This is a genomic window from Rhodoferax sp. RT5P35 (genome assembly GCF_056521385.1).
Window position 1 is genome coordinate 1 of sequence record NZ_JBWMAX010000002.1, and the last position, 222295, is coordinate 222295.

219 protein-coding genes and 2 pseudogenes (1 of these 221 cut by a window edge) are annotated in these 222295 nt (G+C 63.4%); 113 read left to right on the forward strand and 108 right to left on the reverse strand.

Annotated elements, in window-relative coordinates:
* The 13 genes from AC097L_RS02100 to AC097L_RS02160 all read left to right on the forward strand — a co-directional run.
* On the forward strand, positions 1 to 117 hold a 117-nt coding region (locus AC097L_RS02100; RefSeq protein WP_479584941.1), incomplete at its 5' end, for an EF-Tu C-terminal domain-related protein.
* 18 nt (positions 118 to 135) lie between these two features.
* Positions 136 to 450 (forward strand): 30S ribosomal protein S10, encoded by a 315-nt coding sequence (rpsJ, locus tag AC097L_RS02105; RefSeq protein WP_019575636.1) that lies wholly within the window; start codon positions 136 to 138, stop codon positions 448 to 450.
* 213 nt (positions 451 to 663) lie between these two features.
* Complete coding sequence (gene rplC / locus AC097L_RS02110) at positions 664 to 1338, forward strand: 50S ribosomal protein L3 (RefSeq protein ID WP_315246657.1); 675 nt, start codon at positions 664 to 666, stop codon at positions 1336 to 1338.
* On the forward strand, positions 1338 to 1958 hold the full coding sequence (gene rplD, locus AC097L_RS02115) for a 50S ribosomal protein L4 (RefSeq protein ID WP_315209517.1): 621 nt from the start codon (positions 1338 to 1340) through the stop codon (positions 1956 to 1958). The genes rplC and rplD overlap by 1 nt, the downstream gene beginning before the upstream one ends.
* Positions 1955 to 2284: a 50S ribosomal protein L23 gene (gene rplW / locus AC097L_RS02120; protein ID WP_295952978.1), complete on the forward strand. Its 330-nt coding sequence runs from the start codon at positions 1955 to 1957 to the stop codon at positions 2282 to 2284. Before rplD ends, rplW begins: the two co-directional genes overlap by 4 nt.
* A gap of 2 nt (positions 2285 to 2286) precedes the next feature.
* Positions 2287 to 3111, forward strand: coding sequence for a 50S ribosomal protein L2 (gene rplB / locus AC097L_RS02125; protein ID WP_295952982.1), 825 nt, complete (start codon positions 2287 to 2289; stop codon positions 3109 to 3111).
* Between the two features lie 11 nt (positions 3112 to 3122).
* On the forward strand, positions 3123 to 3401 hold the full coding sequence (rpsS, locus tag AC097L_RS02130) for a 30S ribosomal protein S19 (RefSeq protein ID WP_295952987.1): 279 nt from the start codon (positions 3123 to 3125) through the stop codon (positions 3399 to 3401).
* A 10-nt stretch (positions 3402 to 3411) separates the two neighbouring features.
* Positions 3412 to 3741: a 50S ribosomal protein L22 gene (rplV, locus tag AC097L_RS02135; RefSeq protein ID WP_295952990.1), complete on the forward strand. Its 330-nt coding sequence runs from the start codon at positions 3412 to 3414 to the stop codon at positions 3739 to 3741.
* A 13-nt stretch (positions 3742 to 3754) separates the two neighbouring features.
* A complete protein-coding gene (gene rpsC / locus AC097L_RS02140) occupies positions 3755 to 4669 on the forward strand; it encodes a 30S ribosomal protein S3 (protein ID WP_479584464.1) in 915 nt (304 codons plus the stop codon).
* 2 nt (positions 4670 to 4671) lie between these two features.
* Positions 4672 to 5088 carry a 50S ribosomal protein L16 gene (gene rplP, locus AC097L_RS02145; protein WP_029708121.1) on the forward strand — a complete coding sequence of 139 codons (417 nt, stop codon included), beginning with the start codon at positions 4672 to 4674 and terminating at the stop codon, positions 5086 to 5088.
* 13 nt (positions 5089 to 5101) lie between these two features.
* Positions 5102 to 5311 (forward strand): 50S ribosomal protein L29, encoded by a 210-nt coding sequence (rpmC, locus tag AC097L_RS02150; protein WP_479584465.1) that lies wholly within the window; start codon positions 5102 to 5104, stop codon positions 5309 to 5311.
* Between the two features lie 11 nt (positions 5312 to 5322).
* Complete coding sequence (gene rpsQ, locus AC097L_RS02155) at positions 5323 to 5592, forward strand: 30S ribosomal protein S17 (protein ID WP_295952998.1); 270 nt, start codon at positions 5323 to 5325, stop codon at positions 5590 to 5592.
* 111 nt (positions 5593 to 5703) lie between these two features.
* Entirely contained in the window at positions 5704 to 6213 is a 510-nt protein-coding gene (locus AC097L_RS02160) for a redoxin family protein (RefSeq protein WP_479584466.1), read from the forward strand.
* Between the two features lie 84 nt (positions 6214 to 6297).
* Here the strand turns inward: AC097L_RS02160 and AC097L_RS02165 are convergent, their stop codons facing one another.
* Positions 6298 to 7170, reverse strand: a complete 873-nt coding sequence (locus AC097L_RS02165; RefSeq protein WP_479584467.1) for a LysR substrate-binding domain-containing protein — start codon at positions 7168 to 7170, stop codon at positions 6298 to 6300.
* A gap of 69 nt (positions 7171 to 7239) precedes the next feature.
* Here AC097L_RS02165 and asd (AC097L_RS02170) point away from each other — a divergent pair, with 69 nt between their 5' ends.
* Positions 7240 to 8082, forward strand: coding sequence for an archaetidylserine decarboxylase (asd, locus tag AC097L_RS02170; protein ID WP_479584468.1), 843 nt, complete (start codon positions 7240 to 7242; stop codon positions 8080 to 8082).
* Here the strand turns inward: asd (AC097L_RS02170) and purU are convergent.
* From purU to AC097L_RS02195, 5 genes are all read right to left on the reverse strand, one after another.
* Positions 8075 to 8923, reverse strand: coding sequence for a formyltetrahydrofolate deformylase (purU, locus tag AC097L_RS02175; protein ID WP_479584469.1), 849 nt, complete (start codon positions 8921 to 8923; stop codon positions 8075 to 8077). The two genes, asd (AC097L_RS02170) and purU, sit on opposite strands and share 8 nt — an antisense overlap.
* A 48-nt stretch (positions 8924 to 8971) precedes the next feature.
* The gene (locus AC097L_RS02180; protein ID WP_479584470.1) at positions 8972 to 9784 is read right to left on the reverse strand and encodes a ChaN family lipoprotein; all 813 of its coding nucleotides are present in this window, start codon (positions 9782 to 9784) and stop codon (positions 8972 to 8974) included.
* A gap of 13 nt (positions 9785 to 9797) precedes the next feature.
* A complete protein-coding gene (locus AC097L_RS02185; RefSeq protein WP_479584471.1) occupies positions 9798 to 10583 on the reverse strand; it encodes a DUF3108 domain-containing protein in 786 nt (261 codons plus the stop codon).
* A 2-nt stretch (positions 10584 to 10585) separates the two neighbouring features.
* Positions 10586 to 10879 (reverse strand): BTH_I0359 family protein, encoded by a 294-nt coding sequence (locus tag AC097L_RS02190; RefSeq protein WP_479584472.1) that lies wholly within the window; start codon positions 10877 to 10879, stop codon positions 10586 to 10588.
* A 61-nt stretch (positions 10880 to 10940) separates the two neighbouring features.
* Entirely contained in the window at positions 10941 to 12005 is a 1065-nt protein-coding gene (locus AC097L_RS02195; protein ID WP_479584473.1) for a DUF3108 domain-containing protein, read from the reverse strand.
* 44 nt (positions 12006 to 12049) lie between these two features.
* Here AC097L_RS02195 and AC097L_RS02200 point away from each other — a divergent pair, with 44 nt between their 5' ends.
* The 4 genes from AC097L_RS02200 (at position 12050) to AC097L_RS02215 (ending at position 16230) form a co-directional block, all read left to right on the forward strand.
* Positions 12050 to 13024 (forward strand): fumarylacetoacetate hydrolase family protein, encoded by a 975-nt coding sequence (locus AC097L_RS02200; RefSeq protein WP_479584474.1) that lies wholly within the window; start codon positions 12050 to 12052, stop codon positions 13022 to 13024.
* 43 nt (positions 13025 to 13067) lie between these two features.
* Positions 13068 to 13466, forward strand: a complete 399-nt coding sequence (locus tag AC097L_RS02205; protein WP_479584475.1) for an energy transducer TonB family protein — start codon at positions 13068 to 13070, stop codon at positions 13464 to 13466.
* A gap of 223 nt (positions 13467 to 13689) precedes the next feature.
* The gene (gene lplT, locus AC097L_RS02210) at positions 13690 to 14919 is read left to right on the forward strand and encodes a lysophospholipid transporter LplT (RefSeq protein ID WP_479584476.1); all 1230 of its coding nucleotides are present in this window, start codon (positions 13690 to 13692) and stop codon (positions 14917 to 14919) included.
* 75 nt (positions 14920 to 14994) lie between these two features.
* Positions 14995 to 16230 carry a glycosyltransferase family 4 protein gene (locus AC097L_RS02215; RefSeq protein ID WP_479584477.1) on the forward strand — a complete coding sequence of 412 codons (1236 nt, stop codon included), beginning with the start codon at positions 14995 to 14997 and terminating at the stop codon, positions 16228 to 16230.
* On the opposite strand, the gene asd (AC097L_RS02220) is transcribed toward AC097L_RS02215, so the two are convergent.
* Positions 16202 to 17092 (reverse strand): archaetidylserine decarboxylase, encoded by an 891-nt coding sequence (gene asd / locus AC097L_RS02220; protein ID WP_479584478.1) that lies wholly within the window; start codon positions 17090 to 17092, stop codon positions 16202 to 16204. The two genes, AC097L_RS02215 and asd (AC097L_RS02220), sit on opposite strands and share 29 nt — an antisense overlap.
* A gap of 98 nt (positions 17093 to 17190) precedes the next feature.
* Here asd (AC097L_RS02220) and AC097L_RS02225 point away from each other — a divergent pair, with 98 nt between their 5' ends.
* Entirely contained in the window at positions 17191 to 18840 is a 1650-nt protein-coding gene (locus AC097L_RS02225) for an aminotransferase class III-fold pyridoxal phosphate-dependent enzyme (RefSeq protein ID WP_479584479.1), read from the forward strand.
* Positions 18841 to 18986: 146 nt separating this feature from the next.
* Here the strand turns inward: AC097L_RS02225 and AC097L_RS02230 are convergent, their stop codons facing one another.
* Positions 18987 to 19583 carry a hypothetical protein gene (locus AC097L_RS02230; RefSeq protein ID WP_479584480.1) on the reverse strand — a complete coding sequence of 199 codons (597 nt, stop codon included), beginning with the start codon at positions 19581 to 19583 and terminating at the stop codon, positions 18987 to 18989.
* A gap of 13 nt (positions 19584 to 19596) precedes the next feature.
* Positions 19597 to 20484, reverse strand: a complete 888-nt coding sequence (locus tag AC097L_RS02235) for a UDP-2,3-diacylglucosamine diphosphatase (RefSeq protein WP_479584481.1) — start codon at positions 20482 to 20484, stop codon at positions 19597 to 19599.
* Between the two features lie 219 nt (positions 20485 to 20703).
* Here AC097L_RS02235 and AC097L_RS02240 point away from each other — a divergent pair, with 219 nt between their 5' ends.
* From AC097L_RS02240 to AC097L_RS02265, 6 genes are all read left to right on the forward strand, one after another.
* Positions 20704 to 21651, forward strand: a complete 948-nt coding sequence (locus AC097L_RS02240) for a YcjF family protein (protein WP_479584482.1) — start codon at positions 20704 to 20706, stop codon at positions 21649 to 21651.
* Positions 21652 to 21679: 28 nt separating this feature from the next.
* A complete protein-coding gene (locus AC097L_RS02245) occupies positions 21680 to 22051 on the forward strand; it encodes a hypothetical protein (RefSeq protein WP_479584483.1) in 372 nt (123 codons plus the stop codon).
* 80 nt (positions 22052 to 22131) lie between these two features.
* Positions 22132 to 22680, forward strand: a complete 549-nt coding sequence (locus AC097L_RS02250; protein ID WP_479584484.1) for a YcnI family protein — start codon at positions 22132 to 22134, stop codon at positions 22678 to 22680.
* 13 nt (positions 22681 to 22693) lie between these two features.
* A complete protein-coding gene (locus tag AC097L_RS02255; protein WP_479584485.1) occupies positions 22694 to 23164 on the forward strand; it encodes a copper chaperone PCu(A)C in 471 nt (156 codons plus the stop codon).
* Between the two features lie 75 nt (positions 23165 to 23239).
* On the forward strand, positions 23240 to 23947 hold the full coding sequence (locus AC097L_RS02260; RefSeq protein WP_479584486.1) for a PhaM family polyhydroxyalkanoate granule multifunctional regulatory protein: 708 nt from the start codon (positions 23240 to 23242) through the stop codon (positions 23945 to 23947).
* A gap of 60 nt (positions 23948 to 24007) precedes the next feature.
* Positions 24008 to 25270, forward strand: a complete 1263-nt coding sequence (locus AC097L_RS02265) for an FIST signal transduction protein (RefSeq protein WP_479584487.1) — start codon at positions 24008 to 24010, stop codon at positions 25268 to 25270.
* Positions 25271 to 25274: 4 nt separating this feature from the next.
* Here the strand turns inward: AC097L_RS02265 and AC097L_RS02270 are convergent, their stop codons facing one another.
* Positions 25275 to 26006, reverse strand: a complete 732-nt coding sequence (locus AC097L_RS02270) for a helix-turn-helix domain-containing protein (RefSeq protein ID WP_479584488.1) — start codon at positions 26004 to 26006, stop codon at positions 25275 to 25277.
* A gap of 115 nt (positions 26007 to 26121) precedes the next feature.
* Here AC097L_RS02270 and AC097L_RS02275 point away from each other — a divergent pair, with 115 nt between their 5' ends.
* The 3 genes from AC097L_RS02275 (at position 26122) to AC097L_RS02285 (ending at position 30806) form a co-directional block, all read left to right on the forward strand.
* Complete coding sequence (locus AC097L_RS02275; protein ID WP_479584489.1) at positions 26122 to 26874, forward strand: hypothetical protein; 753 nt, start codon at positions 26122 to 26124, stop codon at positions 26872 to 26874.
* Between the two features lie 88 nt (positions 26875 to 26962).
* Positions 26963 to 28873 carry an MFS transporter gene (locus AC097L_RS02280; protein ID WP_479584490.1) on the forward strand — a complete coding sequence of 637 codons (1911 nt, stop codon included), beginning with the start codon at positions 26963 to 26965 and terminating at the stop codon, positions 28871 to 28873.
* Positions 28874 to 29090: 217 nt separating this feature from the next.
* Positions 29091 to 30806, forward strand: coding sequence for a hypothetical protein (locus tag AC097L_RS02285; protein ID WP_479584491.1), 1716 nt, complete (start codon positions 29091 to 29093; stop codon positions 30804 to 30806).
* Between the two features lie 28 nt (positions 30807 to 30834).
* Here the strand turns inward: AC097L_RS02285 and AC097L_RS02290 are convergent, their stop codons facing one another.
* The gene (locus AC097L_RS02290) at positions 30835 to 31689 is read right to left on the reverse strand and encodes a PA4780 family RIO1-like protein kinase (protein ID WP_479584492.1); all 855 of its coding nucleotides are present in this window, start codon (positions 31687 to 31689) and stop codon (positions 30835 to 30837) included.
* Between the two features lie 155 nt (positions 31690 to 31844).
* Here AC097L_RS02290 and AC097L_RS02295 point away from each other — a divergent pair, with 155 nt between their 5' ends.
* The 10 genes from AC097L_RS02295 to radA all read left to right on the forward strand — a co-directional run bounded on the left by AC097L_RS02295 (position 31845) and on the right by radA (position 44712).
* On the forward strand, positions 31845 to 32312 hold the full coding sequence (locus AC097L_RS02295) for a YiaA/YiaB family inner membrane protein (RefSeq protein WP_479584493.1): 468 nt from the start codon (positions 31845 to 31847) through the stop codon (positions 32310 to 32312).
* 31 nt (positions 32313 to 32343) lie between these two features.
* Positions 32344 to 32790 carry a hypothetical protein gene (locus AC097L_RS02300; RefSeq protein WP_479584494.1) on the forward strand — a complete coding sequence of 149 codons (447 nt, stop codon included), beginning with the start codon at positions 32344 to 32346 and terminating at the stop codon, positions 32788 to 32790.
* Positions 32791 to 32801: 11 nt separating this feature from the next.
* Positions 32802 to 33605: a DUF2145 domain-containing protein gene (locus AC097L_RS02305; protein WP_479584495.1), complete on the forward strand. Its 804-nt coding sequence runs from the start codon at positions 32802 to 32804 to the stop codon at positions 33603 to 33605.
* 12 nt (positions 33606 to 33617) lie between these two features.
* Positions 33618 to 34691, forward strand: coding sequence for a serine endopeptidase (locus AC097L_RS02310; protein ID WP_479584496.1), 1074 nt, complete (start codon positions 33618 to 33620; stop codon positions 34689 to 34691).
* A 93-nt stretch (positions 34692 to 34784) separates the two neighbouring features.
* On the forward strand, positions 34785 to 35579 hold the full coding sequence (locus AC097L_RS02315) for an alpha/beta fold hydrolase (protein WP_479584497.1): 795 nt from the start codon (positions 34785 to 34787) through the stop codon (positions 35577 to 35579).
* Between the two features lie 9 nt (positions 35580 to 35588).
* The gene (locus tag AC097L_RS02320) at positions 35589 to 37046 is read left to right on the forward strand and encodes an HD domain-containing phosphohydrolase (protein ID WP_479584498.1); all 1458 of its coding nucleotides are present in this window, start codon (positions 35589 to 35591) and stop codon (positions 37044 to 37046) included.
* Positions 37047 to 37512: 466 nt separating this feature from the next.
* Positions 37513 to 40593 (forward strand): CHAT domain-containing protein, encoded by a 3081-nt coding sequence (locus AC097L_RS02325; RefSeq protein WP_479584499.1) that lies wholly within the window; start codon positions 37513 to 37515, stop codon positions 40591 to 40593.
* A 31-nt stretch (positions 40594 to 40624) separates the two neighbouring features.
* Positions 40625 to 41497, forward strand: a complete 873-nt coding sequence (locus tag AC097L_RS02330; RefSeq protein ID WP_479584500.1) for a hypothetical protein — start codon at positions 40625 to 40627, stop codon at positions 41495 to 41497.
* A 7-nt stretch (positions 41498 to 41504) separates the two neighbouring features.
* Positions 41505 to 43307 (forward strand): CHASE2 domain-containing protein, encoded by a 1803-nt coding sequence (locus tag AC097L_RS02335; RefSeq protein ID WP_479584501.1) that lies wholly within the window; start codon positions 41505 to 41507, stop codon positions 43305 to 43307.
* A 37-nt stretch (positions 43308 to 43344) separates the two neighbouring features.
* Positions 43345 to 44712, forward strand: coding sequence for a DNA repair protein RadA (gene radA, locus AC097L_RS02340; RefSeq protein WP_479584502.1), 1368 nt, complete (start codon positions 43345 to 43347; stop codon positions 44710 to 44712).
* A gap of 165 nt (positions 44713 to 44877) precedes the next feature.
* Here radA and AC097L_RS02345 read toward each other — a convergent pair.
* The 5 genes and pseudogenes from AC097L_RS02345 to AC097L_RS02365 form a co-directional block, all read right to left on the reverse strand.
* A pseudogene (locus AC097L_RS02345) lies at positions 44878 to 45213 on the reverse strand (transposase); the annotation flags it as partial.
* A gap of 16 nt (positions 45214 to 45229) precedes the next feature.
* A complete protein-coding gene (locus AC097L_RS02350; protein WP_479584503.1) occupies positions 45230 to 45364 on the reverse strand; it encodes a hypothetical protein in 135 nt (44 codons plus the stop codon).
* A 220-nt stretch (positions 45365 to 45584) separates the two neighbouring features.
* Positions 45585 to 46877 (reverse strand): sensor histidine kinase, encoded by a 1293-nt coding sequence (locus AC097L_RS02355; protein WP_479584504.1) that lies wholly within the window; start codon positions 46875 to 46877, stop codon positions 45585 to 45587.
* 165 nt (positions 46878 to 47042) lie between these two features.
* Entirely contained in the window at positions 47043 to 47759 is a 717-nt protein-coding gene (locus AC097L_RS02360; protein WP_479584505.1) for a winged helix-turn-helix domain-containing protein, read from the reverse strand.
* Between the two features lie 149 nt (positions 47760 to 47908).
* A complete protein-coding gene (locus tag AC097L_RS02365) occupies positions 47909 to 49276 on the reverse strand; it encodes an AmpG family muropeptide MFS transporter (RefSeq protein WP_479584506.1) in 1368 nt (455 codons plus the stop codon).
* A 37-nt stretch (positions 49277 to 49313) separates the two neighbouring features.
* Between AC097L_RS02365 and AC097L_RS02370 the strand changes: the two genes are divergently transcribed.
* Positions 49314 to 50126, forward strand: coding sequence for a M48 family metallopeptidase (locus AC097L_RS02370; protein WP_479584507.1), 813 nt, complete (start codon positions 49314 to 49316; stop codon positions 50124 to 50126).
* Between the two features lie 90 nt (positions 50127 to 50216).
* On the opposite strand, the gene AC097L_RS02375 is transcribed toward AC097L_RS02370, so the two are convergent.
* The 10 genes from AC097L_RS02375 to AC097L_RS02420 all read right to left on the reverse strand — a co-directional run bounded on the left by AC097L_RS02375 (position 50217) and on the right by AC097L_RS02420 (position 61787).
* Positions 50217 to 51092: a ThiF family adenylyltransferase gene (locus tag AC097L_RS02375; RefSeq protein WP_479584508.1), complete on the reverse strand. Its 876-nt coding sequence runs from the start codon at positions 51090 to 51092 to the stop codon at positions 50217 to 50219.
* A gap of 187 nt (positions 51093 to 51279) precedes the next feature.
* On the reverse strand, positions 51280 to 52170 hold the full coding sequence (locus tag AC097L_RS02380; RefSeq protein ID WP_479584509.1) for a PEP-CTERM sorting domain-containing protein: 891 nt from the start codon (positions 52168 to 52170) through the stop codon (positions 51280 to 51282).
* Positions 52171 to 52597: 427 nt separating this feature from the next.
* Positions 52598 to 52825 carry a hypothetical protein gene (locus tag AC097L_RS02385; RefSeq protein WP_479584510.1) on the reverse strand — a complete coding sequence of 76 codons (228 nt, stop codon included), beginning with the start codon at positions 52823 to 52825 and terminating at the stop codon, positions 52598 to 52600.
* Positions 52826 to 53076: 251 nt separating this feature from the next.
* A complete protein-coding gene (locus tag AC097L_RS02390) occupies positions 53077 to 54675 on the reverse strand; it encodes a histidine-type phosphatase (protein ID WP_479584511.1) in 1599 nt (532 codons plus the stop codon).
* 48 nt (positions 54676 to 54723) lie between these two features.
* The gene (locus AC097L_RS02395; protein WP_479584512.1) at positions 54724 to 55521 is read right to left on the reverse strand and encodes an inositol monophosphatase family protein; all 798 of its coding nucleotides are present in this window, start codon (positions 55519 to 55521) and stop codon (positions 54724 to 54726) included.
* Positions 55518 to 56594, reverse strand: coding sequence for an ABC transporter ATP-binding protein (locus AC097L_RS02400; RefSeq protein ID WP_479584513.1), 1077 nt, complete (start codon positions 56592 to 56594; stop codon positions 55518 to 55520). Before AC097L_RS02400 ends, AC097L_RS02395 begins: the two co-directional genes overlap by 4 nt.
* Entirely contained in the window at positions 56591 to 58762 is a 2172-nt protein-coding gene (locus AC097L_RS02405) for an ABC transporter permease (protein ID WP_479584514.1), read from the reverse strand. Before AC097L_RS02405 ends, AC097L_RS02400 begins: the two co-directional genes overlap by 4 nt.
* A gap of 36 nt (positions 58763 to 58798) precedes the next feature.
* The gene (locus tag AC097L_RS02410; protein WP_479584515.1) at positions 58799 to 59824 is read right to left on the reverse strand and encodes an ABC transporter substrate-binding protein; all 1026 of its coding nucleotides are present in this window, start codon (positions 59822 to 59824) and stop codon (positions 58799 to 58801) included.
* A gap of 105 nt (positions 59825 to 59929) precedes the next feature.
* Positions 59930 to 60958, reverse strand: coding sequence for a LacI family DNA-binding transcriptional regulator (locus AC097L_RS02415; RefSeq protein WP_479584516.1), 1029 nt, complete (start codon positions 60956 to 60958; stop codon positions 59930 to 59932).
* 13 nt (positions 60959 to 60971) lie between these two features.
* Positions 60972 to 61787, reverse strand: a complete 816-nt coding sequence (locus AC097L_RS02420) for an exodeoxyribonuclease III (protein ID WP_479584517.1) — start codon at positions 61785 to 61787, stop codon at positions 60972 to 60974.
* Between the two features lie 11 nt (positions 61788 to 61798).
* Here AC097L_RS02420 and pyrE point away from each other — a divergent pair, with 11 nt between their 5' ends.
* Together pyrE and AC097L_RS02430 are read left to right on the forward strand one after the other, a co-directional pair.
* On the forward strand, positions 61799 to 62491 hold the full coding sequence (pyrE, locus tag AC097L_RS02425) for an orotate phosphoribosyltransferase (protein ID WP_479584518.1): 693 nt from the start codon (positions 61799 to 61801) through the stop codon (positions 62489 to 62491).
* Between the two features lie 29 nt (positions 62492 to 62520).
* Positions 62521 to 63114, forward strand: coding sequence for a DUF4124 domain-containing protein (locus tag AC097L_RS02430; RefSeq protein ID WP_479584519.1), 594 nt, complete (start codon positions 62521 to 62523; stop codon positions 63112 to 63114).
* A gap of 78 nt (positions 63115 to 63192) precedes the next feature.
* On the opposite strand, the gene gatB is transcribed toward AC097L_RS02430, so the two are convergent.
* The 3 genes from gatB to gatC are packed head-to-tail and all read right to left on the reverse strand — an operon-like array spanning position 63193 to position 66448.
* Entirely contained in the window at positions 63193 to 64659 is a 1467-nt protein-coding gene (gatB, locus tag AC097L_RS02435; RefSeq protein ID WP_479584520.1) for an Asp-tRNA(Asn)/Glu-tRNA(Gln) amidotransferase subunit GatB, read from the reverse strand.
* A 1-nt stretch (position 64660) separates the two neighbouring features.
* Positions 64661 to 66133, reverse strand: coding sequence for an Asp-tRNA(Asn)/Glu-tRNA(Gln) amidotransferase subunit GatA (gene gatA, locus AC097L_RS02440; RefSeq protein WP_479584521.1), 1473 nt, complete (start codon positions 66131 to 66133; stop codon positions 64661 to 64663).
* Positions 66134 to 66148: 15 nt separating this feature from the next.
* On the reverse strand, positions 66149 to 66448 hold the full coding sequence (gatC, locus tag AC097L_RS02445) for an Asp-tRNA(Asn)/Glu-tRNA(Gln) amidotransferase subunit GatC (protein ID WP_479584522.1): 300 nt from the start codon (positions 66446 to 66448) through the stop codon (positions 66149 to 66151).
* 272 nt (positions 66449 to 66720) lie between these two features.
* Here gatC and AC097L_RS02450 point away from each other — a divergent pair, with 272 nt between their 5' ends.
* From AC097L_RS02450 to mrdA, 4 genes are all read left to right on the forward strand, one after another.
* On the forward strand, positions 66721 to 67764 hold the full coding sequence (locus tag AC097L_RS02450) for a rod shape-determining protein (RefSeq protein ID WP_295952839.1): 1044 nt from the start codon (positions 66721 to 66723) through the stop codon (positions 67762 to 67764).
* 130 nt (positions 67765 to 67894) lie between these two features.
* Positions 67895 to 68812, forward strand: coding sequence for a rod shape-determining protein MreC (gene mreC / locus AC097L_RS02455; protein WP_479584523.1), 918 nt, complete (start codon positions 67895 to 67897; stop codon positions 68810 to 68812).
* 25 nt (positions 68813 to 68837) lie between these two features.
* Positions 68838 to 69368 carry a rod shape-determining protein MreD gene (gene mreD, locus AC097L_RS02460; RefSeq protein WP_479584524.1) on the forward strand — a complete coding sequence of 177 codons (531 nt, stop codon included), beginning with the start codon at positions 68838 to 68840 and terminating at the stop codon, positions 69366 to 69368.
* Positions 69365 to 71410 (forward strand): penicillin-binding protein 2, encoded by a 2046-nt coding sequence (gene mrdA, locus AC097L_RS02465; RefSeq protein WP_479584525.1) that lies wholly within the window; start codon positions 69365 to 69367, stop codon positions 71408 to 71410. The genes mreD and mrdA overlap by 4 nt, the downstream gene beginning before the upstream one ends.
* Positions 71411 to 71417: 7 nt before the next feature.
* Here the strand turns inward: mrdA and tgt are convergent, their stop codons facing one another.
* Positions 71418 to 72608 (reverse strand): tRNA guanosine(34) transglycosylase Tgt, encoded by a 1191-nt coding sequence (gene tgt / locus AC097L_RS02470; RefSeq protein WP_479584526.1) that lies wholly within the window; start codon positions 72606 to 72608, stop codon positions 71418 to 71420.
* 101 nt (positions 72609 to 72709) lie between these two features.
* Between tgt and AC097L_RS02475 the strand changes: the two genes are divergently transcribed.
* Positions 72710 to 72934 carry an AbrB/MazE/SpoVT family DNA-binding domain-containing protein gene (locus AC097L_RS02475; protein ID WP_479584527.1) on the forward strand — a complete coding sequence of 75 codons (225 nt, stop codon included), beginning with the start codon at positions 72710 to 72712 and terminating at the stop codon, positions 72932 to 72934.
* The gene (locus AC097L_RS02480; protein WP_479584528.1) at positions 72931 to 73305 is read left to right on the forward strand and encodes a PIN domain-containing protein; all 375 of its coding nucleotides are present in this window, start codon (positions 72931 to 72933) and stop codon (positions 73303 to 73305) included. Before AC097L_RS02475 ends, AC097L_RS02480 begins: the two co-directional genes overlap by 4 nt.
* On the opposite strand, the gene queA is transcribed toward AC097L_RS02480, so the two are convergent.
* Together queA and AC097L_RS02490 are read right to left on the reverse strand one after the other, a co-directional pair.
* Complete coding sequence (gene queA / locus AC097L_RS02485) at positions 73287 to 74372, reverse strand: tRNA preQ1(34) S-adenosylmethionine ribosyltransferase-isomerase QueA (RefSeq protein WP_479584529.1); 1086 nt, start codon at positions 74370 to 74372, stop codon at positions 73287 to 73289. The two genes, AC097L_RS02480 and queA, sit on opposite strands and share 19 nt — an antisense overlap.
* 33 nt (positions 74373 to 74405) lie before the next feature.
* Positions 74406 to 75644, reverse strand: coding sequence for an HD-GYP domain-containing protein (locus tag AC097L_RS02490; RefSeq protein ID WP_479584530.1), 1239 nt, complete (start codon positions 75642 to 75644; stop codon positions 74406 to 74408).
* 210 nt (positions 75645 to 75854) lie between these two features.
* Between AC097L_RS02490 and recG the strand changes: the two genes are divergently transcribed.
* The gene (recG, locus tag AC097L_RS02495; protein WP_479584531.1) at positions 75855 to 77945 is read left to right on the forward strand and encodes an ATP-dependent DNA helicase RecG; all 2091 of its coding nucleotides are present in this window, start codon (positions 75855 to 75857) and stop codon (positions 77943 to 77945) included.
* 9 nt (positions 77946 to 77954) lie between these two features.
* Here recG and AC097L_RS02500 read toward each other — a convergent pair whose 3' ends face one another.
* Positions 77955 to 79178 carry an HD-GYP domain-containing protein gene (locus AC097L_RS02500; RefSeq protein WP_479584532.1) on the reverse strand — a complete coding sequence of 408 codons (1224 nt, stop codon included), beginning with the start codon at positions 79176 to 79178 and terminating at the stop codon, positions 77955 to 77957.
* 299 nt (positions 79179 to 79477) lie between these two features.
* Between AC097L_RS02500 and AC097L_RS02505 the strand changes: the two genes are divergently transcribed.
* The 4 genes from AC097L_RS02505 (at position 79478) to AC097L_RS02520 (ending at position 83670) form a co-directional block, all read left to right on the forward strand.
* Positions 79478 to 81424 carry a phosphatase PAP2 family protein gene (locus AC097L_RS02505; protein WP_479584533.1) on the forward strand — a complete coding sequence of 649 codons (1947 nt, stop codon included), beginning with the start codon at positions 79478 to 79480 and terminating at the stop codon, positions 81422 to 81424.
* Between the two features lie 54 nt (positions 81425 to 81478).
* Complete coding sequence (locus tag AC097L_RS02510) at positions 81479 to 81634, forward strand: hypothetical protein (RefSeq protein WP_479584534.1); 156 nt, start codon at positions 81479 to 81481, stop codon at positions 81632 to 81634.
* 43 nt (positions 81635 to 81677) lie between these two features.
* On the forward strand, positions 81678 to 82640 hold the full coding sequence (locus AC097L_RS02515) for a LysR substrate-binding domain-containing protein (protein WP_479584535.1): 963 nt from the start codon (positions 81678 to 81680) through the stop codon (positions 82638 to 82640).
* A 109-nt stretch (positions 82641 to 82749) separates the two neighbouring features.
* Positions 82750 to 83670, forward strand: a complete 921-nt coding sequence (locus tag AC097L_RS02520; RefSeq protein WP_479584536.1) for a 4-hydroxybenzoate octaprenyltransferase — start codon at positions 82750 to 82752, stop codon at positions 83668 to 83670.
* A 19-nt stretch (positions 83671 to 83689) separates the two neighbouring features.
* On the opposite strand, the gene AC097L_RS02525 is transcribed toward AC097L_RS02520, so the two are convergent.
* From AC097L_RS02525 to AC097L_RS02545, 5 genes are all read right to left on the reverse strand, one after another.
* The gene (locus AC097L_RS02525) at positions 83690 to 84007 is read right to left on the reverse strand and encodes a hypothetical protein (protein ID WP_479584537.1); all 318 of its coding nucleotides are present in this window, start codon (positions 84005 to 84007) and stop codon (positions 83690 to 83692) included.
* Between the two features lie 15 nt (positions 84008 to 84022).
* Entirely contained in the window at positions 84023 to 85702 is a 1680-nt protein-coding gene (locus AC097L_RS02530; protein WP_479584538.1) for a tetratricopeptide repeat protein, read from the reverse strand.
* Positions 85699 to 85941 (reverse strand): hypothetical protein, encoded by a 243-nt coding sequence (locus AC097L_RS02535; protein ID WP_479584539.1) that lies wholly within the window; start codon positions 85939 to 85941, stop codon positions 85699 to 85701. Before AC097L_RS02535 ends, AC097L_RS02530 begins: the two co-directional genes overlap by 4 nt.
* A 117-nt stretch (positions 85942 to 86058) precedes the next feature.
* On the reverse strand, positions 86059 to 86412 hold the full coding sequence (locus AC097L_RS02540; RefSeq protein WP_479584540.1) for a TfoX/Sxy family protein: 354 nt from the start codon (positions 86410 to 86412) through the stop codon (positions 86059 to 86061).
* 2 nt (positions 86413 to 86414) lie between these two features.
* Positions 86415 to 87368, reverse strand: coding sequence for a helix-turn-helix transcriptional regulator (locus tag AC097L_RS02545; RefSeq protein WP_479584541.1), 954 nt, complete (start codon positions 87366 to 87368; stop codon positions 86415 to 86417).
* Between the two features lie 193 nt (positions 87369 to 87561).
* Here AC097L_RS02545 and AC097L_RS02550 point away from each other — a divergent pair, with 193 nt between their 5' ends.
* Positions 87562 to 89262 carry a glycoside hydrolase family 13 protein gene (locus AC097L_RS02550; RefSeq protein ID WP_479584542.1) on the forward strand — a complete coding sequence of 567 codons (1701 nt, stop codon included), beginning with the start codon at positions 87562 to 87564 and terminating at the stop codon, positions 89260 to 89262.
* Between the two features lie 28 nt (positions 89263 to 89290).
* Positions 89291 to 90562 carry an ABC transporter substrate-binding protein gene (locus AC097L_RS02555; RefSeq protein ID WP_479584543.1) on the forward strand — a complete coding sequence of 424 codons (1272 nt, stop codon included), beginning with the start codon at positions 89291 to 89293 and terminating at the stop codon, positions 90560 to 90562.
* A 186-nt stretch (positions 90563 to 90748) separates the two neighbouring features.
* Here AC097L_RS02555 and AC097L_RS02560 read toward each other — a convergent pair whose 3' ends face one another.
* Positions 90749 to 91057, reverse strand: coding sequence for a BON domain-containing protein (locus tag AC097L_RS02560; protein ID WP_479584544.1), 309 nt, complete (start codon positions 91055 to 91057; stop codon positions 90749 to 90751).
* A 445-nt stretch (positions 91058 to 91502) separates the two neighbouring features.
* Between AC097L_RS02560 and fdhA the strand changes: the two genes are divergently transcribed.
* Positions 91503 to 92702: a formaldehyde dehydrogenase, glutathione-independent gene (fdhA, locus tag AC097L_RS02565; RefSeq protein WP_479584545.1), complete on the forward strand. Its 1200-nt coding sequence runs from the start codon at positions 91503 to 91505 to the stop codon at positions 92700 to 92702.
* A gap of 101 nt (positions 92703 to 92803) precedes the next feature.
* Here the strand turns inward: fdhA and AC097L_RS02570 are convergent, their stop codons facing one another.
* From AC097L_RS02570 to AC097L_RS02580, 3 genes are all read right to left on the reverse strand, one after another.
* Positions 92804 to 93301 (reverse strand): DUF2059 domain-containing protein, encoded by a 498-nt coding sequence (locus AC097L_RS02570; protein WP_479584546.1) that lies wholly within the window; start codon positions 93299 to 93301, stop codon positions 92804 to 92806.
* A 46-nt stretch (positions 93302 to 93347) separates the two neighbouring features.
* Entirely contained in the window at positions 93348 to 94262 is a 915-nt protein-coding gene (proC, locus tag AC097L_RS02575; RefSeq protein ID WP_479584547.1) for a pyrroline-5-carboxylate reductase, read from the reverse strand.
* A gap of 175 nt (positions 94263 to 94437) precedes the next feature.
* The gene (locus tag AC097L_RS02580) at positions 94438 to 94821 is read right to left on the reverse strand and encodes an FKBP-type peptidyl-prolyl cis-trans isomerase (RefSeq protein ID WP_479584942.1); all 384 of its coding nucleotides are present in this window, start codon (positions 94819 to 94821) and stop codon (positions 94438 to 94440) included.
* Positions 94822 to 95057: 236 nt separating this feature from the next.
* Here AC097L_RS02580 and gorA point away from each other — a divergent pair, with 236 nt between their 5' ends.
* Genes gorA through AC097L_RS02595 form a run of 3 tightly spaced genes read left to right on the forward strand, consistent with a single transcriptional unit; the run spans position 95058 to position 99176 of the window.
* Entirely contained in the window at positions 95058 to 96425 is a 1368-nt protein-coding gene (gene gorA, locus AC097L_RS02585) for a glutathione-disulfide reductase (RefSeq protein WP_479584548.1), read from the forward strand.
* Positions 96426 to 96429: 4 nt separating this feature from the next.
* On the forward strand, positions 96430 to 97923 hold the full coding sequence (locus AC097L_RS02590; RefSeq protein ID WP_479584549.1) for an AMP nucleosidase: 1494 nt from the start codon (positions 96430 to 96432) through the stop codon (positions 97921 to 97923).
* 5 nt (positions 97924 to 97928) lie between these two features.
* Entirely contained in the window at positions 97929 to 99176 is a 1248-nt protein-coding gene (locus tag AC097L_RS02595) for a GGDEF domain-containing protein (RefSeq protein ID WP_479584550.1), read from the forward strand.
* Here AC097L_RS02595 and nudK read toward each other — a convergent pair.
* Positions 99173 to 99766, reverse strand: coding sequence for a GDP-mannose pyrophosphatase NudK (gene nudK, locus AC097L_RS02600; protein ID WP_479584551.1), 594 nt, complete (start codon positions 99764 to 99766; stop codon positions 99173 to 99175). The genes AC097L_RS02595 and nudK overlap by 4 nt on opposite strands.
* An 85-nt stretch (positions 99767 to 99851) precedes the next feature.
* Between nudK and AC097L_RS02605 the strand changes: the two genes are divergently transcribed.
* On the forward strand, positions 99852 to 100607 hold the full coding sequence (locus AC097L_RS02605; protein WP_479584552.1) for a DeoR/GlpR family DNA-binding transcription regulator: 756 nt from the start codon (positions 99852 to 99854) through the stop codon (positions 100605 to 100607).
* 7 nt (positions 100608 to 100614) lie between these two features.
* Here the strand turns inward: AC097L_RS02605 and AC097L_RS02610 are convergent, their stop codons facing one another.
* The 3 genes from AC097L_RS02610 to purT form a co-directional block, all read right to left on the reverse strand.
* Complete coding sequence (locus AC097L_RS02610; RefSeq protein WP_479584553.1) at positions 100615 to 101235, reverse strand: chalcone isomerase family protein; 621 nt, start codon at positions 101233 to 101235, stop codon at positions 100615 to 100617.
* A 125-nt stretch (positions 101236 to 101360) separates the two neighbouring features.
* On the reverse strand, positions 101361 to 102437 hold the full coding sequence (locus AC097L_RS02615) for a mechanosensitive ion channel family protein (RefSeq protein WP_479584554.1): 1077 nt from the start codon (positions 102435 to 102437) through the stop codon (positions 101361 to 101363).
* A 173-nt stretch (positions 102438 to 102610) separates the two neighbouring features.
* The gene (gene purT / locus AC097L_RS02620; RefSeq protein ID WP_479584555.1) at positions 102611 to 103837 is read right to left on the reverse strand and encodes a formate-dependent phosphoribosylglycinamide formyltransferase; all 1227 of its coding nucleotides are present in this window, start codon (positions 103835 to 103837) and stop codon (positions 102611 to 102613) included.
* 117 nt (positions 103838 to 103954) lie between these two features.
* Between purT and AC097L_RS02625 the strand changes: the two genes are divergently transcribed.
* A complete protein-coding gene (locus AC097L_RS02625) occupies positions 103955 to 105061 on the forward strand; it encodes an ABC transporter substrate-binding protein (protein ID WP_479584556.1) in 1107 nt (368 codons plus the stop codon).
* 135 nt (positions 105062 to 105196) lie between these two features.
* Here the strand turns inward: AC097L_RS02625 and AC097L_RS02630 are convergent, their stop codons facing one another.
* Together AC097L_RS02630 and AC097L_RS02635 are read right to left on the reverse strand one after the other, a co-directional pair.
* Complete coding sequence (locus AC097L_RS02630) at positions 105197 to 106546, reverse strand: MATE family efflux transporter (protein ID WP_479584557.1); 1350 nt, start codon at positions 106544 to 106546, stop codon at positions 105197 to 105199.
* 70 nt (positions 106547 to 106616) lie between these two features.
* Complete coding sequence (locus AC097L_RS02635; protein ID WP_479584558.1) at positions 106617 to 108221, reverse strand: GMC family oxidoreductase; 1605 nt, start codon at positions 108219 to 108221, stop codon at positions 106617 to 106619.
* A 143-nt stretch (positions 108222 to 108364) separates the two neighbouring features.
* Here AC097L_RS02635 and AC097L_RS02640 point away from each other — a divergent pair, with 143 nt between their 5' ends.
* The 5 genes from AC097L_RS02640 to AC097L_RS02660 all read left to right on the forward strand — a co-directional run bounded on the left by AC097L_RS02640 (position 108365) and on the right by AC097L_RS02660 (position 111589).
* The gene (locus AC097L_RS02640) at positions 108365 to 109213 is read left to right on the forward strand and encodes a 3-hydroxybutyryl-CoA dehydrogenase (RefSeq protein WP_479584943.1); all 849 of its coding nucleotides are present in this window, start codon (positions 108365 to 108367) and stop codon (positions 109211 to 109213) included.
* Between the two features lie 75 nt (positions 109214 to 109288).
* On the forward strand, positions 109289 to 109741 hold the full coding sequence (locus tag AC097L_RS02645; RefSeq protein WP_479584559.1) for a MarR family winged helix-turn-helix transcriptional regulator: 453 nt from the start codon (positions 109289 to 109291) through the stop codon (positions 109739 to 109741).
* A gap of 26 nt (positions 109742 to 109767) precedes the next feature.
* Entirely contained in the window at positions 109768 to 110196 is a 429-nt protein-coding gene (locus AC097L_RS02650) for an organic hydroperoxide resistance protein (RefSeq protein ID WP_479584560.1), read from the forward strand.
* 194 nt (positions 110197 to 110390) lie between these two features.
* Positions 110391 to 111437, forward strand: coding sequence for a serine/threonine protein kinase (locus tag AC097L_RS02655; RefSeq protein WP_479584561.1), 1047 nt, complete (start codon positions 110391 to 110393; stop codon positions 111435 to 111437).
* Positions 111434 to 111589: a hypothetical protein gene (locus AC097L_RS02660; RefSeq protein ID WP_479584562.1), complete on the forward strand. Its 156-nt coding sequence runs from the start codon at positions 111434 to 111436 to the stop codon at positions 111587 to 111589. Before AC097L_RS02655 ends, AC097L_RS02660 begins: the two co-directional genes overlap by 4 nt.
* Here the strand turns inward: AC097L_RS02660 and AC097L_RS02665 are convergent.
* On the reverse strand, positions 111532 to 112566 hold the full coding sequence (locus AC097L_RS02665; protein ID WP_479584563.1) for a Stealth CR1 domain-containing protein: 1035 nt from the start codon (positions 112564 to 112566) through the stop codon (positions 111532 to 111534). The genes AC097L_RS02660 and AC097L_RS02665 overlap by 58 nt on opposite strands.
* 125 nt (positions 112567 to 112691) lie before the next feature.
* Between AC097L_RS02665 and AC097L_RS02670 the strand changes: the two genes are divergently transcribed.
* On the forward strand, positions 112692 to 114746 hold the full coding sequence (locus tag AC097L_RS02670) for an HDOD domain-containing protein (RefSeq protein ID WP_479584564.1): 2055 nt from the start codon (positions 112692 to 112694) through the stop codon (positions 114744 to 114746).
* A 256-nt stretch (positions 114747 to 115002) separates the two neighbouring features.
* On the opposite strand, the gene AC097L_RS02675 is transcribed toward AC097L_RS02670, so the two are convergent.
* The 3 genes from AC097L_RS02675 to AC097L_RS02685 all read right to left on the reverse strand — a co-directional run bounded on the left by AC097L_RS02675 (position 115003) and on the right by AC097L_RS02685 (position 117378).
* Positions 115003 to 115482 carry a DUF4188 domain-containing protein gene (locus AC097L_RS02675; RefSeq protein ID WP_479584565.1) on the reverse strand — a complete coding sequence of 160 codons (480 nt, stop codon included), beginning with the start codon at positions 115480 to 115482 and terminating at the stop codon, positions 115003 to 115005.
* A gap of 91 nt (positions 115483 to 115573) precedes the next feature.
* Positions 115574 to 116320, reverse strand: coding sequence for an alpha/beta fold hydrolase (locus AC097L_RS02680; protein WP_479584566.1), 747 nt, complete (start codon positions 116318 to 116320; stop codon positions 115574 to 115576).
* Positions 116317 to 117378, reverse strand: a complete 1062-nt coding sequence (locus tag AC097L_RS02685; protein ID WP_479584567.1) for a M14 family zinc carboxypeptidase — start codon at positions 117376 to 117378, stop codon at positions 116317 to 116319. The genes AC097L_RS02680 and AC097L_RS02685 overlap by 4 nt, the downstream gene beginning before the upstream one ends.
* Before the next feature lie 387 nt (positions 117379 to 117765).
* Between AC097L_RS02685 and AC097L_RS02690 the strand changes: the two genes are divergently transcribed.
* The 7 genes from AC097L_RS02690 (at position 117766) to ddpX (ending at position 124789) form a co-directional block, all read left to right on the forward strand.
* A complete protein-coding gene (locus tag AC097L_RS02690) occupies positions 117766 to 118596 on the forward strand; it encodes a MurR/RpiR family transcriptional regulator (RefSeq protein ID WP_479584944.1) in 831 nt (276 codons plus the stop codon).
* A 41-nt stretch (positions 118597 to 118637) separates the two neighbouring features.
* Positions 118638 to 120203, forward strand: a complete 1566-nt coding sequence (locus tag AC097L_RS02695; RefSeq protein ID WP_479584568.1) for an ABC transporter substrate-binding protein — start codon at positions 118638 to 118640, stop codon at positions 120201 to 120203.
* A 68-nt stretch (positions 120204 to 120271) separates the two neighbouring features.
* The gene (locus AC097L_RS02700) at positions 120272 to 121288 is read left to right on the forward strand and encodes an ABC transporter permease (RefSeq protein ID WP_479584569.1); all 1017 of its coding nucleotides are present in this window, start codon (positions 120272 to 120274) and stop codon (positions 121286 to 121288) included.
* 1 nt (position 121289) lies between these two features.
* Positions 121290 to 122174 carry a D,D-dipeptide ABC transporter permease gene (gene ddpC / locus AC097L_RS02705; RefSeq protein WP_479584570.1) on the forward strand — a complete coding sequence of 295 codons (885 nt, stop codon included), beginning with the start codon at positions 121290 to 121292 and terminating at the stop codon, positions 122172 to 122174.
* Positions 122174 to 123196 (forward strand): ABC transporter ATP-binding protein, encoded by a 1023-nt coding sequence (locus AC097L_RS02710; RefSeq protein ID WP_479584571.1) that lies wholly within the window; start codon positions 122174 to 122176, stop codon positions 123194 to 123196. Before ddpC ends, AC097L_RS02710 begins: the two co-directional genes overlap by 1 nt.
* Complete coding sequence (locus AC097L_RS02715; RefSeq protein ID WP_479584572.1) at positions 123193 to 124197, forward strand: oligopeptide/dipeptide ABC transporter ATP-binding protein; 1005 nt, start codon at positions 123193 to 123195, stop codon at positions 124195 to 124197. Before AC097L_RS02710 ends, AC097L_RS02715 begins: the two co-directional genes overlap by 4 nt.
* A 16-nt stretch (positions 124198 to 124213) precedes the next feature.
* The gene (gene ddpX, locus AC097L_RS02720; protein ID WP_479584573.1) at positions 124214 to 124789 is read left to right on the forward strand and encodes a D-alanyl-D-alanine dipeptidase; all 576 of its coding nucleotides are present in this window, start codon (positions 124214 to 124216) and stop codon (positions 124787 to 124789) included.
* 170 nt (positions 124790 to 124959) lie between these two features.
* Here ddpX and AC097L_RS02725 read toward each other — a convergent pair whose 3' ends face one another.
* From AC097L_RS02725 to AC097L_RS02770, 10 genes and pseudogenes are all read right to left on the reverse strand, one after another.
* Positions 124960 to 125088 carry a hypothetical protein gene (locus tag AC097L_RS02725; protein WP_479584574.1) on the reverse strand — a complete coding sequence of 43 codons (129 nt, stop codon included), beginning with the start codon at positions 125086 to 125088 and terminating at the stop codon, positions 124960 to 124962.
* Positions 125089 to 125224: 136 nt separating this feature from the next.
* Positions 125225 to 125533, reverse strand: a pseudogene (locus tag AC097L_RS02730) (hypothetical protein); the annotation flags it as partial.
* Between the two features lie 190 nt (positions 125534 to 125723).
* Positions 125724 to 125882: a hypothetical protein gene (locus AC097L_RS02735; RefSeq protein ID WP_479584575.1), complete on the reverse strand. Its 159-nt coding sequence runs from the start codon at positions 125880 to 125882 to the stop codon at positions 125724 to 125726.
* 145 nt (positions 125883 to 126027) lie between these two features.
* Positions 126028 to 126258, reverse strand: a complete 231-nt coding sequence (locus AC097L_RS02740; protein ID WP_479584576.1) for an addiction module protein — start codon at positions 126256 to 126258, stop codon at positions 126028 to 126030.
* A 287-nt stretch (positions 126259 to 126545) separates the two neighbouring features.
* The gene (gene htpG, locus AC097L_RS02745) at positions 126546 to 128525 is read right to left on the reverse strand and encodes a molecular chaperone HtpG (RefSeq protein ID WP_479584577.1); all 1980 of its coding nucleotides are present in this window, start codon (positions 128523 to 128525) and stop codon (positions 126546 to 126548) included.
* 127 nt (positions 128526 to 128652) lie between these two features.
* Entirely contained in the window at positions 128653 to 129564 is a 912-nt protein-coding gene (locus AC097L_RS02750) for a DMT family transporter (protein ID WP_479584578.1), read from the reverse strand.
* Positions 129565 to 129627: 63 nt separating this feature from the next.
* Positions 129628 to 131244 carry an ABC transporter ATP-binding protein gene (locus AC097L_RS02755; RefSeq protein ID WP_479584579.1) on the reverse strand — a complete coding sequence of 539 codons (1617 nt, stop codon included), beginning with the start codon at positions 131242 to 131244 and terminating at the stop codon, positions 129628 to 129630.
* Between the two features lie 16 nt (positions 131245 to 131260).
* Positions 131261 to 132094, reverse strand: a complete 834-nt coding sequence (locus AC097L_RS02760; RefSeq protein WP_479584580.1) for an ABC transporter permease — start codon at positions 132092 to 132094, stop codon at positions 131261 to 131263.
* Between the two features lie 32 nt (positions 132095 to 132126).
* Positions 132127 to 133074 carry an ABC transporter permease gene (locus AC097L_RS02765; RefSeq protein WP_479584581.1) on the reverse strand — a complete coding sequence of 316 codons (948 nt, stop codon included), beginning with the start codon at positions 133072 to 133074 and terminating at the stop codon, positions 132127 to 132129.
* A gap of 250 nt (positions 133075 to 133324) precedes the next feature.
* On the reverse strand, positions 133325 to 134893 hold the full coding sequence (locus AC097L_RS02770) for an ABC transporter substrate-binding protein (protein ID WP_479584582.1): 1569 nt from the start codon (positions 134891 to 134893) through the stop codon (positions 133325 to 133327).
* Between the two features lie 655 nt (positions 134894 to 135548).
* Here AC097L_RS02770 and AC097L_RS02775 point away from each other — a divergent pair.
* The 3 genes from AC097L_RS02775 to aldA all read left to right on the forward strand — a co-directional run bounded on the left by AC097L_RS02775 (position 135549) and on the right by aldA (position 139540).
* Positions 135549 to 136814: an MFS transporter gene (locus tag AC097L_RS02775; protein ID WP_479584583.1), complete on the forward strand. Its 1266-nt coding sequence runs from the start codon at positions 135549 to 135551 to the stop codon at positions 136812 to 136814.
* Between the two features lie 112 nt (positions 136815 to 136926).
* Positions 136927 to 138120 (forward strand): mandelate racemase/muconate lactonizing enzyme family protein, encoded by a 1194-nt coding sequence (locus tag AC097L_RS02780; protein WP_479584584.1) that lies wholly within the window; start codon positions 136927 to 136929, stop codon positions 138118 to 138120.
* Between the two features lies 1 nt (position 138121).
* A complete protein-coding gene (gene aldA / locus AC097L_RS02785) occupies positions 138122 to 139540 on the forward strand; it encodes an aldehyde dehydrogenase (protein WP_479584945.1) in 1419 nt (472 codons plus the stop codon).
* 211 nt (positions 139541 to 139751) lie between these two features.
* Here aldA and AC097L_RS02790 read toward each other — a convergent pair whose 3' ends face one another.
* Complete coding sequence (locus tag AC097L_RS02790) at positions 139752 to 140636, reverse strand: LysR substrate-binding domain-containing protein (protein WP_479584585.1); 885 nt, start codon at positions 140634 to 140636, stop codon at positions 139752 to 139754.
* Between the two features lie 110 nt (positions 140637 to 140746).
* Here AC097L_RS02790 and AC097L_RS02795 point away from each other — a divergent pair, with 110 nt between their 5' ends.
* From AC097L_RS02795 to AC097L_RS02825, 7 genes are all read left to right on the forward strand, one after another.
* A complete protein-coding gene (locus AC097L_RS02795) occupies positions 140747 to 141862 on the forward strand; it encodes a clavaminate synthase family protein (protein WP_479584586.1) in 1116 nt (371 codons plus the stop codon).
* Entirely contained in the window at positions 141859 to 142458 is a 600-nt protein-coding gene (locus tag AC097L_RS02800; protein ID WP_479584587.1) for an HD domain-containing protein, read from the forward strand. The genes AC097L_RS02795 and AC097L_RS02800 overlap by 4 nt, the downstream gene beginning before the upstream one ends.
* A 70-nt stretch (positions 142459 to 142528) precedes the next feature.
* Entirely contained in the window at positions 142529 to 143905 is a 1377-nt protein-coding gene (locus AC097L_RS02805; RefSeq protein ID WP_479584588.1) for an aminotransferase-like domain-containing protein, read from the forward strand.
* A gap of 33 nt (positions 143906 to 143938) precedes the next feature.
* The gene (locus tag AC097L_RS02810) at positions 143939 to 145960 is read left to right on the forward strand and encodes a CocE/NonD family hydrolase (RefSeq protein WP_479584589.1); all 2022 of its coding nucleotides are present in this window, start codon (positions 143939 to 143941) and stop codon (positions 145958 to 145960) included.
* Between the two features lie 202 nt (positions 145961 to 146162).
* The gene (locus AC097L_RS02815) at positions 146163 to 147038 is read left to right on the forward strand and encodes a DMT family transporter (protein ID WP_479584590.1); all 876 of its coding nucleotides are present in this window, start codon (positions 146163 to 146165) and stop codon (positions 147036 to 147038) included.
* Positions 147039 to 147063: 25 nt separating this feature from the next.
* Positions 147064 to 147984 carry an NAD(P)-dependent oxidoreductase gene (locus tag AC097L_RS02820; protein WP_479584591.1) on the forward strand — a complete coding sequence of 307 codons (921 nt, stop codon included), beginning with the start codon at positions 147064 to 147066 and terminating at the stop codon, positions 147982 to 147984.
* Positions 147985 to 147987: 3 nt separating this feature from the next.
* Positions 147988 to 149481, forward strand: coding sequence for an aldehyde dehydrogenase (locus tag AC097L_RS02825; RefSeq protein WP_479584592.1), 1494 nt, complete (start codon positions 147988 to 147990; stop codon positions 149479 to 149481).
* Between the two features lie 334 nt (positions 149482 to 149815).
* On the opposite strand, the gene AC097L_RS02830 is transcribed toward AC097L_RS02825, so the two are convergent.
* From AC097L_RS02830 to kdpF, 18 genes are all read right to left on the reverse strand, one after another.
* Positions 149816 to 150157 carry a thiol-disulfide oxidoreductase DCC family protein gene (locus AC097L_RS02830; RefSeq protein ID WP_479584946.1) on the reverse strand — a complete coding sequence of 114 codons (342 nt, stop codon included), beginning with the start codon at positions 150155 to 150157 and terminating at the stop codon, positions 149816 to 149818.
* Positions 150158 to 150207: 50 nt separating this feature from the next.
* Complete coding sequence (locus AC097L_RS02835; RefSeq protein WP_479584593.1) at positions 150208 to 150615, reverse strand: DUF4149 domain-containing protein; 408 nt, start codon at positions 150613 to 150615, stop codon at positions 150208 to 150210.
* 246 nt (positions 150616 to 150861) lie between these two features.
* Entirely contained in the window at positions 150862 to 151422 is a 561-nt protein-coding gene (locus AC097L_RS02840) for a pyridoxamine 5'-phosphate oxidase family protein (protein ID WP_479584595.1), read from the reverse strand.
* 84 nt (positions 151423 to 151506) lie between these two features.
* Positions 151507 to 151788, reverse strand: coding sequence for a TIGR03643 family protein (locus tag AC097L_RS02845; protein ID WP_479584596.1), 282 nt, complete (start codon positions 151786 to 151788; stop codon positions 151507 to 151509).
* 901 nt (positions 151789 to 152689) lie between these two features.
* Positions 152690 to 153916, reverse strand: a complete 1227-nt coding sequence (locus tag AC097L_RS02850) for a M24 family metallopeptidase (protein ID WP_479584597.1) — start codon at positions 153914 to 153916, stop codon at positions 152690 to 152692.
* 31 nt (positions 153917 to 153947) lie between these two features.
* Positions 153948 to 154847: a HalD/BesD family halogenase gene (locus AC097L_RS02855; protein ID WP_479584599.1), complete on the reverse strand. Its 900-nt coding sequence runs from the start codon at positions 154845 to 154847 to the stop codon at positions 153948 to 153950.
* A 102-nt stretch (positions 154848 to 154949) separates the two neighbouring features.
* Positions 154950 to 156569: a GMC family oxidoreductase gene (locus AC097L_RS02860; protein ID WP_479584601.1), complete on the reverse strand. Its 1620-nt coding sequence runs from the start codon at positions 156567 to 156569 to the stop codon at positions 154950 to 154952.
* Positions 156570 to 156654: 85 nt separating this feature from the next.
* A complete protein-coding gene (locus tag AC097L_RS02865; protein ID WP_479584603.1) occupies positions 156655 to 157539 on the reverse strand; it encodes a LysR substrate-binding domain-containing protein in 885 nt (294 codons plus the stop codon).
* A 95-nt stretch (positions 157540 to 157634) separates the two neighbouring features.
* Positions 157635 to 158531 carry a pseudouridine synthase gene (locus AC097L_RS02870; RefSeq protein WP_479584604.1) on the reverse strand — a complete coding sequence of 299 codons (897 nt, stop codon included), beginning with the start codon at positions 158529 to 158531 and terminating at the stop codon, positions 157635 to 157637.
* Between the two features lie 79 nt (positions 158532 to 158610).
* Positions 158611 to 159282, reverse strand: a complete 672-nt coding sequence (kdpE, locus tag AC097L_RS02875) for a two-component system response regulator KdpE (RefSeq protein WP_479584605.1) — start codon at positions 159280 to 159282, stop codon at positions 158611 to 158613.
* 163 nt (positions 159283 to 159445) lie between these two features.
* Positions 159446 to 162244, reverse strand: a complete 2799-nt coding sequence (locus AC097L_RS02880; protein ID WP_479584606.1) for a DUF4118 domain-containing protein — start codon at positions 162242 to 162244, stop codon at positions 159446 to 159448.
* Positions 162245 to 162298: 54 nt separating this feature from the next.
* Positions 162299 to 162592, reverse strand: a complete 294-nt coding sequence (locus tag AC097L_RS02885) for a hypothetical protein (RefSeq protein ID WP_479584607.1) — start codon at positions 162590 to 162592, stop codon at positions 162299 to 162301.
* Between the two features lie 131 nt (positions 162593 to 162723).
* Positions 162724 to 164247, reverse strand: coding sequence for a RimK family protein (locus tag AC097L_RS02890; RefSeq protein ID WP_479584608.1), 1524 nt, complete (start codon positions 164245 to 164247; stop codon positions 162724 to 162726).
* Positions 164244 to 165356 (reverse strand): GNAT family N-acetyltransferase/peptidase C39 family protein, encoded by a 1113-nt coding sequence (locus tag AC097L_RS02895; RefSeq protein WP_479584609.1) that lies wholly within the window; start codon positions 165354 to 165356, stop codon positions 164244 to 164246. The genes AC097L_RS02890 and AC097L_RS02895 overlap by 4 nt, the downstream gene beginning before the upstream one ends.
* A 127-nt stretch (positions 165357 to 165483) precedes the next feature.
* Entirely contained in the window at positions 165484 to 166056 is a 573-nt protein-coding gene (kdpC, locus tag AC097L_RS02900; RefSeq protein ID WP_479584610.1) for a potassium-transporting ATPase subunit KdpC, read from the reverse strand.
* Positions 166057 to 166217: 161 nt separating this feature from the next.
* Positions 166218 to 168290: a potassium-transporting ATPase subunit KdpB gene (gene kdpB, locus AC097L_RS02905; RefSeq protein ID WP_479584611.1), complete on the reverse strand. Its 2073-nt coding sequence runs from the start codon at positions 168288 to 168290 to the stop codon at positions 166218 to 166220.
* Between the two features lie 82 nt (positions 168291 to 168372).
* The gene (kdpA, locus tag AC097L_RS02910) at positions 168373 to 170172 is read right to left on the reverse strand and encodes a potassium-transporting ATPase subunit KdpA (RefSeq protein WP_479584613.1); all 1800 of its coding nucleotides are present in this window, start codon (positions 170170 to 170172) and stop codon (positions 168373 to 168375) included.
* Positions 170172 to 170270 (reverse strand): K(+)-transporting ATPase subunit F, encoded by a 99-nt coding sequence (kdpF, locus tag AC097L_RS02915; RefSeq protein WP_092760146.1) that lies wholly within the window; start codon positions 170268 to 170270, stop codon positions 170172 to 170174. Before kdpF ends, kdpA begins: the two co-directional genes overlap by 1 nt.
* A 408-nt stretch (positions 170271 to 170678) precedes the next feature.
* Between kdpF and AC097L_RS02920 the strand changes: the two genes are divergently transcribed.
* Positions 170679 to 172328 carry a sulfatase-like hydrolase/transferase gene (locus tag AC097L_RS02920; RefSeq protein ID WP_479584614.1) on the forward strand — a complete coding sequence of 550 codons (1650 nt, stop codon included), beginning with the start codon at positions 170679 to 170681 and terminating at the stop codon, positions 172326 to 172328.
* 632 nt (positions 172329 to 172960) lie between these two features.
* Complete coding sequence (locus AC097L_RS02925; protein WP_479584615.1) at positions 172961 to 173380, forward strand: DUF4844 domain-containing protein; 420 nt, start codon at positions 172961 to 172963, stop codon at positions 173378 to 173380.
* A gap of 141 nt (positions 173381 to 173521) precedes the next feature.
* Here AC097L_RS02925 and AC097L_RS02930 read toward each other — a convergent pair whose 3' ends face one another.
* Positions 173522 to 174412 carry a LysR family transcriptional regulator gene (locus AC097L_RS02930; RefSeq protein ID WP_479584616.1) on the reverse strand — a complete coding sequence of 297 codons (891 nt, stop codon included), beginning with the start codon at positions 174410 to 174412 and terminating at the stop codon, positions 173522 to 173524.
* A gap of 114 nt (positions 174413 to 174526) precedes the next feature.
* Between AC097L_RS02930 and AC097L_RS02935 the strand changes: the two genes are divergently transcribed.
* Together AC097L_RS02935 and AC097L_RS02940 are read left to right on the forward strand one after the other, a co-directional pair.
* Positions 174527 to 175393 carry an MBL fold metallo-hydrolase gene (locus AC097L_RS02935; RefSeq protein ID WP_479584617.1) on the forward strand — a complete coding sequence of 289 codons (867 nt, stop codon included), beginning with the start codon at positions 174527 to 174529 and terminating at the stop codon, positions 175391 to 175393.
* Between the two features lie 15 nt (positions 175394 to 175408).
* Entirely contained in the window at positions 175409 to 175549 is a 141-nt protein-coding gene (locus AC097L_RS02940) for a hypothetical protein (protein WP_479584618.1), read from the forward strand.
* Here the strand turns inward: AC097L_RS02940 and AC097L_RS02945 are convergent.
* Positions 175546 to 176172, reverse strand: coding sequence for a LysE family translocator (locus AC097L_RS02945; protein WP_479584619.1), 627 nt, complete (start codon positions 176170 to 176172; stop codon positions 175546 to 175548). The two genes, AC097L_RS02940 and AC097L_RS02945, sit on opposite strands and share 4 nt — an antisense overlap.
* 56 nt (positions 176173 to 176228) lie before the next feature.
* Between AC097L_RS02945 and AC097L_RS02950 the strand changes: the two genes are divergently transcribed.
* Both AC097L_RS02950 and AC097L_RS02955 read left to right on the forward strand, forming a co-directional pair.
* Positions 176229 to 176588 carry a hypothetical protein gene (locus AC097L_RS02950; RefSeq protein ID WP_479584620.1) on the forward strand — a complete coding sequence of 120 codons (360 nt, stop codon included), beginning with the start codon at positions 176229 to 176231 and terminating at the stop codon, positions 176586 to 176588.
* 12 nt (positions 176589 to 176600) lie between these two features.
* Positions 176601 to 176948, forward strand: a complete 348-nt coding sequence (locus AC097L_RS02955; protein WP_479584621.1) for an EamA family transporter — start codon at positions 176601 to 176603, stop codon at positions 176946 to 176948.
* Between the two features lie 72 nt (positions 176949 to 177020).
* Here AC097L_RS02955 and AC097L_RS02960 read toward each other — a convergent pair whose 3' ends face one another.
* The 5 genes from AC097L_RS02960 to AC097L_RS02980 form a co-directional block, all read right to left on the reverse strand.
* Positions 177021 to 177242 carry a hypothetical protein gene (locus tag AC097L_RS02960; RefSeq protein WP_479584622.1) on the reverse strand — a complete coding sequence of 74 codons (222 nt, stop codon included), beginning with the start codon at positions 177240 to 177242 and terminating at the stop codon, positions 177021 to 177023.
* Between the two features lie 62 nt (positions 177243 to 177304).
* Positions 177305 to 179686, reverse strand: a complete 2382-nt coding sequence (locus AC097L_RS02965; protein ID WP_479584623.1) for a putative bifunctional diguanylate cyclase/phosphodiesterase — start codon at positions 179684 to 179686, stop codon at positions 177305 to 177307.
* Positions 179683 to 180285 carry a methylamine utilization protein gene (locus AC097L_RS02970; RefSeq protein WP_479584624.1) on the reverse strand — a complete coding sequence of 201 codons (603 nt, stop codon included), beginning with the start codon at positions 180283 to 180285 and terminating at the stop codon, positions 179683 to 179685. The genes AC097L_RS02965 and AC097L_RS02970 overlap by 4 nt, the downstream gene beginning before the upstream one ends.
* Before the next feature lie 98 nt (positions 180286 to 180383).
* Entirely contained in the window at positions 180384 to 180866 is a 483-nt protein-coding gene (locus AC097L_RS02975; protein ID WP_479584947.1) for a GNAT family N-acetyltransferase, read from the reverse strand.
* 158 nt (positions 180867 to 181024) lie between these two features.
* Positions 181025 to 181528, reverse strand: a complete 504-nt coding sequence (locus tag AC097L_RS02980) for a TlpA family protein disulfide reductase (protein ID WP_479584625.1) — start codon at positions 181526 to 181528, stop codon at positions 181025 to 181027.
* 14 nt (positions 181529 to 181542) lie between these two features.
* On the opposite strand from AC097L_RS02980, the gene AC097L_RS02985 reads away from it, so the two are divergent.
* From AC097L_RS02985 to ptsP, 5 genes are all read left to right on the forward strand, one after another.
* The gene (locus tag AC097L_RS02985) at positions 181543 to 182247 is read left to right on the forward strand and encodes a DUF4197 domain-containing protein (protein WP_479584626.1); all 705 of its coding nucleotides are present in this window, start codon (positions 181543 to 181545) and stop codon (positions 182245 to 182247) included.
* Positions 182248 to 182264: 17 nt separating this feature from the next.
* On the forward strand, positions 182265 to 182768 hold the full coding sequence (locus tag AC097L_RS02990; protein ID WP_479584627.1) for a hypothetical protein: 504 nt from the start codon (positions 182265 to 182267) through the stop codon (positions 182766 to 182768).
* A gap of 28 nt (positions 182769 to 182796) precedes the next feature.
* Positions 182797 to 183240 (forward strand): PTS sugar transporter subunit IIA, encoded by a 444-nt coding sequence (locus AC097L_RS02995; RefSeq protein WP_479584628.1) that lies wholly within the window; start codon positions 182797 to 182799, stop codon positions 183238 to 183240.
* Complete coding sequence (locus AC097L_RS03000; protein ID WP_479584629.1) at positions 183209 to 183478, forward strand: HPr family phosphocarrier protein; 270 nt, start codon at positions 183209 to 183211, stop codon at positions 183476 to 183478. Before AC097L_RS02995 ends, AC097L_RS03000 begins: the two co-directional genes overlap by 32 nt.
* Positions 183479 to 183602: 124 nt before the next feature.
* The gene (ptsP, locus tag AC097L_RS03005) at positions 183603 to 185426 is read left to right on the forward strand and encodes a phosphoenolpyruvate--protein phosphotransferase (RefSeq protein ID WP_479584630.1); all 1824 of its coding nucleotides are present in this window, start codon (positions 183603 to 183605) and stop codon (positions 185424 to 185426) included.
* 59 nt (positions 185427 to 185485) lie between these two features.
* Here ptsP and AC097L_RS03010 read toward each other — a convergent pair whose 3' ends face one another.
* The 7 genes from AC097L_RS03010 to lipA form a co-directional block, all read right to left on the reverse strand.
* Complete coding sequence (locus tag AC097L_RS03010) at positions 185486 to 185719, reverse strand: hypothetical protein (protein ID WP_479584631.1); 234 nt, start codon at positions 185717 to 185719, stop codon at positions 185486 to 185488.
* Positions 185720 to 185730: 11 nt separating this feature from the next.
* A complete protein-coding gene (locus AC097L_RS03015) occupies positions 185731 to 186072 on the reverse strand; it encodes an HPF/RaiA family ribosome-associated protein (protein WP_479584632.1) in 342 nt (113 codons plus the stop codon).
* Positions 186073 to 186300: 228 nt separating this feature from the next.
* Positions 186301 to 186426: a hypothetical protein gene (locus AC097L_RS03020; RefSeq protein ID WP_479584633.1), complete on the reverse strand. Its 126-nt coding sequence runs from the start codon at positions 186424 to 186426 to the stop codon at positions 186301 to 186303.
* Between the two features lie 126 nt (positions 186427 to 186552).
* Positions 186553 to 186855 (reverse strand): DUF4148 domain-containing protein, encoded by a 303-nt coding sequence (locus AC097L_RS03025; protein ID WP_479584634.1) that lies wholly within the window; start codon positions 186853 to 186855, stop codon positions 186553 to 186555.
* Between the two features lie 265 nt (positions 186856 to 187120).
* Positions 187121 to 187756 carry a CDP-alcohol phosphatidyltransferase family protein gene (locus tag AC097L_RS03030; RefSeq protein WP_479584635.1) on the reverse strand — a complete coding sequence of 212 codons (636 nt, stop codon included), beginning with the start codon at positions 187754 to 187756 and terminating at the stop codon, positions 187121 to 187123.
* A gap of 130 nt (positions 187757 to 187886) precedes the next feature.
* A complete protein-coding gene (locus tag AC097L_RS03035; protein WP_479584636.1) occupies positions 187887 to 191306 on the reverse strand; it encodes a DEAD/DEAH box helicase in 3420 nt (1139 codons plus the stop codon).
* Positions 191307 to 192305, reverse strand: a complete 999-nt coding sequence (gene lipA / locus AC097L_RS03040) for a lipoyl synthase (RefSeq protein ID WP_479584637.1) — start codon at positions 192303 to 192305, stop codon at positions 191307 to 191309.
* Between the two features lie 181 nt (positions 192306 to 192486).
* On the opposite strand from lipA, the gene phaP reads away from it, so the two are divergent.
* The 5 genes from phaP (at position 192487) to AC097L_RS03065 (ending at position 198665) form a co-directional block, all read left to right on the forward strand.
* Positions 192487 to 192999 carry a TIGR01841 family phasin gene (gene phaP / locus AC097L_RS03045; RefSeq protein WP_479584638.1) on the forward strand — a complete coding sequence of 171 codons (513 nt, stop codon included), beginning with the start codon at positions 192487 to 192489 and terminating at the stop codon, positions 192997 to 192999.
* Positions 193000 to 193102: 103 nt separating this feature from the next.
* Positions 193103 to 193642 carry a DUF2760 domain-containing protein gene (locus AC097L_RS03050; protein ID WP_479584639.1) on the forward strand — a complete coding sequence of 180 codons (540 nt, stop codon included), beginning with the start codon at positions 193103 to 193105 and terminating at the stop codon, positions 193640 to 193642.
* Positions 193639 to 195468, forward strand: a complete 1830-nt coding sequence (locus AC097L_RS03055; RefSeq protein WP_479584640.1) for an Hsp70 family protein — start codon at positions 193639 to 193641, stop codon at positions 195466 to 195468. The genes AC097L_RS03050 and AC097L_RS03055 overlap by 4 nt, the downstream gene beginning before the upstream one ends.
* A 189-nt stretch (positions 195469 to 195657) precedes the next feature.
* Positions 195658 to 198372, forward strand: a complete 2715-nt coding sequence (locus tag AC097L_RS03060; RefSeq protein WP_479584641.1) for an Hsp70 family protein — start codon at positions 195658 to 195660, stop codon at positions 198370 to 198372.
* Between the two features lie 86 nt (positions 198373 to 198458).
* Positions 198459 to 198665: a hypothetical protein gene (locus tag AC097L_RS03065; RefSeq protein WP_479584642.1), complete on the forward strand. Its 207-nt coding sequence runs from the start codon at positions 198459 to 198461 to the stop codon at positions 198663 to 198665.
* A 9-nt stretch (positions 198666 to 198674) separates the two neighbouring features.
* Here AC097L_RS03065 and AC097L_RS03070 read toward each other — a convergent pair whose 3' ends face one another.
* The 3 genes from AC097L_RS03070 to chvE form a co-directional block, all read right to left on the reverse strand.
* A complete protein-coding gene (locus AC097L_RS03070; RefSeq protein WP_479584643.1) occupies positions 198675 to 199043 on the reverse strand; it encodes a type II toxin-antitoxin system VapC family toxin in 369 nt (122 codons plus the stop codon).
* A gap of 5 nt (positions 199044 to 199048) precedes the next feature.
* The gene (locus tag AC097L_RS03075; RefSeq protein ID WP_479584644.1) at positions 199049 to 199246 is read right to left on the reverse strand and encodes a type II toxin-antitoxin system VapB family antitoxin; all 198 of its coding nucleotides are present in this window, start codon (positions 199244 to 199246) and stop codon (positions 199049 to 199051) included.
* A 62-nt stretch (positions 199247 to 199308) separates the two neighbouring features.
* Complete coding sequence (gene chvE, locus AC097L_RS03080) at positions 199309 to 200403, reverse strand: multiple monosaccharide ABC transporter substrate-binding protein (RefSeq protein WP_479584645.1); 1095 nt, start codon at positions 200401 to 200403, stop codon at positions 199309 to 199311.
* A gap of 85 nt (positions 200404 to 200488) precedes the next feature.
* On the opposite strand from chvE, the gene AC097L_RS03085 reads away from it, so the two are divergent.
* Positions 200489 to 201070: a 3'-5' exonuclease gene (locus tag AC097L_RS03085; RefSeq protein ID WP_479584646.1), complete on the forward strand. Its 582-nt coding sequence runs from the start codon at positions 200489 to 200491 to the stop codon at positions 201068 to 201070.
* A gap of 29 nt (positions 201071 to 201099) precedes the next feature.
* Positions 201100 to 201675, forward strand: coding sequence for a restriction endonuclease (locus AC097L_RS03090; protein ID WP_479584647.1), 576 nt, complete (start codon positions 201100 to 201102; stop codon positions 201673 to 201675).
* Here AC097L_RS03090 and lipB read toward each other — a convergent pair.
* From lipB to AC097L_RS03125, 7 genes are all read right to left on the reverse strand, one after another.
* A complete protein-coding gene (gene lipB / locus AC097L_RS03095) occupies positions 201660 to 202337 on the reverse strand; it encodes a lipoyl(octanoyl) transferase LipB (protein WP_479584948.1) in 678 nt (225 codons plus the stop codon). The two genes, AC097L_RS03090 and lipB, sit on opposite strands and share 16 nt — an antisense overlap.
* Before the next feature lie 10 nt (positions 202338 to 202347).
* Complete coding sequence (locus AC097L_RS03100; protein WP_479584648.1) at positions 202348 to 205026, reverse strand: DEAD/DEAH box helicase; 2679 nt, start codon at positions 205024 to 205026, stop codon at positions 202348 to 202350.
* 128 nt (positions 205027 to 205154) lie between these two features.
* Entirely contained in the window at positions 205155 to 206849 is a 1695-nt protein-coding gene (locus AC097L_RS03105; RefSeq protein WP_479584649.1) for an RNA-binding domain-containing protein, read from the reverse strand.
* A gap of 13 nt (positions 206850 to 206862) precedes the next feature.
* Positions 206863 to 208485: a site-specific DNA-methyltransferase gene (locus tag AC097L_RS03110; protein WP_479584650.1), complete on the reverse strand. Its 1623-nt coding sequence runs from the start codon at positions 208483 to 208485 to the stop codon at positions 206863 to 206865.
* A gap of 70 nt (positions 208486 to 208555) precedes the next feature.
* Entirely contained in the window at positions 208556 to 208858 is a 303-nt protein-coding gene (locus AC097L_RS03115; protein WP_479584651.1) for a YbeD family protein, read from the reverse strand.
* A 15-nt stretch (positions 208859 to 208873) separates the two neighbouring features.
* Positions 208874 to 209764 (reverse strand): D-amino acid aminotransferase, encoded by an 891-nt coding sequence (locus AC097L_RS03120; RefSeq protein WP_479584652.1) that lies wholly within the window; start codon positions 209762 to 209764, stop codon positions 208874 to 208876.
* 24 nt (positions 209765 to 209788) lie between these two features.
* Positions 209789 to 210796 (reverse strand): MBL fold metallo-hydrolase, encoded by a 1008-nt coding sequence (locus AC097L_RS03125; protein ID WP_479584653.1) that lies wholly within the window; start codon positions 210794 to 210796, stop codon positions 209789 to 209791.
* A 244-nt stretch (positions 210797 to 211040) separates the two neighbouring features.
* Between AC097L_RS03125 and AC097L_RS03130 the strand changes: the two genes are divergently transcribed.
* The 9 genes from AC097L_RS03130 (at position 211041) to AC097L_RS03170 (ending at position 218348) form a co-directional block, all read left to right on the forward strand.
* Positions 211041 to 211517 (forward strand): ATP synthase subunit I, encoded by a 477-nt coding sequence (locus AC097L_RS03130; RefSeq protein ID WP_479584654.1) that lies wholly within the window; start codon positions 211041 to 211043, stop codon positions 211515 to 211517.
* Between the two features lie 21 nt (positions 211518 to 211538).
* A complete protein-coding gene (atpB, locus tag AC097L_RS03135; RefSeq protein ID WP_479584655.1) occupies positions 211539 to 212462 on the forward strand; it encodes a F0F1 ATP synthase subunit A in 924 nt (307 codons plus the stop codon).
* An 85-nt stretch (positions 212463 to 212547) separates the two neighbouring features.
* On the forward strand, positions 212548 to 212793 hold the full coding sequence (atpE, locus tag AC097L_RS03140; protein ID WP_076196444.1) for a F0F1 ATP synthase subunit C: 246 nt from the start codon (positions 212548 to 212550) through the stop codon (positions 212791 to 212793).
* Positions 212794 to 212831: 38 nt separating this feature from the next.
* A complete protein-coding gene (locus AC097L_RS03145; protein ID WP_479584656.1) occupies positions 212832 to 213302 on the forward strand; it encodes a F0F1 ATP synthase subunit B in 471 nt (156 codons plus the stop codon).
* 14 nt (positions 213303 to 213316) lie between these two features.
* Positions 213317 to 213847 carry a F0F1 ATP synthase subunit delta gene (locus AC097L_RS03150; RefSeq protein WP_479584657.1) on the forward strand — a complete coding sequence of 177 codons (531 nt, stop codon included), beginning with the start codon at positions 213317 to 213319 and terminating at the stop codon, positions 213845 to 213847.
* 87 nt (positions 213848 to 213934) lie between these two features.
* Positions 213935 to 215488, forward strand: a complete 1554-nt coding sequence (gene atpA, locus AC097L_RS03155; protein WP_295955902.1) for a F0F1 ATP synthase subunit alpha — start codon at positions 213935 to 213937, stop codon at positions 215486 to 215488.
* 13 nt (positions 215489 to 215501) lie between these two features.
* Positions 215502 to 216380, forward strand: a complete 879-nt coding sequence (gene atpG / locus AC097L_RS03160) for a F0F1 ATP synthase subunit gamma (protein WP_479584658.1) — start codon at positions 215502 to 215504, stop codon at positions 216378 to 216380.
* Between the two features lie 57 nt (positions 216381 to 216437).
* Complete coding sequence (gene atpD, locus AC097L_RS03165) at positions 216438 to 217865, forward strand: F0F1 ATP synthase subunit beta (RefSeq protein ID WP_479584659.1); 1428 nt, start codon at positions 216438 to 216440, stop codon at positions 217863 to 217865.
* A gap of 66 nt (positions 217866 to 217931) precedes the next feature.
* Positions 217932 to 218348 carry a F0F1 ATP synthase subunit epsilon gene (locus AC097L_RS03170; RefSeq protein ID WP_479584660.1) on the forward strand — a complete coding sequence of 139 codons (417 nt, stop codon included), beginning with the start codon at positions 217932 to 217934 and terminating at the stop codon, positions 218346 to 218348.
* 162 nt (positions 218349 to 218510) lie between these two features.
* Here the strand turns inward: AC097L_RS03170 and AC097L_RS03175 are convergent, their stop codons facing one another.
* Genes AC097L_RS03175 through AC097L_RS03185 form a run of 3 tightly spaced genes read right to left on the reverse strand, consistent with a single transcriptional unit; the run spans position 218511 to position 220510 of the window.
* A complete protein-coding gene (locus AC097L_RS03175; protein WP_479584661.1) occupies positions 218511 to 219023 on the reverse strand; it encodes a TPM domain-containing protein in 513 nt (170 codons plus the stop codon).
* Between the two features lie 5 nt (positions 219024 to 219028).
* Positions 219029 to 219925 (reverse strand): TPM domain-containing protein, encoded by an 897-nt coding sequence (locus tag AC097L_RS03180; protein WP_479584662.1) that lies wholly within the window; start codon positions 219923 to 219925, stop codon positions 219029 to 219031.
* Complete coding sequence (locus tag AC097L_RS03185) at positions 219926 to 220510, reverse strand: LemA family protein (RefSeq protein WP_479584663.1); 585 nt, start codon at positions 220508 to 220510, stop codon at positions 219926 to 219928. It abuts the gene before it with no gap.
* A 131-nt stretch (positions 220511 to 220641) separates the two neighbouring features.
* Here AC097L_RS03185 and AC097L_RS03190 point away from each other — a divergent pair, with 131 nt between their 5' ends.
* The 3 genes in view from AC097L_RS03190 to AC097L_RS03200 are tightly spaced (at most 55 nt apart) and all read left to right on the forward strand, a layout consistent with a single transcriptional unit that may run on beyond the window.
* Positions 220642 to 221091, forward strand: coding sequence for a YybH family protein (locus tag AC097L_RS03190; protein ID WP_479584664.1), 450 nt, complete (start codon positions 220642 to 220644; stop codon positions 221089 to 221091).
* Positions 221092 to 221146: 55 nt separating this feature from the next.
* Positions 221147 to 222142 carry a YheT family hydrolase gene (locus AC097L_RS03195; RefSeq protein ID WP_479584665.1) on the forward strand — a complete coding sequence of 332 codons (996 nt, stop codon included), beginning with the start codon at positions 221147 to 221149 and terminating at the stop codon, positions 222140 to 222142.
* Between the two features lie 6 nt (positions 222143 to 222148).
* On the forward strand, positions 222149 to 222295 hold the 5' portion of the coding sequence (locus AC097L_RS03200) for a DUF2946 family protein (protein ID WP_479584666.1). The gene runs 396 nt beyond the window's last position; only the first 147 of its 543 coding nucleotides appear in the window; the start codon lies at positions 222149 to 222151; its stop codon lies off the right edge, out of view.

Here is a 222295-nt window from a genome sequence, read left to right on the forward strand (position 1 = left end):
GTGTCGATCACCGTCAAGCTGATCAACCCCATCGCCATGGAAGAAGGCCTGCGCTTCGCTATCCGCGAAGGCGGCAAGACCGTCGGCGCTGGTGTGGTTGCCAAGATCATTGCTTAAAACGACTTAGGAACCACCATGTCTACCAAGCAAAAAATCCGCATCCGCCTGAAGGCGTTTGACTACAAACTGATCGACCAATCGGCCGCTGAAATTGTGGACACCGCCAAGCGCACTGGCGCGATTGTCAAGGGCCCCGTGCCTTTGCCAACCCGCATGAAGCGTTTCGACATCCTGCGCTCGCCGCACGTCAACAAGACCAGCCGCGACCAGTTCGAAATCCGTACGCACCAGCGTCTGATGGACATCGTTGACCCGACAGACAAAACTGTTGACGCGTTGATGAAGCTCGATCTGCCCGCAGGCGTGGACGTTGAAATCAAGCTGCAATAAACAGCGATAAGGCAATTGGTGTGGTTTTCGCGCAAGCGGGAGCCACACCACCCCCAAGGAAATAGCCCGCACTTGCCGAAAATGCAAGTGCGGGCTATACTCCAAGGCTGCGCTGAAATTCGCAAGAGTTTCAGCGCAGTTTTATTAACAGTCTTTCACGCAAAAACCGTGTAGCCAATTGCAGTTACACGGGTGGAAGTTACGGAGAAAACAATGAGTCAAAGCAACTCCCTAGGGTTGCTGGGCCGCAAGGTAGGCATGATGCGCCTATTCACCGATGACGGGGACGCAGTTCCTGTGACGGTGGTAGACGTGTCTAACAACCGTGTCACCCAGATCAAAACCCAAGAGAACGACGGTTATGTGGCCCTGCAGGTCACATTCGGCGCACGCAAAGCTTCGCGTGTGACCAAGCCGGCGGCCGGTCACCTTGCGAAAGCAGGCGTTGAAGCCGGTGAAATCATCCAGGAATTCCGCGTCACGTCCGATGCAGCAGCCCAGTACAAGCCGGGTTCTGTTGTCGCCGCTGGTGCAGTGTTTGCCGTGGGTCAAAAAGTCGACGTGCAAGGCACCACGATTGGTAAAGGCTTTGCCGGCACCATCAAGCGCCACCACATGAGCTCGCAGCGTGCTTCGCACGGTAACAGCCGCTCGCACAATGTTCCTGGCTCCATCGGTATGGCCCAGGATCCAGGTCGCGTGTTTCCTGGTAAGCGCATGACGGGTCATTTGGGTGTGGACACAGTCACCACCCAAAATCTCGACGTGATCCGCATTGACGAAGCCCGTCAACTGCTTTTGATCCGGGGCGCAGTTCCTGGTTCCAAGGGCGGTTTTGTGACGGTGCGCCACGCCATCAAGGCCAAAGTAACGCAAGGAGCGAACTAATGCAGCTCGAACTCCTGAATGACCAAGGCCAGGCCGCATCCAAGTTTGATGCGTCTGAAGCTGTATTCGGTCGTGCTTACAACGAAGATCTGGTGCACCAGGTTGTAGTCGCTTTCCAAGCCAACGCGCGTCAAGGCACCCGTGCCCAAAAAGACCGTGAGCAGGTTCGCCACTCGACCAAGAAGCCATTCAAGCAAAAGGGAACTGGCCGCGCGCGCGCCGGTATGACCTCCTCGCCCCTGTGGCGCGGCGGCGGTCGTATTTTCCCGAATATGCCTGACGAAAACTTCACGCAAAAAATCAACAAGAAGATGTACCGAGCTGGTATGGCTGCGATCCTGTCGCAGCTGGCCCGTGAAGGTCGTCTGGCCGTCGTTGACTCGCTGACCGTCGATTCGCCCAAGACCAAGCCCCTGGCGGCAAAGTTCAAGGCCATGAATCTGGCGTCGGTGCTGGTCATCGCGGACGAAATCGATGAAAACCTGTATTTGGCTTCCCGCAATCTGGTCAACATTCTCGTGGTTGAGCCCCGTTACGCCGATCCGGTGTCGCTGGTCCACTACAAGAAGGTTTTGGTGACCAAGGCTGCCATGGACAAACTCCAGGAGATGTTCGCATGAGCCGCATGAACTCGACGAAGCGTCAATTTGACGAAGGCCGTCTGATGCAAGTGCTGATCGCTCCCATCGTGTCTGAAAAGGCAACCATGGTGGCTGAGAAGTCCAACGCAGTGACGTTCAAGGTACTCCAGGACGCGACCAAGCACGAGATCATGGCTGCAGTGCAGCTGATGTTCAAGGTGGAAGTCAAGGGCGTTTCTGTGGTCAACACCAAAGGCAAAACCAAGCGTTTTGGCAAATCCATCGGTCGCCGCGATAACATTCGCAAGGCCTATGTGACGCTGAAGCCTGGTCAAGAGCTGAACCTGACCGGGGAGGCCGCGTAATCATGGCTGTCATTAAAATGAAACCCACTTCACCAGGCCAACGCGGCATGGTGAAGATCTCGCGTGACCACCTGTACAAGGGTGCTCCTCACGCGGCGCTGCTGGAACCCCAGTTCCAAAAAGCGGGCCGTAACAACAATGGCCATATCACCATCCGCCACCGTGGCGGTGGTCATAAGCACCATTACCGCGTTGTGGACTTTGTTCGCAACAAGGACGGCATCCCTGCAAAGGTCGAGCGTATTGAATACGATCCAAACCGTACGGCCCACATCGCTCTGGTGTGCTATGCCGACGGCGAACGTCGTTACATCATTGCTCCCCGTGGCCTGGAAGCCGGTGCAAGCCTGATGAGCGGTGCAGAAGCACCGATCCGCGCAGGTAACACCTTGCCCATCCGTAACATCCCTGTGGGTTCGACCATCCACTGCATCGAGCTCAAGCCCGGTGCTGGTGCACAGATCGCCCGTTCGGCTGGTACCTCGGCAACGCTGCTGGCTCGTGAAGGCATCTACGCCCAGGTGCGTATGCGCTCCGGTGAAGTTCGCAAGATCCACATCGAATGCCGCGCCACCATTGGTGAAGTCGCCAACGAAGAACACAGCCTGCGCCGTTTAGGCAAGGCCGGTGCGAAGCGCTGGAAGGGTATCCGCCCAACCGTTCGCGGTGTGGTGATGAATCCTGTCGATCACCCACACGGCGGTGGTGAAGGTAAGACCGGCGAAGGCCGTCATCCAGTCGATCCTTGGGGCAATCTGACCAAGGGTTACCGTACCCGTAACAACAAGCGCACCCAAGTGATGGTGGTGTCGCGTCGCAAGAAGTAAGGGGTAGCTAGATGACTCGCTCACTTAAAAAAGGTCCCTTCGTAGACCACCATTTGCTGGCCAAGGCTGAAAAAGCTGTCGCCATCAAAGACAAAAAGCCAATTAAGACCTGGTCGCGTCGTTCCATGATCTTGCCCGATTTCATCGGCCTGACCATTGCTGTGCACAACGGCAAACAGCACGTCCCTGTCTATATTACCGACCAAATGGTGGGCCATAAGTTGGGAGAGTTCGCGCTCACCCGTACTTTCAAGGGTCACCCTGCCGACAAAAAAGTCGTGCGGAAATAAGGAATAGACCATGGAAACACGTGCAGTCCTTCGCGGCGTGCGTTTGTCAGTAGACAAAGGCCGTCTGGTCGCAGATTTGATCCGCGGCAAAAAGGTAGACCAAGCCCTGAACGTTCTTGAATTCACGCAGAAAAAAGCTGCTGTGATCATCAAGAAAGTTCTGGAATCGGCTATCGCCAACGCTGAGCACAATGACGGTGCCGACATCGACGAGTTGAAGGTTAAAACCATCTTCGTCGAACAAGGTGCCACTCTCAAGCGTTTCACAGCCCGTGCAAAGGGCCGTGGTAACAGTATCAGCAAGCCCACGTGCCATGTGTACGTGACGGTCGGTAACTAAAAGGTCGGAAGATATGGGACAAAAAATCCACCCTACCGGCTTTCGTTTGTCGGTCAGCCGTAACTGGTCCAGCCGTTGGTACGCAAGCAACAACGACTTCGCCGGCATGCTGGCCGAAGACATCAAGGTACGCGAGTACCTGAAAGCCAAACTGAAGAACGCTTCGGTTTCGCGCATCTTGATCGAGCGTCCTGCCAAGAACGCCCGTATCACGATTTTCTCGGCTCGTCCGGGCGTCGTGATCGGCAAAAAAGGCGAAGACATCGAGAACCTTAAGCGTGACCTGGCCAAGCAATTGGGCGTGCCCGTCGCAGTCAACATCGAAGAAGTGCGCAAGCCTGAAATCGATGCCAAGCTGATTGCCGACAGCATCACCCAGCAGCTCGAAAAGCGCATCATGTTCCGCCGTGCGATGAAGCGCGCCATGCAAAACGCCATGCGTCTGGGTGCCCTGGGCATCAAGATCATGTCGTCTGGCCGTCTTAATGGCATTGAAATCGCACGTTGCGAGTGGTACCGCGAAGGTCGCGTGCCACTGCACACCTTGCGTGCGGACATCGACTACGGTACCTCGGAAGCCAAAACCACTTACGGCATTATTGGCGTGAAGGTTTGGGTCTACAAGGGTGATACCTTGGGTCGTAATGATCTGCCTGCTGTGCAAGAGCCGCGCAATGATGAAGAGCGTCGTCCCCGTGGACCCCGTCGCGATGACCGCGGCGGCCGTCCTGGTGGCAATGACCGTCCTCCAGCTCGTGGTCCCCGCCGTCCTGTAGGTGCCAATGCGGCTCCTGCAGACGGTAGCGACAAACCTGTTGAAGCCACAGGTGCCAATGCTTCCAATTTGGCACCGAAATCTACCGTTCAGCGCGTCCGTAAAGTAGTCGCGCCTGCTGCACCTGGTGCAGCTGACGGTAAAGGAGAATAAACATGTTGCAACCCGCGCGTCGCAAGTACCGCAAAGAGCAAAAAGGCCGTAACACTGGCATCGCAACCCGGGGTAGCTCGGTTGCGTTTGGTGATTTCGGTCTGAAGTGCACGGACCGTGGCCGTCTGACGGCCCGCCAGATTGAAGCCGCACGCCGTGCGATTTCCCGCCACGTCAAACGTGGTGGTCGTATCTGGATCCGTGTGTTCCCCGACAAGCCAATCTCCCAAAAGCCTGCTGAAGTGCGGATGGGTAACGGCAAGGGTAACCCCGAGTATTACGTGGCTGAAATCCAGCCCGGCAAGATCGTGTTTGAAATCGTCGGTGTTCCCGAAGAGTTGGCCCGTGAAGCGTTCCGTTTGGCAGCTGCCAAACTGCCTTTGCGTACCACCTTCGTGGCCCGCATGATTGGTCAGTGATCAGGAGATTGAGATGACGAAAACTACTGAATTACGTACCAAAGACGTTGCCGGCCTGCAAACTGAAGTGAAAGCGCTGCAACGCGCCCATTTCGGTCTGCGTATGCAAAAAGCCACGCAACAACTCAACAACACAGCTACGCTGCGCACTGCGCGCCGTGACATTGCCCGCGCCAAGACCATTCTTGTCGAGAAGCAATCGGCTGACAAATCTGCTAAGTAAGGAGCAACAACATGACGGAAGCTAAAACATCCCTCAAGCGCACCTTGGTTGGCAAGGTGGTCAGCGACAAACGTACGAAGACTGTGACCGTGCTGATCGAGCGCCGTGTGAAGCACGAGCTTTACGGCAAGATCGTTGGCAAGTCGAGCAAGTACCACGCCCATGACGAAAAGGGCGAGTACAAGCTGGGCGACACCATCGAGATCACGGAAAGCCGTCCGATCTCCAAAACCAAGAACTGGGTTGCGACCCGTCTGGTGCAAAAGGCTATTGCGGTTTAAACCTGCAAACTAGTTAAAAAGCGGCTCACAATGTGGGCCGTTTTTGTTTTTGGGCTCTAAGAACATGTTCTAACGGGCCCATTTTTATTTCTCACCTTGAAGGAGCACACCATGATCAAAGTCGGCGACACCCTGCCATCCGCCACCCTGATGGAATTCATTGAAATTGAAGGCGAAGGCTGCAGTATTGGCCCGAATCCGGTCGATGTCAGCAAGGCCACTGCAGGCAAGACGATTGCCCTGTTCGCCCTGCCCGGCGCGTTCACACCTACCTGCTCGGCCCGGCACGTGCCCGGCTATATCCAGCACTTTGAAGCCTTTAAGGCCGCAGGCGTGGACGAAATCTGGTGTGTCAGCGTGAACGACGCTTTCGTCATGGGTGCCTGGGGCCGTGACCAGAAGACCGCTGGCAAGGTGCGCATGCTGGGTGACGGCAGCGCTGCCTTCACCAACGCCACGGGACTGGTGCTTGACCTGACTGCCAAGGGCCTGGGTGTGCGCAGCCACCGCTATTCGATGCTGGTGAAAAACGGTGTGGTGCAGACCCTGAACCTGGAAGAGGGCGGGAAGCTGGAAGTCAGCGACGCGGAAACCCTCTTGGCTCAAGCCAAGGCTGCTTAAGCTTCCTGCTATTTAAATGAGAGCTTCTTGTGCAGGTGCTATCTGCGTTAGCGGCTCTTTTTGTTTAAATTTTGACTGTGGCGTTCAGGCCATGGCTTTCTTGAGCCAGTCGGCAAATGCCGCGCATTCCCAGCGGTCCATGGCACCGGTATGCCAGCACAGATAGTGCGCATGCGGGCTGGGCACGTTGCGCGTAAACAGGCGCACCAGCGAGCCGTTTTCCAGCCACCCGGCCCCCAGGCGCAACCGCACCAGGCCGATGCCCATGCCGGCGGCAGCGGCATCGCACATCAATCCAATGTCGTTGAACTGCGAACCCTCGACCGGCTCCGGCCAGTCTTGCTGGTGGGCGGCAAACCAGGTGCGCCAGGGCTCCAGCGGGCTGCGCAACAGGCGTGCGCCTTCCAGGTCGGCCACGGTCTCGAACGGCCCGTGCTCGCGCACAAAGGCGGGCGAGGCCAGGGGCGTGACCTCGTCTCGGGTCAGGCAGACATGCTCTACATCGGCATAGCGGCCGGTGCCAAAGCGCACCATCAGATCGGCATCTTCGGCCACCACGTCCAGCAGCGGAATCGACACCTGCAGCGTTAGGTCGATCTCGGGGTAGGCCTCGGTGAACTGGCGCAGGCGCGGGATCAGGATGGCGCGGGCGAAGGTGGGCGTCACAGCCAGCCGCAGCTTGCGCTTGCCGGGGGCCGACTGGGCGCTGGGAAAGCGCTCCAGAATCGCCAGGCCTTCGCGCACATGGGCCAGATACTCGCTGCCTTCGGTGGTGAGCGAGAAGTCGGCGCGGCCAAACAGCTTGGTGCCGAGAATCTGCTCCAGCTGCTTGACCCGGTGGCTGACCGCGCTGGGCGTGACGCACAGCTCCTCGGCCGCCTGCGTCACGCTGCGCAACCGGGCCAGCGCCTCGAAGGTCAACAGGCACTGGATTGGGGGTATACGTGTAACGCTCATGCCCGGATTGTCCCCCTTGTGGTGGCCCTCGCTGACTACAATGGCGCCTTTTTGCCTAGGGGATTGCGCGTGTCCGACCGTTTCAAAGTGTGGCTGCAGTACCTGCTGCCCAAACACGCCATCACCGCCTTTGGCTGGCACGTCGCCACGGCGCGCGCCGGTGGCATCACCACGGGCATCATCCGCTGGTTCATCGGCAAGTACGGTGTCAACATGGCGGAAGCAGCAAACCCTAACATCACCAGCTATGCCAGCTTCAATGACTTCTTTACCCGCGCTTTGAAGCCTGGTGCGCGCCCGCTGGCCTCTGCCGATCTGGTGTGCCCGGTGGACGGTGCGATCAGCCAGTTTGGCCGTATCGAGCGCGACCAGATCTTCCAAGCCAAAGGCCATACCTTTTCGACCACGGCGCTGGTGGGCGGCGATGCGGCGCTGGGCGCGCTGTTCGAGAACGGCCACTTTGCCAACATTTATCTCAGCCCCAAGGACTACCACCGCATCCATATGCCCTGCGATGGGCGCCTGACACGCATGGTGTATGTGCCGGGAGATTTGTTCTCGGTCAATCCAGTCACGGCCCAGGGTGTGCCGGGGCTGTTCGCGCGCAACGAGCGGGTGGTGTGTGTGTTTGACTCTGCCAGTGGGCCGTTTGTGCTGGTGCTGGTGGGTGCTGCCATCGTCGGCAGCATGGCGACGGTTTGGCAGGGCGTGATCAACCCGCCGCGCGGCCCGGTGCGCGAATGGCGCTACGCCGAACAGAAGGTGGAATTGAAGCAGGGCGACGAAATGGGCCGCTTCCTGCTGGGCTCCACCGTGGTGATGCTGTTCCCCAAGGGGCCGCTCACGTTCAACCCCGCCTGGGCACCCGCGGGCAGCGTGCGCCTGGGCGAGGTGATGGCCAACGCTATTTGAAAATAACTGTCTTGTGGCCGTTGATGAGCACGCGGTGCTCGCTGTGCCACTTGACGGCGCGGGCCAGCACCTGGCTTTCGGTGTCGCGGCCCTGGGCGGTGAAGTGCTCTACCGTGCGGCTGTGGTCCACGCGGGCCACGTCTTGCTCGATGATTGGGCCTTCGTCCAGGTCGGCCGTCACATAGTGGGCGGTGGCCCCGATCAGTTTCACGCCGCGGTCGTGCGCTTGGTAGTAGGGCTTGGCGCCCTTGAAACTGGGCAGAAAGCTGTGGTGGATGTTGATGGCCCGTCCGGCCAGCTTGCGGCACAGGTCGTCGCTCAAAATCTGCATGTAGCGCGCCAGCACCACCAGCTCGGCGCCTTCACTTTCGATCACTTCAAAAATGCGGCTTTCGGCCTGGGCCTTGGTGGCGGCCGTCACCGCAATGTGGTGGAAGGGCACGTTGTAGCTGGCCGCCAGCTGGTAGAAGTCGCGGTGGTTGCTGACGATGGCGCGGATGTCCAGCGGCAGCAGGCCGCTTTTCCAGCGGAACAGCAGGTCGTTCAGGCAGTGGCCTTCTTTGCTGACCATCAGCACGGTGCGTACCGGCTCGGCCGTGTCGTGCAGGCTCCAGCGCATGGCAAAGCCCTCGGCGAAAGGGGTCAGCTGGCTGCGCAATTCAGCCGTGCTGTGGGCCGCGCTGGCAAACTGCACGCGCATGAAGAACAAGCCCGTGTCGGGGTCGTTGTACTGGCCAGCTTCTTCGATATTGCAGCCGCGCTCCAGCAAAAAGCCGGACACGGCGTGCACGATGCCCGGACGGTCGGGGCAGGACAGGGTAAGGATGTGGGCGTGTGTCATTGGGGCTGGATTGTCGCGCAGGTTGGCGCCGGGGCCGGGGGCCGCGTGTCAGCCCGGCATCTTGTTTTGCAGATCGGCGCAGTAGTCGGTGGCCGGGATGTTGGGTGTGACCCAAATGCTATCAAAATTTACTATGCTTTTAGGAGCTTCTTGCGCAGATTCTGTCTGCAGCAGAACCGTTTTTGGCTTGAAGTTTTCGGGCAAATATTGCGGAATGCCCAGGCTGCTGTCCACATGGCCGGCCCCGGCCAGCAGCAGCACCGTCTTGCCGGGCACGGCGGCCGCCTGCAGGGTCCGCGCCATGGCCTGGTCGCGGGCGATCTGGATGCGGGTCATGGGGCTGATCTGGCTCTCGGGCAGCAGACCGCAATGGCCCAGGCGGATGGCCTGCTGCTGGGCCTTCAGCGCCGGGCCGGGCAGTTCTGCATCGAGCCGGGTGTTGGCCATGGCCGCGTGCATCTGGGCGCGTGGCAGGTTGGCACCCAGTACCGGCACGCCGGCCTGCACGGCGGCCATCACGGCCGGGCCGTAGGCCGCCCAGGGCCAGCCTGCATCGTTCCAGGCCAGTGCGGCCTGTACTTCGGCGGCGTTGGCACCACGGGGCAGGGTCGCGGTGCTGTGGCCCTGCTCGGCCATCTCCAGCACCAGGGCGGCAAGTTGGCCTTGTGCGGCCAGGGCTTGCACGGCCTCTAAGTGGATGCGCTGGTGGTCGGGCGCGTCGTGCTGTTCGCCCAGCAGGATGGCATCGGCGGGTAGCAGCGCCAGCGTGCGGTGGGCGGACTCGGTGGGGACGCTGGCGCAGCCGACCAGCCAGGCCGCGGCGCAGGCGATAGCGGCGATACGGGCAATGGCGCGTCGCATGGCGTAGCGCCGGTTACGGTGTTGCTACGCCGCGCAGCCGCTGGTCGATGAAGTCGCCGCTGGCCTGGGTGATTTTGAGCCGCACCGGCAGGTAACCCATGCTGGGCGCCAGCCACAGTTCGACCTTTTGGCCCGATGCCAGGCGCGGGGTCCGGGTCAGCCGCAGGCTGTCCAGGGTGCCCCTATCCCCCAAGCTGTCGTTTGGCAGGCGGACTTTTTCAGCCCCATCGACCGTGAACACCCACACCTCGGCCCCGTGCAGGCCAATGGTTTGCAGCGCCAGCGTGGAGCCGGGCGGGTAGTGGGACGGGGTGGCGGCCAGCATGCCCGCAATTTGCAAAATCACACTCAGCTGGTCCTGGGCGGCGGTTTCCAGGGCCACCTCCGGGTTGTTATCGCTAAAGCTTGCGCGGTGGTTGGCCTGGTCAAAATCGGCCGCCACCTCTTTGCGCCAGGTGTCTACAAAGCGCAGCGGTGCCAGGCCCACGGGGGTGATGCTGCCGGTGCTGGTGCGTGTGCGCTCGCCCAGTAGCGGTACGCCGACTTGCAGCCGGGCCTCGTAGTGGTGGCCGTCGTGCTTCCAGATCAACTCGCCCTGGGCCTGGTAGCTGAATTTTTTCACCTCGCCGTCCAGCGCGTAAAGCAGCCGCACCGGCTCGGGGAAGGTGAACGCGCTGGCCTGGCTCAGGACCGGCATCGCCGTTGCCACCGCCGCAGTTGGATTGGCGGCAAAGGCGTGGGCGGGGCCCAGCCACAAAGTAGCACCTAGCGCGACACAGGCTAGCAGGTGCCTCTGCATGTTCAGTGGACCACGACGGGGTTTTGCGCCAGCCCGGCGTACTGCTCCAGGGTGTCTTCTACTTCTTCCTGGGTGGGCGTGTTGAGTTGCCAGGCGGCGATGTGGCGCTGAAACAGTTCGGCCCAGGAGCCGTCCAGATAGACCTCTTTGCCCGAGCGCTTGTCGACGATCTCAAAGCCGTGGCGCTCCAATGTAGGGGGCCGCGGCGTGTCTACCACCGGTAGCAGGGCTTCCAGGGCGGCGATGGGCTGCATGTGGACCACCACAAAGGATTCGGAGTCGTAAAGCGTGTTCATAGTGGAGGTCCTTGTTTCAGTAGCTACAGCCCAGTTGGTGGCACATGGGCTGGTTTCAAGCTTAGGGCTTTTCCACGCCGCGCAGTTGCTGGTCGATGTAATCCCCATTGGCGTTCGTGATTTTTAGCCGCACGGGCAGGTAAGCCATGGCGGGGGCCAGCCAGATTTCGACTTTTTGGTCGAATTCCTTGCGCGGGTTGCGGGTCAGCTTGAGCGTGTCGATGCCGCCGTTGGGAACGTAAATTTTCTCCGGTCCCTCCACAGTAAAGATCCACACATCCGCATCCCGGGGGCCGATGGTCTGGATGGCGATGGTGGCTGTCGGTGGGTATTTGGCGGGTTCAGCGGCCAGAATGCCTGCGATTTGCAGGACCACGCTGAGCTGGTCTTGCGCGGCGGTTTGCAACACCACGTCGGGCGTGTTGGCGCTGAAGCTGGCGCGGCGGTTTGCCTGGTCAAAGTGCGCCGCCACCTCGGTGCGCCACTTGTCCGAGAAGCGCTGCGGGGCCAGGCCTTCGGGTGTGATGTTGCCGGTGCTGGTGCGGGTGCGCGAACCCAAAAACAGCATGCTGGCCTGCAGCGTGGCTTCGTAGCTCTGGCCGTCTTGCTTCCACAGCAATTCGCCGCGCGCGCTGTAGTGCAGCTTTTTGGCTTCACCGGTCAGCGCATACAGCAGGCGTACCGGGTCGGGGAAGGCGAACAAGGTGGCGTGGGTCAGCGGCACGGCAGGGGTGGGTGCCGATGCGGTGGACGCAGGCGGTTCGGGCGGCGGCGCTTCCACCGGCACGGGCGCAGACGCGGGCGGCTCGGGCGGCGGCAGCACCGGTGCTACCGGCGCGGGTTCCACGGGTTCTGCGGTAGCGACGGTGGTGGTGGGCGCATCGTCCTGCGGCGGTAAAGGCACGGCTTTGCGTACCGGCTTGGGGGGCACGGGACGGGGCGCGGCAGGCGCGGCTTCCACCGGAGGCGGCGTAGCGATAGTGCGGGTGGTCAGCGTGCGTACCACTGTAGGGGCCTGCACCTGCACCTGCAGCAGTGCGGGCAGGCGCTGCAGTAGCGCCAAATGGGCCAGTAGCACGGCGATGGCAATGGCCAGCAGGGCCAGGGAGGGCTTCGTTAAACTCATTGGGCTATGCAACGCTTGACTATCCCCACCCGGCTGACCTCTCTATGAAACTGGCCACTTACCAAGACGGTTCCCGCGACGGCCAGCTCGTGGTGGTGTCGCGTGATCTGGCCAGCGCCCATTATGCGACCGGGGTGGCCAGCCGCCTGCAGCAGGTGCTGGACGACTGGGGCTTCCTCAGCCCGCAGCTGCAAGATTTGTCGGACGCACTGAACCAAGGCCGTGCCCGCCATACTTTTGCCTTCGACCCGCGCCAGTGCCTGGCCCCGCTGCCGCGGGCGTATCAAGCAGTGGAAGGCCAGGCCTACCCCAGCCTGCTGCAGCCGCGCGAGGCTGGGGTCAGCCCAGTGCTGGCACCCGGCAGCGGCGACCACTTCGCCGGTGCCTGCGACCTGCTGCGCTGCACGTCCGAGGCGCTGGGCATCGACTTTGGTGCGGGTCTGGCCGCCATCACCGCCGACGTGCCGCAAGGCGTAAGCCCACCGCAGGCGCTGGACGGCGTGCGCCTGCTGGTGCTGACCAACAGCGTGCGCCTGCGCAGCCTGGAGGCCGTCGAACACGCCAAAGGCGCGGGCTGGGTGCAGAGTGCGCCCAGTCTGGCGTTCAGCCCGGTGGCGGTGACGCTGGACGAACTCGGCGAATCCTGGGACAAAGGCCGCGTCCACCTGCCGCTGCACACCAGCTGGAATGGCCGCAAGGTCGGCATGTGCGATGCCGGGCCCGAGATGCAGTTCCACTTTGGCCAGCTCATCGCCCACCTGTGCGCCACGCGGGCGGTGCGGGCGGGCAGCGTTGTCGGCTCCGGCCCGGTGGCGAATGCGGGCACGGGAAACAAAGGCAAGGCCCAGTGGCCCAAGGGCTACCACAGCATTGCCGAAAAACGCGCCATGGAAACCCAGCTCAGCGGCCAGCCCAGCACCGGCTACCTGCAGTTTGGCGACACCGTGCGCATCGAGATGAAGGGCAAAGATGGTCTGAGCCTGTTTGGCGCCATCGACCAAGAGCTTGCCCCCCGGTGAATGTGGTTCACCCTCCGGTCAATTCCTATTTTTTGAGGTACTTATGAAAAGTTATGTCGTGCGTGGATTGTGGGCCGCCGTTGCGGGGGTACTGGTCGGCTGTGCCTCGGCTCCGCCGGAAGCTCCGTGGCCCGAGCAGCAGGTCAATATCGAGGACATGGTCACCACCAGCCCCTGGGTGGCCAAGATCCCCTTGCCTGCCGTGGATCTGGTGCGCGACCGATCGCGCAACAGCACCGTGGTGCTGCAAGTACATGTGGCCACCGACGGCACCGTGCAGCGCGCCCGCGTGGACAAATCCAGCGAAAACCCTTTGCTGGACGAGGCTGCGCTGGTGTCGGTGCGGGCCTTGCGCTTTGTGCCGTACTCTGAAAACGGCGTGGCGCTGCCCGTCACCGTAGTGGCGCCCATGGTCTTCAAGTTCTACGACCGGCCCCGGTAAGCCCGCCACGCCAACCCGGACGTTTGCTATTATTTGTGTAGCTAATGGCGTAAGTACTATCTGCGCTAGAGGCCTTTTCTTTATAAATTTGGACTGGCCCACCCCAGACAGGGGCACACAGGGGTCATACAGGGGTCACACAGGCTTCACACGGCTTTGCTGCAATCGTGGCTGCTGACCGCCCGCGCCCGTGTGGCGCGGCGGCTTTCTGCCTGGCTCCACCATGTCTGCTTTCTACCGGGTTATTGCGGTGCAGTTTGTGTCGGCGCTAGCCGACAACGCGCTGCTGATCGTCGCCATTGCCCGTCTGCTGGAACTGGCCGCAGCCGACTGGACCATCCCACTGCTCAAACTCAGTTTCACGCTGTGTTACGTGTTGCTGGCACCGTTTGTCGGCCCGCTGGCCGATGCCTGGCCCAAGGGCCGGGTGATGGTGGCGGCAAATCTGCTCAAGTTTGTGGCCGCCTGCCTGCTGCTGGGCGGTGCCGATCCGCTGCTGGTGCTGGCCGTAGCCGGTTTGGGTGCGGCAGTGTATGCCCCGGCCAAATACGGCCTGGTCACCGAGCTGCTGCCGGCCCACCAGCTGGTACGGGCCAATGGCTACATCGAGGGCAGCACCGTCTGCGCGGTGATTCTGGGCACCGTGCTGGGCGGTGCGCTGGCGAGCCCGCTGCTGCGTGGTGTGGTGCTGCCCGAAGCGCTGGTGGCGCTGGTGGGCCCCACCACTTCGCTGTCGGCCGGTATGTTGGGTTTGCTGCTGCTGTACGCCGTGGCGACGGTGCTGAATGTGGGCATTGCCGACAGCGGCGTGCGTTACCCGCGCCACTCGCGCCACGCCGGGCACATGGTGCAGCGCTTCTTCGTAGAGAACCGCATCCTGTGGCGCGACCGTTTGGGTGGTGTGTCAATGGCGGTCACCACCTTGCTATGGGGCATAGGTGCGACGCTGCAGTTGGTGGTGTTGCGCTGGGCCGAAGAGTCGCTGGGGCTGGCGCTGAGCCAGGCGGCGTATTTGCAGGGCGTGACGGCGGTGGGCGTGGTGGTGGGCGCTACCTGGGCCAGCCAGACGGTCAGCCTGGCCGGTGCCACCCGGCTGTTGCCACTGGGCATCGCCATGGGCTTGCTGGTGCCGTGCATGGCCAGCGTGCACACCCTGGGCTGGGCCGCGGGTCTGCTGGTGATGGTCGGCGCGATGGCCGGGTTTTTTGTGGTGCCCATGAATGCGCTGCTGCAGCACCGTGGCCACGCACTGCTGACGGCCGGGCGCTCAATCGCGGTGCAGGGCTTCAATGAGAACGCGGGCATTTTGCTGATGCTGTCGCTGTACGCGGCATCCACCGCGCTGCAGATTGGATTGCACCATTTGCTGTGGTGTTTCGGTGGTTTGGTAACGGTGGCGATGGCCGTGATCACGCTGCTGCACCGCCGCCGCAGCCTGCAGCCACTGTCTTGAAATTGACATGCCGGTGCCATCATTCTGAAATGACCACCGTTTAGCCTTGGCAATGTGAACAACGCTGAAGAGATCATGGTCGAATCATTCGCTGCACAACCGGGCAGTCTGCGGATTGCGCTGGTGACCGAGACGTTTCCGCCCGAGGTCAACGGCGTGGCCATGACGCTGGGCCGCCTGGTCGAGGGCCTGCTGCAGCGCGGCCACTGCGTGCAGATGGTGCGCCCGCGCCAGCCGGGGGTGGATGGCAGCAGCGCCCGTGAGGGCCTGAGCGAAGTGCTGTCTGCGGGTGTGGCGATTCCCAGCTACGGCAATTTCCGCTTTGGCATGCCGTCGAAAAACCGCCTGCTCAAACTGTGGCAACACCTGCGACCAGACGTGGTGCACGTGGCCACCGAAGGCCCGCTGGGCTGGTCGGCCGTCACGGCGGCGCGCAAGCTGCAGCTGCCGGTGACCAGCTCGTTCCACACCAATTTCGACAACTATTCGGGCCACTATGGCCTGGGCCTGCTGAAGTCGCCCATCGACGCCTATCTGCGCAAGATGCACAACCGCACCATGGCGACGCTGGTGCCCACCCCGGCGCTGGTGCAGACGCTCCAGGCGCGCGGCTACCGCAATGTGTCGGTGCTGTCGCGAGGCGTGGAGATCGCCCAGTTCAGCCCGTCACGCCGTTCCAAAGCACTGCGCGCCAGCTGGGGTGTTGGCGAAACCGATCCAGTCGTGCTGCACGTCGGCCGCCTGGCCAAAGAAAAAAACCTGGGTGTGGTGCTGCAGGCGTTTGCCGCCATCCAGGCCCGCGTGCCCACAGCCAAGCTGGTGCTGGTGGGCGACGGCCCGCTGCGCAAGAGCCTGCAAGACAGCTGCCCGCAGGCCATTTTTGCCGGCCTGCGCACCGGTGAAGACCTGGCCAGCCACTACGCCTCTGGCGACGTATTTATTTTTCCGAGCACGACCGAGACCTATGGCAATGTGGTGCCCGAGGCGCTAGCCAGCGGCTTGGCGGTGGTGTCGTACGCGCATGCAGCGGCGGCCACGCTGGTGCAGCCCGGCGTTAATGGGGTGCTGGTGCCGCTGGGCGACGAGGCACAGTTTGTGCAGGCCGCTGCGGTGCTGGCCAGCGATGCGGCGGGCCTGCATGCGCTGCGCCAGAACGCCGCCGCCAGCGTGGCCCACCTGGGCTGGGCCGCGGTAGTGGACAGCTTTGTCGGTACCTTGCGCACCGTGGTGCACTGCAACGGCGGGCATTTCAGCAGCCCGCCTGCCGTGCAGTTTGCGCCTGCTAAGCCGTCGGTCGCGTCCAGCGCATAAGCGCCTGGCCCATGCGGACCGTCGCGCCATCGCGCAAGCCCTCGCACAGCGCAAAGCCCTCGGGCGCCAGCACGATGATGGTCGATCCATGCTGAAACCAGCCCATCTCCTGGCCCTTGGTAAAGCAGGCGTTGCAGGGCAGGGTGTTCGGGCCTGGGTACTTCAGGTGCAGCAGCACATCCAAAAAATGCAGGCGGATACTGGCCACCAGAATGGCCGCCACCGGCACCAGCGCCACCGTTTGGCCGCACGCCGGGCCGTCGCCGGTGATGCGGGTCTTCAAAAAGGCGCGCTCGTTCTTGCAAAACAGCTTTTCCACCCGCTTCAAAGCGATCGGGTTCACGTTCCAGGTGTCGCCCGAGAAGTAGGTCACCTTCTCCACCGTGCAGTCCTGCGGTGCGTGGAAGCGGTGGTACATGCTGGAAGTCAGCCGCAGGGTGACGAAGTAGCCATCGCGCCATTCGCCGCTGCGTGCCTCGTCGCCCAGCAGCTCGTGCAGCGTGTACGGAAAGCCTTTGGCCTGGAACACCTGGCCGTTTTCGATCGGACCAAAGGCACCGACGATGCCGTCGCTGGGGCTGCTCAGCACGGCAGGGTCCAACGCGATCGGGCGCAGGCCGCCTTTCAGTTCGCGGGTAAAGCAGTCGTGCATGCTTTTGAACCGGGTTTTCTTGGCCTCGGACAGGTCCAGGTCCGAGAAGAACTTCCACACCGCAATCGACGCGTCACGGACCAACGGTTGCTCGATCTGGCTGAACCAGCCCATGGCCTGCGTGAGCCAACGGCGCGGCAGGCGGTTGGTGAGCAAAAAGTTCAGGTCTTCCTGCTTCAGTAGTTGCTGTATCTGCTGGCGAATCTGCATGGTGAATCTCTCGAAGACTTTTTCAGGGCTTGGCTGAGGGCTTTCAGCCCTCAGCCAAGCCCTGAAAAAGTCGGGTTGTTAATGAAAGGAAAAAGCTTGTGAATGAATCAATGGTTTTGCTTGCTTTGGGAGGCGGTGCTGCGCTCTATGCTGCGGCCCGTGTGAAGACGCGGCTGGAGTTGTCTCTGGCGAAACATCGCTCTCTCGCCGGGCATCCGCGCATGGCGCGGCGCATGGCGGCGCAGCTGCCGAACTACAGCTACGACGATGCCCAGGCCTTTGGCCTGGACGGCGCACCGCCCGAGGTAGTGGGGCTGCGCAAGACCGCGCTGGCCCGGCTCGCCGCCGAGTACACCAGCCGCTTCGCCCACAGCCTGCAGCTGACGCGCGCGGCCGAGGGCGACATCTCCGACATGCAGTTCATCGCCGCCTACAAAGTGCCCTACCAGTTCCGCGAGCTGTTTGGCAAGGCGCTGAAGACCGGCTCCTTTGTGCAGTCCACGGCCGGCGTGACCCTGACCGACATGGACGGCAATGTGTTCTACGACCTGACCGGCTCGTACGGCGTGAACCTGTTCGGCAACGACTTCTACAAAGACTGCATCCGCCAGGGTAGCGCGATGGTGGCCGAACTGGGCCCGGTGCTCGGCTCCTACCATCCGGTGGTGGCCGACAACGCACAGCGGCTGAAAGCCATCTCCGGCATGGACGAGGTGAGCTTCCACATGTCCGGCACCGAGGCGGTGATGCAGGCGGTGCGCCTGGCCCGCTACCACACCAAGCGCACGCATTTGCTGCGCTTTTGCGGTGCCTACCACGGCTGGTGGGGCGATGTGCAGCCCGGCATCGGCAACCCGGTGACCGAGCGCGATACCTACACCCTGAAGGACATGGGCGAGGCCACCTTGCGTGTGCTGCGCAAGCGCAAGGACATCGCCTGCGTGCTGGTGAACCCGCTGCAGGCGCTGCACCCGAACATAGGCGCACCGGGCGATTCCTCGCTGCTGGACAGCGGCCGCAGCGCGCATTTCGACCGCGCCGCCACCACCCGTTGGCTTAAGGAGTTGCGCCAGATTTGCACCGAGAAAAACATCGCGCTGGTCTTCGACGAGGTGTTTGTCGGCTTCCGCCTGGCGCCCGGCGGCGCGCAGGAATACTTTGGCGTGCAGGCCGATATGGTGACCTACGGCAAGACCCTCGGCGGCGGCTTGCCGGTGGGCGTGGTCTGCGGCCAGCATGCCTGGATGAAGCGCTTCCGCGACGATGCCCCGGCCGACATCTGCTTTGCCCGCGGCACTTTCAACGCCCACCCGTATGTGATGGGCGCGATGAATGTGTTTTTGCAGAGTTTGAATACGGCGCCGGTGCAGGCGATGTACGCCGGGCAGGACGCGCGCTGGGACCAACGCGCCGCCGACCTGAACCAGCGCCTGGCCGCTGCGGGCGTACCGGTGCAGGTGGCGCACATGTCCTCCATCTGGACCGTGCTCTACACCCAACCCGCCTGCTACAACTGGTTGCTGCAGCATTACCTGCGGCTCGAAGGCTTGGCCCTGAGCTGGGTCGGTACCGGGCGTTTCATCTTCAGCCTGAACTACAGCGATGCCGACTTCGCCGCCGTGGCCGCGCGCTTTGTGCGCGCTGCCCAGGCGATGCAGGCCGATGGCTGGTGGTGGCATAACCCGGCGTTAACGAACAAAGGCATCAAGCGCAGGGTACTGCGGGAGATGCTTGCGGAGAAATTTTGACAAACAAGGTGTGCCATTGCGTACACCCCAGTTTCAGCTAGAACGCAATCCCCCGGGGATGCCGTGGAACCGGCTTTGCCGGGCCACTGGCATCGCCCCCTGCAAGGGGGGTGGCGGAAAGTGCGCAGCACTGGAGCCTGGGGGTGTTAATACTTCCGCGGTTCGATCAGCTCGCCGCGCAGCAAGGCGAAAGGCGCTTTGTAGTACAGCAGGATGTCGTGGAACGGGTCGGTCAGGATTTTCGCCATCCACACCAGGCCAGCTTCCACATCCTTCAGGAAGAACAGGTGCACGGTGCGGAACACCAGGCCACCGACGCCCACGGCCAGCCACAGCAGGCCGGTATTGCGGGCAAAGCCTTCCCAGGTGGTGTGCGGCTCCAGCAGGCCGAACAGGCTGGGCTGCCAGACCAGCAGCAGTGGTGATGCGGCCCAGATCGCCAGCAGCACCACTTTGCGGCGCAGGTTGTAGCCGACCTTGATGTCTTCCTTGTGCTCGTGCGTGGCCTGGTTCACCACGTCATAGCCCTTGGGCTCGAAGAAGAAATGCCCGGCCTGGCGGCTGGTCATGGACACCAGCCAGGCCAGTAGCGCGGCCAGTGCCGGGTCCTTGAACAGCAGCGCGTAGGCGCAGACAAAGCTGACCGCGCTGACCAGGTGCAGCGACTGGTTGATGCGGCTGTGGTGGTAGTAGCGGTGGTCGTCCCAGCGCTGGACTCTGAGTTGCGCGAAGAAATCGGACATGGGGGCTCCTTGCTTAAACAGATGCGGGTTGCCGCTGCGGTGCGGCGATCAGGGGTGTGGCTGTGGGGGCTGGGTCCTGCCAGTGCAGCAGTTCCAGCCGCCCGTCCATGTGCTCCACCAGCGCGGTGCGGCTCTCTACCCAGTCGCCGTCGTTGCAGTACAGGGTGCCGTTGATGGTGCGCATTTCGGCGCGGTGGATGTGGCCGCAGACCACCCCGTGGTGGCCGCGCTTGCGGGCTTCGGCAGCTACGGCCTCTTCAAAGTCGCCCACGTAGTTCACCGCGGTTTTTACTTTGCCCTTCAGGTAGGCCGACAGCGACCAGTAGGGCAGGCCCATGCGGGCGCGCAGACTGTTCAGGTGCCGGTTCAGCTTCAGGGTCAGCTCGTACAGGTTGTCGCCCAGGTAGGCCAGCCATTTGGCGTACTGCACCACGGCGTCAAAGTAGTCGCCATGCACCACCCACAGCCTGCGGCCATCGGTCGTCACATGCACCGCCTCCTGCACCACCTCAATGCCGCCAAAATGGTGGCCCGCAAAGGCGCGCGCAAATTCGTCGTGGTTGCCGGGCACAAAGATCACCCGGCAGCCCTTGCGGGCACGGCGCAGCAGCTTTTGCACCACGTCGTTGTGCGACTGCGGCCAGTACCAGCGCCGACGCAACTGCCAGCCGTCGATGATGTCGCCCACCAGGTACAGGTAGTCGCTGGGGTGGGCTTTTAAAAAACGCAACAGCGGCTCGGCCTGGCAGCCCGGTGTACCCAGGTGAAGGTCAGAAATAAAGATGCAGCGCAGGCGCTGCGCGGGTACCGCGTCGTCCTCGTGCGGATCTTCGGCCATGGGTGCCAGGGCGGCGCGCCACAGCCCGGCGGCCGGAGCGCCTGCGTCAAAAGCCTGGAACATCAGGCCTCTGCCGGTGTGGCAGCCTCACAAAACGTGCGCAAGGGGTGCAACAGATAGTTCATGGTGGCTCCATGGCAATGCGGTTGTCCATGAGTGTGCGGTGGCCATATGACACGCACAAGGCGTTGGTGTGGCAAACGCATGACGTGCTGCGGGGGTTGCCCGGAACCTTTCGGTCGGTTTGGCAACCAACAGGCTCCGTAACGCAGAGAACCTTCCATGCACGCATCTGAAACCCAGGCCATCGTCACTCTGAGCCTGCTCGCCGCTTTTGTCGATGGTGAAAAGCACGCACGCGAGCGCGCCGAAATCAAGCGCATTGCCGAAGGGTTGTCCCAAGCCGACGGCCTGAACCTGCCCACGCTGTACCAGGACGTGCTCCTCAAGCGCGTCTCGTTGGACAGCGTAGTGGCCGCGCTGACCAGTGCCGAGTCCAAGCAGTTGGCCTATGAAATGGCGGTTTGCGTCTGCGATGCGGACGGTGTGCAGTCGGTGGCTGAGCAGCGCTTTCTGGCCAGCGTGCAGCAGGCTTTGGGGCTGGCCCCGGCCGCCGCTGCGCAGTTTGTGCAGCAAGCCGATGCCATGGCCTCGGCACCCTTGGCTGCACCCATGAACCCAACCACAGCCGCCACGCCCGTGGTGACCAAGCCCGGCGATGGTGTGCTGGATAAAACGATTCTGAACGCCGCCATCGTCAACGGTGCGCTGGAGCTGCTGCCCGAGTCCCTGTCCACCATGGCCATCATCCCCTTGCAGATGCGGCTGGTGTACGGCATCGGCAAGGCCCATGGCTTTGAGCTGGACCGGGGCCATATCAAAGATTTTCTGGCCACCGTCGGTGTGGGCCTGACTTCGCAGTACCTGGAGCAGGCGGGGCGTAAGCTGCTGGGCGGCTTGCTCGGCAAGGTCGGCGGCGGCCTGCTGCGCGGACTGGGCCAGCAGGCCGTCAGTACCGGTATGAGTTTTGCCGCCACCTATGCCCTGGGCCACGTGGCCAAGCGCTACTACGCGGGCGGGCGCACCCTGTCCACCCAGGTGCTCAAGGATGCCTACGCCAGCGTGGCCCAAGAGGCGCAAGGCCTGCACGGCCGCTACCTGCCCGCCATGCAGGAGAAGGCCCGCACCCTGGACGCGGGCAAGGTCTTGGCCATGGTGCGCGGCGCCTGAGCCTGCCCCGCGCGGCATAATCCGCGCCATGCCCAGCCTGCGCAACCCCCACAACTTTGCCCGCCGCTTGGCGCGTTGGGTGCTGCTGTGTTTTGCGCTGTCGCTGGGCGTGGCGATTGCGTCGCCGCTGACGCATCCGCAGGCCATGGAGCTGGTGTGCTCCAGCGCCGGGTCCGTCAAACTGGTGGTCACCGCCCCCGACGGCAGCACCCAGGTGGTCAGCCAGATGGGCGACTGCCCGCTGTGTGTGACGGCCAGCGCGCCGCCACCCGCCCCGGCCCGCACCCGGGTTGATCCGCCGCCCGCCTTGTCGTATGCGCTGCGCAGCATTCCTGCCGCGTATACCGCCTACGCCACCGCTGCGCCACTGCCTGCACGTGGGCCCCCCACGTCCGTCTGAATTACTAAATATGTAGCTGCCCGTGCAGGGTTTACCTGCGCTGGAAGCCTATTTCCTGTGTATTTTGGTCGGAGTTTTCTATGTCTTTTTCATTTGCTATTAAATTCGTAGCTGCTTGCGCAGTATCCGCCTGCGCTAGTACGTCTTTTGCCCATATTGTTCTGGCCGACCCTGCGGCCTTGGGCAATACCGGTTACAGCGCGGCCCTGCGCGTCGGCCACGGCTGCAACGGCTCGGCCACTACCGCCATCCGTGTCACCGTGCCCGCCGGTTTCAAGGGGGCCAAACCCATGCCCAAGGCGGGCTGGGTGCTGTCCACCACCGTGGGCAAGCTCGCCACCCCGTTCGACGACCACGGCAAGCAAGTCACCGAAGGTCTGCTGGCCGTGACCTGGACCGCCGCCCCCGGCAACGCCCTGCCCGATGCCTACTTTGACGAATTCGTGCTGCGCGGTACCCTGCCCGGTGAGGCCGGAGCGATGTGGTTCAAGGTGCTGCAGACCTGCGAAAAAGGCAGTACCGACTGGGCCGACATTCCCGCCGCAGGCGCATCTGCCCACGACCTGAAATCGCCCGCGGCGATGCTGGAAATCATCCCTTCCGACCACGTCGGCGGCCACCAACATTGAAAACGTTATTACTATGAAATATGTAGCTATTAGCCTAGCTTTCGTATGCGCTAGCGGCCTTTTTGTTCAAAATTCTTGCGCCCAAAATGTCGAGGTCAAAGATGCCTGGGCCCGCACCAGTGTGCAGGGCCAAAAGGCCTCTGGCGCGTTCATGACCCTGACCGCCAAAGAGGCCACCCGGCTGGTCGCCATCGCCACCCCCGTGGCCGGTGTGGCCCAGGTGCACGAGATGAAGATGGACGGCGACGTGATGCGCATGCGTGCCCTGCCCGACGGCCTGGACCTGCCCGCAGGCAAGCCGGTAGCCCTGACCCCCGGCGGCTACCACGTCATGCTGATGGACCTGAAAGCTGCACTGCCCAAAGACAGCACCATTCCCATGACCCTGGTGTTCAAAGATGCCAAGGGCGTGGAGAGCAAGCTGGAGTTAAAGCTGCCGGTAGCCACCACCGCGCCCAACGCTATGGCTGGGCACAAGCACTGAAGCATTTCTGACACATTGGGGTAAGCTGCACAGGCTGCGCGCCCAGACGGCAGCCCCCCATCATCAGGAGACACCATGAGCGATACACCCGCCTTTGATTTCAGCAAATTCGTGCCCGGTTTTGACTTTTTGCAGAACCTGGGCAAAGGCGCTGCCTCCGCCCATGCCGCCGCCCCGGCCATGGGCGGCTGGGTTGCACCCACCATCAGTGTGGAAGAGCTGGACAAGCGCATCACCGAGCTCAAAGCCGTGCAGTTCTGGCTGGACCAGAACGCCGTGGCCTTGAAAGCCACCATCCAGGCGCTGGAAGTGCAAAAAATGACCCTGGCCACCCTGAAGGGCATGAACTTCAGCATGGCCGACCTGGCCAGCGCCTTCAAGCTCAAACCCGAAGCCCCCACGCCCCCGCCCGCCGCCAAAGCGGCGGACAAGCCGGCCGACAAAGCCCCGGAACCGGCTGCTGCTGCCAACGCGCCCGCCGGGCCCGGCGTGGTCGATCCGCTGAAATGGTGGGGCTCGCTGACCGAGCAGTTCCAGCACATTGCCGGTGCCGCTCTGAAAGATGCCAACACCCAGGCTGCGCTGGAAAAAAGCAAAAACCTGGCTACCAACTTTGCCGCCGAAGCCATGAAAAGTGTTGGCGAAATCGCCAAAGCCGCGCGCAAGACCGTGGTGCCGCCCGCTGGCCCCAAGGCCCATGCCACTCCGCCTGCGACCGCCAAAAAGACCCCGGCTAAAAAGACCCCCACCAAGAAGGCCGCTGCTAAAAAGCACGCAGGCTAACCCACCTAACTGGCAGGGCCCAGGGCCCTGCCAGTGCCATTCACATCCAAGGAGGCCGCCATGCAACTCTTCCCCCACGGCCATGCCACGCACCCCGACTGGCGCATGGCGGCCGGGCTGGTGCTGGCCCAATTGCGCGCCCACATGGCGCTGCCCGACTACGCCAGCGCGCCGACCCTGGGCCTGCTCTACATCACCGACCATTACGCGGGCCAGGCCCAAGACATTCTGGACCACCTCAGCGGCGAGTTGCCCGAGGTCACCGACTGGTCGGGCACGGTAGGCATTGGCATCTGTGCCAACAACGTCGAGTACTTTGACGAACCCGCCCTGAGCGTGATGCTCTGCGACCTGCCTGCCGACCAGTACCGCGTGTTCTCCGGCGTGGCCCCGCTGGGTTTGGGCTTCGAGGCCCATACCGCCCTGGTCCACGCCGATGCCAACACCCCCGACCTGACCGAGCTGGTGGGCGAAATGTCCCAGCGCACCGACACCGGTTACCTGTTTGGCGGCCTGGCCTCCAGCCGGGGGCGCTCGGTGCAGTTTGCAGTGGGTGGTAATGGCAACATCAAGGGCCACGGGGCAGCCCGCGGCGTGTTCAGCGGCGGCCTGAGCGGCGTGGCGTTTGGCCCCGGCGTGGCGCTGGTGTCGCGCGTCACCCAGGGCTGCCAGCCCATCACGGGCAACCGCGTGGTCACTGCGTCCGATGCCAACCTGGTGCTGGAGCTGGACGGCCAGCCCGCGCTGGCCGTGCTGCTGGCCGACCTGGGCGTAGACCTGGAGCACCCGCAAGAGGCCCTGGGCCGGGTGCGTGCCACCCTGGTCGGGCTGACCCGCGCCACCGTGGGTGACGCGCCGGTACGCACCGCCCATTTCGGCAGCGACGTGGTGGTGCGCCACATCATCGGTCTGGACCCCACCCGCCGGGGCGTAGCGATTGGCGACCACGTGGCCGTGGGCACCCGGCTGGCGTTTTGCCAGCGCAACATGGCCGCGGCCAAGGCCGATCTAGTGCGCGTCTGCGCCGAAATCCGCGAAGAGCTGGAGCCCGAAGAACTGTCGATCGAACTGGCTACCGCACTCGCCGCCCCCGAGGCCGAATCCGCCCCGCACCCGGCGCGGCGCATTGCCGGCGCCATCTATGTGAGCTGCACTGGCCGAGGCGGCAACCACTTCGGCGGCCCGAGTGCCGAGCTGCAAATCGTGCGTCGCGCCCTGGGCGACGTGCCCCTGGTCGGCTTTTTCGCCGCCGGTGAAATCGCCCGCCAAAACCTGTACGGGTACACCGGCGTGCTGACGGTGTTTTCCGACGTAGGTCCGTAAAAGCCTATCGTCTCAGGGCGGTAAACGCCGCAAATTCCCAGCGCCGCATGCCCAGCACCAGGGTATAGGCCTCGCGGGCTTCTTCGGGGAGTTTTTGGTCGGCCAGGTGCTGCTGGGCGAAGTCCTGTGCCACCCGCTGCAGCCGCTCCAGAAACGCCGGGGCCAGGCTGCGACTCACCGAGCCATGCACCAGCAGCAGGCCTTCGCCAGGGCCGTCAAAACCACCGTTGTAGTAGTCCAGCACGACGTCCTCGCGGAAGAACTGCATCACCGGCCCGTGCGGCCGCCAGCGAAACGCTTTGGCCAGCTTCAGGCGGTAGCGGTTCAGCGGGCGCAGTTCGATGATGCCGATGCGGTCCAGCTGCGCCAGGCAGGTGATGCATTCGGCCTCGCTGAGTCGGTAGGCGGCGGTGATCTGCTCCAGCGTCCACTGGCTGAGTACGCAAATTGCCACCAGCAGCAGCTTTTTGTCAGCCACCACCGCCTGCTCCTGCTGCTGTGTCAGCTCGGCCAGCAGCGGCTGGGCATCGGCCACGCGGCGGGCCAGTTCGGCAAAATCCAGCTTCAGCGCCCGGCAGATGGCATCCACGCGCGATAGCGGCATGTCGCCTTTGGCCAACATGCGCTTTACGCTGGACTCGGCCACGCCCAACTGGACGGCCAGGTCGGCATAGGTCATCTGCGCGACCTTGAGTTCTTTTTTGAGGGCGGTAACGAGATCGGCGGTAGTGCTCATGGGTATCGATTATGGATACTTTACGTATAGAAAATTGGCTAGAGTCTGAAAATCAGGCCTTGGCCGCAGCAGTGTGCAGACACTCGCTTCATCCCATTTTTTGAAGGAATGCACCATGAACCGATTGGAAACCACTCTGCTGTGGACCGTGGCGATCGCCGCCGTGGCCGCAGCCTGCGGTCCGGCTATTGCCCAGCAGGCGCATTACCACGCGTTTGCCGACCAGCGGGCCTGGGCGGGCCTGCCGAATGCGCTGGACGTGCTGAGCAACCTGCCGTTTGCCGTGGGCGGGCTGTGGGGGTTGCTGGTATTAAAGCAGCAGCCGCCCAGCGTGCAGCGCGTGCTGGCGGCCCTGTTTTTTACGGGTTTGCTGGTGGCAGCGCTGTGCTCCAGCATCTACCACTGGCAGCCCGACGACACCCGGCTGGCCCTGGACCGCTGCGGGATGGTGGCCGTGTTCGCCGGTCTGCTGGGCCTGGCAGTGGCCGACCGCAGCAGCGACCGGGCGGGGTTGTGGACAGCGGGTGCGGTGCTGCTGTGGGGGCCGCTGTCGGTGGTGGTGTGGTCGGCCACGGGCAACCTGCTGCCTTGGGCGGTGCTGCAAGGCGGCGGCATGGTGTTGGTGCTGTGCCTGGTCCTGTGCCCACCACGGCCCGGTGCCTGGGGCATTCGCCTGGGCGGGGTAATTGGCGCGTACGCCCTGGCCAAACTGCTGGAGCTGGGCGACCACAGCGTGTTTGCTTGGACCGGCGGTTGGGTGTCGGGCCACAGTTTGAAGCACGCCGTGGCTGCATTGGCGGCGTGGCCGGTATTTGCCGCAATGCCGTCACGCAAGCTTCTGCACAATGGCGTGCAGAGCCTGCGCTAAGCGATGGCAACTTAAATTCATATTGCTATATTTTTAATAGCGTATTGCGTATATATTATCTGCGCTATCGCCTTATTTGGTTTAAAAAATGCACACCCAAGAACCTGGCTCTACCGCCCACCCCAACCAGTTCGCCCTGCTCAAGCAGCGCCGTTTTGCGCCGTTCTTCTGGACGCAGTTTTCCGGGGCGGCGAACGACAACCTGTTCAAGTTCTCGTTCACCGTGATGGTGACCTACCAGCTCAGCGTCAGCTGGTTGCCGCCTGCGCTGGCGGGGCTGGTGATCGGAGCGCTATTCATCCTGCCGTTTCTGCTGTTTTCGGCCACCAGCGGGCAATTGACCGACAAATACCCTAAAACCGCGATGATCCGCGCGGTAAAGAACCTAGAAATCGCCATCATGCTGCTGGCGGGTTACGGTTTTTTCACCAGCAACGTCGATGTGCAGGTGCCGGTGCTGCTGGCCTGTGTGTTCTTGATGGGGCTGCATTCCACGCTGTTTGGCCCGGTCAAGTTTGCCTACCTGCCACAGGTGTTGAACGATGCCGAGCTGACCGGCGGCAACGGCATGGTCGAGATGGGCACTTTTGTGGCCATCTTGCTGGGCGACATCGTTGGCGGGCTGCTGGTGGCGATTCCCGAGGTAGGCCACACCGCCGTGGCCGTGGGTTGCGTAGGCTTGGCCCTGGTGGGCCGCTGGGTGGCGCAGGCGATTCCGCAGTTGCCCGCCACCGACCCCGGATTAAAGATCAATTGGAACCCGTTTACCGAGACTTGGCGCAATTTGAAGCTGGCCAACAGCAACCCGGTGGTGTTTCGCTCGCTGCTTGGGATCAGCTGGATGTGGTTTTTTGGCGCGGTGTTTTTGAGCCAGTTCCCCAGCTTTGCCAAAGAGGTGCTGCACGGCGACGAGCAGGTGGCCACGCTGCTGCTGGTGGTGTTTTCCATCGGCATCGGCACCGGCTCGCTGCTGTGCGAGGTGCTGAGCCGCCGCCACGTGGAGATCGGCCTGGTGCCGTTGGGGGCCATCGGCATGAGCGTGTTTGCCATCGATTTGTACTTTGCCGCGCGCGGGCTGCCGCCCAGCGAGGTGATGGGCCTGGCAACCTTTACCGCCCGCGCCGCCCACTGGCGGGTGATGGCCGACTTGGCGCTGTTGAGCCTGTTTGCCGGGCTGTACAGCGTGCCCATGTACGCGCTGATCCAGCTGCGCAGCCAGCCCACGCACCGCGCCCGCATCATCGCGGCCAACAATATTCTGAACGCGCTGTTCATGATTGCCAGCTCGGTGATCGCCGGGGCGCTGCTGACCAGCGGCTTCACCATTGCGCAGATATTTTTGTTCACCGGCATCGCCAATGCCGTGGTGGCGGCCTACATCTTTCTGCTGGTGCCCGAGTACCTGCTGCGCTTTGTGGCCTGGATCATTTCGCACTGCGTGTACCGCTTCAAGGTCACGGGCGACCATCACATCCCCATCACCGGCCCGGCCATCCTTGCCTGCAACCACGTCAGCTTTGTCGATGCCGTGCTGCTGATGGCGGCCAGCCCGCGCCCCATCGTGTTCTTGATGGACCACCGCATCTTCCAGGTGCCGGTGCTGGGCTGGCTGTTCCGCTTGGCCAAGGCCATCCCCATCGCGCCCCGCGCCGAAGACCCCGCCGCCTACGAAGCCGCGTTTGCCGCCGCCGCCAAGGTGTTGCAAGAGGGCGATTTGCTGGGTATCTTCCCCGAAGGCGGCCTGACCAAGGACGGCACGCTGCAAGAGTTCAAAGGCGGCATCATGAAGATCCTGGAAGCCGCCCCGGTGCCGGTCGTGCCCATGGCGTTGACCCACCTGTGGGGATCGTACTTCAGCCGCGTCGAGGGCGGCACGGCCATGGCCAAGCCGTTTCGGCGCGGGGTGTTGAACCGCGTCGGCCTGAACGTGGGGCCTGCCATGGCGGCGGACGCGGTACAGCCCGAGGTATTGCGGGCGCGGGTGGCCGGGTTGGTTTGAAAGCACCCGCCCTAGCCGTGGATGGCGATGACCCCGCCAAAACTCCAACCGCCGATCAGAGAAATGCAGGACCCAAACCCAGCGTTCTGAAATTTATAAGAATAATGCCTTTAGCGCATATAACGCCTACGCAAGAAGCTATTAAAACAGTAGTGCCTGTCGCATGATTCAAACCCCCGCCCCACAAGACTTCCATCACGTCCCGCAAGGTGCAAGCATGAAGCCCGCCGCGGTGCGCCTGCCTTTCGTGTTTGCCCTGACCGGTGCCGTGCAAGGCTGGGTGCTGTGGTGGCTGTGGCATGCGCATGCCAGCGGGCAGTGGCCCACCACGCAGCCGATGGTGCAGTCGGCGCTGTGGTACGCCGCACTGGCGACTCCGGTGGCGATCTACTGCACGCAGGGCATTGACGGGCTGGCAGGTGGGATGCGGCGACTGGCGGTGTTGGGCTATCTGGTGGCGTATGCCGGGCTGGGGGCGTATGCATCATGGGCATCGGGAGCCGAGAACCACGCGTTAGAGGTGCGGCTACAAGACGTGTTGGCGGCCTGCGTGCTGGGCTTTGTCAGCCTGGGTTTGCTGTGCGGGTTTGACTTTGCGGCCCGGCGCTGGCGCTATGCACGGTTGTTTAACTACAGCTGGCGCAACGGCATTGTGTTGGTGACCGCCGTGGCCATGACCGGGGCGGTGTGGCTGGTGCTGTTTGCCGGGGCCGGGTTGATGAAGCTCATCCAGGTGGACTGGATGTACGGGTTGATCCAGCGGCCGATTTTCATCTTCCCGGTGTCGGGGCTGGTGGTGGCTGCAGCGGTGGCCTTGGGCATAGCGCGGGCCGCGATGACCGAAACCATCCGCCGATTTTGGCTGTCCATCGCCGCGTGGCTGCTTCCTTTAGTGCTGTTTTTTGGTGTGGTGTGGGTGCTGGCCCTGCCCTTGACCACGCTGGTCCCGCTGCTGAAAACCCAAAGTGCGGCGCTAATGCTGCTGTGGTTTGCCGCGCTGGCGGTGAAGTTTGCCAACTGCGCCTACCAGGACGGCGGCGTGGCTGCACCGTACCCCGCATGGCTGGGCCGCACCACCCAGGTCGCGTGGTTGAGCCTGCTGCCGATTGTGGCGATAGCCTGGTGGGCGCTAGGCCAGCGGGTGTCGCAACACGGCTGGTCTGAGCAGCGTTTGTGGGCCGGGTTGGTGGCCCTGCTGGGTGCGGTGTATGCGCTGGGCTACGCCTTGTCGTGGCTACAGCCTGGGCGCTGGATGGCGGCCATGGCGCGTACCAATATTGCGGCGGCCGTGGTGCTGTGCCTGGGCCTGCTAGCGTTTTTGACGCCGGTTGCCAACATCCAGCGGCTGGCCGTGAACGCCCACATCCACCATGTGCTGACAGCGGGCGACAAGACCGAGCCCGATTGGACGTATTTGCGTTGGAAAAGTGGCCGCTTTGGCCGCGAGGCGTTGCGAATGATGGTCGCTGGCGGCGTGCCCAGCCCCGCATGGGCGCAGCAGGCCCGTGAGGCGCTGGCGCAGACCAGTCGTTACCAAGACGGCCCGCTGGTGGTGACCGATGCAGCCGTGGCCCAAAAGTTAGCAGTGCATCCGCCGGAGCGGCATTTGCCTACGACGTTTGTGGCCGATGTGAAGGGTGCACAGGCGCAAGCGTTCAAAGACTGCGTGAAGGCCCCAAAACCGTGCGATGTGTGGCTGGACGATTTGAATGGCGACGGCGTGGAGGAGCTGGTACTGTTCCATTCCGAGGGGTATTGGCGTAACACGCTGTTTGTCTACACTCAAGGTGCGTGGCACGCACAGGGCCAGCTATCGTCCTCCCGCCCTTCGCGGGATAACTCCAACCCAGCGCAATTAGACAGTGCCCGCGCTGTACCGCCCGAGTGGCAGGATTTGCGTGTGGGGGATGCGCGCTGGCGTGTGCAGCCTTGAGGTAGGACGGCTGCACGGCCAAGCATATCTACCCCGCCATCCGTAGCCTACGCGCTGCATCTTCGGCCTTCGCATCGTCAATTTCACGCATCACGCTGCCCATGTCCACCGCGCCGTGCTGCGGCTGGTAGCGGCCAGTGAGCACCACCTCGGTAGACAGCAGGCCGCGCACATACAGCTCCCACATCTCGGGGCCGTAGTTCGTTTTTAGCAGCTCGGGGGCGAACTGGCCGAAGAAGTCGCGCAGGTTCACCACGTCACGCAGCAGCATGCGCTGGGCGTGGTTGTTGCCCGCCGCGTCCACCGCCTGGGGCAGGTCGATGATGACCGGGCCGTCCACCCCGTCCACATGGCCCAGCAGGATGTTGAACTCTGACAAATCGCCGTGCACCGTGCCCGCGCACAGCATGCGCACCACCTCGGCCAGCAGCGTGGCATGGTGGTGGCGGGCATCTTCGGGGCTGAAGGCCACGTCGTTCAGGCGCGGGGCGGCATCGCCGTGTGCGTCGGTCACCAGCTCCATCAGCAGCACGCCTTCGAAGAAGTTGAACGGCTTGGGCACGCGTACCCCGGCATCGGCCAGCTTGTACAGTGCATCCACCTCGGCGCTTTGCCACGCGGCCTCTTGGGATTCGCGGCCGAACTTGCTGCCTTTGGCCATGGCGCGGGCCTGGCGGCTGTTTTTGACCTTGCGGTTTTCGGTGTAGTCCACGGCCTGGCGGAAGCTGCGGTGGGTGGCTTCTTTGTAAATCTTGGCGCACAGGGTGTGGTCGCCGCTGCGAACCACGTAGACCATGGCTTCCTTGCCGCTCATGAGCTGGCGAACCACGGTGTCGATCAGGCCTTCTTCGACCAAGGCTTGCAGTCTGGGGGGAGCTTTCATGCGGCCCATTTTGCACCGGGCTGTGGGCGGGCAAAAAGTATCGTAATTCGATACCTCGTGGCGTATTTAACCCCACCGAAGAACAAATCCGTACCGCCTGAAAGGGGGCGCTGGACACAATGGCACCCATGTTCAACCACTCTCTGGAGTCCACCATGCAAGCCTCTTCCCCGTCGTCGTCCGCTGTTTTGATCCACCGCGACTCCAAAGCCTGGTCGTTGCAAGTCTGGCTGTCATTCGCCATCGCCATTTTTGTGTGTGCCGTAGGCCTGGCCTATCTGCCAGGCCAGGACCTGGACCGTGCCTTCATGGTGATGGGCTACTTCTTTTGCCTGTCGGCGGCCTTTGTACTGGCCAAGTTTGTACGCGACAACGAACGCGGCCAGGCAGATGCCAGCACGGCCCGCGCGGCAGACACGCCGATGTTCAAATTCGTGGTGTGGGGCGGCTTTTTTCTGGCCATGGGCCTGACCGGCTGGGGGCTGGCGCGCATGGAGGTAAACGCAACCTACAAGGCCTTTCTGGGCGTGAGCTGGCTGTACCTGATCACCTGCACCTTCACCCTGGCCAAGACGCTGCGCGACAAGCACGAAGCCGATGTGCGCGATGCCACCCTGGCATGACCCATCCTTCAACACACCCTCAAAAGAAACCATGAAAAACACATTTGCTACTGTATTGATAGCTGCTTGCGCATTTGTTACCTGCGCTGGAGCCTCTTTTAATGCCCAAGCGCAGAGCGAGGCATCGACCCTGAGCGCCGTTTCGGCTTTGCCCTTGGCATCGGTGGTGGTGGGGGCCAGCGCGGTGGTGGCAGTACCGGTCGTGTTGTTGACTGCCGGGGCGGTGCTGATGGTGAAAACCGTGCAATCCACCGCGCGCGGCACGGTGTATGTGCTGGAGCGGGCCTCTGACGGTGCACAGGCCAGTGTGGAGGTGGTCGGTAGGGGCGTGGCCGGGGCATCGCTGGTGGCGGGGGCGGTGGTCACGGTCAGCGTGATCGGCGCGGGGGTGGTGTTGTCCGCCGCGGGCGAGGCGATTGCCTTCCTCCCCAACGCTTTGGGCCGTGCTTTGCTGCACAACGAACGTGTCACGAACTGAAGGACGCTGCCATGCTGCGCAAAATGTTTTCGACGCTTCTGCTGTGTGCCAGTCTTTGGCTGGCGCAACCTGCATGGGCCGGGCGTTCCTGCGATGCCGAGCAACCCCCCAAGCCCGCCACCATCGAGCGCGGCCTGACCCTGGCCGAGCGCACCCTGTCGGCACTGGATGCCAGCGGCGCACAGGTCGTTATTCTGGCCCGTGCCGGGCAAGACCTGGGCAAATATGGCCTGCACTATTCCCACCTGGGTTTTGCCTACCAGCAGCCGGACGGGCAGGGCGGCCATGTGTGGCGGGTGCTGCACAAGCTCAACCAGTGCGGCACGCCCGATGCGTTTATTTATCGCCAGGGCCTGGGCGAATTTTTCCTGGACGACCTGTGGCGCTATGAAGCCGCCTGGGCCGTGCCCTCGCCCGAGGTGCAAGCGCGTCTGCTCACCTTGCTGCAAGACACGCCGCGCGCCGTGCGTCTGAACAGCAAGCCCTATAGCCTGGTCAGCTACGCCTGGGCCACCACATACCAGCAGTCCAATCAGTGGGCGCTGGAAACCCTGGCTGCCGCCATGGAGCCGGGCGTGGATTCGCGCGCGCAGGCCCAGGCCTGGCTGAAGTTCAAGGGCTACACGCCCACCACCCTCAAAATCGGCCCGCTGACCCGGCTGGGCGTACGGGTGACCAAGGCCAATGTGGCCTTTGACGACCATCCCAACGAGAAACGCTTCAGCGACCGTATCGAGACGGTAACCGTCGATTCGATTTTTGCGTGGCTGCAGCGTTCGCAGCTGGCGGGCACGCCCGTACAGTTGGCTTTGTAATAAGGAGTTGAAATGAGCAAAGCATTGCGTTTGTCAGAAAAGTGGTTCCAGCGCGGCCTGTGGCTGATGGCGGTGGTTTTTGCCGGGTTTTTGATTGGCCTGGGTGGCAGTGTGGTGGGCGATCTGCCGCAGGTCGAGCAGACCCTGAGCCTAGAGGATTTCATCGACAAGCCCGCTGCCACCCAGGTAAGGGCGACCATCGCCAGCGGCCACAAAGCCGAAGAAGCCGCCGATACCGCGCTGGAGCAGGCCCGGCTAAAGCACCAAACAGCCCGCGCCAACAGCAGCGCTGCCCGCGAGACCTTCGACAACTGGCTGGCCACCCGTGGTGCCACGGGCCGATCTGACCAAGACCCCGAGCTGATCCGCCGCACCCAGGCGCTGGACGCCCTGGCCGCCGCCGAGCGCAAGGCCCAAAGCGCCATCGAGCAGCAAGAGCAGGTGGCCCTGGATGCCCGCCAATCGGTGCAGGCGGCGCAAACCCGGCTCAACACCCTGGAGCGGGCGGCGGATGTCGGCTGGCAACAGGCCCAGCGGGCCCAGGAGCTGCGCGTGTTCGGCTACCGGTTGGCGCTGACCCTGCCACTGCTGGCCATTGCCGGTTGGCTGTTTGCCAAGCAGCGCAAAAGCACTTATTGGCCGTTTGTGTGGGGTTTCATCTACTTTGCGCTGTTCGCCTTCTTTGTTGAACTAGTTCCTTACCTGCCGAGTTACGGCGGTTACGTGCGCTATGTGGTGGGCATCGTGCTGACGGTGCTGGTGGGGCGGCAAGCCATTGTGGGGCTGAACCGCTACCTCGAAAAACAAAAGCTGGCCGAAGCCCTGCCCGATGCCCAGCGCCGCGAAGAACTCAGCTACGACGTGGCCCTCGCCCGCCTGTCGAAAAGCGTGTGCCCCGGTTGCGAACGCCAAGTGGACCTGAAAAACGAGTCGATCGACTTCTGTCCACACTGCGGTATCGGCCTGTTTGACCACTGCGTACCTTGCCACACCCGCAAGAGCGCCTTCGCCAAGTTTTGCCATGCGTGTGGTACCTCGGCTGCTGCCCCAGCCGCGGCCAGTGCCGTGATGCCGGTGCTGCCTTGACCGTGGACGCCTTCGGCATCGGACATTCATCCCATAGCCGAAAATCCGCGATCGGCCCACAGTACGGCTTCGACCCACCACACTGTGAACACCATGCAAAGCTTTCCAACTTCGAACATCGCCAACGCTGCCCGCGCCCTGTCCTTTGCCGCCATGGCGACCCTGGCCGCCGGTGCCGCATCGGCCGCCACCCCTGAAGCCGCCAAGCCTTCGGTCGTTATCGTGCACGGCGCGTTTGCCGACGGCTCCGACTGGGCCAAGGTGATTCCACTGCTGCAGGCCAAGGGCGTGCACGTGGTGTCGGTACAAAACCCGCTGACTTCGCTCGACGACGACGTGGCCGCGGCCAAACGCGCCATTGCTACGCAACCGGGCAAGGTCGTGCTGGTGGGCCATTCGTGGGGTGGCGCAGTCATCACCGAAGCAGGTGACGATGCCAAGGTCGCAGCACTGGTCTACGTGGCGGCCCTGGTGCCCGACGTGGGCCAGGCGGCTGGCGAGTTGGGTAAGGCCTATCCGCCCGCACCCGGCTTCGCCCATATCGTGGCTGACCAGGCTGGCTTTCTGAGCATGACGCAGGAGGGCATCTCCAAGCATTTCGCGCAGGATCTTCCCGCCTCGACCACGGCGGTGATGACGGCCACCCAGGGCCCGATCCAGGCCAAGGCCTTCGAGCAGAAGCTCACCGTGGCGGCCTGGAAGACCAAGCCTTCGTGGTACATCGTGAGTGAAAAGGACCACATGATCCAGCCCGAGCAGCAGCACGCCATGGCCAAGAACATCCACGCCAAGACCACCAGCCTGGCGGCCAGCCACGTGCCACAGCAGTCGCAACCGGCCAAGGTGGCGGCGGTGATTCTGGATGCCGTGGGCGCGGTCGGCAAGTAAGCTTTGCCCTTGGACCCAACCTGCCCCCCAAATGCCGCATCGCGTGTCGACGTGCAGGATGCCGTGCGCGCGCTGGCCTTTGTCGGCGACCTCAGCATGGGGCAGCCGGTGGACCATTCGGCGCGCACCGCCTGGATCGCAGCGCGGCTGGCGGCGGACCTGGGCCAAGACCCTGCGCAACAGCAGCATTGCCATGACGTAGCGCTGCTGCGCTGGTCGGGCTGTACAGCAAATGCACCCGATGTCGCCGAGCTCATGGGCGACGACGTGAACGGTCGGCGCGAGATGCTGGCCACCTCGGCACGCAGCCTGTCGGCCCATGTGCTCAGCGCCATCGGCGGGCTGGCGCAGATCCACTGCGAAGTCTCGGGCGACGTGGCCCGCAGATTGGGGTTGGCACCGGTGGTGGAGCGCGCCTTGCGCCACATCTTCGAGCGCTGCGACGGCCCTGCCCAGGATGTGCCGCACGCGGTGTTCGTGGTCGCGGCTGCAGGCGACCTGGATATCTTCAGCCGTGTCTACGGCATCGAGCGCGCACTGGTCCTCATCGCCGCCAAGGCCGACCAGCAGTACCCGGCTGCGATGGTCGAAGTGCTGCGCCAGCATGCGGCCGACTGGTTGCACAGCCTGGAACAGGGTGCTGCCAGCACCGATCTAGCGGTGGGCCCGACCGGCCCAACAGCCACCGCGCCCCTCGAACTCATTGCCGATGTCATTGATCTCAAGCTGCCCTGGCTCACCGGCTTTTCCAGAAAGGTGGCGCGCACTGCGCGGGCGTGTTCCGCCGCGCTGGGCGGCGGTGAGGAGCAGCAGCAACGCCTCTACCGCGCAGGCCTGATCCACGGCCTGGGCCGGGCCTCGGTGCCCAACCACGTTTGGGATGCCGCAGGCCCGCCGGGCGAGGGTGCGGCCGAGTTGCTGCGCCTCGTGCCCTACTGGACTGCGCGGGCGGTGCGCCGTATCGGCAGCCTGAGCGCCGAGGCCGAGATTGCGTCCTTTGTCGACGAACGGCTGGATGGCTCCGGCTTCTTTCGTGGCGCGTCCGGCGCGGCTATCAGCCTGGAGGCGCAGGTACTGGCCGCCGCCGCGCATTGGGTGCTGCTGCAGACCAACCGGCCTGGTCGGCCCGCGCTGGACCCAAGCCAGGCGGCGGCACGCATGCAGGCCGAGGCCGCGCAGGGCCGGTTTGCGGCGGACATCGTGGCAGCACTCACCGGCCAGGTCGCTACACCCATGTCGAGGACGCTGCCAGCGACCGAAACCCTGGCCTTGTCGTCGCGCGAAGTCGAGGTACTGAGCCGCATCAGCCACGGCGAGAGCAACAAGGAAGCGGCGCGGGCCCTTGGCATCAGCCCGAGCACGGTGCGCGCGCACCTGGAGAACGTGTTCCGCAAACTCGGCTGCAGCACCCGCGCCGCGGCCACCTTGAAGGCGATGCACCTGGGGCTGTTCACGCGCGGGGCTTGAATGGTGGTCGTCGGCCTGGTGCCGCGCGATCTGCGGGCCATGGCGCTGATGTTGGCAGGCCGGGTGTGACTGGTGGCACGGCCTTGGGCCGAGTGCTGGGTTAGCGCGATACCCTTGCTGTGGTGGCGCTGGTCGGTGTCACCGCAGTGTTGCCCCGCATGCCCGCCTTGCCCAGTCCTGACCATGCGCAAGAGCTTCGCATGCTGCGTGATTCGCGTGTGCTGCCAAGCCTGGCCTGGGCTTTGTGGCCCGGGCGTAAGACCGCAAGCACGTCCACCTGCTGACGGTGACGCGGGATTCAACTGTCTTTGCACACTAGAGTTTAGGCCTAAAAAAGTGCCTATAACGCAATGTATACATACACTATTAGCTATTAAATAAATAGCAATTTTCTGTGCGCAACAGATTGACACATACGCTTGCCCAGACCTAAGATTTCTTTTATTGTTTCCAAGAGAGTCTGCACGTGAATTTACTGCCAGTGCTGTACGGCCCAGGTCGCTACGGGCTATCTGCTTTAGGGCTGGCACTGTGCCTGGCCCTGTCTGCAGTGGTCCACGCGCAAAGCGAGCGCGATGACGGCGGCGGCATGTCCACCCTGGAAGATGCCGCCACCCGCGGCAGCCCCCTCAGCCCCGACGAAGCTACCCAGCTGCTGGCCCAGGCCCTGCCCGACAACCCCGATGCCCGCTATGCCTTGCTGCAGCGCCAGTACCGTGCCGCGCAACTGCTGGGCGACCGTAAGCGGCTCATTGCCGTGGCCCGCGAACTGGTCGATGTAGGCCAGGGCCGCCCTGGTGGCGAGGAGTGGATTGGTGCGTACCTGGGTGCGGAGTTCACCTGGGGCAGCTCGGGCAAGGCGCTGGAGGCCAGCGATGCCTTTGTCACCGACACCCGCCGCTCTCTCGCCAGCCGCGTCAGTAACGCCTTGCGCCAGACCTACTACGCCTCGCAAGGCAACGACCGCGCCATCACGGCCCGCCTGTGGTCGCGTGCCGATAGCCTGGTGGACCAGGCGGTGAAATCCGGGGCACCCTTGCCGCCTACTTTGGCCTTGCAGCGCCTGCAGGTGCGCTCTGAGCTCGAACGCATGCAGGGTGACAGCAAGGCGGCCCTGGCCACGCTGCGGGAAGCGGTGGGCATGGGGCGGCGCATGCTGCAAGCGGTGCGCAGCCGCAGCAGCAACCCTCGCGATCCTGCCGTGCTGGATGCCTATGGCTGGCTGGACGGCAGCATGGGCATGCTGGTCTACGCGCTGCTGCGCGACGGTCGCCCGCAAGAAGCCGTCAACGTGGCGCAGTCCAACCTGGCGCTATGGCGGGCCGGGGAAACCACTGACGGCCTGGGGGCCCGCTGGAACTACCGCCTGGCCAGCAGCCTGAACGCCATCCAGCAGTACGCGCCCGCCCTGGCTGCCGCGCAGCTGTCCAACGACATGCTGCAGCGGGAAGGTGCCAGTGCTGCCAGCCATGTGGTGTGGCTGGCCCGCCAGGAAATCGTCCGCGCCCTGATCGGCCTGAAGCGTTGGCCCGAAGCCGATGCCGCCTACCGCGATTTTCTGGCCAGCATGCCGCCCGACACCCTGGCCCGTACCCGCGCATCCGATTGGCGTGTGCTGACCCTGCTGGCGGCTAAAAGCGGTCGCCTGGACGAAGCGCTGGAGCAGGCGGAGCGCTCGTACCGCTACCGCAACCGCCTGTACGGCAGCAACCACCCGCAAACCCAGGAGGCCGCAGGCATGCGCGGTGTGGTGCGCCTGCTCCGTGGCGACCTGCGACTGGCCATGCAAGACTACGAAGATCTGTTCGCCGCTACGCTCGACAACCCCGGCGGCTGGCTCGACCTGGAGCTGCGCGGTGTGCGCGGCTACGTGCTGGGCATCGCTTTTGACGAATTCATGCGCTTTGTGGCCGAAAAAGCCCTGAAAGGCGAGGCCGTGGATGCGGCCATGAGCGACCGCGCCCTGCAAATCGCCGACCGCAGCAGCCTGGGCGTGACCCAGCGTGCCATTACTGACAGCACGGCCCGGGTGCTGGCCAGCACCCCCGCCCTGCGCGCGTTGCTGGAGCAGGAGCAAACCCAGCGCCAGGCCGTGGCCGCGCTGGTGGCCACGCTCAACGCGAGCCTGATGGACGAAGACGCGCTCCGGCGCAAAGCGCAAGCGCCGGAATTCAAAGCCCTGCCCGAAGCCGAGCGCAAAACCCTCACCGACTGCCAGCAAGTGGTGCGCGACAGCATCAAAACCCAGCAGGCCGATGCCGCTGCGGCGCGGGCCGTGCTGACCACCCAGCGCGAAGCGATTGCCAAGCAGTTCCCCGCCTACGCTGACCTGGTCACGCCCAGCACCCCCAAGCCCGAGCAACTGCGCCAGCTGCTGGGCACCGGGGAAGCCCTGCTGGTGGTCTACCCCACGGACACCGCCACCCTGGTCTGGCTGCTGGGGGCCGACGGCAGCAAAGCCTTCAGCGCCGCCCGGCTCAGTCGCGCCGACCTGGCCCGCCGCGTAGCCGATTTACGGGGCCTGCTGGACCTGGGGGCCGCCCCCGCTGGGCGCGAACCGGTCTTGCCCACGGCCGCGCTGTACGCGCTGTACAAAGACCTGCTCGGCCCGCTGGAGCCGGCGCTGCGCACCGTGCGCTCCCTGCTGGTGGCCACCGACGGCCCATTGGCTAGTCTGCCGCTGGCAGCGCTAGTGACCCAGCCGCCCGTGCCGAATACACCTCCGGCCTGGCTGGTACGGCAAATGGCGGTGACGCAACTGCCCTCGTCCTCGGCCCTGCAAGCCCTGCGCCGTGTGGCCCAACCGGCGGTGGCTGCCAAGGCGCTGATGGGCTTTGGCGACCCGCTGTTCAGCACGGCCGCTAGCCCCCCCGACAAGGCACAGCCGCTGGCCGCCAACCTGCCACCTGAGGCCACCCGCTACGACGCGGAATGGGGATTCCGCTACGCCGACATGCCTCCCCTGCCCGATACCCGCACCGAGCTGCTGGCCCTGGCCAGCGCCCTCGGTGCCCATGCCCAAACCGACCTGGTGCTGGGGGCCCTGGCCACCCGCCGGGCGGTGTTGGATGCCAACCTGCTGGACCGCCGGGTGGTGGCGTTTGCCACCCACGGCCTGCTGCCGGGCGAGTTGCCGGGCATTTCCAAGCCTTCGCTGGCTATGGCAGCTACCGTTGACGAGCGTGAGTCGCCGCTGCTGGAGCTGGACGACGTGCTGGGCCTGCGGCTGAACGCCCAGTGGGTGCTGCTGTCGGCCTGCAACACGGCGGCGGGCGAGCAGGGCGGGGCGGCCATGTCCGGCTTGGTGCGCGGCTTCTTTTTTGCCGGAGCGCGCTCGGTGCTGGCGACCCACTGGGCGGTCGAGTCCACCTCTGCCGCCGCCCTGACCAGTGCCACCTTTGGCACCCAGGCCAAGGGTATGGCAACGCGTGGCGAGAGCCTGCGCCAGACCCAACTGGCCATGGCCGATGGCGGGCTGGGCGGTGGCCGCTGGAGCCACCCGTTCTACTGGGCGCCGTATGCGCTGTTCGGCGATCCGGTGCGATGATGGCCCGATTGCCCCCTGTGTGAGGAATTCCATGTTGCCTACCCGTTCAACCGCCCCGATCCGCTGGATCGGCGGGTTTTTGCTGCTGTGCTGCAGCCTGTGGGTTACCCCTGCCATCGCGCAGGCCGTGGCCGTGGTTACTAATGTCAAAGGCGGGGTAGCTTTTGCGCCGGGCGGCCCGCCGGTGGCCTTGCTGTCCGAGCTGGCCGCCGGGGCCGATATCGCGCTGGAGCGGGGCGGCATGCTGAGCTTTGTGTACCTGCAGTCAGGTACCGAATTCCAGCTGATCGGCCCTGCGCGGGCCACCGTGGGCGCAACCGAGCCGCAGTCGGTGGCCGGGGCCACCGCGGTGCTGCGCCGGTCGGTGGTGGCGGCCGAGACGGCCAAACTGCAGACCACCAACGGCCGCGTGGTGCTGGGCGGCATGGTGATGCGCGGCATGGGCCCGGAGCGGCTCAAGCTGCTGGAGCCCACTGGCAAAGTGCTCAGCGTCCGCCCGGTGTTCGCCTGGAGCATGCCCGCCAGTGTGCCCAGCGCCGTGTTTGAGCTGCGCGACGAAAGCAGCGACACAATCCTGCTGAGTACCCCCGTGTCCGCCAGCCCACTGGTGCTGGACGACAGCGTGCCGCTGCAAGCCGGGGCGAACTACATGTGGACCGTCAGCATCGAGTTGCCGGGGGCCAACAGTCTGGCCCGTTCGTCCTACTTTTCCTTGGCCAGCGATCCAGAGCGTCAGCGCCTGGAAGCGTTGCGCCCCGCCGCGGAAGCGCCTTTTTCCGACCGGCTGATCTTTGCCTCTCTGCTGGAGCAGGGCTTTTTTCTGAACGAGTCTCGCAAACTGTGGCAAGCCTTGGCCCTGGAGCGGCCAGACCTGCCAGAGCTGCGCAGCTTGGCGACGAAATAAGCCGGGCATGCCATCCCTTCGTTTGCATGCCTTCGGGCGCGCCACCCTGGGGGCCGTATGGCTTGGTTATGCCTTGCTGCTGGCGCTGGCCGCCGTGCTTGTGTGCACACCGCTGGCCCGTCCCCTGGAATCGAGTTTGCTGGATTCACAGCAGCGGCTGCTGTTGCGCTACGCCCCACAAGCGGTGCACAAAGAGGTGGTCATCGTCGGCATTGACGAGGCCACCTTACAGCAGTTTGCCGAGCCCTTCGCCCTGTGGCACGGCCATCTGGGACGCTTCTTTCGCGGTATGGCGCTGGCCCAACCGGCGGTGGTGGGGTTGGATGTGGTGTTGCCCAACCGCTCGTTCGATGCCGTGCTGCCCGGCAGCGACCTGCAACTGCTGCGCGGCCTGATCGTGGCGCGGCAGCGTACCCCCTTGGTGTTGGGGGTGTCGGCCGACGATGCGGGTCAGCCCCGGCCGATTTACCCGCCGTTTCTCGCCATGGCGGGCAGCGGCGGTAGTGGTTCGCTGCTGCTGACCCCGGATGCTGACCATGTGGTGCGTCGCTTCAACGAGCAGCTGGGCGAAAACAGCGAACCCGTGCCTACGCTAGCCGGGCAAATGCTGCGCAAACTCAAGCCGCGTGCGCTGCCCCAGTCGGGCCTGGTCAACTACGCGCTGCCGCCCTTGGCGCGCTATATCCCCTTGCAGCAAGTCACCGCCTGGGCCGATGCCGGGGATGTGGCACATCTCACCCAGGCCTTTGCGGGCAAACCGGTGCTGCTGGGCAGCGTGTTACCCCTGGAGGACCGGCTCCTGCAGCCAGTAAACCTGGCGGGCTGGGAGCCCGATAACGGCCGTACCGTGCCCGGCGTGCTGGTCCATGCGCAAATTTTGCGTTCGCTGCTCAATGGCGGGCTAGTGCAGCCTGTGGCCTGGGGTTGGATAGCCGCCCTGGCCGGTCTGTGCAGCCTGTTGTGGTTCGCTCCGCTGCGCTTGCGGGCGGTGGCCATGGCAGCGGTGGGTTTGGTGCTGCTGTTATGTGCCGCCGCCTTATGGGCCTTGCAGCATAGTGTGTACTTGGCGGTGGTGGTCCCGATGCTGGTCGGTCTGCTGGCACTGGCCGGGCGCTGGACGCTCACGGTCGTGCTGGAGCAGGGGGAGCGCCGCCGCCTGCGCGCCGCCTTTGCGGGCTACGTCAGCCCACTGGTGATGCAGGAAATTGTGCAGGGCCGCCTGGCCCCCGCACTGGGCGGCGAACTGCGCCATGTGTGCATTTTGTTTGCCGACATCCGGGGCTTCACCACCCTGAGCGAAACCCTGTCGGCGCAGCAGGTGCTCACCCTGCTGAACCGCTATTTCGAGCAGGTCAACCAGGCCATCCACGACCAGGGTGGCACCATCAGCTGCTTCATGGGCGACGGCATCATGGCGATATTTGGCGCACCGCAAACCCTGGCCACGCCCAGCGCACCGGCCTTCGCCGCCGCCCGCGCCATGCTGGCGGCGCTGGACAAGCTCAATGCCGTACTGCAAGCCGAGGGCACGCCCCCACTCGCCATCGGTATCGGCTTGCACGTGGGCGATGCCATCGTCGGCCACCTGGGCTCCCAGGCCCGGCACGATTATTCGGCGATTGGCGACACCATCAACGTCGCCTCCCGTATCGAAGGCCTGACCAAGGACCTGGGCTACCCGCTGGTATGTTCCCAGGCGGTGGTGGCCGAGCTGGCGCAGTTTCCGTTCTTCTCCGACCTGGGCGCACAGGCCGTGAAGGGGCACACGCCGGTGCATGTGTGGGGTTGGAAGCCGACATACGCTTCATGAACTGTGTTTATCCACAGTTTCCAGCTATAGTCAAAGCATGGCCAAAGACAAAACCATCTATACCTGCAACGAGTGCGGCGGCACCTGCCCCAAGTGGCTGGGCAAGTGCCCGCACTGCCAGGCCTGGAACACGCTGGTCGAATCTGTGGCCGAGCCGGTAGCGGCCAGCAAGAACAACCGCTTCGCGGCACTGGCCAAAACCGCCGAGGTCATGGCCCTGGCCGACATCGAAGCCACCGACATGGACCGCACCCCCACCGGCCTGGACGAGCTGGACCGGGTGCTGGGCGGCGGCATTGTGGAGGGCGGCGTGGTGCTGATCGGCGGCGACCCCGGTATCGGCAAGTCCACGCTCTTGTTGCAGGCGCTGGATGCGTTGCAACGCTCCGGCCAGAAGACGCTGTACGTGACCGGCGAGGAAAGCGGGGCCCAGGTGGCGCTGCGCTCGCGCCGCTTAGGCATTGTCAACAGCCAGGTGCAGGTGCTGGCCGAAATCCAGCTGGAAAAAATCCTCAGTACGCTGCAAACCCACCGCCCGCATATCGCGGTGATCGACTCGATCCAGACCGTCTATTCCGACCAACTCACCTCGGCACCCGGCTCGGTGGCGCAGGTGCGCGAATGCGCGGCCCACCTGACGCGCGCGGCCAAGGCCAGCGGCGTGGCCATCGTCCTGGTGGGCCACGTCACCAAAGAGGGTGCACTGGCCGGGCCCCGCGTGCTGGAGCACATGGTGGACACGGTGCTGTACTTCGAGGGCGACACGCACAGCAGTTTTCGCCTGGTGCGGGCCATCAAGAACCGCTTTGGCGCAGTGAATGAAATCGGCGTGTTCGCCATGACCGAGCACGGCCTAAAGGGCGTGAGCAACCCCAGCGCTATCTTTTTGAGCCAGCACCCCGAGCCAGTGCCCGGCAGCTGCGTGATGGTGACGCTGGAAGGTACACGCCCGCTGCTGGTCGAGATCCAGGCGCTGGTCGACAGCGGTGGCCCCAGCCCACGCCGCCTGAGCGTCGGACTGGACAAGGACCGCCTGGCCATGTTGCTGGCCGTGCTGCACCGCCACGCGGGCATCGCCTGCATGGACCAGGACGTGTTTGTTAACGCCGTGGGCGGCGTGCGCATCAGCGAACCCGCCGCCGACCTGGCCGTGCTGCTGTCCATCACGTCCAGCCTGCGCGGCAAGCCGTTGCCCAAGGGCTTTATCGCCTTTGGCGAGGTGGGTTTGGCCGGTGAAGTACGCCCCGCCCCCCGTGGCCAGGAGCGCCTGAAAGAAGCCGCCAAGCTGGGCTTTAGCGTAGCCATCGTGCCGAAAGCGAATGCGCCCAAAAAGCCCATTGAGGGCCTGACCATCCACGCCGTGGAGCGGGTGGAGCAGGCGATGGAGGTGGTGCGGGGGTTCTAGGAGTCAGGGCAGTAGAACATTCTGAGTAAATTCCGCTACCCGCCGCAGCCGGTAGGGAGGTAGGCGGTGGTGCACGCGTCCACCGCCGTCTGTCTTTATGCACAGGCTGCATATCTCCATCGCGCCCAGAAGTCGCGGTGGAGCCTTTTCCTCACACTTTGTGCCTCACCCGGCCTGCATGGCCCCCATCCTGCGCAGATTCAACGCCAGGTACACCAGCTTGAACTCGGCTTGTGCCTTCTCCAAACCGCGCATGCTGAACTGGTGCGGACTTGGGGTTTTGCCAAATCCCAGCACGTTCTTGATCCAGCCGTTGGGCGGCTCGGCAATCCATTTGCACTTTCTGTAGTCCTTTTGGGTCGGCTCGGGTTGGAACTTGGCCGCTATTGCCACTGTGTACGGGTAGCGGTTTGCGTCCTTGGGTTTAGGCGAAGTAGCCCGTGCCTTACCCTCGCGCCCCGGTGCGATCACCGCTTCGCTGTGGTAGCCCGCATCGGCCAGGACTTGTGCTGACGGCTCACCGGTGTGGGTTGAGGCTGTCTACGGTGTCGCTGATAAGGTAGGCCAGGTGGCCCTGCAGGAGCCAGTCTTGCAGGGCGGAAGGTAATAGTTGCTGTTGCTCGGGGTGGTAGGAAACATAGCTGGTGCTCATACCCCATCTCAGCAGGCTTCATACCAGGATTCGTCCCCGAAACGGGGTTCTACCGCCCAGAATCACAGGAAGTCACTGAGGACTATAAAACGCAAGCCTTTCAGAAACAGCGCAGAACTGGCTCTGCCAGGCTGATGCTGTTGCCCCCCCCTCGGATCGGTTTTGGCAAACCGATCCGAGGGGGGGGTGGCGGAAACGCGCAGTGTGTAGCCTGGGGTGTTCAACAGGGCAGCTCGATCACAAAGCAGGCACCTCCGCCTTCGCGGCCTTCGCAGCGTACCGAACCAAGGTGGCGCTCGGCGATGGACTTGACGAGGGCCAGGCCCAGGCCGACACCGCCGTTGGTTTCACTGGCACCGGGCAGGCGGTAAAACGGCTCAAAGATGCGGTCGCGCAGCGCGGCGGGTACGCCCGGTCCACGGTCAAACACGCGCAGCACGGCGTACTTACCATGCTGCTGCAGGCTGACGCTGACCGCACCGGTGGTGTAGCGGCGGGCATTTTCCAGCAGGTTGCGGATGGCGCGGCGCAGCAGTTTGGCCACCCCCTGGACGGTGAAAGTCTGGTCTTCCGCGCCTTCTTCGCCCACCTCAAACGCAGCATCTAGCCGGGCGCATTCTTCGGCCACCAGGCCAATCAGATCGACCTCTTCGATGGTGCCCATGTCGGCCTCTTTGGCATCCAGGCGGCTGGCCAGCAAGATTTCTTCGACCAGCTGGTCTAGCTCGACGATGTTGCGGTTGATCTCGTTCTTAAAGGTGGGTGAGGGCTTGGAGCCCATCAGTTCGATGCCCATGCGGATGCGCGTAAGCGGGCTGCGCAGCTCGTGCGAGGCATTCGCCAGCAGCGACTTTTGCGACTGCAGCAGGGTTTTGTGCGAGGCCACCAGGGTCTCGATACGCTCGGCGGCGGTGTTGAAGCGCTGCGCCAGCAGACCGGCCTCGTCCTGCCCGTGGATGGGCACGCGCACCGACAAATCGCCCGCGCCCCATTGCTCCACGCTGCGCTGCAGCGATTCGAGGCGCCGGGTCAGGCGGCGGATGATGGGGTACATGGCCAGCGCCATCGCCAGGCCCACCAGGCCCAGTGTCCAGAAGAAGCCGAATGGCAGGCGCAGCCAGGCCGCGCGGGTGGGGCGGGGCAGGTGCACCAGCAGCTTCTGGCCGTCTTGCATCAGCACCACAAACTCGGGCCCCCGGCCCTGGGGCGTATCGGCGATGGGCGGGGTGGCGCTGGACTCTTCGGCATCGTCAGGTTCGTCGGGGGCGCTGGCCGCGATGTGCGGATAGCGTTCGCCGTCCGGCCCGCGGGTGATGCTGCGCAGCCCGCGCGAGGTGCCTTTGCCAATGATTTCGCCAGATTTGTTGCGGACTTCCAGGTCGCGCAGCGGCGGATCGGTGGCCATACGCCAGGCCCAGCCGACCAACAGTGTCAGCACCGCCACGGCCAGCAGCACGGCCAGCCAGATGCGGACGTACAGCCGCTGCAGCATATTTGGTAAGGTGGGTTGCATAGGGACGATGCTAAGGGAGCAGGGCTATCTGCCCCCAGGCAAGCGCAGCAAAGCCTCTTCGTGGACAGCGCGGAGCTGGCTTTGCCAGGCCGCTGCTGTTGCCCCCTGCAAGGGGGTTGGCGCTGCTACACGCAGTGGGCAAGCCTGGGGGTGTGCCACAAGACGCTAGTCTTGCTGTTTGGCGAACACGTAGCCCGCACCGCGCACGGTGACGATGCGGCGCGGGTTTTTGGGGTCGGCTTCGATGGCGGCGCGGATGCGGCCCATGTGTACGTCGATGCTGCGGTCAAAGGCTTCCAGCTCGCGGCCGCGCACGGCTTCCATGATCTGGTCGCGGGTCAACACCCGGCCAGCGCGTTCGGCCAGGGTCACCAGCAGGTCAAACTGGTAGGCGGTCAGATCGCAGGGCTGGCCGCTGACGGACACCGAGCGCGCGTCGCGGTCGATCTCCAGCGTGCCAAAGCGCAGCACCTTGTGCGGCGTGGCCGTGCCGTCCATGCGGCGGCGCAGGATGGCGCGGATGCGGGCCAGCAGCTCGCGCGGCTCGAAGGGCTTGGGCAGGTAGTCGTCGGCACCCAGCTCCAGGCCGATGATGCGGTCCAGCGGGTCGCCTTTGGCGGTGAGCATCAAAATCGGGATCTGCGACACATCGCCCGAGGTGGTGCGGATGCGGCGGCAGACCTCGAGGCCATCCATGTCGGGCAGCATCAGGTCCAGAATCACCAGCTCGGGCCGTGCCGTGCTGGACGGGCCGTTCAGCATGCCCAGGCCGCCATTGGCGGTGGGCGAATGCGCCACGGTGAAGCCAGACTGGCCCAGATATTCGCCCACCATACCGGCCAGGCGGGTGTCGTCTTCAATCATTAGCAGGTGTGCGCTCATGGGGTGTCCATCGTGGTGTCGGGTTGCAGGAGGTGAATCGCTTTGTAAAGACAATGGTGCACCTTTGGAAGCAAGCCCGGTTGTAGCCTCTGTAAAGTTGCGTAAAAACTTTACAATCGATTTGCTCCTGAAATAAGAGCTGCTTGCGCTTATTCGGTCTGCGCTGGAGGTGCTTTTGTCCTTGAAGCCAGACCTACCAGAATCAGCACCGGCACACCCAGCAGGGCCGTCATGGTGAAGAACTGGCTGTAGCCGTAGGCATCCACAAACCGCCCCGAGAACCCGGCAAGCCATTTAGGGGCCAGCAGCATCATCGAGCTGAACAGCGCGTACTGCGTGGCCGAGTACTGCACATTCGTCAGGCTGCTGAGGTAGGCGATAAAGGCCGCCGAGGCAATGCCACCGGCCAGGTTGTCGGCCGACACCACCCAGATCAAGGCCTGCAGGTCGTGCCCCTGACCGCCCAGCCAGGCAAACAGCAGGTTGGTGGCCGAGCTCAGCGCCGCGCCCAGCATCAGCACCCGCATCACGCCCAGACGCATCGACAGCACGCCGCCAATGAACGCGCCCACCAGGGTCATGACGACCCCGAAGATTTTGGTCACCGCCGCCACCTCGTCTTTGGTGTAGCCCATGTCCACGTAAAACGGATTCGCCATGATGCCCATCACCACATCGCTGATGCGGTACAGGGCGATCAGCGCCAGGATCAGCGCGGCCTGGCCTTTGTAGCGGCGCAGAAAGTCGGCAAACGGCTCGATCAGCACGCTGCGCAACCACTCGGCGGCATTGCGGGCGGCGGGCATCACGATGCGGGCTGGCTCCTTGGACACCAGTACGGTGACCACGCCCACCAGCATGCTGGCGGCCATCACCAGGTAGGCGGTTTGCCATGCGCCTGGCTGGTAGCTGGTGATGCCGACCACCTCTGCCCGCGCGGCAATCCACAGCACCCCGGCGCCGGCCCAGATCATCGCCAGCCGGTAGCCGGTCTGGTAGGCCGCTGCCAGCGCCGCCTGGCGGTCGGTGTTGGCCGACTCGATGCGGAAGGCATCCAGCGCAATGTCTTGCGTGGCCGAGCCAAAGGCCACCGCCAGCGCGCACCAGACCACGCGGTTCAGGTCCACCTGCGGGTCGGTGCTGGCCATGCCTACCAGGCCCAGCATGATGGCCGCCTGCGCCAGCAGCAGCCAACTGCGGCGACGCCCCACCAGCCGGGTCAGCAGGGGGATCGGCAAATGGTCGACCAGTGGGGCCCAGACCCATTTAAAGCCGTACGCCAGCCCCACCCAGCTCAGGTAGCCAATGGTGGTGCGGTCAATCCCCGCCTCGCGCAGCCAAAAGCCCAGCGTGCCCAGCACCAGCAGCAGCGGCAGCCCGGCCGAAAAGCCCAGCGACAGCATGCGCAGCGTGGCCGGTTCCTTGTAGACCTTGAGGGTGTCGATCCAGCGCAGGGGCGGGGCTTGTTCGAGCAGCGGAGTGGAGATTACAGGGATAGCGGGTCGTGGTTGCGTCATACGGGAATAATACGTGCAGACTTAAAGGGGATCTGCAATGGACGCAAAGCGTGGATGGAGGGGCTTGCTGCTGGGGGCTGCGTTGCTTGCGGCCCCGCTGGCGTGGGCGCGTGACGGGGTGGAGGTGGGTGGTAACTCGGCGTTTTCCAAGCTGGTGCCGGCCGAGTCGGTGGAGCAGACTGCCCGCACGCAGTACCAGCAAACCCTGCAGCAGGCCCAGCAGCAGCAGGCGCTGGCCCCGGCCAACCACCCGCAACTGCTGCGTCTGCGCCGGATTGCCGACCGCATCATCCCGTTTGCCGCCGACTGGAACCCGCGCGCCAAAGACTGGCAGTGGCAGGTCAACCTGATCGGTAGCAACCAGATCAACGCCTGGTGCATGCCCGGCGGCAAGATCGCCTTCTACACCGGCATTCTGGACACCCTCAAGCTCAGCGACGACGAGGTGGCCGCGGTGATGGGCCATGAAATCGCCCATGCCCTGCGCGAGCACGCCCGCGAACGCATGGGTAAGTCTATGGCCACCAACGTAGGGGCCAACCTGCTGAGCCAGTTGCTGGGGGCGGGGGACCTGGGCAACACGGTGATTGGCGGCGGCGCGCAGTTGCTGAGCCTGCAGTTCAGCCGCTCTGACGAAACCGAGGCCGACCTGGTCGGCCTGGAGCTGGCGGCCCGCGCTGGTTTCGACCCGCGTGCGGGCATCACCCTGTGGCAAAAAATGGCGGCCCAGAACAAGGGCGCGCCACCCCAGTGGCTCAGCACCCACCCGGCGGGCAGCAACCGTATCGCCGAGATGCAGAAAAACCTGCCTAAAGTGATGCCGCTGTACGAGCGGGCCAAAAAGAGTTAACCGACCGTTTCGTTCACTCCGCGAACGGTATATTGTTACGGGGACCTGTTGTGTGCGCTGTGCAATCGTCTTCTATACAAGTTAACGCCATCATTGCGTATTGTTCATTTTTTCAAAAAGCCTGCGGATATACCAAAACATAAGACGCTGCATTGGATTTTTATTACCGCCGGGCCGCCAGGTTTTAATCATTTTGTTTCTGTAGGCATCGAAGTGCAAACCTTTGGGCGCAAGCCTTACGTCGCCTCGCTTAAGAATAAGCTTTATAGCGTTGGCACAAGCTACTCCTGCGGCAAGTTCAATTCCAATCGCGGTTGAAGGTACTTTCTTCTTGAATAGGTTCACCCCGCGCCTATCCACCAAATAATGCCTTTGCTGCATGGATGGGGATACACCGACAATAAACTTCAGTATCTTGTCCTCAAAAGAATAATCTTCGAAGCAAAAATAATCTTCGAAGCTCATACTCTCAGGTGTAAATGCAAGAAACGCGGTGCCCATACCCATTGGCGCAGCAGTTACTGCAGGAATACCCAGTTCTCTACAGCGCTTGAATACAGCGCGGCGGATATCCAGCGCGAAGATATCCAAACTGTCCATGTAGAGATGTGCGCCATTTAAGAACTCGTCGATATTGTCGGTATTGATGCCGTTAGGCATCAGATGAAGCTTAACGTCGGGATTGATATCGGCCAAATTTTCTGCCATCGTGTCCAGCTTGGGTTTGCCCATGGTCGAGGCAAATGCGCCCGCTTGACGATTCAAGTTAGGCCAATCAAACGTGTCCATATCCGTGATGGTGAACTGTCCGATTCCCAGGCGTGCAAGCGTGATGGCGTGGCTTCCGCCCACGCCCCCTAGACCACCTACGGCGACTCTGGTGCTTTTCAGTTGGGCTTGTTCGGCCTCTGTCACCCAGCCAATATTTCTGGAAAATGCGTTTTCATACAAGAATTTTTCGTCCACAGCTTGTCTCCTACGTTAGCTTTCAAATGTATTGCAATACCAGCAAACAACCTACAAGAAGCACCGCCACTTTTTAGGTTGCATACCGTCAGTAGCCCAAGTTTTCGCTTTTGGCTAAACGCATTTATTGCGGCACGTAGGAGCAAAAAAAAAGCCCGCAGAAGCGGGCTTTTGGAGCAGTAGGCGGTTACTTGGCAGCCGCACGACGGCGCTTGGACACGCCCAGAATTGCCAGACCCAAGCCCAACAAAGCCAGCGAACCAGGTTCTGGAACCTTGTTGATATCGAAGCTGGCGCTGCCATTGTGGTTGGTGCTCAGAGCAAACTGGTCACCTGTCTGTACAAATTGGCTCACTTGCACGTTGGCATCTTGCGTAGATTTGAACGTGATGTCCAGGTTACCGCAGGTGCCTTGGCCAGACCAGATTGAGAAGAAGCTGCTAGGAGCGCACGACGTGTCAGCAGTATGGAACAAGTTCTTCATAATGGTTGTGGCGAGTGGGCTCACATTGGTGAAGTCAACTTTGCCATGCAAGATTGTGCTAACACCGGTAGCGCCACCGTCTGTAATCAAGATGTCCATGAAGTTGATTAAATTTACGCCGTCGGTGGTGTAAAACAAGTCAATTACGCCACCAGGACCATACTGAAACAGGGGCACGCCAGCGTTGACACCCGTCACAGTACCCGTCAAACCGGTTGCACTGAAGCTCAACAGAAAGCCACCAGATTGGCCGTAGCCGTTGTTGCTGTTGTTGCCAAAGACTTCAGCGGGAAGGAAGTTCGTGATCAGGTTGTTGGCGATGCCACCGCCGGCAGCAATACCGCCCACGGTAGATATTGCATCACCTGCATTGATGCTGCCGCTGTTGTTGGTGTCGGTGATGACGGTGTTCGAGTTGTACTTAAATTGGAATTCAGTTTTTTCGGACGTGCAGGTAGTGCATATCTTGCCATTGGTCAGGCCAACGCCACCGAAATCGACACCACTGTCCAAGTAAAAAGGGCCAGCGAAAGCCGAGGTGCCAGCCAGCGCCAAAGCGGCGCAACCTGCTTTTAATGCGAATTTGAATTTCATGAGTTACTCCAGAAGGTTATTGAGCGCCACTTGCAATGTATGTTTGCGCAGTGTAGATAAGCAGGGACTGTGCCATATCATGTAAGCCATTGTTTTTAAAGAATTTATCAAGAAAAATAGATTTTTTCGCGATAGAGATGTAAAAATTTCCGACAACAAGATCCGTATGCGCAAATGCCACCCAGGCCAAGTGTGGGCACGGTCTTATTGGGTTGCCGTGCGCCGATGGTTTGCTACCTAGAATTTATATAAAAAATCCTTGCAGCCTATGTATTACATACACTTTATGCTATAAATAATATAGCAAATGAGGCTGGATAATCCAGTCGGCTCAATTCCCGTGTTCGTCAAAGAAGCTGCTGGTGAACCGCAGGGCGGGGCCCACGGCCTTTTCGGTGGAATGCTGCAACGCCTTCAAGGCTGTGATTCACTGGCGTTGCGGCACGCTGGCGGCGGTCGGGTCGCGGTTGGCCAGCAGGCGGTCCATCGCGAGGGCTACATCGGCGACCGCTTGCTGCAATAGCGGGGCCTGCTTGGCGTGGTTCTGCGTCAGCGGCTCGGGTTTGGTTGCCGAGTTGGCGGCGCATAGCGGTTGCAGTGTGCCGACCAAGGTCTGGCTTTGCGAGGCAAAGTCATTGGCCCTGGCAGGAACCACTGGGCGTCAATCCCGCGTACAGAGCGGACATAGGCCTCAAAAGGCTGGTTGGCGGAGCCGCCTTGGTGGCGGTGGTAAGGGCATCGTCACCGGCTTCGCCAGGCGAGCTTTCGGTGTAGCTCGCGCGCTGGTAAGCATGGCTGAACGACTGTGGGCGCTGGTCGTACAGTCTCCTGTGTTGTTGGGCAAAACGCAATGCACAGCTGTGCAAACCGGTGCAAAAAAGGGGCATGGTGGCCCCTTGGATTGGCTTACAGGCTGGTGTGCCCGTAGCAGGTCTTCAACTGGGTGTAGTCGTAATAGTAGCTACCCGCCGCAAAACGTGCACTGTCGCACGCGGCCTTGAAGTCGGTTTCTTTCTCGTTGTAGAGCATCTTGACCAGCACCGTGCCGCTGCTGTTGGTGACCACGTCCCACTGCATATTGGCTGCCATGGGGGCCACGTAGTCGCCGCGCCAGGGGTTGTTGGCGTAGCTGTACAGGCTGGCCAAGGGCTGTTGCTGCAACACGTTTTTCAGGCCCATCTTGGAGGCGAAGGGGATGACGATTTCGGCATGCGCAAAACGCAGCTTGGCGACATGGCCGAGGTTGCCTTTGGCGATGGCATCGACTTCGGTGAAGAAATCGTCTTCCAGGATTTGCGCCATCTTCCAGGTCACGCTGCCTTTCTCGGTGATGCCGGGGCCCATCTTGTAGAAGTCGGCGGCATCCTGGGTAAAGGCAAAGTACTGGGCCTGTGCCAGCGGCATGTAGCCGGAGAAATCGACGTTGGCCTCGCTCTTCATGGCCGGGGCGATCACGTACAGCTCGTACAGCAGGGAGGCGGCCTCGCCCAGGTTGGTGATGCCGGTTTTGCCGTCGCCCGCCAAAGTGCTGGTGAACTTGCCGTCGTCGCTGGTGTAGGTGAAGCTGCCGGTGTTGGCAAAGCTGTAGGTACCCGCTTCGATCTTGTCCACAAAGGCTTTAGTAAATAGCCGCTCCAGCACTACCCGCCCGGCGGTTTTGGCAGCGGGGTCGGCCATGATGGCGGCTTGCTTGGCGGCCAGGACGCTGTCTTTCAGCCAGGTCTGGATGGCCTGGCTATCTTGGTAGGTCTGGTACAGCGGGTCGGCGGGGTTGGTGACCAGGTCGGTGGCGGCCACCAGTTTGTGGAAGTACAGCAGGAAATGGTTGGTTCCGGCCGGTTGGGCCACCGGCGCTGCCGCTGGGTAGGGCGCGGGTGCTGCAGGGTAGTTCACCAGGCTGGTCAGGTTGGTTTGCGCAGCCAGCAGCGACTTGACGAAGAAGGCCCCGCTGTCTACCGCGCGGTCTACGCCTGAGGTGACCACCACGATCTGGCGAGGGCTGCTGCTGGCGGCGGCACCGGCCTGGGTGAACAGGGCCGCATTGCGGGCCAGCATGCGTTGGGCGAGTTGGGTGTGTTCGGTGATGCCGACCTGGGTTTCATTGCCGTAGCCCGGCTTGCTGATGCCGGCCACGTTGTAGCCGAGCAGAAAGTTGGCCTTCATGATCTTCAGCACATCGGGGCCTAACTGGGCACCAAGGGCCGTCAGCGCACCGTCGTCCGAGGCTTTTTTCCACATGTTGTAGACGGCCAGGTCGTACTTCAGGCTGGACAGGCCGCGCGAGCCGTGGCGCGCCATCAGCTGGGTGTAGACCGTGCTGAAGCCGCTAGGGGGCGCTTCGTAAGTGGCGGCACTTTGCTGCGGGCTGTACGGTGTTTTGGTTTGGTAGTACAGGTTGGGGCTCGCGCTGGGTGCGTCATCGCCACCCCCGCAACCGGCTAGGCTAAGAGCGACGCTGCCCAGAATATAGGCGAGCGGACGTTGGAATGCGGTAAGGTGGACCATGGAGTTGCTGGGGGATAAGGTTGGAGGCCGTAATCTAGTAACCGAGCGTTACAGCGTGATGACTGGGTCAATCAGCGCCAGCAGCGGCCCATACACGTGGGCACCGGCAGCGATGATGGGGTTGCCGTCGTGCAGACCGTTGTGGGCCAGGAAGTCGTTCACCTGGCCCCCTGCTTCCTGCACCAGGACGATGGCTGCCAGGCAGTCCCAGGAGTTGATGTGCGGTTCGTAGTAACCAATAAGCCGGCCCGCAGCCACATACGCCAGCATCAGCGCCCCGGAGCCGTTGCGGATGAACATGCCGCCACCCGATAGCAACCGGTCCAGGAAAGGCACAAAAGCACTCACCGGCACCCGGTGCGAGAAGCCCACGCCCAGCACGCCTTCGGTGATGCTGCTGGCGCTGTGGGCCTGCATCGCCAACTGGTTCACAAACGCGCCCTGGCATGCGCAGGCGTGGAACATCTCGTCGCTGTTCGGGTCAAACACCACGCCGATCACCGGTTTGCCTGCATGCATGACCGCAATGGACAGGCACCAGGCGTGCATGCCGTTGACGAAGCAGGCTGTGCCGTCGATCGGGTCGATCACCCATAGGTAGTCGGCATCGGCGTGGTCGAGTCCGCCTTCTTCGCCCAGAAAGCCGTCATCGGCAAAGCGCGCCAGCACCTTGGCGCGGATGTACAGCTCGGTGTCTTTGTCGGCCGCGCTGACCATGTCCTGCAGTCCCTTGGACTCAATGACCAATTGGTCGCGCTTGCGGAACCATTCGAGCGCCTGTAGCCCAGCCTGGCGGGCGATGGTTTGCGCTAGCGCGTAGCGCGCGGCAATACCTGCGGCGCTCATGTCCGGCCTCCCACGATGCAGATACCGTGTTTCGCAAAACCAATACCGACCGAGGAACCGACTGCCAGTGGCTGCTGCACATCGGTCTGCCGCACAAACAATTCACCCAGTGGCGACTCCACCGCGTACTGCATTTCGGTGCCTAAAAAGGCCGCGTGGCGCACCTGGCCGACCAGGATGTGCTGGCTATTGGCTGGGCTCAGATTCACAGCGTCGGGCCGTACTGCAATGCGGATCTCGCCACGGTAGGCGCGCGGATTCGCCAGTTGTAACGCCAGGCCGCCAACCAGACAGTCGGCGTGGCCGGCGGACACGTGGCCGAGGATTTCGCCGGTGACGCGGTTGGCATCGCAGATGAAGTCGGCCACGAATTCGTCGGCAGGGGTGTCGAAGAGCTCGCGCGGCGTGCCCTGCTGGGCGATGCGCTGCTGGTTCATGACGATGATTTGGTCGGACACGGCCAGGGCCTCTTCCTGGTCGTGGGTGACGTACACGGCGGTCAGTTGCAGGCGCTGCTGGATCTCGCGGATTTCTTCGCGCACCCGGCGGCGCAGCTTGGTGTCCAGATTCGACAGCGGCTCGTCGAGCAGCAGCACCTGGGGTTTCAGCACCAGGGCGCGGGCCACGGCTACGCGCTGTTGCTGTCCGCCCGAGAGTTCGCTGGGCAGGCGCGGACCGTAGTCGTTCAGGCCGACCAAGCGCAGGCCTTCCAGGGCCTGCGCGCGGGCATCGGCCTTGCGGGCACCGCCGACTTCCAGGCCGTAGGCCACGTTTTCCAGCACCGTCATGTGCGGGAATAGCGCGTACGACTGGAACACCATGCTGACATTGCGCTCGATGGCCGACTGCTGGGTGACATCCTGGCCGCCTATAAAGATGCGGCCCTGGCTTACATGCTCCAGGCCCGCAATCAGCCGCAGTGTGGATGTCTTGCCGCAGCCGCTGGGGCCGAGCAGGGTGACTAGCGTGCCTTGCGGAATGCTGAAGGACACATCGTTGACGGCAACGACCTTGCCGTATTGTTTGGTGACGCGTTCGAAGACCAGCGCACCCTGCGTTGTTGCAACACTCATGATTCAACCTTTAAGGAATAGACAGGGGCCGGTGCGGAGCCCTCAACCCGTTCGACGCGGCGCAAACGCCGTTTGCCGACCAAACTTTGTGCCGCCAGCACGATGACCAGCATCACCACGATCAAGGCGCTGGAATAGGCAATGGCGATGCCGTACTGGCCGTTTTCCACCAGCCCGACGATGTAAGCCGTGGCCATGTTGTATTTCGCGCTGACCAGAAACACCACCGCGCTGATCGAGGTGATGGAACGCACAAAGCTGTACACCAACGCTGCGCTCAGGGCCGGGCGCATCAGCGGCAAAATCACCCGCCGGGCGGTGGTGAAGCTGTTGGCGCCCAGCATGGTGGAGGCTTCATCCAGGCTGCGGTCGAGCTGGCTCATGGCCGCCATGCCGCCGCGCAGGCCCACCGGCATGTTGCGGAATACAAAGCACAGCACCAGGATGGCGGCGGTACCGGTCAGTTCGATCGGTGGCATGTTGAAGGCCAGGATGTAGCTGATACCGATGACGGTGCCAGGGATGGCAAAGCTCAGCATGGTGGCGAACTCGAATGCTCCCTTGCCCGCAAAGCGCTGGCGTACCAGCAGCCAGGCGGCCATCAGGCCCAGGGCGGCGGTCAGGGGCGCGGATATCCCGGCAATCATCAGGCTGGTGAACAGCGAGTCCCAGGCGGTACCGATCCAGCGCAGCCCGTGGCCGTCAGATTCGATGCCAAAGGCACTGGTGTAGTGGCGGAGGGTGAAGCTGTTGTCACGGCCCCATTGGTTGACAAAGCCACCGCCCAGAATCATGCCGTACAGCACCAGCGTGAAACCGGTCCATAGCGTGGCGATGACCGCCAGCACGGCAGACAGACGGCGGTCCAACCCGGCGTGCTGGCCATTGTCGGCCTTGCCGGTCACCGTGGTGTAGGACTTGTTGCCCAGCCAGTGGCGCTGCGCCATGAAGGCACTGACCGCGAACACCAGCAGGATCAGGCCCAGCCCGGCGGCGCGACCGCCATCGTTTTGCGCACCGACGATGGCGAAGTAGATTTCGGTGGACAGCACGCCAAAATTGCCGCCCAGCACCATGGGGTTGCCGAAGTCGGCCATGCTCTCGATGAAGGCCACCAGAAAGGCATTCGCCAGGCCGGGCCGCATCAACGGCAGCGAGATGCGCCAGAAGGTGGTCCAGCGCGTGCCGCCCAGGGTTTGCGAGGCTTCTTCTACCGACGGGCTCACGCCTTCAACCACGCCGATCAGCACCATGAAGGCGATAGGCGTGAACGACAGCAGCTGCGCCAGCCAGACACCGTAAAAACCGTACAGGCCGCGCCCGGCGGGCACATCGAAGGCACTCGCCACCCAGGCCGAAACCACACCGCTGCGCCCAAATAGCAGAATCAGTGCCAGGCCGATAACGAACGGTGGCGTGATGATGGGCAGCACTGTCAGCGCTCGCAGAATGCGTTTGAAGCGGAAGCCGGTGCGCGTCACCACCAGGGCAAAAGTCAAGCCCAGCAGGGTGGAACCGGCCGCGGTGCACAGCGCCAGAAACAAGGTGTTCCAGGCCACGCCGCAACCGCGGGCACCACCTACGCAGCCCAGCGACCAGATGCGGCCATCGGCCACACGGGTCCACGCGGCCTGGAGGCTGAAGCCTGCCTCCTGCTCGAACGCACTTGCCAATACCCGCAACACAGGGAACATCACAAACAGCCCCACCAGAGCGGCCAGCATGGCGATCACGCCGCACACGAAGACATCGCCCCGGCAGGCGCCCATCCAGGCCGCACCGTTGCTGAGCACAAACACGGCACTGGCCGTGAACAGCAGTGCACCCCAGCCCAGGCCTGGCAACCCTGTACCGGCAGGGCCCCAGCCCAGGTAGGCCAGCCATACCAGGGCGGCCAGTGCCAGCCCACACACAGCGCCGCCCCGTACACGGCGTTGCCAGGGGGCCAGACTGAGCAGGCCCGCGGCGATGGGCCACAGCACCAGGGGCAGCAGGCCCCAGCGCTGGAACTGCAGCACCTGCCACACTGCGGAGGCGGTGGTGTCGCTGCCGGGCCAACCGGCGGCCAGCCATTCGCCGCCAAAGAAGCCCGTTTCTTGGGCGTGCCAGGGCATCAGCACGCTGGCGACCAGGGCCAGCAACAGCCAGCCACGTAAAGACTTATTCACAAGCCGTATCTCTCTGTTGGGTGGTGTGTCGGGGGCTCAACGGGGCAGCGAGAAGATCTCGTCGTCCCAGCGTTTAAGCAGGCGCTTGCGCACCTCTTCGCTGCCGTATTTGGCAAAGTCGTAGTTGATGGTCTTGATCGATTCCAGGCGCGGTGCCTTGGGTGGGATGCTGGCTGCCTTGTTGGAGGGCACTTGGTACGAACCTGCTTTGACCGCCAGAGATTGCACGTCGGCCCGCAGCGCAAATTCGTAGAAGCGCTTGGCCGTGGCCATGTTCTTGGCACCTTTGACCAGGCTCATGGAGCCGATCTCGTAGCCCGTACCTTCGCAGGGCGAGACGATTTCAACCGGGAAGCCGGCCACGGCTTCCTTTAGCAGATCGTGTTGAAAGGTGATGCCGATAGCGGTTTCACCACGTGCCAGCGCTTTGGCGGGGGCCGAGCCGCTTTTGGTGTATTGGCTGACGTTGTCGTTCATTTTTTTCATGAACGTAAAGGCTTCGTTTTCGCCTTGTAGCTGCACCAGGGTGGCGATGGTGGCGTATGCGGTGCCCGAGGAGTTGGGGTTGGGGATCTGGATCTCGCCCTTCAGGGCCGGATTCAGCAGGTCTTTCCAGCACTGTGGAGGCGCCAGCTTTTTTTGCTTAAGCAGTTCGGGGTTGTAGCCAATGCCAAGCAGACCGGCGTAAATACCGACGGTGCGGTAGCCGGAAATTTCGGCCTGCTTCTGCGCCCAAGGCTGCAGCTTGTCCAGTAAAGGGGATTTATAGACTTCGGTGAAACCGGCGGCGGCCGCTTGCAGGTGCGGGTCGCCGGTGCCTGCCCACCAAATGTCGGTCTTGGGGTTGCTGGCTTCGGCGCGGATCTGGGCAAATATTTCACCGGCGCTTTTGCGCACCATGGAGACCTCCACCTGGGTCTCTTTTTCAAACGCATTGCGCATCAGCTCGCACCAGTCGTTGTCGGCTGCGCAGAGTACGTTAAGGTGGTCGGCCGCCTGGCTCGCCAGCGGCAAGAGCAGCAGGGAAGATAAGACGAGTTGGCGGGTCAGTTGGCGTTGCATGGTTTGTATCCAAAGTAGGTCGCACATTTTTGAAGTGCTTTGCACACGTGTGCAATGTAAGGCGAATAGCGAAAAATGTGATCTAGGGTCTTCCCTGAGAGGGGGTTACGGGCGCAGGGTGGAGCGCTCGACCAGTGCCACGGGGAGCTGCAGCATGCGGCCGGGCATGTCGGGTTCCTGCATGCGCTCGGCCAGGCAGGTGACAGCCGCTTCGGCCAATGCGTCCACGTCCTGGCGCACGGTAGACAGCGCGTAGGCGGACAGGCCCGCCATCGGAATGTCATCGAAGCCGATGACCTGAAAATCCTTGGGCACGTGCAAGCCAAAGTGCCGACGCGCACCATCCACCAAGCCGCAGGCCAGCACGTCGTTGGCGCAAAACACACCGTCAGGCCGGGCCTGTGCATCGGCCAGCAGGGCATGTGCGGCTTCGAATCCGCCGGCATAGGTGGCCGCCGTCGCTTCCATGCGCCGCAACACTACCTCACCGCGCTGCACTGCCGCCGCCAGTGTCTGCACAAAGCCTTCACCGCGCACGCTGGCGCTGTAGGTAGCGGTTGCCGAGCTGAGGAAGACTAGTGTGCGCGCCCCCGTGGCCAGCAGGGCCCGTGCGGCCATCGCACCCCCTTCAAAATGGTCGCTGTTGACCACATCCACGCCCTCCATGTCGGGCGCGCGGTTGATCATGGCCACGGGTACCTGCAGGCGCAAATACTCTTTGGCAAGCTGGATGGGCGGCGTGCCCGATGTCAGGATCACCCCCGCAATCCGGTACTGCAACAGATGCCGCAAGGACTTGGCCAGTTGCGCGGGCTCGCTGGCATCCATCAGCAGCGGGGCCAGTGAGCGCAACGCCAGATGGTGGGTAATAGGCCCGAGCAGGCTTTGCAGAAACGGGTCGTCAAAGCCTTTGACTACCACCCCCACCAAGTTGCTTTGGCGCTGGATCATGCTGCGCGCCAAGATGTTCACCTGGTAACCCAGCGCCTCTGCCGCGCGCTGTACTTTCTCGCGGGTTTGTGGGGACACGCTGGCACCTTCGGTAAAGGTGCGCGAGACCGCCGAGCGGGACACACCCGCTTTGCGCGCGACATCGGCCGCGGTAATCCAACCGGAGGGGTTCTCTGTGGTCATGGCGGAGGGGCGCTTACAGCGTCAGTTCGTATTCCACCGTGATGGGCGCATGGTCAGAGAACTTCACCTCTTTATAGATGTGCTCGCTGCGCGCCAAGGCCGCCAGCACGGGCGTGGCCAAGTGGTAGTCGAGCCGCCAGCCTACGTTGTTAGCGTAGGCTTGGCCACGGTTGCTCCACCAGGTGTAAGCGGTGTCGGTGGTGGTGGGCTGCAGCATGCGGTACACGTCAACCAGGCCCAAGCCTGCGGCTTCGGCGGCTTCAGGGTGGGTCAGCACGTAGGTCATCCAGGCACGTTCTTCGGGTAGGAAACCGCTGTTCTTCTGGTTGCTGCGCCAGTTTTTCAGGTCGATCTGCTGGTGGGCGATGTTCACGTCGCCGCACAGAATGAATTCGCGGGTTTTGCGCAGGCTGGCCAGGTAGGGCCCCATTTCGGCCAGGAAGCGGAACTTGGCCAGTTGCCGGTCTTCCCCCGACGAGCCACTGGGGAAGTAGCAGCTGATGATGGACAGCTTGCGGGTCGGGGTGTCAAAGCGCAGCTCCACGTAGCGACCCTCGGCATCAAATTCGGTGGAGCCGTAGCCAATCACCACATCGCTGGGCGCATGCCGGGTGTACACACCCACACCCGAGTAGCCCTTCTTTTGCGCAAAGTGAAAGTGCCCTTGCAAGCCTGCCAATTGCTCAAACTTGCCCTGCATATCGGCGGCCTGGGCCTTGACTTCCTGGACACAAATACAATCCGGGGCAATCTTGGCAATCCAGGCTTCAACGCCTTTGCTGGTGGCCGAACGGATGCCGTTGAGATTCAGGCTGGTTAATTTGAACAAGGATTTTCCCCATGGTGTTTAGCAATGCGCCCAGTAGCTTAGCGCAGGATTTTGTACAGTTTGCGGTGGAGTCCGGGGTGCTGCGGTTTGGCGAGTTCAAAACCAAGGCTGGGCGCATGAGCCCCTATTTCTTCAATGCCGGGCTGTTTGACGACGGTGCCCGCATGCAGCGTCTGGCCGAATTCTATGCACAGGCTTTGCTCCACAGCGGCATTGAGTTTGACATGATTTTTGGCCCCGCCTACAAGGGCATACCGCTGGCGGCCACGGTGGCGGTCGAGCTGGCGCGGCAGGGCCGCAATCTGCCATTTGCCTACAACCGCAAGGAGGCCAAGGACCACGGCGAAGGCGGTAGCCTGGTAGGCGCGCCGCTGAAGGGCCGGGTGTTGATCGTGGACGACGTGATGTCGGCTGGAACTGCCGCGCGCGAGTCGATTGCTTTGATCCAGGCCGCAGGTGCCACGCCCCACGCCGTGGTGATTGCGCTGGACCGCCAGGAGATGGCCACCGAGGGAGGCCGTGATGTTCCGCACAGTGCAGTGCAATTTGTACGCAAGCAGCTCGGCATGCAAGTCTGCACTATTGCCAAGCTCGCCGACTTGCTGCAATACTTGCAACAAAATGATACAGATGGGCTAGGGGCCCACTACCCACGGGTGCTAGCCTACCGGCAGCGTTACGGAGTTGATGAAGGAACTATGTGATATGTCGGGCTAGGGTTTGGGGCATCAGCGTGCTGTGCAGTGGTCTGCTCAGTGCGGCTTCTGCGCAGGGCATTTTTACCTGCACCGACAGCCGGGGCAAAAAAATCACCTCCGACCGGCCCATCCCCGAATGCATGGACCGCGAGCAAAAAGAGCTCAATGCCAGCGGTACCATCAAACGCAGCTTAGGCCCTACTCTGACCGCCCAAGAGGTCAGCGTCCAGGAAGCCCGGGACAAAAAAGAGGCCGAAGACCGTGCCCGCGTCAATGACGAGCGCCGCCGTAACCGCGCCCTGCTCACCCGCTACCAGAACCAGGCCGCCCACGATGCCGAGCGTGCCAGTGCCCTGACCCAGGTGGATGCCGTCATCCAGACCGCCAACAAGCGCATGGCCGAACTGGCCGAGCAGCGCAAGGCGCTGGACAGCGAATTGGAGTTCTACCAAAACGACCCCAGCAAAGCCCCGGCCTATCTCAAGCGCCGCGTCACCGAGTTCCAGGACAACCTGGTTGCCCAGCAGCGCTTCATCGCCAACCAGCAGCTGGAGAAAAAGCGTGTCAACGACCGCTTCGACGAAGAACTGGCCCGGCTCAAGCCGCTGTGGGCGGGGGTGGTCAACTAGTATTTGCTATTTATTTGATAGCTACTAGCGTATGTTTTATATGCGCTAGTGGCCTAAAAAGCATACAAATAATTTAGCTTACCCTGCCAGTTTCGCTTTCAAAAGCGCGTTGACCTGCCCAGGGTTGGCCTTGCCCGCACTGGCCTTCATGATCTGGCCGACCAGAGCATTCAGTGCCTTCTCATTGCCCGCTTTGAACTCGGCCACATTCTTGGCGTTGGCGGCAATCACCGTGTCGACGATGGCCTCCAGCGCGCCGGTGTCGTTCATTTGCTTCAAGCCCTTGGCCTCAATGACCGCATCCACCTGGGCATCCGCGTCGGTCCACAGCACATCAAACACCTGCTTGGCGGCGTTGTTGGAGATGGTGCCGTCGGCAATCCGGTCCAGCAGTTTGGCCAGCTTGTCGGCGGCCACGGGGGCTTGGGCGATGTCCAGGTCTTGCGCGTTCAGGCGGCGGGCCACCTCGCCCATCACCCAGTTGGCCGCCAGCTTGGGCTGCGCGGGCTGGCCTGCGGCAATCGCGGCTTCAAAGTAGCGGGCGATGCCCTTGCTTTGGGTCAGCGCGGTGGCGTCGTATTCGCTTAAAGCGTAATCCGCACCAAACCGCGCTGCCATCACGCGCGGCAGCTCGGCCATTTCGGAACGTACGCGCTCCACCCACTCCGCCACCACCACCAGCGGCGGCAGGTCGGGGTCGGGGAAGTAGCGGTAGTCGGCCGCGTCTTCCTTGGTGCGCATGGCGCGGGTCTCGCCGGTATCGGGGTTGAACAGCACGGTGGCCTGCTGGATGGCATGGCCGTCTTCAATCTGCTCGATCTGCCAGCGGACCTCGTAGTCAATCGCCTGCTGCATGAACTTGAAGCTGTTCAGGTTTTTGATTTCGCGGCGCGTGCCCAGCGCGGCCCCAGGCTTGCGCACCGAGACGTTGGCATCGCAGCGGAAGCTGCCCTCCTGCATGTTGCCGTCGCAGATACCGATCCAGGTGACGATCTTGTGCAGCTCCTTGGCGTAGGCCACGGCCTCGGCGCTGGAGCGCATGTCGGGCTCGGTCACGATCTCCAGCAGCGGCGTGCCGGCGCGGTTCAGGTCGATGCCGGTCTGGCCGATGAAATCCTCGTGCAACGATTTGCCTGCGTCTTCTTCCAGGTGCGCTCGCACCAGGCGCACGGTCTTTTTCTCGTCACCCAGGAAGAACTCCACCGAGCCGCCCTGCACCACCGGAATCTCGAACTGGCTGATCTGGTAGCCCTTGGGCAGGTCGGGGTAGAAATAGTTCTTGCGCGCAAACACACTGCGCGGCGCAATCGTGGAACCCAGCGCCAGCCCAAGCTGGATGGCCCGCTCCACCGCGCCCTTGTTCATTACCGGCAGCGTACCGGGCAAGGCCAGATCGACAGCGCAGGCCTGGGTGTTGGGCTCGGCCCCGAAGGCGGTGGAGGCGCGGCTGAAAATCTTGCTGGCAGTGGAGAGCTGGGTGTGGGTTTCGAAGCCGATGACGACTTCGTAGCCCTGCACCAGCAGGGAGGTTGTAGCTTTGCTCATGTCAGATACCGGCGGGTTTGCTCAGGTGGAAATCGGTAGCCTGTTGGAACCGGTGCGCAATGTTCAGCAGCCGGGCTTCTTGCAGGTAGTTGCCAATCAGTTGCAGGCCTACAGGCATGCCGCCTTCACCCAGGCCAGCGGGAATGCTCATGCCCGGTAAACCGGCCAGGGACGAGGGCAGGGTGAAGATGTCGGCCAGGTAGGCGGCCACGGGGTCGGCCGACTTGTTGCCCAGCTTCCAGGCGACGGTGGGCGCAACCGGCCCGGCAATCACGTCGCACTGCTTGAAGGCTTGCTGGAAGTCGTCGGCGATCATGCGGCGGATTTTTTGCGCCTGCAGATAATAGGCATCGTAGTAGCCATGGCTCAGTACGTAGGTGCCTATCATGATGCGGCGTTTCACCTCGTCGCCAAAGCCTTCGGCGCGGGTCTTTTTGTACATATCGATCAGGTCGGTGTACTTGTCGGCGCGGTGGCCAAACTTCACACCGTCGAAGCGGCTCAGGTTGCTGGAGGCCTCGGCCGGGGCGATCACGTAGTACACGGGAATGGCCATCTCGGTGCGCGGCAGGGCGATGGGCACGAGCTTGGCACCCAGCTTCACATACTCCTGCAAGGCGGCATCGACCGCGGCGCGTACGTCGGCGCTGAGGCCTGCCCCAAAAAACTCGGCGGGGATGCCGATGCGCAGGCCATCAATCGAGTCGTTCAGATTGCGGCTGTAGTCTTCGGCGGGGATGTCCAGCGAGGTGGAGTCACGGTCCAGGTCCGGGCCGCACAGTGCAGACAGCAGCAGGGCGCAGTCTTCGGCGCTGCGGGCCATGGGGCCGGCCTGGTCCAGACTGGAGGCAAACGCCACCATGCCATAGCGGGATGCGCGGCCATACGTGGGCTTGATGCCAGTGATGCCGCAAAACGAGGCCGGTTGGCGGATGGAGCCGCCGGTATCGGTACCCGTAGCCGCAGGCACCAGCCGCGCGGCCACTGCGGCTGCGCTGCCGCCCGACGAGCCACCCGGAATGCGTGTGGTGTCCCAGGGGTTCAGTACCGGTTGGAAGGCCGAGTTCTCGTTGGCCGAGCCCATGGCGAATTCATCGCAGTTCAGTTTTCCTAGTGTGATAACGCCCTGGCCTGCGAGTTGGCTAACGACTGTGCTATCAAAAGATGAGCGGTAGCCGTCCAGCATCTTGGAGCCCGCGGTGGTGGGGAAGTCTTTGGTGACAAAGATGTCCTTGTGCGCCATGGGAACGCCTTCCAGCGGGCCTGCCGTGCCGTTGGCCAGTCGGGCGTCGGCAGCGATGGCCTGGCGCAGGCTGACGGCTTCGTCCATGGCCAGGTAGGCACCGAGTGGTGCGTGGGCTTTGGCGCGGGCGAGAAAGTGCTGGGTGGTTTCAATGGCGGAAACTGTGCGGGCGCGCAGAAGTGCTGCCAGTTCGACCACGCCCAGGTCGTGTAGCTGTGTAGGAAGGCTCATGGAGTTGCGGACGCTTTATTCGATGACTTTGGGAACCAGGAACAGGCCCCGCTCGACGGCGGGCGCGGTTTGCTGGTTGGCTTCGCGTTGGTTGGGCTCACTCACCACGTCGTCGCGCAGGCGCAGCACGATGTCGTGCATCACGGCCACCGGGTGGGCCAGGGGCTCAATCCCCTTGGTGTCCACGGCGCGCATGGTTTCAACGATGCCGAAGAAGCCGTTGAGCTGGTTCAGCAGGCGGTCGCGTTCGGCAGGTTGGAGTTCAAGGCGGGCCAGGTTGGCGATGCGGTCGAGTTCAGGGAGGGTCAGTGCCATGTCTTAAACAGGGTTGCAAACGATCAGTAAAGAGGGATTTCCGCGCAGTTGGCGCAGGTTAGCCACAGGAGATGCGGTATTATCCCGCCTTTGGTCGCGCGGCCACTGCGTGGCAATGTTTTGCGCCAAGAAACCTATTTAAAACTTTTGCAGAACCCGGGTGGCGGGCATATTGCCCACAACCTGGGCACTGCCAAAGTGATGTCTATCTAGAACCGTATTACCACGGCGATGGCGTGCCGGTGTGCAGGCCATGCCTGAGAGGATTTTGCATGTTTGGGACTTTCCGTCGGTACTTTTCCACCGACTTGGCCATTGATCTTGGCACTGCCAACACCCTGATTTACGTACGCGGCAAGGGCATCGTGCTCGACGAACCGTCCGTAGTCGCCATCCGCCACGAGGGCGGGCCGCAAGGCAAAAAAACCATCCAGGCAGTGGGCAAAGAAGCTAAGGCCATGCTGGGTAAAGTGCCCGGCAACATTGAGGCGATCCGCCCGATGAAAGACGGCGTGATTGCCGACTTCACCGTCACCGAGCAGATGCTCAAGCAGTTCATCAAGATGGTGCATCCGCGCGGGGTGTTCCGCCCCAGCCCGCGGATCATCATCTGCGTGCCCTGCGGCTCCACCCAGGTCGAGCGCCGCGCCATCCGTGAGTCCGCCTTGGGCGCGGGTGCTTCCGAGGTCTACCTGATCGAAGAACCCATGGCAGCGGCCATTGGGGCCGGTTTGCCGGTGTCTGAGGCCAGCGGCTCCATGGTGGTGGACATCGGCGGCGGCACCACCGAAGTCGGTGTGATCTCGCTCGGCGGCATGGTCTACAAGGGCAGTGTGCGCGTGGGCGGCGACCGTTTCGACGACGCCATCATCAACTACATCCGCCGCAACTACGGCATGCTGATCGGCGAGCCTACCGCCGAAGCCATCAAGAAGAACATCGGCTCGGCCTTCCCCGGCTCCGAAGTCAAAGAGATGGAAGTCAAGGGCCGCAACCTATCTGAAGGCGTGCCGCGCAGCTTCACCATTTCCAGCAACGAAATTCTGGAAGCGTTGACCGATCCGCTGAACAACATCGTGGCCTCGGTCAAGAACGCACTGGAACAAACCCCGCCCGAACTGGGTGCCGATATCGCCGACCGCGGCATGATGCTGACCGGTGGCGGCGCGCTCTTGCGCGACCTGGACCGCTTGCTGGCCGAAGAAACCGGTCTGCCAGTGCTGGTGGCCGAAGAGCCGCTGACCTGCGTGGTGCGTGGCTGCGGTATCGCACTCGAACGCATGGAGCGTTTGGGCTCGATCTTCACCAGCGAATAGTGTTTCGCTCCAACTTCAATGCGATATGTAGTTGCTTCGCCTTGCCGTGCTACAGCACTGCCTGCGGCTTTGCGCCTAATCTCGAACTGAATTAGGAACGAAACAGAACACGCCAACCAGAGGTAGGGCGATGCCACTCGGTACGCTGGACAGGACCCCGCCCCCGTTCTTCAACCAGGGCCCCTCGGCCCTGAGCAAACTTGTTTTTTTTAGCGCGCTGGCCCTGTTTTTGATGGTGGCCGATGCGCGCTTTGTGCTGATGCGCCCCCTGCGTGCCGGACTGGCCACGGCTTTGTACCCGGTGCAGTGGGCGGTGATTGAACCCATCCGCCTGGTGCTGGGCGGCAGCGCCTATTTCGCCAGCCAAGCACGCCTGCAAGCCCAGGCCGATACCGCCCAGCGCCAGTTGGTGACCCAGTCGGTACGCGCCGGGCAGGTAGAGCAGCTCACCCTGGAAAACGCCCGCCTGCGCCAGTTGCTGGAGCTGCGCAGCCTGATTACCACCCCTGCCCAGAGCGCTGAAGTGCTGTACGACGCTGCTGATCCCTACACCCACAAAGTGGTCATCGACAAAGGCACAACCCATGGCGTGGTGGCGGGCTCGCCGGTGCTCGACGGCTTGGGTGTGCTGGGCCAGGTGACCCGCGCCTACCCGATGGTCAGCGAGGTCACCTTGCTGATCGACCGCGACCAGGCCATCCCCGTGCTGAACACCCGTACCGGTGCGCGCAGCGTGGCCTATGGCGACCCGGCCTCGTACGGTGGCCAGTTGGAGCTGCGTTTCATGGCGGGCAATTCGGATGTGCAGGTGGGCGACGTGCTGACCACAAGCGGCGTGGACGGGGTCTACCCGCTGGGCCTGCAGGTCGCCAAAATCGCCAAGATAGAACGCCGTGCCGACTCGGCTTTTGCCCGTATCTACTGCACGCCGGTGGCCCAGGTGGCCGGTCCGCAGCATGTGCTGGTGCTGCAGCCGGTGGCGTCACAGATGCCCGAGATGCCACCCGCTCCGGTTGTTGTTGCTCCTAAAAAAGGAGCTAGAAAATAATGCCGAATGTGCGCTGGAGCCTCTTATGATCATGCGCCCCGGCCAGCAGTTGCTGCTGCCTGCCAACCCGGTGTTCATCGGCGTCAGCCTCGTGCTGGCCCTGCTGTTCAACATGGCAGAAAACATGGGCCTGTGGGGCCGCGCGCCCTGGGTGCCCGACCTGCTGGCTGTGGTGCTGGTATTCTGGAGCGTGCACCAGCCGCAACGCGTGGCCATCGGCACATCCTTTGTGTTCGGTCTGTTGATGGATGTCCACCAGGTCAGCCTGCTGGGCCAGCACGCGCTGTCGTATTCGGTGCTGAGCTTTCTGGCGATTGCCATGCACCGTCGTCTGCTGTGGTTCACCGTTCCCTCTCAGGCCATGCAGGTGCTGCCGCTTTTTGTGGCGGCGCACCTGGTGGAGTTTGTGCTGCGCATGCTGGGCGGTGGCACCTTCCCCGGTTGGTCGCTGCTGCTGGCTCCGCTGCTGGAAGCCGTGCTGTGGCCGCTGGTCAGCATCTTGTTGTTGGCTCCGCAACGCATGGCTCCTGATCCTGACAAGACCCGCCCGCTGTGACCGAACTTAAAGACGTTGGCGCCGAGATTTACCGCTTTCGCATGCGGCTGGTGGCTGCCGGGGTGGTTGTGGTGCTAGCGTTTGGCGGGGTGGTGGCACGGCTGTCGTATCTGCAGATCACGCGCCATGACGACCTGCTGGAGCAGGCTGAAAACAACCGTACGGCCATCGTGCCCGTGGTGCCCAATCGGGGCCTGATCCTGGACCGCAATGGTGTGGTGCTGGCCAGCAACTACTCGGCGTACACACTGGAGATCACCCCCAGCAAAGTGGTCGACCTGGAGCAGACCATCGACGCGCTGGCCCAGGTGGTAGACATCCAGCTGCGCGACCGTCGACGCTTCAAGAAGCTGGCCGAAGAGTCGCGCAACTTCGAGTCTCTGCCTATCCGCACCCGGTTGACCGATGTGGAGGTGGCCCGCTTCGCTGCCCAACGTTACCGCTTTCCCGGTGTGGACATCAAGGCCCGGTTGTTCCGCAACTACCCGTTTGGCGAACTCGCCAGCCACGTGATCGGCTACATCGGCCGCATCAACCAGGCCGAAAAAGCCCGCATTGACGACTCGGACGACGAAGACAACTACAAGGGCACCGAGTACATCGGCAAGCTGGGCGTAGAGCAAAGTTACGAGACGCAATTGCATGGCCTGACCGGGGTGGAAGAAATTGAAACTTCGGCCGGAGGCCGCGCGGTGCGCAAGCTGGCCAGCAACCCTGCCACGCCCGGTAACACCGTGGTCATGTCGATCGACATCAAGCTGCAAAAACTGGTGGAAGACCTGTACGGCGACCGCCGTGGCGCGTTGGTGGCGCTGGACCCAAAAACCGGCGAGGTGCTGGCGTTTGTCAGCAAACCCACGTTTGACCCGAATCTGTTTGTAGAAGGCATTGACGCCGACAGCTGGGCCGCGCTGAACGGCTCGCCCGACAAACCGCTGCTGAACCGCGCCCTGCGCGGCACCTACCCGCCGGGCTCTACCTACAAGCCCTTCATGGCCCTGGCGGCACTGGAAACCGGCAAACGCACGCCGCAGCAAACCATTTTTGACCCCGGCTACTTCATGCTGGCAGGCCACCGCTTCCGCGACGATAAGGAAGCCGGCCACGGTACGGTGGACATGTATAAATCCATCGTCGAATCCTGCGACACCTACTATTACATGCTGGCCAACGACATGGGCGTGGACCTGATGCACGACGAGATCAGCAAGTTTGGTTTTGGTGCACTCACCGGCATCGACATCCACGGCGAAGTGCGCGGCATTCTGCCGTCCACTGACTGGAAGCGGCGTGCCTACAAGCGCCCCGAGCAGCAAAAGTGGTACGCCGGGGAAACCATTTCGCTGGGCATTGGCCAGGGCTACAACAACTTCACCATGCTGCAACTGGCCGAGGCCACCGCCGTGATCGCTAACGACGGTGTGAAGATGAAGCCCCACCTGGTGCAGGAAGTGGTGGATGTGGTCACCCGCAAAGTACAAAAAACCCTGACGGAGATCAAGGCCGAATCCATTGCCAAACCGGCCAACATCGACATCATCAAAAAAGCCATGGTCGGCGTGAACATCGCCGGTACCGGTGCCACCGCCTTCCGGGGCGCGGGCTACGTGGCGGCGGGCAAGACCGGCACCGCCCAGGTGGTGACGATCGCGCAGGGCGAAAAGTACAACGCCAAAATCGCTGAACGCTACCGCGACCACGGCCTGTATATAGCCTTTGCGCCAGCCGACAACCCACAAATCGCCCTGGCCATGGTGGTGGAAAACGCCGGTTGGGGCGGTGCCACCGCCGCCCCTATTGCCCGGCGGGTGTTCGACTACTGGCTGCTGCACCAGTACCCCAACGAGCTCGATATGGCCGGTGTGCGCCAGGGCCTGGCCCAGGCCCCGATTGGCACGCCACTGGCGGTGGCCGATGTGCCAGGCCTGCCAGGCAACCCTGCGCTGCCTGCGTCGGCAGCGGCTTCGGCCCCCACGGCAACTGCTTCCAAGCCGGTGCTGCCGGCATCGGCTTTGGTGGTGCCTGCGGCCAGCCGCCGTTAAGAATGGGCTAGACCCCTCGTGCCCTGTCCGCCTTGAATTGCGCTCGGAACGCGCCAAACGCCCCCCCATCCAGCGCCGCCCGCACTTCAGACATCAGGTTCAAAAAGTAGTGCAGGTTGTGTATGCTGGCCAGCATGGGGCCGAGCATTTCGGCACAGCGGTCCAGGTGGTGCAGGTAGGCACGGCTGAAGCCGTCGCGGCCGCCATCGGCGTAGGCTACGCCGCTGGTGCCCGCGCAGGCGTGGCAGGTGCAGGTGACATCCAGCGGCTGCGCGTCGGTTTTATGGCGGGCATTGCGGATTTTGAGGTCACCAAAGCGGGTGAAGAGTGTGCCGTTGCGCGCATTGCGGGTCGGCATGACGCAGTCGAACATATCCACGCCGTCGGCCACACCCTGCACCAAGTCTTCGGGTGTGCCCACGCCCATCAGGTAGCGCGGCTTGTGGGAAGGCAGGCGGTGCGGCGTGTGGGCCATGATGCGCAGCATCTCGCCTTTGGGCTCACCCACGCTGACACCGCCTACGGCGTAGCCGGGGAAGTCCATCTCCACCAGCTGGTCCAGTGATTCCTGGCGCAGGTTCTCGAACATGCCGCCTTGGACGATGCCGAACAAGGCGTTGGGGTTTTCCAGCTTGGCGAATTCGGCCTGGCAGCGCTTGGCCCAGCGCAGGCTGAGCTCCATCGAAGTGCGGGCTTCGCGCTCGGTGGTGATGTGGCCCTTGGTGTCGTAGGGCGTGCATTCGTCGAACTGCATCACGATGTCGGAGTTCAGCGTGGTCTGGATCTGCATGCTGATTTCGGGCGTCAGGAACAGCTTGTCACCGTTGACCGGCGACGAGAACTTCACGCCTTCTTCGCTGATCTTGCGCATCTCGCCCAGACTCCAGACCTGGAAGCCACCGCTGTCGGTCAGGATGGGTTTGTTCCACTTTTCGAACTGGTGCAGGCCGCCAAACTGGGTCATCACGTCCAGGCCGGGGCGCATCCACAAATGGAAGGTGTTGCCCAAGATGATTTGCGCGCCCATCTCGATCAGGCTGCGCGGCATCACGCCCTTGACGGTGCCGTAGGTGCCCACGGGCATGAAGATGGGGGTTTCCACCACGCCGTGGTTTAGCGTCAGGCGGCCCCTGCGTGCGTGGGTACCAGAGGAAGTGGCGGTGGGGGTGTCGGTTTGGAGCAGGTCGAATTGGAGCATGGGTACGATTTTACGGACGTGGCGCTGTAAGCTCGCGCGGACATTGCATTTGCTTTACTTTAGAGTATGCTTTACTTATTTATAAGTAAGGAAAGCGCATCATGCAAGCCGAAGCCATTGTGTCGAGTAAAGGGCAGGTAACCCTGCCCGCCGCCATGCGCGCCAAGCTGGGCCTGACGGCGGGGTCGCGGATTGTTTTTGAATTGAAGGGTAAAGCCTTGATGATTACGCCCGAGCTGCCTATGAGTGCCTACCGGGGCATGCTCAAGGGGTATGACCTGGGCGATATCGAGCCCGAGAAAGAGCCAGATCGGACGTTTGAATGAACGTCGTCGATTCTTCGGGCTGGATTGAATATTTGCTGGATACGCCGCGCGCCGATTTATTTGCAGCAGTGATTGAAGACCGCGCCCAGCTTCTGGTTCCGGTCATCGCCTTGTACGAAGTGCACAAAATCCTCAGCCGCCAGGTGCCCGCGCAAGTGGTGGCATCGGCCCTGAACGTAATGCGCATGGGCCGCGTGCTGGACCTCACCGACGCCCGTGCGATGGCTGCGTCCAGCGCTGCGGCGGCCCACGGCTTGGCGATGGCCGACGCGGCGATGTACAGCATGGCCCAGGAGTTCCAGGCCACTTTCTGGACGCAAGATGTGGACTACCAGGGCCTGCCCGGCGTGAACTACTTCGCCAAATCCTGACGGGCTAGCAGCATCGCATCGCCGTAGCTGAAAAAGCGGTATTGCTGCGCAATCGCGTGCGCATACAGCGCCATCACGCGTTCATAACCCGCGAACGCGCTCACCAGCATCATCAAGGTGGATTTTGGCAGGTGGAAATTGGTTACCAGCAAGTCCACGTGCTGGAACACAAAGCCCGGCGTGATGAAGATGCGGGTGTCGCCCGTGGCCAGGCCGGATTGGGCCCAGGATTCCAGGGTGCGCACGGTGGTGGTGCCCACGGCGACCACGCGGCCACCGCGTGCTTTGCATTCCGCAATGGCTTGCTGGGTGGCCTCGGGCACCGCGTACCACTCGCTGTGCATCTGGTGTTCGGCGATATTTTCGGTCTTCACCGGTTGGAACGTACCGGCCCCCACGTGCAGGGTCACGCTGGCGCGCTGCACGCCCCGGGCTTCTAGCTGTGCCAGCAGTGCCTCGTCAAAGTGCAGGGCGGCGGTGGGCGCGGCGATGGCACCGGGGCGACTAGCGAACACGGTCTGGTAGCGCAGTGCGTCTTCTTCGGAGTCGGTATGGGTGATGTAGGGCGGCAGCGGGATGTGGCCATGGCGCTCCATCAGCGTGTAGGGGTCGTCGCCCGCGTCGTTGCTCAGCACAAAGCGGAACAGCGTGCCATTGACATCGGGCCAGCGGCCCAGCAGGGTGGCGCAAAAGCCACTTTCCCCGTCTTTACCGGCCAGGGTGATGGTGGTGCCCGGTTCGGGCTTTTTGCTGACCCGCATGTGGGCCGCCACCTGGTTGCCGGTGAGCACACGCTCGACCAGCAGCTCGACCTTGCCGCCGCTGGGTTTTTCGCCAAACAAGCGGGCTTTGAGTACCTTGGTGTCGTTAAACACCAGCAAATCCCCGGCTTTTAGCAGGCTGGGCAGGGTGTGGAAGATGCGGTCTGCGGGGGCTTCGCCGGTGCCATCGAGCAAGCGGGAGCCGCTGCGTTCGGCAGCGGGGTGCTGGGCGATCAGCTCGGGGGGCAGGACGAAATCGAAGTCGCTGAGCGTGAAGCTGCGGGAGGGGGTTTCAGGAATAAGCATGGCCCCAATTGGAACCCAGAAAAGCCGACAGGATTAGCCGTTGAGTTGCGCCATGCCCGACCACAGTTCGTTCAGGTCCTTGAAACGCCAGAATTCGGGGTCTTCGCGGCCGGTGATTTTTTCCTTGCAGCCCGATGCCGACAGGTCCAGCACTTCGGGCGGGATACGCACATCGGACTTGGTGGAGAAGAACACTTTAACGACAGGCTTGAGCAGCGAGCTGGGGCTTTGCTCCATCACCACGCCCAGGCGGCCCGAGGCCAGCCGTACCAGCGATCCGGTGGGGTAGATGCCCAGGCTTTTGACAAACGCCTGGAATATCTGCGGGTCCAGGTGGCCATGGGTCCATTCGGCCATTTTTTTCAGCGATTCGGCCGGGTCCCAACCCCTCTTGTAGGGGCGGTTGGACGTGATGGCATCGTACACATCGCAAATCGCTCCCATTTTGGCGAACAGGCTGATGTCTTGGCCTTTTTGCCGGTCGGGGTAGCCGGTGCCATCGGTCTTTTCATGGTGGTGCAGCACCACATCCAGCACTATGTCGTTCACTACCCCGCTTTCTGCCAGCATGCGGTGGCCTTGCACCGGATGGGATTTGATGATCTGGAACTCGGCATCGGTCAGCTTGCCCGGCTTGTTCAGCACCTCCATCGGCATCATGGCCTTGCCCAGGTCGTGCAGCAGGCCAGCCAAACCCATGGAGCGGGTTAGCTCCTCGTCCAGCTTGAGCTGGCGCGACAGCGCAATCATCAGCGCGCACACCGCCACCGAATGCATGTAGGTGTAGTCGTCGGCATTCTTCAGCCGGGCCAGGCTGATCATGGCTCCCGGGTTGCGGATGACCGAGTCGGACACCTCGCGCACCAGGGCGTGGGCCAACTCGGTATCGATCGCGTTGCCCATACGCGCCTCTTGGAACATGGCCATCACCGCGTGCTTGGACTTGGCGCAGATTTCCGCCGCCCGGGCGTATTCGTCTGCGGCCGAGGTGGGGGAGGTGTCGCGTGTGGGGGCGTCGGCCTGCAAAATTTCCTGCACTACCGCCTGGATGGTTGCAGCCTGCCGCACCGTTTCGGCACCGGGCGGCACGTCCAGACCTTTGCTGGTGTCAATCCACACATCTTGGATGGCGCTGGCCAATACCCGGTCAATGTCATTGGGGTCCGTCAACACAAAGTGGTTGCGCCAGAAAGGATGGTCCATCCACGGGCCGCAGAATCCGTCGATATGCATCCCCAGAGTGAGTTGTTGGACGTTGATTCGTTTGAGCATAAAACGCTGCGGGGGGGGGGAGAAAAGACAGGCAAAAGGGGTCACAACGACAAGGACAGGGTGCGCGCAACAAACGACACATGAAACAATATGATACGTTCACTTTACAAGCGTGTGCGAGGTTTACTTAGCGCCCTGGACCAAGGCGCTGCCTGCCCGCCGCTGTGGGTGCACGCGTTCTGAGAACGCAACAAGGCAAAATTCGCCCCCATGGTCACCCCCCCACCCAAGTTGAACCCTGCGCAAAAAGCCCTGCTCAAAATGGGATTGCGCCGCGACATCGACCTGGCCCTGCACCTGCCCCTGCGCTACGAGGACGAAACCCGCATCAGCCGCCTGGCCGACGCGCGCGAGGGCGACACCGTGCAGATCGAGGCCACCGTCACCCACAGCGAAGTCAGCCTGCAGTCGCGCCGCCAGTTGCTGGTCACGGTGGACGACGGCAGCGACACCTGCACCCTGCGTTTCTTCAGCTTTTACCCCTCGCACCAGAAAACCTTGGCCGTGGGTGCGCGCCTGCGGGTGCGCGGCGAGGTCAAAGGCGGCTTTCTGGGCAAACAGATGCTGCACCCGGTGTTCAAGCTGGCCAGTGGCGACCTGCCCACGGCGCTCACCCCGGTCTACCCTAGTACGGCCGGTTTGCCGCAGGCCTATTTGCGCCGCGCCGTGCTGGGCGGCTTGAAGCGCGCCAATTTGTCCGAGATCCTGCCACCGGGTTGCCCGAACTACAACCCGGGATATTTAAGCCAAACAGGCCTCCAGCGTAATTACTATCTACATGAGGCGCTATCATTTTTGCACCATCCCGCGCCCGACGTGTCGTTGGCCGCGTTGGAAGACCGCAGCCACCCCGCCTGGCAGCGCCTGAAGGCCGAGGAGCTGCTGGCCCAGCAGCTCTCGCAGCTCCAGGCCAAGCGCGCGCGCGATCTGCTGCAAGCCCCGCCGCTGGCCGCACGGGAGGATGGTTTGCTTGATGGCCTGCGCGCCGCGCTGCCCTTCGCCCTCACCGCCGCCCAGCAGCGTGTGGGGGCCGAGATTGCCGCCGACCTGGCCCTGCCCATCCCCATGAACCGCCTGTTGCAGGGCGACGTGGGCTCGGGCAAAACCGTGGTCGCCGCGCTGGCCGCCTGCACCGCGATGGACGCGGGCTGGCAGTGCGCGCTGATGGCCCCCACCGAGATACTGGCCGACCAGCACTTCCGCAAACTTGTCGCCTGGCTGGAGCCGCTGCTGGCCCCGCTGGGCAAATGCGTCGCCTGGCTCACCGGCAGCCAGAAGACCAAACAGCGCCGCGAGATGCTGGAAAAAATCGCCAGCGGCGAGGCCGCCTTGGTGGTGGGCACCCACGCCGTGATCCAGGAGAAAGTGGTCTTCAAGAACCTGGCCCTGGCGCTGATCGACGAGCAGCACCGCTTCGGCGTGGCCCAGCGCCTGGCCCTGCGCAGCAAGATGGTCGATGGCGTGCTAGAGCCGCATTTGCTGATGATGACCGCCACCCCGATTCCGCGCACCCTGGCCATGAGCTACTACGCCGACCTGGACGTGTCCACCATCGACGAGCTGCCACCCGGCCGCACGCCCATCGTCACCAAGGTCATCAACGATGCGCGGCGTGAAGAGGTGATTGAGCGCATCCGCGCCCAAATCGCCCAGGGCCGCCAGATCTACTGGGTCTGCCCGCTGATTGAAGAAAGCGAAGCCCTGGACCTGCGCAACGCCACTGAAACCCATGCCGCGCTGAGCGAAGCCTTACCGGGCGTGCTGATTGGCCTGCTGCATTCCCGCATGCCCGTGGTCGAGAAAAAGGCGGTGATGGCGCTGTTCACCGAAGGCAGCATGGGCCTGCTGGTCAGCACCACCGTGATCGAGGTCGGCGTGGACGTGCCCAACGCCTCGCTGATGGTCATCGAGCACGCCGAGCGCTTCGGCCTGAGCCAGTTGCACCAGTTGCGGGGCCGGGTGGGGCGGGGGGCGGCGGCATCGGCCTGCGTGCTGTTGTATTCCACTGGCGACGCGCCGCGCCTGGGCCAGATCGCCCGCGCCCGCCTGCAGGCCATGGCCGACACCAATGACGGCTTCGAGATTGCCCGCCGCGACCTGGACATCCGCGGCCCCGGTGAGTTTCTCGGGGCCCGCCAGTCCGGCGCGCCACTGTTGCGTTTTGCCGATCTGGAAACCGATGGCGACCTGCTCGAATGGGCCCGCGCCCTGGCCCCGCAGATGCTGGACCGCCACCCCCACCTGGCCGAGCAGCACGTGCTGCGTTGGCTGGGGGGCAAGGCAGAGTATTTGAAGGCCTAAAACAAAGACCTAACTCAGCGGTCCCAGCCCCGACCACAGTTGGTTCAGGTCCGGAAAGCGCCAATACGCCGGGTCTTCGCGCCCGGTGATCTTCTCAGGGCAGTCGGCTGCGGACAGGTCCAGAACTACGGGCGGGATGCGCTGGTCGGTTTTGGTGGAAAAGAACACTTTGACGATGGGCTTGAGCAGGGTGCTGGCGCTTTGCCCGGTGACCACGGCGATGCGCCCGGAGCTGAGCCGCACCAGCGAGCCCGTGGGGTAGATGCCCATGCTTTTGACGAAGGCGTGGAACACCTGGGTGTCGAGGTGGCCGTTCGTCCATTCGGCCATTTTTTTCAGCGATTCGGCCGGATCCCAGCCTTTCTTGTAGGGCCGGTCCGAGGTGATGGCGTCGTACACGTCGCAGACTGCGCCCATCTTGGCCAGCAGGCTGGTGGTATCGCCCGCTTGCTGGTGGGGGTAGCCGGAGCCGTCGGTTCTTTCGTGGTGGTGCAGCACGATGTCCAGCACCGCCGGATCGTCCGTCAGGGATTCCACCAGTAGCATGTGGCCTTGGGCAGGGTGGGCTTTCATGAGGGTGAACTCGGCATCGGTGAGCTTGCCGGGCTTGTTCAGCACTTCCAGCGGTACCAGGGCCTTGCCCAGGTCGTGCAGCAGCCCGCCCATGCCGGCCGAGCGGGTCTGGGCCGCGTCCAGCTTGAGCTGCAGCGCCAGCGCCACCATCAGCGCGCACACCGCCACCGAGTGCATGTAGGTGTAGTCGTCCGCTGTCTTGATGCGCGCCAGGCTGACCATGGCGCTGGGGTTGCGCATCACCGAATCGCTGATCTCCTGTACCAGTTGCTCGGCCAGTTCGGTTTGCACCATCTGGCCCAGCCGGGCCTCCTGGAACATGGCAGTGACTGCCAGCTTGGCTTTGGCGCAGATCTGGGCGGCGCGTGCGTATTCCACGGCTGCGGTGGTGGGGGTGGTGTCGCGCGGTAGTGTGGGAGCGGATACTGCTTCAAGGGCCGCTTCGGGCATGGCATTTGCCGCAGCCTCGGGGGCAATGTCCAAGCCCTTGCTGGTGTCGATCCACACCTCTTGCACGCTGCTGGCACGTACCTTGGCGATGTCTTGCGGATCGGTCAGTACAAAGTGGTTGCGCCAGAACGGGTGTTCCATCCAGGGCGCACAAAAACCGTCGATGTGCATCCCCAGGGCCAGGTGTTCAACGCGGATTCGTTTGAGCATGGTGCGCAGAGGGCGGCGTGGGGGTAGAGATGGGATGGTGCCAGTATGGCCCAGTATGTGGCTCTGTAGGCATGGACAAGCCGCGCGCCATTCCCTATTTTAGGTATGAAAATAGGCTCTAGCGCATATTCTATATGCGCTAGTAGCTATTATTTTTATTCATTGTGCTGCTGGGGCTTGTGGCGGTTTGTCGGGGGCCCGATAGGGTAGGGCGCGGCAGTGCGTCATGGCGGTGTCACGCCACCCCCTTAAGGTCAAGGTCTGGCATGTCGCCACCACGTCTTTTCGATGACTCCCCCATGCAGACTTCTTTTCCTTATTTGCCCCGCGCCCTGTGCGTAGCCATTACCGCCGGATTTGTTTTGGCCGGTTGCGGCGGCAGTGATGCGCCGTGGGTCACCCCCGCTGCGCCCACCGGCCTGGGCCGCGCGGACAGCGCCGCCGTGGCCGATGCCTCTACCGTCCCCCCGTTTGTCGACAACGTGGCCAGTAACCAGCGCGGCGATGCCCGCTATGCCACGCTGGCCACCAACGCCGGTGTGCGCGTGGTGGCCGGCTTTCTGGACATTTGGCGGCCCAGCAGCCTGGTTGTAGACGCGGGGGTTACTGCTGCGGCCAATGGCAGCTTTCCCGCCGTCGTGGCTTCTACCTGGTCGGGCATTCCCGGCGACTCCACCGATGGCACAGTGCTCAATACCGCCGTGCATAGCGCCAACATCCAGTACGTCGTCACGGCTACCGCCAACCGCACCCCGGCGCAGGAGCTGGCGGCCTACCTGGACGACCGCCGCAACAAGGCCTACAGCGTCAGCGACGGCATGGGCCCGCTGACCAGCGCCTGGCGCACCGCGTCGCAGCAAACGACCTCCATCACCGGCATTGCGGGGGATGCCACCACGGTGCTCTATAACGACACCGGCAACGATGTGGGCGTGGGCGGCAGTGCCAACACCCAAAACTTTGGCCCGGTGGTGGACCTGGTGTCCAACATTGGCGAAAACGGCTCCACCGAGCCCGCCAAGCGCTTCTACAAATACGCCCGCCCCTGGCGCTGGAGCAGCAGCGTGCAGATAGTACCCGCGCTGGTACCGGCCAAAAGCAGCACGCCCAAGACCGACGGCGGCTTTGTCAGCGGCCATACGGCCGAGGCCATGCGCCGCGGCCTGGCCATGGCCTATGTGGTGCCCGAGCGTTTCCAGGAACTGCTGACCCGTGCCGGTGAGCTGGGCGAGAACCGCATCCTGGCCGGCATGCACTCCCCGATGGATGTGATGGGCGGGCGCATCCAGGGCCAGGCCGTAGCCGCGGCAAGCCTGTATGCCGGTATGAACAGCGGTACCCGGGTGGCGGTGGCCGCCCAGGCGCGCAGCACCCTGATGGCTGCCGTGGGCGCCGCCGACCCGGCCGCGTTCAACACCTTCGCCCATGCGCAAAGCAGCAGCGCCGACCGCTTTGCCGACCACGCCACCAACAAGGCAAACTACCGCCGCTATCTGACCTACGGGTTCACACAGATGGCCGACACCACCAAGGCCGCCACCGTGCCCAAGGGGGCCGAGGTGCTGCTGGAAACCCGCCTGCCCTACCTCAGCGCCGACCAGCGCCGCGTAGTGCTCAAGACCACCGCGCTGCCGTCTGGCTATCCGGTGCTGGACGATGCCGAAGGCTGGGGCCGCCTGAACCTGTTTGACGCTGCCGACGGCTATGCGCGCCTGGATGGTGACGTGGCCGTCAGCATGGATGCCAGCCTGCTGGGCTTCAACGCCCTGGACAGCTGGCAGAACAACATCGTCGGCGCAGGCCTGCTGACCAAGCGCGGCAGCGGCCAGCTCACCCTCACCGGCAGCAACACCTACAGCGGCGGCACCGTGCTGGAAGCGGGCACGCTGGAAGGCACTTCGGCCACTGCGTTTGGCAGCGGCGATGTGTTCCAAAGCGGTGGCGTGCTGCGCATCCGCCCGGCCAGCCAGCTAGCCCTGGCAGCCCGCTACACCCAGACCGGTGGCACGCTGCAACTGGTGCTGGGCAATGCCAGCCAGATCCCACTGGCCGTGGCCAGCGATGCCACCCTGGGCGGCGCGTTGACCATCCGCTTTGCCACCGGCTACCAGCCGGCCGTGGGCACGCTGCTCACCGTCATCAGCGCGGGCCGTGTGCATGGCACGTTCAGCAGCATCACGGTAGATGGCCACACGGTCACACCGGTCTACACCGGCAGCCAGGTGCAGTTGCGCATCGTCTCCTGAGCCAGCCCAGGCACCGGTAAGATCCGGCCTTACTTGCAAAGAAGAAGGTCGGTTATGCGTGTACTGGTGCTGGTGGCTTGTGTGGCCTGGGTTTGCAGTGGCTGCGCCGTGGTCGCGGTGGCCGATGCGGTGGTCACCACCGGCGCGGTGATCGTCAAAACCGGGGTCAAGGCCACCGGGGCGGTCATTGGCGCGGTGATTCCTGATTGAGCTGGCTTGTTCCTGCGGCGGTAGCGGGTAGACAATAGCGCCTATGACCCTCACCGAACTCAAATACATCGTGGCCGTGGCCCGCGAGCGGCACTTTGGCAAAGCGGCCGAAGCCTGCTTCGTGTCGCAGCCCACGCTGTCGGTGGCCATCAAGAAGCTGGAAGAAGAGCTGGACGTGAAGCTCTTCGAGCGCAGCGCCAACGAGGTCACCATCACCCCGCTGGGCGAGGAAATCGTGCGCCAGGCGCAAAGCGTGCTGGAGCAGGCCGCCGCCATCAAGGAAATTGCCCAGCGCGGCAAAGATCCGCTGGGCGGCGCGCTGCGCCTGGGCATCATCTACACCATCGCGCCCTACCTGCTGCCCGACCTGGTGCGCCAAGTCATCAGCCGCACGCCGCAGATGCCGCTGATGCTGCAAGAGAACTTCACCGTCAAGCTGCTGGAAATGCTGCGCATGGGCGAGATCGACTGCGCCATCATGGCCGAGCCCTTTCCCGATACCGGGCTGGCCGTGGCCGCGCTGTACGACGAGCCTTTCATGGTCGCCGTGCCCACCCACCATCCGCTGGCCATGCAGACCAGTGTTACGTCCGAACAACTCAAGGCCGAGACCTTGCTGCTGCTGGGCAATGGCCACTGCTTCCGCGACCACGTGCTGGAGGTCTGCCCCGAGTTCGCCCGCTTCTCCAGCGGAGCCGAGGGCATCCGCAAGAGCTTTGAAGGCTCGTCGCTGGAAACCATCAAGCACATGGTGGCCGCCGGCATGGGCATCACCCTGGTGCCGCGCCTGAGCGTGCCCAAGTCCGCCCTGGCCGCCAAGCCCAAACGTGCCCGCAAAGACGACGAGGGCGACCTCTACGTGCGCTACCTGCCGTTCGACGGCGAGCCGCCCATGCGCCGCGTGGTGCTGGCCTGGCGGCGCAGTTTCACCCGCTACGAGGCAATAGCCGCCCTGCGCAACGCCATCTATGCCTGCGAACTGCCGGGTGTGAAGCGCTTGTCTTGAGCCTGTGGAGCCATCTGTTCCCAAGCTGCCACCGGTGCGCAATGGCTATATGCTATATAAATTATAGCTAATAGCGTATCTTTTATATGCGCTAGAAGCCTTTTTGACCATGAAATCTCTCCCTCTCTACCTGCAGCTCATCCGCTGGGACCGCCCCGCTGGCTGGCTGCTGCTGCTCTGGCCTACACTCAGCGCGCTCTGGATTGCGTCCGGCGGCTTCCCCGGCTGGCACCTGCTGGCGGTGTTCACCTTGGGCACCATCCTGATGCGCAGCGCGGGCTGCTGCCTGAACGACGTGGCCGACCGCGAATTCGACAAGCACGTCAAACGCACCGCCCAGCGCCCGGTGACCCGCGGCGCGCTGTCGGTGGGGGCCGCGCTGCGCTTTGGTGCGCTGCTGGCCCTGGCCGCGTTTGCGCTGGTGCTGACCACCAACGCCGCCACCGTGGTGTGGTCTTTCGCTGCGTTGGGCGTGGCCGTGGTGTATCCGTACGCCAAGCGCTATGTGTCCATGCCGCAGGCGGTGTTGGGCGTGGCCTTCAGCTTCGGCATCCCGATGGCCTTCGCCGCCGTGCAGGGCGGCCCGCCGTGGCAGGTGCTGTCTGCCGCCGGTTGGGCCGACTTTTCGCTGGCCCGTCTGGGTACCAGCGTGCCGCCGGTAGCCTGGGTGCTGCTGCTGGGCAACCTGTTTTGGGTATTGGCTTACGACACCGAATACGCCATGGTGGACCGCGATGACGACCTGAAGATCGGCATGAAAACCTCGGCCATCACCCTGGGCCGTTTCGACGTGGCCGGGGTTATGGCCTTCTACGCAATTTTTATGCTTATATGGGTGTTGGCCCTTATTCCGTATGCGCTTGGTGCTATTTTTTACGTAGCAATTGGTGTGGCGGCTCTGCAAGCCCTGTGGCACTGGACCCTGGTCCGCCACCGGGGCCGCGACGGCTGCTTCAAAGCCTTTCGGCTGAACCACTGGGTGGGTTGCGCGGTGTTTGTCGGCGTGGCCGGGAGCTACGCGCTGGGCTGAGCGCCAATGGTGGGGTGGCTCACGGCAGCTCAGCCAGTTTCTTATCGAAAATAGCGATCCACGTGCCGGCAGACACCGGCAAACGCGCGGCGGCTTGCAGGGCTTGCAGTGTGGCCAAGGCCCGGCTAAGCGCGGCACGCCGCTCCAGGGTGGAAAAGCCCTCGTACAGGCCGTTCAGTTTCCAGATGGATACGACCACATCCAGTTGCCACTCGGTGTTCAGCGGATCGCTGGCGGCCAGCTTCTCGGACATGGCCAGGCTTGCCTGGTAGCTGCCGAGCGCCGTCGCCGGGTCCCCCAGGGCCATCTGGATGTCGCCTATCCGGTTGTAGCCCACCGACAGATCCCGCTGCTAGCGGGTATTGCGCGGATCGCCGGCCGCCAGTTTTTCGCCGATGGCCACACTGGCCTGGTAGCTGCTGAGGGCGGCCGTGGTGTCCCCCAGGGCCGCTTGGCTGTGGCCCATCCTTTCGTAGGCCAAGGACAGGTCGCGTTGCCACAGGCTGTTGTGCGGATCGCTGGTGGCCAGCCGGTCGCGGATGGCCCAGCCCGCCCGGTAGCTGCTGAGTGCGGCCGCGGTGTTTCCTTGGGCTATTTGGCTGTCACCCATCTTGATAGCACCCACGGACAGGTCACGCTGCCACAGGCTGTTGCGTGGATCGCTGGCGGCCAGTGTCCCGGCTATCGCCTGGCCCGTGCGGTAGCTGGCGAGCGCGGCTGCCGTGTCCCCCTGGGCCAGTTGGCTGTCGCCTAGCTTGTTGTAGCCCACCGACAGGTCGCGCTGCCACAGGCTGTTGCGCGGGTCGCTGGCGGCCAGTTTTTGGTGGATGGCCAGGCCTGCCTGGTAATTGCCGAGCGCGGCCGCAGCATTGCCCTGGGCCGTTTGGGTGTCGCCGATCTTGCTGTAAGCCACGGCCAGGTCGCGCTGCCACTCGGTATCCAGGGGGTTGCTGGCGGCCAGTTTTTGGCCGATGGCCAGGCCGGCCTGGTAGCTGCCGAGCGCCGCCGCGGTGTTGTCCTGGGCGGTGTAGGTGTCGCCGAGGAGGCTGTAGCCCACAGCCAGGTCGCGCTGCCATTGGGTGTTGCGCGGACCGCTGGCGGCCAGCTTGTCGATCACGGCCAGACCCGCCTGGTAGCTGCCGAGTGCCGCCGCGCTGTTACCTTGTGCCGCCTGGGTGTCGCCGACCTTGTTGTGCACCACGTACAGGTCGCGCTGCCACTGCGTGTTGTGCGGATCGCTGGCGGCCAGCTTGTCGATCACGGCCAGGCCCGCCCGGTAACTGCTGAGCGCGGCTGCAGTGTCGCCCTGGGCGGTCTGGGTGTCGCCGATCTTGTTGTAACCCACGGACAAGTTGCGCTGCCATTCCAGGTTGCCAGGCAAGGATGCCAATGCCTGGGTGGCGATTTCCCGCATGCGCTGGTAGTAGGCCATGGCGCTTTCGCTGCGCCCCACGGCGGTTGCCAGGTCGCCTGCATCCCACAGCGTGGTGAAGTCGCCGGGCTCTGCGGCCAGCGATTTTTCCAGCGCAGCCAGCGCTGCGGCTACATCCTGGGTCCGCAGCAGGGCGGCTTGTTGGCGGTACAGCGCGGCCGACGAGGTTGCCGCTGCCGCGGCTTCACGGCCCAGTACCGCCACGGCAGCGCTCACGTCGCCTTGGGCCAGCAGCTTGGCGGCGCGTTGGTCGGCGGATGGGGCACCCGGCTGCGCGGCTACTTTGTTGATGGTTTGCACGGCGGCGATCAATTGCTTGATTTGCCGCGCCTGGGCTTCACGGTCGGCCTCCAACTTGCGCAGACGCTGGTCTTGCTGCTGGGTGGTTTGCTCTGTTTTGCTGGACTTGTCGATCAATGCCTGTACGGTGGCGGCAGTTTTGGTATCGCAGTAGTTGTTCACTGTGACCTGCGCGTTGCCCGCCGCATTGATGGCGACACCGCACTGGCCTGGGGCGTTGGCGGTTTGTTCGGCTGCCCCCGCTCCCGCCATCGCCGCGCAGGCCAGGGTGACGCAGGCTGCGCAACGGGCGAATGTCATGGGCTGGGAGGCTTGTTCTGCGGGACTACAACACGCGCCGAACCGGTGGCGTTGATGGCCACCCCGCCGTTCGCAGTGGCCTGCTGGACGATGGCGGCGGGTGCCTGTACTGTAGGTGAGGGTGTGGTTGGTGGCTTGGGGACCAGCACGTCTTTCCACAGAAAGCCAATGCCCCCGGCCAAAGCCACCAGCACCGCGAGATTTTGCGGCTGGCTGATAAACGCCCAAAGCTTCTTCATGGCCCCACCTCCGTGGTTCAAACGGTCCACACAAACCCACCTTTTTCACTATAGCGAACCCTGGCGGGCTGTGCGGCACAAATATCCGCCATTTATCAGCGATTTGAAGGATGGGCGCTACCGCTTGGCCGGGGCTTTCGGCTGAGCCTTGGGCTTCTTAGGCTTAGGCTCGGGCAACGCTCCCGCCGTGGCCTGCACCAGTTGGCACAGCCACGTGGCATTTTCCCACTGGTCGGCGGTGACACACCAGTGCGGTCTGGCACCGGGGTAGGGCAAGCCTTCCACGGGCTGGGGCATCACGGTTTTGCCCGCGTCGGTGGGCTTTAAAAACAGCTGGTTGTCGCATACAAATCCCACGGGCTTGCCCGCCAGGTACAGGCAGTATTCGCCAAACATGCGGCGTACCGACGCGTTGCCGGTGGCGGCCAATTGGTCGAGCAAAAATTCTGCGGTGCTGGGGTGGGTGGACATGTTCATTCCTGTGTGGGTGCAGTGTCGCCCAGTTCCATGCGCCGCTTGGCACGCCACTGCTGCGGCGTGGCCCCAAACTGCTGGCGGAAGGTCTGGATGAAATAGCTGGGGGTGGTGAAGCCACAGGCCCAGGCCACTTCTTTGCCCGCCATGTCGGTCTCGGCCAGCAGGTGGGCGGCGCGGTCCATGCGCTGGCGGTTGATGTGGGCGATCAGGTGGCCGCCGGTGGTCTGGCTGAACACGTGGGACAAATATTCGGGCGTGCACCCGGCCTGCGCGGCCAGGGCGGTGACGTTCAGGGCGTGGTCGCCTAGCTGGTTGTTGACCCACATGCGCACGCGGGCCACCAGCGGCGGTTCGGGCTGGGTGCGGGGCGCGGCATCGTCCAGCACCCGCAGCACGCCTGCGCAGGCACTGGCCAGCAGAGCGCGCACCTGCAAGCGGGCCTCGGCATCGTCCACCTCGTTGCCCAATGCGGCGGCATCGGCCAGCCAGTCGTGGATGCGGGCGGCGTGCGGGTGCTGGCGCGACTCCAGGTGGTCGATGCTGGGGCGGCCCGGCGTGGTCTCGCTGGCAAGGTGGCAGGTGAGGGCGGTGCCATCGGCGTAGACCACGATGTTGCTAAAGCCCGTACCCACGGTGGCCTCGGCATGCAGCATGCGCGGCGGCATCAGCATGGCCTCGCCTGCGTGCAACTCCAAAGGGCCGTGCGGCAGGGTGAAGCAGGTGCTGCCGCTGGTTTGCAAGAACAGCTCGGGCACCAGGTGGAAGTGGCCTTCGCCGCGCAGATCGCTCACCCGCTGCCCGCCGCAGGGGCGTACCGGCAGGCTGTCGGCCAGCAACCCGGCCATGCTGTGGCGCAGTTGCTGGCGCATCCACCGGGCTTTGTCGGCGCTGTTGCGGGCGGTTTCGGCTTCCAGGGCTTGCAGGCCCCGGCGCTCTGGTTTTTGTTGCATAGGTTTGCCATTAAAACCAGAGTTCCGGTGCAACGCCATAGGCAGAACTCCGTATTTACCCTTGGGTGCGGCTTGTTACCCATCCAGGTTTTGTGGCATAGCTTGCAGTTTTTTGGCAGTGGATTCGCTGGTGGCAACCGGGCGTGGCTCCTAAACTTTCCCTCACACAACAACCCTAGACAAGGAAGCAGCAATGGCCCAGCCGTGGTGGAAAAGCAGCGTCGCGTACCAGATCTACCCGCGCAGTTTTTGCGACAGCAATGGCGATGGCGTGGGCGACCTGCCCGGCATCACCAGCAAGCTGGACTACCTGCACACGCTGGGCATTGACGTGGTGTGGTTGTCGCCCGTTTACCAGTCGCCCAACGACGACGGTGGCTACGACATCAGCGACTACCGCGCCATCGCGCCCGAATACGGCAGCATGGCCGACTTTGACCAGATGCTGGCGCAGATGCACCAGCGTGGCATCCGGCTGATGATGGACCTGGTGGTGAACCACACCTCGGACGAGCACGCCTGGTTCACCGAGGCCTGCCAATCCAAAGACAACCCCTACCGCAATTACTACATCTGGCGCGACCCTGCCGCCGATGGTGGGCCGCCCAACAACTGGGAAGCCGCGTTTTCGGGCTCGGCCTGGGCGTTCCATGCGCCCTCCGGCCAGTACTACCTGCACATGTTCTCCAAAAAGCAGCCCGAGCTGAATTGGGAGAACCCCCAGGTGCGCGCCGAAGTGCATGGTCTGATGCGCTTCTGGCTGGACAAGGGCGTGGACGGCTTCCGCATGGACGTGATCAACATGGTGTCCAAAACCTACGCGGCCGACGGCAGCCTGGCCAACGCCCCGGTGGTGCGCCCCGGCTTCTTGCAGCCCGCGTTCACCCTGGTCACCAACGGCCCGCGCCTGGTGGAATACCTGCAGGAAATGCGGCGCGAAGTACTGGACCAATTTGATACCGTCACCGTGGGCGAGGCGCCTTGCGCCACGCTGCGCCAGGGCGTGGAAATCACCCACCCCGACACCGGTGCTTTGAGTATGTTGTTCCAGTTCGAGCACATGGATCTGGACTCTGTGCCCGGCCATGGCGAGGGCAAATGGGCGCTGCAAAAGCTGCAACTGGGGGACCTCAAAACCAGTCTGTCGCGTTGGCAAGACGGCCTGGCGGGCCGGGGCTGGAACAGCCTGTACCTGAGCAACCACGACCAGCCCCGGCCCGTGTCCCGCTTCGGCGACGATGGCGCGTACCGCGTGGCATCCGCCAAGATGCTGGCCACGCTGCTGCACGGCATGCAGGGCACGCCCTACGTGTACCAGGGCGAAGAGCTGGGCATGACCAACAAGCCTTATGCGTCGGTGGACGACTGCTACGACCTGGAGTCGCGCAACATGTTCCGCACCGCCACGCAAGAGCGCGGCATCGCCCCCGAGGTGGCCCTGCAGGCCATCCGCACCAAGGGCCGCGACAACGCCCGCACGCCCATGCAGTGGAACGCGGCCGCCCACGCCGGCTTCACCACCGGCACGCCCTGGCAACCGGCGAATCCCAACTACCCCGCCATCCACAGCGAGGCGGCGCTGGCCGATGCGGACTCGGTCTTTCACTACTACCGCGCCCTGATTGCCTTGCGCAAGGCGCACCCGGTGCTGGTGGAAGGTGCCTACCAGTTGCTGCTGCCCGAGCACCCCGAGATTTACGCCTACCTGCGCACCCTGGGCAACATGGGCGAAGAGCGCTGGCTGGTGGTGTGCAACTTTTACGGCGGTACGCCGGTGCTGGAGGTTCCGTACCGCGCGGCGCAGCGGGTGATCGGCAACTACCCGGAAGCGGGCAGCGATCTAAAGAACATGGTTTTGCGGCCTTTTGAAGCCGCAATCTTTCGGTTGGAGTGAGTGGTTTTATAACTTTCAGGAGACAAAAATGAAGATACAGAAAATGGTTTGGATGGGCGCTTTTGCGCTTGGCGCGGCCAGCGTGCAGGCGGCGGGCGTGACGCTCACCATGTCGTGCAGCTCCAGCGAGCAGGATGTGCAGTACTGCAAAAAAATTGCCGCCGAGTGGGGCGCCAAAACCGGCAACACGCTGGAGCTGCTGAGCATCCCCTCGTCGTCCAGCGACATCTTGGGCCTGTTTCGCCAGATGCTGGCTGCCAAGTCCGACAAGCTCGACGTCATGCAGATCGACGTGGTCTGGCCCGGCATTTTGAAAGACCAGTTGCTCGACCTCAAGCCCTACACCAAGGGCATAGAAAAGAACCACTTTCCCGCCATGGTGGCCAACAACACGGTCAACGGCAAGCTGCTGGCCATGCCCTGGTTAACCGACGCGGGCGTGATGTTCTACCGCAAGGACCTGCTGGCCAAGTACGGCGAGAAGCCGCCCACCACCTGGGCCGAGCTCACTACCACCGCTAAAAAGGTGATGGATGCCGAGCGCAAGGCAGGCAACGCCGCCATGCAGGGCTTTGTGTTCCAGGCCCGGGCCTACGAGGGCCTGACTTGCACCGGGCTGGAATGGGTGGCCAGCTTTGGCGGCGGCACCATCATCGACCGCGAGGGCAAGACCACCATCAACAACCCCCAGGCCGCCAAGGCGCTGGACATGGCTGCGGGCTGGATCGGCACCATCGCCCCCACCGGCGTGCTCAACTACGCCGAGGAAGAAGCCCGGGGCGTGTTCCAGAACGGCAATGCGGTCTTCATGCGCAACTGGCCCTACGCCTGGGCGCTGGGCAACGGTGCCGACAGCGGCATCAAGGGCAAGATCGGCGTGATGACCATGCCCAAGGGCGACGGTGCCAGCAGCATCGGGGCGGCCGCGCTGGGCGGCTGGCAAATGGCGGTCAGCAAGTATTCCAAATACCCCAAGGAAGCGGCAGACCTGGTGCTCTACATGACCAGCGAGGCGGTGCAAAAAGAGCGCTCCATTGCCCTTGCCTCCAACCCCACCATCCCCGCGCTGTACCAGGACAAAGACATCCTGGCCGCCAACCCGTTCTATGGTGATTTGTTCGAGACGCTCAAAGTCGCCATCCCCCGCCCGGCCACCGTCACCGGGCTCAAGTACAACGAAGTATCCGCCGCGTTCTGGAACGCTACCCACGAGGTGCTGTCCGGCAAGGCGACGGGCACCGAGAGCGTGAAGAAGCTGGCGGGCAAGATCGATGCCATCCGGCGCGGGCCGAGCTGGTAAGCGGCTGATTGTGGGTTGCTATGGATTTATGGCATTTTTTGTACCACTAAAAGTGCCATAAGCGCAGATGGAATCTACGCAGTACGCTATCTATAAATAGACATTAAGTACGAAAAAAAGCCTCTGTGCATAGTTTGGTATGCGCAGAGGCTTTGGCTTGTGGCGGCGTGGGCCGCCCTACAAGGTTCAGTCGTTGGTGTCGGTCGAGAAGGTGCGCACGGTGCTGAAGGCATTGGCCACGCCGGGCACGGTGCTGGCCACATAACGGGCCTTGGCTTCTTCTTGCGGGCCTTGTGCCCAGCCGTGCAGGGTCACGGTGCCGTTGCTGGCGGTGACGGTCACGTCTTTGGCATCGCTACCCAGCGAGGTGCTGAGGGCGGATTGCACCGAGTTGGCCAGATCGGCATCGTTGCTAGCAGCGTGGGCGGGAAGGAAAGCGCCAGCGGTCAGGGCGAACAGAGCGGAAGCAGCGATGCGGTTGAAAGTGCGTGTCATGGTGGAATCCTTTGGGTTGTTACACCAACATTGGTGCCATGAAGTGATCTTCCCAAGCGACCACGACCTTTGTGTGTCGGCAACCTGCAGGCTGTGTTGCAACTGCAATCTAGGGTGAAACCCTAGGATATGTAGATTACTATTATATTTATAGCTAAATGCGTAGCATTTATATGCGCTAGAGCCCTAAAAAGCTCAAAATATTGAGATCCCGTGCAGAGGGGGCGATGCACTTGCACCCAACACCCATTCGCATAGACCTCTGCCAGCTCAGTACTTACCCGCAACTGGCCCCTAAATACCGTACGGTGTCGCAATTTGGCTAGTGCTGCGTCGGTATTGTTCCAAGATGCTTGTCTGCCTGCGTCTTTTTCGGGGCGGGTAAATCCAGGCATGCAGTCCATGCTTGACCAAAATTTCAATGGCAAACCAGGAGACAAACCCCATGTCAAGCAACCGAGGTGTCGTATACGTAGGCCACGGCCAGGTCGAGGTGCAATCCATCCCCTTCCCCAAACTCGTCAATCCGCTGGGCCAGGCCGCCGAGCACGGGGTGATTCTGCGGGTGCTGACCACCAACATCTGCGGCTCCGACCAGCACATGGTGCGGGGCCGGACCACCGCGCTGTCCGGCTTGGTGCTGGGCCATGAAATCACCGGCGAAGTGCTGGAGGTGGGCCGCGATGTGGAAACCCTGAAAAAGGGCGACATCGTGTCGGTGCCGTTCAACGTGGCCTGTGGCCGCTGCCGCACCTGCAAGGAGCAGCACACCGGCGTGTGCCTCAGCGTGAACCCGTCGCGCGCAGGCGGTGCCTACGGCTATGTGGACATGGGCGGCTGGATTGGTGGCCAGGCCGAGTTTGTGATGGTGCCGTACGCCGACTTCAACCTGCTGAAGTTCCCTGACCGCGACCGCGCGATGGAAAAAATCCGCGACCTGACCTGCCTGTCCGACATCCTGCCCACCGGCTACCACGGCGCGGTGACCGCCGGTGTGGGCCCGGGCAGCACGGTTTACGTGGCCGGTGCCGGTCCCGTCGGTTTGGCGGCAGCCGCTTCGGCGCGCCTGCTGGGCGCGGCGGTGGTGATCGTGGGCGACGTGAACCCGGTGCGCCTGGAGCATGCGCGCAAGGTGGGTTTTGAAACGGTGGACTTGTCGCAAGACGTGGGCCTGGCCGACCAGATTGCCGCCATTCTGGGCACGCCCGAGGTCGACAGCGCCATTGACGCGGTAGGCTTTGAAGCCCGTGGCCACGGCCATGCAGGTTCGCAAGGCGAAGCACCCGCCACGGTGCTGAATTCGCTGATGGAAATCACCCGCGCTGCGGGCAAGATCGGCATCCCCGGCCTGTATGTGACGGACGATCCGGGCGGTGTGGACAAAGCCGCCAAGAGCGGTGCTTTGAGCCTGCGCTTCGGCCTGGGCTGGGCCAAGTCGCACAGCTTTCACACCGGCCAAACCCCGGTGATGAAGTACAACCGGGCGCTGATGCAGGCGATTTTGTGGGACCGCATCCACATCGCCGACATCGTGGGCGTGCAGGTCATCACCCTGGACCAGGCCCCCAGCGGCTACGCCGAGTTCGATGCCGGTGTGCCGAAGAAGTTTGTCATCGACCCGCACGGGCAATTGGCTACGGCGTAAATCGCTGGCTACTAAATGCTACACATTCAGTAGCTGCTAGCGCATATTGCATATGCGCTAGCAGCCTAAAAGACATAAATTTCTACTGGCTTCGCATTGGCTTATTGCGCCATCTTGGCATCCGCTAGCGACTTCTGCATGGTGGCTTGCATTTTCTTGGCCATCGCCAGTATCCGAGGTTGCAGCTCCTCCATGGTTTTTTGCATCACCACGGGCATCTTGTTCACGAAGGCCTCACCGGCAGTGCTGCGGTAGAAGGCGTTCAAACCTTCCACTTCTTCCTGCGTCAGGCTTTGCTGGTAGATGCGGGTGTACATGGGTTTGAGGCTGGCCCAGGTGAGCTCCTCTTTGGCGGCTGCCACAAATTGCTTGGGGGCATCGACCAATACGCGCTGCTGCTCTGGGGTGGGCGTTTTGCCTTCCAGGCCTTGCGCCATGGCCTGGCGCATATTTCCCTCCATTTGCGCAAACATGGAGTCCAGCATGGCTTCGGACTTGGTGAGCGTGAGCAAGGTGTCGATGGAGGCTTCCGTCGGCGTCGCCGCGTGGGTCCCCACAATGCAAGAGAACAGAAGCAAGCTGATAGTCGTTTTACGCATGGTGTGCAGTGCTGGGCTGGAAAGAGGGCCAAAGCCCTTCATGGGGTCAGTCGCCGAACTCGTCGCCCAGCTCGCGGGCACGGTGTTTCGCCGCATGCACGGCGCGCATGATGATGTTCTTGATACCGTCTTGCTCCATCGAGGTGATGGCCGCGTAGGTGGTGCCGCCTTTGGAGGTGACGCGCTGGCGCAGGATCTCGGGGGGCTCTTTCGACTGGCGGGCAAGGGCGGACGCGCCGACAAACGTGCCCACCGCCAGCTTATGCGCCTGGTCGCGGCCCAGGCCCATGTCGGCCCCGGCCTGGGTCATGGCTTCGATGAACAAAAACACGTAGGCCGGGCCGGAGCCCGACAGGGCCGTGACGGCATCCAACTGCACTTCTTCGTCCACCCACAGGGTTTCACCGGTGGCGGCCAGCACCTTTTCAACCAGCTTGCGGTCGGGCTCGGACACGGCGGGCCGGGCGAACAGCGCCGTCATGCCCTTGCCGATCAGCGCTGGGGTGTTGGGCATGGCGCGCACGATGCGTTCTGTGCCCAGCCAGTGGGCAATGCTGTCGCTGCGGATACCCGCGGCCACGCTCAGGTGCAGCGCGGTCTTGGTGTAGAAGCGGGTCTGCAGGGCGGCATCTTTGAACATCTGCGGCTTCACGGCCCACACCACGGTGCGCGCCTGGTCCAGCACCGGGCCGGGCATGTCTTGGGCGGTGATCGCAAAGTCGGCCTGCAGCTTGGCACGGGCCTCGGCCCAGGGCTCGATCACCACAATGTGGTTGGCTGGCACGCCTTTTTTGACCAGCCCGCCAATGATGGCACTGGCCATGTTGCCGCCGCCAATGAAGGCGATGTGGTCGTGCGCAGCCGAGCTGCCCCGGTTGCCAAAGTCGGACAGACCCCCCGCCTGGGACGGGGTGAAGTGGGACGCGCCAAAGTTGGATGCGATGGGTCGGTTGGGTGCCATGGGAAGTCCAGAAAGTCGTGGAGTTTTAGGTGTGTGAATATGCAGCCCCAGCCTCAGACGGAACGCACGCCCCTCAGGGATACCACGGTGCCGGCTTTGCCGGACCGTAGGTATCGCCCCCTGCAAGGGGGTTGGCGAAAGACGCGTAGCGCTGCAGCCTGGGGGTGAGTCACAGTCACTTTCCGTTGATACCGAGCAGCTCGACTTCAAATTGCAGAGTCGCATTGGCCGGAATCACGCCACCCGCGCCGCGTTCGCCGTAGGCAATGGCCGGTGGGCAGGTGAGTTTGGCTTTGCCGCCAACCTTCATTTTCTGCACGCCTTCGGTCCAGCACTTGATCACGCCGTTCAATGGGAATTCAATGGGTTCGTTGCGCCTGTACGAGCTGTCGAACTCCTTGCCGTCGAGGAAGGTGCCCCGGTAATGGACTTTGACCTTGTCGGTGGCGCTGGGGCTGGCACCGGTGCCGTCTTTCAGGGAGCGGTACACCAGCCCGCTGGGGGTCACGGTGGCACCGGGTTCTTTGGCGGCGGTGGCCGCGTCGTTGGTTTGGGCCAAGGTGGTTGTGGTGAGGGTGGTTGCGAGCAGACAGAACGCGGCGGTAGACAGGGCAAATTTCACTAAAAACTTTCGGGGTAGAAGAGATGGTGAGAGTAGATGCCATCCATTATTGCGGTTTCTGGTGGGGTCTTTGTGTCTACGTCCTTAAAAAGGGGGATGGCGCAGTTACCGTATGTACTACGAGCTATATATTTAATAGCATTTAGAACATGTCTGTTGTAAAGGAAACCTCTATGTCTTCGTTCCAGTTTGACCTTGTGGTGGTGGGTGGCGGCAGTGGTGGCGTGCGCGCCGCCCGCATGGCGGCCCAGCGCGGTGCCCGCGTGGCGCTGGCCGAGGTGGGGGCTTTGGGCGGTACCTGCGTGAACGTGGGCTGCATCCCCAAAAAGCTCTACAGCTATGCCGCGGGCTATGCCGAGGCGTTTGAGGAGGCCGCAGGCTTTGGCTGGCAGGTGGGCCACCCCACATTCGACTGGGCCAAGCTCAAGGCCAACCGCGCCACCGAGATCACCCGGCTCAACGGCATTTACCGCCAGCTGCTGGTGGGCGCAGGTGTGCAGCTCATCCCCGGCTGGGCCACGCTGGTGGATGCGCACACGGTGCAGGTGGGCGAGCAAACCTACACCGCCGAAAACATCCTGCTGGCCACCGGCGGCACGCCCAGCGTGCCCGGCATTGCGGGGGGCGAGCACGCCGTGGTGTCGGACGCGATGTTTGATCTGGACCCGTTTCCCCAGCGCCTGCTGGTGGTGGGTGGCGGCTACATCGCCTGTGAATTTGCCAGTATCTTCAACGGCCTGGGTTCCAAAGTCACCCAGGTCTACCGGGGCACGCAGGTGCTGCGCGGATTTGACATGGACGTGCGTAACTTTTTGGCCCAGGAGGTGCGCAAGGCCGGGGTCGATCTGCGGCTGGAGGCCGATGTGGCCAGCATCCTGCACACCCCCGCCGGGCTGGAGGTGCGGCTGGTCAGCGGTGACACCCTGACGGTAGACCAGGTGCTGTACGCGATTGGCCGGGTGCCGAATGTGCAGGGCCTGGGCCTGGAGGCGGCAGGCGTGGCGCAAGGCAAAGACGGCGCCATCGAGGTCAATGCCCACTACCAGACCTCGGTGCCCAGCATCTACGCGCTGGGCGACGTGACCGCGCGCATCCAGCTCACCCCGGTGGCGCTGGGCGAGGCGATGGTGCTGGTCGACCACTTGCTGGGCCCCAAAACCGGCAAGGCCGCGCGGCAGATGGACTACGACCTCATTCCCACCGCTGTATTTACCCACCCCAATATCGGTACCGTGGGCCTGTCGGAGGAGGCCGCCCGCAAACAGTTTGGCCAGGTCAGCATCTACCGCAGCGAGTTCAAGGCCCTGCGCCACACGCTGAGCGGCAGCACCGAGCGCACGCTGATGAAGCTGGTGGTCGACGACGCGAGCGACCGCGTGGTCGGCCTGCACATGGTGGGTGCCGATGCGGGCGAGGTGGTGCAAGGTTTTGCCGTGGCCATGAAGGCCGGTGCCACTAAGGCGGTGTTTGACAGCACCATCGGCATCCACCCCACGGCGGCCGAAGAATTCGTCACCATGCGTGAACCCACTGCACAATAGGTCCATGCCCTACCTACCCGCCTTCATTGCCCCCACCCGCTTCACCGACCCGGTTGCCGCTCTGGCGCAAGTTCGCCTGATTTATGACCAGCAGATCGAGCATTTGCGGCTTGCCATGCAGCGTTTTGTGGCGGGCGAAACCCTGCCCGGCCATGTGCGGGCCTGCTACCCGTTTGTGCGCCTGCACACGGAGACGGTGGCCCGCGCTGCCGAGCTGGAAGGCGCGCACCTGAGCTACGGCTTTGTGGCCGGGCCTGGCCGCTTTGAAACCACGCTGACCCGGCCCGATTTATTCAACGGCTACCTGCTGGAGCAGTTCCGCCTGCTGCTGCAAAACCACCAGGTCGAGCTGGAAATTGGCACCAGCGCGCTGCCTATTCCCGTGCACTTCTCGTTTGCCGAACACGACCACGTCGAAGGCCAGATGGATGCCAGCCGCCGCATGCTGATGCGCGATGTGTTCGACCTGCCCGACCTGGCCGCCATGGACGACGGCATTGCCAACGGCACCTACGAGCCCCGCCCTGGCGACCCGCAGCCGCTGGCGCTGTTTACCGCGCCGCGGGTGGACTATTCGCTGCACCGCCTGCGCCACTACACCGGCACCGGGCCCGAGCATTTCCAGAACTTTGTGCTGTTCACCAACTACCAGTTCTACATCGACGAATTTGTGCGCATGGGACACGCCGCCATGGCCGACCCGGCCAGCGAATACTGCGCCTTTGTCGAGCCCGGCAACGTCATCACCCGCCGCATCGGTCTGCCCGCCGAGCCGCGCGATGCCCTGGGAGCCGCGCCGCCGCGCCTGCCGCAAATGCCCGCCTACCACCTGGTGCGCTCCGACAACGCGGGCATCACCATGGTCAATATCGGCGTGGGCCCGGCCAATGCCAAGAACATCACCGACCATATCGCCGTGCTGCGCCCGCATGCCTGGATCATGGTCGGCCACTGCGCGGGCCTGCGCAACAGCCAGCAACTGGGCGACTACGTGCTGGCGCACGGCTATGTGCGCGAAGACCATGTGCTGGACGAAGAGCTGCCGCTGTGGGTGCCGATTCCGGCGCTGGCCGAAATCCAGATGGCGCTGGAGCAGGCCGTAGCCGATGTCACCCAGGTGCAGGGAGCCGCGCTGAAGAACATCATGCGCACCGGCACCGTGGCCAGCACCGACAACCGCAACTGGGAACTGCTGCCCAATAACCAGCCGCAGCGCCGCTTCAGCCAGAGCCGCGCGGTGGCGCTGGACATGGAAAGCGCCACCATCGCCGCCAACGGCTTCCGCTTCCGGGTACCTTACGGCACGCTGCTGTGCGTCAGCGACAAACCGCTGCACGGCGAAATCAAGCTGCCCGGTATGGCCAACCATTTCTACCGCGAACGGGTGGACCAGCACCTGCGCATCGGCATCCGCGCGATTGAATTGTTGCGCGCCCAGGGCATCAACCAACTGCACAGCCGTAAATTGCGCAGCTTTGCCGAAGTGGCGTTCCAATAACGCAGATGTCTGTTTCCATGTTGCTCGACCTGCCGACCCTGCTGGTGATCGCCACCGTCCATGTGGGTGTGGTGTCGCTGGCCCTGCTGGCCATCATCGGCACCGGGGCCAGCGCCGCCACCCGCTGTGTCCAAATCGGCTTGCTGGCCCTGCTGCTGGGGGGTGTTGCCGCCCTTTCTGCAGATGTGCTCTGGGCCTCGGTGCTGGCCCCCCTGGCGCTGCTGTTTTTCGGCCTGGGGCTGTGGCTGCTGCACCGGGCTCTGGGCAGTTGGCTGGGCCACCGCACGCGCCCACCCAAAAACCGCAAACGCCCTCGCAAGGCCGTGCGCACCGGTGTGTTTGATGGGCTGGACTACCGCAGGAGCGAGCGCTGGCTGCGCGCCTTGCTGGTGGCTGCGCCGCTGGGCTACGCTCTGGCGGGCTTGCTGGGTTCGGCCAGCCCGGCCTTCCAGTGGGGCTGGTCCCACCTGTGCCTGGCGGCCATGCTGGTGCTGGTCGCGGCGGCCACCCTGTTCCCGCTGCGGCACATGGGCCGGGCCTGGCGCTGGGTGCTGTGCGCCTGTCTGGTGGCGGTGGCGGTGGTGCTGCTGGTGCGCGGGCTGGTGGGCGTGTGGGGCGATGCCGCCCTGTTGCGCCTACCGGATCTGGCCATGGCTTTGGCGGTGAATCTGGCCTTTGTGACGGGCATGGTGGCCCTGCTGGCGGCCTGGCGTGACGAGGCCAAAGCCCGTTTGCACAACCTGGCCATGACCGACGGGCTGACCGGCCTGCTGAACCGCCGCGGCTGGCTGGAGCGCGCCGAGGGCATGTTCGCCAACGCCATGCGCTACCAGCAGCCGCTGACCCTGATGATGCTGGACATCGACCACTTCAAGCGCGTCAACGACACCTATGGCCACGAAGTGGGCGACACCGCCCTGAAGCTGTTTGCCCGCCTGCTGCGCGAGAGCCGCCGCACCGGCGATTTGGTCGGCCGCCTGGGCGGCGAAGAGTTTTGCATCGTGCTGGCCAACACCCACCGCTCGGCCAGTATCGGCTTTGACCTGCGCCTGCGCACCATGCTGCACCAGACGGCCGAAAAAGAACTGGGCTTTCCGCTGGACTACAGCGCCGGTGTGGGCGTACTCAAAGACGGCGACTCCACCCTGTCCGGCCTGATCGCCCGCGCCGATGCCGCCCTGTACGAGGCCAAGAAGGCTGGCCGTGGGCAGCTGGTGCAGTCGGATGGCGGGGCGGGTCTGACAGTGATTTAGTCGGTGTGCAGCAGCCCGTGCAACTGCGCGTACTGCAGCAGCATGATCGTCTTGCCGTCGCAGATGCGCCCGTCGGCCACCATCTCCAGGGCCTGCGCAAAGGGCAGCTCCAGCACCTCGATGTCTTCGCCCTCGTGGTGCTCGCCGCCCCCCATCGACACCCTGTCGGCGGCGGTGTAGGCCCCGACAAAGAAAAACACCCTTTCCGTCACCGAGCCGGGGCTCATGTAGACCTCGAAAATCTTGCGCACGTTGTCGATGCGAAAGCCGGTTTCCTCCTCCACCTCGCGGCGGATGCAGGTGGCCGGGTCGTCCTGGTCCAGCAGGCCGGCGCAGGCCTCGACCAGCTGCCCGGTGGGGTTGCCGTTCACATAAGTGGGGAAGCGGAACTGCCGCGTCAGCACCACCGTGCCCTGGGCGGCGTTGTACAGCAGGATGGTGGCACCGTTGCCCCGGTCGTAGGTTTCGCGGCTCTGGCGCTGCCAGCTGCCGTCGCGACGGCGCAGCTCGAAGGTGGTTTTTTTCAGCAGATACCAGTCGTTCGACAAAAGCTTTTCTTCAACGATACGGATGCTGTCTAGGGCGTGCATGGGGGCTCCGGTGGTAGTGGCGAAAGTTTAGCCCAAGCATGCAGTTTCATGCAACTTCAATGAAAATCGTGCAAAAATCTTGGCCATGCTGACCCAACAACGTAAACACCTTCTGCTCGACACCCTGCGCCGCGACGGCCGCATCGTGGCTGCCGACCTCAGCGCTGCTTTAGGCCTGTCGGAAGACACTATCCGCCGCGACCTGCGTGCGCTGGCCGCCCAGGGGCTGCTGCAGCGGGTGCACGGCGGGGCCCTGCCTGCGTCGCCCGCCGTGGCCAACTTTGCCGCGCGCAGCCAGTTGCAGATGCCGGGCAAGCAGGCGATTGCCGCTGCCGCTGCGGCCATGGTGCAGCCCGGCCAGGTGGTGTTCATCGACGGCGGCACCACTTGCCAGCAGCTGGCGTTGCGCTTGCCGCCCACCCTGCAAGCCACCGTGGTCACGCACAGCCCGACCATCGCCCTGGCCCTGGTGGAGCATCCGCGCATCGAGGTGCAACTGGTGGGCGGGCGCTTGTTCAAGCACTCGGTGGTGGCGGTGGGCGCGGCGGCGGTGGACGCCATTGGCCGGGTGCGCGCCGACCTGTACTTCATGGGCGTGACCGGCATCAGCGCCCGTGTGGGCCTGAGCACCGGCGACATGGAAGAGGCCCATGTGAAGCGCGCGCTGATGGCCCAGTCCGCCGAGACCTGGGTGCTGGCTTCAGCAGAAAAACTGCACGCCGCCTCGCCCTACGTGATCGCCCCCTGCACGGATGCCACCGGGCTGGTGGTGGAGCCGGGCACCACCGATCTGGAGGTGGCGGCGCTGACGGCGCTGGGGCTGGCGCTGGTGCGCGGGTAGCGGGGGCTTAGTAGGACTTTTTCACCGGCTCCTGCCCCAGCAAAGCCGCCTTCAGGCCGTAATCCGCCGGGCTGCTGCCCACCCAGATGTTCAGCACCATGGCAAAAAACTCGGCATCGCCCACCGGGCTGCCCTGGGGCTGGCCGCCAATGAAGAACAGCGTGCCCTGGCCGGGGATGAACTGCATGGCAAAGGTGTCGCCGGGGCTGAGCTTGCTGCGGGCCGAGAAGATTTCGACCAGGCGATTGGACGACACGGTGTGCTTCAGCGTCAGCTCTTTGGGGGAGTTGGCCGACAGGCCCTTGATGAAGGCCAGGCCCAGGTCGGTGCCCGGGATATCGCGCAGGGCGGTGAAGCTCAGCAGCTTGGGGCCGGGCAGCGCCAGCAGCTCTTCGGGTGTGCTGACCTTGCGCGGCGTGTACAGGGCCATGTCGTAGACCTTGAACACCGCCCGGAAGCGGGTGCCCGCGCCGTTGAGCAGCAGGGGCGCGCCCAGGACTTGGGCTTCGGCGGCAAACGGGGTGGCAGGCGTGGCCTGGGCGGGCAGGGCCAGCAGGCTGGCGGCCACGGTTATTTCCAAAACCAGGGCCACGATGGCAGGCAACTTGGCGCAAATAAGTCGGGTCATCGGGGGGTGTCTCTCGTAAAACAGGGGCTGCCTCAAGCTTACCGGATCGGCCCAAATTGTCATCCCTATTTTTAATGAAATTTAAGCCTCTGGCGCATATGCTACCTGCGCAAAATGCTATGAATTTAATAGCTTTTAAGCCCGGCCGTCTCGGCGCTCTGCTGCAGCTCGGCACGCATGCGTGGCAGGTACTGCGGGTACTGGCGCTGCATAAAGTCCACCACGCCCTCGCGCACGTCGCAGCGCACGCGCCACAGCAGGTCGGCGTTGGCGGCGGTGACTTCCAGGCGGACTTGCACGCCGTGGTCGGCGGTGTCGGTCACGTCCAGCTTGCAGTGGCGGCCGTCCCAGGCAGGCGAGGCGGCGCAAATCCGCTGCGCCTCGGTGCGCAGTATCTGCATCGGCATCCCGTAGTCCACCCACACAAAAACGGTGCCGATCAGCTCGGGGTTGCGGCGCGACCAGTTCTGGAACGGGTTTTCAATGAACCATTGCAGTGGAATGATCAACCGCCGCTGGTCCCACACCCGCAGCACCACGTAGGTGCCGGTGATCTCTTCGACCCGGCCCCATTCGCCCTGCACGATCAGTACATCGTCGATGCGCAGCGGCTGGCCCAGGGCGATCTGCAGGCCCGCCACCAGGTTGCCCAGTACCGGCCGTGCGGCCATACCCACAATGATGCCGACCACCCCGGCGGACGCCAGCAGGCTGGCACCGAACTGCCGGGCCTCGGGAAAGGTCATGAGCATTGCCGCCAGCCCGGTCACCAGGATGCCGATGACCAGGGTGTTGGCCAGCACCTTGGCCTGGGTGTGCACGCGGCGGGCGTTCAGGTTGTCCACCGCCTCCAGCGGATACGAGGCAATCAGGCCCTGCACGGTGCCGCGCACCACGCGCAGCCCAAGCCAGGTCAGGCTGACGAGCAGCAGCAGCACATTGGCATGGCGCACCTCGGCAATCAGCGGAAAGTCGCGCGGCGCAATCTGCCACACCGCTTGCAGTGCGATCAGCGGCAGCACAAAGCGCGTGGGCGCGTGGCAGGCGTTGGCAATGCGCGAGGCCAAAGGCAGGCTGCGGGTGACGCGCCGCACCAGCGCGGCACCGATGGCGTGCAGCACCAGCGCCAGCACAATCGCCGCGCCCGCCGACAACAAAATACGCAGCGCCGAGTCGTCGGCCCACGCGATTAAATGGTTCACCCCCAGGCTCCACGCTGCGCGTTTGCGCCAACCCCCCTCGCATCGGTTTGCAAAAACCGATGCGACATGCAGGTGGCGAACCCAGTGGCCCGGCAAAGCCGGTTCCACGGGTTCCTGGCCTGCGAGCCGTTGTACCCGTTGCGGGTGGTTTGGTCGTTACGTTGCATGGCGCTTTACGCAGCGCGGGGCTTGACCAGCGCCGCGGCTTGCTTGGCGCGGGTGCGGGCGAGTTCCACGTCGGCATCAAAGGCCAGGGCCACGCCCATGCGGCGCTTCACAAAGCTTTCGGGCTTGCCGAACAGGCGGATGTCGGTGTTGGGCACGCGCAGCGCCTCGGCCACGCCGTCGAACACGATGCCCAGCGCATCCACACCACCGTAGATCACCGCGCTGGCACCGGGCGATTTGAGCGCGGTGTTGACCGGCAGTCCCAGGATGGCGCGGGCGTGTAGCTCGAATTCGTTTTGCCACTGGGTGCACAGCGTGACCATGCCGGTGTCGTGCGGGCGAGGGCTGACCTCGCTGAACCACACGTCGTCGCCCTTCACGAACAGCTCCACGCCGAACAAACCCAGCCCAGAGGGCTTTCCGTCAAGCCCAGCGCCCAGGTTGTCCGTGACGGCCTTGGCGATGGTCTGGGAGCGTTGCAGGGCCACCGACGGCATGGGGTGCGGCTGCCAGCTCTCCACGTAGTCGCCGCTGACCTGGATGTGGCCGATGGGGTCGCAGAAATGGGTTTCCACCGTGCCATCGGCCCCTAGGGCGCGCACCGTCAGCAGGGTGATTTCGTAGTCGAAGTCGATAAAGCCCTCGACGATGACGCGTCCGTGGCTCACGCGGCCACCGGCCATGGCGACGTCCCAGGCGGCTTGTACATCGGCCGGGCCGCTGATCTTGCTCTGGCCCTTGCCCGAGCTGCTCATCACCGGTTTGACCACGCAGGGGTAGCCGGTGGTGGTGTCAATGGCGGCCTGCAGCTCGACCAGTGAATCGCAAAACACGTAGGGGCTGGTCGGCAGGCCCAGGGTTTCGGCGGCCAGGCGGCGGATGCCTTCGCGGTCCATGGTCAGCCGGGCGGCGCGGGCGGTGGGGACCACGCGCACCGTACCCGCGGCTTCCAGCGCTTCGAGCATGGGGGTGGCGATGGCCTCGATCTCGGGCACCACCAGGTGCGGGCGCTCGGCCTCGATCAGGGTTTTGAGCTGGGCCGGGTCGCTCATGGTGATGGTGCGGGCGTGGTGGGCCACCTGCTGGCCGGGCGCGTTGGCGTAGCGGTCGACGGCAATGGTTTCCACGCCCAGGCGCTGCAGCGCAATCAGCACCTCTTTGCCCAGCTCGCCGGAGCCGAGCAGCATGACTTTGGTTGCAGAAGGGGACAAGGGGGTGCCGAAAGAGCGCATGGTGGGTACCGCGGAAAGCGTAAAGAAGGAGGACGGGAGGGTGGGAATTTACCGCATGCCCGGCATGGACTTGTGGCCCAATGGCGCGCGGTGCATCCAACCTTCCCCCAAAACACTATGAAGACAACCCACACTCTGGCCATCGCGGTGCTGTTGGCCACCGCCAGCCTGGCGGCCCAGGCGCAAATTCTGATCGGCCAGACCAGCGGCTTTACCGGTGCCGTTGCGGCGGGTGTCAAGGAGACCCTGGCCGGGGCCATGCTGTACTTGGACCGGGTCAACGCCCAGGGCGGCGTGGGCGGGCAAAAGATCGAACTGCTGTCGATGGACGACAGGTTCGAGCCCGCACTGGCCGCCGAAAACGCCCGCGAGCTGATCGAAAAAAAGAACGTGCTAGCCCTGTTTTTGACCCGTGGCACACCGCACACCGAGGCCATCATCCCTTGGCTCAACAAATACCATGTGCCCCTGGTGGCGCCGTCCACCGGGGCCATGGTGCTGCACCAGCCGGTGCAAAAGTACATCTTTAACGTGCGCGCCACTTACCAGCGCGAGGCCGAAAAAGCCATCGCCCACCAGGCCAGCATCGGCCTGTCCAAAATTGCCGTGGTCTACACCGACGACAGCTTTGGTGCAGACGGCTTGGCCGGGGCGCAAAAGGGCCTGCAAAAAGCCCGCCTGAAGGCCGTGGGCCTGTACAAGTTCGACCGCAACAAGCCGGATTTTGCGAGCCTGGTGCCGGCCATCGTGCAGGCCGGTGCGCAGTCGGTGTTGTTGGTGGCATCCAGCACCAGCGCGGTGGCCGCCATCGAGGCGCTGCGTGCTGCGGGCAGTACGGCCCAGTGTGTCACCCTGTCCAACAACGCCACTGCGGGCTTTATTGCCGCACTCGGGGGCCATGCCCGGGGCGTGATCGTCAGCCAGGTGTTTCCGCAATCCCCGTCGTACGCGCTGGTCAAGGAGTTGGCGGATGCCGCCCGCGCCAAAGGCCTGGTCGGCACCAGCCCGGCCATGCTGGAGGGCTTTACTGCCGCCAAGGTGCTGGTCGAAGGCCTGCGCCGCGCCGGTCCCCGGCCCACGCGGGAACGCTTGCAGGCGGCGCTGGAGGGCATGGACAAGTTTGACCTGGGCGGCCTGGAGATCGGCTACAGCCCCAGTGACCACACCGGGCTGGACTTTGCCGATCTGTCGATCATTGGAAGTGATGGAAAGTTTAGGCGCTAATCCCTACAGCCGCTCAGGAAGCCTTGTCCCGCTGGCGGTGGGCAATAGGGTGGACATGGAATCTTGTGGTTTGCTATTTAAATAATAGCTACTAGCGCAGGTGTTATATGCGCTAGAGGTCAATTTCATTTAAATCTACCGCCTGCGCACCCGGCGCTGTGAGTTGCGGGCGTGGGGTAGCCAGCCGTGCCAGTGCCAGCGGGCCCACATCAGCAGGCCGCGCACCCATTCGTCGGCGGCGTAGGCGATGAAGATCCCGGGCAGGCCGAAGCCGTGGCCTAAAAAGTACGAGCCGCAGCCCAGCACCAGCGCAAACGAGCCCAGGCTGGCGGCTACCGGGTAGATCACGTCGCCGGTGGCCCGCAGCGCGCCGGTGATGATCAGGTTAAATGCGCGGCCGGTCTCCAGCACTACGGCAATCCACAGCAAGGTCTGTGCGGCCTGGATCACGTGCGGGTCTTTGGTGAACAGGTGCATCAGCCACGGGGCGGCCAGCGCCGCTACCACCGCCATACCGCCCGAGGCCATGAGCCCGTTGCGCAGGCCTTTGCGCACCAGGGCATGGGCCTGGCTGAACTGCCCGCCGCCCACCAACCGCCCCACCATGATCTCGCAGGCCCAGCCAATCGCCAGGCTGATCAGCAGCACGTAGCGCAGCAGTTGCAGGGTGTAGGCATGGGTGGCCAGCGCCACCACGCCCAGGCGCGCGGCTCCGGCCAGCGACACCATGAAGGCGGCGCGGTAGCCTAGCTCGGCGCTCGCCCCCGGCACACCAATGCGCAGCACCGGCCCCAGTACCCGCCACTGCAGCACCCACCAGTGGCGGGCGTTGGGCACCAGGGCCATGCGCTTGCGCCACAGCACCAGGTGCAGCCCCAGGCCGACGGCGCGGCTGATCACCAGGGCCACCGCAAAGCCGTACAGCCCCAGCCCCTCCCAGGGGCCGAAGCCCAGCATCAGCGGCACGGCCAGCGCCAGGTGGGTGCAGTGCATGATGACCATCACCTTGAGCGAGTCGCGGGCGTGCAGGTGGGCCCGCAGGATGGAGGCCATGGTGAGGTTGTAGCCGTCCAGCAGCGCGGCTGGGGCCAGCAGTTGCAGGTAGGGGCTGACCAGCGGCAGGATCTCGTCGGGTGCGTTCAGCAGGTCCAGAATCCAGTCGTTTGCCAGTACCAGCACCCCCACCACCAGCAAGCCCGCCCAGGTGCACGCGCCCAGACCCGCCAGGGCGGTGCGCCGCACCTGCTCTACTTGCTGGCCGCCCAGCAGCTGGGTAATGACCACGCCCATGCCGATGGCCAGCACCCGAAACACCACGTACAGCGTCTCCAGCACCTGGTTGGCCAGCCCCAGGCTGCCCGCCGCGCCGTCCGAGGTGTGTGAGGCCAGCCACAGCCCGGCGATGATGACGGTGTAGCCGAGCAGGAACTCGCCAAAGATAGGGCCAGCGATGGCGTTGAGCCGGGGGCGTTCGGGGAGGTGCATGGTGGAGTGGGGTGGCGGCCACGCACCGGAAATTTAGTGCGATGCTCGAACCTCCATTCTTTCAAACAAATCAGCCTTGCGCTGCATCCTCGCGCAACATATCTGCGGCTTTTTCGGCCAGCATGGTGGTAGCTGCGGTGGTGTTGGCGCTGACGATGCGCGGCATGACGGACGCATCCACCACCCGCAGCCCGGCCATGCCGTGGACCCGCAGGCGGGCATCCACCACGTCCGTATGCTCTCCATTCCCCCCCGGGCCCATGCGGCAACTGCCCACCGGGTGGTACACCGTGTCGGCGGTTTCGCGCAGCAGCAATTCCAGTTCCACCTCGCTCTGGGCGCGGGCCGATCGCTCGCGGCCGCCCCATGCCGCCAGCGCGGGCTGGGCAGTGATGCGCCGCACCAGTTGGAACCCGCGCCGCAGCCGTTCCATATCGTCCAGCGCGCCCAGGAAGTTCGGGTCGATGCGTGGCGGGGCCAGCGGATCTTTGCCGTTCAGCCGCACGCTGCCCCGGCTGGCGGGCTGCAGCACGCAGATGTGCACCGAATAGCCGTGACCCCACAGCGTCTTGCGGCCATGGTCGGCCAGTTGGGCGGGCACAAAGTGCAGTTGCAGGTCGGGTTGGGGCTCTGTCGGCTGGCTTTTGAGGAAACCACCGGCCTCGGCCAGGTTGCTGGTCAGCAGGCCGCTGCGGTCGCGCCGCCAGTCCCGCACGCCCTGGGCGATGTGGGCAATACCGGTGGGGGATATGCCCCATAAATCCTTGGCCTGCAGTGCATGCACCACCTGCACCACGTCCACATGGTCATGCAGGTGCTGGCCCACGCCGGGCAGGTGGTGCACGGTGGCAATGCCGTTGGCCAGCAACTGCGCGTGGTCGCCAATGCCGGACAGCATCAGCATCTGCGGCGACTGCAAGGCCCCGGCGCACAGCAGCACCTCACCCTGGGTGCGCAACTGTTTCAGCAGGCTGTTCTGCATGAATTCCACGCCCACGGCGCGGCGGTTTTGGATCAGGATGCGGGTGGTGTGGGCCTCGGTGAACACCTGCAGGTTGGGCCGCGCCAGGTGGGGCGTGAGGTAGGCCTTGGCCGCGCTGCAGCGCTCGCCGTCTTTTTGCATCACCTGGTACAGGCCCACGCCCTCTTGGCGGGCACCGTTGAAGTCGGTGTTGGCGGCAAAACCGGCCTGCACGGCGGCTTGCACAAAGGCCTGGCTGGCGGGGTGGGGGCTTTGCAGGTCGGTCACCTGCAGCGGGCCGTCGGCCCCGTGCCAGGCATCCGCGCCCCGGCGATTGCCCTCGGCTTTTTTAAAGTACGGCAGCACATCCGCATAGCCCCAGCCGGGGTTGCCCTGGGCCGCCCAGTGGTCAAAGTCGCCCGGCTGGCCACGGGTGTAGACCATGGCGTTGACCGAGCTGCTGCCGCCCAGCACCCGGCCCCGGGGCTGGTAGCCGCAGCGCCCGTTCAGTCCTGGCTGCGGCACGGTGGAAAAGCGCCACTGCGCCTGGCCGGTGCGGGCCAGCAGGGCGATGCCCGAGGGGCACTGCACCAGGGCGCTGTGGTCGCTAGGGCCGGATTCGAGCAGCGCAACGTTGATCGCCGGGTCTTCGCTGAGCCGCCCGGCCAGTACGCAGCCCGCCGCGCCGCCGCCAATGATGAGGTAGTCGAACATAAGGGATGTTTATGATGAATGCTGCACTGCAACCAAACTAATCAGGATTCACGCAAGTTCCCCCTGTAAGCCTGAAGGGCGACACCGGGGCGCTGCGTAAGTCCTACCCATTTTTATACCGGGAGTTTTCCATGAGCGGCATTTTGACAATCAACACCGTCGGCATTGTCGGCGCGGGCACCATGGGCAACGGTATCGCGCAAACCTGTGCGGCGGCGGGCTTGCAGGTGGTGATGGTAGACATTAGCGAAGAGGCCGTGGCCAAGGGCCTGGCCACCATCGCGGGCAGCCTGGACCGGCTGATCAAGAAAGACAAGCTCAACCCCGAGGACAAGGCCGCCATCCTGTCCCGCATCCAGGGCTCTACCCAGTACAGCGATTTCACCCGCGCCCAGTTGGTGATCGAAGCCGCCACCGAAAACTACGCCCTCAAAGTCAAGATCGTGCAGCAGCTCGACGCGCTGCTGGCCCCCGAGGTGCTGATTGCGTCCAACACCTCGTCCATTTCCATCACGAAGCTGGCGGCAGTGACGCAACGGCCCGACCGCTGCATCGGCATGCACTTCTTCAACCCCGTGCCGCTGATGGCGTTGGTGGAGATCATCCGCGGCCTGCAAACCAGCGACGCCACCCATGATGCCGTGCACGCCATGGCCGCCGTGCTGGGCAAAACCCCCATTACCGTCAAGAACGGCCCCGGCTTCGTGGTCAACCGCATCCTGATGCCGATGGTGAACGAGGCGCTGTTCGTGCTGGCCGAGGGCGTGGCCACGCCAGAAGACATCGATGCCGGCATGAAGCTGGGCTGCAACCAGCCCATCGGCCCGCTGGCCCTGGCCGACATGATCGGCCTGGACGTGTGCCTGGCGGTGATGGAGGTGTTTTTGACCGAATTTGGCGACAGCAAATACCGTCCGTGCCCGCTGTTGAAAGAGATGGTCGCTGCAGGCCGCCTGGGACGCAAGACGGGGCAGGGGGTGTACACGTACTAAGCAGATAGGCGGCGCATTTCGATGCGCTTGCAAATTAAATTGCACAAAATTTAATTGCACAATATAATTCAACCCATGCCCACCAAATCCTTCACCATTGACGAAACGCTGCAGCTGGACAACCAGCTTTGCTTTGCGTTGTATTCCGCGTCCTTGGCCATGACCAAGCTGTACAAGCCCTTGCTCAAAGCGCTGGGTATGACCTACCCGCAGTACCTGGCGATGCTGGTGCTGTGGGAGCGCGACGACCTGATGGTGTCCGAACTGGGCGAGCGCCTGTCGCTGGACTCCGGCACCCTGACCCCGTTGCTCAAGCGCATGGAGCTTGCGGGCTGGATCAGCCGCCAGCGCGATGTGCAGGACGAGCGCCGGGTGTTCATCACCCTGACACCTGCAGGCCGCAACCTTAAAGCCGAGGCGGCCAAGGTCCCGCCGTGCATCCTCAGCGCCACCCAGTGCACGCTGCCCGAAATCATCTCACTCACGCAGCAGGTCCAGGCGCTGCGTGGGCGTTTAACCACCGCCTGACACTTTTTTCAACCCAAGGAAACACCATGACCACCAAACTCGACAAAGTGATCTACACCGCCCACGCCCACACCACCGGTGGCCGCGACGGCCAGTCCAACAGCGACGACGGCAAACTGAGCGTCAAGCTGGCCCCCCCACCGGCCCTGGGTGGCAACGGCAACGGCACCAACCCCGAGCAACTGTTTGCGGCAGGCTACTCGGCCTGCTTCATGGGTGCCATGAAACACGTGGCGGGCATGAAGAAGCTCACAGTGCCTGCAGACGCGTCCATCGACGCATCGATAGACATCGGCCCTATCCCTGCTGGCTTCGGTATCGCCGCCAAGCTGGTCATCAGCCTGCCCGGCATGGACCGCGCTGTGGCCCAGGACCTGGTGGACACCGCCCATGGCGTGTGCCCTTACTCCAACGCCACCCGTGGCAATATTGACGTAGAACTCGTCCTAGCGTAAGCAAGCACACCCCCAGGCTGCAGCGCTACGCGTCTTTCGCCACCCCCCTTGCAGGGGGCAACACCTGCAGCCTGGCAAAGCCAGTTCTGCGGTGTTCACGCAGGGGCGTTGCTGCGCTCGCCTGGGTAGTGCCGTCATCGCCCGTGCCAGTTTTTGGTGCGGGCGTTTTGTTTTGGAGCGGCGACAATCGCTCCATGTCTTTCCCTTCTGATTCCTCCGGTTCTTCTGCCATTTCCCACGACTACCAGGCCCTGACCCCCGACGTGGTGATGGATGCGCTGGCCAGCGTCGGCCTGTGGGGCGATGGCCGCCTGATGGCCCTCAGCTCCTATGAAAACCGCGTCTACCAGGCGCACCTGGAAGATGGCAGCGTGGTGGTGGCCAAGTTCTACCGGCCTGGCCGCTGGAGCCAGGCGCAAATTCTGGAAGAACACAGCTTTGCCGCCGAACTCATGGCCGCCGAGATTCCTGCCGTTGGCCCGCTGGTGCTGGAGGGGGCCACGCTGCATAACTTCGCCGGATTCGCCTTCAGCGTCAGCCCCAGCCGGGGGGGCCGCGCGCCCGAGCTGGACGACTTCGAGGTGCTGGAATGGATTGGCCGCTTCCTCGCCCGCATCCACACCGTGGGCGCCAAGCAGCCGTTTGTGCACCGCCCGGCGCTGGACCTGCAAAGCTTTGGCCTGCATTCGCGCGACTGGCTGGTGAAGCACGAGATCGTGCCGCTGGACGTGCAAGGCCCGTGGCAAAAAGCCTGTACGGACGCTCTGGATATGATAGCTGCTAGCGCATTACCGACTAGCGCTGGAGGCCTAAAAGACCTTCATATCAAAACCCTGCGCCTGCACGGCGACTGCCACCCCGGCAACATCCTCTGGACCCCTACCGACCGCCCCGGCGGCGGCCCGCACTTTGTCGACCTGGACGATGCCCGCACCGGCCCGGCCGTGCAAGACCTGTGGATGCTGCTGAGTGGCGACCGCGCCCAGCGCACCGGCCAGCTCAGCGGCCTGGTGGACGGGTATGAGCAGTTCCGCAGCTTCGACCGCCGCGAACTGGCCCTGATCGAACCCCTGCGCACCCTGCGCCTCATCCACTACAGCGCCTGGCTGGCCCGCCGCTGGAGCGACCCGACCTTCCCGGTCAACTTTCCGTGGTTTGGCAGCAGCGACTACTGGGTCGGCCAGGTCAATATGCTTAATGAGCAGATCGAAGCCATGCAGGAAGAGCCGCTCTACGTATGACTGCGGTGTTGTTGCGCCGCGCAGGCATTGCCTGGCCCCCCACCTGGGCCGACACTTTGCCACTGGTCGAATACTTGTCCTACCGCGTGGGAACCTACCTGGTGCTCAACGTGGTGGAAGACCCGGCCTGGCTGGCCTGGGCGTTTTGCTGAGTCTCGAACCTGGACGCTACCGGAAACATCTGCTGCAACGCATCCCGCACCCGGGCCAGGCGCGGGTCGTGGGGCAGGGCATCGTCAGTGGTGTCGTTGATGCAGAAAAAGGCTAACTGGCCGTTGCGCTCTACCAGCTGGTCCAGGTCGTCGGTGCTGTCGGCATCGCTGGTGCACAGGTATTGGTGGGGGTACTCACGCAACTGGGCGTAGCCGTGGGCCAGGGCCCAGCGCAGCACAAAGTCGGACACGATGGCGGGCTTGTCCCAGGCGCGGAACACGGTGGAGCGCACGCGGGCAAACATGTCGGGCGCCACCTGCTCCAGCGTGGTCAGCAGCGACTTGCACATTGGCCGAGGCGCGTGCGCAAAGGTGCGAAAGGTGTGCTCGTAGCCGGGTACGGGGGAGGACCGCAGCCACTGGTGGGAGCTGCGGCAGGCGTTGTCCAGTGCCGTGGCATCCAAGCGCAGCGGCTCGTCGCTGACCGGCGGTTCATCCGACCAGGCCACGCACACGCCGCCGGGCCAGAACCAGTCCTCCAACACCACCGGCGCGCCAAAAAACACGTCGTCGTTCAAATAAAAGTAGCGCTCCGACAGCCCGGGAATGCGGTGGATGTACGACTCGATGTGGCCGGAATCAAAGGTGGGCAGTTTGCTTGCCGGGATCAGGTCGCGGTGGTCCACCACGCTGATGCCAGGCACGGCGGCCAGCCAGGCCGGGGTCTGCGCATCGGTCACCACGTAGATATGGCCATGGCCGGGGAAGAATCGCTCCAACGCCCGCAGGCTGTAGCGCAGCTCGTCGTTGTCGCGAAAGCGCCCTTCGACGTTCGCATAGGCGGCCATGCGGGTGTGGGCGTTCAGCGTGGCGGCGGCCTGCTGGCGCTTGGCACGCCACACCGGGTCGTTACCGTCCACCCAGAGGTAGACGATGTCAATGGGATGGTCGGGGTGGGGGGGTGTAACGGAGTGCAACCTGACATGTTAGCGTCATTTTGGCGTGTGTAGAAGCGTGCAAAAAGGCTGCCAGCGCCGTTATGCCAGTGCCATACTCTTACCGAGACATTTCTCCGTACCGCGTCTACCCCACCGACAGATCCATGCCCGAATTTGACCCGCGCACATCCATGCCCACCCTGAGCAGCCTGCTGGCACAGCGCGGAGCATTGCCGCCTGCCGAAGCGGTGGCTTTGGCGCTCGACCTGCTGGATGCCTTGCTGGCCGCCCATGCCGCCGGGCGGCCCCATAGCCCACCCACCACGGCCAACGTGCAGGTGGATGCCACCGGCCGGGCCCATCTGGCGAACTCTGCCGATTTCACCGACACCGCATTTGCATCTGCTGCCTTGCCCCAGGACGACGTGGGTGCCGTGGGCCAGGTACTGCAAGCCATGCTGGCAGGCCTGCACGGTGCCGATGCGGATATGGATGCCGACCTGCAGGCCATTGTGGACCAGGCCCAGGCCCTGGACCCCCAACGTACCTCCAGCCTGCAAGCCATGCGCCGGGCTTTGTCGCAGTGGGCTGACAGCACGCAGCACGCCCCGCTGGGCGCCGCTCTGCCGGGTAACCCGGCGAACAGCAGCCTGGACGCGCTGATGGCCCGCATGCGCTTTAAGAGTGACTTTCCCGCGATGTCTGACGCGGTGGTACGCATCCAGGGCATGGCCAGCTCGGAAACCGAGAGCATTGCCAGCTTTACCAACGAAATCCTGAAAGACGTGGCGCTGACGCACAAGCTGCTGCGGCTGGTCAACAGCGCCCACTTCGCGGCCCGGGGCGGCAGCATCAATACCGTGTCGCGGGCGGTCAGCCTGGTGGGCTTTAACGGCGTGCGCAATATGGCGCTGAGCCTGGTGCTGCTGGAGCACATGCGCGACAAGGGCCACGCCCACCTGATCAAGGACGAATTCTTGCGCGCCCTGATGGCGGGCTCGATTGCGGTGGAACTGTGCGTCGAGGCGCGCGAGAACGAAGAGGCTTTTATCGCCGCCATGTTCCAGAACCTGGGCCGCATGCTGGCCGAGTTCTACTTTGCCGACGAAGCCCGGGCCGTGCGCCATTTGGTGGGCTCTACCGACAAACCGCTGTCCGAGGCCCGCGCCTCCACCCACGTGCTGGGGGTGGATTTTGAAACCCTGGGCCTGGGCGTGGCCAAAGCCTGGGGCCTGCCCGAAGCCCTGCAGCACAGCATGCGCAGGCCGCGCGGCGAGCCCCCGCTGCGCCCGCCCGTGCAGACCGCTGAACGCTTGCGCTGGGTGGCTCTGGTGGCCAATGATATTGCCGACATCCTGCTGCGGGTACCCCCCCGGGACCGTGAGATGCGGTTGGCGCAAAAGGCCGGGCAGTACGCCAAAACCCTGGGTATTCCGCCCCAGCAGGTGCGCCAGGCCACTTTGGCGGCGCGCAAAAAGCTCATCGACATGGCTGGGGCCATGGAGCTGAACGTGCTGGCCGGCTCGGCAGCCGCCCAGTTGCTGCAGCAGCCGGATGAAGACGCGGCGGCGCACCCCGCACCCACCGACGGGGCCGAGCCCCCCGATGCCTTGACACCCCTGGCGCTGCAGGCCACGCCGTCGCCCGCGCCAGACACAGGCCAGCCCACCGTGGTGGCGGTGCCCAGCGTGGCCGATATGCTGTCTGCCGGTATCCAGGACATCAGCCAGGCCATGGTGGAAGACTTCAAGCTCAGCGACGTGCTGCGCATGATCCTGGAAACCATGTTCCGTGCCATGGCCTTCCAGCGCGTGGTGTTTTGCCTGCGCGACCCCAAGGCCGAGGCGCTGACCGGGCGCTTTGGCCTGGGTGCGGGCGTGGAGGGGGTGGGCGGCATCGACACCGTGGTCAAAGCCTTCCACATCACCCTCAAGGCCAGCAGCCTGGACTTGTTCAGTACTGTTTGCCTCAAGGGCGTGGACACCCTGATCAGCGATGCCACCGAGCCACGCATCGCCCAGCGCCTGCCCGCCTGGTACGGCAGCCACGTCCACGCACCTACCTTTTTGCTGCTGCCCCTGGTGATCAAGGGCAAGCCCTTCGGCCTGGTCTACGCCGACAAGGCCGAGAAAGGCGTGCTGCCGCTGGACGAGCAAGAGCTGGCCTTGCTGCGCACGCTGCGCAACCAGGCCATCATTGCTTTTCGACAATCGGTGTGAATAGGTACACCCCCAGGCTACAGCGCAAGCGCTTTCCGCCCACCCCCTTGCAGGGGGCGATTCCAGCGGCCTGGCAAAGCCAGTTCCGCGGAATCTCTGGAAGGCATGTCTTTGTGCCGGATTTATGCTTTTTAGGGCGCTGGCGTATATTCCACATGCACAAGTAGCTATTTACTTCATAGCAACTTCACCTGTTTCAAGTTTGCTGGCAAGAAAGGGGTTGCTGGCGCATGGATGAAAAGGTGTTGCGGGTCGGTCAGGCGGCTTCTTTACCGGCGCTTAGCCGACCTTGTGCCGATTGCTTTGCGCCGGTAGCGGGCTGCAAAACGCCTGCCTTGCCCAGGCCAAACGCCGGCATATTTACGTACATGCTCTCGTGGCCTCCGGGGGCCACGGTGTAGGTTTCATGCCAGATACCTACTGAGCCGCCAGTACCTACCGAGGTGTTGAAGGCTTTCCACGCGGGTAGATGCGCGGCGTTTTTGTCTTTGGCGTAGGCCAGCAACTGCTCCATCGAGCGCCAGTACTGCACCATGATGGTGGTGCGGGCGAACCACATCTCGGCGTGCAAAAAGCCCCGTTCTGGTTGCCGGTGCAGCTCGGTGAGCATGCGCGGCATGGCCTGTGCGATGGGCAGCCATTTGTGCACCATCCACGGACGGTTGATGCGCATGCCAATCAGAAAGACGACAAAGTCGCCGTCCAGCGTGGCGGTGAGACGTTCGGTTCGTACCATTCAAGAGCTATCCGTTAAATCAGGACTTTGGCAAGTCCACCCTACCCGCCCAGGCGGTGCTGCATCACGCTCCGTGAATAAGCGCTTGCGCCTACTTTAACCAGCCAAAGATTTGTTGCGCAACCCAGTCGCGATCGTCCAGCGGCAGGTCGTGTCCGGCCGTGGGATGTAGCTGCAGACCACACTGCCACTGCCGGGCCAGGGCTTGCGAGCAGGCGACCGACACCAACTGGTCTTGCGCGCTGGCCAGCAGCAGGGTGGGGGTTGCCAAGGTGTGGGAGGCGCGGTAGCGGGCGGCGGCCAGCAGCTGGCGCAGGGCGTTGGCGCGGGTGACGGGATGCTGTGCGCGCAGGGCCAGCCACTGCGGCAGCACGGCATCCTGCCCGCCATTGCTGGTGATGCGCAAGATGTTGCGCTCCCAGTTCTCGGGGCTTGCGCCGAACAGTGCCAGTTTTAGCAGCAGGCCGTAGTTTTGGGGCCGCAGCCGTTGGTAGAACGGGCTGAACGGGCGCAGACTGGTGTTGATGAGCACCTGCGCCGCTACCTCGTGCGGGTGCTCCGCCGACCAAGCCACTGCCACCATCGCGCCCAGCGACATCGCTAGCAGATACACCGGCCCGGTGATCTGGCGGCGGACCAGCTCGGCGCGGCAGTGGGCCACCATGTCGGGTACCCGTGCAGGGCTGGCTTGGCCACACAGACTGCCGTTGCCGGGCAGGTCCAGTGCCACCACCTCGCAGCCGGGCCGGGCCTGCGCAAACTGGTCTGCGAACGCACCCCAGTGGCCGCTTTCGCGGGTCAGGCCGCGCAGCAGAATCCAGGTGCCTTGGGTGGTCAAGGGCGGCTCCCGTACCAGTCGTGCTGGGCCTGCGCGTGGTGGTAGATGCGTGCTTCCACGTCCGGTAGCCACAGCCGGTGCCCGTGGGCTGCCCGGGCCAGAAAGTCCAGCAGCGACTGGTGCTGGCGCAGCACGCGTTGCTGGCGGTGGGCGATCAGCGGGTTGAAGATGCCGTGGCGTGAGAACAGCTGGCGCGGGTTCTTCTTCACCCACAGCCATGAGCCCATCTCCAACGTCAGCGGCAAAAAAATCCGCCCGGGCTGTCCGGGCGCATTGCTGGCCTGCCGGTACAGGTGGTCCCACAGGTCGCCGTGCGCCAGATACTGCAGGCTTTGTGGCTCAAAGATGTAGCGGTAGTGGCTGTGCGAGGCGGTGAAGATGTTTTTCAGCGCGTGCATCTCGGCAAGGTGGGTAATCGGCGTGCGGGTGTGGGCGTAGGGAAACCACAGCCGGTCGCTGCTGCCAAAGCCTGAATGGCAGTCCACCGACAGGCTGAAGGTGCGCGACAGCAACTCGGCCTGCACCACCGCGCATACGGCCTGGTTTTCGGCCTCCATGGCCGCGCCAAACGTGCCGCGGTACCACGGCAGCCGCGCGCTCAGCCGCTGCCCGCCGACCATGAACGGTACCGGCTCGCACGCATCCACCGGGGCGTTGCGCATCAAATCCACCCCCTGCGGATTGGCCCGCGTGCCCAGCGCCATGCCGCCGGGGTTGACGATGGGCATGAACACCAGGCGCACGGATTCGAGCTGGCGGTGCAGCGCACTGTCCCAGGCCAGCCGCTCCACCAGGCTGTGCAGGTAGGCGATCACGACGCCCGCGCCGATGCGCTCCAGCCCGTGCACGCCACCAAAGTAGCCCACGGCGGGCACGTCCAGCGAAGGGTTGCCCAGGGTGATGCACAGTACCGGGTAGCGGCCGCCGCCGGGCAGGTCCACGCTGCACACGGTGCGCGCCTGCAGGTGGCTGCCGCCCAGGGCGATGGTGCGCTCCAGCGCGTCCAGCTCGGGCAGTTCAAAGGGGGAGGGATGAGGCACGATAGCGAGGATAGCCATGCGGGCGGCGCTGCGGTGGCTAATCTGGCGCGCTGTGCGGCTATTGCACACGGTCACGCGGCTGTCACGTGGCGGGTTTAGTGCGGGTTTGTACTTGGTTTAAAGAGTTCCAATATTCTGATATTTCCATACCTTTTGGTATTGACTGGTACAAAAATATCAGATATTGGTGTTCTCCATAACAGTGCGGGAATAACTTTCGCATTGCGAATGCCCCCGTAAAACTGTGACTTTCTGGTGCGTGCCGCGACGTGCCATTTGCCCCTTCATGGGGCGATTTTTGTTATGGACGGGCATGGACATATCACATCGAATACATCCATCGGCATTTCCCAGCAAGACGCGCATTACACCTTGATTAAAGTGGCTAAAGACTTCCAAACCATCATGAACGAGCGGCTATCGGGTATGACCAAACTCGAACAGCGGGTGGCGGTGTATTTGCGCTCAAACCCGGATGCGATTCTTGTCGACACCTCGAACACTATCGCCAAGCGGGCATTTGTGAGCCCGATGACGGTCACCCGGTTCTTCAAAAAACTGGGTTTTGACAGCGCAGCTGCCGTAAAAAAAGAGGCCAAGCGGCGTTTTTCTAGCCAGGTGCCCAGCGCCATTGGCAGCAGGTTTGACCAGTTTCAGCGGCACCGCACGCAGCTGGACAGGGATGGCGATGTGAAGGGTGCCGTGGCATCGATTCGGCAAGCCTCCGAATACCGGGCCACGCCCATGTGGTCAAAGATTGTGGAACTGATAGCGCATTCGGACAGCGTGTTCGCCGCTGGCTTTCAGACCATGAGCTACCTGGCCAATGGGCTGGTGAGCCGACTCAACTACATACGTGCCAACGTGCATGAACTGGATGGCGCGGACGGCGTGTATGCGTCGTTCTTTGCGGATACCTCGGCACGGCGCACGCTGGTCATCATCGACACCTTTCGCTATGGGCGCAACGGCCCGGTACTGGCGAAAGTGGCGCGCGACCAGGGTGCCAATGTGGTTATTTTTTGCGATGAGCATTGCAACTGGGCGGCCGACATCACGCCCTTTGTGGTCACCCTGCCGTCCGAATCCGGCTTTTTCTTTCGGCCCACGATGGCGCTCCATTTCTGCATGCACATGCTGGTGCAAGACGTCATTGACGAACTTGGCGAGCCCGTGCGCCGACAACTCGAACTTCTGTCTGAAGCGCAGGAGCTGTTTGGTCAGTTCCAAACCTAATTCCCTACACCTCTCCCAACCACCTCAAGAAGGAAGCCACCGTGAAAGTTAAGTTATGGATGATGTCCGCCGTAGCCGTTGCCGCTGCACTGGGCGCTAGCTGTGTTCTCGCAAAAACCGCCAAAGATGTGCTGGTGATCGGCAAATCGGCTGACCCACAAAATCTCGACCCGGCCGTCACGATGGACAACAACGACTGGACCGTCACCTATCCGGCCTACCAACGGCTGGTGCGCTACAAGGTGGACGGCGGCAAAGGCTCCAGTGTGCTGGAGGGCGACCTGGCCCAAAGCTGGACCACTTCGCCGGATGGCATGACCTGGGACTTCAAGCTCAAGCCTGGTGCCAAATTCGCCGACGGCTCCCCGGTGGACGCGAATGCCGTGAAGTTCTCGTTTGAGCGTTTATTGGCTCTGAAAAAAGGCCCCTCCGAACCCTTCCCCGCCGACACCCAGGTGAGCGCGGTCGACGCATCTACCGTGCGCTTCAAGCTTAAAAACAGCTTTGCGCCTTTCCTGTCCATCCTCGCCATCGATGGCGCATCCGTAGTGAACCCGAAGGTGATGCAATACGAGCAGAACGGCGACAAAGCGCAGGGCTGGCTGGCCAGCCACACCATGGGTAGCGGCGCGTTCCAACTCACCAGTTGGCTAAAAGGCCAGGCCATCGTGATGGACAAAAGCGTGCACCTGAATGGCGATGCACCTGCGTTCAACAAGGTGATCATCAAGTTCGTGCCCGAAGCCTCGGCACGCCGCCTGCAGCTCCAGGGTGGCGATATCGACATTGCCGAAGACCTGCCTCCCGACCAACTTGAAGGCCTCAAGGCGCAGGCCGGGCGCCAGGGCGTGGTGGTCGGCGACTACCCAAGCCTGCGCGTCACCTACTTGTACCTGAACAACAAGAAAGCGCCGTTGGACAAGCCGGAAGTGCGCCGCGCCATCGTCGCGGCCGTCGACGTGCCATCCATCATCGACGGCATCCTGTCGGGCAAAGCCAAGGCGATGAACGGCCCGATTCCAGAAGGCATGTGGGGGCACGATGCCACGGCCAAGCCAGCGGCCTTTGCACCGGCCGAGGCCAAAGCTCTGCTGGCCAAGGCCGGCTTGCGAGATGCGAAGCTGACCTTCCTGCTGTCGGACAAAGACCCCTCGTGGAACCCGATCGCCCTGGCCACGCAGGCAAACCTTGGCGACGTGGGCATCAAGGTCAACCTGGAAAGCATTGCCAATGCGACCTTTCGCGAACGCGTCGGCAAGGGCGACTTCGACATCGCCATCGGCAACTGGAGTCCCGATTTTGCCGACCCCTACATGTTCATGAATTACTGGTTCGAGACCGACAAACAAGGGGCTGCTGGAAACCGCTCGTTCTACTCCAACCCGAAAGTTGATGCCTTGCTGTCCAGCGCGGCCAATGCGACGGCTTTGCCGGAGCGCACCAAGCTGTACCAGGAGGCGCAAAAAATCGTGGTCGGCGATTCAGCTTACGTTTACCTGTTCCAGAAAAACACCCAGATCGCCACACGCAGCAGCGTCAAGGGCCTGGTGTTCAACCCGATGCTGGAGCAGATCTACAACGTCCACACGATGTCGAAGTCGGAATAGTGCGCAGACCGGCGTCGGCCATGCAGCCACCGGGCTGAGGCCGGCGTCCACTCCAAAAAAAGCTCCCCATGATTTTTCTGACTGTTCTTCGCCGACGCCTGGGATTCCTGGTGCTGGTCGTCTTTGGCGTGTCCGTCATCACGTTTGCGATTTCGCACATGATTCCGGGCGACCCGGCCCGGCTGCTGGCCGGCGACCGCGCGTCGGAGGCCATGGTGGCCGGCATCCGCCAGAGCCTGGGGCTGGACCGCCCGTTATGGGACCAGTACCGCATCTACATGGTCAACCTGGCGCATGGCGACCTGGGTACGTCGATCCGTACCGGCCGTCCCGTGGCCGAGGACATCGCCGCGTTTTTTCCCGCGACGCTGGAGCTGGTGATCGTGGCGCTGCTGTTGTCGATAGCTATCGGTGTGCCGTTGGGCGTAGTCTCGGCCGTGTGGCGCGACCGTCCCGTTGACCACCTGGTGCGCACCATCTCCGTGTCGGGCGTGTCCACACCGGCCTTCTGGCTGGCGCTGATGCTGATCTACCTCTTTTACGGCCAGCTTGGCTGGTTGCCAGGTGGAGGGCGGATGGACCTGGGCAGTGCCGTTCCACGCGATGTCACAGGCTTTTACCTCGTCGATTCGCTGCTGGCGGGCGACGGCGAGGCGTTTTGGAGTGCGATCAAGCACCTGCTGCTGCCTGCGCTCACGCTGGGCTTCGTGCACGTCGGCATCGCCGCGCGCCAGATCCGCTCCGCGATGTTGGAGCAGCTGCAGGAAGACTATGTGCGCACAGCCCGCGCGGGGGGCTTGTCCGCCGCCGCCGTGGTGCTGCGGCATGCCTTGCCCAATGCGCTGATGCCTTCGGTCACGGTACTGGGCCTGGCCTTTGGCGACCTGCTCTACGGCGCGGTGCTGACCGAAACCGTGTTCGCCTGGCCGGGCATGGGGTCTTATGTGGTGGCCTCCATCCAGGCGCTGGATTTTCCGGCCGTCATGGGTTTTACCGTCGTCGTCTCGTTCGCCTATGTGCTGGTGAACCTGGCCGTCGACCTTGTGTATCTGGCGCTGGACCCGCGCATCACGGAGGTGGGCTGACATGGTTGCTCTGACGATAGAACCCGTGGCGCGCCCACGGCGCACGGTGAACTGGCGCTATGCGGCCTACCGCCTGCGGCGCAGCCCGATGACGGTGGTGGGCCTGCTGATGATCACGCTGGTGCTGCTCGCGGTGCTGGTGGGGCCGCTGCTGCTGTCCACCGATCCTAACCACATCAACTTGCGCGCCCGGCTGGCCGCACCCTCGGCTGCACACTGGTTCGGCACCGACGAAGTGGGCCGTGACATCTTTACCCGCATCCTGCACGGCGGCCGTATCTCGGTCGGGATCGGCTTCTTCGTGGTGCTGGTGTCCGCCTCGCTGGGCACCATCCTCGGGGGCTTGTCGGGCGTGATCGGGGGCAAGACCGACACCGCGATCATGCGGCTGATGGACGTGGTGCTGTCGGTGCCTTCGCTGGTGCTGACCATGGCCCTGGCCGCGGCCCTCGGCCCCAGCCTGTGGAATGCCATGCTGGCGATTGCCTTGGTGCGGATTCCGGCCTATGTGCGGCTGGCCCGCGGCCAAACCCTGACGATCCGCGAGACCGGCTACGTCAAGGCGGCGCGCACCTTCGGTGCCACACCCTGGCAGATTCTGCGCTGGCACGTGGCGATGAACGCGATGCCGCCGATCAGCGTACAGGCCAGCCTGGACCTGGGCTCGGCGATCCTGATGGCCGCCGCATTGAGCTTCATCGGCCTGGGCGCACAGCCGCCGGCGGCCGAGTGGGGCGCCATGATCGCCGTCGGGCGCAACTACGTGCTGGAGCAGTGGTGGTATTCGGCTTTTCCCGGCATGGCCATCCTGTTCACCGCCGTGGGATTCAATTTTTTCGGTGACGGTCTGCGCGACATGCTCGACCCCAAACAGAAAGGCCGTTAATGAACGCGAACCACCAAATTTCCGCAGAACCGGTGCTGGACATCCGCGATCTGACGGTGGAATTCCCGGTGTACCAGGGTGCCGTTCGGGCGCTGGACGGTGTGCAGCTGCAGGTGGCCGCGGGCGAGATCGTCGGCGTGGTGGGCGAGTCCGGCTGCGGCAAGTCGGTGACCGCCATGCTGTCTATGCAGTTGCTGCCCAAAGGCACTTACCGCGTGACCAAAGGCGGCATTTCGCTGCTCGGCCACGACGTGCTGACCGCCTCCGATGCCACGCTGCAAAAGCTGCGCGGCGGCCGCGTCGCCATGGTGTTCCAGGAGCCGCTGACGGCGCTCAACCCCACGCGCCGCATCGGTGACCAAATGACCGAAGTGATACGCCGCCACCAGCCATTGGACCGGGCTAAGGCCCTGGCGCATGCGCAGCAATTGCTGGCCGACATGCGGGTTGCCGATCCGGCCGAAATTCTGCAGCGCTACCCGTTCGAACTGTCGGGCGGCATGCGCCAGCGCGTGCTGATCGCCCTGGCTTTTTCGGGCGACCCGGCCCTCATCATTGCGGACGAGCCCACCACCGCGCTGGATGTCACGGTGCAGCAACAGGTGTTGACGCTGCTGCGCCAGCGTGCGCGCCGATCCAACACTGCCGTGCTGCTCATCACCCACGACATGGGTGTGATCTCGCAATACACCGACCGCACCTATGTGATGTATGCCGGCCGGGTGATCGAGAGCGGCAGCACGGCTTCGGTATTGTCCGCACCCGCGCATCCCTACACTGCCGCCCTGCTCAAGGCGCTGCCGGAGCATGCAGCCCCCAAAACACGGTTGCCAGCGATTGCAGGCGGCGTGCCGGACTTGCGTGCCCCTCCTGCGGGTTGCAGTTTCGCGGCGCGCTGTCCGAAGGTGTTTGCCCAGTGCGCTGTCAAACCGCCTTTGTCATTTGTTCAGGAACCAGCACCCGGCCAGCATGCAAAAAGCGCCGCCTGCTGGCTTCACACCGCGCAGGAGCAAGCCGCATGAGCCCGTCGAATCCATCCACTTCGCCGGTCCTGTCGGTCAGGGACCTGGCGGTGCGCTTCCCGGTCGGCCGCGACTGGCTGGGCCGCGTCAAGGCCTATGCGCACGCCCTCAATGGTGTCGATCTGGCGGTGGCGCGCGGGCAGACGCTGTGCATCGTCGGCGAATCCGGCTGCGGCAAAAGCACGCTGGCGCAGGTGCTGACGGGGCTGGTGCGCCCTACGGCCGGCAGCGTACAGGTGGCCGGAAAAACCGATGCCCACAACCCGTTGCAGATCGTGTTCCAGGACCCGACCTCCTCGCTGGACGGGCGCCTTCGCGTCTGGCAGATCATCACCGAGCCGGTCTTTCTGCGGCGCTCCGTGGCACGCGCCGAACTGCGCCAGTTGGCGGCGCGGCTCGCCGAGCAGGTGGGTTTGCGTCCCGAACACATCGACCGGTATCCGCACGAGTTCTCAGGCGGCCAGCGCCAGCGCATCGCGATTGCCCGCGCGCTGTCGGCCGATCCGTCCATCGTGGTGCTGGACGAGCCGACCTCGGCACTCGACGTGTCGGTGCAGGCGCAAATCCTCAACCTGCTGCTGGACCTGCAGCGTGAGCGCAACCTGACCTACGTGTTCATCTCGCACGACGTGTCGGTGGTGCGGCATATTGCCGACGAGGTCGCCGTCATGTACCTGGGGCAGGTTGTCGAGACCGGCCGGTCCGAAGACGTGCTGGGCCGCCCCGCACATCCTTACACCCAACTGCTGCTGGCCTCGGTGCCCGTTATCGGCCATGCCGCGCCCGATGCGGTGGCGGCCCATGCGGAAATCCCGTCCAACCGCAACCTGCCTGTGGGCTGCTACTTCCGGGACCGATGCGCCCATGCGGCCAGTGGCTGCGAGCAGCCGCAAGCCCTGCGGCCCCTGGCCGACGGCAGCCGCATGCTGAGATGCCACCGGGCCGAGACGATTGGCGCGGGCCGCGCCGCGCATGCACCCATCGAAGCCTTACCTGTCTGAACGTCTTACCGAACCCATGCTTCTCGAAACCATTGCACATCCCGCTATCGACATCGACCTGCGCTATGCCACCGCCGACAACCTGACCAAGCAGCCCATATACCAGCGCACGGTCGCCCTGCTGCATCCGCATGCGATGCAGGCCTTGCAGCGCGCCGCCACCTTGGCCGCAGCGCAGGGCCTGCGGCTGCGCGTGTTCGATGCCTACCGTCCGGTGGCGGCCCAATGGCTGCTGTGGAAGATATTGCCCGACCCGGATTTCGTGGCCGACCCACGTCTGGGCCCGATGCACTGCCGTGGCGTGGCTATCGACCTGACGCTGGCCGACAGCGCCGGTGTGCCGCTGGACATGGGCACCGCCTTCGACGACATGACGGCGCAGTCCGGCCATGGCCGAACCGATGTGTCCGTAACAGCCCAACGCCACCGCGCACTGTTGCTAGGCCTCATGGCGGCCAGCGGCTTTGTGCACAACCCGATGGAGTGGTGGCACTACAACCTGCCAGACTGGCAAGACTACCCTACGCTGGATGACGCAGTGGAGGGGCTAGGGCTCATGCCCCTCACCGTTGCCGGTGTGGCGCATTCTTGACAGCCAGACTTCGAAAATAGCTATTTCTTGGTTTTTGGACATGGGCTTATCGGCACCCCTGTGGATGGGCCCGCATTCCACCGGGGTTGATGGTGGGCACTGGCACCAGGCCACGGATTCAAGCGGGCACTCAGCGCGCTGTGCGGCTATGGCCCACGGTCACGCGGCTGTCACGTGGCAGGTTTAGGGTGGGCGCTCAGTTTGTCAAAGGAGCCCACTATGGTCTTGTTACGCAAAGCGGCGGTGGTGCTGTCGGTCATGCGCCTGGTGGCGCTGCCCGCCTGTCTGGTTTGGGGCATTTGGGAGCTGTGTGCCTTGCAGCGAGCGCGCTGGCAGCAGCGAAAATTTATGCATCTAATTGGTCGCTAGCGCAGGTATTGCCTGCACTAATTGCTATGTAATAAATAGCAAATACGGCTACCGGCCTGGCCGTGCCTGCTGCGGGTCGTAAATCGTGGTGCTGGTCCCCACGCCCACCCCGACCTGCGCACCACCCACGTTGGTGCTGGTGCCCACCCCCACGCCGGTGCTCACCTGGCCGAGCTGGTTCACGCCTACGCCCACACCCACCGGCCCCACTCCGGCCCCCACGCCCAGGTGCATGCCACCCGAGCCACCGCCCACCCCGATGCTGGCACCGGGAAAGATAGGCACGCTCACCCCCACGCCGACCGTGCTGCAGGCGCACAGCAGCAAGGATGTGGCCGCCACCCCAACCACCCTGAGCACGGTTTTAAGCTCCATCAGAAATCTCCAGCACAACAAAATGGGAACTGCCGCCAACCCGTTTGGGCGGGGGGCAGGACGCAGTGGAAGCGGACGGTGGTGGGGGTGCTCATGGGCGGGCTCTTATATGGGCTAAAAAACTATTTTGGAGGGAAGTGCGGCCCCTGGCTGTAACAATTAGCGCCAGTCGCCGCCGGGGATGGCGGATTCAGCCGTCCACGCGCCGATTACGCCAATAGATAGGCTTGCGCGCATCGGGAACCACGGCCAGTACGTCAATTTCCGCATTGCGCAGGCGGTAGACGATGGAAAACGGAAACTTTTTGGGGAAAACCCGGCGGGTGCCAAACTTGAAAGGAGAGCCCATTTCCGGGAACTCTGCTGCTCTATGTGGATGGCCGCTTCCACTTCGTTCGCGAAACGTGTGCCCAGCCCAGGTACCTTGGCCTCGTAATACACCGCCCCCGCCTCTCATTCCGCGAGGGCTTGGGGATGAAACCGGACTTCCATGTCTACTGCAAGGCGCGACGTACTTGGGCGAAAGCGTCTTCTGCGGAAATGGGCTTGGCGGTGCCTTGGTCCACTTCGTCCAGTCGGCGCAGGATTTCTGCATCCCAGGCGGATTCCACTTCATCGTTTGCGCCCTGGTGAATGGAGTCCAGCAGCATCTCCGCAAGGCGTGCACGGTCTGCGGGGTGCAGGGTTTGGGCTTGTTGGGATAGGGTGGTGACGAGGTCTGACATGGCCGTTCTCCGGTTGTGGGTCCGTATAGGGTGATTCGTTGAGACATACGGTTCATCGACTTCTGTTGCTACCTTTTGGCGTTTTAATCGCAACATTTGCAGCCATATCTTAGTTGCCAGACAAACTATCACTGACTTTCCATTCCTGCTGGTACAAAGCACCCGACCACAAAAAAGCCCCGCCAGTCTCACAACCGCAGGGCTTCCGTTTGTCACAAATGCTACGAATTAAATAGCTACTCGCGCAATCAGATCATGCGCTATAGGCACTTTTCGCTTAAATCCACTCACACCAGCAACGCATTCACGCGTTTGACGTAGGCGGCAGGGTCCGCAGGCAATCCACCCTCCGCCAGCAGTGCCTGGTCAAACAAGATGTGTGCCAGATCGTTGAAGTGCACCGAGCCTTCGAGCTTCTTCACCAGCGGATGTTCAGCGTTCACTTCCAGCACGGGTTTGACTTCAGGGGCGGTCTGGCCGGCTTGCTTGAGCATGCGGGCGAGCTGGGTGCTCATGCCGTCGTCTTGCACCACCAGGCAGGCGGGGCTGTCGACCAGGCGGGTGGTGACGCGCACGTCTTCGGCCTTGTCTTTCAGTGCTTCTTTCAGCTTGGCCAGCAGGGGCTTGAAGGTTTCGGCGGCGGCTTCGGCGGCTTTCTTTTCGTCTTCGTCGAGCAGCTTGCCTAGGTCGACCGCGCCCTTGGCGACGGACTGCAGGGGGGTGCCGTCGAAGTCTTGCAGGTAGTTCAGCGCCCACTCGTCCACGCGGTCGGTCATCAAGAGCACTTCGATGCCCTTTTTCTTGAAGACTTCGAGCTGCGGGCTGTTCTTGGCGGCGGCGGCGTTGTCGGCGGTGATGTAGTAGATGGCTTCCTGGCCTTCTTTCATGCGCGCCTTGTACTCCGCCAGCGACACGGTGGTGGTGTCGGTGGTGTTGCTGGCAAAGCGCAGCAGCTTGGCCAGGCGGTCGCGGTTGGCGAAGTCTTCGCCCAGGCCTTCTTTCAGCACCGCGCCGAATTCGGCGTAGAACTGGCTGTACTTGCCGACCAGGGCCTTGTCTTCGTCGCTGATGACATCGGTGACATCGTCAGTGGCAACCGGCAAAGCGTTGTGCTTGGCCAAATCTTCCAGCATGCCCAAGACGCGCTTGGTGCAGCCTTCGCGGATGGCTTTGACGTCGCGGCTTTCTTGCAGCAGCTCGCGGCTCACGTTCAGCGGTAGGTCGGCGGAATCGACCACGCCCTTCACAAAGCGCAGGTAGCTGGGCAGCAGGGCTTCGGCATCGTCCATGATGAAGACGCGCTTCACATACAGCTTCAGGCCGCCCTTTTTGTCGCGGTTCCACAGGTCTTGCGGGGCCTTGGCCGGCACGTACAGCAGCTGGGTGTATTCGGTGCTGCCCTCGACGCGGTTGTGGGTGTGGGCCAGCGGAGCTTCGAAGTCGTGGCTGATCTGCTTGTAGAAGTCGTCGTACTGCTCCTGGGTGATGTCTTTCTTGGCGCGGGCCCAGATGGCGCTGGCCTTGTTGACGGTTTCCCATTCGCCGGTGTGGACCATGCCACCGGGCTGGCGGCCGCCTTCTTCGTTATTGGGGTCGATCAGGTCGCCGTCTTTCCACTCTTCCTTTTCCATCAGGATGGGCAGGCTGATGTGGTCGGAGTATTTGCCGATGATGGATTTGAGCTTCCAGGCGGAGGCGTAGTCGAGTGCGTCGTCGCGCAGGTGCAGGGTGACGCTGGTGCCGCGCTTTTCGCGGGTAATGCCTTCAACTTCGAACGCGCCGCCACCGCTGGCACCGCCATCGCTGGACCAGCGCACGCCCTCATTGGCAGGCGTACCGGCACGGCGCGATTCGACGGTGATGCGGTCGGCCACGATGAAGCCGGAGTAAAAGCCCACGCCGAACTGGCCGATCAATTGCGAGTCGGCCTTTTGGTCGCCCGACATCTTGCTGACGAAGTCTTTGGTGCCGCTCTTGGCGATGGTGCCCAGGTTGTCGATGGCTTCCTGTTGCGTCAGGCCGATGCCGTTGTCGGTGATGGTCAGGGTTTTGGCATCTTTGTCGAAGGCCACGCGGACTTCGAGGTTGGGCGCATCTTCATACAGGCCGGGGTTGGCAATGGCCTCAAAACGCAGCTTGTCGCACGCGTCGGAGGCGTTGGACACCAGCTCGCGCATGAAGATTTCCTTGTTGGAATACAGCGCGTGGGTGACGAGGTGCAGCAGTTGGGCCACTTCGGCCTGGAAGGAAAGCGTTTGCTTGGTCATGTTTGTGTGTGTGAAAAATTCAAAATAAGTGTCGGCAAGTCGCATTGCCGGGCAACCCTCAATTATGGCCGGGCCGCCATATTGCAAGACCCGCAGCGTTTTGGTCGTTTGCAGAGCTTGTAGATCGTCAGGTGCGTTGGGCCGCACGCAAGGCCACCAGCCCGGCGATGACTACGATAGCCCCGCCCAGCACCGTGGTGGCGCGCGGCACCTCGTGGAAGAACAGGTAGCCCCAGGTGGGGGCCCACAGCATGCCGGTGTATTCGAACGGCGTGACGATGCTGGCGCGGGCCATGCGGTAGGCGCTGGTGAGAAACAGCGTGCCCACGGCGGCCACCACGCCGCACACCGCCATCAGCATGCCGTCCAGCAGGGTGGGTTGTACCCAGGGACGCACCAGGAACGACAGGCTGGGGTGCTCGGCCCGCACAATGCCCAGCTGGTGCAAGACCAGGGCGGTCGCCAGCGCACCCACCAGAAAAAACGCATTCTGGTGGAACGACATCACCGATGCGGCCTGGCTGGTACCCAGCCTGCGCGCCATCAGCATGGAGCTGCCGTACATGGCCGCCGACAGCAATGACAGCAGCGCGGCAGGTTCAAACAAGCCGCTGCCGGGCTGCAGCATCACCATCACCCCGGCAAAGCCCACCACCACCGCCAGCCAGACTTTCCAACTGGACTTTTTGCCCAGAAACGGCCCGGCCAGCGCGGTGACGAACAAGGGCACGGTGAAATACAGCGCCACTGCATCGGCCAGCGGCAGCGCCGGAAACGCCATGTAGTAGGCCGTGTAAGAAACAAACAAAATCAGCGCGCGCAGGGCTAAAACGCTCCAGCGCGACGTGAACAAAGCCCGCCATCCCACTTCGCGCTGCACCAGGGCGAACAGCACTGGCACGCCCACCAGCGAGCGGATGGCCACCACCTCGGTGAGCGGATAGGCCCCGCTGACCTGCTTGATGATCGCGTCCTGCAGCGAGAACACGAGAACGCCCAGGCACAAACATAAGATGCCGCGCGCGGTGTGGTTTTGCATAAAAAAACGGATAAAAAAAGCCGGGCTTGGCAGCCCGGCCCTTTGGGGACTACAGGCTGCGAATTAAGCCGCCACTGCCGCTCTCTCGGCCAGCACGCCGTCCAGCCAATCCACCCGCATTTCTGGCACAGCAGTGATTAGCTTGCGGGTGTACGGATGTGCGGGGTTGTGGAAGATCTTGTCGGTTTGGTCGAAGGCCACAAACTGGCCTTGCAGCATCACCGCCGTGCGGTGGGCGATGCGGTGCACGACATCCAGGTCGTGGGTGATCAGCACGTAAGACAACCCCAGCTCGGCCTGCAGCTTGCGCAGCAGCTTGAGTATTTCCTCGGCCACCAGCGGGTCGAGCGCCGAGGTGGGTTCATCCAGGATGATCAGCTCAGGCTTGGCGGCCAGGGCGCGGGCAATGCACACGCGCTGCTTTTGCCCGCCCGACAACTGGCCGGGGCGGCGCTGCAAAAACTCCACCGGCAGCTCCACCAGCGCCATCAGCTCCTTGGCGCGCTCCAGCACGGCCTGGCGTCCCAGGCCAAAGTAAAACTGCACCGGGCGGCCGACGATGTCCAGCAGGTTGTGCCGGGGGTTGATGGCCACGTCGGGGATCTGGTAGACCAGCTGGATGCGGCGCTTGAGCTCTTTGTCGCGCGCCTTGAGAGCACGCGGCAAGGCCTTGCCCTGGAAGATGATTTCGCCGCTTTTGGGCGGCAGCAGCCCGGTGACGATGCGCGCCAGGGTGGATTTGCCCGAGCCGGACTCGCCCACCACGGCCACGGTTTCGCCGCCTTTGACATCCAGCGATACGCCTTTGACCACATGGAAGTCGCCGTAATACGCCTGGCAGTCTTTGATGGACAGCACGGTCTGGGGCTTGACGGTGGCCTCGTTGGCACGCTCGCTGGCCGCCGCACCGCGCACGGCCACCAGCCGGGCGGTGTAGTCTTGCTTGGCCTGGGTGAGGATTTGCTGGGTCTGGCCTTCTTCGACCTCTTTGCCGTGGCGCAGCACCTTGATGCGGTCGGCCACCTGGGCTACCACGGCCAGGTCGTGGGTGATGTAGAGGGCCGCCGTGTTGTACTGATGGATCAAGGACTTGAGCAGAATCAACACCTCGATCTGGGTGGTCACGTCGAGCGCTGTGGTGGGCTCGTCCAACACCAGCACGTCGGGGCGGCAGGACATGGCCATGGCCGCCATGGCGCGCTGCAACTGCCCGCCAGAGGCCTGGTGCGGGTAGCGGGCGCCAAAGGTTTCGGGGTTGGGTAGGTCCAGCGATTTGAAGAGCTGGCGCGCCCAGGCCTCGGCCTCGGTGCGGTTCATCAGCTTGTGCAGCAGCGGGGCTTCGCAGACCTGGTCCATCAGTGTGTGGACCGGGTTGAAGGCTGCCGAGGCCGACTGGGCGATGTAGGCCACGCGTTTGCCGCGCACACTGCGCCGACCTTCGGCGTTGAGGGCGCGGATGTTCACACCGTCCAGAATGATTTCGCCCCCGGCGATGTGCACCCCGGCGCGGGCGTAGCACATGCTGGACAAGCCGATGGTGGATTTACCGGCCCCGCTCTCGCCAATCAGGCCCAACACCTCACCCTTGCGCAGGCTCAGGTCTACGTTGTCCACGATGGCGCTGCCCGCCAGGCTCTCCAGGCGCAGCCCTTTGATTTGCAGAATGATCTTTTCTTCCATGGTGAAACCGTCTTTCTTAAAGTTCTGCCTGTGCGCCCGAGGGGCGCGCATCCATGGACAACATCCAGTCCACCACCAGGTTCACCGACACGGTGAGCAGCGCAATGGTGGCGGCGGGGTAGATCGGGGCCATCATCCCGAAGTTGATGGCGGCGGCGTTTTCACGCACCATGCCGCCCAGGTCGGCGTATGGCGGCTGGATGCCCAGGCCCAGGAACGACAGCCCTGCGATGAACAAAAAGTTGAAGCAAAAGCGCAGGCCAAACTCCGACACCAGGGGTGCCCAGGCGTTGGGCAAAATTTCGCGGCTGATGATCCACCACAGGCCCTCGCCTCGCAGGCGCGCAGCTTCCACGTATTCCATCACCGACAAATTCATGCCCAGCGCCCGCGCCAGGCGGAACACGCGTGTGGAGTCCAGCACGGCGATGGTCAAAATCAGCACCGGGATGCTGGAGCCAAACACGCCCAGCACGATGAGCGCGAAGATCAGGCCCGGTATGGACAGCATCACATCCACCAGGCGGCTGAAAAACACATCTACCCAGCCACCCACCACGGCGCTGACGAAGCCCAGTACGATGCCGATGAAGAACGACAGCAGGGTAATGGCCAGGGCCACGCCAATCGTCATGCGGGTGCCGTACAAAATGCGGGTGAGCATGTCGCGCCCGATCTGGTCGCCGCCCAGCCACATGGTCTTGGAGGGCTCGGCCCAGGTCTCGCCGATGTTGGCCGACTGGGCATACGGGGCCAGCCAGGGCGTGAACAGAGCGACGAAGATGAAGAGCGCCACCACGGTCAGGCCAAACCAGGCCGACAGAGTGGGTTTTTGTCCGAAGAGTTTCATGGGGTTCTCGGGTTTGTTCTTGTGAGCGTTGGTTAGCGCTTATGGCGCAGGCGGGGATTGACCAAAATGACCAGAATGTCGGCCACGGTGTTGAGCAGCACAAACACCATGGCAAACACCAGGCCGCAGGCCTGGATCACCGGCACGTCGCGCTTAGACACAGCATCCACCATCAACTGGCCCAGGCCGGGGTAGACAAACACCGCTTCGATCACCACCACCCCCACCACCAGGTAGGCCAGGTTCAGGGCGATCACTGTGATGATGGGTGCAGCCGCGTTGGGCAGGGCGTGGCGGGTGATGACGCGCCCGCGTTTGGCCCCTTTGAGAAAAGCCATTTCAATGTAGGGCGTGGACATCACCGACAGCACCGAGCTGCGCGTCATGCGCAGCATGTGCGCGGCTACCAGGAGCGTGAGGGTGATGGCGGGCAGCGTGGTCTGGTAGACGCGTTCGGTGAACGGCATGCCCTTGAATACCGTGGACAGCGACGGGAACCAGTCCACATTCACCCCCAGGAATATGATCAGTAAGTAGGCGATGAAAAACTCAGGCAACGAGATGGCAATCAGCGACACGATGTTGGCCAGCTTGTCGGAAATCTTGCCTTCGTTGATGGCCGAATACACCCCCAGGCCGACGGCCACCGGAATCGCAATCATCGCCGCATAGCCGGCCAGAAACATGGTGTTTCCCAGGCGCGGCAGAATTTCGTCCACGATCACGCGCTTGTTCGTCAGCGCGATGCCCAGGTCGCCATGTAGCACGCCGGTCAGCCAGTGCCAGTAGCGCAGATAGGAAGGGATGTCGTAGCCCAGTTCCTTGCGGAAGATGACTAGCGCCTCGGGCGTAGCGCCCTGGCCCAGCACCGCCGAAGCCACATCGCCCGGCAAAATTTCGGTGCACACAAAGATCAACACCGACACGGCCAGCAGTGTCAGCACGCCTAAAAATAAGCGGTTCAATATCAATTTCGCCATAGCAATTTCCGAGTGGTCCAAAAGGCAACACAGTGGTTGACCATAAAAAAGCGGAGTGGAGCCAAACCCCACCCCGCCCATCCTTTACAGCAGTTGAACGAGAGCGCTGAGGGTCAAGCACCCCGGCTACACCCAGAACGCACGCTGCCCCTTCCAGGAACACCGCAGAACTGGCTCCGCCAGGCTGCAGGTGTTGCTCCCTGCAAGGGGGTTGGCGAAAAGCGCTTGCGCTGTAGCCTGGGGGTGAGCCTTAGATAAACCAGCCCTTTTCAGCGATACGGTCATCGCCCAGGTCGTAACGGCCAGAGACTGTCAAACCTGCCAGCTTGGTGTTGTACGCGTCGATGTAGTCCTGCACCGCAAAACACACCATGCCGGAGTTGTCTTTGATCAGTTCCTGGCAGCGTGCGTACATTTCTGCGCGCTTGGGCTGGTCCAGTTCGACACGGGCGGCCACCAGCAGCTTCTCAAACTCGGGGTTGTTGAAGTGGGTGTCGTTCCAGGTGGTGTTGGCCTTGAAGGTACTGGTCAACTGGTTGTCGATGGTCGGGCGGTTGCCCCAGTACACGGCGCAGAAGGGTTGCTTGAGCCAGACGTTGTCCCAGTAGCCGTCGCCAGAGACGCGCTTCAGGTCCAGCTGGATACCCGCTTTGGACAGCGACTCCTGGAACACCTGGCCGCTGTCGGTGGCACCCGAGAAGGCACCTTCCGAGACTTGCAGTTCGACGGCACCGGTGATGTTGGCCTTTTTGAAGAAGAACTTGGCCTTGTCGGGGTCGTAAGCGGTCAGCTTTTGCTTGGGGTCGTAGTACTTCATCTTCGCGCCCACAGTGTGGTCGTTGCCGATGGAGGCGTAGCCCGAGAACACGTTGTCCACGATCTTTTTGCGGTCGATGCCGAACTTCAGCGCCATCATCAGGTCCGGGTTGCTGAAGGGCGACTTGTCGGTGTGCGCCACAAAGGCGAAACGGTTACCAGCACCTGGTGTGCGCGACAGCTTGATGGACTTGCTCTTGCCCAGCAGTCCGGCGGTCTTGGGGTCCACGCGGTTGATCACGTCCACCTGGCCGGTCACCAGCGCCTGGGTGCGGGCAGCGGCGTCGCCGATGTAGCGCAGTTCCACGCGGTCAAAGTTGCCGCGGTTGGGTTTCCAGTAGGTGCCGGGCTTGCGCTTGAAGGTGGCGCGCACACCGGGTTGGAACTCTTCCAGCACGTAGGCACCGGTGCCGTCGGGCTTGCTGAAATCGGTCGTGCCATTCGGCACTACGATGATGTGGTAATCGCTCAGGTTAAATGGCAAATCCAGGTTGCCATTGGTCATCAAAATCTGGATTTGCGTGGGCGAGAGTTTCTTGATCTCTTTGATATCGGCCAACAGCGCTTTGGCGGGCGATTTTGTTTCGCCGCGGTGCATATTGATCGAGTAAATCACATCGTCCGCATCCAGTGTTTTGCCGGATGTAAAGGTAATGCCTTTGCGGATATTAAAGATCCAATCGGTGGCACCGGGTTTGACTTCCCAGTTTTCAAACAACTCGCCCGTGGCATCGCCGTTGTCGGCCACTTCGACCAGATTGTTCCAAAGCATCAGGCTGATGTTGATGGGAATCGAGTCGGCGTAAGTGCGGGGGTCCAGGCTGTCCGATGCCGACCCACCTTCCAGGCCCATGCGCAGGGTGCCGCCCTTTTTTGGTGCGCCTTGCGCCATCGCTGGCATGGCGCCAAAAGTGGCGGACAAACCAAAAGCAGCGGCACCGGTAATCAGTTGGCGGCGGTCCAGAATGATCCTGGATTCTGGGTTGATGTCGTTCATTGGCATATCAAAAATTCCTTCAAGGTCAATGGATAGGGGTCCGCTGGAGGGTTCTGGAAATCATGCAACTACCCCAAGGGCAAAGTGGTTTTGCACTCGCCAACCATCATAGGGTGGGTTTTTTTTCTTGTATCGGTATATGCGCTTATTTGGACAATTGATTTTCAAAGGGTGGTTCAATTATTTTTAAGAGATCAAGTACGTAAATGCACCTGCGTCGCAGTGCCATCAATTAGTGTCGGATTTCAGCTAGCCGCATAAGGTCAGCCTGTTAGGCAGCTGCAGAATCTGTAAACTTATGCAAAGCGCATGCAGACAAGTGCCCTTTTCGAGCGGGCTATTTTTTCGGGCTAAAAACGCCTCCAAAATCTTCCGTGCGGGCTGTTTGAAAATAGCCATTGAGGCTGCTGCTTTATGCCGCAGGGCCGTACAGTGGTATGCCGCTTCGGCCACCGCCGCGCACCCACCTTACTCACTTTGCATGGCCTACCGGACGGCCTGCCAACCCCCGAATCGGTGCAGACAAAAATCGGCAGTACGGGTGTTATTGCACGCAGATGGTGCAACCTGCAAACCCCGCCAATGCAGCTTTGGGCCATGGGATTTCACCGGTCCGTGGTAACTTCGAACTGCTGCTGTCGCTATACACAAGGAATCGCTCTTGCGCAACATACTCATTCCCCTGGCCTCACTTCTCAGCGGGGTGGGCATGCTGGTGGTCGGTACCGGCCTGCTGTTTGCGGCCATTGGTGCCCAGGCCAGTGCCGCCCATTTTTCTTCCCTGGTGACCGGCCTGGTCAATTCGGCCTATTTTGCGGGCTTTGTGTTTGGCACCTATGCCTGCCCGGTCATCATCCGCCGCGTCGGGCACATCCGGGCCTTTGCTTCGATGGCCACGGTGGCTTCGGCGCTACCCATCATGCACGCCTTGTGGACCAACCCCTGGGCCTGGGGCATGCTGCGCTTCATTACCGGGGTGTGCCTGGTGGGCCTGTACATCGTGGTGGAGAGCTGGCTCAACGTGGTGGCCACCAGCCAGCAGCGCGGCAAAGTGTTTGCCATTTACATGGCGGTGTGCGGGGTGACGCTGGCGCTGGGCCAGTGGCTTATTTTGGTAGGCGACCGGTACGGTTTCGTGCCTTTTGCGCTGGTGTCGATTTTGTTTTCGCTGGCCATATTGCCGATCACGCTGACCCCCGTGAAAGAGCCCGTACCCACCGACGCGCCCAAGCTGGGATTGTTCGAGCTGTTTTTCATCTCGCCGATCGGCGTGATCGGGGCCTTTGGCGCGGGCTTGCTCAACGGTGCCCTTTTCAGCCTGGGAACGGTATTTGCCCAGGGCGTGGGGTTCAGCGAAGCCGGAAGTGCCACCTTCATGGCCGCCACCATCCTGGGGGGTGCCGTGTTCCAGTGGCCGGTGGGACATCTGTCCGACCGGCATGACCGCCGCCGCGTGCTGTTTCTGGTGTGCGCCGTGTGCGCGGCCGTGGCCTTGGCGGGCTATTTCATGGCGCAGGGCAACGAGATGCTGCTGATCGCCATGGGTGTGGTGTACGGCGGACTGTCTTTTTCCATCTACGGCCTGAGCGTGGCCCATGTAAATGATTTGATCGATCCCTCGCGGGTGCTGGAAGTCACCGGCGGCTTGCTGCTGCTGTACGGCATTGGCTCCACGGTCGGGCCCACGCTGGGGGGTGCCATGATGGACTGGATGGGACCCGAGGCCTTGATGCTGTACTTTGCGGGCGCGCTGACCTTGCTGGTGCTGGCGATCTGGCGCTACAGCATCCGCAGCACACCGCATGCCGACGAGCATGCCGTCAAATCCGACTATGTGGTCATGGGCAGCGGCTCGCAGGCGGTGCTGCAGATGGACCCGCGCCGGACCGCTGGGTCCAACACGGCTCCCGCCGATCTAGGCCCGTAGCAGCCAATCAATTATTAGGATTGATCTTGCTGCGGGCCGGGGTGGATAGGACAGGGCGGCCCTAAACTTTCTGTCCATACTTGAATCCAGAACCCAGCCCCCCGGAGCCCGCATGCAACTTGAATCCATCCAGACCTTCATCGTGGCCAACCCGCCGCCCAGCTTTGGCGGCCGCTATTTTGTGTTCGTCAAGCTGCGCACCCGCTGCGGTATCGAAGGCATTGGCGAGGCTTACACCGCCACCTTTGGCCCGAAAGTGGTGGCGGCGATGGCGGAAGACCTGTTTGCCCGCGTGTTCCAGGGCGAAGACCCGATGCAGACCGAAACCCTGTGGCGGCGCGCCTACGGTGAAGGTTTCTCGCTGCGGCCCGACATCTCGCTGATGGGCGTGCTCAGCGCCCTGGAAATGGCCTGCTGGGACATCACCGGCAAGGCACTGGAGCAGCCGGTCTACAAGTTGCTGGGCGGCCTGGTGAACCCGCGCTTGCGCAGCTACACCTATCTGTACCCCGACCCCGACGAGGACGAGTCGTTCTACGGCGACCCGGACCGCTCCGCCGCGCGCGCGATGCGCTATGTGGAAGAAGGCTTTACCGCGGTGAAGTTCGACCCGGTGGGCGGCTACTCGGTGTTCGACCCGCGCCAGCCGACGCTGGAGCGCATGGATATGTCGGAACGCTTTTGTGCCCGCATCCGCGAAGCCGTGGGCGACAAGGCTGATCTGCTGTTTGGCACCCACGGCCAGTTCACCGTGTCCGGGGCCAAGCGCCTGGCGCGCCGCCTGGAGCCCTATAACCCGCTGTGGTTTGAAGAACCCACCCCGCCCGAGCGCCCGGAGTCCATGGCCGAGGTCGCGCGCTACACCTGCATCCCTGTGGCCACCGGCGAACGCCTGTGCACCAAATACGAATTTGCCCGGGTGTTGGAAACCGGTGCGGCCAGCATTCTGCAGCCCAACCTGGGCCGCGTGGGCGGCATTCTGGAAGCCAAGAAAATCGCCGGCATGGCCGAGGCGCACTACGCGCAAATCGCCCCGCACCTGTACTGCGGCCCGGTGGTGGCGGCAGCGAATATCCAGCTGGCGGCCTGCATCCCCAACTTTTTGATCCTGGAAAGCATCCAGCAGTTTGGCGGCTTCCACGCACAGCTATTGAAGAAGCCACTGCAGTGGGAAGGCGGCTACGTCATCCCCAGCAAGGAACCCGGCCTGGGGGTTGAATTGAACGAGGCCGTAGCCTTGGCCCACCCCTATGACAGCACGCGCCTGCACCTCGACATGGCGCAACACCCACTGGGTTATTTTTGATATGACGCACTACCTGAACTTCATCAACAACCAATGGGTGGCCGGTGACACTGGCTTTACCGTCACCAACCCCGCCACCGAGGAAACTGTGGGCCAGGTCAGCGCCGCCAGCGCCGCCCAGGCTCTAGCCGCCTGTGACGCAGCCGCTGCTGCCCAGCGCGGCTGGCGCAAGCTCACCAGCATCGAGCGTGGCAACCATCTGCGCGCCTTTGCCGATGCGCTGGTGGCGCGCAAATCTGCCATCGGCCAGGCGCTGGCGCTGGAGTCGGGCAAGAGCCTGGAAGATGCCGAGAACGAAGCCGTCTATGCCGCCGACATCACCCGCTACCACGCGGAATGGGCACGCCGCATCGAGGGCGAAATCATCCCCAGCGACACCCCGGGCGAGAACCTCATGCTGCACCGCGAACCCATGGGCGTGGTGGCCTGCCTGATCCCATTCAACTACCCCGTCTACACCCTGCTACGCAAGATTGCACCCGCGCTGATCACCGGCAACACCGTGGTGGTGCGCCCCAGCAACCATACGCCCTGCTCGGCCTTCGAAATCGCGCAAGCGGTATTGGACGCGGGCCTTCCCCCTGGTGTGGTCAACATCCTGGCCATGGGCCACGCCGAAGCCGAAGTGCTGTGCACGCACCCCAAAGTGGCGATGATCACGCTCACCGGCAGCGTCGGTGCGGGGCAGCGCGTGCTGGACTATTCGCGCGTCAACATCGCCAAGGTGTCGCTGGAGCTGGGTGGCAAAACCCCGGCCATCGTGGCGGCCGATGCCGATCTAGACAAAGCCGCCAGCGACATCGTGCGCTCTAAAACCACGCACTGCGGCCAGCTTTGCACCGCCGTGGAACGGGTCTACGTGCAAGAGGCCGTGCACGACGCGCTGGTGGCAAAGTTGAAGGCCCAGCTCAGCGCCCACGCCTTCGCCAACCGTGCCGAACAACCCCAGCACATGGGCCCACTGGTCAGCGCTTCGGCCCGCCAGGGCATCCATGCCATGGTGGAACGTGCGGTGCAGGCCGGTGCCCAGCTGGAATGCGGCGGCAGCCTGCCCAGCGGCCCCGGCTATTTCTACCCGCCCACCCTGCTGACCCAGGTGCGGCAAGACATGGAAATCGTGCAGGAAGAAGTCTTCGGCCCGGTGCTATGCGTGCTGCCCTACACCACGCTGGACCACGCGCTGGAGTTAGCCAATGACCACCAGTTCGGCCTGGCCTCGGTGCTGTACACGGCAGACTACCGCAGCGTGATGCAGGCCAGCAACGAGATTGAAGCCGGCGAGCTCTACATCAACCGCACCCCCGCCGACCCCTACCAGGGCTACCACGCGGGCTGGAAGCGCTCCGGCCTCGGTGGCGATGACGGCAAGCACGGCATGCTGGAATTTACCCAGACGCGCTTGGTGGTGATGAAGTATTAGGAACACCCCCAGGCTGCAGTGCTTCGCATCTTTCGCCACCCCCCCTCGTATGGGCTTGAAAAGCCCATACGACACGCAGGGGGCAACACCAGTGGCCTGGCAAAGCCAGTTCCACGGTGTTTCTGGAAGGCACGTCATCGCAGTGGATTTATACGTTTCAGGCCGCTAGCGCATATGGCACCTGCGCCAGTAGCTCCTAAAACCATAGTAACTACGGTTTTGCCTCCATTTCATGCAACAACCAGGTTTTGAACGCCTGCGCCGCCGGGTGCGCCTGGTTGCCCTCGGGGGCGATCAGGTAGTAGGCCTCTTTCATCGGCAGCGCAAAGGCCAGCGGCCGCACCAGCCGCCCGGCGCGGATCAGGTCGTTGGCGACAGTGTCGTGGGCCAGCACCACGCCCAGGCCGTTTTGCGCCCACTCAAGGCTCAGCGCCCAGGTGCTGGTGCGGTGCACCAGGGGCCGGGCCACGCGGCTTTTGGCGGGGTAGGCCTCCAGCCAGCTGTCCCAGCTTTGCAGCGTGCCAGGCAGGTCGAACAGGCGCTGGCGCAGCAGGTCGTCCAGCCGCTGTATGCGCGCGCCTACCTCGGGCGAACACACTGGAAAGATGCTGTCCTGACCCAGCCGCTTGCCCACCCGGCTTTCCCACTTGCCCTGGCCGAAGACGATCTCCACATCGGCCGAATCGCTCTGCCGCTCTTCGGGCCAGATCGAGGTCACCACATTGAGCTGCACCCAGGGGTGCTGGTCCATGAAGCGACCCAGGCGCGGGCTGAGCCAGAACTTCGCAAACGACAGGTTGACGTGCAGCTCCAGCATGTCGGGCTCCTTGCGTCCGGTCAGCACGCGGGTGCTTTCCTCCAGCATGGCAAACGCCGCCTGCACCGTGGGCAGGTAGCCCCGGCCTGCGTCGGTCAGCTCCAAGCCGCGCACCCGGCGCACAAACAGCGGGCGGCCAATGGCATTTTCCAGGCTCTTGATCTGCTGGCTAACCGCCGACTGGGTCATGTTCAGCTCTTGCGCGGCAGCCGTGAAGCTCAGGGCGCGGGCCGAAGCCTCGAAGGCGCGCAGCCAGTTCAGGGGGGGAAGACGTTGCATGGATTAGCCGGGCATTAGTTTTGCTAAGGTTATAGCGTTGTTTTGTTCGTTTGTCGGTTCCGGGGTAATCCCGCAAACTTTGTCCCTTGCCAACCCACAACTGCCACGCCATGTCTGAAATCCACATTCTTTCCAACCCCACCCGGTTGGTGATGCGCACACCGGCAGGCGACACGCCACTGCCCGCCCTGTGGCTACGCGCCCTCAGCCCCGACTCCAGCCAGCGCGACCCGCTGACGGGCCAGCGCCTCATCAACCCGCACCTGTTTCCGGAAGACCTGGCACTCACCGCCGCCCGTTGGGATGGCCCCCGCCTGCACCTGGCCTTCAGCGACGGTTTTGCCGGGCACTTTGACGCGGCCGAACTGCTGGCCGGGACAGTGCTGAGTGAAGGCTGCCCCGCGCCCCGGCCCTGGGCCGCCAACATCGCCTACCAGCCGGTGTACCAGTGGCCCGATCTGGCGCAGGACGCGGTGTTGTACAAGGCTTTGAAAGACTTCATCGAACTCGGCTTTTTGCTAGTGCACCACACGCCCACGCAGCCAGACTCCATCCTCAGCATCGCCCGGCGCTTCGGCTTTGTGCGCGAAACCAACTTTGGTACGTACTTCGAGGTGTATTCGCGCCCCCCGGCGGAGGCCATTGATTTGTCGTACCAGCCGGTGGCGCTGGGCCCGCATACCGACAATCCCTACCGCACCCCGGTGCCCGGCATCCAGCTGCTGCAGTGCCTGCAGAACGAAACCTCGGGTGGCCTGTCCAGCCTGGTGGACAGCCTGGCGGTGGCCGCGCAGGTGCGCCAGGAAGACCCCGAAGGCTTTGCGCTGCTGAGCCGCATCCCGCTGCGCTTCGAGCACCGCGATGCCACTACCCAGCTGGTGGCGATCAAACCCATGATCGAACTCAACGGCAGCGGCGACATGGTGGGCGTGCACTACAGCCCCCGGCTGGACAACATTCCGCTGATGTCCGAGGACGACACCCGCCGCTACCACCGCGCGCGCAAGCGCATGGGCCAGCTGTTCGACGACGACGCGTTCGCGCTGCGCTTCCGCCTGGAGCCCGGCCAGATGATGGTGTTCGACAACAACCGCGTGCTGCATGGCCGCACGTCGTTCAACCCTACGGAGGGCCACCGCCAGCTGCAGGGCTGCTACATCGACCGCGACGGCCCGCGCAGCCTGTACCGTGTACTTCACCGCCAACTGAACGGAACCCCCGCATGATCACCGTCGCCAATCCCGCCCCGCACGCCGTCAGCTTCACCCAAATGAAAGACGGCAGCACCGAGGAATACGTGTTTCTGCAAAAGCTGGAGCACGGCTACGTGCGCGCGCTGCCCGACCGCTTGCTGCTGGCCCTGCACCGCCTGGGCGACTCGCTGGAGGGCTACCAGGTGAGCCGCCTGGAGCATTCCCTGCAAGCCGCCACCCGCGCCGAGGCGGACGGGGCCGATGTGGAGACCATCGTCGCCGCCCTGCTACACGACCTGGGCGACGAGCTGGCCCCTGAAAACCATTCGCAGTTTGCCGCCTCACTTATCCGCCCTTACGTGCGGGCCGAGGTCACCTGGGTGGTGGAAATGCACGGTCTGTTCCAGATGCAGTACTACGCCCACCACTACGGCCTGCCGAACGACGGCTACCTGGCCTACCGCGACCACCCCTGGTTTGCCGCCTGCTGCCGCTTCTGCGAGCGCTACGACCAGGCATCTTTTGACCCGCACTACCCGAGCAAGCCCCTGGCCTATTTCGAGCCTATGCTGCGCAAGGTGTTTGCCCGCCCGCCGTTCGACCCCCTCATTCTTAAGGAATCCGAATGAAATCTGCCTCTGGCGCATATTCCATCTGCGCTAGCAGCTTCTTTTTTTGTAGCAAATAGCGCACCTGTCCATGCCCTCTGCCCCTGGCGTGGCCGCCACCACTCCGACATCCACGACCGCCTCGATTGCCGAAGAGTTGGCCCAGAAAATCCGGGACGGCCAGCTCTCTGCGGGCGAAAAGCTGCCTGCCCAGCGGGTGCTGGCCCAGCGCCTGGGCGTGCCGATTGCCACCGTCAGCCGCGCCTATGCCCGCCTGGAGCAGCAAGGCCTGGCGACGGCCCGCGTAGGCGACGGCACCTATGTGCGCGCCCTCAGCCCGGATGCGGCCCCGCCTGCACCCGGCGCGCCGCCCATTGACCTGGCCCACAACGTCGCCATCCCCACCGATGAGGTGGAGGCTTTGCGCCAGGTGCTGGCCGAACTGGGCCTTGACTCGGCGCGCATGGCCGCGCTGCTGGCCTACCAGCCCGAAACCGGGGCCCCGCACCACCGCCAGGCCGGGGCCGACTGGCTGCGCCGCTTTGGCACTACCGGCGATGCCGCCCGCGTCATGGTCACCCACGGCGCGCAGCACGGCCTGGCCGGGGTATTGCGCACCCTGGCCAAGCCTGGCGATATTTTGCTGACCGAGTCGCTCACCTACCCCGGCCTGCTGGCCCTGGCGCGGTCGCTGCGGCTGCAGGTGATGGGGCTGGAGATGGATGGCGAGGGCCTGCTGCCCGAGGCGCTGGACCAGGCCGCCCACAGCTTCCAGGCCAAGCTGCTGTTTTGCAGCCCCACGCTGCACAGCCCCACGGGCCGCACCATGTCGCTGGCGCGCCGCGAAGCCTTGGCCGCCGTGGTGCGCCGCCGGGGTCTGTGGCTGGTGGAAGACGTAGTGCACGCCGCCGTGCTGGCCCAGCCGCCGCCCGCCGCCTCTTCCCTGGTGCCCGAGCAGTCGTTTTTGCTGGCCAGCCTGAGCAAGGTGATGGCACCCGGTCTGCGCGTCGGCTACCTGGAAGCCGCCCCCGAGTGGCTGGACAAGGTGGCCGCCAGCATCCGCGCCGACTGCTGGATGGTGGCCCCGCTGATGCCCGAAATCGCCACCCGCTGGCTGCGCAGTGGCGAGGCCGAGCGCCTGATCACCCTGCAGCGCCAGCAGATAGACGAGCGCCTGGCCCTGGCCCACACCTGTCTGGCCGGGTGGGACTACGCCTGGAGCGACCACCACCCGCACCTGTGGTTTCCCTTGCCCGAACCCTGGCACGCCAGCCCGTTTGCCGCCGCGCTGCGCCAGGCCGGTGTGCTGGTGCGCACTGCAGAGCAATTTGCCGCCGGACGCAGCCGCGCCCCCCACGCCGTGCGCATCAGCCTGAACACGGCCACCTCGCCTGCGCAACTCAAACTGGGGCTGCGCACCTTGGTTCAGGTGCTGGAGAGCAGTCCTGCAGCCGACATGGCCCCTTGAATTTTGGCCCCCTAATTTGTCAACGCCACCCCCATGAAAATCGCCAAATCCTTCCCCCGCAAAGTCCAAGAGATTCCCAACCTCTTCATCCCCCTGGCCGACGGCACCCGCCTGGCCGCGCGCATGTGGCTGCCGGTAGATGCCGAGCGCAAACCCGTGCCTGCCATCCTCGAATATTTGCCCTACCGCAAGCGCGACGGCACCGTGGTGCGTGATGCGCTGACCCACCCCTACCTCGCAGGCCACGGCTACGCCTGTGTGCGGGTCGACATCCGCGGCAACGGAGACTCGGACGGCGTGATGCTGGACGAATACGCTGAAGCCGAACTGGCCGATGGTGAAGAAGTCATCGCCTGGCTGGTGGCGCAAAGCTGGTGCACCGGCAAGGTGGGCATGATGGGCATCTCCTGGGGCGGCTTCAACTGCCTGCAGGTGGCCGCGCGCCAGCCGCCCGGGCTGGAGGCGGTGATCACCCTGTGCTCCACCGACGACCGCTACAGCGACGACATCCACTACAAAGGCGGCTGCCTGCTGGGCGAAAACCTGGGCTGGTCGGCCACCATGCTGGCCTATTCCTCCCGCGCCCCCGACCCGGCCCTGGTGGGCGACCGCTGGCGCGCGATGTGGATGGAGCGGCTGGAAGCCGAGCCCCTGCTGGCCATACCCTGGCTGCAGCACCCGCACCGCGATGCCTACTGGAAACACGGCTCGGTGTGCGAAGACATGGGTGCCATCCAGGCCGCCGTGCTGGCCATCGGCGGCTGGAACGATGCCTATTCCAACGCCGTGCCGCGCCTGGTGGCCAGCGTGCAAAGCCCTGTGAAGGGGATCATTGGCCCCTGGGCCCACAAGTACCCGCACTTTGCTGTGCCCGAGCCACGCATCGGTTTTCTGCAAGAGGCCCTGCGCTGGTGGGACCAGTGGCTCAAAGGCGTGGACACCGGCGTGGACCAGGACCCGGCACACCGCACCTACATCATGGAGCTGGGCCGCCCCGGTGCCAGCGTGGCGCACATCGACGGACGCTGGGTGAGCGATACCGTCTGGCCGTCGGACCGGTCGGAAAACCAGCGCTGGTACCTGAACCCCCAGGGCCTGGGCCCGACGGCGGGCACCAAGGGCAAGCAGACCATCGCCTCGCCGCAACACACCGGCGCCGACAGCGGCGAGTACTGCATCATCTGGCTCGGCCCGGAGTTTCCCGGCGACCAGCGCCAGGACGACTCGGGTTCGCTCACCTTCGACACCCCGCCGCTGGCCAAGCCCATCGACCTGGTGGGCGCGGCGGTGCTGCACCTGCAGGTCAGCAGCGACCGCCCGGTGGCCATCGCCGCCATCCGCCTCAACAGCGTCTGGCCCGACGGTGCCGTGTCGCGCCTGACCTATGCGGTGGCCAACCTGTGCCACCGCGGTACTGAAGACAAGCATGAACATCCCGAAGTGCTGGAGCCCGGCAAGGTCTACACCCTGCAAATCGCGCTGGACGACGTGGCCTGCACCGTGCCCAAAGGCCACCGCCTGCGGGTGTCCATCTCCACCAGCTACTGGCCGCTGGTCTGGCCCGCGCCCGAGCCGGTGACGCTGACGGTGTACACCGGCGCCAGCTTCATCGACATCCCGGTGCGCAAGCCACGGCGTGGCGAAAAAGCCCCGGAGTTTGCACCCGCCGAAGCTGCGCCGCCCGTCAAACTCACCACGCTGCAGCCCGCCTGGAACAAGCGCGAAGTCACCACCGACCAGCGCACCGGCGAGCGCCGCATGGCCATCGTCGACGACTTTGGCCGCAGCACCAGCACCGAGCACGGCCTGACCACCTGGGGCTGCGGGCGCGAGAACTACAGCATCCTGCCGGACGATCCGCTGTCGGCCCGGCAGGAATGCCACTGGTCGATGGAAACCGCGCGCGGCGATTGGGTGGTACGCACCGAAACCTATTCCAGCCTGCGCGCCACCAAGACGCACTGGCTGGTGACCGGGCGGCTGGAAGCCTACGAGGGCGAAAGCCTGGTGTTTGCCAAGGACTGGAACAAAAAGATCCTGCGCAAGATAATTTAAGCTTTTTAGGTCTCTAGCGCATATTCCGCCTGCGCTAATAGCTATTAATTTTAAGTAACCGAAACTATGTCCAGCTCCCACTCGGCCAGAACGTACACCCTCCAGAAACACCGCAGAACTGGCTTTGCCAGGCTGCTGGTGTTGCCCCCTGCAAGGGGGTTGGCGCAGCGTAGCGTAGCCTGGGGGTGAGCCAAAATCTATTATGCAAACCAAGTATTTCGTCCAGTTGGTCGCTTTGTCTGCGTTGTGGGGCTCGTCCTTCATGCTGACGCGGCTGGCGGTGCCCACGCTGGGGCACAACCTGGTGGCCGGCATGCGCATGGTCATGGCCACGCTGGTGCTGGGCACCATCATGCGGGTGGCGCGCCAGCCCTGGCCCTGGGCGCAGTGGCGCGAGATGTTTTTGCTGGGCGCGCTGGCGGTGGCCGGGCCGCACTTTTTCTATTCGTGGTCGTCGCTGGAGCTGCCTGCGGCCTACGGCTCGCTGCTGTCAGTCACAGCGGTGCTGTTTGGGGCCTTCATTTCGGCTTTCATGAAAGAAGAGGCGCTGACCCCGGTGAAGATGGCGGGTTGCCTGCTGGGTTTTGGCGGCGCGGGGCTGGTGGTGCAGCTGGGGCCCGTCAACCCCACGCCGCTGCTGGTGCTGTCGGCCCTGGGCTGTGTGGCGGGGGCTTCGCTGTCGGGCATGTCCACCCCGTTTTTGAAGCGCGCCACCACCCGGCTGGAACCCCTGGCCATCACCGCTGGCATGCATGCCACCGGCGCGCTGCTGCTGCTGCCCGGCGCCTTGTACGACCTGCCCCGGGCACATTTCACGCTGCCCGCCGTGGCCGGGGTGGTGATGATGGGCACCATGACCTCGGGCATGGCCTACTGGATGTACATGCGCATCATGCGCCACGTGCCCCCGGTGGCGGCGCTGAGCAGCACCTTTCTGGTCACCGGCTTTGGGGTGCTGTTTTCCATCATCTTTCTGGGCGAGGCCACCGGCCCCGGCCTGTATGCGGGCGGCGCGCTGATCGTGCTGGCCAGCATGATGGTCATGGGCTTCAACCCCTTTCGCCGCCGGGCCGCGTAATCTTTTTTCTTTCCACAGGACTTGTATGGCACTGAATATTGGTTTTATCGGCTTGGGCAGCCTGGGCGAGGGCCTGTGCAACAGCCTGGTGAAAGCGGGCTTCCCGGTTACGGTGACCGACCTGAACCCGGCCTGCGCCCAAAAGCTGCTGGCGGCGGGCGCGGTATGGGCGGACGACGTGGCCGGGGTCTGCCGGGGCGCGGATGTGGTCATCACCGTGCTGCCGTCACCCGCCATTTCCCGCCAAGTGGTGGAAGGCCCCGGCGGCGTGTTTGACAACCTGCGCGCGGGCGGCGTGTGGATAGAGATGAGCACCACCGACTTTGAAGACCTGCAGCGCCTGCAGGCGGCCGCCACCGAGCGCGGCATTGCGGTGCTGGAGTGCCCGGTGACCGGCGGCGTGCACCTGGCCAACTCGGGGCAAATCACCGTGCTGGTAGGCGGTGACGAGGCGGTGTTCCAGCGCGTCGAGCCACTGCTGGCGGCCATGGGCGGGCAGATCATCTACATGGGCAAGCTGGGCAATGCATCGGTGGTGAAAGTGGTCACCAATATGCTGGCCTTCATCCACCTGGTGGCGGCGGGCGAGGCCATGATGGTGCCCGCCAAATACGGCGTGGACCCGGATGCCACTTACCGCGCCATCCGCGCCAGCTCGGGCAACAGCTTTGTGCACGAGACCGAGTCGCAGCTCATCCTCAGCGGCAGCTACAACGTCAAATTCAACATGGACCTGGCCTGCAAAGACCTGGGCCTGGTCAACGGCATTGCCGAAAAGCTGGGCGTGCCGCTGGAGCTGGGCGGCATGACGCAGCAGATCTTCCGCCGCGCGCGTGGCCTATTCGGCAGCCAGGCGCAAAGCCCCGAGGTGGTGCGCATGCTGGAGCAGGCCTGCGGCCTGGAACTGCGCGCGCCTGGCTACCCTAAAGAACTTGTTGCGGAGTAAACCATGGCCCATCCACTGACCCACCAGGACTGGCTGCGCAAAGCCGAAACTCTGGCCATCGAAGGCCGCTTGTTCATCGAAGGCCGCTACGTGCCCGCGCAAGACGGCGGCAGCTTTGACTGCCTGAACCCAACCACCGGCACGCTGCTGGCCCGCATCGCCCAGGGCGAGGCCAAAGACATCGATGTGGCCGTGGCCAGCGCCCTTACCGCCTGGAACGACCGCCGCTGGCGCGGCCAGGCCCCGCGCGACCGCATGCAAGTGATGCACCGCTGGGCCGATCTGGTGGAGCAGCACGCTGACGAACTGGCGCTGCTGGAAACCCTGGACATGGGCAAGCCGATCAGCGATATGTTCAATATCGACCTGCCCGAGGTGCTGCGCACCATCCGCTATTTCGCCGAGTGCATCGACAAGGTGGAAGGGGCTGTCACCCACACCGCGCCCGGCTCGCTGCACATGATTCTGCACGAGCCGCTGGGCGTGGTGGGGGCGATTACCCCCTGGAACTACCCGTTATTGATGGCGGTGTGGAAGCTGGCCCCCATTCTGGCGGCGGGCAATTGCGTAGTGCTGAAACCCGCCGAGCAGGCCCCGCTGACCTGCACCCGGCTGGCGGCTTTATTCGTGGAGGCGGGTGGCCCCGCCGGGGTCTTCAACCTGGTCAACGGCCTGGGCCCCGAAGCAGGCCGCGCCCTGGCCCTGCACCCGGATGTCATCAAGCTCTCGTTCACCGGCTCCACCCGCGTCGGCAAGCTGCTGATGGGCTACGCCGGGCAGTCCAACATGAAGCGCGTGGCGCTGGAAACCGGCGGCAAAAGCCCGCAGATTTTCATGCCCGACCTATATGACCTGGACGCAGCGGTAGACCGCGCCGTGGGCGGCATTTTTGACAACGCCGGCCAGGTCTGCAACGCGGGCTCGCGTCTGCTGGTGCACCGCGATCTGCAAGACGCATTCACCGCCAAATTCATCGCCCGTACCCAGGTGCTGTACCAGCCCGGCGACCCGCTGGACCCGGCCACCACGCTGGGCCCCCTGGCCAGCCAGCCGCACCAGCGCAAGGTGCTGGCCGACATCGCCCGCGGCCAAGCCGAAGGCGCGCAAATGGTGATGGGTGGCACGCCCGTACCCCTGTCCGGCACCTTTGTGCCCCCCACGCTGTTTGTCGGCCACAACCGCATGGCCATCGCCCAGGAAGAGATTTTCGGCCCGGTGACCACCCTCATCCCCTTCGACACCGAAGACCAAGCCATCGCCCTGGCCAACGACTCCATCTACGGCCTGGCCGCCGCCGTCTGGACCCGCGACCTGAACCAGGCCCACCGCATGGTCGGCGCGCTGGAAGCCGGCATCGTCTGGGTCAACTGCTTCGGCGACGGGGATATGACCCAGCCGTTTGGCGGGTACAAGCAGTCGGGGAATTCACGGGACAAGCATATGGACAGTTTGCTGTCGTACATGCAGGGGAAGTCGGCTTGGTTTCAGGTGGGGTGAAGGGCAAGCGCCAGAACGTGTACAAGGCGCAGTGGATGTTTATGGCGATCCTGGTGGATCCGCCTTTTTTTCGGTCGGAACCGAATCGTGGTCTTCCAAAGAAGTGGCAACTGCCGTTGTGGGGCGGCACATCTTTACGCCATCCCATTGCTGTCCACACCAGCAATGGCCTTGGCCATCAATGATGCAGGTTCCTGTGCCGCAGCAGCGTTCATCGCCATGCATGGTGGGGTTTACTCCGAAGCGGGTCCATCGTGGAAGGGGATTTTCTGAACATTGCGAGGACCTGCGCCACACCCGCATGGTGTTGCATAAGTCTTGGTGGCCTATGGATTTACCGTGCCGACCGTGCCCAGCGTTGCAGGAAAGGGCGCAGGTGCAAAAAGCCACGGTAGGCCCATTCCAGCGCTGCCGTAACGCCAGGGAGTCGACCCACGCGGCCCAACCACCGCCAACCTGGCAAGGTCAACCACAGCGCAACAAAAGCTGCGGCTCCGCTGAGCAGCCGACCGTCCGGTAGGCGAACGTGAAACCGGGCCATGTACGCGGCCTGGTCCGCAGCGCTTACACCAGCGGCATGCTTGCTGACGTCAAGCCATGACACGGGCTGCAGTGGTTCCAACGATTGGTAGACGCCAATTTCCCGCCGACACAACGGGCAGGCACCGTCGAACATCACGGTCAGTGCGCAGCCACTTTCATCCGCGGGGCTTTCTGGTAGCTCGCTCACGGCGCAGGGCCTGAGGGGAAAAGGAGCCAGACAAAAACAAGCAACTGGGCCAGGTTGAATCCGACACTGGTCCCATGCAGCGCTTTAAAAGTTACGAGCTGTTGGCTATCTTTGGCCTGGTTGATGCGCGGTGTAAGCCAAAAGCAGTTGAGAAAAAATACCCCTGCGCACAGCCACAGCGCTATTTGGCGGACCAGCACCGTGTCTCCTGCCAACGCCAGCACTGCGGCCCCGGTGGTCGTAACGCCAAGAAAAAAGAAGTATTTTGGGAAGAACTTGCGCACATAGGCCGCAGACCATAGTGGCGGCAGCACCGCGAATACAGTGGGGGCCACGGCCACCATGAAAAACACCATGATGCCCAGATTTCCAGCCACCAGAAGCTGGCTCAGATAAATCGCCATCACACTGTGCCGCCCAGCAGACATGTGGGGGTGTGCAGGCCCGGATTATTTTGCGCAATGGTAGCCATGGTCAACAACTTTCTAGAACCTAGGATAGACTCATCGCCGTTTTTAACGCAACACCGGCATCGCCGCTCGCGCCAGGGCATTTGGGCAAGGCGGAGCAAGTCCCTCGCGGTCTGCAGCGTTGCGAATCCCTCCCGATTCCCTGGCGCGCCGCCTCGCGGCGGCTTGGTCAGCGTCGCGTTAAGGCACCCGCCATTCCCAGGTGTCGGTGCCCAGCAAGGCCCGACGGTGGCCGCTACGGCGGAGTTCAAGCCAGTCGATGTGCTGCACCTGGGCAGTCAGGATCGCCAGGTGATGTTGGCGCGGCGCGTCGCCCGGTCGGGGCTGCTCAACGGCAAGTGCATCCCCCGGCGCATCGGTGGAAAGATAGTCGCCAGCGGCAGCAGACTGGCTCACCCTTTGCCACACCGCCTCCACCTGGAGGCCTGTAGTTTGGACATCCATGTTCACCCTTACCCGAAGCTGCCAGTTCAAGCGCTCGCTCCAGAAAACCAGCATGGCAGTGGGCTGGCGGACAAGTTCCACCGCTTTGGGACTTCGGCTGTCGGTGTAGACGTGCAGTTGGCCTAGCTTGGCATCCGCATGGCGCAGCACCACCGTGCGGGCATTCGGCAAGCCGTCGTTCCCGACGGTAGCCAGCACAGGGGTCCGCCACGCATGGTGGCGGTCTTGGGAGGCCCGCTCCAGCTCGCTCCAGATGCGTTGGCGAGTTTCCTGTTCGGTTAAATCCAGTGGATGCATTTTTAGGTACTGCCCGCTAGCGGTTCAGGCAATCTTGCCGAAGCGTTGAAATTTGCAAGTTGCCACGCCGACCGCAATAGCCGGTCAAGGCCGCGCGTTGGTGGCCCGGTGGCGAAGAAAAACCGCACCCCGCAATGCGGCGTGCTTGGTAGTTCGCCCGGCCACCCGCTTTCGCCATCGCCGAAAAGAGGAAGGTTTCATCTGTCTGCGCATCAACGTGACAACAGCAGACTCGTCCAGGCCGAACTGGGCCTCAATCGCCTCAAATGCCGTGCGATCCTCCCAAGCCATCTCCACAATGCGCGAAATGCTGGCAACACACAATGTTGGCGTACCAGTGAGACGATGATTCTCCCCATTTTCCATGCCATGTAACCTGCGCGGGTAGTGTGTGCCATTACAAAAAATAAACCCATAAAAATGGTACTACACGGACCACCGTTTCACTGTCCAGCCGCTCTATACCTGAGCGCAGCGGTATGCCCACGGCCAGGATGGAGGCGCGCAGCGGGTGATGGACGGCAGGCCGGACCCGCGACGTGCACCAGGCCCACCGCGTGGTCGGCGCGCTGGGAACGGGTATGGTCTGGGTCAATGGCTTCGGCGGCGGGGATAGGACCCAGCCGCTGGGCGGTACAAGCACTCTGCGAATGCACGGGACTAGCCTATGGACAGTTTGTTGTCGTATATGCAGGGGAAGTCGGCTTGGTTTCAGGTGGGGTGAGGGGGGTTGGGCAGAAGGTTTGCAGGCTTCTGTGAAGGTCTTTGGTTGTGTGGGGTTCGATGAGCGCCGCTGGCCGGGCTGTGCCCCCGGCAGGGCAGTCACTTTTCTTTGTTTGGCCAAAGAAACGTAACCAAAAGAAAGGCCACCCCCACTGTCTGCGCCCTGCGCCGCCGGGCGCATACCCGGCCGAGGATGCTGGCAAGCAGCCAGAAAACGTCAACGCCAACCCGCCAATAGGGGTCGGAGCCCAAATGCGGGGTACCCCCCTCTCACATTGCCAGCAACAAGCGCGCAATTGGGATCCGACCCCCATTGGCTACCGCCCGTGCAGTCTGCACAGGTTGCTTCTCTTTTGATAGTCAAAAATAGGAGCTGTTTGTGTAGATAGGACAAGCGCTAGTAGTCGATTTGGTACTTGAAAAACGGCCTGAAAGTTTGAAGTTGGCGAAAAGACCAGCCGGGAACCAATCAGGCTTGCCCCCACCCCGGCCCTCCCACGGCGGGGGAGGGAGGAATGCGGGACATCGCCGTGCCCCCGCCAGGCTACCCCAGCAGCCGCTGCTCAAATGGGTAGTCCGAAAGCAGCTCGATGCTGCCGTCGTTGCGGATGTAGATTTGCTCTTCGAGCTTGGCACCTTCGCCGCCGTCTTCGTGGCCGATGTAGCTCTCGATGCACAGGGTCATGCCGGGCTGGAACACGCCGTCGTAGCCTTTGGCATCGCTGTCTTCGCGGTGCACGATGTACGGGTACTCGCCGCACATGCCGACGCCGTGCGCCAGCGCGAAATAGCGCCGGGCTTGGTAGGGCTTGGGGATCTTCCAGGCGCGGGTGGTGTACTCCGAAAAACTCATGCCGGGCTTGACCAGTTCCATGTTGGTGTGGATCTGCTCATAGGCCAACTGGTAGACGGTTTTTTGCGCGGCGTTGGCCTGGCCTTTGCCGCACAAAAAGGTGCGTGAGAAATCGGCGTAGTAGCCAAAGCGGCCCACCACGTCGGTGTCCAGGCCGACCAGGTCGCCGTCTTCGATGACGCGGGTGCTGCACTCGTGGAACCAGGGGTTCGTGCGCGGGCCGGAGCTGAGCAAACGGGTCTCGATGTAGTCGCCATCGGTGGCGATGATGTGCTGGTGCAGGTGCGACCAGAGTTCGTTTTCCTTGATGCCGGGCACCAGCGCGGCTTCCAGGTTGCGCACGCCCTGCTCGGCGGCGCGCAGCGAGGCGCGGACCATCTTGATCTCGTTGTCGACCTTGATGCAGCGGGCGCGTTCCAGCGGCTCTTGCGCGTCGGACAGGATGTAGCCGTAGGCCTGCAGCGCAAATGCGGCGGCAGAGGTGGCGCTTTCCAGCGCGATCTTTTTGCCGCCACCGCACTGCTGGATCAGCTCGTGCAGCTCGGCCGCCCAGCGCTTGGTCACGTCACCCAGATTGTCGTTGCAGAAGTAGTACGAGATGGCGGTGGCCGGGCGCACTTCGTCAATAGTGTCCAGGCCGTCGGCCAGGAAGTCGCAACCGGCGTACTCAAACATCACGACCTTGCCTTCGGCCGGCACAAACAGGTAACGCGCCGGGTTGCGCATCGAGTAGACCTGCATGTTGCGCGAGCCACTGGCATAGCGGATGTGTGTGGGGTCGAACAGGATGCAGGCGGTAAGGTCGCGCTTTTTCAGCTCGGCCTTGACGCGGGCCATGCGGTCGCGCTGGATTTGCGAGATTTCGGCGGCGGTGGGTTCGCAGTCTTCAAGACGCTGGGTGGGACGGATGAGGGCCATGGTGGGGGGCTTTCGGTTGTTATGGGAAAAATCAATCAATCAGGGAATCGTTGCGTACTAACTGGCTTTCAGCAATCAAATGCGCTTCGGACACGCGGCCATACAGTTGGCGGGTGCGCTCCAGGCGGCCCATCACATTGGGCTTTTGCGAGTAGGCAAAGATGGCGGTGTGGCGCTGGACGCTGCCGCTGACCGGGGTGACGCGGTGCAACGAGAAGCGGCCTTTGAAGAACTGCACGTCGCCGGGGCGCAGCGTAAGCACCTTGACCACGCTACGGTCTTCGCCGCGCACCACTTTGCCCACGCCGGGGTAGTTTTCGCCTTCGGGAGTGCGGATGTTGGGGCAGTATTCGAAGTCGCCACCGTGTTCGGCTTGTTGCGTCATCATGGAAACGATGAACTCGTTGGTGTCGTAGTGCCAGGGCTGCTGGGTGCCGTCGGGCAGCACGTTCTGCACCAGGCCCGCATAGGGGTCGGCGTATTCCCACACCCGCTCCTGCTGCAGGCAGGCGGCCACAAACAGCTTCATCGCCTTGGCCACATAGATGCGGTGGATGATGTAGTCGGCCGGGATCATGTCGCGCGTGACAAAGCCGCTGGTGCGGTCCATGAAGAAGCGGCGTGGGTCGCTGGCGGGCAGGCTGGGGTCGTCGTTGGTGAAGTAGGCGTTGGTCTGCTGGCGCGGCGAGAAGAAGGTTTTTTGGGCCAGTACACGGCCTTCTTCGGTCACCCGCAGCATGGCGTCGGGGCGCAAGAAACCGGGAAGTACGTAGCTACCTTCGGCGGCCAACTGCTGGCGGCACATCTCCACCAGTTCCTGCATGCGCTGCGAGCCGGGGGTGTGCAGCGGGTAGCGATCGGTGTCGACGATGTCGCTCAGGTCCATGCATTCGGCATCGGCCAATGCAATCTTGGGAAAGGGGGTGGTCATGCAAACTCCTGGGTCAATGTGGGGAAGAAATTGGGGGCAATGATGCGCACGCGCGCGGATGTTGAAAAGCGATGATTTCGCGGGATGACGCTTGAGAAAAAGTCATACCGGGTGGTCTTCCAGGATCAGGTCGGCCCCTTTTTCGGCCACCATGATGGTGGGCGCGTTGGTGTTACCCGAGGTCACCGCCGGGAACACCGAGGCATCCACTACCCGCAGGCCCTGTATGCCGTGCACCCGCAGCCGGAGGTCCACCACGTGGCGCACCGGGTCCGGGCCCATGCCGCAGGTGCCGCAGGCGTGGTAGACCGAGCCGCTGCGCTGGCGAAAGTCTTCCAGCAGGGCTTCGGGCGAAGTGGCACCGGGGCCGGGGAACAGCTCGGAGGCCACCACGCCCGACAGCGGCGCGCTGGCGGCAATGCGCCGCAGCAGTTGGCTGCCCTCTTGCACATCGGCCAAGTCCTCGGGGGTAGACAAAAAGTTGGTGCGGATCACCGGCTTGGCAAAAGGATTAGCTGACTGGATGGTGATGCTGCCCCGGCTGGTGGGGCGGCAGGTGTTGAAGGACATCAAAAACGCCGAATACGGGTCGGGGTTCATCAGCTTGGCTTGGGGCTTGGCGTTGGCGGTGTAACTGATAGGGTTGAAGTACACATGCATGTTGGGCCGCGCCAGCCCGGGGCGGCTGCGCACAAAGGCCCCTGCCTGGTTGACGCTCATGGCCAGTGGGCCCTGCTTGCCCAGCAGGTACTGCAGGGCGGCCTTGACCTTGCCGCTGAACGGGTACAGGGTGTCGTTCAGCGTGGGTACCTTGGACTTGAAGTAGTACGACACACACACGTGGTCTTGCATGTTCTGCCCCACGGCGGGCGTGTGGCGTACCAGAGGAATATCCAGACCTTTGAGCAAGCCCGCGTCGCCCACGCCCGAGACCTGCAGCAATTGTGGAGAGTTGATCGAGCCGCCCGACAGCACCACCTCCTTGGCGGCGCGCACGGTGTGCAGGCTGCCCTTGTGCACAAACTCCACGCCCACAGCGCGCGTGCCCTCGAACACCACGCGGGTCACCTGGGCGCGGGTGGTCAAGGTGAGATTTTTGTGCCGCAGGGCCGGGCGCAGAAAGGCGTTGGCGGTGGAGGCACGCACGCCGTCGCGGATCGTCATTTGCCACAGGCCTGCGCCTTCGGTCTGCGCACCGTTGAAGTCGCGAGTAGTGGGGTAGCCCAGCGCGTTGCAGGCGGCCATGAAGGTGTCGCACAGCGGGTGCACCTTGCCGCTGAATTCACTGACCCGCAGCGGCCCGCCGCTGCCGTGGTGCTCGGATGCGCCCCACACATGGTCTTCGGATTTTTTGAAGTACGGCAGCACCGACTTCCAGCCCCAGCCGGGGTTGCCCGCGGCCTCCCAGTCGTCGAAGTCTTCGCGCTGCCCACGGATGTAGACCATGGCGTTGATCGAGCTGGTGCCCCCCAGCACCTTGCCGCGCGGCCAGTACAGGCGGCGGTTGCCCATGGCGGGCTCGGGCTCGGCGTGGTACATCCAGTTAAAGCGCGGGTCGGCAAAGGTGCGGCCATAGCCAATCGGCACCTGGATCCAGGGGCTGCGGTCCGAGCCCCCGGCTTCCAGCAGCAGCACGCGGTCTTTGCCGCTGGCGCTCAGGCGGTTGGCCAGCACGCAGCCAGCAGACCCTGCGCCGACAATGATGTAGTCGTATTCGTTCATGCGCCGCAGGTTAGCGGGCGGCTACGGTGTGGGCAAACCACGAATTCGCGGCCCCAGCCATGAGAAAAATGGTGTGGCTAAAAAATCAGCCGAACTGGCTGCCCAGCCAATCGCGGAACAGGCCCACCAGAGCGCGGCTTTCGGCATCGCGGGCCAGGTTGACGAACCAGTAGCCGTGCGGCCCGGCCACTTTCACCTTGCTCAAGGGCCGCAAACTACCGGCCGCCAGCTCTCTGGGCACCATGGCCTCGTCCACGATGGCGACCCCGGCTCCAGCCAGTGCGGCGTTGATCACCTGGTCCAGCGTGCTGAAGCTCAGGCCCGGCTTGGGATTCACCTCGGTCAGGCCCTGGGTGGCGCACCAGTGCTCCCATATGGGCATGCGCACATTGCCATCGGTGATATGCAGCAGGGTGGCTTCTTCCAGGCGCGGGGGCTGTGCATCCACCCACAGCACCGGGCTGGCCAGCATCACATGCTGCTCCACCATCAGCAGCGCGCAGTCGCCGTCGGCCCATGCCTGGTCGCTGAAGGCGATGACGCAGTCGCAGTGGCGCACATCGCGCGGGGCATGCACGTCGTGGGTGCTGATGGACAGGTCGATGTGGGGAAACTGCCGCCGAAAGTCCGGCAGGCGCGGCGCCATCCAGCGGGTGGCAAAGGTGGGCGGCAGGTTGATCGCCAACTGCTGGCGCAGGTTGTGGTGCTGCAGGTTTTGCACCACGGTGTCGATGTGCTGGAACGCGGTGTCCACAGCGGTGGCCAGTTGCCGCCCGGCAGGCGTGAGCTGCACGCCCCGGTGGGTGCGGGTGAACACCGGCACACCCAGCCATTCTTCCAGCTGCTTGATCTGCCGACTCACCGCCCCCTGGGTGACAAACAGGCTGTCGCCCGCCTGCATGAAGTTTTCGGTCCGGGCCGCAGCCGCGAACACGCGCAGCGCATTCAGCGGGGGGAGACGTTTGTGCATGGTGGGGGTGGCGTGAGAGAGGTGCAAAGAAGTCAGCGAGGATTATGCAATTCGCATGCCGACCGCAGCCCGAATCCCAACCCTAGCCCCAGCCCTTAAAACCCTTCGTGCGGTGCCAGGTACCGCCACTGCCCCACGGGCAGGTTGCCCAGCATCACATTGCCGATGCGCACGCGCTTGAGGCCCACCACCTTTAGGCCGACCAGCTCGCACATGCGACGGATTTGGCGCTTTTTGCCTTCGGTGAGGACGATGCGCAGTTGCTCGGGGTTTTGCCAGGTGACCTTGGCGGGCTTGAGCTGCTGGCCGTCCAGGCTCAGGCCATGGCGCAGCTTGGCCAGCATCGCGGGCGGAAACACGGCTTGCACATTGGTGGTGATGGGGTCGTCGTCGTCCATGCGGACCAATTGCCCGGTAGGCGCGGGCTGGCCCAGGCCGTGGTAGGCCACGCGGACCAGGTATTCCTTTTCCATTACCGAATCTTCACCGATGAGCTGGCGGGCCACGCGGCCGTCCTGCGTCATCACCAGCAGGCCGATGGAATCGATGTCCAGCCGCCCGGCGGGTGCCAGGCCGCGCAACTGGTTGGGGTGGAAGAAAAAGCGGGCGTTGTCCTCGGCCCACCGGTTTTGCGCGGTGAACAGCGTCACCGCCGGTTCGTGGCCGTCTTCGGCCTGCGCGCTCACGTAGCCCATGGGCTTGTTGATCAGGATGGTGACCTGGTTGGCCTGGTGGCCGCTGGCAGCCTTGTCGATCTGGATGCGGTCGCTGGGCGTGACCTTGACCCCCATCTCGGCGATGGCCCCATTCACCTTGACCCAGCCCTTGGCGATCCATTCATCGGCCTCGCGGCGCGAGCACATGTTCAGATCGGCCATGCGCTTGTTCAGGCGGATGGGGTCGCTGCTGCTGGCCGTTCCGGCAGCACCGGCGGGAGGTGCGGCGCGGCGAAAAGGAACAGGGGGTTTGGGGGGCGGCACGGGGGTGTTCATGGTGTTTGCTATGAATAGCGTAGCTATTCATGTAATCTGGATGCGCGGCAGGGGCGTATTTTGCTTATATTTTAAGCTTTTACGGCTGCACCAACAGCCGGTACCCCACGGCCGTCTCCGTCAGCAGGTGCACCGGCTGCGCCGGGTCGGCCTCCAGCTTTTGCCGCAGGTGGCCCATGTGGATGCGCAGGTAGTGGCTTTGCTGGGTGTGGGCGGGGCCCCAGACTTCGCGCAGCAGTTGGCGGTGGGTGAGCACGCGACCCGCGTTGGTCACCAGCACCGACAGCAGGCGGTATTCAATGGGCGTGAGGTGCACCTCGGCACCGCCCCGGCGCACCAGGCGGGCGGTGCGGTCCACCTCGACCGTGCCGAAGCGGAACACCGGGTCGGGATCGTTCTCCGCTGCACGCGGTCGCCGCAGGTTGGCGCGCACCCGGGCCAGCAGTTCGCCCACGCCGAAGGGCTTGGTCAGGTAATCGTCGGCCCCGGCATCCAGAGCGGCAATCTTGTCGGCCTCGTCGCTACGGGCCGACAGCACGATGATGGGCACGGCCGACCAGCCGCGCACGTCGCGCAGCACGTCCAACCCGTCGCCGTCGGGCAGGCCCAGGTCCAGCACCAGCAGGTCGGGCTTGCGGGTCCCGGCCTCGGTTAAACCTTGTTTGGCGGTGTCGGCCTCGAACACCTGCCAGCCTTCGGCCTCCAGCGCGCTACGCACGAAGCGGCGGATGTGGGGTTCGTCTTCAATCAAAACAGCAACAGGATTCACTGGCTCACCCCCAGGCTGCGCTGCGCTACGCCAACCCCCTTGCAGGGGGCAATACCAGTGGCCCGGCAAAGCCGGTTCCACGGTATTTCTGGCGGTGTCCGTTCCTTCTTTAACAGTGGGTGGGTGGTTACGATCATGGTCAGGGTCAAGACAAATCTGGTGGCGGGCGGCGTGGCAAGGTGAGGGTGAATTCTGCCCCACCGTCTGGCGCGGTGGTGGCCACGATCTGGCCCCGGTGCGCGTCAACGATGGCTTTGCAGATGGCCAGTCCCAGGCCCACGCCGGGGGTGGTGGATTCGGTGCTGCCGCGGGTGAATTTGTCGAACAGCTCGGCCTCGCGGCCTCGCAGCTTGGGCGGCAGGCCGGGGCCATGGTCGCGCAGCGCCAGCACCAGGCTGGTAGGGGTGGCACGGGCGGTCAAAGCGATGGGAGCCGCGCCGTATTTGGCGGCGTTTTCCAGCAGATTGACCAGCACGCGCTCCATCAGCACCGCATCGAATTCAACCAGCGGCAGGTCGGCGGGCACGTCGGTATCCACATGCTGGCCGCCCAGGGCCGGGCCCGCAGCGCGGATGGCAGAGCCCACCAGTTCTTCCACCGACTGCCAGTCGCTGCGCAGGGCTACGCCGCCGTTTTGCATCCGGGCCATGTCCAGCAGGTTGGTGACCAGGGCCGAGAGTTCGCGGGCCTGGCTGACCATGGCCCGCGCTGTGTCGATTTGCGGCGCGGCCAGCGGTGGCTGCGAGCTTTGCAGCGACTCGGCCAAACCCATCAAGGCGGTGAGCGGGGTGCGCACGTCGTGCGAAATCGCCGCCAGCAAGGTGTTGCGCAGGCGCTCGGATTCCATGTGCACCACCGCCTCTTGCGCCACCTCGACGTAGTGCACCCGCTCCAGCGCAATGGCGATCTGCCGGGCCAGGGTTTGCAGCAGTTGCTGCTGCTCGGGAATCAGCAGCCAGCGCGCCTGGCTGGGTTTGAGCGCCAGCACGCCGCGCACCCGCATGGGGGCTTGCAGTGGCACGCAATGCCAGGGGTGGGCGGGTAAGGTATTGGTGGCGAGCCCGGCGCTGTGGCCGGTACGCAGCACCCATTCGGCGATGCCTGCGTCGAAGTCGTGCGGCAGCAGGGCGGGCAGGCGCAAATGCGATGAGGTTAGGCCGCTGCCTTCGTCCGGGTGGTCGGCCACCAGCACCATCACCTTGCCGCCTTTGACCGGGTCAAAAGCCACGCCCTCTACCTGGGTAAACAAGCGCTGCACGGCGGCCTGGCCGATCTCCACCACCTGGCTGGTCAGCAGCGCGGCGGACAGCTCCCGCGTCAGGTCGAACAAGGCCTGCGCCCGGCTCTCGCGGCTGGCGGCGATGCGGGCCGCAAAGCGCAGCCCGGCGGTGAGCTGGCCGGTCAGCAGGCCAATCGCTAGCATCACCACAAAGGTCACCAGGTACTGCACGTCGCTGACCGCAAACGAAAAACGCGGCGGCACAAAAAAGAAGTCGAACGCGGCCACATTCAGTACGGCGGCCAGGGCCGCTGCGGCGCGCCCGTAGCGCACTGCCACCAGCACCACGGCCACCAAAAACAGCATGACGATATTGGCCAGGTCCAGCCGGTTTGCTAGGGGTGTGGCCAGCAGGGTCACCAGCACGGCCCCGCCCAAGGCGGCGGCATAGGGTTGCCAGGGGCGGCTGCGGGTGGCGTCGTCGGTGTCGTCGGGCAGCCAGGCGCGGGCCAGGCGGCGGGCGCTGGGGCTGCCGCCCACCTCCAGCACATCCATGGTCGGGGCCAGGGTGGCGAGTTGGCGTGTCAGCGTGTGGGCCCAGCGCCGCCAAATCTGCCAGCGCGGCGGCAGGCGGGGGCGGCCCACCACCAGGGTGGCGCAGTTCAGGGTCTGGGCCTGGCGCACCAGTACCTCGGCCACATGGCTGCCGGTCAGCACTGCCGTGTCGGCGCCCAGGGTTTCGGCCAGTTGCAGCACCGTCAAAATGCGGTCGCGCTCGGCGGCTTCCAGGCGCTGCAGCAGCGGGGTTTCCACATACGCGGCATGCCAGCGCACATTCAGCTGCCCGGCCAGCCGCGCGGCGGTGCGCACGGTCTGCTCCGCGCCTTCGTGCGGGCCGATGCAGGCCAGGATGGCCCCCGAGGTGTTCCACACCGGCGGCAGGTTCGCTGCGCTGCCTGATTTGCCTGATGGCCCTGATGGCCCCGACTGCTCGACCCGGTAGCTGCGCACATCGTCTTCTACGTGCTCGGCGGTGCGGCGCAGGGCGATTTCGCGCAGCGCAATCAGGTTGCCCTTGCGAAAGAAGTTTTGCGCGGCGCGGGCGGCCTGCTGCGGCAAATACACCTTGCCGGCTTGCAGCCGGGCGGTGAGCTCGTCGGGCGTCACATCCACCAGGATGATTTCGTCGGCGCTGTCGAGCAGGGTGTCGGGCACCGTCTCGTGCACGCGGATACCGGTGATGGCCCCCACCGTGCCGTTCAGGCTCTCCAGGTGCTGGACATTGATGGCCGACCAGACTTCGATGCCTGCCGCCAGCAGTTCCTGCACATCCTGCCAGCGCTTGGGGTGGCGCGAGCCCTCCACATTGGTGTGGGCCAGCTCATCGACCAGCAGCACGGCGGGCTTGCGCACCAGTGCCGCGTCCAGGTCGAATTCGGGCAGGCTGCGGCCCCGGTACGGCAGCTGGCGCAGGGGCAACTGCTCCAGGCCGTGCAGCAGGGCCGCCGTTTCCTTGCGGCCATGGGTTTCCACCACGCCGATCAGTACCTCGCGCCCGGCCTGGTGGGCCTGCTGTGCGGCACTGAGCATGGCGTAAGTTTTGCCCACGCCCGCATTGGCCCCGAAGTAGATGCGCAAACGCCCGCGCGCACGGGCTACATCCTGCTCTTGCAGGCGCAGCAACAGTGCGTCGGGGTCGGGGCGGGAGTCGTCTGGGCTACCCAAAGGGGGGCTCCTTGTATGTCAGAGGGGCGTTGGAGCGTAACACCACGGTGGAACCTAAAACTTGCGCGCCGGTGGCAGCGGTTCGGGACTGCAGATACCCCCGATTTCGCCGTGCGGCAGGCAGGCCAGAATCTGGCCGATCACCGCCGAGCCGCGCCCGGCGGGGAAGCGTATTTCCAGCTGCACCTTGGCATCCTGGTGCATGGGCAGGCAGCGCACGATGGCGGCACCGGGGCAGGCCAACAAGGCGCGGCGCGCCAGCAGGGCATCGTGGCTGGCCACCAGCACATTCATTTGTTCCCACTCGGGGTGGGCGGGTGCATGCGCCACCGCAGAAAAAAAGCCCATCTTCAACTCCTGCGTGCTGTCACGGCAGCACGATGGGTCCAGCATAAAAACAGGGGCGTAAAAACGGTGCTGAAAGTAGGCCTGAACGCGTAAAGAATGCGTAAATGCATGCCTGAGAACAGGGCCACCATTCAGTCCGTACCGGTCTTGCGCGCACTGCTGGCCAGCGCGATGCCCTGGGCCGCCGCGTGCGGCGCTTCAAACTGGCGCAGCAGGTGGCCCAGCACGGTGCGGTATAGCGCGTCGCCCAGCATCGCGTCTTCCATGCCTGCATCCACGTTGGGGTTGTCGTTGATCTCGATCACGTAGACGCCCGTGGCGTTTTCCTTGAGGTCCACGCCATAGAACCCGTCGCCCACCAGCCGGGCGCTGCGCACCGCGGCGTCCAGCACATGGGCCGGAGTGTCGGCGATGGCCACGGCTTCGGTACGGCCTTCTTCGTGCTGGCCGTTGGCCCCGTGCTTGAGGATTTGCCAGTGGTCGCGGGTCATGAAGTAGCGCGCCACAAACAGCGGCTCCCCGGCCAGAATGCCCACGCGCCAGTCGAAGTCGGTGTACATGAACTCTTGCGCCAGGATGATTTCCGACTCCTTGAACATGGCCAGGGCGATGTCCTGGAACTGCTTCCAGTTTTCGGCCTTTTTGACGCTGCGGCTGAACGAGCCGTCGGGCACTTTCAGCACCACCGGGTAGGCCATCCGGTCCTCCAGCTTGGGCAGGGTGCGGCGGCTGACCAGCTGGGTGCGCGGCGTGGCAATGCCGCTGCCCTGCAGCAGCTCGGCCAGGTAGGCTTTGTTGGTGCAGCGCAGGATGGACTGCGGGTCGTCCAGCACCGGCATGCCCTCGGCGGCGGCGCGTTTGGCGAACTTGAAGGTGTGGTGATCTACCGCCGTGGTTTCGCGTATGAACAGCGCGTCGAACTGGGTCAGGCGCGAAAAATCTTTTTTCTCGATCAACTCCACCGCGATGTCCATGCTGCGCCCCACGCGGATGAAGTTTTGCAGCGTGGCGGCGCTGGACGGCGGCAGCGGGTCTTTCGGGTCGTGCAGGATGGCCAGGTCCATGCGCGGCGCGCTCTGCACCAGCGCAGGCCGCCAGGCACGGCGGGTAAAGCGCTCCAGCGCCTGCAAAAACACCTCGTCGCGTGCCGGGTCTACATCGCGCGGGTCCAGCGGCACCAGCTCGGCAATCTTCCAGCCGCTGCTGCCCTCCAGCCGCTCCAGTGCAATCTCCAGCAGCGGGCAGCGAAACAGCTCAAAACTGCGCCGGGCCAGCTCGGCCAGGTCCGGATCTTCGATGTGGCCAAAGAACACGTGAAAGCGCAGCGCATTCACTGCGCGCGGCACCTCGTCCAGCCCGGCGATGAGCCGGTTCAGGCCCGCCAGCTTGGGCGAGTCCGGGGCTTTTTGCTGTAGCTCCAGAATGGTCTCCACGCTGGGTGTCACCCGGTCGCCACGGGCCTCGGCCAGCAGCGAGCCGTAGTAACCCATGCTGAGGTAGTCGTAGCTACGGCACAGGTTGATCACCTTGCGCTGGCGGGTGCGCGCGTCGGCCCGCTCGGAGACATATTCCTCCGCCGTCATGACGCGCCCGCCGGGGTCGGGCCAGCGGAAATCCGAGCGTTTTTCAACCACGATCAAATGGGTAGTACTCACAATGGGCCTTTGTTGGTAAGAATGACTGCTGCCGTTTGCTTGCGGCGGCCGTAGCGCGTGATGCGCTGGAATTCGTCGATGCTGACGGCGACACCGGGGTCGCCGTCAGGGGGCGGGGCGATGGGGTCGAGGATGCGGAACACCGCGCCGTCAAACCCGGTCACCACCACCCAGTGCGGGCCTTTTTCGCCGTGCAGCCGCCACAGGCTGATGAGCACGATGGGCACGCCACCGCGCTGCAGGTGGTCGGCAATGCGCTCGGGCGAAACCGGGGATTCGATGACATCGGCACCGGCCGCCACGATCTCGGCGCGAAAGTCCGACTCCACCAGCGCAATGACCTCCTTTTTGCGCGGGTCGCGCACGCTGTCGGTGAACAGCGTGGCCCCGGCCGGGGCGTACACCGTGGCCGCAAAGCCGCGCTGTACGGCGGCCAGCGCCAGCCCAAACGGGCCGCAGCCGCCATGGCCTGCGGCCATGAAGACGGTGGTGGCCTCGCGCCAGATGCGGATCTCGGCCGCGCGGTCCAGCACGGTGCGCGGATCCAGGGCGGCCATGGCCATCAGCAGCGCGCAGGGGCCGCAGCTGAAGTCCAGCGTCTGGCCGTAGTACGGTGCCCGCAGGGCCACCGCCACTGCCGCCTTGCCCAGGCTCCACAGCGATGCCTGGTAACGCAGCGCGTCCATGCCGTCGGCGTAGTAGCCGGGTTTGCGGTCCAGCGGGGTGAAGCCGCAGCGGGTGAACAGGGCCTGGGCGGTGGTGTTGTCGGCCCGGGTTTCCAGCCGCAGCACGGAGGCCCCGGTGGCCCGCGCCCGTTCCATCGCCGCCTCCAGCAGCAGCCGGGCCACGCCCTGGCCGCGTGCAGACGGGTCGGTGGCGAGGGAATACAGGCGGGCCACCGAGCTGCGGGCGCTGTGCAACAGCACGCTGGCCCCGGCCAAACCCTGGGCGTTTTGGGCCAGGGTGACGGTGGCCGAGGCACTGGCCACCAGCCGCCGCCAACTGCGTGCGGAGATGCGGTCGGCGCTGAAAACGCGCTGCTCCAGCGCGCCCAGGGCGGTGGTGTCCTGCAGGCGGGCGGTGCGCAGCCACACCCCGGTGGCGCGCATGTTCACCGCCTGCCCCGGGGTGGTTTGGTTCGGCTTTGCCAGGCCACGATGCCCCAGGCCAGCAGCAGCGGCAGGCACAGGGCGGCCAGGGCGCACAGCAGCGCAGCGAATTCCGTGGCCATGCAAGTTAGTGCAGGGCTTCCAGCGCCAGGTTCAGCGCCAGCACATTCACCCGCGCCTCACCCAGAAAGCCCGCCAGCGGGCGTTCGGTCTGCTGCTGTACCAAGGCCGCCACCTGGGCCTGTGGCAGGCCACGGGCTTTGGCAACGCGGCTGCTTTGGTACTGTGCGGCAGCCGGGCTGATGTGCGGGTCCAGGCCGCTGGCGGAGGCCGTCACCAGGTCCACTGGCACGGGCGCGGTGTTGCCAGGATCGGCATCGCGCAGGGCCTGGATGCGGCCCTTGACCGCATCGGTCAGCGCCGGGTTCAGCGGGCCCTGGTTGGAACCGCTGGAGGCCGTGCCGTTGTACGGCTGCGGGCCGGTGGCCGAGGGGCGGCCCCAGAAGTGCTTGGGGTCGCTGAAGTTCTGGCCGATCAGCTCAGAGCCAATGGGCTTGCCATCGCGAACGATGAGGCTGCCGGCGGCTTCTTTCGGAAAAGCCGCCTGCCCCACGCCGGTGACAACCAGGGGGTAAACCACGCCGGTAAGCAAGGTCAAAGCAGTAAACAGAACCAGGGTGGGACGAAGAATGGGGTTCATGTGAAATCCTTAAACGAGTTAACTATTTGCGCCATGGACGGCTACAAAACGCACGCCTTCCAGAAACACCGCAGGACTGGCTTTGCCAGGCTGCTGGTGTTGCCCCCTGCAAGGGGGTTGGCGAAAGATGCGAAGCACTGCAGCCTGGGGGTGAGTGGCGGTTAAACCATGTGCATGGCGACTAAAACCATGTCAATCGCCTTGATGCCGATGAATGGCACGATCAAGCCGCCCAGGCCGTAAATCAGCAGGTTGCGGCGCAGCAGCGCGGCGGCTCCCACAGGCCGGTAGCGCACGCCCTTCAACGCCAGCGGCACCAGGAACATGATGATCAGCGCGTTGAAAATAACGGCCGACAAGATGGCCGAGGACGGGCTGCCCAGGTCCATCACGTTCAGCGCCTTCAGCTGCGGGTAGGTGCTGACGAAGATGGCCGGGATGATGGCGAAGTACTTGGCCACGTCGTTGGCAATCGAGAAGGTGGTCAGCGAACCGCGCGTCATCAGCAGCGCCTTGCCGGTTTCCACAATCTCCAACAGCTTGGTGGGGTTGGAATCCAGGTCCACCATGTTCCCGGCTTCCTTCGCCGCCTGGGTGCCGCTGTTCATGGCCACAGCCACGTCGGCCTGGGCCAGCGCGGGGGCATCGTTGGTGCCGTCGCCGGTCATGGCGACCAGGCGGCCTTCGCTCTGGTACTGGCGGATCAGGGCCAACTTTTGCTCGGGCGTGGCCTCGGCCAGGAAGTCATCGACCCCGGCTTCGGCGGCGATGGCGGCGGCGGTGAGCTTGTTGTCGCCGGTGATCATCACCGTCTTGATGCCCATGCGGCGCAGTTCGCCAAAGCGCTCCTTGATACCGGCTTTGACGATGTCTTTCAGCTCGACCACGCCGAGTACCGTGCTGCCTTCCACCACCACCAGCGGCGTGCTGCCACGGCGCGCCACGTCGTCGGCGTTCTTGCCGACTTCGGTGGGCATGCGGCCGTTCTGGCCCTGCACGTATTTGCGGATCGCGTCCACCGCGCCTTTGCGCAGCACGCGTACGTTGCCGTCGGCCATTTGCAGGTCGATACCGCTCATGCGGGTTTGTGCGGTAAAAGGCACTTCGGTAGTGGTGCCCACCAGCGGCTGCACCGCGCCCAGGCGCTGGGCCAGGGCCACGATGCTGCGGCCTTCGGGGGTTTCATCGGCCTGCGAAGCCTGGGAGGCGCAGGCGGCCAGCTGGGCTTCGCTCACGCCGGGGGCGGGGAAGAAGGCCGAGGCCTGGCGGTTGCCGTGGGTGATGGTGCCGGTTTTGTCCAGCAGCAGCACGTCCACGTCGCCCGCCGCTTCCACCGCGCGGCCCGAGGTGGCGATCACATTCGCCTGCATCATGCGGCTCATACCGGCCACGCCCACGGCCGACAGCAGGCCGCCGATGGTGGTGGGGATCAGGCAGACCAGCAGCGCGATCAGCGCCGTCATGCTCACCACGGTGCCCGCACCGGCAGCCTGCACGCTGAAGCTGGAGAACGGCAGCAGCGTCACCGTGACCACCAGGAACACGATGGTCAGCGCCACCAGCAGAATCGTCAGCGCGATCTCGTTCGGTGTCTTCTGGCGCTTGGCGCCTTCCACCATGCTGATCATGCGGTCCAGGAAGGACTCGCCGGGGTTCACGCCGATGCGCACCACCAGCCAGTCGGACAGCACGCGGGTGCCGCCGGTGACGCTGGAGAAGTCGCCGCCCGACTCGCGCACCACCGGGGCCGATTCGCCGGTGATGGCGCTTTCGTCCACCGAGGCCACGCCTTCGATGACTTCGCCGTCCAGCGGAATCAGGTCATGCGCCTCGACCAGCACCACGTCGCCCTTGCGCAGGTTCTCGGCTTCTTCGGGCAGCCAGGTGGAGCCGTGCACTGGCTTGGCCAGTTTCTTGGCCATGGTGCTTTTCTTCAAGCCGCGCAGTGACGAAGCCTGCGCCTGGGCGCGCCCTTCGGCCAGGGCTTCGGCAAAGTTGGCGAACAGCACGGTGAACCATAGCCACACCGCCACCGACAACACAAAGCTGGCCGAGCCGTCACCGCTTTGCAGCGCCAGCACACCAAACAGCGTGGTCAAGATGCTGCCGATGTAGACCACGAACATCACCGGGTTGTGCCACTGCACGCTGGGCTTTAGCTTGGTGAAGGCCGCGGCCAGCGCGGGCTTGAGCAGGGCGGGGTCGAGCAACACCAAAGACTTTTGGGTGTTCATACGGATGTCTTTCGAAAATTTAAGCAAAACAGGGCTCTGGCGCAGGTACTACCTGCGCTACTAGCTATTAAAGTAATAGCAATCATGGTTTGGCCCATAAAACCAGGTGCTCGACCATGGGGCCCAGGGCCAGCGCGGGCACGTAGTTCAGCAAGCCCACCAGCAGCACGGTGCCGATCAGCAGGGTGACGAACAGCGGGCCGTGGGTGGGCAAGGTGCCCGCGGTCACCGGCAGGCGCTGCTTGGCGGCCAGCGAACCGGCAATCGCCAGCACCGGCACGATCATGCCGAAGCGGCCCACCCACATGGCGATGCCCAGCAGGATGTTGTAGAAGGGCGTGTTGGCCGACAAGCCTGCAAACGCGCTGCCGTTGTTGTTACCAGCCGAGCTCAGCGCGTACAAGATCTCCGAGAAGCCGTGCGCGCCGGGGTTGGCAATGCCTGCCAGCCCGCCGGTGGCCATCACCGCCACGGCGGTACCGGCCAGCACCACGATGGGTGTCACCAAAATGGCGATGGAGGTCAGCTTCATCTCATGCACCTCGATCTTCTTACCCAGGTACTCGGGGGTGCGGCCAATCATCAGTCCGGCAATAAACACCGCCAGGATGGCGAAGATCAGCATGCCGTACAGACCCGAACCCACGCCGCCAAACACCACCTCGCCCAGCTGCATCATCACCAGCGGCACCATGCCACCCAGCGGGGTAAACGAGTCGTGCATGGCGTTCACCGCGCCGCAAGATGCGGCGGTGGTGATGACGGCAAACAGGCTGCTGGCGGTGATGCCGTAGCGCAGTTCCTTGCCTTCCATATTGCCGCCCGACTGCAGGCTGCTGGCCATCTGGTCCACGCCCAGCGGTGGCAGCAGCGGGTTACCGGCCTGCTCGGCGGGCATGATGGCGATCACGGCCACCACGAACAGGATCGTCATGGCCGACAACACTGCCCAGCCCTGGCGCTTGTCGCCCACCACGCTGCCAAAGGTAAAGCACAGCGCGGCCGGGATCAGGAAGATCGCCAGCATCTGCAGAAAGTTGCTCAGCGCCGAGGGGTTCTCGTACGGGTGGGCCGAGTTGGCGTTGAAGAAGCCGCCGCCGTTGGTGCCTATCATTTTGATGGCCTCTTGCGACGCGACCGGACCCATGGGCAGGGTTTGCGTTTGCGTTGTGGCATCTTCCAGCACCGGCTGGCCCTTGTCGTCCAGCACCGGCGCACCGGCTGCGTCTACTTTGGGCTGCTGGAAGGCGGTGACTTCGAGCGTGGTCACATCTTTGTAGCCGTCAAAGTTCTGGATCACGCCCTGGCCGACCAAAAACACTGCAAACACCAGCGCCAGCGGCACCAGCACCCAGAGGGTGACGCGCACGATATCTGCCCAGAAGTTACCAATCACGGCAGTAGACCGCGCCGCAAAGCCGCGCATCAGCGCAAACACCACGGCAATGCCGGTGGCGGCCGAGAAGAAGTTTTGTACCGCCAAGCCCAGCATCTGCGTCAGGTAGCCCATGGTGGACTCGCCCGCATAGCCCTGCCAGTCGGTATTGCTGACAAAGCTCACCGCCGTGTTGAAGGACGAGTCGGCGCTCACCGCCGCCATGGCCTGCGGGTTTAGCGGCAACCACACCTGCAGGCGTTGCAGTGCGTACACCACCAGTACGCCCAGCGTGTTGAAGGCCAGCAGCGCCAGCGCATAGTGCGCCCAGTGCATGGATTTATCGGGCGAGGTGCCCGCCAGTTTGTACAAAGGCGCTTCGACCTTGTGCATCCAGCCCGGCACGTTGCCGTTGGCCAGGCGCGCCAGCCACAGGCCCAGTGGCCATGCGGCCGCGAGCAGCACTACAAGAAAAAGGGCCAGCAGGCCCCAGGCATTCGCGTTCATCAGAATTCCTCAGCGCAGATCAGCGCATACACCAAATACGCCAGCAACAGCACGGCGCACAATCCCCCCAGGCCATAGAGCATTTCGAGCGGGATCATGCGCGGCCTCCCTTGGGTTTTTCGAGCTTCTGAAAGCCCTTCACCATAAGTGCCATCGCCCCCCACAACAGGCCCATACCTGCGATCCATAGAACATCCATACCATCCCGCTTTCTTGAGAAATTGATGGTGTGAGCTTAGGTAAGCAGGCGTAAAAACGGGGTAGAGAGGTGGGGGTGGGGTGTATAGAAAGCGTAAAGGCGGGGGGGCGGGGTGAGGTGCCGCTAGAGGTTGCAGATTTTGCTATTTAAAAAGTAGCTACTTGCGCATGTAGCTAGTGCACCAGAGGCTTCAAAGTCTTTAAGCTAGGGCAGGCTATCTAGGATGCCAACCGCGCTCCTCCGGCCTGGGCACAAGGGAACTAAAACGCCGGGCGCACCACCAACGCAGCCCTTTGGCACACACTCCATGCACCCTACACCCCCCACCATCAGCCCGTACCGCATGACCCACTGGACCACCGCCTTGCTGGCGACCGTGTTGCTGGCATGCATCGCGCTGGGGCATGAGGGGCGGCGCGTGGCGCAGTTGGCGCTGTTGGCGGTGCCCATGCTGGTCTGGCTGGTCTGGCCGGTGCGCAGCGCGGGTGTGCACCACCTGCGCACGGCCATGGTCTGGCTGTGGGCGATGGCGTTTGTGCTGGACGGGGTGGTTCGGGCATATCTGCTGCACACCTACCAGGCCGCCCCCGAGGGCGCGCTGGTGCTGGGGTCCGCCGCCAATACCAACCCGCGGGAAAGCGCCGAATACTTCTCCATGCAATGGCGCGAGATGGCGGTCTGGGCCGCGCTGGCGGCGGCTTGCGCGGTGGTGCTTGGCTGGTGCGCACACCATGGCGCGCGTGCGGCGGTGCTTCTGCCAGGCGCTCGCCGCGCGTATCCGCGCTGGGCGGTGGCTTTGGCTTGCGTGTTGCTGTTGGCCAGCACGCTGGCCTATGCCAGCAAGCCCTGGCGGCGGCTGCATCCGCTGCTGTTCTGGCCGAACTGGGTGCAGTCCCTGCAGACCTTGCGCGGGCAATGGGGCGACCAGCAGCAAGCGCGTGATCGGGCGCTGCAGCGCGCCCAGGCCACCGCCCCCACACTGACGCAGACCGGGCCTGCCACCGTCGTACTGGTCATTTCCGACAGCATCAACCGCGACAACATGGCGCTGTACGGCTACGGCCGCCCCACCACCCCGCGCCTGTTGGCCCAGCAAGCGCAGCTGGGTAGCCAGATGCTGGTGCTGCGCAACGCCTGGTCGGTGGATGCCAGCACCCTGCCGGCCATGCGCAACATGCTCAACTTTGGCCAGCCCGAAAGCGATGATCCGCTGCATGTGCTGGCCCTGGCCCGCGCAGCGGGCTACAAGGTCTGGTGGATCAGCAACCACGACGACATGGCGATCGAGCAAAAGCATGGGCGGCTGGCCGACGTGGTCGACATGGTGAACCGCACGCCGGGCCGGGCCAGCGCCTCGCTTGACAGCGAACTGCTGGACTGCGTGCAAGAGGCCTTGAACGACCCGACCCCGCGCAAGCTGGTAGTGGTGCATCTGATGGGTGCCCATCCGCATTACAGCTTGCGCTTTCCCGATGGCGCCAACCCATTTGAAAATGGTGCAGACGGGGTGGATGCCGACCTGCTGCAGGCAGGCCGCAGCGCCAGGGTGCGCAAGTTCCGGCGTGAATACGATGCCGCCGTGCTCTACCACGATACCGTGGTGTCCGAGCTGCTGCAGATGACGCGAGATACCAGTACGCCACAGACTTACAAGGCTTGGATGTACCTGTCTGACCACGGCCAGGAAGTCGGGCACGCCAGCGACCGCGCAGGCCACAGCCCTTCCACCCCCTCGGGCTACCGCATCCCCGCCGTCATCTGGCGCAACCAGCCATCCAACCCGCCCAGCGCCGACCTGGCGACCCGCCCGTTCCGCGCGGACTGGGCCGCCTGGACTCTCACCGATTTGCTCAACATCCAATGGACCGGCCACACCCCCAGCCGCGACGTGCTGGCGCCTGGCTACCAGTGGCAGGCCCCGGTGCTGCCGGTGGAGGTGGGGTCGTTTTCGGATTAGGTGTTGGGGGATGGAATGTCTGTACGCCGATATGCTCCACGCCTCGCATCCGTTCACGTGCTGGCCATTTTGCTATTCAAAAAATAGCGTCTTGTGCAGGTTCTGATTGCGCTAGAGGCTTAAAAAGCTTGTAGTTTCTGGGCGGGAAATGGTGTCACGGTTATCCCTGGCCGGCTAGTGCGCCTGGCGCGCAGCCGGACTCGCGCCCTAGGCGCGATGTGGCGCACAGAGCCACCGATCCCGATCCCCGGGGTCCTCCTCTGATTGCGCCGAGGAGCGCAGCTTTGGGCGGATCAGGACTAGCGTTGTTTGAGCCGCGGGCGAGTTTAGCCAAACTCCGTCCAAAGCGAGCACCGCAGGTTTCCGTAGCGCTAGCGGAGGGCGCAGAACTATGAAAAAAAGAGTGTCTTGCGTCTCCAACGTTTGAAGCAAAGAGTCCGGCGCTTAGAAGTGAAAAGCGGCACCGGGCTATAGTGGCCCATCATTGGGAGTGCGGGGTTTCTCAGATTTTTTATACCTGTGTAAAAAACAGGCTCACCAAGCGAATAACCAGACTGCAAGCCATTTTCAGGAGATTGCGATGGATGTTTTAAACCTCAGGGTTTACGGTATATATCGCGTTGGGGCGCTTCATGATTTGGCGCGTATTCATATATGTTGTCGCTGTTCTGCTACTGCTCGGCGGTTCCGCCGGCGCCTATGTCTCTTGGCCGCGTGAGCAGGCGCTATCGATAACTTCCGAAACCTTGGTCAAACTTCTGGCCTTGCGCGAATCAGACACCTTCGCTGATCTTCCAGGTGTCGAGCCCTCGGTTGAGCGGGCTCGCATGAAGGCAACACTTAACGAATTGCTCTCCCGACTTATTCAAGGTATCGAGGCCAATCCGCGCAAGAGTTGGGTAGTAGCACAAATGAAGCCGACGGTGCAGAAGATCTATCTCGAGGACACCGAGGCCCGAGAGCGCTTCGTCGGCTACCTTCATGACGTGTTGGTCACCTTGGAAATTGAGAGTACAAATGGCGCATTCTTTCGCTATCTGATATTTATATGAAAATGCGCCCCAACCCATCATTCCAGCGGACCGCCTACGGCAGCCGCTAAATTCAAACGTTGCACCATCTGAAACGGTCTCCACATTGAATGAAGCCTGAATGGCTTCATTCACGAAGAGATCACATAACACAGCGCCCCATCACCAAGCCACCCCCGCAAACCTCCCCACCAAAAAATCCAGCAACGCCCGCACCGCCGGTGACAAATGCCGGCGTGACGGGTAGAGCGCGTGGATGGTCATCGACGGCAGAGTCCACTCGGGCAACACCACCTGCAGCTGGCCGCTGCGGAGCAAGGGGTTCGCCAAATACGTGGGCTGTAGTGCGATGCCGCCACCGGCCAGCGCGGCCTGCAGCAAGGTGGTGGCTTCGTTGGCGCTGAAATGGCTGGTGACGCTGACCTTGGCGGTCTCGCCATGGCGCTCCAGCTGCCACACGCTTTTGCCAAAGTTGGCATAACTCAGACACCGGTGCCGGGCCAGCTCGGCCGGGGCCTGGGGCACGCCGTGGGCAGCCAGATACGCGAGTGAGGCCACCAGCAGCGACTCGCAGCGCGCCAGCGGGCGCGAGACCAGCATCGGGTCGGGCTCGCTGCTGATGCGGATCGCCAGGTCGATACGTTTTTCCACCAGGTTCAGCGAGCCCTCGCTCACATCCAGATCGATCTTCAGCTGCGGGTGCAGCGCCAAAAAATCGGTGATGGCCGCGGCCATTTGGGCGTAGCCCAGCGACATGCTGCAGGTCAGGCGCAGCTGGCCGCGCAACGCGCCCTCGGTGCTGGCGGTTTCTTCCTCCACGTCCTGCGCCAGCGCAAGCATCTGCTGGCTGCGGCGCAGGCAGTGTTCGCCGGCATCGGTCAAGGTGACGCTGCGGGTGGTGCGCTGCAGCAGCCGGGCGTTCAGCCACTGCTCCAGCTCGGCCACGTAGCGCGTAACCATGGCGCGTGACATGTCCAGCTTGTCGGCGGTGGCGCTGAAGCTGCCGCTGGTGGCGACCTCGGTAAACACCTGCATGGCGGTCAGTCTGTCCATGGCTTGCTCGGTTTATGCAATAAATATGGCCAGTTTAAGGGGTTTATTTGCTCGCTGGGCGTAAATACACTGCAAGCACTTCCTGGTCCCACCCCTTTTTACGAAAGCGCCACCATGCTCCGCACCACTGTTCTCGCCACCACCCTGGCTGTCGTTTTTGCCACCGCCCAGGCCGCCGAGCCGCTGCACGTCAAGGTCTACAACGCCGACGGCAACAGCTTCAATGTCAACTCCACCCTGGTCTATGGCGAAAAAGACGCGGTGCTGATCGACGCGGGCTTTACCCGTGCCGATGCGCTGCGCATCGCCGCCAATGTGCTTGACAGCGGCAAGCAGCTCAAGACCATTTACGTCAGCCAGGCCGACCCCGACTACTACTTTGGCGTAGAGGCCCTGAAAGAAATCTTCCCCCAAGCCGATGTGGTGACAACCTCCGCCGTGCTGGAAAAATTGGCCTCCAAAATGGCGGGCAAGCTGGCGTTTTGGGGTCCCAAGATGGGCGCGAATGCACCCCGTACGCCAGTGGCACCCCGTGCCCTGCAGGGCAACACCTTGACGCTGGAAGGCCAGACCATCGAAATCCGGGGCACCCAGGGCCTGCTGGCGCACCGCCCCTACGCCTGGATTCCCTCCCTGCAGGCCATCGTTGGCAACATCGGCGTGTTCGGCAACATGCATGTGTGGACGGCAGACACCCAGTCGCCTGCCGAGCGTGCGGCCTGGAATGCGCAGCTGGACGAGATGCTGGCCCTGAAGCCCGTGCTGGTCGTCCCCGGCCACATGGCCTCCGGCACCCCGGTAGATGCCAGCGCAATTACCTTCACCAAGGGCTACCTGCAGACCTTTGAGAAGAACCTGGCGGCCAGCAAAAACAGCACAGAACTCATCAACGCCATGCAAAAGGCCTACCCACAAGCCACGGCCGGCGCCATGTCGCTGGACATCGGCGCCAAGGTCAACAAGTGCGAAATGAAGTGGTGAGCCTAGGGCACTGAGATGCCTACATTGCCGACCCGTTCGCCCCGTTGTGCGGTGGGCGCCATGCCGCAGTGCTGCGCCTGCGCACACTGGACCCGCAGCATCGCGCTGTCCAAAAACGACCAGCCAATCTACGAGGCAGGTAAAGGCGCTGCCTAGCGCTCGGCCATAGCCAGCCGCGCGGCCATCCCCAAAAACACCGTGCCGGCCATGCGGTTCAGCCACAACTGGGCCGCGGGCGAGCTGCGCAGCCGGGTGCTGACGGTGGCGCTAAAGTAGGCGATGGCCCCAAAGGTGATCAGCGTAGAGCCTATGAAGATGGCGCCTAGCACGCAGAGCTGGGTGGCAATCGAGCCGCGTTCGGCGTGCACAAACTGCGGCAGCAGGGCCAGAAAGAAGAACACGATTTTCGGGTTCGTCAGGTTCATCACCCAGCCGCGCAAGAAGATGCGGCGCAGGTTGGGTTGCTGTTCCACCGGGGCCGCCAGCGTGCCCGCCGGGGCCCGGAACGCCTGCCAGGCCAGATAGGCCAGGTAGCCCGCGCCCACCACCTTCAGCACGGTAAATGCCGTGGCCGAGGCCGCAAAAATCGCCGCCAGGCCCAGCGCCACCGCCAGCGTGTGCACCGCCAGCCCCGCGCACATGCCCAGCATGGCCACCAGCCCGGCTTTGCGGCCCTGGGTGACCGATTGCATCATCACAAAAATATTGTCCGGGCCGGGTGCAAAACCCAGCACAAAAACCAGGGCGAAGAAGGCGAGGCAGGTGTCGAGAGACGGCATAAATTACCTTTGAGGAATGGCGGGCTGCTATTGCAGCGTGTCGGCGCGGGCAAATTATGCGCTGGGTGTGGCGGGATAGTTCGCCCACGTCCACCCTGCGCAAAACCCAACTCGACCCCCTCGCCATTGCCCTGCTACTGGTCTGCTGCATGTTCTGGAGTTTCCAGCAGACACTGGTCAAGGCGACCATGTCCGAGGTGCCGCCGGTGTTCCAGGCCTGTGTGCGCTTTGCCGGGTCCAGCGTGGCGGTGGCGCTGTGGTGCCGGTGGCGCGGCGGGCAGTGGCTGGGCCTGGGCTGCGCGTTTGCGGGCCTGGCGCTGGCCATGGGCGAGGGCTTGCGGGGCCACCCGGCGGGCAGCGCCTATCCGCTGGGCTGGCTGGGTGACGCACTGGGCCTGCTGGCCGGGCTGATGTAGGGGCTGACCACGGTGGTGATCCGCACCACACAGTTTGCCCGCGTGCCGCCCGAGAAGCAGCTGCTCTACCAGGTGGGCGTGAGCGCCGCGGTACTGCCGCTGGTGTCGTGGGCGCTGGGCGAGCCGTGGAATTTTCACTTCAGCGCGTTTGCTACCGGCTCGCTGCTGCTGCAGGCCCTGGTGGGGGGCTTTGTGAGCTACCTGGCCTGGATGTGGATGCTGGGCCGCTACCCGGCCACGCGGATGTCGGTGTTCGTGTTTTTGACCCCGGTGGTCGCCCTGCTGTTTGGCGCCTGGTGGCTGGGCGAGCGGCTGTCTGCGGGTCTGCCGGGGGCGGTGGCCCAGCCAGCAGCAATTTAATGGTCTTTTAGGCCGCTGGCGTATATTTTGCCTGCGCTTATAGCTACATATTAAATAGCAATGTGGCGCAGATCACCCTTTTTTGCTGCCAAACGCCAGCAGCAAGCCACCCACCACAATTGCACCAACGCCCGCCCAGACGGGCACGTTCACGGTTTCTTTTTCTTTCACCGACAGCTCCAGTGGCCCGAGTTTGACGGCGGTTGTGTCCTTGGTGTAGCTGAAGCTGCCGTAGACCAGGGCGAGTACCCCCGCGGCGATCAGGACTACGGCAACAAGTTTGCTTGCGTTCATGGGATGGTGGTTTCCTAGGGTTGCGCGCGGCGGGTTGCCGCGCATGAAGAGAAAATTTTGCGTTATGTGGAGGCTTCAGTGCGTTCGGCCCAGCGTTCGCGCCAGGCCTTGAATGCGTCTACCGGCAGGGGTTTGCTCATGTAGTAGCCCTGGGCTTCGTCGCATTTTTGCTCGCGCAGCAGGTGCCAGATCTCGATGTTTTCCACGCCCTCGGCCACCACGCTCAGGCCCATGTTGTGGGCCAGGTCGATGGTGGACCGGACGATCTTGGCGTCGTCCGGGTCGCGTTCCATGCCCATCACAAAGGATTTGTCGATTTTGAGTTCGTCCACCGGCAGCCGCTTGAGGTAGGCCAGGGACGAGTAGCCGGTGCCAAAGTCGTCGATGCTGAGCTTGAAGCCGCGTTCGGACAGCCGCGTGAGCGTGCCTTCGGCGCGCAGCGGGTCGTCCATGATGGCGCTCTCGGTGATTTCCAGACAAAAGCCTTCGGGGGCCACCTGGTGCTTGGCCAGCAGCACGTCCAGCCGGGCCGGAAAGTCCAGGTCCAGCAGATCGCGGGTGGACAGGTTGACGGAGATGCGCAGGGCTTGGTCGGGCAGTTGCAGCCCGGCCCACTGGCGCGCGGCTTCGTCGAACATCCACAGGGTGAGCTGGCGCACAAAGCCGGTTTGCTCGGCAAACGGGATAAAGGCATCGGGCGGCACCAGGCCGCGCACCGGGTGCTGCCAGCGCACCAGGGCTTCGGCTGCGATGACTTTGCCGCTGTCCAGTGCGATCTTGGGCTGCAAAAACAGCCGCAGCTCGTTGTGTTCCACCGCGTGGCGCAGCTCGGACAGCAGGGACAGGGTTTGCTTGCTGGACGAGTCGAGCGCCGGGTCGTAGAGCTGGAGTACGGTGGTTTTGCGCTTGGCCACGTACATTGCGACCTCGGCACGGCCCAACAGGGTGTCGGTATCCGACGCGTGCTGTGGCCAGCAGGCAATGCCCATGCTGGCGCTCAGGTCCACGGTCTGGTCGTCAAAGCTCAGCGGGGCTTCGAACGCGTGGGCGATGCGTGCCGCCATGGCCATGGCCGCTTCGGCATCGGCGTGGGGCAGTAGGATCGAGAATTCGTCGCCGCCCAGCCGGGCCACCAGCGCACCGTCTTCCATGCGCGCGTGCAGGCGCTCGGCCACGGCCACCAGCAGGCGGTCACCCAGGGCGTAGCCGAGGATGTCATTGACGTGCTTGAAGCGGTCCAGGTTGAGGGTGATGACGGCCAGCGGGGTCTGCATGTAGGCATCGTGGGCCTGGCTGTTGGCGATGGCATCTTTGACATCATTGCGAAAGCCCACCCGGTTGCGCAGCCGGGTCAGACGGTCCCAGTAGGCCTGCTTCTGGATTTCGTCTTGTTTCTGGGAAATGCTTTTGCGCATGCGGTCAAACGCATTCGCCAGGTCGCCGATCTCGTCGCGCCGTTCGGTGTGCTGGATGGGCTGGTCGTACTGGCCCTTGCCCAGACGTTCGGCGTTCTGCACCAGGGAGCGCAGCGGGGTGGTCACGCGCAAGGCCGTCCAGGCGCTGCCCAGGCCAAACAGCAGCAGGCCCAGCACGGTGATGACCAGCAGCACCAGTTGTACCTGCTGAAAAGGGGCGAGCACTTCGCTCAGCGAGCGCAGCAGCACGGTCTGCACGCTGCCCGCCACCGCGTGCAGGTTGAGGGTGCGGGTGACCAAGGTGTCGCCATCGTCGTCCAGTTCGGTCACCCTGCCGCCCGCCGTTTGCAGGGCCGCCAAAGCTGCCGTGGGTAAGGTGGACAGGCTGATCTGCGCGGGCTGGCCCGTGGCCTGGGTGACCAGGGCCACGTACAGGCCGGACAAGGCCAGCATGTCGTCGGCCAGTTGCTTGTCGATGGGAAAGCCCATCAGCACCCAACCGATGACCAGCGGCGCACGCAGCGGCACCATCACGAATTGGTAGGGTGTTTGGCCCACCAGCGCCACCGTGCCGCCAAGTTCGCTGCGCGACAGCGGGATAGCGATTTGCGGCAGTATCCCGACCACGGCCTGGGCTTCGGGGGTGTCGTTGCTGGCACGCAACTGCAACTGCGGGTCAAGCAGGGCGGTGACGGTGGCTCCGATGCGGTCGCCCTGGTTTTCCAGCGCCGAGCGGATGGTTTCGCCATCGTCCGAGGTGACGGCGGCGCGAAAGCCGAAGTCGCCCGACAGAAGGGCCGCGCCCTGGCGAAGTTTTTCGGCATTCTGGTCCAACAGGCGGCGCCAGACGCGCTCGCCCAGGGCCAGTTCGGTGGCGATCTGGGTACGGGCGTTGCGCTCGATGCTGGCCCGCACCACCAGGAAACCGGCGGTTTGCACCAGCATCAGCAGTACTAGCGACAACACCACGATGCGGGTGGGCAACCTCCAACCGCCCATGTCCAGGCGCCGGATCATCTGGGAAATCATGGAGCCAGCCCGGCCATCCGCACGGTGACGCTGGCTCCGGTGGCGGACACGGTCACCGCCTGGTCTAGCGCGGGCGTGCCTACGGGCAATTGGGTGTGCCAGGTGCGCAGGCGGTAATTGCCGGGCGGCAGGTTGTCCAGGGTGAGTTTGCCGTCGGGACCGCTGCGGCCAAAGTAAGGTGTGGGCACGACGATGATCCAGGCCACCATGTTGTCGTGGATGTTGCAGCCCAGCACGGCGATGCCGGGTTTGTCGAACACCACGGGGGCGGCGGTGGTACCGGCGTAGAGCTTGAGCTCGAATTTCTTGGTGTCCGAGAACGAATACACCTGGTGGCGTACGGTGTCGTGGTTGGGAAATTGCACTGCTGTGCCCACGGTGACCACGCGCACCTGCGGGTCAAATTGTTTGTTGGCCTGTGCCACCTCGGCCCCAATCAGCGGTTTGACCGCTGCCAGCGCATCCTTCGACTCCAGGTACACCACCGCGTCGGGGAGGGCTTTGCCTGCGCCATCTTGCATCTGGACTTGTACCGTGGCCGCAAGTACGGGGGCTGCCGCAGCACAAAGTAGGGTGGAGAGGCAGAAAAAATGGCGCATGGGCGGGAGGGGGCTAAACAGCAGAGTGTGGCCCGATATTAAACCCCGCTGTCTGCCAGACTGGCGGGTACGGGCTTTTAGTTCACGTTCCAAGGGGCTTAAATATCCGCCTTCAGGTAATGCGCCCCGGCGATGGGGCTGTGGTAGTAGGGCGGCACCTCGGCAAAGCCCAGGTCTTCGTAGAGTGCGCGGGCAGCCTCCATATCGACCAGGGTGTCGAGCAGCACGCAGTCGTAACCGTTGGCGCGGGCGGCATCCAGGGCGGCTTCAACCAGCTGGCGGCCCAGGCCGAAGCCGCGAAAGGCTTTGCGCACGTACAGCCGCTTCATTTCGCTGGCATTGGCGTAGTCCACATTGTCCAGCGGGCGCAGGGCACAGCAACCGGCCAGCGCGCCATCTACCCACGCCAGCAGCAGCGTGCCGCGCGGGGCGGCGTACTCGCCAGGCAGGGTGGCCAGCTCGGTGTCAAACGATTGGAAGCACAGGTCCACGTCCAATTGGTCGGCGTATTCCTGAAAAATGGCGCGGGTAGCATCGAGTTCGTCAGGCCGGGTGGGCGTGCGCAATACGACGGATGCGATCTCTGGGGTGTTCAAGGCGGTGCGGGAGGCGGGCTGCGACGCAAACAGTTTAGGCCAGTCACGTGCTGCCAGGAGCAGAATTTGCAAGTGCTATTATTTTAATAGCTATTGGTGTAGGCGGAATATGCGCTATCGGCCTATTTCTTGTAAAAACAGGCTTAGGCTTCTTTGAGCAGCTTTTCAATCAGCTTGTGCAGCTCGGGAAAGTCGGGCTCGCCCACGAAGCGCTTGACGATCTCGCCGCGCTTATTGACCAGGAAGGTGGTGGGCGTCAGCTGCACTTGGCCCCAAGCGTTGGCGGCGGCCCCGGTGTTGTCGATGGCCACGTCGAACGGCAGTTTGCGGGTTTGCGCGTAGTTGATGACGTAGCTGGGCGGGTCGTAGGACATGGCCACGGCCAGCGTGTCGAATCCCTGGGCGTGGTACTTGTCAAAGGTGGCAATCACCTTGGGCATTTCGGCCACGCAGGTGACGCAGCTGGTGGCCCAGAAGTTGACCAGCGTGACCCGGCCTTTGAGGTCGGCGGTGGTTTTCTGGCTGCCATCCAGTAACACATAGGTGGCCATGGGGGCGGCATTGGCACTGCTGACGGTCAGATAATAGGCCCCCGAGCCCAAGGCCAGCAGGGTTGCTGCGCTGGCGGCTACAAACGTTTTTTTCATACCAAGGGGTTCCTATGCATCGTCGCCATTTTAATTCTGCCGCGCTGTCTGCGCTGGGCCTGCTGGTGTTGGCTACGGCGGAGCAGGTCCACGCCCTGTCGCTGGCCGACCTGACCGACAAAGAGGCCAACCAGGGCCTGAAAGCCGCGCTGGAAAAAGCCGCTGTGGCCGCCGTCGGCCTATTGGGCCAGACAGATGGATTCATGGGCAACGAAAAAGTTCGCATTCCTTTGCCCGGCTATCTGGACGATGTAGCCAAGTGGATGAAAAAGCTGGGCCAGGGCAAGCGCGTGGACGAGCTCATCACCAGCATGAACCGCGCCGCCGAAGCCGCCGTGCCGCTGGCCAAAGACGCGCTGGTGGGCGCCGTAAAGAGCATGAACTTTGCCGATGCCAAGAACATCCTCAGCGGTGGCGACAATGCCATGACTACTTTTTTTGCCGATAAAACCCGCGCACCGTTGTTCACCAAGTTTCTGCCAGTGGTTACCCAGGCCACCGACAAAGTCGGCGCGGCTGCGCAGTACAACCAGCTGGCCGGCAAGGCCGCGGGTCTGGGCCTGGTCAAGAAGGAAGACGCGTCTATCCAGGACTACATCACCCACAAAACCCTGGACGGCCTGTACACCATGATTGGCGAGCAAGAAAAGTCCATTCGCCAGGACCCGGTGGGCACGGGCAGCGCGGTGTTGAAAAAAGTGTTTGGCGCGACGTTTTGAGGATGCGGTATGGGGCTATGTGGGTGCTGGCGCTGGCTGCCTGCAGCCCGGCACTGAACTGGCGCACCGTGCGCTCCGATGCGCATGCGCTGCAGATGCTGCTGCCCTGCAAGCCCGACAAAGCCACGCGCGACGTGCCCATGGCCGGGGCTACCGTAGCGCTGGACATGCAGGGCTGCGATGCCGCAGGAGCTACCTTTGCCGTGTCCCATGTGCACCTGGCCGATGCCGCCCAAGCCAGCGCTGCGCTCTCGGGCTGGCAGGCCGCCACGCTGGCCAACTTGCACGCGGCCAACCCGCCACATCCAGATTTGCAGCCGTTCGAGATCGCTGGTGGCCAGTTCGGCGTGCGCTGGGCAGTGGCGGGCCAGCGCGCTAACGGCCACCCGGTCAGTGCCCAGGCCGTGTGGTTTGCCCGCATCCAGGCCGACGGCATCGACCTGTTTAATGCCGTGGTGTACGCCGATAAAACCGATACCGCCATGGCGGACACTTTCTTTACCGGCCTGAAATTCGAGTGAACCTGTACGCACCCATAATTGAGCCCGCATGAACAGCATCCTCATCATTGCCCACGCCCCTCTGGCCCACGCTCTGCGCGAATGCGCGCTGCACGTGTTCCCCGACTGCGCGGGCGGCGTGGTGGCGCTGGATGTGCAACCGCATACCCCGCCCGAAGAAACCTTTGCCATGGCCCGTATCGCCATGGAGCAGCAGGGCTCCGGGCAATTTTTGGTGTTGAGCGATGTGTTCGGTGCCACGCCCTGCAACGTAGCGCAAAAGCTGGTCGATGGGATCAGATCCAAGCTCATCACCGGTGTCAATTTGCCCATGCTGCTGCGTACCGTCAGCTACCGCCATGAATCGCTGGAGGCCCTGGTGGCCCGCGCGCTGATTGGCGGGACGCAGGGCATCATGCAAGTCGCCATCACCGCACCCCAGAACCAAGCCCGCAGACAGCATGATCCAAACATCCACGACCATCAACAATAAACTGGGCCTGCACGCCCGCGCCTCCGCCAAGCTCACCAAACTGGCGGGCAGCTTCCCCTGCGAGGTCTGGATCGCCCGGGGCGAGCGCCGCGTCAACGCCAAAAGCATCATGGGCGTGATGATGCTGGCCGCTGGCATAGGCAGCACCGTGGTGCTCGACACCGATGGCCCCAAAGAGCAGGAAGCCATGGACGCACTGCTGGCCCTCATCGCTGACAAATTCGGAGAAGGTCAGTAAATATGGCGCACCCTCAGGCTTGTTCGCTTCGCGTAACCGCCAACCCCCTTGCAGGGGGCAATGCTGGTCGCCCGGCAGAGCCGGTTCGACGGCATTCGCTTGGGAATACGGGAACCGTGGTGCTATGACTTTCTCTATCCACGGTCTACCGGTCGCCCGCGGCATCGCCATCGGGCGTGCGGTGCTGGTCGGCTCCAGCCGCGTGGAGGTGGCGCATTACTTCATCAAGCCGGAGCAGATCACGGACGAGATCGACCGCGTACGCGTGGGCCGCAATGCCGTGGTGGACGAACTGCAGCGCCTGCAGCACGCCATGCCCAAGGACGCACCGCCCGAGCTGACCGCCTTGCTCGACGTGCATCTGATGCTGCTGGAAGACGAGACCCTGACCATTGGTGTCAAGCACTGGATCACCGACCGCCTGTACAACGCCGAATGGGCGCTGACCACCCAGCTGGAGATCATCGCCCGCCAGTTCGACGAGATGGAGGACGAGTACCTGCGCGAACGCAAGGCCGACCTGGAACAGGTGGTCGATCGCATCCTGCGCTATATGAAGGGTGTGGTCTCGCCTATTGCCCTGCCACCCCCGGCGCGGCGTAAGGGTGCGCACCAGCTGTCGCCCGACGAGAGCCTGACCGTGCCGCTGGTGCTGATTGCCCACGACCTGTCGCCTGCCGACATGCTGCAGTTCAAGCAAAGCGTGTTCGCCGGGTTTGTGACCGATGTGGGCGGCAAAACCTCGCACACCGCCATCGTCGCGCGCAGTCTGGACATCCCCGCCGTGGTCGGTGCGCGCAGCGCCAGCCAGCTGGTGCGGCAGGACGACTGGGTCATCATCGACGGCGACGCCGGGGTGGTGGTGGTCGATCCCTCGCCCATCATCCTGGCCGAATACGGTTTCAAGCAACGCCAGGGCGAGCTGGAGCGCGAACGGCTGACCCGCCTGCGCCACACCCCGGCCATCACCCTGGACGGCCACAAGGTCGAGCTGCTGGCGAATATCGAAATGCCCGAAGACGCTGTGGGCGCAGTCAACGCCGGTGCGGTGGGCGTGGGCCTGTTCCGCAGCGAATTTTTGTTCATGGGCCGCAAAGGCAGCCTGCCGAACGAAGAAGAGCAGTACCAGGCCTACCGCAGCGCCGTCGAGGGCATGCAGGGCATGCCGGTCACCATCCGCACGGTAGACATCGGCGCCGACAAGCCGCTGGACAAAGGCCACAAGGAAGATACCCACCTCAACCCGGCCCTGGGCCTGCGCGCCATCCGCTGGAGCCTGGCCGACCCGGCCATGTTTTTGACCCAGCTGCGTGCCATCCTGCGGGCGGCGGTGCACGGCCAGGTGAATCTGCTCATTCCCATGCTGGCCCACGGCAGCGAAATCCGCCAGACCCTGGCCCTGCTGGACTTTGCCCGCGCCGAGCTGGACAACCGCGGCGTGGTCTACGGCCCGCTCCGGCTGGGCGCGATGATCGAGATCCCGGCCGCCGCGCTGACGCTGCCGTTGTTCCTCAGGTATTTTGACTTTTTGTCGGTCGGCACCAACGACCTGATCCAGTACACCCTGGCCATTGACCGCGCCGACGAATCGGTGGCCCATCTGTACGACCCGCTGCACCCTGCCGTGCTGCGCCTGCTGGCCGACACCATCCGCGCCTGCCAGGCCCAAGGCAAAGGGGTAAGCGTGTGCGGCGAAATGGCGGGCGACATCAGCATGACCCGGCTGTTGCTGGGCCTGGGGCTGCGCAGCTTCTCGATGCATCCCGCGCAGATTTTGGCCGTCAAGCAAGAGGTGTTGCGTGCCGACACCGCCCGTTTAGGGCCCTGGGCGCAGCGCGTGCTGGAGTCTGAAGACCCGGTCCAGGCCATGACCGAACCCCTCACCGCCCGCCCTGACGGCGAGCCCTGCCGGGTGGATTCCGGCCTGGGGCCGCTGTCCAAATATTAGAGGCTAAACCGGCATTTAGCGCATATTCCACATGCGCTTTTAGCTATTATTTTAATAGCTTATGCTTGCGTTTTGGCTTTGGACGCGGTCCGTAGCAGTGCGAAGCTGCAGGCCGCAGCCAGTAGCACGCCCATGACCGGAACCTGGTAGCCAATACCGGCAATCGCCGCCAGCAACAAGGCCATACCCAGCCAGACATAGCGGCTGCGTGTTGCGGAAGGTGGGGGCAGCGCCTGGGCGCGCAGGGCGAGTGCTGTGCCTGGACGGGCCGGGCGGTGGGTGGGTTGTTCCATGGTGTGTCTCCTTAAGTGTCTTGGGGGGTGGCGCGTGCGCGGGGCTGGACCTGGGTGCGTTGGCGTTGCACCAACTGGCGCAACACCCGTCCGGCGCGGCCCAGGGCCAGATCGACCGCCAAGCGCCAGTTTCGGGCGGTAGAGGTCACCACCACCGTGCCGGCGGTTTCGGTTTGCAGCGCCAGTTGGCAGCGTTTGTCGACACCGCCGCGGGGGCCGTTGACATCCGACAGCTGCACCTTGACGCGTTGCACCAGGCCTTGCAGCCGCCGTGTCACAAAGCGCACCCGGCGCTCGACGCGTTCGCGGAATTCAGCGCCTTCGGGGTCTCGGGATTGAAACAGTACTTGCATGCCATATCTCCTGGGGTTGCTAAAAGCCCAAAGGTACGCCGCAAAACACTTCTGAAAAAGCAGATATTTTAGAAGTATAGATTCGGAAAATAGAGAAATTTATCGCTTTGCCGATAGCGGGTTGCAGTGGTCAGGACTCTAACTATGACAAGCATAAAAAAAGCTGCTAGCGCTTACAGGATAAGCAGTAGCAGCTCTCATTTAAAGAGCGGTATGAACGTCTGCAACTCAGGCACGCGCCTGCGTTTGCACTGCTGACCCAGGGGCGCTGTTTTCATCCACCGCATAGGCGCTGATCGCCACGGCGGAGGCCAGTGCCAACAGGGCGGCAGCGGTAAATTTAAGGGTGTTCATGGTGTATTTCCGGTAGGCCAGAGACGCCAGCAGCTGCCTCGTCACTATGCGACCCGGGTGGGTTTAAATCGCATCGCAGCCAAGGCGCTTTCTGGGCCGGTCTGGCGGCCAGCAAGCTGGTGGGGCTTAGCCGTGCACCCGCACGATTTGACCGGCCTTGCGGGCGGCCACGTATTCAGCCAGCACTTCGGCGCGGGTCTTGGTGCTGATGGACACAATCTTGGGGTACTGCGCGTCGTTGGTCAGGTCCATGCTGCCGTTTTGGCGGGCTTGTACCAATTCGGTTTTGACTTCGGCACGGGTTTTAGCGCTGGTGCTGCTGGCAGTGGCCAACTCGGGGTAGTTCTTGTTGGTTTCGGCAAAGGCGCTGGTGGCAGCCACAGAAGCCAAAGCGATCAATGCGGTAGCGGCGAATTTAGATGCAGTCATGGTCATTTCTTTCAGGTCGATGGTTCAAAGACTGCAGCCTTGTGGTCTGCAGCCATGGTCGGCCTTTTGAAGCGCCTCGGTGAAGCGCTGGTTACCGAATCCATGGGTTGAACTTTAGGCCTGTTGGCCCGGTATAAGGGTTAACCCTTTTGAAGGCATCGTTCTAATAAATTCAACGATAGCCTATTGTCCGCACTAAAAATGTGGGTATTTTGGGATGAAAATGCGTATTTTTTAAAATTGGCGCTAGACCGACCAGTCGGTTCTAGGGCTTGGGAATGCGGATGCGGCTGATCATCAGCGAGCCCGACAGCGCAAACAACAGCACCAGCGGATGCAGGGTGAAGCCGCCCAACACCACGGAGCCGCCCCACAGCTCTTGCCGCACATTGCCGGTCCAGGCGGCCATGCCCAGCAGAAAGACCAGCACGATGGAGGTGGGGATGGGCGTGCCCTCAAAGTACTTCACCTTGTTCGAGCCCTGCGACAGCGTTTCGGCTGTGACGTTGTAGCGCGCCAGCCGCGACACCCCGCAGGCCACAAAAAACGCCAGCACGATGCGGTCATACAGCCCCTGCATGCCGCAGCCATAGGCCATGATGGCAGGGGCCACGCCGAACGAGATCACGTCTGCCAGCGAATCCAGCTCGCGCCCGAGGATGGAGGTTTTTTGCCGCCAGCGCGCAATCTTGCCGTCGAACACATCGAACACAAAGGCCGCCAGCACCAGCCAGCAGGCAAAGTAGATGTGCCGCACATCGCCCACTTCCAGAAAGGTCATGGTCGAAAACAGCGCCCCCACACCGCACACCGCGTTGGCCAGCGTGAACCAGTCGGCCAGGTGGAACTCGCGAATCATGGAGAAGGGTTTTTGAGGGGGCTTGGGATTTGGGGGGGGCATGGGTGCAATTCCTCTGCGTCTGTGGATCAACGGGCCAAGGATAGCGGCTGGCACGATGGTCTCGCGGGCATCCGACCAGAATTTATAAAAAAGGTACCTCTAGCGCATACGTTGCCTACGCAAGTAGCTACTATTTTGATAGTGGTTTGAGTAATTCCTGCAAATCGGTTTCTGAGAACAATGGCTCCGAGCGCCCCTGCGCACCGCTGTACATGCTTTCGGCCAGGGCGGCTTTGCGTTCTTGCAGGGCCAGGATGCGCTCCTCGATGGTGCCCTGGACCACCAGCTTCACCACCCACACACTCTGGGTCTGGCCGATGCGGTGGGCACGGTCGGTGGCCTGGGTTTCCACGGCGGGGTTCCACCACGGGTCGTAATGGATCACGGTGTCGGCCTGTGGCAGGTTCAGGCCCACGCCACCGGCTTTCAGGCTGATGAGAAACAGCGGCACGGCACCGCTGGTGAACTGGTCGATGAGCTGGTCGCGCTTTTGCGACTGGCCGGTAAGCTTGACCCAGGGGATGCCGCGGGCTTTGAGCTCCACCTCAATGCGCGCGAGCATGCTGGTGAACTGCGAAAACAGCAGCACCTTGCGGCCCTCGGCCAGCATCTCGGGCAAGATTTCCATCAGCTGGTCGAGCTTGGCGGAGCGGGTGACTTTTTTGGCCGACTCCAGCTTCAACAGGCCGGGGTCGCAGCAGACCTGGCGCAGCTTGAGCAGCGCGTCCAGGATGGTGATGTGCGACTTGGCCAGGCCCTTGCTGTCCAGCGCCTCGCGCACGGCCTTTTCGGTGGTCAGGCGGATGGCTTCGTACAGGTCGGCCTGCGGGCCTTGCAGTTCGACGCGCATCACGGTTTCCACCTTGGGCGGCAGCTCGTGCGCCACCAGGGCCTTGGTGCGGCGCAGCATGAACGGGGTGATGCGGCTGCGCAGCTGGGCCAGGCGCTCGGTGTCGCCGCGCTTCTCGATGGGGGTGCGGAACAAACTGCCGAACTTGGCCTGGCTGCCCAGAAAGCCGGGCATCAAAAAGTGGAACAGACTCCAGATTTCGCCCAGGTGGTTTTCCATGGGCGTGCCGCTCAGGGCCAGGCGGTGCTGGGTTTGCAGCTCGGCCACCACCTGCGCGGCCTGGGTACTGGCGTTCTTGATGTTTTGCGCCTCGTCCAGCACCACGATGTGCCAGGGGGCTTGCAGCCAGCCTTCGCGGTCGCGCTGCAGCAGGGAATAGGGGGCGATGACCACGTCGTGCGCGTGGGTGGTGTCGGCGACTTCGTGGCGGTCCTGGCCGTGTAAAACGAGGGTGCGCAGGCCGGGACAAAAGCGCTGGGCCTCGCGCTGCCAGTTGCCCATCAGGCTGACTGGGGCAATGATGAGGGCCGGGTTGGTCAGGCGGCCCGCGTCTTTTTCCACCTGGATGTGGGCCAGGGTCTGCAGGGTTTTGCCCAGACCCATGTCGTCGGCCAGGATGCCGTTCAGGCCCGCGCGGCGCAGGAACTGCAGCCAATTCAGGCCTTGCTGCTGGTAGGGGCGCAGGCTGGCGTGCACGCCCTCGGGCAGCGGCACCTCGGGCAGGGCGCTGCGGCCCGCGAGTTGGGCCACCAGCTCCTGCAAGGCACTGGCTCCCGTCCATACCGCGCCTTCGCCCAGGGCGGCCCCGGCGCGCAGGGCTTCCATGCGGCTCAGGCGCAGGCTGTCGCCGTCGAGGTCGTGCTGGCGGTCGCCTACCAGCTCCAGCAGGGCGGCCAGCCAGGGGCGCAGCGGCTCGGTGGGCACGCGGATGAAGCTGTCGTCGGGCTTGCGCATGTAAACAAACGGCGGCAGTACGCGTTCTCCGGTGGCCTCGTCTGCCGGGGTGCTGGCCAACTGGTTCAGCAGGCTGGGCAGCCAGGGCAGGATGTTGTGGCGTTCGCCGTTGATTTCCATGCCCAGAGACAGGTCGAACCAGGGCGATGCGTCCGGGTCGTTGGTGTTTTGCGCTTGCATCTGCACGTCGAGGGCATCGGCGCGCTGCAGCCAGTCGGTCAGCGCGTCGTCGCGGGTGACGGTAAAGCCGTCGGCGCGCAAGGCGGCAAAGTCGGTGTCGGCCCAGTCCAGCCAGGTTTGCTGGCTCTGGGGGCCGGGCAAGAAATAGCCTGCATCGGGCGTGCCCAGCAGGCCCAGTGCCACCAGCCGGGCATCCAGGGCCTGTTCGGATGGCAGGTCGCGGACCAATAGGGTGCGCTGGCCCAGGTGCGAGACGATCACGCTGGCATCGGAATTGTCCCAGCCACCGCGCAGCCCAGCGTAGTCGAATTCCAGCCGGGCCCACAGCAGTCCGTAGGTGGGCTCGTCTTTTTTGCCCACCGGCACCAGGTGCAGGTGGCCCGTAGGCACCACGCCTTGCACCGTAGGCAGGGGCTTGAGGGTGGGCGGCATGGCCACGGCGGCCAGGCGGCGGGTCAGTGGCAATTGCAGCGGCTCGATGGCCGATTGCGGCATGGGCGGCGCGTTCAACAGCAGCGGCAGTTGCTCGGGGGCGATGCCCTGGGTGTGGGCCAGGCCGCAGGTGCCTTGGACGGTGTCCAGGTACAGGGGCGGGTGGTTGGCGTAGACCTGGGCGTTCTCGGAGCTGTGGGCCAGGCGGGATTGCAGCGTCCACACGGGTTCGCTGGCCAGTGGCTGGGGGGATTCGTGCCAGCTCCAGCCCAGTTCCCGGGGGGCGGCCCAGCGCAGGGGTGCGCCCAGAAAGCCGCCGTCGGCTACGGTAAACAGCCGCCCGGTATCAGATGCCATTTGCAGCGCCAGCAGTCCGGCTGCGCCTTCCAACACGGCGCAGTGGGTGAGCGCATAGGCGTAGTGGTTGGAGCCGCTGGCCATGCCTTTGAGCATGCGCAGCAGCTCTTGCTCGGCGGGGCTGGCCGCGTCAAACAGCGGCTGGCCCGGGTAGGGGGGCGTGAGGATGTTCTTCGGCTTGGCCCACTCGCCGTTTTTCTTCAGGTAGGTTTTTTGCAGCTGCAGTTGCAGCAGTTGGGTTTTTTGCTGGTTCGTGCCCGGACACAGGGTGTAGACAAAGCTCTCGGCCTGGGCGCTGTCGGGCCGGGGGCTGCTGCGCCGGTCCAGCGCGTCAAACTGGGCCAGCCATTGGCGTACCTTGAGGGCGGCGGCATCGCGGGTGCGCTGCTCTGCAGCCAAGCGGGCGGCGGCCAGTTCGGCATCGGTGGGGGGCTTGGGTGGCGTGGCGTTGACCGTGGCCTGGGTGCGGTAGGCGGCCTTGAGTGACAGGGCCACGGCGTGCTTGCAGTCCACGCCCACCGGGCAGGTGCATTCGGCATCCCAGTGCGTCAGCATGCCGTGCACGTTGATGTGCAGGCGGATGCTTTGCTGGTAGGGCGTGCGTTCGCTGCCCTGCACGTGGCCGGTGAGCTGCCAGCGGCCGTTGTCGATGGCCCGGACTTCGATGTCCAGCACCTTCTGGCCCCGGTACAGGGTCAGGCCCCGTTCCAGGACGGCATCCGAGACGTAGTTGCCGAGATTGCGGGGGTTGAACCAGAGACCGCCGACCGTCGCCATTTACAGGCTGGGTGTGGCGTGGGCCATCGCGTGTTCGGCCTGCTGGTCGGCGTGGTAGCTGCTGCGCACCATGGCACCCACGGCGGCGTGGCTGAAGCCCATCTCGTAGGCCTTGGTTTCGAACATCTTGAAGGTGTCGGGGTGCACGTAGCGCTTCACCGGCAGGTGGCTGTTGCTGGGCGACAGATACTGGCCGATGGTCAGCATGTCGATGTGGTGGTCGCGCATGTCCTGCATGATTTGCAGGATTTCTTCGTCGGTCTCGCCCAGGCCGACCATGATGCCGCTCTTGGTGGGCACGTTGGGGTGCAAGGCCTTGAACTTCTTCAGCAGGTTCAGGCTGAACAGGTAGTCCGAGCCAGGGCGGGCCTCTTTGTACAGGCGCGGCGCGGTCTCTAAATTGTGGTTCATCACATCCGGCGGGGCCAGCTTCAAAATCTCCAGCGCGCGGTCGTCGCGGCCGCGGAAATCGGGCACCAGCACCTCGATTTGCGTGGTGGGCGAGAGTTCGCGGATGTGCTGGATGCAGCTCACAAAATGCCCGGCACCGCCGTCACGCAGGTCGTCGCGGTCCACGCTGGTGATCACCACGTATTTCAGCTTGAGCTTGGCGATGGTTTTGGCCAGGTTCAGCGGCTCGTCTGCGTCCAGCGGGTCGGGGCGGCCATGGCCCACGTCGCAAAACGGGCAGCGGCGGGTGCACTTGTCGCCCATGATCATAAAGGTGGCCGTGCCCTTGCCAAAGCATTCGCCGATGTTGGGGCAGCTGGCCTCCTCGCACACGGTGTGCAGGTTGTTTTCGCGCAGGATTTGCTTGATTTCGTTAAAGCGGGTGCTGGGCGAACCGGCCTTGACGCGGATCCACTCGGGCTTTTTCAGCACTTCGCCCTGGACCACCTTGACGGGGATGCGCGACAGCTTGGCACCGGCTTTTTGCTTGGCAAGTGGGTTGTAGGACTCTACAGATTGCGCGTCGCGGACGACTTCGGTGGTGCTCATGGGCGGTGTCTTTGTCAATTGGGCCAGGGTGCTGATTATCGCTGCTGCCAAAAATCAACGTGCGAGATTAGAGCTTCCTGTCTTGGCGTGGTCACAGAGTGGGCGCTATAGTCCAGTTCATGTTGCAGTGCAGCATAAAACCTGGCACTGATCCTTCCCCCCTTTTTATATTGGAAACACCATGCTGAACTTTGAACACATCACCGCCAACCAAAAATCCGCTGTGGCCAGCCTGTTTACTCTGTCCAACTCGCTGTTTGACAGCGCGCAAGCCCTGGTCAAGCTGAACCTGCAAGCTGCCAAGACCACGCTGCAAGAAACCGAAGAAGCCGTGTTGACCGCTACCTCGGTTAAAGACCCCAAGGAACTGGGCGAACTGGCCACCAAAATGTTGAAGGCGGCTCCTGAAAAGGCGGCTTCCTACCTGCGCCACGTGCAAGCTATTGCCACCGCCAGCAGCACCGAAGTGCGCACCTATGTGGAAACCGCTACCTCCGGCGCCAAGGCCGAACTGGCTACCTTGGTGGATGCCGCTGTGAAGAACGCACCTGCCGGCAGCGAAAACGCTGTGGCCCTGGTGAAGTCGGCTGTGGCTGCTGCCACCACCGCGTTTGAAACCGCCCAAGCTTCCGCCAAGGAAGCCACCGACAAGGCTGTGGAAGCCGTAGTCGCTCAAATGGAAGCCAAGGCTTAAGCCTGCTTTCTGTGTGCGGCCCTTAAAGGGGTTGCACATCGCGGACAATATCGCCTTACGGCCTGGTTAATCACCGGGCCGTTTGTCTTTGTGGAGAACCAATATGAACAACGCCCCCTCATTTTTCGCCCGTCTGTCGCTCGCTTTTGCAGTTTTGGGCGACAGCACGCTGGCCGCCAAGGTGCAGGATGTACGCAATGGTGTCGAGCCCGCCGCTCCGCCTGCGCCTCCCGCGCCCCCGCCACCCCCCGTCCTGAAAGTCGCCACCCCCGATGCCGCCCTGCAATTGCTGGGCCTGCTGCAGCGCGAAGCCCGGTTTGTGGACTTCATCCAGGAAGATGTAGCCAGCTATTCGGATGCCGACATTGGCGGCGCTGCCCGCCTGGTGCACACCGGCTGCCGCAAAGTGTTGCAGGAGCACTTCACCCTGGCCCCGGCACGCTCCGAGGCCGAAGGCAGCCGCGTCGTGCTCGAAGCCGGGTTTGATGCCGCCGCTGTGCGCCTGACCGGCAACGTGGTGGGCAACGCCCCGTTCCGTGGCACCCTGCGCCACCCCGGCTGGAAGGCCACCGACGTGCGCTTGCCCCGCACCACCGAAGGCCACGACCCGCGCGTCATCGCCGCTGCCGAGGTGGAACTGTGAGCGGCCCCCATAACTCTCGATACGCCATCGGCATCGACCTGGGCACCACCCACTGCGCTTTGTCCTGGGTCGATCTGGCCCACCCCGAAGCCCCCCCGCAAATCCTGCCCATTGCCCAGCAAAGCGCCCCCGGCGCGGTGCAGGACTACGCGCTGCTGCCGTCCTTCATCTATTTGCCGCACGCCAGTGAATTTGCCGACGGCGATCTGGCCCTGCCCTGGCACAGCGACACGCATGCTGTGGTGGGTGAGTGGGCCCGCAGCCACGGCGCGCAAACCCCCATCCGCCTGGTCTCCAGCGCCAAAAGCTGGCTCTGCCACGCCGGGGTAGACCGCCGCGCGGCCATCCTGCCCAATGACGCGCCCGACGAAGTCGCCCGCATCTCCCCGCTGGAGGCCAGCACCCGCTACCTGGCGCACCTGCGCGATGCCTGGAACCACACCCACCCCGACGCGCCGTTTGGTGAGCAGGCGCTGACGGTCACCATCCCCGCGTCCTTCGACCCCGCCGCGCGCGAGCTGACCGCCGAAGCCGCCCAAGCCGCGGGTTACACCGGCGTGACCCTGCTGGAAGAACCCCAGGCCGCGCTGTACAGCTGGATCGCCCAGAGCGGCGGCGGCTGGCGCAAGCAGGTCAAGGTGGGCGACGTGATTTTAGTGGTCGACGTGGGCGGCGGCACCAGCGACTTCTCGCTGATCGCCGTGGTCGAGCAAGACGGCAACCTGCAACTGCACCGCGTGGCCGTGGGCGAGCACATCCTGCTCGGCGGCGACAACATGGACCTGGCCCTGGCCCACGGCGTGGCCCGCCAATTGGCTTCCGACGGCAAGGCACTCGACCCGTGGCAGATGCGGGCCCTCACCTACGCTTGCCGCCTGGCCAAAGAGAAACTGCTGACCGACGCAGACGTACACACCGTGCCGCTCGTCATCCCCAGCCGGGGCGCGCGCCTCATCGGCGGCTCGATCAACGCTGAATTGACCCGCGACGCACTCACCGCCACCATTCTGGAAGGCTTCTTCCCCCAGGTGGAGAGCCACGCCCGCCCCGTGTCCCGCGCCCGTGCGGGCCTGACGCAGCTGGGCCTGCCCTACGCGCAGGACGCCGCCGTCACCCGACACCTGGCCGCCCTCCTGGGCCGCCAGGTCGGTGCCACCGCCGCACTGGAAGGCTTTGCGGCACAGCAGGACGCGAGCTTCCTGCACCCCACCGCCGTGCTGTTCAACGGCGGCGTGTTCAAGTCCGACCTGCTGGTGCAGCGCACCCTGGCCACGCTCAACGGCTGGCTGCAGGCCGAGGGCGCACCGGAGGCCCGCCTGCTCGACGGCGCGGACCTGGACTTCGCCGTGGCCCGGGGTGCCGCCTACTACGGCACCGTGCGCGGCGGCCAGGGCATCCGCATCCGTGGCGGCACGGCCATGGCCTACTACGTGGGCGTGGAATCCGCCATGCCCGCCGTGCCGGGGCTGGAGCCGCCGGTGCAAGCCCTGTGCGTGGCCCCGTTCGGCATGGAAGAGGGCACCGAAGCGGCCTTGCCACCCCAAGAGTTCGGCCTGGTCGTAGGCGAAGCCGTGCGCTTTCGCTTCTTTGGCTCCAGCGTGCGCCGCGATGACATCGTGGGCCAGATGCTCGACTTCTGGACCCCGGACGAGCTGCAAGAGCTGGCCGAGATCGAAGCCACGCTGCCCGCCGAGGGCCGTGCGGTGGGCGAGGTCGTCCCCGTGAAGCTGCACGCCCGGGTGTCCGAAATCGGCACGCTGGAGCTGCTGGCCGTGCCGCGCTCCGGCGGCGAAGGCTGGAAGGTGGAGTTCGAGGTGCGGACCTAGGTACACCCCCAGGCTACACACTGCGTGTTTTCGCCAACCCCCTTGCAGGGGGCAACACCAGCAGCCTGGCAAAGCCAGTTCTGCGGTGTTTCTGGCGGTCGGGCGTTCTGCCTGCACGAGAGAGCTAAGTAGCCACCATATTTATGCATAAAAAAGCCTTTGGCGCCCATGCTATTTGCGCAAGTAGCTATGAATAAAATAGCAAAACCCGTTTTCACCGTCGGCATCGACCTGGGCACCACCCACACCGTGGTGGCCTATGCCAGCACGGCCACGCGCGGGGCGGCAAAAATCCAGATCTTCGCCATTCCCCAACTCTTGGCGGCGGGCGAGGTGGCGGCGCTGCCTCTGTTGCCGTCAGTACGTTTCCACCCCGCGCCCGGTACGTTGCTGGCGGCGGATGTGCAATTGCCCTGGCCATCCGCAGAATCTGCCGTGCTGGGCCGTTTTGCACTGGAGCTGGGCGCGCAGGTGCCGGGCCGTCTGGTGGCCAGTGCCAAAAGCTGGTTGTCGCACACGGCGGTGGACCGCACCGCGCGCATCCTGCCCTGGGGCGCACCCGACGAGGTAGGCAAAGTCTCACCCCTGGCCGCCAGTGCCAGCACCCTGGCCCATGTGCGCGCCGCGTGGAACGCCCAGCACCCGCAAGCCCCGCTGGAACACCAAGACATCGTGCTCACGGTGCCCGCGTCCTTCGACGAAGGCGCACGTGCGCTGACCTTGCAAGCCGCCCAACTGGCGGGGCTGTCCCGGGTGCGGCTGATCGAAGAGCCCCAGGCCGCGTTCTACGACTGGGTGTACAGCCACCGCGCCACCCTGGCCGCCGATCTGCACGCCACCCGCCGCGTGCTGGTGGTGGACGTGGGCGGCGGCACCACCGACCTGACGCTGATTGATGTCGCTATGGTGGATGGCGAACCCAAGTTGACCCGCACCGGCGTGGGCGACCACCTGGTGCTGGGCGGCGACAACATGGACCTGGCGCTGGCGCATTTGGTCGAGTCCCGCCTGGGCGGTAGCGAGCGCCTGTCCGCCGCCCAACTGGCCCAGCTCACCCAGCGCTGCCGGGCCGCCAAAGAGCTGCTGTGGAGCCCCGGCGCACCAGACAGCACCACCGTCACCCTGCTGGGTAGCGGAAGAAAATTGGTCGGTAGCGCCCGTTCCGCAAGCTTGTCGCGCTCTGATTTAGATAGCATTTTGGTCGAAGGCTTCTTCCCTTCTGTGGCCGCCGATGCCCAGCCCCAGCGTGCCCGCAGCGGCCTGGTGGCCTTCGGCCTGCCCTACGCCAGCGATGCGGCCATCACCCGCCACGTGGCCGCCTTTTTGCAACGGCACCCTGGCGCGCTGCCCGATGCGCTGCTGCTCAACGGCGGCGTATTCCATGCGGCACCCCTGGCCCAGCGCCTGCACCACACCCTGAACGGCTGGGCGACCGCGCCGCTGCAACTGCTGCACAACCCGCACCTGGATGCCGCCGTGGCGCGCGGTGCGGTGGCCTACGCGCTGGCCCGGGCGGGCAAGGCCCCGCGCATCGGCGGCGGCTCGGCGCGCAGCTACTTTTTGGTGCTGGACGATGGACTGACCAGCCAGCGCGGCATTTGCGTGTTGCCCTTCGGAGCCGAAGAGGGGAAGGCCTGCACCCTGGCCGACCGCACCTTCGCCCTGCGACTGGCCCGCCCAGTGCGCTTCTACCTGGCCAGCAGCGTCACCGACACCCGCTCGCAGCCGGGCGCGCTGGTCGATTTGTCCACCGGCGGCTTCGTGCGCTTGCCGCCTATCGCCACGGTTGTGCAGACCGACAGCAGCGCCCGCGAAGTGCTGGTGCAGCTCAGCACCGCGCTCACCGAGGTCGGCACGCTGGAGATGCACTGCATCGCCGTGGACGACCCTGCGCAACGCTGGCAACTCGAATTCCAGTTGCGCGGAGATGCCCCGGCGGTGGTGGAGGTTGCGCCGCACCCCCGCCTAGCCGATGCCAGCAGTTCAATAGCCCGCGTGTTTGGCGACCGCAGCCAGGGCGTGGATGCCAAGGAAGTCAAACAGCTCCGCGCCACCCTGGAGCGCCTGCTGGGCAGCCGCGAGGGCTGGGACACACCGCTCTTGCGCACCCTGTTCGCCCAACTACTTGACAGTGCCAAACGCCGCCGCCGTACCGCCCAGCACGAGCGCCAGTGGTTCAACCTGACCGGCTACGCCCTGCGTCCCGGCTTTGGCCACCCGCTGGACGACTGGCGGGTGCAGCAGATGTGGGAGCTGTTCGCGCCCGGCATTGCCCACAGCCATGAGCCGCAGCAGTGGTCCGAATGGTGGACGCTGTGGCGGCGTATCGCCGGGGGGCTCACGGCAGAGCAGCAAGACATGGTGTTCGAGGCCATCGCTTTTTACCTGCAACCCGTGGGCGGCCAGGACATTCCCGCACCCGATGGCCCCCGCATGCAGGGCCTGGACGACATGCTGCGTATGGCCGCGTCGTTTGAGCGCCTGTCGGTGGCCCACAAGGTGCAGCTGGGCACCTGGCTGCTGCAACGTCTGCAAAAGCCTGGCGAAAACGTCCAAACCTGGTGGGCGCTGGGCCGCACCGGGGCGCGCCAGCCGCTGTACGCCAGCCTGCACCATGTGGTGCCGCCGGAAGTGGCCGCCGTTTGGCTCAAGGCCCTGCTGGCCGCCGACTGGTCCCAGGCCGAACCCGCAGCCTTCGCCGCCACCCAAATCGCCCGCGCCACCGGCGACCGTGCCCGCGACATTTCTGATGCCCTGCGCCAGCAGGTGCTGGACCGCCTCACCGGCGCCCGCGCGGCCCCTGGCTGGATCGCGATGGTGCGCGAGGTGACGGCACTGGACGCGGCGGACACCAAGCGCGTGTTCGGCGAGTCGCTGCCGGTGGGGTTGACGTTGGTGGATTGAGAGTGCTATTGTTTACGTAGCTGCTTGTGCTGGTCGAATAAGAGCTAGAGGCTGAAAAGGCACTTGAGGTGTACGATGTTGACACCATGAAAGCAAAACCATCTGTCTCTGCGTATGGGGCCGTCGTGTCGCCTACCGATGCCGTGATGTTGCCGCCAGAACCTATCGTGTCCGAGTTCATTGCCCTCGCAATGTCTGCGTTAGACGCGGCCAAAAAAGCCCATATTTACGTGGATGCGGATGCGGCCATTGCACGGCTAGAGCAGAAGTTGGCAGCCGCGAGAGTTCGGTAGGTCGGGCTTTCAATGCACCACCACCGCCCGCCCCAAGTCCTGCGCCACCTGCTGCAGGCGCTTGTCTTGGCTCCATATCGTGCAGCCTGGGGCCAGAAACACACTGGTCATCAGGTGCGCATCGACATAGCCGATGCCCCGGTCTGCGAGATTCTGGCGGTCGATCAGGGTCAGTACTTCGTCGTCCATGGCGGTGTCCAGCCGTGGCAAGTGGCGCAAAGCTTCAAACGCTGCGTCGGTTTGTCGCAGATTGCCTAATGCCAGTTCGCCCAGCACGAAAGCATGGGTGCACACCTGCCCCTGTTGCAGCAGGGCGAACAGGACGGGATCGCGGGTGCGAAAGTGGTTGACCCAGACGGAAGTGTCGACCAGGACCATAGCGATCAGTGATTGGGTTGTCGCCGACGTGGCGCAATTTCCAGGTCGGGCAGGGTGCCGCCCAGCAGGGCCAGGCGGCGTGCGCTTTCGCGTTGGATCAGGGCGGTCAGCGCCTCGCGGATGAGCGCGGTGCGCTCGGTCAGGCCGGTGTATTTTTGGGCCTGGGCGAGCAAATCGTCGTCCAAGGTCAGGGTGGTGCGCATGGAGGGTCTCGGGTGGTCCGCACGGAATGCGGCATCAAATGGTGCATTATTTTATGCCTGGACTACCGAAACTGCTCCGCCTTGTAAAACCCGCTGTCCACCAGCGTCGCCCGCCAGTTTTTCACATCCACCAGCACCGGTTTCAGTAGAAACGCAGGTACCACTTTCTCGCCGTTGTTGTAGGTCTTTTCGTCGTTGATGCTGGGCTTTTTGCCGGTCAGCAGGGCATCGACCATGGTGGCGGTGACCTGGGCCAGGTCGCGGTTGTCTTTGAATACAGTGGAGGTCTGCTCGCCGCGGACGATGGAGCGCACCGACGGCAGTTCCGCGTCTTGCCCGGTAATGACCGGCAAAGGCTGGCCGCTCTGGCTACCCTGGCTATAACCGGCTTTCTTCAGTGCCTCGATCAGGTCCATGCTGATGCCGTCGTAGGGCGACAAGATGGCATCCAGGTGCTGTTTGGCGTAGTACTTGTCCAGGATGCCCGCCAGCCGCGCGCGGGCGACCGAGCCGCTCCAGCGCAGGGTGGAGACCTTGTCCATGCCGATCTGGCCCGAGCCGACCACCAACTGGCCTTTGTCGAGGTAAGGCTTGAGGACGGACATGGCACCGTTGTAGAAGAAAAACGCGTTGTTGTCGTCGGGCGAGCCGCCAAACAGCTCGATGCGGAACGGCCCTTTGCCTGCCGCCAGGCCCAGGCGATTGGCGATGTCACTACCCTGCAGCACGCCGACCTGGAAGTTGTCGAAGGTGGCGTAGTAGTCCACGTGGGGGCTACCGCGGATCAGCCGGTCGTAGGCGATGACCTTGACCCCCTTGTCGGCGGCGGCTTTCAGCACCGGGGCCAGCTTGGTGCCGTCGATGGCGCTGATCACCAGTACGGTGGCACCCTGGGCCAGCATGGCTTCGATCTGTGTGGTCTGGGTGGGGATGTCGTCGTTGGCGTACTGCAAAATGGCGCGGTAGCCCAGTTTGTCCAGCGACCGGGTCATGGCCAGGCCTTCGATCACCCAGCGCAGCGAAGTGATGGTGGGCAAGGAGATGCCAATCACCCCTTTTTCGCCTTTTTCGGTTTTGTTGGCGACCTGGGACCAAGCCTTCAGCGCCCATAGGCTGCCGACCAAACCACCCACCAGACGTCTACGGTCGGATTGCATGTTGTTGTCCCCAATTGTGTTTTTTTGTTACGGCATCGTAGCAGACAGGCTGTGCCGCCCACCATCCCTTTAGTGCTTTCCACAAATGAAAAAAACCGCCCCCACCAAAGCCGAAACCGCCCTGCTGCCACCCATGCAGGGCCTGGCGCTGGACCGCATCTTTGTACCGGCAACGCAGGCCGAATTTGCTGCCGCCACGGCTGACATCCTGGCGGCGGGGGCGGTGGGTTTTGATACCGAGGCCCGGCCTACGTTTGCGCCCGGCGAGGTCAGTGACGGGCCACATGTGGTGCAGTTTGCGCTGCCCACCAAGGCCTATTTGTTTCAGATGCACCGGCCTGACTGCCGCCCTTGCCTGCTGGAGATCTTGCAGTCGGATGCAGTGCGCAAGGTAGGCTTTGGGCTGGAGCAAGACCGGGGGCAGATCCACGCTAAGTTCGGGGTCACCATGCGGGCTGTGCTGGACCTGAACGCGATTTTCCGCAAAGACGGTTTTGGCACCTCGATGGGCGTGCGCGCCGCCGTCGGCGTGGTGCTGCGCCAGCGCTTCCACAAATCCAAAAAGACCACCACCTCGAACTGGGCCGTGGCGCAGCTCACGCCCACGCAAATGCTGTATGCGGCCAACGATGCTTACGCGGCGTTGAAGGTGTTCCAGGCGCTGTAGCCTGGGGGTGGGCCACTTACACTTCGGCCATGAAATTCAAAATGGCCAAAAACTCTCTTTTTGCAGTGCTACTGCGTTCGCCGTGGTGGGTCAGCATGCTGCTGGTGTTGGTGTTTGGGCTGCTGTCGTTTGCGCTGTTGCCCAAAGCCTATATCCCGTTTGGCCTGCTGGGGACGGTGCCGTTTTTGGTGATCGGCCTGATCGCCGCCTCGCGCCAGTGGGACCTGCCCAGCACGGCGAAAGTAAACGGCATGCTGGCCCAGGCCACGGCCATGCCCTGGCGTGAGTTTGCCGATGCGCTGGACGCGGCCTACCGCGCCAAGGGCTACACGGTGGTGCGCTTGAACGGCAAAACGGCAGATTTGCAACTGCTGAAAGACGGCCAGACCACCCTGGTGGCCGCAAAGCGTTGGAAAGCCGCCAACCACGGGATCGAGGCCCTGCGCGAACTGGCGGCTGCCAAAGAGGCCCAGAATGCCGCTGCTTGCACTTACATCAGCATCGGCGGCGTAACCGACACGGCCTTGCAGTTCGCCAAAGAGCGCAGCATCACCCTGGTCGCCGACGTGGCGCTAGCCCAGCTGCTGCTTCAGGCCGCCAAGTAACGTTCCAGCTTCTGGGCAAACACCTGCGCCGCCTCGGCCCAGGTAACCACCACGCCCAGGCTGGCCATATCTACCGTTTTCAACCCGGCATAGCCGCAGGGGTTGATGCGGCTGTACGGCTCCAGGTCCATGGCCACGTTCAGCGCCACGCCGTGGTAGGTGCAGTGGCGGCTGACCTTGATGCCTAAAGCGGCAATCTTGCCCAAATAAGTAGGGTCAGACTCCAATTGTTGGGACTTAAACCCCGCCTCCAGCCGGGCATGGCCAAACGGGTCTTGCAGGCGCACGTAGATGCCCGGCGCACCCGGCACGCGCAGGCCGGTGGTGCCGAAATGGGCCAGGGTTTGCACCACAGCTTCTTCCAGCCTAAACACATATTCTTTAACGAAATAGCCCGCGCGCTTCAAATCCAGCAGCGGATAGGCCACCACCTGGCCCGGCCCGTGGTAGGTCACCTGGCCGCCGCGGTTGGTCTGCACCACCGGGATGTCGCCGGGCAGCAACAGGTGCTCGGCCTTGCCCGCCAAGCCTTGGGTAAAAACCGGTGGATGCTCACAAATCCATAGCTGGTCGTGTATGTCTTCTGTGCGCTGGAGGGTGAATTCCTGCATTTTTTCGACCGTGGGCAAATAGTCCAAGCGGCCAAGGATGTGGGTGTCCATCATGCGGTGGTCATTGGGTAGCTATGGCCTGGATCTGCTGGGCCATGGTTTGGCCGTTCAGGGTTTTCTCCACCATGGCAAAGCGCTGGCCGGTGGTCTGCGCCCAGCGCTCGCCCACAAGGCGTTTCTCGCGCGAGTCGTCATTGGTGGCGTAGCCGTCGCCCTTGTATTCGACCACCAGCAGGCTGCCGTCCAGCAACTCGGCCACAAAGTCGGGGTAGAAGTAGTCGCTGGCGGTGGGCAGCCAAAAGGCGAATTGTGGTTGGCGCTCCAGGTTGCGTACCCAGTGGCGCACGGCGGGCTCGGCATCCAGCGCCACGGCGCAGTCGAACTCTTCGCCCTGGGGTTTCAGGGTGGCAATCTGGTCGAAATAGTGCTTTTTGAACTGCCAGCGCCCGCTGTAGGCATCGCGCACCGGGTAGCGTCCTGGCGCAAACTGGAATTGCTTGCTAGGCCCGCTGGCCAAAGTGCCCAGCTCGCCAAACAGCAGCTTTTGGAATCCGGCCTGCCGCACCCGCGCCTCTACGCTGTCGATGCGGGCCAGCAGCGCCTGGCCGAGTTGGAAGCGTGAGCGCAGCAAGCCGGTCAGGCTGAAGCCGCGTTCGCGCAGCAGGTAGGCCACCAGCCGCTGCACATAGGCCAGCGTCTCGGTTTGGGTGCGGTAAGGGCTGGTGATGTGTTTCGCCAAGGTGCGTATGACATCGTTTTCTGAGGCTTCGGTGGGCACGCCGTCTAGCGTCAATTGCGCGGCATCGGCCTGTTTCAAGCGCACGCGCGCACCTTCTACATAAATCTCGAACAGGTCGCTTTGCTGCACCAGGTTGAAGCCGGGCAGCTCGGGCCGGGGGTCGGCGCTCAGCAGGTCAAAGTCCATCCGCTCGGCCAGGGTTTTGCGCTCGATCAGCTCCAGCGTGCCCTGCGCGCCTAGGCGCAGGCAGAGCTGGGGAATGGGCGCAAACGGCACCCCGCGCAGCGCCGGGCACTGGCTGGCGGCCAGGCGCGCATTATGTTGGTCTAATTGCCTTCCAGCGCTTATTCTGTCTGCGGTAGGTACTATGGAAAGAATAGCGTCACGCTGGGCATCGCTGATGTGGCCAACGGCTTGCACGTGGATGCCGGTGCCCGCGTCGGCCAGCACCCGCAGGTCGGGCTGGTGGGCCAGGGCGGTGGTGGCGGCTTGCAGGTCGGTGGCGGGCAGGGCTAGGTCCAGCAGGTCTGCGCGGCGCGGGGGCTGGGGTGTGGCGTTGAATAGATCGTCTGTATCCGGCAGCAGCACGGCGGCGGCGGTCATCGCGTCGAAGCCCATGCCCTGCGTCAAGCTGTCCACCAGGTTGTTGGCCGCCTCGCCAAAGGTTTTGGCGATGACGTGGGCGTAGGCCCGGTTCAGCGCCGGGCTTTGGCGTTTTTGGGCGTAGGGCATGCGCAGCACGCGGCCCAATAGCTGCTCTACCGCCTGGTTGCTGCGCAGGTTTTGCAGGCTGCACAGCACGTAGGCAAAGCTGCAATCCCAGCCTTCCTTCAACGCATCCACCGTGATGATGTAGCGGATGGGGCAGGCGGGGTCTAGCAGGTTCACCCCGTCCAGCCCGCGCTGGGTGCCGGTGGCCACGGCGATCTCGGCTTCGGCAATATGGTGCGCGGCCATCAGATGCTGCTTGAGTGCCTCGGGCGGCACTTCTTGCCCCTTGTCTTGCGCCTGGAACAGCACGATGGGCCGCACGTACTGCGGTTCGTGTACCGCTTCGGCTTCCAACTGGGTGCGGCGCAGCAGCGCATCGCGTACGGCATCCTGCCAGCCGGTGGCGTGCTCGGCCAGCATGATGGGCAGCTTGACCATGTCCTCGGCCTCCAGCTCGCGGGCCGATACGCTGTACAGCACATTGGTTTTATGCGGCACGGGCGTGGCCGTCAGGTCCAGCACCGCGCTGGGGCGGATGGCCTGCAGCACCGCCAGCGACAGCGGGGTTTTGGCGTTGTGCGCCTCGTCTACCAGCACCAGCGGCTGCCACCACGCCAGCCAGTTGGCCAGGGAGGTTTTGACACGGCCCAGGTCGGCCGGGGTGAGGAAGGACTGGTTCACATCCACCAGGTCGGCTTGGGTGACCACCCCCAGGCCGCGCTCTGCTGCCTGCTGCGGTGTGAGGTTGAGGCTGCGGAAATGCGTTTCCCAGGCTTCGCTCATCGCGTAGACCCGCCGCCCGGCCTTGTTGCTGACCCGAAAGCTCTGGATGGTGGCCACTACCACCACGGTCTTGTGGCCAAACTCGTTCGGGGCCACGGTGTGCAGCGCGTCCAGGTCGCACACCACCAGGGCACTGCCATAGGCCGCTTCCAATGCCATGCGGTAGGGGTGGCCAGGCGTTTGCAGTGCGCCCAGGGTTTGGCTGCGGATGGTGTCGCTGGGCACCAGCCACAGCGCCACCGGAAAATCTCTCAGCGCCCAGTCCCGCGCCATGCGCACGATGGCGTGCGAGGCCATCAGCGTTTTGCCGCCGCCGGTGGGGATGCGCAGGCACACACAGGGCGCACCGGCCAGGTCGTCGCTTACGTAAGGCCGGGCGGGCAGCTTTTCGCGTTGCAAGGCGTGCGCCCACGCCGCCTCCAGGCCCATGGTCTGCGACTGCTGCAAGAACAGCGTCATCGCGTCCAACGCGCCGCGCTGGTAGGTTTTGAGGGTGAAGGCGCTCATGGATGGGTAGTTGGGTTGTTTAAATGTGCTGAAAAGCGCAGTGGTTAAACAACTTAAGTGGTTGATTTTGTTGAATTAAATATTTTTTCTAGTGGCTTTGTTGTTTAAATAAATTGAATTTAAACAACTCAACTTTGTTGTTGAAGCCGCCAAATAGCGCTGGGTCCTCGCCCTGGACCGGCGGGGTCGATTTCTATTTTTTTGCCGTCCAGCCCATAGATGCGTAACGCTGAACGCAGGTTTTTGACCTTGGTTTCTTTGGCTTCGAGACTCAATATGTTGGGGAGCTTGTGCCAGATGAGATCCCTTAGCTCTCGGCCAGAGGCGGGGCCGAATCTCTCTAGTCGCTCCATCATCAGCCGTTTGTAATAGTCGTCGCTGAATCCCCGGTTCAGTACGTACTCGCTTTGCGACCCGGTGGTTGCCGCAATATTGGCAGATATGTGCCAATGGGGTTTGCGCCCTTCGATCAATTTCAGTTTGCGTAGCTGGCTGGCGTGGATGTCTGCAATACGGTGGCGCTTTTGCACTCGGTCCAACCACACCACTTGCTCCAAGGGGAGGTCAGATCTCTCCATGAGCAGTTTGGTGAAATTCTCGTCAATAACTTGCCCCGCCACGTTAAAAACGGTTTTTGCGGCGGTACTGCCCTCGTAGTCTGGCAGCGGCAAAAACCGTTGGCGCTGCGTGCGCACCATATCGCGAATGCCGTAGCCGCCTTTGTCCATCATGCCTAGGTTGTTCATGGCTACGGCCAACCATAGGTTTCGGTATGTCTGGGGTGTGCGATCCCCTTGAAAATAATCTTCTGGCTGTCCATCCACAAAGCTGCCCAGGCTGGTCAGTGTTAACCGTTCATCAGACTCCACCACCACGATGCGGCCCGCTTGGGCATAGTCTTGGTGCGCCAAACAGTTGTGTAAGCCCTCCAAAATGACACGCGTGTCATACCTAGGCAACTCGGTTGCAATCAGCTGGTTGCGTGGAAATAGTTTGATGTTTGGATTGCGAATATGCCGCAGCACTTCCGACGTGTTGATCAGAAATGGCGGGCCAAATGGCTTGATGATCCGCTCGTTGGGCACCTTCCAACTGATCTCAGCGGGATGCGGCGACAACCACGCGACGCATTCTGGCCGCCCAAGTAAAAGCAGCGCTGCACGGGTAATTTGGCCATGGATCGTGATCTTGGCTTTATCCAAAAACTGCGCGTCGCTCCAAGTCGTAATTTCAGGAGCCCAGCGCTCTACATGGTGCTTGGCTGCAAAGTTGGTGCGCGCCAAAGTGAGGGCTTCGGGGTCAAGGTCTGCCAGTGTGGCTCCGAGAACAGTTTGTACACTCCAGTCCTCTCCCGCCATCGGTTCGCACAAGATGGCGCGCAGCCGGTCTTCCCGTAAGGGAACGAGGCTGTCGCCTTCTCGTTGCCAGGCTTTATCGTGCGCGTGAACGGGTTGCCGCGGCGCATGCCGTGGCACATGGACCAACCAAATGGTGGCACCGGTGTCACTGGCTTGGAGTTCTTCGATCCGTAGCCCCAGCGAGGGCAGGCCCGGTGCTTTGCCCAAAATCCGGTGAACCAGATTTTCAGCGGTGTAGTCTGCAAAGTCCGCAATGCCAGAGACCGCCAAAGTCTGGTCCTTCACCCCAATGACGACGACCCCACCTTCCATATTGGCCAACGCCGATACGTAGGAAACCAAGTCGCTTCCGTCTGGGCGGCCCGAAATTTGTGATTTCAGGCTGCGCCATTCTTTCCATTCATGGCGCTCATTTTCTTTGGGGTAGTGCTGAAGTAGCCAGGCTTGTAACTCGTTCGCGGTCATGTCATGGTGCCTTTCAGCGTGCGCTCACGTCGTACGGAATCTGCTTGAACGTCAGTTGGGCGGCTTCCAGCCGGGCGGGCCCCAAGCGCACGGATTCGCCAAACACCACCAGCGGGGTGTCGGGTGGGGCGCTGGTGGCGTGCAGGGCTAGCAACGCATCCAGCACCTCGCGGGTCAGCACGTTGCCGCTGGCGGGGCGCTTGTCGCCCAGGATGCCGTTGTAGAGCAGATAGTAGGCCGTGGGGGTGGCATTTAAAGGTGAAATCGGCTCCTCGCCCATATTTTGTATGCGCGAGGTGCTATTTATTGTGTAGTAATTGCCCAAAAACGGCGTGGGCATCTCGGTGGGGCTGCCGGGCCAGGTGGTTCCTGTCTCTTGCTGCCAGATGAAGGCCGCCAGGGTGGCGAAGCGCACCGCCGGGTTGATGCTGCCGTAGTCGTCAAACACGGTTTCGCCCAGGCGCATGAAGCGAAAGCCGCCCCCGCCCGCCCAGCCCAGGGGCTTGCTGATGCCGCCTTGCTCGCCGTCCACCACCTTTTGCAGGCGCGGCAGGCAGTGCGTGGCGGCGTGTTCGCCCATTTCGATGCCGATCCAGCGGCGGCCCATTTTGTGGGCCACGGCAGCGGTGGTGCCGGAGCCCAGGAAGGAGTCTAGGACGAGGTCGTTGGGGTTGGTGGAGATGTGAAGAATGCGTTGTAAAAGCTCTTCAGGCTTGGGTGTCGCAAACGTATCCATGTTCGGAAACATCTTTGCAAGATGGTCTCTTTTTGCACTTTGGTTAGTTCCGGCTTCTTCCGCCGTCCACCATGTCCGAGGAGCAACGCCTTCGCGAACTACATCGGCGTAACGCTTGATGAGCGGCAGGCGATCTCCATTTTTTCCGAAGTAGGCCCGACCTTCAGCGCGGGCGCGTTCGAACGTTTCAAGCGAAAAAGCCCAGAAGCGACCTTGTTTGGGAACAACAGATCGGCCTGAAGGCAAAACGATGGGGAACCGCTGCTTTTCTGTTCCGCTTTTGGCAGTGCCATCGTCGCCCTGTCGCCATGGTCCACGAGGATCGTTATCAGGATTCTGAAATCGGCCCGCCTGAACGGCTGTTCGTTCGATCAAATTACGTGTTTCTGACCAGCGGCTTCGTTTTGTGGCGTATGCAAGGATCATGTCGTGCGACGTGGAAATGTCGGCATCACCTCTGCCGCCTTTGTCTTTCTCCCAAGCAATCGTGGCAATGAAATTCCCCCGCCCAAACACCTCGTCCATCAGCACCTTGAGGTAATGCCCTTCGTTGTCGTCAATCGTCACCCAGATCGAGCCGTCTTCGCGCAGCAGCTCCCGCAGCAGTTGCAGGCGGGGCAGCAGCATGCTCAGCCACTGGGCGTGCTCCAGGTTGTCGTCGTAGTGCTCGAACGCGCTTTTAGTGTTGTAGGGTGGGTCGATAAAAATGCATTTGACCTGCCCCCGGTAGAACGGCAGCAGGGCTTTGAGGGCTTCCAGGTTGTCGCCCTGGATGAGCAGGTTGTCGGGTGCGGTGCTGCCGTAATCGCCATAAGCGGATATGGGTTCCAGCAGGCGGTAGGGAACTTTGGCGGCGGTGGTGAAGGCGGCGGCGCGGTTGAGCCAGTCGAGGGTGGGCATGGGTGGGGCGGGCCAAAAGTAATAGCAATGGGCGCTGATTATGGAGGCCGCCGTGCCCGCCTACGGAGCCCTATAACGCCATCTTCACCATCGGATGCGTGCTCAGGGTGCGGTACAGCTCGTCGAGTTGCTCGCGGCTGGTGGCGGTGATGGGGAGGGTGATGCCCAGGTATTTGCCGCCCTTGCTTTCGCGCAGCTCGATGGCGCTGGCATCGAACGTGGGATCGAACTGGGCGGCGATGGCGGTCATGGCGTGCACGAAGCCGTCGACCTTTTCGCCCATCACCTTGATGGGGAAGAGCGAGGGGTATTCGATCAGCGATTCTTTGCGGGGATCGACGGGGTCAGTGGGGTCGGTGGTGGGTGTGGTCATGGTGTGGATGGGGGTTCAGGCAGCTTGGGTGGCGGCGGTGTAGCCTGCGTAGAGTTGGGCGTAGACGGGGCCGGGCAGGCCGTTGCCTACCGGCTGGCCGTCCAGGATAGTGATGGGCAGCACTTCTTTGGTGGCGCTGGAGAGCAGCAGTTCGTCGGCATTGAGCACTTCTTCACGTGTGATGCGGCGCAGTTCAAACGGGATGCCCTGGGCGCGGCAGATGTCTTCCATCAACCCGAAGCGGATGCCTTCCAGCACCAGGTTGTCCTTGGGCGGGCCGATCAGGGTGCCGTTTTTGACCAGCCAGACGTTGCTGCTGGCGGCTTCACTCAGATACCCGTTTCGGAACATCACAGTCTCCACAACGCCCGCATCCACGCCGATCTGCCGTGCAAACACCGCGCCCAGCAGGCTGGTGCTCTTGATGTGGGCTTTTTCCCAGCGAAAGTCATCGGCCGTGACGCAGGCCACGCCCTGGCTGCGCTGGGTGGCACTGGGCAGGTTCATCTGGGTGGCCATGGCGAACACGGTGGGCGTGATGTCTTGGGGCATGGCGTGGTCGCGCAAGGCCACGCCGCGGGTGATCTGGATATAGACCAGGTGGTTGGGATTTATAGAATTGAGGCCGTTAGCCTCAGTGTGTTCTGCATGACCAGCTACCAATGTTGTAGCAATGTCGCGCCATTGCCCAGGCGTGAGCGGGTTGGCGATGCGCAGCTCGGCCAGGCTGCGGTCGAGCCGGGCCATGTGCTCCTCAAACCGGAACAAGCGGCCGGCGTAGACCGGCACCACTTCGTAGACGCCGTCGCCAAAGATGAAACCCCGGTCCATGACGCTGATCTTGGCGTCGCACAGGGGGGTGTAGGCACCGTTGAGGTAGCAGGGGTAGTCGGGCAAGGTGTGCATGGTGCGGGCGCAGGAGTGGAGACGCTATTTTGGACCAGCGGGGCGGGCAGACAGGGCCCGGGTCTCGCCAATTTTCAGCAGGAAGAAGTCGTCCTCGGATATGCCTTGGGCGGTGCGGGCGGCGGCCAGGTCTACCGGGGGCTGGTCCAGCGGTTCGTCGGTCAGGTTGAAGGTGCCCCAGTGCACGCCTACGCTGCGCTTGGCGTGCAGGTCGCGGTGGATTTGCACAGCTTCGGCCGGGTTGATGTGCTGGTTTTGCATGAACCAGCGGGGTTCGTAGGCACCCACTGCGATCAGGGCGATGTCGAAGCCATCGGGGCTACGGTCCTGGAAATGCGCGCGGGTGTCCTTGAAGTCCTGGCTGTAGCCGGTGTCTCCGCTGAAGTACCAGTGGAAATCGGCCCCGAACACGGCCCAGCCGCCCCATAGCGTCTGGAAGCGGTCGCCCAGGGCGCGGGCCGTCCAGTGCTGCACGGGGGTGAGGTGGAATTCCACGCCGCGCACCGTGTGCTGCTGCCACCAGTCCAGCTCCACCACGTTGTGGATGCCCTGCCGGGTGAACCAGGCTTTGAGACGCAAAGGTACTATAAAAAGCGTAGCGCCTTGTGCAAGTTTATCCAGCGCCAGCACCGCATTTGTATCCAAATGGTCGTAGTGGTTGTGCGAGATGACCACCACGTCGATGGGTGGCAGATCGGCCAGGGCCACGCCCGGCGGCTGGGCGCGTTGCGGGCCCATGAACTGCACTGGCGAGGCGCGTTCGCTGAACACCGGGTCGGTCAGCACATTCAGCCCGCTGGCCTGCACCAACATGGTGGCGTGTCCCACCCAGGTGATGGCGGGCTGCATGGCGGCCCCGGTGTTGGCGTGGATGGCTGCCAGGTTGGGCGAGACCACGGGGGTGGGGGTTTGCGGCGGTGGCGGGAGATTTTTGCGCCGTGCATTCCATTGCCAGCGCAACACGTCGCGGGTCGAGCCGGGAACGGCATCGGTGTAATTGTTCTTGAAGCCGGTAGCGGTGTGGTGCTGCATGGCAAAAAAGACGGTCAAAAAAGAAATGCCACAATGCAACGCCTTTGGGGAGCTCCCCAGCTTTGCATGGCTTCGCACGCGAACACGCGCCGCAAAGCGTTACAGTTGTATGCACGCCAAAGCGCTTGCGGGTGTCAAGGGAATATTCGTATAATAGTGGGCTTTACTAAACTTTTCAGTGTGTAAATTTTTGTGCATTCATGTCAGTCGGGTGTCATAGAGCAGGCTAACAATGTCCCCAAGAATGCATACCGAGCTGGAAGCAGAACAAGAAGATAAGGTAGTCGAGGACGATTTCAAGCCCCTGACGGCTGCGCAAGCGCAAACCTGGCGCCAGCAAACTCCGATGATGTCCATTTGGGCGATCGTGTGGGGCCAATTGGCAGCAGGGTGTTTGGTAGCACTGGCCGCATGGCTGGTGACCGGCAAGCTTGCGATGGGCTGGTCGGCGGGATATGGAGCGATCGCGGTGGTGGTACCTGCAGCGTTGTTTGCGCGCGGTGTCACTGGCAAGCTGGCTCGGAGCATTCCGGGTGCTGCCATGGCGGGGTTTTTTGTGTGGGAACTGGTCAAGATTGTCGCCACGGTAGCCATACTGTTTGCTGCACCCCGGTTGGTTCCAGAATTGAGTTGGCTGGCCTTGTTGGTCGGCTTTGTAGTGACCATGAAGGTGGTTTGGATTGCGCTGATGTTTCGCACTAAACGCCAACGTACGGCTTAACAGGATTGATGGATTTCACATATGTCGACTGAAAACGCTGCTGAAAATGCTGCCGAACATGTGGCTACGCAAGGCCCCAAGGCGGGCGAATACATCGTTCACCATTTGCAGCATCTGCAAAAGAACTTCTCGTTCGAGAGCGTCAAGCAAACCCACATCGTGGATTTCAGCCTGTTCAACCTGGACTCGGTGCTGTACTCGGTGATCCTGGGAATTGTGGGTTGCTTTTTCTTGTGGCGTGCTTCGCGCAAGGCCACATCGGGTGTGCCCGGTCGCTTCCAGGCCGCGGTTGAAATCTTGTCCGAAATGGTCGACACCCAGGCCAAGGGCGTGATCCACAACGCAACGAGCCGCAAGCTGGTGGCCCCTTTGGCGCTAACCGTGTTTGTCTGGATTTTCCTGATGAACGGCATGGACATGCTGCCCGTGGACATCTTGCCCAAGATCTGGGAACACACGTTTGTCGCCAGTGGCGGCGATGCCCACCACGCTTTCATGCGTGTCGTGCCCACCGCCGATCTGTCCACCACGCTCGGCTTGTCGGTCAGCGTTTTGTTTGTCTGCCTGGTCTACAACATCAAGATCAAGGGCCTGGGCGGCTGGGCGCATGAACTGGTGGCAGCACCATTTGGCGACCACTGGTTTCTGTACCCCATCAACTTCCTGATGCAACTGATCGAGTATCTGGCCAAGACGGTCTCGCACGGTATGCGGTTGTTTGGCAATATGTTTGCTGGTGAATTGGTTTTCATGTTGATCGCCTTGATGGGCGGCACATGGGCCTGGCAGTTCAATCCCCTTGCGGGCATGTTCTGGCTAGGTGTTGGGCATGTGATTGCCGGTACGGCGTGGAGCATATTCCACATTCTGGTGATCACCTTGCAAGCCTTCATCTTCATGATGTTGACGCTGATTTATGTGGGTCAGTCTCACGAGTCGCATTAACTCCGCCGTTAAATTCATTTAACGCGGGCGTTAAGGTTAGTTTTCGCTTTTCTCTTTCTTTTACCTGTACTTTTTAGGATTAATCATGGAAAACATTCTCGGTCTCGTCGCTCTGGCTTGTGGTTTGATCGTTGGCTTGGGCGCTATGGGTGCCTCCATCGGTATTGCTTTGATGGGCGGCAAGTTCCTCGAATCGTCGGCACGCCAGCCTGAACTGATGAACGAACTGCAAACCAAGATGTTCATTTTGGCCGGTCTGATCGACGCGGCTTTCCTGATCGGCGTGGCTATTGCCCTGCTGTTCGCATTCGCCAAGCCTTTCGCGATTTAATTTTTGGCCGACCTTTCACGACCGAAAGGAATTAAGCCGTGAACATTAATTCAACCCTGTTTCTGCAGGCCATCGTCTTTGCGATTTTGGTGTGGTTCACGATGAAATTCGTGTGGCCTCCCATCACCAAAGCCTTGGATGAGCGGGTGCAGAAAATCTCTGACGGCCTTGCTGCCGCCGACAAAGCCAAGTCCGAACTGACCAACGCCAACCAGCGTGTGGAAGCCGAATTGGCCAAGTCGCGCACCGAGACCGCGTCGCGTTTGGCCGATGCCGATCGCCGTGCCCAAGTGATCGTGGAAGAGGCCAAGGCCCGTGCCACGGAAGAGGGCAACAAGATCGTCGCCGCAGCCCGTGCCGAAGCCGAGCAGCAAACCGTCAAAGCCCGTGAGGCCCTGCGTGAGCAAGTGGCTGCATTGGCTGTGAAGGGTGCCGAGCAGATTCTCCGCAAGGAAGTCAATGCCGGTGTCCACGCGGACTTGCTGAATCGTCTCCAAACCGAACTCTGAGCGACATAACGACCATGGCTGAAATAGCAACCATTGCCCGTCCTTACGCCGAAGCGCTGTTCAAGGCCACTGCGTCTGACCTGGACGGCACCGCCGGATGGGTGGATGAATTGGCCACGATTGCAGCCAACCCCCAGTTGCTCCAGTTCGCCGACAACCCCAAGGTTGAGGTGAACCAGGTGTTTGAGGTGGTAGCCGGTGTGGCCAAGTCGGCCCTGCCAGATGCTGCAAAAAACTTTTTGCGCATGGTCATCGAGAACGGGCGCCTGGCCGCTCTTCCCGAGATTGCTGCCCAGTTCCGTGCATTGAAAAATGCCCGGAGCGGCTCCTCTGACGCGACCGTGTTCAGTGCTTTTGCGATCGACGCAGAGGCCCTGGCCAACGTCTCGTTGGCGCTGGAAAAGCGTTTTGGACGCAAGCTCAATCTCACAGTGGCTTTGCAGCCGGAGTTGATTGGCGGAATTCGCGTCGTGGTGGGTGACGAGGTGTTGGACACCTCGATCAAAGCCCGCCTGGAACATATGAAATTGGCCCTGACAGCTTAACCATCGCGTTAAGGTCTGTGCCAGCGTTTTCGGCCAGAGCCCATGGCTCCGGTTGTTTGCTAACTAAAGAAAGAGAAGGAAAGAGTCATGCAACTCAATCCCGCAGAAATTTCTGAGCTGATCAAGAGCCGCATCGAAGGCCTGACGGCCCAAACCGATATCCGCAACCAGGGCACCGTGGTGTCCGTGACCGACGGTATCTGCCGTTTGCACGGCCTGTCCGACGTGATGCAGGGCGAAATGTTGGAGTTCCCCGCCGGTAGCGATGGCCAGCCCACCTACGGCCTGGCACTGAATCTGGAGCGCGACTCGGTCGGTTCCGTGATTTTGGGCGAGTACGAGCACATCTCCGAAGGCGACATCGTGAAGTGCACGGGCCGCATTCTGGAAGTACCAGTCGGTCCCGAATTGCTCGGTCGCGTGGTGAACGCACTGGGCCAGCCGATCGATGGCAAGGGCCCGATCAACGCCAAGATGACCGACGTGATCGAAAAAGTCGCGCCCGGCGTGATTGCCCGTAAATCGGTGGACCAACCCATGCAAACCGGTATCAAGTCGATCGACGCCATGGTGCCAATCGGCCGTGGCCAGCGCGAGCTGATCATTGGTGACCGCCAGACCGGCAAGACGGCTGTGGCCATCGACGCCATCATCGCCCAAAAAGGCCAGGGCGTAAGCTGCGTGTATGTCGCGATTGGCCAAAAGGCCTCGTCGATCAAAAACGTGGTACGTGCCCTTGAGCAGGCTGGTGCGATGGAATACACCATTGTGGTGGCGGCTTCGGCTTCTGAATCGGCCGCCATGCAGTATGTTTCGGCCTACTCCGGCTGCACCATGGGCGAGTACTTCCGCGACCGCGGCCAAGATGCCCTGATCGTGTACGACGATTTGTCCAAGCAGGCCGTGGCCTACCGCCAGGTGTCCTTGTTGTTGCGCCGTCCACCAGGTCGCGAAGCCTACCCTGGCGACGTGTTCTATCTGCACAGCCGCCTGCTGGAACGCGCTGCCCGCGTGAATGTCGACTATGTCGAAGCTTTCACCAAGGGTGAAGTCAAGGGCAAAACCGGTTCTTTGACGGCTCTGCCGATCATTGAAACGCAAGCTGGCGACGTGTCTGCCTTCGTGCCGACCAACGTGATCTCGATCACCGACGGCCAGATCTTCCTGGAAACCTCGTTGTTCAACGCCGGCATCCGCCCTGCGATCAACGCCGGTATCTCGGTGTCTCGCGTCGGTAGCGCTGCACAGACCAAGATCATCAAGAGCCAGTCGGGCGGTATCCGTACCGACTTGGCGCAGTACCGTGAATTGGCGGCTTTTGCCCAGTTTGCCTCGGATCTGGATGAATCGACGCGCAAGCAGCTGGACCGCGGTGCCCGCGTGACCGAATTGCTCAAGCAAGCCCAGTACAGCCCCTTGTCCGTGTCGTTGATGGGTGCCACTTTGTTCGCAGTGAACAAGGGCTTCATGGACGATATCGAAGTCAAGAAGATACTGGCTTTTGAGCACGGCCTACACGGCTATCTTAAGGACAAGAGCGCGGCTTTGTTAGCCAAGATTGAAGCTTCGAAAGCATTGGACAAGGAAGCGGAAGCTGAGTTGCACGCTGCTGTCACCGCGTTCAAGAAGACGTTCGCTTAACTAGGAGCCCGTCATGGCATCAGGCAAGGAACTACGCACCAAGATCAAATCGGTGGAAAACACCAAGAAGATCACTAAGGCGATGGAAATGATTTCCGTCTCCAAGATGCGTAAAGCACAGGAGCGGATGAAGGCAGCCCGCCCGTACAGCGACAAGATCCGTGACATCGCAGCCAATCTGGGCCAGGCGAATCCCGAGTACGTGCACAACTTCATGAAACCCAACGGCGCCAAGGCCGAGGGTTTTGTGGTGGTGACTACCGACAAGGGTTTGTGTGGCGGTTTGAACACCAACCTGTTCCGTGCGTTGACCCTGAAACTGCGCGCTGCGCAGGCTGCAGGCTTGACCGCAAAAACAGTGGCGGTGGGCGGCAAAGGTCTTGGGTTTTTGAACCGTACCGGCGTCCAGGTGGTAGCGCATGTGACCCATCTGGGTGACAAGCCGCACCTGGACAAGTTGATCGGCCCGCTCAAGGTGCTGCTGGATGCCTATGAAAAGGGTGAAATCAGCGCTGTCTACCTGGTGTACAACAAGTTTGTCAGCACGATGAAGCAAGAGGCCGTGGTGGAGCAGTTATTGCCTTTGTCGTCTGACAAGATGCAGGCGGAAACCAAGGCCAATGGCACGCAGCACACCTGGGACTACATCTACGAGCCCGATGCGCAGTCGGTGATCGACAATTTGTTGGTCCGCTACGTGGAGGCGTTGGCCTACCAGGCGGTCGCGGAAAACATGGCCTCCGAGCATGCCGCGCGCATGGTCGCCATGAAGGCTGCTACCGACAACGCGGGTAGCGTGATTGCCGAGCTCAAGCTGATCTATAACAAGACCCGCCAGGCCGCGATCACCAAAGAATTGTCGGAAATTGTGGCAGGTGCGGCGGCTGTTTAAGCTGCGCCACTGTCCCAGTCCGTCACCGATTTCAAGATTCAAATTATTGGAGCAAAAATGGCTCAAGAAAACGCAGAAGTGAACGCCCGCGTTCAGGGAAAAATTGTCCAGTGTATTGGTGCCGTGGTGGACGTTGAGTTCCCCCGCAGCAGCATGCCCCGCATTTACGATGCGCTGAAAATGGAAGGCTCCGCGCTGACCCTGGAAGTGCAGCAGCAGCTGGGCGACGGCATTGTCCGTACCATCGCGCTGGGCTCTTCCGACGGCCTGCGCCGTGGCCTGATGGTCTACAACACCGGCGCGGGCATCACCGTTCCCGTGGGCAAGGCCACCTTGGGTCGCATCATGGACGTGCTGGGCGCGCCCATTGACGAACGGGGTCCTGTCAGCCAGGATCTGACCGCCACCATCCACCGCAAAGCCCCTGCGTACGACGAGCTCAGCCCTTCGCAAGAATTGCTGGAAACCGGCATCAAGGTGATTGACTTGATCTGCCCGTTCGCCAAGGGCGGCAAGGTCGGCCTGTTCGGTGGTGCCGGTGTGGGCAAGACCGTGAACATGATGGAGCTGATCAACAACATCGCCAAGGCACACAGCGGCTTGTCCGTGTTTGCCGGTGTGGGTGAGCGTACCCGTGAAGGAAACGACTTCTACCACGAGATGGCCGATTCCGGCGTGGTGAACCTCGAGAACCTCGAAGAGTCCAAAGTGGCCATGGTCTACGGCCAGATGAACGAGCCTCCAGGCAACCGTCTGCGCGTGGCCCTTACCGGTCTGACCATTGCGGAATCCTTCCGTGACGAAGGCCGTGACGTGCTGTTCTTCGTGGACAACATCTACCGCTACACCCTGGCCGGCACCGAAGTGTCCGCACTGCTGGGCCGTATGCCTTCCGCCGTGGGCTACCAGCCTACCCTGGCCGAAGAAATGGGCCGTCTGCAAGAGCGTATTACCTCCACCAAGGTCGGCTCGATCACCTCCATCCAGGCCGTGTACGTGCCAGCGGATGACTTGACCGACCCAAGCCCTGCCACCACCTTCGCCCACTTGGACTCCACCGTGGTGTTGAGCCGTGACATCGCCTCGCTGGGTATCTACCCTGCGGTCGATCCACTCGACTCGACCAGCCGCCAGCTGGACCCGCTGGTCGTGGGCGAAGACCACTACAACACCGCCCGCGCCGTGCAGGGCACGCTGCAGCGCTACCGTGAACTGCGCGACATCATCGCGATCATGGGTATGGACGACTTGGCGCCTGACGACAAGCTGGCCGTGGCCCGTGCCCGCAAGATCCAACGTTTCCTGAGCCAGCCCTTCCACGTGGCCGAAGTGTTTACCGGTTCGCCTGGCAAGTACGTGCCATTGTCGGAAACCATCCGTGGTTTCAAGATGATTGTGGCCGGCGAATGCGACCACATGCCAGAACAAGCGTTCTACATGGTTGGCTCCATCGACGAAGCCATCGAGAAGGCCAAGAAGGTCTAATTCCCTTCGGCGGGGTGCTACACCAGTGGCACCCCATCGTCATTACGCTGGACCCAAAGGAAACCTATGACCACCATTCACGTGAATGTTGTCAGTGCCGAAGAATCCATCTTCTCGGGCGAAGCCAAGTTTGTGGCTTTGCCGGGCGAGGCGGGCGAGCTGGGCATTTATCCGCGCCACACTCCCTTGATCACCCGTATCAAGCCGGGTTCGGTGCGTATCGAAAAGGCCGACGGCACCGAAGAGTTCATCTTCGTGGCCGGTGGCATTCTTGAAGTCCAACCCAACTGCGTCACCGTGTTGTCTGACACGGCCATCCGCGGCAAGGACCTGGACGAAGAAAAAGCCAATGTCGCCAAGGCCCGCGCCGAAGAAGCTCTGCGCAACGCCAAGGGTCAGTTGGACATCGCCAAAGCCCAATCCGAGCTGGCCATCATGGCGGCCCAGATTTCGGCGCTGCGCAAGTTCCGCCAGATCCGCTAGTCTTCGCTGACACCATCTAAAAAGCCGCTGTAAAGCGGCTTTTTTGTGGGCGGAATACACGGAGAGCATGCTCTTGTTTTTGATATTAAAAACAAGAGCATCTAGCATAGGTAGTATCTACGCTACAGCATGTTTAGAGCATAAAAAATACCCTGTAAAAGCTCAATCCACCAGTACAGGCGCGTTCGGCAGTTCATTGCCTCGCACGCCACCCGGCAGCAGCGGGAAATGCTGCGCGAGCACGACAGACACTTCTTCCAGCGCGGTACTCAAACCCTCTTCCACCTGGCCCGCCTGCAAGGCCGTGCCCAGGTGTGCCACCATCTCCTGCCATTCCAGGGGAGAGACGCGGGCGTTCACGCCCCGGTCGGCCACCAGTTCGATGGCGTGGTCGGCCAGCAGCACGTAAATTAATACGCCGTTGTTGTGCTCGGTATCCCAGACGCGCAGCTTGCCAAACAGCATCACTGCCCGCTCCCGCGCCGAGGCGTTGCGCCACAGGTAGCTGAACGGCAAACCGGCTTCGACGCAAATACGGATCTCGCCGGTGTGCCGTTGTTCGCTGGCGCTGACCCGCTGGGTGAGCCGCTCCAGCAGGGACGCTGGCACAGTGCGGCGTACATCGCCCACATCGCACCAGCAGTGTTTCAGGATTCGGAGGAAATGCTTCCACATGTTGACTACCACCCACCGGAGGCACCGCCGCCGCCAAAATTGCCGCCACCGCCCGAACGAAAGCCGCCGCCACCGCTGCTGCGCCCACCAGAGCTGAAACCACCACCGCCGAAGCCTCCCATCCCGCCCAGACTACCGCCCAGGGACGCGTTCCCAAAGCGTGACAACAGCGTAAACAACAGTGCCGCCACGCCGGCCACGCCTGCTATCAGCAGACTGGCCGACAGCACCCAGGCCAGCGCACCCACAGCCCCGCCCGTCACCAGCGCGCCCAGCTTGGCCCCGAAGATGCTGCGGGCGATGGTGCCCGCAATCGGCACGGCAAACACGGCGAAGATCAGCATCTGCTGCCAGTCAAACCCGTCGTTCTGCGGTGTGGCTCTGGCCTGGGGCGCAGGCAGCGCTTCGCCCTTGACCAGAGCCATGATCTGGTCTACCCCGGCGTCCACGCCCCCGGCAAAGTCGCCCTGCTTGAAGCGCGGCGTGATCGCGTCGTTGATGATGTTGCTGGCCGCCAGGTCGGGAATGGCACCCTCCAGCGTCTTGGCCACCTCGATGCGCAGCTTGCGGTCGTTCTTGGCAACTAGCAGAACCAGCCCGTCGCCCACCTCTTTGCGGCCGATTTTCCAGGCGTTGCCCACCCGGTTGGCGTAGCTGGCGATGTCTTCGGGCTGGGTGGTCGGCACCATCAGCACCACCACTTGCGCGCCGCTGCTGGCCTCGAATGCGGTCAGTTTAGCCTCCAGCGCCTGCTGCTGGCTGGCACTGAAGGTGGCCGTAGTGTCGATCACATGGCCGGTCAGTGCAGGCACCGGCAGCACGTTCTGGGCGTAGCCACCCAGTGCCAGCAAGGCCAGCCAGCACGCAACCAGCAGACGCAGTAGGCGTAGCAGCATGGGCATTTACTTCTTGAAGTCCACCACGGGCGGGGCCGAGATCTGGGCTTCGTTTTGCACCGTGAAGCTGGGCTTGGCCTGGTAGCCCATGACCTTGGCCGTCAGGTTGCTGGGGAAGCTGCGGGCCAGTACGTTGTATTCCTGCACCGTGCCGATGAAGCGATTGCGGGCCACGGTGATGCGATTCTCGGTGCCTTCCAGCTGCACCCGCAGATCGCTGAAGCCCTTGTTGGCCTTCAGGTCGGGGTATTTTTCGACCGTCACCATCAGGCGGCTCAAGGCGCTGCCTAGTTCGCCCTGGGCGGCCTGGAACTTGGCGAAGGCCTCGGGGTTGTTCAGCGTCTCGGGTGTGACCTGGATGGACGTGGCCTTGGCGCGGGCTTCCACCACCTTGGTCAGCGTGTCTTGCTCAAATGCGGCTTCGCCCTTGACGGTAGCAACGATGTTGGGCACCAGGTCGGCGCGCCGCTGGTACTGGTTCAGCACCTCGCTCCAGGCGGCTTTGCTTTGCTCATCCAGGCGTTGAAAATCGTTGTAGCCGCAGCCGGTCAGGGCGGATGCGAGCAGTAGGGCGGGTAACCAGCGTTTCATATGAATTCCTCCAGTAGCGGGCCGCATGCGGGCCTGTATAGCGTTTGACCTTAGCACACAGCCCCCGGGCGCTGGCCCAAAGCAGGGCAAAATCACAGTACTTTTAACCTTGCCCCATCCCCGTGTAAGCCATGCCCAAAGCCAAACTCCAGGCCGCCACCGTGGGTGGCACTGCCGATGACACCGAAGCCGCCTTTTACGATGCCTTACAAAATGGCGACATCGACAAGCTCATGGCCTGCTGGGCCGACGAGGACGATATCGTCTGCGTACACCCAGGCGGGCCGCGTGTGGTGGGCGTGGCGGCCATCCGCAGCGCGTTCGATGCGATGTTTGGCCAAGGCCGCATCCGGGCCTGGCCCGAGCAGGTGCGCCGGGTGAATGCGCTGGCCAGTGCCGTGCACAACCTAGTGGAGCGCATCGAGGTAATGGCCCCCGACGGTCCGCGCGAGGCCTTTGCCATCGCCACCAATGTGTACCACAAGACCGCCCAAGGCTGGCGCATGGTGGCCCACCACGCCAGCCCTGGTACCGGCCGCGAGATGCAGGAGTCGGGCGGCGCGCCCGCGCTGCTGCACTGACATGCAATTTAAACAAAATCAGCCTCTAACGCATATTCTCTATGCGTAACCCGCTATGAACTATGTAGCACCTTGGTGGCTGCCCAGTGGCCATGCACAAACCATTTGGCCGGCCTTGTACTCGCGCCGTGTGTTCGGGCCCCGGCCCCAGTTCCGGCGCGAGCGCTGGATCACGCCGGACATGGACTTCATCGACGTGGACTTTTGCGATGCCGCCGCCCACATCGCCGACCCGGCGGCCAGCGAGGCCGGGCGGCCGTTGCTGGTGCTGTTCCACGGGCTGGAAGGCTCGTCGGGCAGCCACTATGCCGAGGCCTTTGCCGACTACGCCCGGGCACACGGCATGGGCTTTGTGGTGCCACACTTTCGCGGCTGCAGTGGCGAACTCAACCTGGGGCCGCGTGCCTACCACTCGGGCGATTTTGAAGAAATCGGCTGGGTGCTCAAGCGCCTGAAGACCTGGCACCGGGGCAAGGTGATCGCCGTGGGCATTTCCCTGGGCGGCAACGCCTTGCTGCGCTGGGCCGAGGAAATGGGCGACCAGGCGCGCCAGGTGGTGCGCGCTGTGGCGGCCGTGTGCGCGCCCACCGACCTGGCGGCCAGCGGCTGGGCCATAGGGCGTGGCCTGAACCGGCAAATTTACACCCGCATGTTTTTGCGCAGCATGAAGCCCAAAGCCTTGCGCAAGCTGGAACAGCACCCCGGCCTGTTCGACCGCGAGGCACTGGTAGCTGCGCGCGATCTGTACGAATTCGACAACATCTTCACCGCCCCGCTGCACGGCTACAACAGCACCGAAGACTACTGGGCAAGGGCCTCGGCCAAGCCCCACCTGGCGCAGATCCGCATCCCGGCCCTGGTGGTGAATGCCCGCAACGACCCCTTTGTGCCCGCCTGGAGCCTGCCACACCAGGACCAGGTGGGCGCGCACGTCACCCTGTGGCAGCCCAGCCACGGCGGCCATGTCGGCTTTCCCCACGGCCCCATGCCCGGCCACGTGCGCAGCATGCCCGATGCCGTCGGCGGCTGGCTTTTACAGGCAATTAAATAAGCAACTATGGACGACATCGTCAAACAAGCCATCGCCAAGTGGCCCAACGTGCCCGACTGCTACGGCTGGCTGGGCCTGGACGCGCGCGGCAACTGGTACATGCGCGACGACCCGGCGCAGGCGGCCGGGCCGTTTGCGGGCCCTGGGGCCACA

Excerpts from the sequence above, each read along its gene's own strand:
- AC097L_RS02800 (WP_479584587.1), top strand. The coding sequence starts at position 141,859 with ATGATCACCGTCGCCAATCCCGCCCCGCACGCCGTCAGCTTCACCCAA.
- ddpX (WP_479584573.1), top strand. The coding sequence starts at position 124,214 with ATGCTTCTCGAAACCATTGCACATCCCGCTATCGACATCGACCTGCGC.
- AC097L_RS02505 (WP_479584533.1), top strand. The coding sequence starts at position 79,478 with ATGCAGACTTCTTTTCCTTATTTGCCCCGCGCCCTGTGCGTAGCCATT.
- AC097L_RS02715 (WP_479584572.1), top strand. The coding sequence starts at position 123,193 with ATGAGCCCGTCGAATCCATCCACTTCGCCGGTCCTGTCGGTCAGGGAC.
- AC097L_RS02475 (WP_479584527.1), top strand. The coding sequence starts at position 72,710 with ATGCAAGCCGAAGCCATTGTGTCGAGTAAAGGGCAGGTAACCCTGCCC.
- mreC (WP_479584523.1), top strand. The coding sequence starts at position 67,895 with ATGCCACTCGGTACGCTGGACAGGACCCCGCCCCCGTTCTTCAACCAG.
- htpG (WP_479584577.1), bottom strand. The coding sequence starts at position 128,525 with ATGACCAAGCAAACGCTTTCCTTCCAGGCCGAAGTGGCCCAACTGCTG.
- AC097L_RS02315 (WP_479584497.1), top strand. The coding sequence starts at position 34,785 with ATGCAAAGCTTTCCAACTTCGAACATCGCCAACGCTGCCCGCGCCCTG.
- AC097L_RS02770 (WP_479584582.1), bottom strand. The coding sequence starts at position 134,893 with ATGCCAATGAACGACATCAACCCAGAATCCAGGATCATTCTGGACCGC.
- AC097L_RS02235 (WP_479584481.1), bottom strand. The coding sequence starts at position 20,484 with ATGTTCCAGGCTTTTGACGCAGGCGCTCCGGCCGCCGGGCTGTGGCGC.
- AC097L_RS03125 (WP_479584653.1), bottom strand. The coding sequence starts at position 210,796 with ATGCAGCACCACACCGCTACCGGCTTCAAGAACAATTACACCGATGCC.
- radA (WP_479584502.1), top strand. The coding sequence starts at position 43,345 with ATGGCCAAAGACAAAACCATCTATACCTGCAACGAGTGCGGCGGCACC.
- AC097L_RS02930 (WP_479584616.1), bottom strand. The coding sequence starts at position 174,412 with ATGGACAGACTGACCGCCATGCAGGTGTTTACCGAGGTCGCCACCAGC.
- ddpC (WP_479584570.1), top strand. The coding sequence starts at position 121,290 with ATGGTTGCTCTGACGATAGAACCCGTGGCGCGCCCACGGCGCACGGTG.
- AC097L_RS02365 (WP_479584506.1), bottom strand. The coding sequence starts at position 49,276 with ATGACGCAACCACGACCCGCTATCCCTGTAATCTCCACTCCGCTGCTC.
- AC097L_RS02710 (WP_479584571.1), top strand. The coding sequence starts at position 122,174 with ATGAACGCGAACCACCAAATTTCCGCAGAACCGGTGCTGGACATCCGC.
- AC097L_RS03030 (WP_479584635.1), bottom strand. The coding sequence starts at position 187,756 with ATGCCCCCCCCAAATCCCAAGCCCCCTCAAAAACCCTTCTCCATGATT.
- AC097L_RS02855 (WP_479584599.1), bottom strand. The coding sequence starts at position 154,847 with ATGACCACCCCCTTTCCCAAGATTGCATTGGCCGATGCCGAATGCATG.
- proC (WP_479584547.1), bottom strand. The coding sequence starts at position 94,262 with ATGGCACCCAACCGACCCATCGCATCCAACTTTGGCGCGTCCCACTTC.
- AC097L_RS02960 (WP_479584622.1), bottom strand. The coding sequence starts at position 177,242 with ATGAACGCAAGCAAACTTGTTGCCGTAGTCCTGATCGCCGCGGGGGTA.
- lplT (WP_479584476.1), top strand. The coding sequence starts at position 13,690 with ATGTCTGCTTTCTACCGGGTTATTGCGGTGCAGTTTGTGTCGGCGCTA.
- phaP (WP_479584638.1), top strand. The coding sequence starts at position 192,487 with ATGCTGAACTTTGAACACATCACCGCCAACCAAAAATCCGCTGTGGCC.
- gorA (WP_479584548.1), top strand. The coding sequence starts at position 95,058 with ATGTCTTCGTTCCAGTTTGACCTTGTGGTGGTGGGTGGCGGCAGTGGT.
- AC097L_RS02180 (WP_479584470.1), bottom strand. The coding sequence starts at position 9,784 with ATGCGACGCGCCATTGCCCGTATCGCCGCTATCGCCTGCGCCGCGGCC.
- AC097L_RS02360 (WP_479584505.1), bottom strand. The coding sequence starts at position 47,759 with ATGAGCGCACACCTGCTAATGATTGAAGACGACACCCGCCTGGCCGGT.
- AC097L_RS02985 (WP_479584626.1), top strand. The coding sequence starts at position 181,543 with ATGCATCGTCGCCATTTTAATTCTGCCGCGCTGTCTGCGCTGGGCCTG.
- AC097L_RS02795 (WP_479584586.1), top strand. The coding sequence starts at position 140,747 with ATGTCTGAAATCCACATTCTTTCCAACCCCACCCGGTTGGTGATGCGC.
- fdhA (WP_479584545.1), top strand. The coding sequence starts at position 91,503 with ATGTCAAGCAACCGAGGTGTCGTATACGTAGGCCACGGCCAGGTCGAG.
- AC097L_RS02545 (WP_479584541.1), bottom strand. The coding sequence starts at position 87,368 with ATGCAACAAAAACCAGAGCGCCGGGGCCTGCAAGCCCTGGAAGCCGAA.
- AC097L_RS03010 (WP_479584631.1), bottom strand. The coding sequence starts at position 185,719 with ATGGAACAACCCACCCACCGCCCGGCCCGTCCAGGCACAGCACTCGCC.
- pyrE (WP_479584518.1), top strand. The coding sequence starts at position 61,799 with ATGGTGTTTAGCAATGCGCCCAGTAGCTTAGCGCAGGATTTTGTACAG.
- AC097L_RS02165 (WP_479584467.1), bottom strand. The coding sequence starts at position 7,170 with ATGAGCGTTACACGTATACCCCCAATCCAGTGCCTGTTGACCTTCGAG.
- AC097L_RS02750 (WP_479584578.1), bottom strand. The coding sequence starts at position 129,564 with ATGCAAAACCACACCGCGCGCGGCATCTTATGTTTGTGCCTGGGCGTT.
- AC097L_RS02740 (WP_479584576.1), bottom strand. The coding sequence starts at position 126,258 with ATGTCAGACCTCGTCACCACCCTATCCCAACAAGCCCAAACCCTGCAC.
- kdpC (WP_479584610.1), bottom strand. The coding sequence starts at position 166,056 with ATGAACCCCATTCTTCGTCCCACCCTGGTTCTGTTTACTGCTTTGACC.
- chvE (WP_479584645.1), bottom strand. The coding sequence starts at position 200,403 with ATGCAATCCGACCGTAGACGTCTGGTGGGTGGTTTGGTCGGCAGCCTA.
- AC097L_RS02450 (WP_295952839.1), top strand. The coding sequence starts at position 66,721 with ATGTTTGGGACTTTCCGTCGGTACTTTTCCACCGACTTGGCCATTGAT.
- kdpA (WP_479584613.1), bottom strand. The coding sequence starts at position 170,172 with ATGAACGCGAATGCCTGGGGCCTGCTGGCCCTTTTTCTTGTAGTGCTG.
- rpsS (WP_295952987.1), top strand. The coding sequence starts at position 3,123 with ATGACTCGCTCACTTAAAAAAGGTCCCTTCGTAGACCACCATTTGCTG.
- nudK (WP_479584551.1), bottom strand. The coding sequence starts at position 99,766 with ATGCACGCCCTAGACAGCATCCGTATCGTTGAAGAAAAGCTTTTGTCG.
- AC097L_RS02630 (WP_479584557.1), bottom strand. The coding sequence starts at position 106,546 with ATGCACCTCCCCGAACGCCCCCGGCTCAACGCCATCGCTGGCCCTATC.
- AC097L_RS02195 (WP_479584473.1), bottom strand. The coding sequence starts at position 12,005 with ATGAGTTTAACGAAGCCCTCCCTGGCCCTGCTGGCCATTGCCATCGCC.
- AC097L_RS02230 (WP_479584480.1), bottom strand. The coding sequence starts at position 19,583 with ATGTCCGATTTCTTCGCGCAACTCAGAGTCCAGCGCTGGGACGACCAC.
- AC097L_RS02820 (WP_479584591.1), top strand. The coding sequence starts at position 147,064 with ATGGCACTGAATATTGGTTTTATCGGCTTGGGCAGCCTGGGCGAGGGC.
- AC097L_RS02635 (WP_479584558.1), bottom strand. The coding sequence starts at position 108,221 with ATGTTCGACTACCTCATCATTGGCGGCGGCGCGGCGGGCTGCGTACTG.
- AC097L_RS02355 (WP_479584504.1), bottom strand. The coding sequence starts at position 46,877 with ATGCAACCCACCTTACCAAATATGCTGCAGCGGCTGTACGTCCGCATC.
- AC097L_RS02835 (WP_479584593.1), bottom strand. The coding sequence starts at position 150,615 with ATGGCGATTTATCTGAGCCAGCTTCTGGTGGCTGGAAATCTGGGCATC.
- AC097L_RS02650 (WP_479584560.1), top strand. The coding sequence starts at position 109,768 with ATGACCACCAAACTCGACAAAGTGATCTACACCGCCCACGCCCACACC.
- AC097L_RS02825 (WP_479584592.1), top strand. The coding sequence starts at position 147,988 with ATGGCCCATCCACTGACCCACCAGGACTGGCTGCGCAAAGCCGAAACT.
- AC097L_RS02290 (WP_479584492.1), bottom strand. The coding sequence starts at position 31,689 with ATGAAAGCTCCCCCCAGACTGCAAGCCTTGGTCGAAGAAGGCCTGATC.
- AC097L_RS02530 (WP_479584538.1), bottom strand. The coding sequence starts at position 85,702 with ATGACATTCGCCCGTTGCGCAGCCTGCGTCACCCTGGCCTGCGCGGCG.
- AC097L_RS02285 (WP_479584491.1), top strand. The coding sequence starts at position 29,091 with ATGAAGCCCGCCGCGGTGCGCCTGCCTTTCGTGTTTGCCCTGACCGGT.
- AC097L_RS03065 (WP_479584642.1), top strand. The coding sequence starts at position 198,459 with ATGAAAGCAAAACCATCTGTCTCTGCGTATGGGGCCGTCGTGTCGCCT.
- AC097L_RS02350 (WP_479584503.1), bottom strand. The coding sequence starts at position 45,364 with ATGAGCACCAGCTATGTTTCCTACCACCCCGAGCAACAGCAACTATTA.
- AC097L_RS02260 (WP_479584486.1), top strand. The coding sequence starts at position 23,240 with ATGAGCGATACACCCGCCTTTGATTTCAGCAAATTCGTGCCCGGTTTT.
- AC097L_RS02300 (WP_479584494.1), top strand. The coding sequence starts at position 32,344 with ATGAAAAACACATTTGCTACTGTATTGATAGCTGCTTGCGCATTTGTT.
- AC097L_RS02940 (WP_479584618.1), top strand. The coding sequence starts at position 175,409 with ATGCCTACATTGCCGACCCGTTCGCCCCGTTGTGCGGTGGGCGCCATG.
- ptsP (WP_479584630.1), top strand. The coding sequence starts at position 183,603 with ATGACTTTCTCTATCCACGGTCTACCGGTCGCCCGCGGCATCGCCATC.
- kdpB (WP_479584611.1), bottom strand. The coding sequence starts at position 168,290 with ATGAACACCCAAAAGTCTTTGGTGTTGCTCGACCCCGCCCTGCTCAAG.
- gatA (WP_479584521.1), bottom strand. The coding sequence starts at position 66,133 with ATGAGCCTTCCTACACAGCTACACGACCTGGGCGTGGTCGAACTGGCA.
- aldA (WP_479584945.1), top strand. The coding sequence starts at position 138,122 with ATGACGCACTACCTGAACTTCATCAACAACCAATGGGTGGCCGGTGAC.
- gatC (WP_479584522.1), bottom strand. The coding sequence starts at position 66,448 with ATGGCACTGACCCTCCCTGAACTCGACCGCATCGCCAACCTGGCCCGC.
- AC097L_RS03000 (WP_479584629.1), top strand. The coding sequence starts at position 183,209 with ATGATCCAAACATCCACGACCATCAACAATAAACTGGGCCTGCACGCC.
- AC097L_RS02755 (WP_479584579.1), bottom strand. The coding sequence starts at position 131,244 with ATGGAAGAAAAGATCATTCTGCAAATCAAAGGGCTGCGCCTGGAGAGC.
- AC097L_RS02400 (WP_479584513.1), bottom strand. The coding sequence starts at position 56,594 with ATGAGTGTTGCAACAACGCAGGGTGCGCTGGTCTTCGAACGCGTCACC.
- AC097L_RS03020 (WP_479584633.1), bottom strand. The coding sequence starts at position 186,426 with ATGAACACCCTTAAATTTACCGCTGCCGCCCTGTTGGCACTGGCCTCC.
- AC097L_RS02805 (WP_479584588.1), top strand. The coding sequence starts at position 142,529 with ATGCCCTCTGCCCCTGGCGTGGCCGCCACCACTCCGACATCCACGACC.
- AC097L_RS02780 (WP_479584584.1), top strand. The coding sequence starts at position 136,927 with ATGCAACTTGAATCCATCCAGACCTTCATCGTGGCCAACCCGCCGCCC.
- AC097L_RS02550 (WP_479584542.1), top strand. The coding sequence starts at position 87,562 with ATGGCCCAGCCGTGGTGGAAAAGCAGCGTCGCGTACCAGATCTACCCG.
- kdpF (WP_092760146.1), bottom strand. The coding sequence starts at position 170,270 with ATGATCCCGCTCGAAATGCTCTATGGCCTGGGGGGATTGTGCGCCGTG.
- AC097L_RS02660 (WP_479584562.1), top strand. The coding sequence starts at position 111,434 with ATGACTGCGGTGTTGTTGCGCCGCGCAGGCATTGCCTGGCCCCCCACC.
- AC097L_RS02185 (WP_479584471.1), bottom strand. The coding sequence starts at position 10,583 with ATGCAGAGGCACCTGCTAGCCTGTGTCGCGCTAGGTGCTACTTTGTGG.
- AC097L_RS02760 (WP_479584580.1), bottom strand. The coding sequence starts at position 132,094 with ATGAAACTCTTCGGACAAAAACCCACTCTGTCGGCCTGGTTTGGCCTG.
- AC097L_RS03050 (WP_479584639.1), top strand. The coding sequence starts at position 193,103 with ATGAACAACGCCCCCTCATTTTTCGCCCGTCTGTCGCTCGCTTTTGCA.
- AC097L_RS02610 (WP_479584553.1), bottom strand. The coding sequence starts at position 101,235 with ATGACCCGACTTATTTGCGCCAAGTTGCCTGCCATCGTGGCCCTGGTT.
- AC097L_RS02265 (WP_479584487.1), top strand. The coding sequence starts at position 24,008 with ATGCAACTCTTCCCCCACGGCCATGCCACGCACCCCGACTGGCGCATG.
- AC097L_RS02690 (WP_479584944.1), top strand. The coding sequence starts at position 117,766 with ATGAACGAGCGGCTATCGGGTATGACCAAACTCGAACAGCGGGTGGCG.
- AC097L_RS03175 (WP_479584661.1), bottom strand. The coding sequence starts at position 219,023 with ATGTGGAAGCATTTCCTCCGAATCCTGAAACACTGCTGGTGCGATGTG.
- AC097L_RS02675 (WP_479584565.1), bottom strand. The coding sequence starts at position 115,482 with ATGGTACGAACCGAACGTCTCACCGCCACGCTGGACGGCGACTTTGTC.
- AC097L_RS02240 (WP_479584482.1), top strand. The coding sequence starts at position 20,704 with ATGCACGCATCTGAAACCCAGGCCATCGTCACTCTGAGCCTGCTCGCC.
- AC097L_RS02540 (WP_479584540.1), bottom strand. The coding sequence starts at position 86,412 with ATGTCCACCCACCCCAGCACCGCAGAATTTTTGCTCGACCAATTGGCC.
- AC097L_RS02250 (WP_479584484.1), top strand. The coding sequence starts at position 22,132 with ATGTCTTTTTCATTTGCTATTAAATTCGTAGCTGCTTGCGCAGTATCC.
- AC097L_RS02735 (WP_479584575.1), bottom strand. The coding sequence starts at position 125,882 with ATGGGCTCTCCTTTCAAGTTTGGCACCCGCCGGGTTTTCCCCAAAAAG.
- AC097L_RS02870 (WP_479584604.1), bottom strand. The coding sequence starts at position 158,531 with ATGAACACCCCCGTGCCGCCCCCCAAACCCCCTGTTCCTTTTCGCCGC.
- AC097L_RS02160 (WP_479584466.1), top strand. The coding sequence starts at position 5,704 with ATGATCAAAGTCGGCGACACCCTGCCATCCGCCACCCTGATGGAATTC.
- AC097L_RS03070 (WP_479584643.1), bottom strand. The coding sequence starts at position 199,043 with ATGGTCCTGGTCGACACTTCCGTCTGGGTCAACCACTTTCGCACCCGC.
- rplP (WP_029708121.1), top strand. The coding sequence starts at position 4,672 with ATGTTGCAACCCGCGCGTCGCAAGTACCGCAAAGAGCAAAAAGGCCGT.
- AC097L_RS02535 (WP_479584539.1), bottom strand. The coding sequence starts at position 85,941 with ATGAAGAAGCTTTGGGCGTTTATCAGCCAGCCGCAAAATCTCGCGGTG.
- tgt (WP_479584526.1), bottom strand. The coding sequence starts at position 72,608 with ATGCTCCAATTCGACCTGCTCCAAACCGACACCCCCACCGCCACTTCC.
- AC097L_RS03085 (WP_479584646.1), top strand. The coding sequence starts at position 200,489 with ATGAAAAAAACCGCCCCCACCAAAGCCGAAACCGCCCTGCTGCCACCC.
- atpG (WP_479584658.1), top strand. The coding sequence starts at position 215,502 with ATGGCATCAGGCAAGGAACTACGCACCAAGATCAAATCGGTGGAAAAC.
- gatB (WP_479584520.1), bottom strand. The coding sequence starts at position 64,659 with ATGAGCAAAGCTACAACCTCCCTGCTGGTGCAGGGCTACGAAGTCGTC.
- AC097L_RS03035 (WP_479584636.1), bottom strand. The coding sequence starts at position 191,306 with ATGGCGACGGTCGGCGGTCTCTGGTTCAACCCCCGCAATCTCGGCAAC.
- AC097L_RS02845 (WP_479584596.1), bottom strand. The coding sequence starts at position 151,788 with ATGGAAAATGGGGAGAATCATCGTCTCACTGGTACGCCAACATTGTGT.
- AC097L_RS02370 (WP_479584507.1), top strand. The coding sequence starts at position 49,314 with ATGGACGCAAAGCGTGGATGGAGGGGCTTGCTGCTGGGGGCTGCGTTG.
- AC097L_RS02840 (WP_479584595.1), bottom strand. The coding sequence starts at position 151,422 with ATGCATCCACTGGATTTAACCGAACAGGAAACTCGCCAACGCATCTGG.
- AC097L_RS02380 (WP_479584509.1), bottom strand. The coding sequence starts at position 52,170 with ATGAAATTCAAATTCGCATTAAAAGCAGGTTGCGCCGCTTTGGCGCTG.
- AC097L_RS03130 (WP_479584654.1), top strand. The coding sequence starts at position 211,041 with ATGCATACCGAGCTGGAAGCAGAACAAGAAGATAAGGTAGTCGAGGAC.
- AC097L_RS02655 (WP_479584561.1), top strand. The coding sequence starts at position 110,391 with ATGTCTTTCCCTTCTGATTCCTCCGGTTCTTCTGCCATTTCCCACGAC.
- rplD (WP_315209517.1), top strand. The coding sequence starts at position 1,338 with ATGCAGCTCGAACTCCTGAATGACCAAGGCCAGGCCGCATCCAAGTTT.
- AC097L_RS02790 (WP_479584585.1), bottom strand. The coding sequence starts at position 140,636 with ATGCAACGTCTTCCCCCCCTGAACTGGCTGCGCGCCTTCGAGGCTTCG.
- AC097L_RS02335 (WP_479584501.1), top strand. The coding sequence starts at position 41,505 with ATGCCATCCCTTCGTTTGCATGCCTTCGGGCGCGCCACCCTGGGGGCC.
- AC097L_RS02520 (WP_479584536.1), top strand. The coding sequence starts at position 82,750 with ATGAAATCTCTCCCTCTCTACCTGCAGCTCATCCGCTGGGACCGCCCC.
- atpA (WP_295955902.1), top strand. The coding sequence starts at position 213,935 with ATGCAACTCAATCCCGCAGAAATTTCTGAGCTGATCAAGAGCCGCATC.
- lipB (WP_479584948.1), bottom strand. The coding sequence starts at position 202,337 with ATGGACACCCACATCCTTGGCCGCTTGGACTATTTGCCCACGGTCGAA.
- AC097L_RS02330 (WP_479584500.1), top strand. The coding sequence starts at position 40,625 with ATGTTGCCTACCCGTTCAACCGCCCCGATCCGCTGGATCGGCGGGTTT.
- rplW (WP_295952978.1), top strand. The coding sequence starts at position 1,955 with ATGAGCCGCATGAACTCGACGAAGCGTCAATTTGACGAAGGCCGTCTG.
- AC097L_RS02725 (WP_479584574.1), bottom strand. The coding sequence starts at position 125,088 with ATGCCCCAAACCAGACAGGCGGGCAGCGCCACCAGGCGCATGACCGAC.
- AC097L_RS02245 (WP_479584483.1), top strand. The coding sequence starts at position 21,680 with ATGCCCAGCCTGCGCAACCCCCACAACTTTGCCCGCCGCTTGGCGCGT.
- AC097L_RS02395 (WP_479584512.1), bottom strand. The coding sequence starts at position 55,521 with ATGAGCGCCGCAGGTATTGCCGCGCGCTACGCGCTAGCGCAAACCATC.
- mreD (WP_479584524.1), top strand. The coding sequence starts at position 68,838 with ATGATCATGCGCCCCGGCCAGCAGTTGCTGCTGCCTGCCAACCCGGTG.
- AC097L_RS02595 (WP_479584550.1), top strand. The coding sequence starts at position 97,929 with ATGTCTGTTTCCATGTTGCTCGACCTGCCGACCCTGCTGGTGATCGCC.
- AC097L_RS02965 (WP_479584623.1), bottom strand. The coding sequence starts at position 179,686 with ATGATTTCCCAGATGATCCGGCGCCTGGACATGGGCGGTTGGAGGTTG.
- AC097L_RS02390 (WP_479584511.1), bottom strand. The coding sequence starts at position 54,675 with ATGGTCCACCTTACCGCATTCCAACGTCCGCTCGCCTATATTCTGGGC.
- AC097L_RS02945 (WP_479584619.1), bottom strand. The coding sequence starts at position 176,172 with ATGCCGTCTCTCGACACCTGCCTCGCCTTCTTCGCCCTGGTTTTTGTG.
- AC097L_RS02305 (WP_479584495.1), top strand. The coding sequence starts at position 32,802 with ATGCTGCGCAAAATGTTTTCGACGCTTCTGCTGTGTGCCAGTCTTTGG.
- AC097L_RS02205 (WP_479584475.1), top strand. The coding sequence starts at position 13,068 with ATGAAAAGTTATGTCGTGCGTGGATTGTGGGCCGCCGTTGCGGGGGTA.
- AC097L_RS02605 (WP_479584552.1), top strand. The coding sequence starts at position 99,852 with ATGCTGACCCAACAACGTAAACACCTTCTGCTCGACACCCTGCGCCGC.
- AC097L_RS02255 (WP_479584485.1), top strand. The coding sequence starts at position 22,694 with ATGAAATATGTAGCTATTAGCCTAGCTTTCGTATGCGCTAGCGGCCTT.
- AC097L_RS03185 (WP_479584663.1), bottom strand. The coding sequence starts at position 220,510 with ATGAAACGCTGGTTACCCGCCCTACTGCTCGCATCCGCCCTGACCGGC.
- AC097L_RS03195 (WP_479584665.1), top strand. The coding sequence starts at position 221,147 with ATGAACTATGTAGCACCTTGGTGGCTGCCCAGTGGCCATGCACAAACC.
- AC097L_RS02215 (WP_479584477.1), top strand. The coding sequence starts at position 14,995 with ATGGTCGAATCATTCGCTGCACAACCGGGCAGTCTGCGGATTGCGCTG.
- AC097L_RS03100 (WP_479584648.1), bottom strand. The coding sequence starts at position 205,026 with ATGAGCGCCTTCACCCTCAAAACCTACCAGCGCGGCGCGTTGGACGCG.
- AC097L_RS02515 (WP_479584535.1), top strand. The coding sequence starts at position 81,678 with ATGACCCTCACCGAACTCAAATACATCGTGGCCGTGGCCCGCGAGCGG.
- rpsC (WP_479584464.1), top strand. The coding sequence starts at position 3,755 with ATGGGACAAAAAATCCACCCTACCGGCTTTCGTTTGTCGGTCAGCCGT.
- AC097L_RS02935 (WP_479584617.1), top strand. The coding sequence starts at position 174,527 with ATGCTCCGCACCACTGTTCTCGCCACCACCCTGGCTGTCGTTTTTGCC.
- AC097L_RS03090 (WP_479584647.1), top strand. The coding sequence starts at position 201,100 with ATGAAATTCAAAATGGCCAAAAACTCTCTTTTTGCAGTGCTACTGCGT.
- AC097L_RS02625 (WP_479584556.1), top strand. The coding sequence starts at position 103,955 with ATGAAGACAACCCACACTCTGGCCATCGCGGTGCTGTTGGCCACCGCC.
- AC097L_RS02295 (WP_479584493.1), top strand. The coding sequence starts at position 31,845 with ATGCAAGCCTCTTCCCCGTCGTCGTCCGCTGTTTTGATCCACCGCGAC.
- AC097L_RS02570 (WP_479584546.1), bottom strand. The coding sequence starts at position 93,301 with ATGCGTAAAACGACTATCAGCTTGCTTCTGTTCTCTTGCATTGTGGGG.
- AC097L_RS02590 (WP_479584549.1), top strand. The coding sequence starts at position 96,430 with ATGCCCTACCTACCCGCCTTCATTGCCCCCACCCGCTTCACCGACCCG.
- AC097L_RS02645 (WP_479584559.1), top strand. The coding sequence starts at position 109,289 with ATGCCCACCAAATCCTTCACCATTGACGAAACGCTGCAGCTGGACAAC.
- AC097L_RS02700 (WP_479584569.1), top strand. The coding sequence starts at position 120,272 with ATGATTTTTCTGACTGTTCTTCGCCGACGCCTGGGATTCCTGGTGCTG.
- AC097L_RS02850 (WP_479584597.1), bottom strand. The coding sequence starts at position 153,916 with ATGGCCCTCATCCGTCCCACCCAGCGTCTTGAAGACTGCGAACCCACC.
- AC097L_RS02480 (WP_479584528.1), top strand. The coding sequence starts at position 72,931 with ATGAACGTCGTCGATTCTTCGGGCTGGATTGAATATTTGCTGGATACG.
- AC097L_RS02990 (WP_479584627.1), top strand. The coding sequence starts at position 182,265 with ATGTGGGTGCTGGCGCTGGCTGCCTGCAGCCCGGCACTGAACTGGCGC.
- rplC (WP_315246657.1), top strand. The coding sequence starts at position 664 with ATGAGTCAAAGCAACTCCCTAGGGTTGCTGGGCCGCAAGGTAGGCATG.
- AC097L_RS02925 (WP_479584615.1), top strand. The coding sequence starts at position 172,961 with ATGATTTGGCGCGTATTCATATATGTTGTCGCTGTTCTGCTACTGCTC.
- AC097L_RS02275 (WP_479584489.1), top strand. The coding sequence starts at position 26,122 with ATGAACCGATTGGAAACCACTCTGCTGTGGACCGTGGCGATCGCCGCC.
- AC097L_RS03105 (WP_479584649.1), bottom strand. The coding sequence starts at position 206,849 with ATGACCGCGAACGAGTTACAAGCCTGGCTACTTCAGCACTACCCCAAA.
- AC097L_RS03150 (WP_479584657.1), top strand. The coding sequence starts at position 213,317 with ATGGCTGAAATAGCAACCATTGCCCGTCCTTACGCCGAAGCGCTGTTC.
- AC097L_RS02895 (WP_479584609.1), bottom strand. The coding sequence starts at position 165,356 with ATGCGCGCCACCGGGGTGTGGCTGCGCACCGCCCGCCTGCAGGACACC.
- rplB (WP_295952982.1), top strand. The coding sequence starts at position 2,287 with ATGGCTGTCATTAAAATGAAACCCACTTCACCAGGCCAACGCGGCATG.
- rplV (WP_295952990.1), top strand. The coding sequence starts at position 3,412 with ATGGAAACACGTGCAGTCCTTCGCGGCGTGCGTTTGTCAGTAGACAAA.
- AC097L_RS03060 (WP_479584641.1), top strand. The coding sequence starts at position 195,658 with ATGAATAAAATAGCAAAACCCGTTTTCACCGTCGGCATCGACCTGGGC.
- AC097L_RS03025 (WP_479584634.1), bottom strand. The coding sequence starts at position 186,855 with ATGACTGCATCTAAATTCGCCGCTACCGCATTGATCGCTTTGGCTTCT.
- asd (WP_479584478.1), bottom strand. The coding sequence starts at position 17,092 with ATGCAGATTCGCCAGCAGATACAGCAACTACTGAAGCAGGAAGACCTG.
- AC097L_RS02830 (WP_479584946.1), bottom strand. The coding sequence starts at position 150,157 with ATGTTCGACGGTGCCTGCCCGTTGTGTCGGCGGGAAATTGGCGTCTAC.
- atpB (WP_479584655.1), top strand. The coding sequence starts at position 211,539 with ATGTCGACTGAAAACGCTGCTGAAAATGCTGCCGAACATGTGGCTACG.
- AC097L_RS03115 (WP_479584651.1), bottom strand. The coding sequence starts at position 208,858 with ATGACCACACCCACCACCGACCCCACTGACCCCGTCGATCCCCGCAAA.
- purU (WP_479584469.1), bottom strand. The coding sequence starts at position 8,923 with ATGACACACGCCCACATCCTTACCCTGTCCTGCCCCGACCGTCCGGGC.
- purT (WP_479584555.1), bottom strand. The coding sequence starts at position 103,837 with ATGCGCTCTTTCGGCACCCCCTTGTCCCCTTCTGCAACCAAAGTCATG.
- AC097L_RS03075 (WP_479584644.1), bottom strand. The coding sequence starts at position 199,246 with ATGCGCACCACCCTGACCTTGGACGACGATTTGCTCGCCCAGGCCCAA.
- AC097L_RS02995 (WP_479584628.1), top strand. The coding sequence starts at position 182,797 with ATGAACAGCATCCTCATCATTGCCCACGCCCCTCTGGCCCACGCTCTG.
- AC097L_RS02415 (WP_479584516.1), bottom strand. The coding sequence starts at position 60,958 with ATGACCACAGAGAACCCCTCCGGTTGGATTACCGCGGCCGATGTCGCG.
- AC097L_RS02510 (WP_479584534.1), top strand. The coding sequence starts at position 81,479 with ATGCGTGTACTGGTGCTGGTGGCTTGTGTGGCCTGGGTTTGCAGTGGC.
- AC097L_RS02270 (WP_479584488.1), bottom strand. The coding sequence starts at position 26,006 with ATGAGCACTACCGCCGATCTCGTTACCGCCCTCAAAAAAGAACTCAAG.
- AC097L_RS02560 (WP_479584544.1), bottom strand. The coding sequence starts at position 91,057 with ATGACACGCACTTTCAACCGCATCGCTGCTTCCGCTCTGTTCGCCCTG.
- AC097L_RS02815 (WP_479584590.1), top strand. The coding sequence starts at position 146,163 with ATGCAAACCAAGTATTTCGTCCAGTTGGTCGCTTTGTCTGCGTTGTGG.
- AC097L_RS03190 (WP_479584664.1), top strand. The coding sequence starts at position 220,642 with ATGCCCAAAGCCAAACTCCAGGCCGCCACCGTGGGTGGCACTGCCGAT.
- AC097L_RS02490 (WP_479584530.1), bottom strand. The coding sequence starts at position 75,644 with ATGCTCAAACGAATCAACGTCCAACAACTCACTCTGGGGATGCATATC.
- recG (WP_479584531.1), top strand. The coding sequence starts at position 75,855 with ATGGTCACCCCCCCACCCAAGTTGAACCCTGCGCAAAAAGCCCTGCTC.
- rpmC (WP_479584465.1), top strand. The coding sequence starts at position 5,102 with ATGACGAAAACTACTGAATTACGTACCAAAGACGTTGCCGGCCTGCAA.
- rpsQ (WP_295952998.1), top strand. The coding sequence starts at position 5,323 with ATGACGGAAGCTAAAACATCCCTCAAGCGCACCTTGGTTGGCAAGGTG.
- atpE (WP_076196444.1), top strand. The coding sequence starts at position 212,548 with ATGGAAAACATTCTCGGTCTCGTCGCTCTGGCTTGTGGTTTGATCGTT.
- AC097L_RS02810 (WP_479584589.1), top strand. The coding sequence starts at position 143,939 with ATGAAAATCGCCAAATCCTTCCCCCGCAAAGTCCAAGAGATTCCCAAC.
- rpsJ (WP_019575636.1), top strand. The coding sequence starts at position 136 with ATGTCTACCAAGCAAAAAATCCGCATCCGCCTGAAGGCGTTTGACTAC.
- lipA (WP_479584637.1), bottom strand. The coding sequence starts at position 192,305 with ATGAGCACCACCGAAGTCGTCCGCGACGCGCAATCTGTAGAGTCCTAC.
- AC097L_RS03120 (WP_479584652.1), bottom strand. The coding sequence starts at position 209,764 with ATGCACACCTTGCCCGACTACCCCTGCTACCTCAACGGTGCCTACACC.
- AC097L_RS02950 (WP_479584620.1), top strand. The coding sequence starts at position 176,229 with ATGCGCTGGGTGTGGCGGGATAGTTCGCCCACGTCCACCCTGCGCAAA.
- AC097L_RS02920 (WP_479584614.1), top strand. The coding sequence starts at position 170,679 with ATGCACCCTACACCCCCCACCATCAGCCCGTACCGCATGACCCACTGG.
- AC097L_RS02670 (WP_479584564.1), top strand. The coding sequence starts at position 112,692 with ATGCCCGAATTTGACCCGCGCACATCCATGCCCACCCTGAGCAGCCTG.
- AC097L_RS02970 (WP_479584624.1), bottom strand. The coding sequence starts at position 180,285 with ATGCGCCATTTTTTCTGCCTCTCCACCCTACTTTGTGCTGCGGCAGCC.
- AC097L_RS02765 (WP_479584581.1), bottom strand. The coding sequence starts at position 133,074 with ATGGCGAAATTGATATTGAACCGCTTATTTTTAGGCGTGCTGACACTG.
- AC097L_RS03170 (WP_479584660.1), top strand. The coding sequence starts at position 217,932 with ATGACCACCATTCACGTGAATGTTGTCAGTGCCGAAGAATCCATCTTC.
- AC097L_RS02280 (WP_479584490.1), top strand. The coding sequence starts at position 26,963 with ATGCACACCCAAGAACCTGGCTCTACCGCCCACCCCAACCAGTTCGCC.
- AC097L_RS02555 (WP_479584543.1), top strand. The coding sequence starts at position 89,291 with ATGAAGATACAGAAAATGGTTTGGATGGGCGCTTTTGCGCTTGGCGCG.
- AC097L_RS02500 (WP_479584532.1), bottom strand. The coding sequence starts at position 79,178 with ATGCTCAAACGAATCCGCGTTGAACACCTGGCCCTGGGGATGCACATC.
- AC097L_RS02885 (WP_479584607.1), bottom strand. The coding sequence starts at position 162,592 with ATGGGCTTTTTTTCTGCGGTGGCGCATGCACCCGCCCACCCCGAGTGG.
- atpD (WP_479584659.1), top strand. The coding sequence starts at position 216,438 with ATGGCTCAAGAAAACGCAGAAGTGAACGCCCGCGTTCAGGGAAAAATT.
- AC097L_RS02860 (WP_479584601.1), bottom strand. The coding sequence starts at position 156,569 with ATGAACGAATACGACTACATCATTGTCGGCGCAGGGTCTGCTGGCTGC.
- AC097L_RS02200 (WP_479584474.1), top strand. The coding sequence starts at position 12,050 with ATGAAACTGGCCACTTACCAAGACGGTTCCCGCGACGGCCAGCTCGTG.
- AC097L_RS02410 (WP_479584515.1), bottom strand. The coding sequence starts at position 59,824 with ATGCAACGCCAACTGACCCGCCAACTCGTCTTATCTTCCCTGCTGCTC.
- AC097L_RS02310 (WP_479584496.1), top strand. The coding sequence starts at position 33,618 with ATGAGCAAAGCATTGCGTTTGTCAGAAAAGTGGTTCCAGCGCGGCCTG.
- queA (WP_479584529.1), bottom strand. The coding sequence starts at position 74,372 with ATGCTTATTCCTGAAACCCCCTCCCGCAGCTTCACGCTCAGCGACTTC.
- AC097L_RS02865 (WP_479584603.1), bottom strand. The coding sequence starts at position 157,539 with ATGCACAAACGTCTCCCCCCGCTGAATGCGCTGCGCGTGTTCGCGGCT.
- AC097L_RS03015 (WP_479584632.1), bottom strand. The coding sequence starts at position 186,072 with ATGCAAGTACTGTTTCAATCCCGAGACCCCGAAGGCGCTGAATTCCGC.
- AC097L_RS03180 (WP_479584662.1), bottom strand. The coding sequence starts at position 219,925 with ATGCCCATGCTGCTACGCCTACTGCGTCTGCTGGTTGCGTGCTGGCTG.
- AC097L_RS02190 (WP_479584472.1), bottom strand. The coding sequence starts at position 10,879 with ATGAACACGCTTTACGACTCCGAATCCTTTGTGGTGGTCCACATGCAG.
- AC097L_RS02980 (WP_479584625.1), bottom strand. The coding sequence starts at position 181,528 with ATGAAAAAAACGTTTGTAGCCGCCAGCGCAGCAACCCTGCTGGCCTTG.
- AC097L_RS02685 (WP_479584567.1), bottom strand. The coding sequence starts at position 117,378 with ATGGCTATCCTCGCTATCGTGCCTCATCCCTCCCCCTTTGAACTGCCC.
- AC097L_RS03110 (WP_479584650.1), bottom strand. The coding sequence starts at position 208,485 with ATGCCCACCCTCGACTGGCTCAACCGCGCCGCCGCCTTCACCACCGCC.